The organism is Litorivita pollutaquae, from assembly GCF_003205515.1.
Classification (GTDB): domain Bacteria; phylum Pseudomonadota; class Alphaproteobacteria; order Rhodobacterales; family Rhodobacteraceae; genus Litorivita; species Litorivita pollutaquae.
In genome coordinates, this window is the sequence record NZ_KZ826483.1 from 228,476 (window position 1) to 443,118 (window position 214,643).

The 214,643-nt window shown below is 59.1% G+C and carries 189 protein-coding genes, 2 tRNA genes and 1 pseudogene (1 of these 192 cut by a window edge); 107 read left to right on the forward strand and 85 right to left on the reverse strand.

The features are described 5' to 3' along the window. Both phnE and DI396_RS07625 read left to right on the forward strand, forming a co-directional pair. Window positions 1–1,014, forward strand: partial view of a phosphonate ABC transporter, permease protein PhnE gene (gene phnE / locus DI396_RS07620; protein ID WP_110795598.1) — the 3' portion only. 324 nt of this gene lie to the left of the window's left edge; 1,014 of the gene's 1,338 nt are visible here — the last part of the coding sequence; its start codon lies beyond the left edge, outside the window; the stop codon is at window positions 1,012–1,014. Continuing rightward, a complete protein-coding gene (locus DI396_RS07625) occupies window positions 1,001–1,633 on the forward strand; it encodes an LbetaH domain-containing protein (RefSeq protein WP_110795599.1) in 633 nt (210 codons plus the stop codon). The genes phnE and DI396_RS07625 overlap by 14 nt, the downstream gene beginning before the upstream one ends. A 31-nt stretch (window positions 1,634–1,664) precedes the next feature. Here the strand turns inward: DI396_RS07625 and phnF are convergent, their stop codons facing one another. Continuing rightward, window positions 1,665–2,375: a phosphonate metabolism transcriptional regulator PhnF gene (gene phnF, locus DI396_RS07630; RefSeq protein WP_110795600.1), complete on the reverse strand. Its 711-nt coding sequence runs from the start codon at window positions 2,373–2,375 to the stop codon at window positions 1,665–1,667. 102 nt (window positions 2,376–2,477) lie between these two features. Between phnF and phnG the strand changes: the two genes are divergently transcribed. The 8 genes from phnG (at window position 2,478) to DI396_RS07675 (ending at window position 9,006) form a co-directional block, all read left to right on the forward strand. Then, on the forward strand, window positions 2,478–3,017 hold the full coding sequence (gene phnG, locus DI396_RS07635; protein WP_110795601.1) for a phosphonate C-P lyase system protein PhnG: 540 nt from the start codon (window positions 2,478–2,480) through the stop codon (window positions 3,015–3,017). Then, a complete protein-coding gene (gene phnH / locus DI396_RS07640; RefSeq protein ID WP_110795602.1) occupies window positions 3,017–3,592 on the forward strand; it encodes a phosphonate C-P lyase system protein PhnH in 576 nt (191 codons plus the stop codon). The genes phnG and phnH overlap by 1 nt, the downstream gene beginning before the upstream one ends. Next, a complete protein-coding gene (locus tag DI396_RS07645) occupies window positions 3,593–4,720 on the forward strand; it encodes a carbon-phosphorus lyase complex subunit (protein WP_110795603.1) in 1,128 nt (375 codons plus the stop codon). It abuts the gene before it with no gap. 198 nt (window positions 4,721–4,918) lie between these two features. After that, window positions 4,919–5,782, forward strand: coding sequence for an alpha-D-ribose 1-methylphosphonate 5-phosphate C-P-lyase PhnJ (locus tag DI396_RS07655; protein ID WP_110795605.1), 864 nt, complete (start codon window positions 4,919–4,921; stop codon window positions 5,780–5,782). Window positions 5,783–5,790: 8 nt separating this feature from the next. After that, window positions 5,791–6,561 (forward strand): phosphonate C-P lyase system protein PhnK, encoded by a 771-nt coding sequence (phnK, locus tag DI396_RS07660; RefSeq protein WP_110795785.1) that lies wholly within the window; start codon window positions 5,791–5,793, stop codon window positions 6,559–6,561. Window positions 6,562–6,564: 3 nt separating this feature from the next. Beyond that, window positions 6,565–7,248 (forward strand): phosphonate C-P lyase system protein PhnL, encoded by a 684-nt coding sequence (gene phnL / locus DI396_RS07665; RefSeq protein WP_110795606.1) that lies wholly within the window; start codon window positions 6,565–6,567, stop codon window positions 7,246–7,248. Continuing rightward, window positions 7,245–7,793, forward strand: coding sequence for a phosphonate metabolism protein/1,5-bisphosphokinase (PRPP-forming) PhnN (phnN, locus tag DI396_RS07670; protein WP_110795607.1), 549 nt, complete (start codon window positions 7,245–7,247; stop codon window positions 7,791–7,793). The genes phnL and phnN overlap by 4 nt, the downstream gene beginning before the upstream one ends. 73 nt (window positions 7,794–7,866) lie before the next feature. After that, on the forward strand, window positions 7,867–9,006 hold the full coding sequence (locus DI396_RS07675; protein WP_110795608.1) for an alpha-D-ribose 1-methylphosphonate 5-triphosphate diphosphatase: 1,140 nt from the start codon (window positions 7,867–7,869) through the stop codon (window positions 9,004–9,006). Between the two features lie 293 nt (window positions 9,007–9,299). Here DI396_RS07675 and DI396_RS07680 read toward each other — a convergent pair whose 3' ends face one another. Next, window positions 9,300–10,073 carry an IclR family transcriptional regulator gene (locus DI396_RS07680; protein ID WP_110795786.1) on the reverse strand — a complete coding sequence of 258 codons (774 nt, stop codon included), beginning with the start codon at window positions 10,071–10,073 and terminating at the stop codon, window positions 9,300–9,302. 137 nt (window positions 10,074–10,210) lie between these two features. Here DI396_RS07680 and DI396_RS07685 point away from each other — a divergent pair, with 137 nt between their 5' ends. Next, on the forward strand, window positions 10,211–12,364 hold the full coding sequence (locus DI396_RS07685; RefSeq protein WP_110795609.1) for a malate synthase G: 2,154 nt from the start codon (window positions 10,211–10,213) through the stop codon (window positions 12,362–12,364). Window positions 12,365–12,455: 91 nt separating this feature from the next. Here DI396_RS07685 and DI396_RS07690 read toward each other — a convergent pair whose 3' ends face one another. The 4 genes from DI396_RS07690 to DI396_RS07705 form a co-directional block, all read right to left on the reverse strand. Beyond that, on the reverse strand, window positions 12,456–13,307 hold the full coding sequence (locus DI396_RS07690; RefSeq protein ID WP_110795610.1) for an ABC transporter permease: 852 nt from the start codon (window positions 13,305–13,307) through the stop codon (window positions 12,456–12,458). Window positions 13,308–13,314: 7 nt separating this feature from the next. Further along, on the reverse strand, window positions 13,315–14,172 hold the full coding sequence (locus DI396_RS07695) for an ABC transporter permease (protein ID WP_110795611.1): 858 nt from the start codon (window positions 14,170–14,172) through the stop codon (window positions 13,315–13,317). Next, on the reverse strand, window positions 14,172–15,284 hold the full coding sequence (locus tag DI396_RS07700; protein WP_110795612.1) for an ABC transporter ATP-binding protein: 1,113 nt from the start codon (window positions 15,282–15,284) through the stop codon (window positions 14,172–14,174). The genes DI396_RS07695 and DI396_RS07700 overlap by 1 nt, the downstream gene beginning before the upstream one ends. A 72-nt stretch (window positions 15,285–15,356) precedes the next feature. Continuing rightward, a complete protein-coding gene (locus DI396_RS07705; protein WP_110795613.1) occupies window positions 15,357–16,430 on the reverse strand; it encodes an extracellular solute-binding protein in 1,074 nt (357 codons plus the stop codon). Window positions 16,431–16,705: 275 nt separating this feature from the next. On the opposite strand from DI396_RS07705, the gene DI396_RS07710 reads away from it, so the two are divergent. From DI396_RS07710 to pseI, 4 genes are all read left to right on the forward strand, one after another. Beyond that, the gene (locus DI396_RS07710) at window positions 16,706–17,626 is read left to right on the forward strand and encodes a lysophospholipid acyltransferase family protein (protein ID WP_110795614.1); all 921 of its coding nucleotides are present in this window, start codon (window positions 16,706–16,708) and stop codon (window positions 17,624–17,626) included. Between the two features lie 157 nt (window positions 17,627–17,783). Continuing rightward, window positions 17,784–18,488, forward strand: a complete 705-nt coding sequence (gene pseF, locus DI396_RS07715; RefSeq protein ID WP_110795615.1) for a pseudaminic acid cytidylyltransferase — start codon at window positions 17,784–17,786, stop codon at window positions 18,486–18,488. Between the two features lie 3 nt (window positions 18,489–18,491). Further along, window positions 18,492–20,144 carry a UDP-2,4-diacetamido-2,4,6-trideoxy-beta-L-altropyranose hydrolase gene (pseG, locus tag DI396_RS07720; RefSeq protein WP_110795616.1) on the forward strand — a complete coding sequence of 551 codons (1,653 nt, stop codon included), beginning with the start codon at window positions 18,492–18,494 and terminating at the stop codon, window positions 20,142–20,144. 10 nt (window positions 20,145–20,154) lie between these two features. Beyond that, window positions 20,155–21,204 (forward strand): pseudaminic acid synthase, encoded by a 1,050-nt coding sequence (gene pseI, locus DI396_RS07725; RefSeq protein WP_235851780.1) that lies wholly within the window; start codon window positions 20,155–20,157, stop codon window positions 21,202–21,204. A gap of 2 nt (window positions 21,205–21,206) precedes the next feature. Here the strand turns inward: pseI and DI396_RS07730 are convergent, their stop codons facing one another. The 6 genes from DI396_RS07730 to DI396_RS07755 form a co-directional block, all read right to left on the reverse strand. After that, the gene (locus tag DI396_RS07730; RefSeq protein ID WP_110795617.1) at window positions 21,207–22,292 is read right to left on the reverse strand and encodes a glycosyltransferase family protein; all 1,086 of its coding nucleotides are present in this window, start codon (window positions 22,290–22,292) and stop codon (window positions 21,207–21,209) included. Beyond that, a complete protein-coding gene (pseC, locus tag DI396_RS07735; RefSeq protein WP_110795618.1) occupies window positions 22,285–23,430 on the reverse strand; it encodes a UDP-4-amino-4,6-dideoxy-N-acetyl-beta-L-altrosamine transaminase in 1,146 nt (381 codons plus the stop codon). The genes DI396_RS07730 and pseC overlap by 8 nt, the downstream gene beginning before the upstream one ends. Next, window positions 23,430–24,428 (reverse strand): UDP-N-acetylglucosamine 4,6-dehydratase (inverting), encoded by a 999-nt coding sequence (gene pseB / locus DI396_RS07740; RefSeq protein WP_110795619.1) that lies wholly within the window; start codon window positions 24,426–24,428, stop codon window positions 23,430–23,432. The genes pseC and pseB overlap by 1 nt, the downstream gene beginning before the upstream one ends. Window positions 24,429–24,546: 118 nt before the next feature. Beyond that, window positions 24,547–25,596 carry a putative sugar O-methyltransferase gene (locus DI396_RS07745; protein WP_110795620.1) on the reverse strand — a complete coding sequence of 350 codons (1,050 nt, stop codon included), beginning with the start codon at window positions 25,594–25,596 and terminating at the stop codon, window positions 24,547–24,549. A gap of 103 nt (window positions 25,597–25,699) precedes the next feature. Continuing rightward, on the reverse strand, window positions 25,700–26,983 hold the full coding sequence (locus DI396_RS07750; protein WP_235851781.1) for a 3-deoxy-D-manno-octulosonic acid transferase: 1,284 nt from the start codon (window positions 26,981–26,983) through the stop codon (window positions 25,700–25,702). Window positions 26,984–27,112: 129 nt separating this feature from the next. Next, the gene (locus DI396_RS07755) at window positions 27,113–27,802 is read right to left on the reverse strand and encodes a tyrosine-protein phosphatase (RefSeq protein WP_110795621.1); all 690 of its coding nucleotides are present in this window, start codon (window positions 27,800–27,802) and stop codon (window positions 27,113–27,115) included. A gap of 185 nt (window positions 27,803–27,987) precedes the next feature. Between DI396_RS07755 and gph the strand changes: the two genes are divergently transcribed. Beyond that, on the forward strand, window positions 27,988–28,644 hold the full coding sequence (gene gph, locus DI396_RS07760) for a phosphoglycolate phosphatase (RefSeq protein ID WP_110795622.1): 657 nt from the start codon (window positions 27,988–27,990) through the stop codon (window positions 28,642–28,644). A 419-nt stretch (window positions 28,645–29,063) separates the two neighbouring features. On the opposite strand, the gene DI396_RS07765 is transcribed toward gph, so the two are convergent. Then, on the reverse strand, window positions 29,064–29,648 hold the full coding sequence (locus tag DI396_RS07765; protein WP_110795623.1) for a response regulator transcription factor: 585 nt from the start codon (window positions 29,646–29,648) through the stop codon (window positions 29,064–29,066). Window positions 29,649–29,761: 113 nt separating this feature from the next. On the opposite strand from DI396_RS07765, the gene DI396_RS07770 reads away from it, so the two are divergent. The 5 genes from DI396_RS07770 (at window position 29,762) to DI396_RS07790 (ending at window position 35,519) form a co-directional block, all read left to right on the forward strand. Continuing rightward, on the forward strand, window positions 29,762–30,943 hold the full coding sequence (locus DI396_RS07770) for an acetyl-CoA acetyltransferase (RefSeq protein ID WP_110795624.1): 1,182 nt from the start codon (window positions 29,762–29,764) through the stop codon (window positions 30,941–30,943). Further along, window positions 30,940–32,466 (forward strand): class I adenylate-forming enzyme family protein, encoded by a 1,527-nt coding sequence (locus tag DI396_RS07775; RefSeq protein ID WP_110795625.1) that lies wholly within the window; start codon window positions 30,940–30,942, stop codon window positions 32,464–32,466. Before DI396_RS07770 ends, DI396_RS07775 begins: the two co-directional genes overlap by 4 nt. 80 nt (window positions 32,467–32,546) lie before the next feature. Then, window positions 32,547–33,632: a C4-dicarboxylate TRAP transporter substrate-binding protein gene (locus DI396_RS07780; RefSeq protein WP_110795626.1), complete on the forward strand. Its 1,086-nt coding sequence runs from the start codon at window positions 32,547–32,549 to the stop codon at window positions 33,630–33,632. Window positions 33,633–33,669: 37 nt separating this feature from the next. After that, window positions 33,670–34,191 carry a TRAP transporter small permease gene (locus DI396_RS07785; protein ID WP_110795789.1) on the forward strand — a complete coding sequence of 174 codons (522 nt, stop codon included), beginning with the start codon at window positions 33,670–33,672 and terminating at the stop codon, window positions 34,189–34,191. A 14-nt stretch (window positions 34,192–34,205) separates the two neighbouring features. Next, on the forward strand, window positions 34,206–35,519 hold the full coding sequence (locus DI396_RS07790; protein WP_110795627.1) for a TRAP transporter large permease: 1,314 nt from the start codon (window positions 34,206–34,208) through the stop codon (window positions 35,517–35,519). A 429-nt stretch (window positions 35,520–35,948) separates the two neighbouring features. Here the strand turns inward: DI396_RS07790 and DI396_RS07795 are convergent, their stop codons facing one another. Further along, entirely contained in the window at window positions 35,949–36,713 is a 765-nt protein-coding gene (locus DI396_RS07795) for an AraC family transcriptional regulator (RefSeq protein ID WP_162617181.1), read from the reverse strand. A 156-nt stretch (window positions 36,714–36,869) separates the two neighbouring features. Between DI396_RS07795 and DI396_RS07800 the strand changes: the two genes are divergently transcribed. The 7 genes from DI396_RS07800 to DI396_RS07830 all read left to right on the forward strand — a co-directional run bounded on the left by DI396_RS07800 (window position 36,870) and on the right by DI396_RS07830 (window position 43,269). Continuing rightward, entirely contained in the window at window positions 36,870–37,871 is a 1,002-nt protein-coding gene (locus DI396_RS07800; RefSeq protein ID WP_162617182.1) for a dihydrodipicolinate synthase family protein, read from the forward strand. Window positions 37,872–37,940: 69 nt separating this feature from the next. Continuing rightward, window positions 37,941–38,912: a TRAP transporter substrate-binding protein DctP gene (gene dctP / locus DI396_RS07805; RefSeq protein WP_110795629.1), complete on the forward strand. Its 972-nt coding sequence runs from the start codon at window positions 37,941–37,943 to the stop codon at window positions 38,910–38,912. Between the two features lie 98 nt (window positions 38,913–39,010). Continuing rightward, window positions 39,011–39,526 (forward strand): TRAP transporter small permease, encoded by a 516-nt coding sequence (locus DI396_RS07810; protein WP_162617183.1) that lies wholly within the window; start codon window positions 39,011–39,013, stop codon window positions 39,524–39,526. Window positions 39,527–39,528: 2 nt separating this feature from the next. Further along, entirely contained in the window at window positions 39,529–40,842 is a 1,314-nt protein-coding gene (locus DI396_RS07815; protein WP_110795631.1) for a TRAP transporter large permease, read from the forward strand. Window positions 40,843–41,247: 405 nt separating this feature from the next. Next, window positions 41,248–42,399: an acyl-CoA dehydrogenase family protein gene (locus tag DI396_RS07820; protein ID WP_110795632.1), complete on the forward strand. Its 1,152-nt coding sequence runs from the start codon at window positions 41,248–41,250 to the stop codon at window positions 42,397–42,399. Then, window positions 42,396–42,668, forward strand: coding sequence for a hypothetical protein (locus tag DI396_RS07825; protein ID WP_110795633.1), 273 nt, complete (start codon window positions 42,396–42,398; stop codon window positions 42,666–42,668). Before DI396_RS07820 ends, DI396_RS07825 begins: the two co-directional genes overlap by 4 nt. A gap of 94 nt (window positions 42,669–42,762) precedes the next feature. Further along, entirely contained in the window at window positions 42,763–43,269 is a 507-nt protein-coding gene (locus tag DI396_RS07830) for a MaoC family dehydratase (RefSeq protein WP_110795634.1), read from the forward strand. Between the two features lie 685 nt (window positions 43,270–43,954). Here DI396_RS07830 and DI396_RS07835 read toward each other — a convergent pair. The 6 genes from DI396_RS07835 to DI396_RS07860 form a co-directional block, all read right to left on the reverse strand. Continuing rightward, window positions 43,955–44,641, reverse strand: coding sequence for an OmpW/AlkL family protein (locus DI396_RS07835; RefSeq protein WP_110795635.1), 687 nt, complete (start codon window positions 44,639–44,641; stop codon window positions 43,955–43,957). A 90-nt stretch (window positions 44,642–44,731) separates the two neighbouring features. Beyond that, on the reverse strand, window positions 44,732–46,354 hold the full coding sequence (locus tag DI396_RS07840; RefSeq protein WP_110795636.1) for a long-chain fatty acid--CoA ligase: 1,623 nt from the start codon (window positions 46,352–46,354) through the stop codon (window positions 44,732–44,734). 147 nt (window positions 46,355–46,501) lie between these two features. Next, complete coding sequence (locus DI396_RS07845) at window positions 46,502–48,130, reverse strand: GMC family oxidoreductase (RefSeq protein ID WP_110795637.1); 1,629 nt, start codon at window positions 48,128–48,130, stop codon at window positions 46,502–46,504. 30 nt (window positions 48,131–48,160) lie between these two features. Then, window positions 48,161–49,606, reverse strand: coding sequence for an aldehyde dehydrogenase family protein (locus DI396_RS07850; protein ID WP_110795638.1), 1,446 nt, complete (start codon window positions 49,604–49,606; stop codon window positions 48,161–48,163). Window positions 49,607–49,616: 10 nt separating this feature from the next. Next, window positions 49,617–50,135, reverse strand: a complete 519-nt coding sequence (locus DI396_RS16925; RefSeq protein ID WP_110795639.1) for a rubredoxin — start codon at window positions 50,133–50,135, stop codon at window positions 49,617–49,619. Window positions 50,136–50,309: 174 nt separating this feature from the next. Then, window positions 50,310–51,521: an alkane 1-monooxygenase gene (locus tag DI396_RS07860; RefSeq protein ID WP_110795640.1), complete on the reverse strand. Its 1,212-nt coding sequence runs from the start codon at window positions 51,519–51,521 to the stop codon at window positions 50,310–50,312. Window positions 51,522–51,734: 213 nt separating this feature from the next. On the opposite strand from DI396_RS07860, the gene DI396_RS07865 reads away from it, so the two are divergent. The 5 genes from DI396_RS07865 to DI396_RS07885 all read left to right on the forward strand — a co-directional run bounded on the left by DI396_RS07865 (window position 51,735) and on the right by DI396_RS07885 (window position 59,836). After that, complete coding sequence (locus DI396_RS07865) at window positions 51,735–54,350, forward strand: helix-turn-helix transcriptional regulator (protein ID WP_110795641.1); 2,616 nt, start codon at window positions 51,735–51,737, stop codon at window positions 54,348–54,350. Window positions 54,351–54,381: 31 nt separating this feature from the next. Then, window positions 54,382–55,560, forward strand: coding sequence for an NAD(P)/FAD-dependent oxidoreductase (locus DI396_RS07870; RefSeq protein WP_110795642.1), 1,179 nt, complete (start codon window positions 54,382–54,384; stop codon window positions 55,558–55,560). 695 nt (window positions 55,561–56,255) lie between these two features. Continuing rightward, on the forward strand, window positions 56,256–58,340 hold the full coding sequence (locus DI396_RS07875; RefSeq protein ID WP_110795643.1) for a hypothetical protein: 2,085 nt from the start codon (window positions 56,256–56,258) through the stop codon (window positions 58,338–58,340). Beyond that, the gene (locus DI396_RS07880) at window positions 58,337–59,341 is read left to right on the forward strand and encodes a hypothetical protein (protein ID WP_110795644.1); all 1,005 of its coding nucleotides are present in this window, start codon (window positions 58,337–58,339) and stop codon (window positions 59,339–59,341) included. The genes DI396_RS07875 and DI396_RS07880 overlap by 4 nt, the downstream gene beginning before the upstream one ends. A 183-nt stretch (window positions 59,342–59,524) precedes the next feature. Further along, window positions 59,525–59,836, forward strand: coding sequence for a DUF6916 family protein (locus tag DI396_RS07885; RefSeq protein ID WP_235851782.1), 312 nt, complete (start codon window positions 59,525–59,527; stop codon window positions 59,834–59,836). A gap of 18 nt (window positions 59,837–59,854) precedes the next feature. Here DI396_RS07885 and DI396_RS07890 read toward each other — a convergent pair whose 3' ends face one another. The 3 genes from DI396_RS07890 to DI396_RS07900 form a co-directional block, all read right to left on the reverse strand. Continuing rightward, the gene (locus DI396_RS07890; RefSeq protein ID WP_235851783.1) at window positions 59,855–60,388 is read right to left on the reverse strand and encodes a GNAT family N-acetyltransferase; all 534 of its coding nucleotides are present in this window, start codon (window positions 60,386–60,388) and stop codon (window positions 59,855–59,857) included. A 191-nt stretch (window positions 60,389–60,579) separates the two neighbouring features. Beyond that, the gene (locus DI396_RS07895; RefSeq protein ID WP_110795645.1) at window positions 60,580–61,119 is read right to left on the reverse strand and encodes a phage tail protein; all 540 of its coding nucleotides are present in this window, start codon (window positions 61,117–61,119) and stop codon (window positions 60,580–60,582) included. Between the two features lie 10 nt (window positions 61,120–61,129). Continuing rightward, the gene (locus DI396_RS07900; RefSeq protein WP_110795646.1) at window positions 61,130–61,648 is read right to left on the reverse strand and encodes a phage tail protein; all 519 of its coding nucleotides are present in this window, start codon (window positions 61,646–61,648) and stop codon (window positions 61,130–61,132) included. 87 nt (window positions 61,649–61,735) lie between these two features. Between DI396_RS07900 and DI396_RS07910 the strand changes: the two genes are divergently transcribed. The 3 genes from DI396_RS07910 (at window position 61,736) to DI396_RS16420 (ending at window position 64,206) form a co-directional block, all read left to right on the forward strand. Then, window positions 61,736–62,053: a hypothetical protein gene (locus tag DI396_RS07910; RefSeq protein ID WP_110795647.1), complete on the forward strand. Its 318-nt coding sequence runs from the start codon at window positions 61,736–61,738 to the stop codon at window positions 62,051–62,053. After that, entirely contained in the window at window positions 61,999–63,822 is a 1,824-nt protein-coding gene (locus DI396_RS07915) for an Ig-like domain-containing protein (RefSeq protein ID WP_110795648.1), read from the forward strand. The genes DI396_RS07910 and DI396_RS07915 overlap by 55 nt, the downstream gene beginning before the upstream one ends. Window positions 63,823–63,963: 141 nt before the next feature. Next, the gene (locus tag DI396_RS16420; RefSeq protein ID WP_162617184.1) at window positions 63,964–64,206 is read left to right on the forward strand and encodes a hypothetical protein; all 243 of its coding nucleotides are present in this window, start codon (window positions 63,964–63,966) and stop codon (window positions 64,204–64,206) included. A gap of 253 nt (window positions 64,207–64,459) precedes the next feature. On the opposite strand, the gene DI396_RS07925 is transcribed toward DI396_RS16420, so the two are convergent. Further along, window positions 64,460–65,482 carry an MBL fold metallo-hydrolase gene (locus tag DI396_RS07925; RefSeq protein ID WP_110795650.1) on the reverse strand — a complete coding sequence of 341 codons (1,023 nt, stop codon included), beginning with the start codon at window positions 65,480–65,482 and terminating at the stop codon, window positions 64,460–64,462. A gap of 563 nt (window positions 65,483–66,045) precedes the next feature. Between DI396_RS07925 and DI396_RS07930 the strand changes: the two genes are divergently transcribed. From DI396_RS07930 to DI396_RS07985, 12 genes are all read left to right on the forward strand, one after another. Then, complete coding sequence (locus tag DI396_RS07930) at window positions 66,046–68,112, forward strand: TonB-dependent receptor domain-containing protein (protein WP_110795651.1); 2,067 nt, start codon at window positions 66,046–66,048, stop codon at window positions 68,110–68,112. A gap of 70 nt (window positions 68,113–68,182) precedes the next feature. After that, the gene (locus tag DI396_RS07935) at window positions 68,183–69,259 is read left to right on the forward strand and encodes a hemin-degrading factor (protein ID WP_110795652.1); all 1,077 of its coding nucleotides are present in this window, start codon (window positions 68,183–68,185) and stop codon (window positions 69,257–69,259) included. Then, window positions 69,256–70,143 (forward strand): heme/hemin ABC transporter substrate-binding protein, encoded by an 888-nt coding sequence (locus DI396_RS07940; RefSeq protein ID WP_110795653.1) that lies wholly within the window; start codon window positions 69,256–69,258, stop codon window positions 70,141–70,143. Before DI396_RS07935 ends, DI396_RS07940 begins: the two co-directional genes overlap by 4 nt. A 6-nt stretch (window positions 70,144–70,149) precedes the next feature. Continuing rightward, window positions 70,150–71,244, forward strand: a complete 1,095-nt coding sequence (locus tag DI396_RS07945; RefSeq protein WP_110795654.1) for a FecCD family ABC transporter permease — start codon at window positions 70,150–70,152, stop codon at window positions 71,242–71,244. Window position 71,245: 1 nt separating this feature from the next. Next, window positions 71,246–72,052, forward strand: a complete 807-nt coding sequence (locus tag DI396_RS07950) for a heme ABC transporter ATP-binding protein (protein WP_110795655.1) — start codon at window positions 71,246–71,248, stop codon at window positions 72,050–72,052. Between the two features lie 155 nt (window positions 72,053–72,207). Then, window positions 72,208–72,570 carry a hypothetical protein gene (locus tag DI396_RS07955; RefSeq protein ID WP_110795656.1) on the forward strand — a complete coding sequence of 121 codons (363 nt, stop codon included), beginning with the start codon at window positions 72,208–72,210 and terminating at the stop codon, window positions 72,568–72,570. Continuing rightward, window positions 72,567–73,178 carry a MotA/TolQ/ExbB proton channel family protein gene (locus tag DI396_RS07960; protein WP_110795657.1) on the forward strand — a complete coding sequence of 204 codons (612 nt, stop codon included), beginning with the start codon at window positions 72,567–72,569 and terminating at the stop codon, window positions 73,176–73,178. The genes DI396_RS07955 and DI396_RS07960 overlap by 4 nt, the downstream gene beginning before the upstream one ends. Beyond that, window positions 73,171–73,551, forward strand: coding sequence for a biopolymer transporter ExbD (locus DI396_RS07965; RefSeq protein WP_110795658.1), 381 nt, complete (start codon window positions 73,171–73,173; stop codon window positions 73,549–73,551). Before DI396_RS07960 ends, DI396_RS07965 begins: the two co-directional genes overlap by 8 nt. A gap of 5 nt (window positions 73,552–73,556) precedes the next feature. Beyond that, the gene (locus DI396_RS07970) at window positions 73,557–73,967 is read left to right on the forward strand and encodes an ExbD/TolR family protein (RefSeq protein ID WP_235851784.1); all 411 of its coding nucleotides are present in this window, start codon (window positions 73,557–73,559) and stop codon (window positions 73,965–73,967) included. Then, window positions 73,964–74,785: a TonB family protein gene (locus DI396_RS07975; RefSeq protein ID WP_110795660.1), complete on the forward strand. Its 822-nt coding sequence runs from the start codon at window positions 73,964–73,966 to the stop codon at window positions 74,783–74,785. The genes DI396_RS07970 and DI396_RS07975 overlap by 4 nt, the downstream gene beginning before the upstream one ends. Window positions 74,786–74,980: 195 nt before the next feature. Beyond that, the gene (locus DI396_RS07980; protein ID WP_110795661.1) at window positions 74,981–77,275 is read left to right on the forward strand and encodes an arginine/lysine/ornithine decarboxylase; all 2,295 of its coding nucleotides are present in this window, start codon (window positions 74,981–74,983) and stop codon (window positions 77,273–77,275) included. Window positions 77,276–77,729: 454 nt separating this feature from the next. After that, complete coding sequence (locus DI396_RS07985) at window positions 77,730–78,632, forward strand: acyl-CoA thioesterase (protein ID WP_110795662.1); 903 nt, start codon at window positions 77,730–77,732, stop codon at window positions 78,630–78,632. A 111-nt stretch (window positions 78,633–78,743) separates the two neighbouring features. On the opposite strand, the gene DI396_RS07990 is transcribed toward DI396_RS07985, so the two are convergent. Then, window positions 78,744–80,006, reverse strand: coding sequence for a TetR/AcrR family transcriptional regulator (locus DI396_RS07990; protein WP_110795663.1), 1,263 nt, complete (start codon window positions 80,004–80,006; stop codon window positions 78,744–78,746). Window positions 80,007–80,170: 164 nt separating this feature from the next. Here DI396_RS07990 and DI396_RS07995 point away from each other — a divergent pair, with 164 nt between their 5' ends. Both DI396_RS07995 and DI396_RS08000 read left to right on the forward strand, forming a co-directional pair. Then, window positions 80,171–82,522, forward strand: a complete 2,352-nt coding sequence (locus tag DI396_RS07995) for a xanthine dehydrogenase family protein molybdopterin-binding subunit (protein WP_110795664.1) — start codon at window positions 80,171–80,173, stop codon at window positions 82,520–82,522. A 1,051-nt stretch (window positions 82,523–83,573) separates the two neighbouring features. Continuing rightward, entirely contained in the window at window positions 83,574–85,256 is a 1,683-nt protein-coding gene (locus DI396_RS08000; RefSeq protein ID WP_162617185.1) for an AMP-binding protein, read from the forward strand. Window positions 85,257–85,316: 60 nt separating this feature from the next. On the opposite strand, the gene urtE is transcribed toward DI396_RS08000, so the two are convergent. The 6 genes from urtE to truA all read right to left on the reverse strand — a co-directional run bounded on the left by urtE (window position 85,317) and on the right by truA (window position 92,732). Next, window positions 85,317–86,012 (reverse strand): urea ABC transporter ATP-binding subunit UrtE, encoded by a 696-nt coding sequence (urtE, locus tag DI396_RS08005; RefSeq protein ID WP_110795666.1) that lies wholly within the window; start codon window positions 86,010–86,012, stop codon window positions 85,317–85,319. Window positions 86,013–86,015: 3 nt separating this feature from the next. Further along, window positions 86,016–86,756: an urea ABC transporter ATP-binding protein UrtD gene (gene urtD / locus DI396_RS08010; RefSeq protein ID WP_110795793.1), complete on the reverse strand. Its 741-nt coding sequence runs from the start codon at window positions 86,754–86,756 to the stop codon at window positions 86,016–86,018. 41 nt (window positions 86,757–86,797) lie between these two features. Then, window positions 86,798–88,027: an urea ABC transporter permease subunit UrtC gene (gene urtC, locus DI396_RS08015; protein ID WP_110795667.1), complete on the reverse strand. Its 1,230-nt coding sequence runs from the start codon at window positions 88,025–88,027 to the stop codon at window positions 86,798–86,800. Between the two features lie 112 nt (window positions 88,028–88,139). Beyond that, complete coding sequence (urtB, locus tag DI396_RS08020; RefSeq protein WP_110795794.1) at window positions 88,140–90,095, reverse strand: urea ABC transporter permease subunit UrtB; 1,956 nt, start codon at window positions 90,093–90,095, stop codon at window positions 88,140–88,142. Window positions 90,096–90,205: 110 nt separating this feature from the next. Beyond that, window positions 90,206–91,486, reverse strand: coding sequence for an urea ABC transporter substrate-binding protein (gene urtA / locus DI396_RS08025; protein ID WP_110795795.1), 1,281 nt, complete (start codon window positions 91,484–91,486; stop codon window positions 90,206–90,208). Window positions 91,487–91,949: 463 nt separating this feature from the next. Continuing rightward, window positions 91,950–92,732 (reverse strand): tRNA pseudouridine(38-40) synthase TruA, encoded by a 783-nt coding sequence (gene truA, locus DI396_RS08030; protein WP_110795668.1) that lies wholly within the window; start codon window positions 92,730–92,732, stop codon window positions 91,950–91,952. Window positions 92,733–92,988: 256 nt separating this feature from the next. Here truA and DI396_RS08035 point away from each other — a divergent pair, with 256 nt between their 5' ends. From DI396_RS08035 to DI396_RS08060, 6 genes are all read left to right on the forward strand, one after another. Then, on the forward strand, window positions 92,989–94,404 hold the full coding sequence (locus DI396_RS08035) for a YcjX family GTP-binding protein (protein WP_110795669.1): 1,416 nt from the start codon (window positions 92,989–92,991) through the stop codon (window positions 94,402–94,404). Then, a complete protein-coding gene (locus DI396_RS08040) occupies window positions 94,401–94,958 on the forward strand; it encodes a GNAT family N-acetyltransferase (protein ID WP_235851785.1) in 558 nt (185 codons plus the stop codon). Before DI396_RS08035 ends, DI396_RS08040 begins: the two co-directional genes overlap by 4 nt. A 28-nt stretch (window positions 94,959–94,986) precedes the next feature. After that, a complete protein-coding gene (locus tag DI396_RS08045) occupies window positions 94,987–96,045 on the forward strand; it encodes a YcjF family protein (protein ID WP_407936303.1) in 1,059 nt (352 codons plus the stop codon). A gap of 90 nt (window positions 96,046–96,135) precedes the next feature. Continuing rightward, window positions 96,136–99,240, forward strand: coding sequence for a DUF2339 domain-containing protein (locus DI396_RS08050; protein ID WP_162617186.1), 3,105 nt, complete (start codon window positions 96,136–96,138; stop codon window positions 99,238–99,240). A 192-nt stretch (window positions 99,241–99,432) separates the two neighbouring features. After that, a complete protein-coding gene (gene ileS, locus DI396_RS08055) occupies window positions 99,433–102,396 on the forward strand; it encodes an isoleucine--tRNA ligase (protein WP_110795672.1) in 2,964 nt (987 codons plus the stop codon). Between the two features lie 212 nt (window positions 102,397–102,608). Next, a complete protein-coding gene (locus DI396_RS08060) occupies window positions 102,609–103,073 on the forward strand; it encodes a methylated-DNA--[protein]-cysteine S-methyltransferase (RefSeq protein WP_110795797.1) in 465 nt (154 codons plus the stop codon). Between the two features lie 63 nt (window positions 103,074–103,136). Here the strand turns inward: DI396_RS08060 and DI396_RS08065 are convergent, their stop codons facing one another. Genes DI396_RS08065 through DI396_RS08080 form a run of 4 tightly spaced genes read right to left on the reverse strand, consistent with a single transcriptional unit; the run spans window position 103,137 to window position 106,188 of the window. After that, a complete protein-coding gene (locus DI396_RS08065; protein ID WP_110795673.1) occupies window positions 103,137–103,835 on the reverse strand; it encodes a CDP-alcohol phosphatidyltransferase family protein in 699 nt (232 codons plus the stop codon). A gap of 36 nt (window positions 103,836–103,871) precedes the next feature. Then, a complete protein-coding gene (locus DI396_RS08070; protein WP_110795674.1) occupies window positions 103,872–104,795 on the reverse strand; it encodes a tyrosine recombinase XerC in 924 nt (307 codons plus the stop codon). Further along, window positions 104,792–105,499: a DUF484 family protein gene (locus tag DI396_RS08075; RefSeq protein WP_110795675.1), complete on the reverse strand. Its 708-nt coding sequence runs from the start codon at window positions 105,497–105,499 to the stop codon at window positions 104,792–104,794. Before DI396_RS08075 ends, DI396_RS08070 begins: the two co-directional genes overlap by 4 nt. Before the next feature lie 47 nt (window positions 105,500–105,546). Continuing rightward, window positions 105,547–106,188 (reverse strand): transaldolase family protein, encoded by a 642-nt coding sequence (locus DI396_RS08080; RefSeq protein WP_110795676.1) that lies wholly within the window; start codon window positions 106,186–106,188, stop codon window positions 105,547–105,549. Window positions 106,189–106,298: 110 nt separating this feature from the next. On the opposite strand from DI396_RS08080, the gene DI396_RS08085 reads away from it, so the two are divergent. Next, the gene (locus tag DI396_RS08085) at window positions 106,299–108,494 is read left to right on the forward strand and encodes a primosomal protein N' (protein ID WP_407936300.1); all 2,196 of its coding nucleotides are present in this window, start codon (window positions 106,299–106,301) and stop codon (window positions 108,492–108,494) included. Between the two features lie 45 nt (window positions 108,495–108,539). On the opposite strand, the gene DI396_RS08090 is transcribed toward DI396_RS08085, so the two are convergent. Together DI396_RS08090 and DI396_RS08095 are read right to left on the reverse strand one after the other, a co-directional pair. Further along, complete coding sequence (locus DI396_RS08090) at window positions 108,540–108,845, reverse strand: DUF6958 family protein (RefSeq protein ID WP_110795677.1); 306 nt, start codon at window positions 108,843–108,845, stop codon at window positions 108,540–108,542. 58 nt (window positions 108,846–108,903) lie between these two features. Next, the gene (locus DI396_RS08095; RefSeq protein ID WP_110795678.1) at window positions 108,904–109,962 is read right to left on the reverse strand and encodes a YeeE/YedE family protein; all 1,059 of its coding nucleotides are present in this window, start codon (window positions 109,960–109,962) and stop codon (window positions 108,904–108,906) included. Between the two features lie 324 nt (window positions 109,963–110,286). Between DI396_RS08095 and DI396_RS08100 the strand changes: the two genes are divergently transcribed. The 3 genes from DI396_RS08100 to DI396_RS08110 all read left to right on the forward strand — a co-directional run bounded on the left by DI396_RS08100 (window position 110,287) and on the right by DI396_RS08110 (window position 113,080). Continuing rightward, a complete protein-coding gene (locus tag DI396_RS08100) occupies window positions 110,287–111,519 on the forward strand; it encodes an MFS transporter (RefSeq protein WP_110795679.1) in 1,233 nt (410 codons plus the stop codon). Between the two features lie 224 nt (window positions 111,520–111,743). After that, entirely contained in the window at window positions 111,744–112,616 is an 873-nt protein-coding gene (locus tag DI396_RS08105) for a 50S ribosomal protein L11 methyltransferase (protein ID WP_110795680.1), read from the forward strand. Window positions 112,617–112,735: 119 nt separating this feature from the next. Further along, window positions 112,736–113,080 (forward strand): hypothetical protein, encoded by a 345-nt coding sequence (locus tag DI396_RS08110; protein ID WP_110795681.1) that lies wholly within the window; start codon window positions 112,736–112,738, stop codon window positions 113,078–113,080. A gap of 176 nt (window positions 113,081–113,256) precedes the next feature. On the opposite strand, the gene DI396_RS08115 is transcribed toward DI396_RS08110, so the two are convergent. Further along, the gene (locus tag DI396_RS08115; RefSeq protein ID WP_110795682.1) at window positions 113,257–113,460 is read right to left on the reverse strand and encodes a DUF1127 domain-containing protein; all 204 of its coding nucleotides are present in this window, start codon (window positions 113,458–113,460) and stop codon (window positions 113,257–113,259) included. Window positions 113,461–113,840: 380 nt separating this feature from the next. On the opposite strand from DI396_RS08115, the gene ruvC reads away from it, so the two are divergent. The 15 genes from ruvC to folD all read left to right on the forward strand — a co-directional run bounded on the left by ruvC (window position 113,841) and on the right by folD (window position 128,668). Then, a complete protein-coding gene (gene ruvC / locus DI396_RS08120; RefSeq protein ID WP_110795799.1) occupies window positions 113,841–114,359 on the forward strand; it encodes a crossover junction endodeoxyribonuclease RuvC in 519 nt (172 codons plus the stop codon). Then, window positions 114,356–115,042: a Holliday junction branch migration protein RuvA gene (ruvA, locus tag DI396_RS08125; protein ID WP_110795683.1), complete on the forward strand. Its 687-nt coding sequence runs from the start codon at window positions 114,356–114,358 to the stop codon at window positions 115,040–115,042. Before ruvC ends, ruvA begins: the two co-directional genes overlap by 4 nt. A 3-nt stretch (window positions 115,043–115,045) precedes the next feature. Beyond that, a complete protein-coding gene (gene ruvB / locus DI396_RS08130; protein ID WP_110795684.1) occupies window positions 115,046–116,074 on the forward strand; it encodes a Holliday junction branch migration DNA helicase RuvB in 1,029 nt (342 codons plus the stop codon). Window positions 116,075–116,231: 157 nt separating this feature from the next. Then, window positions 116,232–116,855 (forward strand): hypothetical protein, encoded by a 624-nt coding sequence (locus DI396_RS08135; protein WP_204362813.1) that lies wholly within the window; start codon window positions 116,232–116,234, stop codon window positions 116,853–116,855. Between the two features lie 74 nt (window positions 116,856–116,929). Beyond that, window positions 116,930–117,316: a tol-pal system-associated acyl-CoA thioesterase gene (gene ybgC / locus DI396_RS08140; protein WP_110795685.1), complete on the forward strand. Its 387-nt coding sequence runs from the start codon at window positions 116,930–116,932 to the stop codon at window positions 117,314–117,316. Window positions 117,317–117,428: 112 nt separating this feature from the next. Beyond that, a complete protein-coding gene (gene tolQ, locus DI396_RS08145; protein WP_110795686.1) occupies window positions 117,429–118,124 on the forward strand; it encodes a protein TolQ in 696 nt (231 codons plus the stop codon). A 1-nt stretch (window position 118,125) separates the two neighbouring features. After that, complete coding sequence (gene tolR / locus DI396_RS08150) at window positions 118,126–118,602, forward strand: protein TolR (protein WP_110795687.1); 477 nt, start codon at window positions 118,126–118,128, stop codon at window positions 118,600–118,602. A gap of 10 nt (window positions 118,603–118,612) precedes the next feature. Beyond that, window positions 118,613–119,773, forward strand: coding sequence for an energy transducer TonB (locus DI396_RS08155; protein ID WP_235851786.1), 1,161 nt, complete (start codon window positions 118,613–118,615; stop codon window positions 119,771–119,773). Further along, window positions 119,770–121,095: a Tol-Pal system beta propeller repeat protein TolB gene (gene tolB / locus DI396_RS08160; RefSeq protein WP_110795688.1), complete on the forward strand. Its 1,326-nt coding sequence runs from the start codon at window positions 119,770–119,772 to the stop codon at window positions 121,093–121,095. The genes DI396_RS08155 and tolB overlap by 4 nt, the downstream gene beginning before the upstream one ends. A 248-nt stretch (window positions 121,096–121,343) precedes the next feature. Continuing rightward, complete coding sequence (gene pal / locus DI396_RS08165) at window positions 121,344–121,853, forward strand: peptidoglycan-associated lipoprotein Pal (protein ID WP_110795802.1); 510 nt, start codon at window positions 121,344–121,346, stop codon at window positions 121,851–121,853. An 11-nt stretch (window positions 121,854–121,864) separates the two neighbouring features. After that, window positions 121,865–122,719 (forward strand): tetratricopeptide repeat protein, encoded by an 855-nt coding sequence (locus DI396_RS08170; protein WP_204362814.1) that lies wholly within the window; start codon window positions 121,865–121,867, stop codon window positions 122,717–122,719. Next, window positions 122,716–124,047: a tRNA lysidine(34) synthetase TilS gene (gene tilS, locus DI396_RS08175; RefSeq protein WP_328588338.1), complete on the forward strand. Its 1,332-nt coding sequence runs from the start codon at window positions 122,716–122,718 to the stop codon at window positions 124,045–124,047. The genes DI396_RS08170 and tilS overlap by 4 nt, the downstream gene beginning before the upstream one ends. Window positions 124,048–124,265: 218 nt before the next feature. Next, window positions 124,266–126,179 carry an ATP-dependent zinc metalloprotease FtsH gene (gene ftsH / locus DI396_RS08180; RefSeq protein WP_110795805.1) on the forward strand — a complete coding sequence of 638 codons (1,914 nt, stop codon included), beginning with the start codon at window positions 124,266–124,268 and terminating at the stop codon, window positions 126,177–126,179. A 322-nt stretch (window positions 126,180–126,501) separates the two neighbouring features. Continuing rightward, window positions 126,502–127,107 (forward strand): MOSC domain-containing protein, encoded by a 606-nt coding sequence (locus DI396_RS08185; protein ID WP_110795806.1) that lies wholly within the window; start codon window positions 126,502–126,504, stop codon window positions 127,105–127,107. Between the two features lie 640 nt (window positions 127,108–127,747). Further along, entirely contained in the window at window positions 127,748–128,668 is a 921-nt protein-coding gene (gene folD / locus DI396_RS08190; protein WP_110795807.1) for a bifunctional methylenetetrahydrofolate dehydrogenase/methenyltetrahydrofolate cyclohydrolase FolD, read from the forward strand. A gap of 333 nt (window positions 128,669–129,001) precedes the next feature. Here the strand turns inward: folD and DI396_RS08195 are convergent, their stop codons facing one another. Continuing rightward, window positions 129,002–129,442: a PaaI family thioesterase gene (locus tag DI396_RS08195; RefSeq protein ID WP_235851787.1), complete on the reverse strand. Its 441-nt coding sequence runs from the start codon at window positions 129,440–129,442 to the stop codon at window positions 129,002–129,004. 173 nt (window positions 129,443–129,615) lie between these two features. On the opposite strand from DI396_RS08195, the gene DI396_RS08200 reads away from it, so the two are divergent. Further along, window positions 129,616–130,449 (forward strand): LytTR family DNA-binding domain-containing protein, encoded by an 834-nt coding sequence (locus tag DI396_RS08200; RefSeq protein WP_110795689.1) that lies wholly within the window; start codon window positions 129,616–129,618, stop codon window positions 130,447–130,449. A gap of 732 nt (window positions 130,450–131,181) precedes the next feature. On the opposite strand, the gene DI396_RS08210 is transcribed toward DI396_RS08200, so the two are convergent. The 14 genes from DI396_RS08210 to DI396_RS08275 form a co-directional block, all read right to left on the reverse strand. Then, window positions 131,182–131,772: a PEP-CTERM sorting domain-containing protein gene (locus DI396_RS08210; RefSeq protein ID WP_110795691.1), complete on the reverse strand. Its 591-nt coding sequence runs from the start codon at window positions 131,770–131,772 to the stop codon at window positions 131,182–131,184. Between the two features lie 80 nt (window positions 131,773–131,852). Beyond that, window positions 131,853–133,172 (reverse strand): ATPase, encoded by a 1,320-nt coding sequence (locus DI396_RS08215; protein WP_110795692.1) that lies wholly within the window; start codon window positions 133,170–133,172, stop codon window positions 131,853–131,855. A 225-nt stretch (window positions 133,173–133,397) separates the two neighbouring features. Beyond that, the gene (locus tag DI396_RS08220) at window positions 133,398–133,916 is read right to left on the reverse strand and encodes a prepilin peptidase (protein WP_110795693.1); all 519 of its coding nucleotides are present in this window, start codon (window positions 133,914–133,916) and stop codon (window positions 133,398–133,400) included. 9 nt (window positions 133,917–133,925) lie between these two features. After that, complete coding sequence (locus tag DI396_RS08225; protein WP_110795694.1) at window positions 133,926–134,777, reverse strand: tetratricopeptide repeat protein; 852 nt, start codon at window positions 134,775–134,777, stop codon at window positions 133,926–133,928. Window positions 134,778–134,811: 34 nt separating this feature from the next. Next, window positions 134,812–135,381: a tetratricopeptide repeat protein gene (locus DI396_RS08230; RefSeq protein ID WP_110795695.1), complete on the reverse strand. Its 570-nt coding sequence runs from the start codon at window positions 135,379–135,381 to the stop codon at window positions 134,812–134,814. After that, a complete protein-coding gene (locus DI396_RS08235; RefSeq protein ID WP_110795696.1) occupies window positions 135,382–136,365 on the reverse strand; it encodes a type II secretion system F family protein in 984 nt (327 codons plus the stop codon). A gap of 12 nt (window positions 136,366–136,377) precedes the next feature. Beyond that, window positions 136,378–137,346 (reverse strand): type II secretion system F family protein, encoded by a 969-nt coding sequence (locus DI396_RS08240; RefSeq protein ID WP_204362815.1) that lies wholly within the window; start codon window positions 137,344–137,346, stop codon window positions 136,378–136,380. Between the two features lie 5 nt (window positions 137,347–137,351). Continuing rightward, window positions 137,352–138,782 carry a TadA family conjugal transfer-associated ATPase gene (locus tag DI396_RS08245; RefSeq protein ID WP_110795697.1) on the reverse strand — a complete coding sequence of 477 codons (1,431 nt, stop codon included), beginning with the start codon at window positions 138,780–138,782 and terminating at the stop codon, window positions 137,352–137,354. A gap of 19 nt (window positions 138,783–138,801) precedes the next feature. Further along, window positions 138,802–140,046 (reverse strand): CpaE/TadZ family protein, encoded by a 1,245-nt coding sequence (locus tag DI396_RS08250; protein WP_110795698.1) that lies wholly within the window; start codon window positions 140,044–140,046, stop codon window positions 138,802–138,804. A gap of 464 nt (window positions 140,047–140,510) precedes the next feature. Further along, window positions 140,511–141,164 carry an OmpA family protein gene (locus tag DI396_RS08260; protein ID WP_110795700.1) on the reverse strand — a complete coding sequence of 218 codons (654 nt, stop codon included), beginning with the start codon at window positions 141,162–141,164 and terminating at the stop codon, window positions 140,511–140,513. A gap of 16 nt (window positions 141,165–141,180) precedes the next feature. After that, on the reverse strand, window positions 141,181–142,605 hold the full coding sequence (locus DI396_RS08265) for a type II and III secretion system protein family protein (RefSeq protein WP_110795701.1): 1,425 nt from the start codon (window positions 142,603–142,605) through the stop codon (window positions 141,181–141,183). A 243-nt stretch (window positions 142,606–142,848) separates the two neighbouring features. After that, complete coding sequence (cpaB, locus tag DI396_RS08270) at window positions 142,849–143,709, reverse strand: Flp pilus assembly protein CpaB (RefSeq protein WP_110795702.1); 861 nt, start codon at window positions 143,707–143,709, stop codon at window positions 142,849–142,851. Between the two features lie 389 nt (window positions 143,710–144,098). Beyond that, window positions 144,099–144,275: a hypothetical protein gene (locus DI396_RS16610; RefSeq protein WP_204362816.1), complete on the reverse strand. Its 177-nt coding sequence runs from the start codon at window positions 144,273–144,275 to the stop codon at window positions 144,099–144,101. 151 nt (window positions 144,276–144,426) lie between these two features. Next, a complete protein-coding gene (locus tag DI396_RS08275) occupies window positions 144,427–144,612 on the reverse strand; it encodes a hypothetical protein (protein ID WP_110795703.1) in 186 nt (61 codons plus the stop codon). Between the two features lie 422 nt (window positions 144,613–145,034). On the opposite strand from DI396_RS08275, the gene DI396_RS08280 reads away from it, so the two are divergent. Further along, window positions 145,035–145,829, forward strand: coding sequence for a lytic transglycosylase domain-containing protein (locus tag DI396_RS08280; protein ID WP_235851788.1), 795 nt, complete (start codon window positions 145,035–145,037; stop codon window positions 145,827–145,829). A 114-nt stretch (window positions 145,830–145,943) separates the two neighbouring features. Here the strand turns inward: DI396_RS08280 and DI396_RS08285 are convergent, their stop codons facing one another. From DI396_RS08285 to tldD, 6 genes are all read right to left on the reverse strand, one after another. Next, a complete protein-coding gene (locus DI396_RS08285) occupies window positions 145,944–146,573 on the reverse strand; it encodes a CoA transferase subunit B (RefSeq protein WP_110795705.1) in 630 nt (209 codons plus the stop codon). Continuing rightward, complete coding sequence (locus tag DI396_RS08290; protein WP_110795706.1) at window positions 146,573–147,277, reverse strand: CoA transferase subunit A; 705 nt, start codon at window positions 147,275–147,277, stop codon at window positions 146,573–146,575. The genes DI396_RS08285 and DI396_RS08290 overlap by 1 nt, the downstream gene beginning before the upstream one ends. A 195-nt stretch (window positions 147,278–147,472) precedes the next feature. After that, window positions 147,473–150,181 carry a type I DNA topoisomerase gene (topA, locus tag DI396_RS08295; protein ID WP_110795707.1) on the reverse strand — a complete coding sequence of 903 codons (2,709 nt, stop codon included), beginning with the start codon at window positions 150,179–150,181 and terminating at the stop codon, window positions 147,473–147,475. A 387-nt stretch (window positions 150,182–150,568) separates the two neighbouring features. After that, window positions 150,569–151,891, reverse strand: a complete 1,323-nt coding sequence (gene dprA, locus DI396_RS08305; protein ID WP_110795709.1) for a DNA-processing protein DprA — start codon at window positions 151,889–151,891, stop codon at window positions 150,569–150,571. A 176-nt stretch (window positions 151,892–152,067) separates the two neighbouring features. Next, the gene (locus DI396_RS08310) at window positions 152,068–152,616 is read right to left on the reverse strand and encodes a pseudouridine synthase (RefSeq protein ID WP_110795710.1); all 549 of its coding nucleotides are present in this window, start codon (window positions 152,614–152,616) and stop codon (window positions 152,068–152,070) included. A gap of 64 nt (window positions 152,617–152,680) precedes the next feature. Further along, window positions 152,681–154,102: a metalloprotease TldD gene (gene tldD / locus DI396_RS08315; protein WP_110795711.1), complete on the reverse strand. Its 1,422-nt coding sequence runs from the start codon at window positions 154,100–154,102 to the stop codon at window positions 152,681–152,683. Between the two features lie 189 nt (window positions 154,103–154,291). Here tldD and coxB point away from each other — a divergent pair, with 189 nt between their 5' ends. The 10 genes from coxB to DI396_RS08365 all read left to right on the forward strand — a co-directional run bounded on the left by coxB (window position 154,292) and on the right by DI396_RS08365 (window position 163,560). Continuing rightward, entirely contained in the window at window positions 154,292–155,149 is an 858-nt protein-coding gene (gene coxB, locus DI396_RS08320) for a cytochrome c oxidase subunit II (RefSeq protein ID WP_110795712.1), read from the forward strand. Window positions 155,150–155,488: 339 nt separating this feature from the next. Then, on the forward strand, window positions 155,489–156,430 hold the full coding sequence (gene cyoE, locus DI396_RS08325) for a heme o synthase (protein ID WP_110795713.1): 942 nt from the start codon (window positions 155,489–155,491) through the stop codon (window positions 156,428–156,430). Next, window positions 156,427–156,615, forward strand: a complete 189-nt coding sequence (locus DI396_RS08330) for a hypothetical protein (RefSeq protein ID WP_110795714.1) — start codon at window positions 156,427–156,429, stop codon at window positions 156,613–156,615. The genes cyoE and DI396_RS08330 overlap by 4 nt, the downstream gene beginning before the upstream one ends. Next, the gene (locus tag DI396_RS08335) at window positions 156,615–157,190 is read left to right on the forward strand and encodes a cytochrome c oxidase assembly protein (RefSeq protein WP_110795715.1); all 576 of its coding nucleotides are present in this window, start codon (window positions 156,615–156,617) and stop codon (window positions 157,188–157,190) included. The genes DI396_RS08330 and DI396_RS08335 overlap by 1 nt, the downstream gene beginning before the upstream one ends. Window positions 157,191–157,214: 24 nt before the next feature. Next, complete coding sequence (locus tag DI396_RS08340) at window positions 157,215–158,015, forward strand: cytochrome c oxidase subunit 3 (protein ID WP_110795716.1); 801 nt, start codon at window positions 157,215–157,217, stop codon at window positions 158,013–158,015. A gap of 116 nt (window positions 158,016–158,131) precedes the next feature. Then, on the forward strand, window positions 158,132–158,806 hold the full coding sequence (locus DI396_RS08345; RefSeq protein WP_110795717.1) for an SURF1 family protein: 675 nt from the start codon (window positions 158,132–158,134) through the stop codon (window positions 158,804–158,806). A 1-nt stretch (window position 158,807) separates the two neighbouring features. Continuing rightward, window positions 158,808–160,196, forward strand: a complete 1,389-nt coding sequence (gene thrC / locus DI396_RS08350; RefSeq protein ID WP_110795718.1) for a threonine synthase — start codon at window positions 158,808–158,810, stop codon at window positions 160,194–160,196. Next, on the forward strand, window positions 160,193–161,455 hold the full coding sequence (locus DI396_RS08355; protein ID WP_110795719.1) for a M16 family metallopeptidase: 1,263 nt from the start codon (window positions 160,193–160,195) through the stop codon (window positions 161,453–161,455). The genes thrC and DI396_RS08355 overlap by 4 nt, the downstream gene beginning before the upstream one ends. Next, window positions 161,455–162,039, forward strand: a complete 585-nt coding sequence (locus tag DI396_RS08360; protein ID WP_110795720.1) for a GNAT family N-acetyltransferase — start codon at window positions 161,455–161,457, stop codon at window positions 162,037–162,039. Before DI396_RS08355 ends, DI396_RS08360 begins: the two co-directional genes overlap by 1 nt. 72 nt (window positions 162,040–162,111) lie before the next feature. Then, window positions 162,112–163,560, forward strand: coding sequence for an FAD-binding oxidoreductase (locus DI396_RS08365; RefSeq protein ID WP_110795721.1), 1,449 nt, complete (start codon window positions 162,112–162,114; stop codon window positions 163,558–163,560). 158 nt (window positions 163,561–163,718) lie between these two features. Here the strand turns inward: DI396_RS08365 and DI396_RS08370 are convergent, their stop codons facing one another. Next, window positions 163,719–164,249 carry an adenine phosphoribosyltransferase gene (locus tag DI396_RS08370; RefSeq protein ID WP_110795722.1) on the reverse strand — a complete coding sequence of 177 codons (531 nt, stop codon included), beginning with the start codon at window positions 164,247–164,249 and terminating at the stop codon, window positions 163,719–163,721. A gap of 227 nt (window positions 164,250–164,476) precedes the next feature. Continuing rightward, window positions 164,477–165,367, reverse strand: coding sequence for an S-methyl-5'-thioadenosine phosphorylase (locus DI396_RS08380; RefSeq protein ID WP_110795724.1), 891 nt, complete (start codon window positions 165,365–165,367; stop codon window positions 164,477–164,479). 164 nt (window positions 165,368–165,531) lie between these two features. Here DI396_RS08380 and DI396_RS08385 point away from each other — a divergent pair, with 164 nt between their 5' ends. After that, on the forward strand, window positions 165,532–167,160 hold the full coding sequence (locus DI396_RS08385; RefSeq protein WP_110795725.1) for a SulP family inorganic anion transporter: 1,629 nt from the start codon (window positions 165,532–165,534) through the stop codon (window positions 167,158–167,160). Between the two features lie 126 nt (window positions 167,161–167,286). Here the strand turns inward: DI396_RS08385 and DI396_RS08390 are convergent, their stop codons facing one another. Further along, on the reverse strand, window positions 167,287–167,886 hold the full coding sequence (locus tag DI396_RS08390) for a flavin reductase family protein (RefSeq protein WP_110795726.1): 600 nt from the start codon (window positions 167,884–167,886) through the stop codon (window positions 167,287–167,289). Between the two features lie 152 nt (window positions 167,887–168,038). On the opposite strand from DI396_RS08390, the gene DI396_RS08395 reads away from it, so the two are divergent. The 3 genes from DI396_RS08395 (at window position 168,039) to DI396_RS08405 (ending at window position 171,232) form a co-directional block, all read left to right on the forward strand. Further along, complete coding sequence (locus DI396_RS08395; protein ID WP_110795727.1) at window positions 168,039–168,524, forward strand: GNAT family N-acetyltransferase; 486 nt, start codon at window positions 168,039–168,041, stop codon at window positions 168,522–168,524. Between the two features lie 132 nt (window positions 168,525–168,656). After that, window positions 168,657–169,424 (forward strand): EcsC family protein, encoded by a 768-nt coding sequence (locus DI396_RS08400; RefSeq protein ID WP_110795728.1) that lies wholly within the window; start codon window positions 168,657–168,659, stop codon window positions 169,422–169,424. 317 nt (window positions 169,425–169,741) lie between these two features. Further along, window positions 169,742–171,232: a Do family serine endopeptidase gene (locus tag DI396_RS08405; RefSeq protein ID WP_407936301.1), complete on the forward strand. Its 1,491-nt coding sequence runs from the start codon at window positions 169,742–169,744 to the stop codon at window positions 171,230–171,232. 107 nt (window positions 171,233–171,339) lie between these two features. On the opposite strand, the gene DI396_RS08410 is transcribed toward DI396_RS08405, so the two are convergent. Continuing rightward, window positions 171,340–171,900: a peptidoglycan-binding domain-containing protein gene (locus DI396_RS08410; protein WP_110795729.1), complete on the reverse strand. Its 561-nt coding sequence runs from the start codon at window positions 171,898–171,900 to the stop codon at window positions 171,340–171,342. Window positions 171,901–172,068: 168 nt separating this feature from the next. Between DI396_RS08410 and DI396_RS08415 the strand changes: the two genes are divergently transcribed. Both DI396_RS08415 and DI396_RS08420 read left to right on the forward strand, forming a co-directional pair. Further along, window positions 172,069–172,392 (forward strand): 2Fe-2S iron-sulfur cluster-binding protein, encoded by a 324-nt coding sequence (locus tag DI396_RS08415; RefSeq protein WP_110795730.1) that lies wholly within the window; start codon window positions 172,069–172,071, stop codon window positions 172,390–172,392. Beyond that, complete coding sequence (locus tag DI396_RS08420) at window positions 172,392–173,099, forward strand: FG-GAP repeat domain-containing protein (protein ID WP_110795731.1); 708 nt, start codon at window positions 172,392–172,394, stop codon at window positions 173,097–173,099. Before DI396_RS08415 ends, DI396_RS08420 begins: the two co-directional genes overlap by 1 nt. 75 nt (window positions 173,100–173,174) lie before the next feature. Here DI396_RS08420 and ptsP read toward each other — a convergent pair whose 3' ends face one another. The 8 genes from ptsP to modA form a co-directional block, all read right to left on the reverse strand. After that, window positions 173,175–175,415, reverse strand: a complete 2,241-nt coding sequence (gene ptsP, locus DI396_RS08425; RefSeq protein WP_110795732.1) for a phosphoenolpyruvate--protein phosphotransferase — start codon at window positions 175,413–175,415, stop codon at window positions 173,175–173,177. Window positions 175,416–175,488: 73 nt separating this feature from the next. Further along, complete coding sequence (locus DI396_RS08430) at window positions 175,489–176,727, reverse strand: aspartate kinase (RefSeq protein WP_110795733.1); 1,239 nt, start codon at window positions 176,725–176,727, stop codon at window positions 175,489–175,491. Window positions 176,728–177,013: 286 nt separating this feature from the next. Further along, window positions 177,014–177,658, reverse strand: coding sequence for an SDR family NAD(P)-dependent oxidoreductase (locus DI396_RS08435; protein ID WP_110795734.1), 645 nt, complete (start codon window positions 177,656–177,658; stop codon window positions 177,014–177,016). A 41-nt stretch (window positions 177,659–177,699) separates the two neighbouring features. Next, window positions 177,700–178,218, reverse strand: coding sequence for a DUF1178 family protein (locus DI396_RS08440; protein WP_110795735.1), 519 nt, complete (start codon window positions 178,216–178,218; stop codon window positions 177,700–177,702). A gap of 102 nt (window positions 178,219–178,320) precedes the next feature. Next, window positions 178,321–178,794, reverse strand: coding sequence for an NUDIX hydrolase (locus tag DI396_RS08445; protein WP_110795811.1), 474 nt, complete (start codon window positions 178,792–178,794; stop codon window positions 178,321–178,323). A 638-nt stretch (window positions 178,795–179,432) separates the two neighbouring features. Beyond that, on the reverse strand, window positions 179,433–180,563 hold the full coding sequence (gene modC, locus DI396_RS08455; protein ID WP_110795737.1) for a molybdenum ABC transporter ATP-binding protein: 1,131 nt from the start codon (window positions 180,561–180,563) through the stop codon (window positions 179,433–179,435). Next, window positions 180,560–181,252, reverse strand: coding sequence for a molybdate ABC transporter permease subunit (gene modB / locus DI396_RS08460; protein WP_110795738.1), 693 nt, complete (start codon window positions 181,250–181,252; stop codon window positions 180,560–180,562). Before modB ends, modC begins: the two co-directional genes overlap by 4 nt. A 3-nt stretch (window positions 181,253–181,255) precedes the next feature. Next, window positions 181,256–182,038 (reverse strand): molybdate ABC transporter substrate-binding protein, encoded by a 783-nt coding sequence (gene modA, locus DI396_RS08465; RefSeq protein WP_110795812.1) that lies wholly within the window; start codon window positions 182,036–182,038, stop codon window positions 181,256–181,258. A gap of 426 nt (window positions 182,039–182,464) precedes the next feature. On the opposite strand from modA, the gene DI396_RS08470 reads away from it, so the two are divergent. After that, a tRNA-Cys gene (locus tag DI396_RS08470) sits at window positions 182,465–182,538 on the forward strand. A 68-nt stretch (window positions 182,539–182,606) separates the two neighbouring features. Here DI396_RS08470 and DI396_RS08475 read toward each other — a convergent pair. Continuing rightward, the gene (locus tag DI396_RS08475; protein ID WP_328588339.1) at window positions 182,607–183,035 is read right to left on the reverse strand and encodes a tyrosine-type recombinase/integrase; all 429 of its coding nucleotides are present in this window, start codon (window positions 183,033–183,035) and stop codon (window positions 182,607–182,609) included. Window positions 183,036–183,784: 749 nt separating this feature from the next. Between DI396_RS08475 and DI396_RS08485 the strand changes: the two genes are divergently transcribed. The 3 genes from DI396_RS08485 (at window position 183,785) to DI396_RS08495 (ending at window position 187,463) form a co-directional block, all read left to right on the forward strand. Next, the gene (locus DI396_RS08485) at window positions 183,785–184,441 is read left to right on the forward strand and encodes a protein-L-isoaspartate O-methyltransferase family protein (RefSeq protein ID WP_110795740.1); all 657 of its coding nucleotides are present in this window, start codon (window positions 183,785–183,787) and stop codon (window positions 184,439–184,441) included. Between the two features lie 93 nt (window positions 184,442–184,534). Continuing rightward, on the forward strand, window positions 184,535–185,989 hold the full coding sequence (locus tag DI396_RS08490) for a TolC family outer membrane protein (RefSeq protein ID WP_235851789.1): 1,455 nt from the start codon (window positions 184,535–184,537) through the stop codon (window positions 185,987–185,989). 85 nt (window positions 185,990–186,074) lie between these two features. Then, window positions 186,075–187,463: a hypothetical protein gene (locus DI396_RS08495; protein WP_110795741.1), complete on the forward strand. Its 1,389-nt coding sequence runs from the start codon at window positions 186,075–186,077 to the stop codon at window positions 187,461–187,463. A gap of 16 nt (window positions 187,464–187,479) precedes the next feature. Here the strand turns inward: DI396_RS08495 and DI396_RS08500 are convergent, their stop codons facing one another. Next, window positions 187,480–188,934 (reverse strand): cobyric acid synthase, encoded by a 1,455-nt coding sequence (locus tag DI396_RS08500; RefSeq protein ID WP_110795742.1) that lies wholly within the window; start codon window positions 188,932–188,934, stop codon window positions 187,480–187,482. A gap of 152 nt (window positions 188,935–189,086) precedes the next feature. Continuing rightward, window positions 189,087–189,407 carry a DUF6280 family protein gene (locus DI396_RS08505; protein WP_110795743.1) on the reverse strand — a complete coding sequence of 107 codons (321 nt, stop codon included), beginning with the start codon at window positions 189,405–189,407 and terminating at the stop codon, window positions 189,087–189,089. A 215-nt stretch (window positions 189,408–189,622) separates the two neighbouring features. Between DI396_RS08505 and efp the strand changes: the two genes are divergently transcribed. Beyond that, a complete protein-coding gene (gene efp / locus DI396_RS08510) occupies window positions 189,623–190,186 on the forward strand; it encodes an elongation factor P (RefSeq protein WP_110795744.1) in 564 nt (187 codons plus the stop codon). Window positions 190,187–190,270: 84 nt separating this feature from the next. On the opposite strand, the gene ygfZ is transcribed toward efp, so the two are convergent. Then, a complete protein-coding gene (gene ygfZ, locus DI396_RS08515) occupies window positions 190,271–191,029 on the reverse strand; it encodes a CAF17-like 4Fe-4S cluster assembly/insertion protein YgfZ (protein WP_110795745.1) in 759 nt (252 codons plus the stop codon). Between the two features lie 68 nt (window positions 191,030–191,097). On the opposite strand from ygfZ, the pseudogene DI396_RS08520 reads away from it, so the two are divergent. After that, window positions 191,098–191,715 (forward strand): annotated as a pseudogene (locus tag DI396_RS08520) (TIGR04283 family arsenosugar biosynthesis glycosyltransferase); the annotation flags it as partial. On the opposite strand, the gene DI396_RS08525 reads toward DI396_RS08520, so the two are convergent. Further along, window positions 191,657–193,558: an ABC transporter ATP-binding protein gene (locus DI396_RS08525; protein ID WP_235851798.1), complete on the reverse strand. Its 1,902-nt coding sequence runs from the start codon at window positions 193,556–193,558 to the stop codon at window positions 191,657–191,659. The pseudogene DI396_RS08520 and the gene DI396_RS08525 overlap by 59 nt on opposite strands. A gap of 337 nt (window positions 193,559–193,895) precedes the next feature. Between DI396_RS08525 and DI396_RS08530 the strand changes: the two genes are divergently transcribed. Further along, the gene (locus DI396_RS08530; RefSeq protein ID WP_110795814.1) at window positions 193,896–195,149 is read left to right on the forward strand and encodes a pyridoxal-phosphate-dependent aminotransferase family protein; all 1,254 of its coding nucleotides are present in this window, start codon (window positions 193,896–193,898) and stop codon (window positions 195,147–195,149) included. Window positions 195,150–195,152: 3 nt separating this feature from the next. Here the strand turns inward: DI396_RS08530 and DI396_RS08535 are convergent, their stop codons facing one another. Beyond that, window positions 195,153–196,265, reverse strand: a complete 1,113-nt coding sequence (locus DI396_RS08535; protein WP_110795747.1) for a pyridoxal phosphate-dependent aminotransferase — start codon at window positions 196,263–196,265, stop codon at window positions 195,153–195,155. Window positions 196,266–196,610: 345 nt separating this feature from the next. Between DI396_RS08535 and DI396_RS08540 the strand changes: the two genes are divergently transcribed. Continuing rightward, on the forward strand, window positions 196,611–197,399 hold the full coding sequence (locus tag DI396_RS08540; RefSeq protein WP_110795748.1) for a crotonase/enoyl-CoA hydratase family protein: 789 nt from the start codon (window positions 196,611–196,613) through the stop codon (window positions 197,397–197,399). A 127-nt stretch (window positions 197,400–197,526) separates the two neighbouring features. On the opposite strand, the gene DI396_RS08545 is transcribed toward DI396_RS08540, so the two are convergent. Further along, window positions 197,527–200,676 (reverse strand): valine--tRNA ligase, encoded by a 3,150-nt coding sequence (locus tag DI396_RS08545; protein WP_110795749.1) that lies wholly within the window; start codon window positions 200,674–200,676, stop codon window positions 197,527–197,529. Between the two features lie 252 nt (window positions 200,677–200,928). Here DI396_RS08545 and DI396_RS08550 point away from each other — a divergent pair, with 252 nt between their 5' ends. Then, window positions 200,929–203,226, forward strand: a complete 2,298-nt coding sequence (locus DI396_RS08550; protein ID WP_110795750.1) for a xanthine dehydrogenase family protein molybdopterin-binding subunit — start codon at window positions 200,929–200,931, stop codon at window positions 203,224–203,226. Beyond that, on the forward strand, window positions 203,204–204,430 hold the full coding sequence (locus DI396_RS08555) for a DUF2235 domain-containing protein (RefSeq protein WP_110795751.1): 1,227 nt from the start codon (window positions 203,204–203,206) through the stop codon (window positions 204,428–204,430). The genes DI396_RS08550 and DI396_RS08555 overlap by 23 nt, the downstream gene beginning before the upstream one ends. Here the strand turns inward: DI396_RS08555 and DI396_RS08560 are convergent. Both DI396_RS08560 and metF read right to left on the reverse strand, forming a co-directional pair. Continuing rightward, complete coding sequence (locus tag DI396_RS08560; protein WP_110795752.1) at window positions 204,427–204,939, reverse strand: PaaI family thioesterase; 513 nt, start codon at window positions 204,937–204,939, stop codon at window positions 204,427–204,429. The two genes, DI396_RS08555 and DI396_RS08560, sit on opposite strands and share 4 nt — an antisense overlap. 132 nt (window positions 204,940–205,071) lie before the next feature. After that, window positions 205,072–205,956 (reverse strand): methylenetetrahydrofolate reductase [NAD(P)H], encoded by an 885-nt coding sequence (metF, locus tag DI396_RS08565; protein WP_110795753.1) that lies wholly within the window; start codon window positions 205,954–205,956, stop codon window positions 205,072–205,074. Window positions 205,957–206,049: 93 nt separating this feature from the next. Between metF and DI396_RS08570 the strand changes: the two genes are divergently transcribed. Beyond that, window positions 206,050–206,955 (forward strand): LysR family transcriptional regulator, encoded by a 906-nt coding sequence (locus DI396_RS08570; RefSeq protein WP_110795815.1) that lies wholly within the window; start codon window positions 206,050–206,052, stop codon window positions 206,953–206,955. A gap of 97 nt (window positions 206,956–207,052) precedes the next feature. Then, window positions 207,053–207,841: an inositol monophosphatase family protein gene (locus tag DI396_RS08575; protein WP_235851790.1), complete on the forward strand. Its 789-nt coding sequence runs from the start codon at window positions 207,053–207,055 to the stop codon at window positions 207,839–207,841. Window positions 207,842–207,907: 66 nt separating this feature from the next. Here DI396_RS08575 and DI396_RS08580 read toward each other — a convergent pair whose 3' ends face one another. The 3 genes from DI396_RS08580 to putA all read right to left on the reverse strand — a co-directional run bounded on the left by DI396_RS08580 (window position 207,908) and on the right by putA (window position 212,648). After that, window positions 207,908–208,276, reverse strand: coding sequence for a GFA family protein (locus DI396_RS08580; RefSeq protein WP_110795817.1), 369 nt, complete (start codon window positions 208,274–208,276; stop codon window positions 207,908–207,910). A 72-nt stretch (window positions 208,277–208,348) separates the two neighbouring features. Then, on the reverse strand, window positions 208,349–209,092 hold the full coding sequence (locus DI396_RS08585; protein ID WP_110795754.1) for a rhomboid family intramembrane serine protease: 744 nt from the start codon (window positions 209,090–209,092) through the stop codon (window positions 208,349–208,351). A 79-nt stretch (window positions 209,093–209,171) separates the two neighbouring features. Next, entirely contained in the window at window positions 209,172–212,648 is a 3,477-nt protein-coding gene (gene putA / locus DI396_RS08590) for a bifunctional proline dehydrogenase/L-glutamate gamma-semialdehyde dehydrogenase PutA (protein WP_110795755.1), read from the reverse strand. Window positions 212,649–212,774: 126 nt separating this feature from the next. On the opposite strand from putA, the gene DI396_RS08595 reads away from it, so the two are divergent. Together DI396_RS08595 and DI396_RS08600 are read left to right on the forward strand one after the other, a co-directional pair. After that, window positions 212,775–213,230, forward strand: a complete 456-nt coding sequence (locus DI396_RS08595) for an Lrp/AsnC family transcriptional regulator (RefSeq protein WP_407936302.1) — start codon at window positions 212,775–212,777, stop codon at window positions 213,228–213,230. A gap of 198 nt (window positions 213,231–213,428) precedes the next feature. Further along, window positions 213,429–213,514: transfer RNA gene (locus tag DI396_RS08600), tRNA-Leu, on the forward strand. 77 nt (window positions 213,515–213,591) lie between these two features. On the opposite strand, the gene DI396_RS08605 is transcribed toward DI396_RS08600, so the two are convergent. Both DI396_RS08605 and DI396_RS08610 read right to left on the reverse strand, forming a co-directional pair. After that, window positions 213,592–213,864, reverse strand: coding sequence for a hypothetical protein (locus DI396_RS08605; RefSeq protein WP_110795757.1), 273 nt, complete (start codon window positions 213,862–213,864; stop codon window positions 213,592–213,594). 566 nt (window positions 213,865–214,430) lie between these two features. Beyond that, on the reverse strand, window positions 214,431–214,643 hold a 213-nt coding region (locus DI396_RS08610; RefSeq protein WP_162617188.1), incomplete at its 5' end, for an integrase core domain-containing protein.

Here is a 214,643-nt window from a genome sequence, read left to right on the forward strand (position 1 = left end):
GCGCCGACGCTCGTCGATCTGGGGCGCGGCAATCTCGTCTCTTTGGGCGATGTCACCACATGGACCATTCCCGATTACGGCGTGATCTCCATTACAGCCAGCCGCGCGAACGGCGTCGATGTGACATTCCCCAATGATACCGTCCCCGCATGGGCCAGCGTGTCAAAATCGCGCGTGGCCATGACCACCGATGCGGGCCGCCTCAACGTCACCCGCACCAAAGCCGAGGTGTTCAAATATCAGGCCGGGTGGGAATTGTTCTTCTTCACCTTGCAAAGCCCCTATCACGGCATGCCTTTGGGCGAATTGCTGCGCCGCGCGACATCGGGCGAAGCGGGTGCGATCTGGAACGATTTTTTCCACAACCCTATGTGGCATCACGATATGGTCGCGGGGGCGTTGTTCGAGACGATTTTGATGGCGGCGCTGGGCACCTTCGGGGCGGCGATTGTTGCGCTGCCGCTGGCCTTTATGGCGGCGAAAAATTTTGCGCCCTTGCGGATAGTGCGATTTGCGGCGCGGCGGGTGTTTGATTTTTTCCGCGGTGTGGATGCTTTGATCTGGACCATCGTTTTGGCCCGCGCCTTCGGGCCGGGGCCTTTGACCGGTGCTTTGGCGATCCTGATCACCGACACCGGCAGTTTCGGCAAAATGTTTTCCGAAGCTTTGGAAAACACCGATCGCAAACAGATCGAGGGCATTCGATCGACCGGTGCCAAACCCTTGCAACGCTACCGCTTTGGCGTGATCCCGCAGGTGACGCCGGTGTTGTTGAGCCAAGTGCTGTATTTTCTGGAATCCAATACCCGGTCGGCCACGATCATCGGCGCAATCACCGGTGGTGGTATTGGTTTGTTGCTGACCCAAGCCATGCTGACCCAAAAGGATTGGGAAGAGGTCAGCTATTATATCATCTTGATCGTTCTGATGGTGATGATGATGGATTGGCTGTCGGGCAAATTGCGCGCGCGGTTGATCAAGGGCAAAGACGAGCGGTCCCATGACGCGGCTTGATGCAGATACGCCCTTTGTCCATCCCGATTGCGAGATTGGCAACGCTACCTTTGGCCGCTACGTCGAAATTGGCAAAGGCAGCCGCATATCGCGGGTGCAAATGGGCGATTATTCCTATTGCGATCGCTATGCCGATATTGCCAATGCGGAGATCGGAAAATTCGCCAATATCGCCAGCTTCACCCGCATCGGCCCGACCGATCATCCGATGGCGCAGGCCTCTATGCACCATTTTCTCTATCGGTCCGGCGACTATTGGGACGGGGCCGGGGCGGACGCGGAGTTTTTTGATCGCCGCCATGCTCGCACCGTGTATATCGGCCATGACACATGGATCGGCCACGGCGCAGTGATCCGCCCCGACGTGACCATTGGCCATGGCGCGGTGATCGCATCGGGGGCGGTGGTGACCAAAGATGTGCCGCCCTATCATATTGTTGCGGGTGTTCCGGCGACGCCGCTGCGGGCGCGGTTTCCCCCGCAGATCGTAGATCGGTTGATGGCATTGGCGTGGTGGGATTGGCCGCATGCGGTCCTGCGCGAGCGGTTGGATGATTTCCGGTCCGCGCCGATCGAGGTATTTTTGGACAAATACGAGACCGCTGAATTTCCCGCATAAAGCCTGCATAAAGAATGTGTCCCCTCGGGGATCATTCGGGTGTGATGGTCAATGTCACCCGCTCGCCTGCAAACCATGTGGTGCCATGTTCGACAGGTACGCCGTGCGCGTCGACGTTGATCGCCACGGATTTCATTAACGCATCCCCGTCGCGCAGTCGCAGGTGTAGGGCCTGCGTGGGGCTTGCGATTTCTGCGGTCAAACGTGTTTCGCGCCGGGTGAAATCCGCCACTCCGTTTTGGCGCAGGGCTTCGGTGACCGATGTGATGGTCGCGAATGTCTCGGCGATATCAGGAAAGCGCCCCAAGGGGAAAACCGATATGAAATGTGCCAAGGGCGCGTTTCCGGACATCGATAAACCCTCATAAACCACGACCCGTTCCCCCGCAGCCAATTCCAAGGCCTCTGCTTCAAGTGTGCTGCTGGCGCGGGTTTCGATCCGCAGGCGCTCTTTGGCGGGAAGCCGTCCCGAAGCGGCGATGTTTTGGTGAAACCGCACGCGCCGCCCGATGGGATAGTCTGTTGGCGGCGCTTCGACAAACACCCCCGCGCCGCGTCGCGACCGAAGCAATCCGCGATCCGCAAGATCGCCCAAGGCCCGCCGCACCGTATGGCGATTGACCCCGAAGCGCGCGGCCAAAGCAGCCTCGGTCGGCAGCTTGTCTCCGGCTGTATAAAGCTCGGCTGCAATTTCGCTCTCAAGGGTGGCGGCGATAGAGGTCCAGATCGCGGTTCGGGTCATGTGTCACCAAATCTTCATAGTATTGTTGTTGCCGCTCTCACAGGCGGCCGCTAATATTTGTCTAGTTGTATATTAACTTGGACAAACCAGCAAGGTGTCTAGATGAGCATTGCGCACACCCCCGGATCTTCGGATCACGCCCGCCAGCAAAGTGGCCAGCCGGCCAAAGCGCCGGACGACCCTCGCCAATCCTCGCCCCACGCCGCGCGCCAAGCATGGATGGGGCTTTTGGCCAAATCCTCCGCCGTGGATCTGGCCGCAAAGGTCGAGGCATATGCCGAAGAAGCAGTGTTGCCGTCCTTCACCTGGCTGCGCGCGCCGGAGATTGGCGGCGTGATGGTGCGGGGCCGGATGGGGGGCACCGGCGCGGCCTTTAATTTGGGTGAAATGACTGTGACCCGCTGTGCTTTGCGATTGGACACCGGCGAGACCGGCCATGGATATGTGCAGGGCCGCAGCAAGCGCCACGCTGAACAGGCCGCGATGGTGGATGCCCTGATGCAAACCGCCCGCGCCGAAGCCGTGCGCGCCGCCGTCTTGACGCCACTGGAGGCCGGCAAACAGGCGGAACAAGCCGCCCGCGCCGCAAAAGCCGCCAGAACGAAAGTTGATTTTTTCACATTGGTACGAGGAGAAGATTGATGTTGGATCACGCATTGGAAGGCGGATTCGCACAGGCCCCTCAACAGGCCGCCGCCGGATTTCGCGCGGCGCTTTCGGCCTTGGCGCGGCCGGGCCGGATCGAAACGATAGAGGGTGCAACCGGCCCTGCGCCGATGTCTGTTGCGGCGGCGACGTTGGTTTTGACGTTGGTGGATGCGGAAACGCCGATCTATCTGGGCGCAGGTCACGATAGCCCCGCCGTGCGTCAGTGGATCGCGTTTCACACCGGCGCGCCGATTGTCCCCGCCGCGCGGGCTCATGAGGCGATGTTCGCCTTGGGCCACTGGGAAGATTTGATGCCGCTCGGGCAATTTTTCCATGGCACCGCCGAATACCCCGACCGCTCTGCCACGTTGATTGTCGAGGTCGAGGCGCATGCCCCGCCCACACACCATTTGACCGGACCGGGCATCGAGATCAGCGCCGAAATGCGCTTGCCCAGCGGCATCGACGCGCGGCGTGACATGGCCTTTCCCTTGGGGGTGGATTTCTATTTCTCGGCGGGGCACCACATCTCCGCTCTGCCGCGCAGCACTCGCGTGGAGGATCTGTAGATGTATGTTGCAGTCAAAGGCGGCGAGAAGGCGATTGATAACGCCCATGCATGGCTTGATGAAGAGCGGCGCGGTGACTTGGGTGTGGCGGAACTGTCGCTGCCGCAAATCCGCGAACAATTGTCCCTCGCAGTGAACCGTGTCATGGCCGAAGGCTCGCTTTATGATCCCGATCTTGCGGCATTGGCAATCAAACAAGCGCGCGGCGATTTGATCGAGGCGATTTTCCTGATCCGCGCCTATCGCACCACATTGCCACGCATCGGACACTCCCATCCGGTCGAGACTGGCAAAATGGCCTGTGATCGGCGGATTTCAGCGACTTATAAAGATGCCCCCGGCGGGCAGGTGTTGGGACCGACCTTTGACTACACCCACCGTTTGATTGATTTCAAACTCGCCGCAGAAGCAGAAGCAGAAGCAGAAGCGGGAGCCGAAGAAAGCACCCCCGCTGCCGCGACTGGCGCGGCCGAAGGTGGCGACATGCCCCGCATCACCGATTTCCTCAATGACGAAGGCTTGATCCAGACCGAGGCACCCTGTGATACGACCCCGCCCGATATGACCCGCGCGCCGATGGAATATCCCGCAGGCCGCCCTTTGCGCTTGCAAGCTTTGACACGCGGCGACGAAGGATTTGTGCTTGGCATGGCCTATTCGACCCAACGTGGATATGGCCGCAACCATCCCTTTGTGGGCGAATTGCGCATTGGTAAAGTGCCGGTTGAAATGGATATTCCCGAGCTTGGGTTCGCCATCGAAATTGGCGAGATCACCCTGACCGAATGCGAGACGGTGAACCAGTTTGCCGGATCGAAAACCGAACCGGCGCAATTCACTCGTGGTTATGGATTGGTCTTTGGCCAAACCGAACGGAAGGCCATTTCCATGGCTCTGGTCGATCGCGCCCTTCGGTGGGAGGAGCTTGGCGAAGACAATGTGGGCGTCCCTGCGCAGGACGAAGAGTTTGTTCTGGCTCATTCCGACAACATTCAGGCCACGGGGTTCTTGGAGCATATCAAGTTACCCCATTACGTTGATTTTCAATCCGAGTTGGAATTGATCCGCAAACTGCGCGGAGATGCGATGGCGACACAGGCGCAGCAGACACAGGAGGCCGCAGAATGAGTGCTGCATTTCTCACAGTCGGGCGTGACGCAGGTCGCTGTGCCGACTCGCAGAAGGGCATAGGCCGGACCCGTGCCACCTCTCATGAGGATTTGAAAACAGCGCAGGGTTTTGTGCAGATCGGCGCGGACCACACAGAGCATATCTGCCCCGCGCCCGATCGCCTGACTGATAACTCTACGCAAATGGTGGCTTTCGATGTCTGATTACAACTTTGCCTATCTTGACGAACAAACCAAACGGATGATCCGCCGCGCCATTCTCAAAGGGATTGCCATCCCGGGATATCAGGTGCCCTTTGCCAGCCGCGAAATGCCGATGCCCTACGGGTGGGGCACCGGCGGCGTGCAGGTCACGGCGGCGTGCCTGACGCCTGATGATACCCTCAAGGTCATCGACCAGGGCGCGGATGATACCACCAACGCCGTGTCGATCCGCAAATTTTTCCAGCGCACCGCACAGGTCGCCACCACCGAGAAAACCGGCAAGGCCAGTGTCATCCAAACCCGTCACCGCATTCCCGAAGAGCCGCTGCGCGAGGATCAAATCCTCGTTTACCAAGTGCCGATTCCCGAACCTTTGCGGTTTTTGGAGCCGCGCGAGACCGAAACCCGTAAAATGCACGCGCTTGAGGAGTATGGGCTTATGCATGTCAAACTCTACGAGGACATTGCGCGCCACGGTCATATCGCCACCGCCTATGCCTATCCGGTCAAGGTCGAGGGGCGGTATGTGATGGATCCCTCACCGATCCCGAAATTCGACAACCCCAAATTGGAAAGCGCCGCGATCCAATTGTTCGGCGCGGGGCGCGAGCAAAGGATTTACGCGATCCCGCCCTTTACCCGCGTTGTCAGCCTTGATTTCGAGGACCACCCGTTTGAGGCATCCAAGGCCGCGCACCCATGCGATCTTTGCGGGGCGACGCATAGCTATCTGGATGAGGTGATCACCGATGATGCGGGGGGGCGAATGTTCGTTTGCTCGGACACCGATTATTGCACAACGCGGCAAGAGGCCGGTCATCGTGGCCGCCTGTCGCCGCAGGAGGACGCCGCATGACCGCGCCTATCACACCGCTTTTGTCTGTGCGCGACCTGCGCAAAACCTACGGGCACCGCATCGGCTGCGCGGATGTAGGTTTTGACCTATATCCTGGCGAAGTTCTTGGCATCGTGGGGGAATCCGGGTCGGGTAAATCCACATTACTCAGCTGCCTCGCCGGGCATTTGGAACCGGATCAAGGCGAAGTGGTGTTTGACACCCGCGCCGATGGTCCCCGCGACACCCGCCGGATGTCCGAGCCAGAGCGCCGGATGCTAGGCCGCACCGATTGGGCTTTTGTGCATCAACATGCCCGAGACGGGTTGCGCATGGGGGTCTCGGCGGGCGGCAATGTCGGCGAACGCTTGATGGCCGTCGGGGCGCGCAACTATGGCAATATCCGTAATGAGGCGATTGATTGGCTGGGCCGTGTCGAGATCGACGAGACCCGCGTCGATGACCGCCCCTCGGCGTTTTCCGGCGGTATGCAGCAGCGGTTGCAAATCGCCCGCAATCTGGTGACGGGCCCGCGATTGGTGTTCATGGATGAACCGACCGGCGGATTGGATGTCTCGGTGCAGGCGCGTTTGTTGGATCTGTTGCGCGGTCTTGTGCGCGACATGGGTCTTTCGGCGATCATCGTGACCCATGATCTGGCGGTGGTGCGATTGTTGGCGCATCGCTTGATGGTAATGAAATCCGGTCATGTGGTCGAACACGGCCTCACGGATCAAGTGCTCGACGATCCGCAGCATTCTTATACGCAACTCCTCGTGTCTTCAATTTTGCAGGTGTAACTGATGATCCGGCTTGAAAATGTCTCAAAATCCTTCACCCTGCACAATCAAGGCGGCGCGGTCATTCCCGTTATGGAGGGGGCCACATTCGACGTCGCGCGCGGCGAATGTATTGCATTGACCGGCAATTCGGGGGCGGGGAAATCCACGTTGATGCGCATGATCTACGGCAATTACCTAACGGCATCCGGCACATTGAAGGTGGGGGATGTTGACGTCGCCCGCGCCGCGCCGCGCGAGATCCTGACCCTGCGCCAGCATACATTGGGCTATGTCAGCCAGTTTTTGCGCGTTGTGCCCCGGGTGGCGACATTGGATGTGGTGGCCGACCCTTTATTGAGCGTCGGGGTGGCGCGTGATGAAGCCCATGACCGCGCCCGAGATCTGCTCTCGCGGCTGAATATTCCGCACACCCTGTGGTCTTTGTCGCCCACAACCTTTTCCGGCGGTGAGCAACAGCGCGTCAATATCGCGCGCGGCTTTGCCCATGATTTTCCGGCGCTTTTGCTTGATGAACCTACGGCTTCCTTGGATCCGACCAACCGCGAAACCGTGATGGGGTTAATCGAGGAGGCAAAGGCGCGCGGCGCTGCTATCATCGGAATCTTTCACGACAGCGAAGCGCGCATGCGCGTGGCGGACCGCGAGGTCAACGTTTCGCAATTTACGCCCCGGCGTGTGGCATGACTGCGCCGCTTTATACGGTTGTCGGTCCCTCGGGGGCGGGCAAGGATACCGTGCTTGGGGCGTTGAAAGACCAGATGCCACAATTACAAATCGTGCGCCGCGTCATCACCCGTGACGCTGCGGCAGGCGGCGAGGATTTCGAGGGTGTCAGCCAAGCCGAATTCGACCGTCGCCGCGCGGCGGGGCGCTTCGTTCTGCATTGGCACGCGCATGGCCTCAGCTACGGAATCGAGCGCAGCATCGAGAGGCTGCGCGCCGGCCCTGCACCGGTTCTATTCAACGGCTCGCGCGGTATCCTGCCGGAGGCCATCCGTGTTTTCCCTGATTTGCAGGTGATCCATATCACCGCCGCACCACAGATCTTGACCGCGCGTTTGCGGGCACGCGACCGTGAGAGCGCAGCCGAGATCGCCGACCGTGTGGCGCGGGCCTCGCTGCCTTTACCCCTAGGGATCGAGGTGATCGAGATCGACAATTCCGGCGACCTGAGCCTTGCGGTGGACGCCCTTGCTGCGGTTTTGCGCCGTGCTGGAGCCGCCGCATGAAACTGCCGGTCAATTCACCATACTCCAGCCATGATGACATGGCTCAAGCCGCGCTTAACCCAAGGAAAATCCGATGACCGATGTAACGCTGGCCAATGCCTGCCTTGTTCTTGATGCGGAGGTGATGCACGGCGGTCTCACCATGCGCGATGGTCGTATTGCAGACGTGTTTACCGGCACGGCAGTGCCCGCAGGTGCAATTGATCTGCAGGGGGATTTGATCATCCCCGGCCTTATTGAGTTGCACACCGACAATCTGGAACGTCATATTCAACCGCGCCCACGGGTGGATTGGCCGCATGCAGCGGCGATTCTCGCCCATGACGGCGAATTGGCCTCGGTCGGGATCACTACGGTGTTTGACGCGATGCGGGTCGGATCGATCCCCGACAGCCGGACCGGATACAACAAATATGCCCGCGATCTGGCTACGGAATTATGGGAGTTGCGCGCTGCCGATGCCTTGCGGATCAACCACTATTTGCACTTGCGGGCCGAAGTTTGCTCGGCCACATTGGTCGAAGAGATCGCCGAGTTCGGCGTCGATGACCGCGTTGGCATCGTTTCCTTGATGGATCACACGCCGGGGCAAAGGCAATTTCGTGATCTCGACAAGTTGCGCGAGTATGTGCAGGGCAAAAAAGGTCTGACAGATCCGGAGTTTGACGCCCATGTCGCACAGCTTTTGTCCCTGCGGCAAACCTATGGCGCGCAGCATGAAAAAATGACCGTGGCCGCCGCCAACCGCTTTGGCGCGGTTTTGGCTAGTCACGACGATACCACGGCGGATCACGTCGCGACCAGCGCCGCACATGGTATCCGTTTGGCGGAATTTCCGACCACTGCCGAGGCCGCGCAAAGCTGCCGCGCGGCGGGAATCAAGGTGATGATGGGCGCGCCGAACCTCATTCGCGGCGGGTCGCATTCGGGCAACGTCGCGGCGCATGAACTGGCCGAACTGGATCTTTTGGATATTCTGTCGTCGGATTATGTGCCGTCCTCGTTGCTGACGGCGGCCTTTCTTCTGGCGGATCTTTGGGATGATTTGCCCCGTGCCATCCGCACCGTTACGGCCGCTCCGGCTGGCGCCAGCGGATTGACCGATCGCGGCCGGATTGCCCAAGGATTGCACGCGGATGTTTTGCGCATCGCCCGCATTCAAGGCACCCCGGTGATCCGGGGCGTCTGGTGCCACGGGCGGCAAGTGGGGTAGGGCGCGCCCTGCGGTCCGCCAAATCAGAAAAGAGCACGCGCAATCGGACCGCAGGCCTATGCCGGATCGGGCGGCACAAACGGGTGCGCGGTATGTCCACAGTTTTGCCGATGTGATGAACGGCACGCAGTGACCGAAGGCCCGAATAGGCGCCGCAGCGCCGGCCGCGAAAGGCATCGGACCCTTCCGAACCCCGAGCGACGGGCGACGATGATTTGGGGCGCCGCTCGGTTGGCTTACGGGCGCAGGCCTGATGTGTTTTCCTGTCGCGGCACGCCCCGTTACAATGCCTTTTATACGCGTCCGCCCAAGGCTGTCATCAGGTCGTCTGCCGCCTTTTTGACCTGCGCGCCGATGACTGCGATGCGTTCCGGCGTCAGCCGTGCCGCAAGTCCGGAGACCGAGATCGCGCATGCGGCATCGCCTTGCGGACCCTGCACCACGGCGGCGACACAGCGCAATCCCGTGACATGTTCTTCGTCGTCCACGGCATAGCCAAGGGCGCGCACCCGGGCGATATCCTCCATCGCCGTGTCCAAATGGCGGTGCGAGCGCGGTGTCAGCGGATGGAAGCCCCTGCGCGCAGCAAAGGCGGCGATTTGGTCATCTGTCCAGGTGGCGAGAATCGCTTTGCCCATGCCGGAGCAAAACACCGGAACCCGGCCGCCGGGGGGAGAAATGGCGCGCATGATTTCGCGGCTTTCGACTTGTGAAACCGTGACCAATTGATCGTCATCCAGTAGACCCAGATTGGCGGTTTCGCGGGTTTGATCGCGAAGCCTGCGCAGGAATGGCAGAGCCGGAGCAATAAAATTGCGCCGTTGGGTATAGGCCGCCCCGACGGAAAACGCGGCGCGGCCCACGTGCCAAAGAGCCTCGTCGGCGGCAAATTGCGCAAAGCCGCTTTGCTCCAGCGTGGTCAACAACCGGTGCGCGGTGGAGACGGCCAGCCCCGCATCGCGGGCCAGATCGCTGACCCGCTGCCCTTCATCAGATTGGCTAAGCAGGGTCAGCAACCGCAAGGCACGGGTGACCGATTGCACCCCTTCGGATTTCTGAACATGCATGATGGCGCCTTTGTGCTGATTTTTCGCGCGGTCTGGCCGCTTAGGGCGCGCGGCTTTCCACATTGTGAAAAACTTATTCCCAAAACGAGAAGTTCTGCAAGTCCTGCCATAGAAACGTGGCAACAAAGGAGATTGCCATGACTGATTACGTTGACCGCCACGGCCTTTCGGTTGCTGCCCCACTTGCGGATCTGATTGAACGCAAGGTGCTCTTGGGGGTGACGCCCGATGCGTTTTGGTCCGGCTATGCCGCGATGCTGCGCGATTTGATGCCCGTGAATGCCGCGCTCTTGGCAAAACGTGAAGAGTTGCAATCGCAGATCGACGCGTGGCATTTGGCGCGTAAGGGGCGCGAAATCGATGCGGAAGACTATCGCGCCTTCCTGACCGAGATCGGATATCTTGAACCCGAGCCCGCGCCCTTCGAAATATCGGTCGAGAATGTCGATGCCGAAATCGCCAGCATCGCAGGCCCGCAATTGGTCGTGCCGGTGATGAATGCGCGGTTCGCGTTGAATGCGGCGAATGCGCGTTGGGGCTCGCTTTATGATGCGCTCTACGGCACCGATGCCATCCCCGGTGCGCCCGAAGGCAAAGGATTTGACGCCGCGCGCGGGGCCAAGGTCATCGCATGGGCACGCGCGCATCTGGACAAGGTCGCGCCTTTGGCCGGCGGGAGTTGGGCCAATGTCGAGGCCATGGTTCCAACCGGCGAGACGGTGTTGATCACCACCGGCGGGTTAGAGACCGGCCTTGCCGATCCGGCGCAATTTGCCGGAACCACGGCGGGCGGCGGTATCATGTTGCGCAAAAACGGATTGTTGATCGAGGTGGTCGTGGACCGCACAAGCCCCATCGGCAAAAACGATCCGGCAGGGATCAGCGATGTCCGCCTCGAAAGCGCAGTGACAGCTATTCAGGATTGCGAGGACAGCGTTGCAGCGGTGGACGCCGAAGACAAATGCGTGGTTTACGACAATTGGCTTGGCCTGATGGACGGCACATTGCGTGACAGCTTCGAGAAGGGCGGGGCAGTTATGACCCGCCGTTTGAACCCCGATGTGATCTATACGGACCCGAATGGTCAAAAGGTCACCCACCCGGGCCGCGCGGTTCTATTGGTGCGCAATGTCGGGCATTTGATGACCACAGATGCGGTGATGATAGACGGCAAGGAGACCCCCGAAGGGATGCTTGACGCCGCCGTCACCGTCGCCGCCGCGATGCATGATCTGGCGCGCAATGATCGCAAAAACTCGCGCGCCGGATCGATCTATGTGGTCAAACCCAAAATGCATGGCCCCGAAGAGGTGGCCTTTGCCGATCGGCTTTATGGCCGTGTTGAACAACTCCTTGGCCTGCCGGCGCATACGGTGAAATTGGGTGTGATGGACGAAGAGCGCCGCACCTCAGCCAACCTTGCCGCCTGTATCAAGGCCGTCAAACACCGCTGTGTTTTTATCAACACCGGTTTTTTGGACCGTACCGGCGACGAGATCCACACCTCGATGCAAGGCGGCGCGGTGATCCCAAAAACCGAGATGCAGGACGCGGTGTGGTTGGATGCCTATGAGGCGGGCAACGTCGATACCGGATTGGCTTGCGGTTTCGCCGGACAGGCACAGATCGGCAAAGGCATGTGGGCGAAACCCGACATGATGGCCGAAATGCTCGAGGTGAAAATCGGCCACCCGAAAGCCGGTGCAAACACCGCGTGGGTGCCCTCGCCCACGGCGGCGACATTGCATGCCACGCATTACCACCAAGTCAATGTCGCCGCCTTGCAGCAGCAGTTCAAAACCCGCGAGAAAGCCTCGAAAGAGGCGCTGTTGACCCTGCCTTTGATGCATGGTCGTAACCTGTCGGATGATGAGGTCACGCATGAATTGGACAATGCATGCCAATCGATCCTCGGCTATGTGGTGCGCTGGGTCGATCAAGGTGTGGGTTGCTCGAAAGTGCCTGATATCAACGATGTCAGTTTGATGGAGGATCGCGCCACCTTGCGGATTTCCTCGCAATATCTGGCCAATTGGATGTTGCACGGGGTGTGTTCGGGCGATGAAATTGATGCTTCTTTGCGCCGAATGGCACCAAAGGTTGATGCGCAAAACGCCGATGATCCGGCCTATATTCCGATGGCTCCGGGCTTTGACGGAATTGCCTTCAAGGCGGCCCGTGATTTGATTTTTAAAGGGATGGCGCAACCCTCCGGCTATACAGAACCGCTTCTGCACGCGGCGCGGCGTGCGGCCAAAGCCCGCGCAGGCCAATATCGGGATGGCCGGTGAAGCAAGAGCCAGTACAAGAGACCGATTACAGGATCGGAGGGGCGCATGCAGGCCGGCCTTAGCCCCTCCCGCTGTTGGTGACTTCCAGGGATTATTTCTTGCGTTGAAACGCGATCATCGCCAGCGCCAACAGGCTTGATCCCAACATCAGCAACAGCGACACCGCATTGAGCAAAGGCGTTGATCCCTCTTTGAGGCGATCAAACATCGCAACGGTCAATGGCGCATCCGATCCGACCAACATCAGCGTGGTGTTGAAATTCTCGAAGCTCATCAAAAACGCCACAACCACGGCGCCGATCACCGCTGGCATCAAATAGGGCAGGGTGATCGTGCGCACCGCCGTGAGCCGCCCCGCCCCAAGGTTCAACGCGGCCTCTTCCAAGGTCCGGTCGAATTTTTGCAACCGCGCCGAAATCACCAATGTGGCGATGGTGGTGATGAAGGAAAACTGCCCCAAGATCACCAGAACCAACCCCGGACGCAGCGCCTCGATATCGATCTGCGCCGCATCCCATGCCGCATTCGCCACCGTCGATGAAAACACCAAAATCGAGATGCCCAAAACGATGCCGGGGATCACCAGTGGCAAAAGCATCAACACATACAGCACGCCCTTGCCGCGAAAATCATAGCGGTTGAACAAAAACGCATTGGACAGGCCGACGGCGACCGACAGGATAGACACCATCAATGCAATGAAGGCCGATGTGCCGATAGCGCGCAAAATCGGGCGCTCGTGGAATACGCCAATTTTCGGGCGCGTGTCGCCAAAGAACCAATCCCATGTGAAACCCTCCCAAGGCAGGGAGGGGAATTGGCTGTCGTTAAAGGCAAAACCGGCAACGACGCTGAGCGGCAGCGCCAGATAAAGGAAAAACAGCGCGATATAAGCGCCATAGAGGGCGCGCAGGGATCGAGATTGCGGAATGGACGGAATCATAGAACCTTCACCCCATTGTCTTCTCTAAGGTCTGGCCGGTCAGTTTGAGCATGCCCCAAACGATTATGGATGACAGGAACAGCAGCATAAATCCAAAGGCCGCGCCCAATTCCCAATTGAACCGCACGATAAATTGCGAATAGATCAGTTCGGTGAACCAAAGGCTGTCTTTGCCGCCCAACATTGTGGGCGTCAGGTAATTGCCAAGCGACAGCATGAAAACCACGATTGACCCCGACACGATGCCCGGCGCGGCATGGGGGATGACGATTTCGCGCGTCACGCTCCATGCGTTGCCGCCCAAATCATACCCCGCCTCGATCACCGCATCATCAAGGCTTTCGAGGGTGGTCACCAAGGGCACCACCATGAACAGCATCGAGGTGTAAACCAACCCGATCATGATCGCCGCATCGTTATACAGCATCTCGACCGGTTGATCGGCCAATCCCGCCCATTGCAAAAGGTTCGACACGATGCCGGTTTCGCGCAACAGGATCATCCACCCGAATGTGCGCACCAATTCCGAGACATAGAACGGGATCAGGCACATTAAGAACAGCGTCGACTGGAGCCGCCCTTTGGCGATTTTGGCGATGTAGTAGGACACCGGAAAGGCGATCAGCAAAGTGATCACCGTGGCGACCACCGACATCACTGCCGTGCGCAAAAACGTCCACAGATAGAGCGGCTCGGTCAGGAATGTGTGATAGTTGGCAAGGCTTGTGTCGTATTGTCCGACCCCCACCCGTTCGCGCAGCGAGACCAAAAACATATCCACATGCGGGATGAAAATCAGCAGCGTCAGCCACAACACCAAAGGCGTCAGCAGCAAGATAAACCCAAGGCGCGTGCCGTCCCGCATTAGGCCTCTCCCGCCGCAAAGCAATTGGCCTGTGCGGCTTGCCATCCCAGATGCACGCCGTCACCTTTGGACAGACTGGCAAAGGCCCCCGATTGCGGCAGGGTGACCTCGATATCCGCGCCGGTCTGCGCCTCGCGCACGATGATCCGGCTGGCCGCGCCATTAAACAGCAGGCTGGTGACCACACCCGACAGGACATTTTGCGCACCGCCAAGTCCATCCGTATCGGCGGCAAGGTTGATGGCTTCGGGGCGCAAGAACATGTCGGCCTGTTGCCCGATGGCAGGGGCGGTGCCGGTCATCGTGCCGCGCAGGGTCAATCCCTCGGGCGTTTGCATTTCGATCTCGCCGCTCTGGATGCGGGTGATCGCGCCGCGCCATCGGTTTGCCTCGCCAACAAATCCGGCCACAAAAGCCGTGTCAGGGCGGTAATAGAGATCGCGCGCGGTGCCGACTTGTTCGAACACGCCTTGGTTCATTACTGCGATTTGGTCGGACATCACCAAGGCCTCGGATTGGTCATGGGTGATGTAAACAAATGTGGTATCAAAGGCGGCCTGTAACGCTTTCAACTCGACTTTCATATGTTCGCGCAACTTGAGATCGAGCGCGCCAAGCGGTTCATCCAAAAGCAAAACATCCGGCTCCAGAACCATACAGCGGGCAATCGCCACACGCTGCTTTTGTCCGCCGGACAATTCGTCCACCTTGCGCGTGCCGATGTCGGGCAATCCGATCCGCTCCAACGCGTCGCCGACTTTGGTGGTGATTTCGGATTTTCCCATCCCGCGCCGGCGCAACCCATAGCCGATGTTTTCGGCGATATTCATCATCGGGAACAAAGCCAGATGTTGGAACACCATATTCACGGGGCGTTTGTTGGGCGGGACGTTTAAAACCGACCGGCCTTTGATCGAAATGTCGCCGCTCGTCGGCTCCAAGAACCCCGCAATCATCCGCATGATTGTGGTCTTGCCGCATCCGGACGGGCCGAGGATCGAAAAGAACGATCCCGCAGGCACGGTGAAAGACACGTTGTCCACCGCCCTCACATCACCAAAGCGTTTGGTTAAATCGGTGCAGGTCAGGTCGGGCGTAGCATCAAGGGTCATGAGAGGTCCGGTCGTCAAATGGGATGCGGCACCCGCAGGGATGCGGATGCCGCTTTGGGTCTGTTGGGCGGTTTACTTCGCGGCTTTCACACGGTCCAAAACGCCGCCTTCGATCGCTTCAAGTCCCGCAGGCACAGGCGGATACCAATTGATCTTATCCACGGCTTCTGGCGGAAAGGACGCCTGATAGCGGGCTTTAAGATCGGCAGAGACAAAGGCATCCGCGCCTTTGGAGGCGGTGAAATTGCCGGCGGCATTGGTGATCATCGCCGCGATCTCGGGCTTCATCACGAAATTGATCCACGCATAGGCGGCATCATCGGATTTGCCTTTGGCGGGCAACACGAATGTGTCGATCCATCCAAGCGCACCGGAGGCAGGGGCCACAAAGGTGATGTCGGCATTGTCGGCGTTCAATTTCCAACCGCCGGTGTCCCACGCCATCGATGCCACAACTTCGCCGGACCGCATCAGACCCATCAATTCGTCGCCGCCACCCCAATAGGTTTTGACGCCGGGTTTGCAGTCGGTCAACTTGGCTTCGACCTTACCCATGATCTCTTTGTATGCGGCTTCGTCGCCATAGGCGGCAAAGGGATCAAGACCCATCGAAAAGGCAAAACCGATCAAGGTCGGGCGTTTGAGGCGGTAGGACACTTTGCCCGCGACATCGGCATTGCACAGGTCGGTGTAATCCTTGACGCTGCCCGCATTGGCCGTGTCGGTTACCAATCCCGAGGTGCCCCAAACATGCGGGACGCCATAAACCGCGCCATCCACGGTGGTGTTGGCGATGGTCGCACTCAGCATCGAGCCGATGAATTGCGTTTGGTCCAGTTTGCTGAGGTCCATCGGTTTGTAGATGCCGAACTCTGCTTGCGGGCCTGCGATGCGGTCTTGGCTCGGCTGGGCAAGGTCAAAACCGCCGCCGCCGGTCGCACGCAACTTGGCGATCATTTCTTCATTGTTGGATTTTGTCACCTCAACGGTGTGGCCGGTTTCGGCCTCGAACAGTTCGACGACCTCTTCGGGCGCATATCCGCCCCATGTCAGCAACCGCAATGTGTCGGCAGAGGCGGTTTGCGCCAGCCCGGCAAACACCAAAGCCATGGCCGTGGTGGCGTGTTTCATCTGTGTCGGGATCATTTTTGAGAGTCCTTCCTCTAAGGTCTGAGCGAGATCTTTGCAGGTATGGTTAACTTTGATGACACAACCATGAAGGATTTTCCCGGCTGGTCAAATTATTTCGGAAATTATTTCGCTGTAGCAAAACACACAAGCGTCGATCCGGCCGTGCGCCGGGGGTTTGCTTGATCTTACGGCACAGGTGTCCATATTTCCCCTTGGGTCGCGGCAGATTTGACGCCATATATGGCCGGTACTCTGGCGGTATATCCGTCGCAACGCAGGCCAAATACCCGATGACCAAGAACAGCGACGATCGCGCAACGCCCTCTGTCAAGCAGCGTCTGTCTGTGTGGGGTGAGACCGCCGTTGGTGTCGTGCTCATCGGGGTGCTGGAATTGATCCGGTTGCTGCCCTATCGGTGGCGCATCCCGTTTGGCGGTTGGTTTTTTGCGCGGGTTTTCGCGCCCTTGGCCGGATATCGCAAGCGGATCGAAAACAACCTGCGTCTGACTGGCATCGATCTGCCATCGGAGGACATCGCGCGATTGGTCCGTGCCGTGCCTGACAATATGGGCCGTGCGGTGCTTGAAATGTTCTCTCCGCGCGAGTTGCATAAGGTGGCTTTGCAAACGCCGTTTTCCGGACCGGGGGTGGACGCGGTAGAGCAAGCCCGGGCCAAGGGACAGCCGGTCATTTTTGTTTCTGGTCATTTTGGCAATTACGATGTGATCCGCACCGGATTTGCGGCGCGGGGCTTTCCGCTTGGGGGGCTGTACCGCCGGATGAACAATCGCGTGTTCAATGAGCGCTACGTTGCTGCGATTTCCACCGCAGGCAGCCCATTGTTCGAACGTGGCCGCCGGGGCATGACGCAGATGATCAAACACCTCAAAGACGGCGGATCTTTGGCGCTTTTGATTGATCAACATATGGGGGCGGGTGCGCCGCTCAGCTTCTTTGGTCAAACCGCCTATACCGCAGTGTCGGCGGCGCAAATGGCGTTGAAATATGATGCTTTGGTGATCCCCTGCTATGCCATTCGCCAAGCCGACGGGATGAGCTTCAAGGTCGAACTCGAAGCCCCGATTGCCCATACAACCGCCGAAGATATGACACAGGCGCTCAATGACAGTCTCGAACGCCGTGTGCGTGAGAACATGGGGCAATGGCTGTGGATGCATCGCCGTTGGAAGGGGGCGAAGCAACCAAAGTAGGGCGCGGCCCTTTGGGTTGTGTGTTGCTCCTGTCCGGAGGGCTGATAAACTTGGCCCAAGGCAGAGCCGTGCCAAAGCGCGCCTTCGGATGATAGGGTAAAGAGAGATCAGTCCATGAACCAATATTTCTTGATCGATATGCTGCGAGCGGCATCTGATGACTGAAGCCTTATCGCCACCTGCGGTTGCCATTCTTCCTGCGCGCGGCGGGTCAAAACGTATCCCTCATAAAAACCATCGTCTTTTTGCGGGGCGTCCGGCGATGGGGTGGCCCGTGGCCGCCGCCCAAGACAGCGGCCTGTTTGCGCGGATCGTCGTCACCACAGATGACGCCGAGATTGCCGAAACTGCGCAAGCCTTGGGGGCCGAGGTGCCCTTTATGCGCGATGCGGATTTGGCCGATGATTTTACCGGCACCACTGAGGTGATCCGCGATGCGGTGAACCGGTTGGACCTCGCGCCGGATGTGCCGGTGTGTTGCCTCTACCCGACCGCGTTTTTCGTCACCGCGCAGGATTTGCGCGAGGGGATCGATTTGATGCAGGGCGGCGCACGCTGGGTTCTGGCGCTGGGCGAATATCGCACGCCGATCCAACGGGCCTATCGCCGCACGGGGCAGGGCGCGGATGTTGTTGCTATCGATGCCGATATGATGCCGAAACGCTCGCAGGACCTCGAAACCGCATTTTTTGACAGCGGGCAGTTTTATTGGGGCAGCGCAGCAACGTGGCGCGACGACCAAGCGCGGATTTGGGACGGTGCGGCGGGGGTTGTTTTGCCGGCGGATCGCTGCGTCGATATTGATACGATGGCCGATTGGGATTTCGCCGAGAAGCTTTTCGCCCTGCGCGGGCGGAATTGAGCCATGCGATTGCTGATCCGCGCTGATGGTGACGCGCGCATAGGCGGCGGTCATGTCATGCGCTGCCTGTCGTTGGCCGATGCGGCGCAGGCGGCGGGGCATCATGTGCATTTCGTGATGATCGCGGCAGATGGCGGGATGGCCGATTGGGTGCGCGCGGCGGGGTATGGGGTAACCTTGATGCCTGCGGCCTCCGGCCGTGACGGTGTGCAGGGGGCAAATCGCGCCGGTCCCGCAGACGCGGTAATCCCCATGGGCGATGGGCCTGAGGGGTACACCGATTGGCTTCGTCAACCGATGGCCCGGGACGCGGCGCGCACCGCTGAAGTGGCACAGACCATGCGCGCGGATTGGGTGATCCTGGATCACTACGGTGTTGACCGTAGATGGGTTGCGACTTTGCGGGAGGCGTTACGACCCGGCGGTGCGGATGTGAAGCTGATGGTCTTTGATGATCTTGATGATCGCGATTGGGCGGCGGATATGGTCCTTGACCAGACACGTCTTGGGCGCGCTCCGCGCCGACAATCCGCCTTGGCGCGGCTGAGCGGTCCGCAGTTTGCATTGCTACGTCCCGAATTTGCCAAAGCCCGCCCCGCCGCGCTGGCACGGCGGGGCGGCACCCCGCGCCGCGTCATGATCGCCCCCGGTATGATGGACGCCGCAGGGCTTGCGCCTTTGGCTGTCGCGGCCATCACCGCCTACAATGCGCAAAAACCACGGGCCGATGCGCTGGTTGCCGAGGTGGTGATGGGATCGGCCAGCCAGAGCCGCCCCGAGGTCGAGGCCTACGCTGCGAAGGAGCCGGCGATCACCGTGACGTTGGATGCCACTGATATGGCCGCGCGCATGACGGCGGCGGACCTGTGTATCGGGGCCGGTGGAACCACAAGTTGGGAACGCTGCTGTTTGGGGCTGCCAACCCTGTCGGTGTCTGTCTCCGCAAATCAAGAACCGGGCGTGGCCGCTTTGGCGCAAGCCGGGGCCAGCGTAACGCTGTCGCTTGCACAGGCGCGGGATCAAAGGCGTTTGATCGCGGCGTTGCAAGAGGTCATAGCATCGGCCCCGATGCTTGCACGCCGCGCGGCCGAGATTTGCGATGGCACCGGCGCGGCGCGGGTGGTGTCGGCGCTGGATAGGGTGCTGCGTCCCCTGCGCGAAGAGGATGCCGCGCGCCTTTTTGAATGGCGTAACCAACCACATATCCGGGCCGCCAGCCTGACGTCCGATCCGTTGGTTTGGGAGGATCATCAGGCATGGGTGCGGCGCGCGGTGCAACGCGACGATGGGGTGTTTTGTATTTATGGCGAAGGCGGGCGCGATTTGGGCGCGGTCTCTGCGATTTGCACAGGAGCAGGGGTCTGGCGGTGGAGTTTCTACATCGGGGCGCCGGAGTCCCCCAAAGGCGCAGGACGGCGCATGTTGGCGGCCTTCTTGCGCGAAATGGCTTTGCGCGAGGATGTCAACGAGATCGAAGCCGAGGTCTTGCCCGAGAATGCCGCCTCGATCCACTTGCACCGCGCACTTGGATTTGCCACCGCGCCGCTGCCGGAAAACAGCCCCGCGCTTGCTTTTCGCCTGTCCACATGGGATGTGCGGGAGAGGTTGGCGCTGCCCCATGATGCGCCGCCGCCCCCGATCGGGCCGCAACCATGAGGACATGACCGTGAGCGCAGACTTTCACATCGCCGGACGCCCCATCGGGGCCGATCATTCGCCCTATATCATTGCGGAATTGTCCGGCAACCATAACGGCGATCTGGATCGCGCTCTGGCCTTGGTCGATGCCGCCGCCAGCACCGGTGCGGATGCAGTAAAATTGCAAACCTACACCGCCGATACGATCACCATCGACGCTGATGCGCCGGAGTTTCGTATTTCCGGCGGGCTGTGGGACGGGCGTAGCCTTTATGAGTTATACCAAGAGGCCAGCACCCCATGGGATTGGCACGCGGCATTGTTCAAGCGCGCGGAAGAGCATGGATTGCATTGTTTTTCTTCGCCTTTCGATCACACGGCAGTGGATTTTCTAGAAGGGTTAAACGCGCCTGCCTATAAAATCGCCTCTTTCGAATTGGTCGACACGCCACTGATCCGTAAGGCGGCGGGCACGGGAAAGCCGCTGATTATGTCCACGGGCATCGCCAATTATGCCGAGATCGAAGAGGCGCTCAAAGCGGCCCGCGCGGGCGGGGCGGAATGCGTGGCGCTTTTGCATTGCATCTCGGCCTATCCGGCCAAGCCCGAAGAAATGCGCTTGCAGACCATTGAAGCTTTGGCTGCGGCATTTGGCGTCACGGTCGGTCTGTCCGATCATACGCTGGGCTCTGCGGTGACCGTGGCCAGCATTGCACGCGGCGCGACAATCATCGAGAAACACCTGACTTTGGCGCGTTCGGACGGCGGGCCGGATGCGGATTTCTCGCTGGAGCCGCAGGAGTTCAAGCAATTGGTTGATGATGCCCGGATGGCCCACGCGGCGATGGGCGCACCGCGCTATGATCGTGCCGGTGTCGGCGGAAGCAACGCGCAATTCCGCCGCTCGCTTTATGTGGTGGATGATGTGGCGGCGGGCGCGGAATTGACACCGGAGAATGTCCGCTCGATCCGTCCAGGGCACGGGCTGGCGCCGAAACACTATGATACCGTGCTGGGCCGCACGGCCGGGCGGGATCTGAAGCGCGGGGAAGCGCTGACATGGGATATGTTGGGCTGAACCTAGTGGCCTAAAACCTGCTGCTCGATGATTTCGGCGGCGCGCGTCAGATTGCTGTCAAAATCGCCAAACCGTGTGCGCACATCGTCCATCACCGGATCGGGTTTTCCCATAGAGGCGATGAAGGCCTCCATGCTGGCCAGATCGCTGATCTGCGGCAATTCGGCAAAGACATCGACATCTTCGGCAAAGACCGCCGCCGGTTTTCCCGAGTAAATGCAATCGAGCACCGTGGTTGACGTGGGCGAGACCATGCCGTCGCAAAGATCAATGGCATCATGGATCGTCGCCTTGGCCAGAGGGCCGGAATAGTAGTGTGAAAACATTACGTTGGAATGTTTTGCGGCTAAGGCATTGTCCAAAGAACGGTGGTTTTTACGCACCTTCCCGCGGTGCGAACGGATGATGATCCCAAGGTCCGGATGACGGGTCAAAACCGCATCCATCAGGTCATAGAAATGTTGGATATGATCCGCGCTATAGCGCCCGCCGCCCCAGCGAAAGGATTGGCAAACCAGCAAGCGGCGCGGATGCCGTGCGACCCAATCGTTTAACTCCGGCCCCCAGGTGTTGGGCGGTAGGATATTTTGTTTGGTAAAGCCGCAGATCTCGATTTTTTCGGGGACATCGGGAGTGAACAGTTCGCGATTTTTGCCCAAGGGTTCCCAAAACAGAAGCTTTTGCGAATAGTAATTTTGCGGGCGATCCACCAACGGTGCGTTGACGCCCAGCTGATAAGCGCCGTGTTGCAAGTAGATGCATTGCTGGCCGATTTTAAGGATGTAAGTGCCGCGTTGTTTGCGCGTGGTCGTGTCCCAATAGGGGTCCGCGATGGTCAATACCGCGCCAGCCCGGCGAATGTCGCGTTGATACAGCAATTTCATCCGCAGTTTTGAGGCGGGTTCGGGCATGAACCCTTGGGCTTCGAAGGCCTCGGTCAACCGCTGTTCCTTGCGCAGGAGCTTGGAATATACCAAGGCTTTGACCTTGAGCCGCCCCCGCGCATGCACCCGCGCCAACACCGGATAGGTGCTTTCGACATCCGGCATTCCGTTGAGATAGGCCAAAAGGGTCGGGGTCTCAGCCATCAAGTGCGGCCTTCAAAACCGATTTGACACTGTCCTGATCAGCCTCGGTGAGACCGGCGTAGAGCGGGATGCTGATTGCGTGGTGGTAGTAGTGTTCGGCATTGGGGAAATCGCCCCGTTTGAAACCAAGGTCGCGGTAATACGGCTGCGTATGGACCGGGATGTAATGCACGTTCACGCCGATGCCATTGTTGCGCAGATGGGCAAAGACCTCGACGCGGTCTTCAACCTGAATAGGGTAGAGGTGATAGGCCGAATAGCTTTCTCTGCTTTGCGCAGGCAGGGTGATGGGAAGGTCGCAAAGTAGCGCATCATAACGCGCGGCCAATGCGTTGCGACGTGCGACAAAGGCGTCCAGACGGCGGGTTTGGCTGACACCCAAAGCGGCCTGCATTTCGGTCATGCGATAATTATATCCAAGCGCGACCTGCTCGTAATACCACCCGCCTTGATCCTCTGCGTCGACCATCAAATCCGGCGCGCGGGTGACGCCATGCGAGCGGAACAAATCCATCCGCTGCGCCAATGCGGCGTCTTGTGTGGTGGCCAACCCGCCTTCGGCGGTGGTTATGATTTTTACCGGATGAAAGGAGAACACACAGATGTCGGAATGGGCACAATTGCCTACGGGTGCGCCTTGATAGGTGGCGCCGATTGCATGCGAGGCGTCCTCGATGACATGCACGCCATAGCGTTTGGCCAAAGCACCAATCGCCGCCATGTCACAGCTTTGGCCCGCAAAATGTACCGGGATGATGACCTTGGGCAAGGTGCCGGAGATCTCCGCCGCGGCGAGTTTTTCCGCCAAAGCTTCGGGGCACATGAGGTAGGTATCGGGCGTGATGTCCACGAAATCGACCGTGGCACCGCAATACAGCCCCACATTGGCCGAGGCGACAAAGGTGTTCGGAACAGTCCAAAGGCGGTCGCCCTTACCAAGCCCGAGGGCAAGGCAGGCGATATGCAACGCCGAGGTCGCCGAATTGACCGCGACCGCATGGTCCGCGCCGCAATGCGTGGCAATCGCGGCTTCGAATTGTGGCACCGCAGGCCCTTGCGTCAGGAAATCAGAGCGCAGCACCGCCACAACGGCGGCGATATCCTCTTCGGAAATATCCTGCCGACCGTAGGGGATCATCAGAACTTACCGATCTTTTCGCGATTGGCCTCGACCCAGGCCGACAATTCCTCGGGCTTCATCCATTCGGCATTATTGTCCGAGGCATAAGTGAAATCTTCGGCCACCTGTTTGCCGTCCTTGATCCGAACGGGGTCTTTTGACCAATTGTGGATCGCGGGGATGATTTTGAAGTAATCGTCGTATTCATAGGTGTGTGGTGCGTCCTCGGGACCGATCATTTGCTCGTGCAACTTCTCGCCGGGACGGATGCCGATGACTTTTTGTGCGGCGCCGGGTTTGACGGCCTTGGCGATGTCGGTGATGACCATCGACGGGATCTTGCGCACATAGATTTCGCCGCCCACCATATCGTCAAACGCGTGCCAGACCAAATCGACACCTTGCTCCAATGTGATCATGAAACGGGTCATGCGCGGATCGGTGATCGGCACTTCGCTGCCGTCCGGCAGGGTCAGGAAAAACGGAATGACCGAGCCGCGCGAGCCCATGACATTGCCGTATCGGACCACCGAAAACCGGCATTTATCCGCCCCCGAATAGCTGTTGCCCGAAACGAATAATTTGTCGGACGCCAGTTTCGTGGCGCCATAAAGATTTACGGGGCTCGATGCCTTGTCAGTCGAAAGCGCGACACAGCGTTTCACACCTTTGTCGATGCAGGCATCAATCACGTTCATCGCGCCGTTGATGTTGGTTTTGACGCATTCAAACGGATTATATTCTGCCGTTGGTACGATTTTCGTCGCGGCCGCATGAACGACGTAATCCACACCGTCCAAAGCCCGATAAAGCCGCTCGCGGTCGCGCACATCGCCGATGAAAAACCGGATGCGCGGATCGTCGCCATAGGCCTTGGCCATTTCCCATTGTTTCATTTCGTCGCGCGAATAAATGATGATCCGGCGCGGGTTATATTTTTCGAGCGTCATAGGCACGAAACGCGATCCGAACGAACCTGTGCCGCCCGTGAGAAGAATTGTTGATCCGGTCAGCACTGGCCTTGCCCCTAATTGCTATTTGGTTTGTCGCTCAGGGCGCGTGCCCCGTGTGTTCAGGTAGGTTTTACGCGCGCCTGCCGTGGTTGTAAATCATCGCGCCGCGCGATGTGGGCCGTTAAGCGACCTGCCGTCCAAGCACCAAGACTTGCGAGACATAGCTGCCCGTGTCGTTCATTTCTCCGTAAACGAAGGCATCGGCGGCCAGAGTCTCGAAGCCATGGAATTGGTCTGCGATAAATCCGGTTGTGACCTGTTCGAAAACTCCGATATCGCCGGCCTTTTGTGCGATTTTCTTGCCCACTGCGGTGTTGCGCGTAAGCACATGCGCCGCCGTAAGAGGCGCCACCAAAGAGATGTAATTGGCCACCACATCGGGTTCCATCTCTTGAAACGACATGAAATTGGCAAAAAGATCGAATGCGCCTTTGAGCTTTGGCAATTGCCAAGGGCAGAGCACCACGGCCTTGTAGCGCCCTTTGAGGGCCTCAAGGTCGATCTCTTCCATCTCCCGGCTGTCGGTGTAGGTCAAAACCTGATCCGCGCCGAATACCTGTTGCAAGTAATAGGTCGACACCGCCGCTACCGGCGGGATGTCGACGTTGACATAGATGCTGTCTTCCGGCCGCGCCTTGAGCAATATCTCGCCCAAGGTGCCATACCCGCCGCCAATTTCCAGAACCGAGCGGATGCCCGAAGTGTCTACCGTCTTTTTTAACAGGTTCAGCGCGCGCATGTAGTTGAGCATCGACCGGCTGTAGCTTTTGCCGTCAAATTCGAACCGCTCGCCGCCGCCGGCATCGCTTTCGCTGACACTGTCGATATCGAGCCCACCCGCGACAGAGGTGGCGCGCAATATCCGATAGTCGAGCCGTGCACGGTCCGAGCGCGTCAAACGCACCATTGCCTTGGCGCGTTTGCGCGGGCGCATCCGGTCTACCACGGGCAACAGGTATTTGCCGTATTTACGCAGAGTGTTCGACGCATAGACCGGCACATAGAAAAACGCCGCAGAGGGATGGGTGCGGAAATTTTCCATCCCCTCGGCTTCGATGTCTTTGACGATACTTTCCAGGCCGCTGTTCCAGAAATTTGTAGGCTTATAAAGGTCGGGCGCGGCCTCCATATCCGTTAGCATATGGTTCAAACCGCCATCAGTCGTGGTCATGGATTACCCTGCCTTTGTTCGTTGCTGTCATATTGGGGTAAATGCCTGCACGGTCAACCGGAGACAACGGGCGTCAGCGCAGGGCAGCCGTGGCGCGCGCCGTTCAATCCGCCGGCAATTGATCAAGGATCGCCGCAAGGCAGGCGTCGGTCGCAGCTGTGCCGGAGCCAAGCACCTGTGCCGCTGCGGCCTGTTGCCCGGTGCGGGCCGTCTCGTCGCGCAGCGCGCTAATGGCTTTGGCAATCTGATCCGCCGAGCGCGCGCGCGCTACGGCACCCGCCGCATCCAGACGCGCGTAAATCTCGGCGAAGTTGCCCACATGGGGGCCGGTGATCAGCGCCGCACCAAGTCGGAGTGGCTCATAGGGGTTGTGCCCGCCGATTTCGGTCAAGGATCCGCCGATAAACGCGATCGGTGCAAGGCGATACCATAGGCCCATTTCGCCCAGTGTATCGGCCAAATAGACTTGCGTTTGTGCATCTGGGAGTTCCCCTGCGCTGCGTCTGGCGGTGGCGAGCCCTTGCGCGTGCAGTATCGCGCTGATCTCATCGGCGCGCTCGGGATGACGCGGCGCGAGGATCATCAACATGTCTGGCGCTGCGTTCAAAATGATCTTCTGGGCTGCGATCAAGGGCATCTCTTCGCCCTCATGGGTTGAGGCCGCGAGCCAGACCGGCCGGGGACCAATGGCCTTGCGCAGGGCCGCAAGCGCCTCTGCCTCCGCATCGGGGGGAGGCAATTCCTCTTTGAGCGATCCGGTGACGGTGATCCTTGCACCCGCCACACCAATGGCGCGCATGGCCTCGGCGGTGTCACCGGTTTGGGTATAGATATGGGCAAAAGGCGATAACAGCGCCGCCGCCGTGCGCGGCATTTTGTGCCACATCCCGGCGGTTTTTTGCGACACCCGCGCATTGATCAAAAGGGCCGGAACACCGCGCGCTTCCACTTCGCAAAGTAGCCGCGGCCAAAGCTCGCTTTCGGTGAATACCGCCACATCGGGCCGCCAATGATCCAGGAACGCCCGCGTTGCGGCGGGGGTATCGACGGGCGAATATTGATGTCGTGCGCGCGGCGGCAAATCGCGTTGCAGCAATGCGGCGGAGCTGCGGGTGGTGGTGGTTACCAGAACCTCGATGTCCGGCGCCGCGCCAAGCAAACGCCGGATCAACTCCAATATGGATTGGCTTTCGCCGACGCTGGCCGCATGGAACCAGACAAGCCGCCCCGCAGGGCGCGGCGCGTTGGTGCGGCCATAGCGCTCGCCAATCCGCGCGGGATCTTCTTTGCCGGCCGTGATCCGGCGACGGTGCACCATCTGGTAAGCCCCGCCCGCGATCCGCGACAGGCCAAGATAGAGGCGAAGAAGAGGGGGCAGGGGCGTCATGATGTCCGGCGTGTATGGGTCGAGTTGAGATGCGGGCAGAATACGCGCCGCAGGCCGCAACGCCCCCTTCGCCTATGCTGCGCAGCGAGGAGCGTCAAGTTGGCCGCTTTGGCCGCACGGGCGGCGCGGTTACGAGCGGTTCCACAATGGTTTGAAGCTGGCGCGCACGGCGGCTTGGTCGTAGTGATCGGCAAACCAATCGCGAATGCCCATCGGGCCAAGACGGGCCATGTCGGCCTCGTAACAATCCAGAATATGATCGAGCACACCGGTTTTCGTTGATTTCAAATGCAAAAATCGCAAGCTGAGTTGCTTGCGCGCTACGTCGAGCGGGGCGTTTTCCACGTGAAGCAAATAGAGTGCGGCGACCAATCCGGCGCGATCTGCCCCCGATTTACAATGGAACAGGAACGGTTTTTCAAGCCGGTCCAACAGGTCGATGACCTCCAGATAATTTTCCTTGGGCAGGGCCGCGCGGGCCGCCAATGCAATGCTGACCAATTCGATCCCATGCGCCGCGCAGGTTTCTTCTTCGAGAAGATAGTGGCTGACTTTGGGCGTGCCGCGCAGGTTCAAAATGGTTTTGATCCCCATTTTCGCATAACGTTCGATGCGCGCGGGTGAGGGTTGGTTCGACCGCCAGACGCCCGGTGCGATCTGTTCCAGATTGGTCCACAGACCGCGCAAAATCGCGTGGTCGAACAAATGGAAATGCCATAATGCTGCCCTGCGGTTCTCGGGCGTGGAAATGTCGTTGCCAAAGCTGCCACGCCGCCCGCGTTCGAGGTCGTTGAAGGCAGCGGCGAGTTTCTTTAACATGGCGTAATCCAACCCCGTTTGTAATGGGCGAGGGATACGCACTCCATGGCCGCAATGCAAGGCGGTGCCGGATCCCTGCTTGTCGCGAGTGCCGCCCTGCTTTTTACCGGTGAATGTCTCTTGCGGCGCGGCTCTGGCGCATTACTGTGCGCCTGACTTTGACATTTGCTTGCCCGAGGACGCCAATGGCCCGCATCGTTTTTGATCTCGATGGCACGCTGATCGACAGCGCCCCCGATCTGCATGGCATCGGCAATCAGCTGCTTGAAGCCGAGGGTCACGCTCCGATCTCTCTTGCGGATACGCGTGCATTTGTCGGCAATGGCGCGGCGGTGTTTGTCGAAAGGATGCGTGCCGCACGCGGCATTGCAGATGCAGAACAAACGCGGCTTCTCGCGGCCTTTCTTCGCCAGTATGAGCAGGCGGTTGAATTGACCAAACCATACGAAGGCGTCGGGTCGGCGCTTACCGCCCTTGCACGGGCGGGGCATCGCCTCGGGATATGTACCAACAAACCGATTGCCCCCACCCGCGCCGTTCTCAACCATCTTGACCTCGCCGGTTTTTTTGAAGTGGTTTTGGGCGGCGACAGTCTGGCCCTGCGCAAACCCGATCCGGCCCCGTTGCATGCGGCCTTTCAGGCTCTGGGCGCAGGGCCGCAAATCTACGTCGGGGACAGCGAGGTCGACGCACAAACCGCGCAGCGCGCTGCCGTGCCGTTTTTGCTGTTTACCGAAGGATACCGGAGATCCTCTGTCGCCGATATTGCGCATCACGCCGCATTCTCCGATTTTGCGCGGTTGCCGGATTTGGTCCGGCAGACCCTCGCGGGGATGCTGTAACAGCGGTCGCCGGATCGCCGGTGACGGGCTCAAGGCATCGCCGCAGGGCGCGCAATAGCAAGCAATAACATGGCGCAAGTTGTCGAAAACCGACCGCAACCTCTATGGGGCCGCGCCCGTGTCAAGCAAGGCAATCCCCGCTCTGACGCGGTTTTATTGACCGAACGGGGCATATGTCGTGCATTGACCGCATGGCTTGACGCCGCGCTCAATCTTTCATGGGCGGGCATACATGCGCTCGGGAGCCGAAAACGACCATATCGCCGACAGGGACCACATCAGTGTCGTTAAACGTTACCCCGCGATGCCGCGCTGTGACGCATCACGTGCAAGAGCCGCGCCAATCGATCTGTGCCAATGCGTGCCATTGGGGTATTCCTGCGCCGTCCAGTTTGGGAGGGCGGATTAAAGGCGTATGTTCAGACCGCATGCACAATTTCAGACACCAATGCAGCGGTGTTTTTGACGTTGAATTTACGCATAAGACGGGCGCGATGGACCTCGACCGTGCGGTGAGAAATCCCCAAAGCTTCGCCAATTTCACGCGATGTGCTGCCATTGACCAGATGATGCGCCACCTCCCGTTCACGTGGGCTGATATCGACGGAGCGATAGGATTTGTGAGAGATTTTTTCGAAACTCCAGATCATCAAGGCGAAGGGATCCTCGGGGGTCAGGGTCATGCCTTTGGCGCGCACCCAGAAGATTTTCTGATCAAAGGTCTGCATGAAGCGTTCATCTTCATAATAGCTGTCGCCGGTCGCGCGCATCCGCATTTCACACCGTTCGCCGATCTGGTTGAAATCGGCGGTCGTGGGATAAAGCCGCTGCACTGAGCGGTTCGCCAATTCCTCGCGGGGACACCCGAACAGACGTTCGACCGCCTTGTTGGCTTCAATGATCCGGCGATACCGCACGACGATCTGTGCCACCGGTGATTCCAGAAAACCAAGCATTGCCGCCTTTTGCGGTGTCGATGTGTCCGTCGTCGATGTGTCGATCATGGGTCATTCCCCTTGGGGATCTACGTATAGCCACGTAGCACAATACGTAATTCTACCAATAGCGCCATAGAAACCTAGCGTTATTGTAATCTGACACTTTGGGGGAGAACATCATGAGCACCGGAATTTCCATCGTCGGCAGCGGCCACACAAAATTTGGTCGGCTGCAAGAAAATCTCGAAGATTTGATCGTCGCAGCAACACGCGAAGCCGTCGAGGAGGCGGGCATTGATCCTGCCGATATCGACGCGGTATTCTTGGGGCATTTCAATTCGGGTCTGGTGACGGACGGATTTGCCTCTTCATTGATCCATCAAGCCTATCCGCAATTGCGCTTCACACCGGGTATGCGCGCGGAAAATGCTTGCGCGTCGGGGTCGGCGGCGATCCATGCGGGGATCCATGCGATAAAGGCAGGCAAGGCCCGCACCGTTTTGGTCGTCGGAGCCGAGAAAATGACCAACCGGTCAACCCGCGACGTGACACAGGCGCTTGCCGGTGCCGGCTATCAGAACGATCCGGCCGAAGCCGCGCTGAGCTTTCCACAGGTGTTCGGTGTGGCGGCCCGCGATTATGACGCACGCTATGCCAGCCCGCTGGATGCGATGGCGCGGATCGCGGTCAAGAACCACGCCAATGCGATGGCTAACCCGTTGGCGCAGATGCATAAGGAATTTACCTTTGAGCATTGTAGCACCACCTCCAACTCCAACCCCGAGATCGCGCCGCCTCTGCGGCTGACCGATTGCTCTTTGGTGACCGATGGGGCCGCCGCATTGGTTATGACGATCAACGACAATGCGGCAAACTTCGCCAAATCCGTTGGTATCCGCGCCGCCGTGCATGTGAGTGATTTCCTGCCGATGTCGCGCCGCGATTTTCTTGCTTTCGAAGGACCGGAGCGGGCCTTCGCCGAAGCCTTTGAAACCGCTGGCGTGACGCTTGGAGACATCGATTTCGCCGAAGTTCACGACTGTTTCACCATTGCCGAATTGCTGACCTATGAGGCGATGGGCCTCGCGCCGAAGGGGCAGGGGGCACGCGCGATTGAGGAGGGGATCGTCTATCGTGACGGGGCGCTTCCGGTGAACCTCTCCGGTGGCCTCAAGGCCAAAGGGCATCCGGTCGGTGCCACCGGTGTGTCCATGCATGCTTTGGCCTACCGGCAATTGACCGGTCAGGCCGCAGATATGCAAAAGCCAGGCGCCGCTCTGGGGTTGGTCTTCAATATGGGGGGATCGGCCGTGGCAAATTATGTTTCTGTTCTCGAAGCGCAAGAGGGATCCGTTGCATGAATATTGCAAGTTGGCTTTATCAAACGGCGCTGGCCTGTCCTGAAACGCCGGCGATCCGCTTTGGCACCCGGCTGCACGCGACTTATGGCGGTTTTGCAAGCCGCAGCATAGGAATGGCGCAGTATCTGGCCGATGTGCTCAAGATCAAAAAAGGCGATCGGGTGGCGGTGTTCATGCACAACTGCCCTGAATATCTCGAAGCGCTCCATGCGGCGCTCTGGATTGGCGCGATCGTCGTGCCGATCAATTACAAACTGCATCCGCGTGAGGCCGCGTGGATCATCAGCGATTCCGGCGCCAAGGCCGTGATCACCGAAACCGGCGCGGTTTATCCCGATGCGGACGATCTTGAAGGCGGGTGCATCGAATGCGGTATCGGCGAGTCCGGTCTGGTAGAGGCCGCAACACAGGGCGCAACTGTGACGCCTCCCGTAGAAACCGCAGACGACGATGTGGCGTGGTTGTTTTATACCTCCGGTACCACCGGCCGCCCCAAAGGGGTCATGGTGACACATGGCAACATCGTGGCGATGTCGCTGGCTTATGCGATGGATGTGGACGCGGTTTCGGCAGAGGATAATTCGCTCTATGCTGCCCCGATGTCGCATGGTGCGGGGCTCTATCATTTTCCGATCGTGCGGGCCGGGGGCTGTCACATCATACCGCCGTCCTGCGGGTTCGACGCCGCAGAGATTGCCGGGCTGGCACAGGAGCTGGGCAATTTGGTGTTCTTCGCCGCGCCCACCATGGTCAAGCGCCAGATCGCCCATGCTGCTGAAACCGGATATAATGGTGAGGGCATCAAGACGATCATCTATGGCGGCGGCCCGATGTATCTGGCCGATATCGAAGAGGCGCTGAGCCGTTTTGGATCGCGGTTTGTCCAGATCTACGGCCAAGGGGAAAGCCCGATGACGATCACCGTCTTGCCCCGCAAACTGGTGGCCGATACCACACATCCCAATGCAGATGCCCGCCGCGTCTCGGTCGGGTTTGCACAGGTCGGCGTCAAGGTGCGGATCGTGGATGAGAATATGCGTGAAGTGCCGCGCGGCGAGGTGGGCGAGATCGCGCTCGCCGGTGATACGCTGATGAAAGGCTATTGGCGCAACCCCGAGGCCACCGCTGCCGCGATTGTGGACGGATGGCTGCGCACCGGGGATTTGGGGTCCATGGATCCGGATGGGTTTGTCACCCTGACCGACCGCTCCAAGGATGTCATCATTTCTGGCGGCACCAACATTTATCCCCGCGAGGTCGAAGAAACGCTTTTGGCCCATGATCAAGTGTTCGAGGTTTCCGTGATTGGTAAACCGAGCCCGGAGTGGGGCGAAGACGTGATTGCCTTTGTCGTACTGCGTGAGGGATCCTCCTGCGATACGGCGGAGCTTGATCGCTGGTGCAAGCAGCGGATGGCCTCGTTCAAGAAGCCGAAGCAATATCATTTTGTGCAGGATCTGCCCAAGAACAGCTACGGGAAGGTTCTGAAAACCACCCTGCGGGAACGTGTCGCCCAGGATTAAAGACGAACGGGCGGCATGGGCCAACAGGAACAACCGGGCCTGTCCCGATATGATGGGTCCGCAAACAAAGGGAGAGAGACATGAAACGCAGAACATTTATCACGTCAGGGGCGGCCGCCGCGTCGGGTGCCTTGGTCATGGGGGCACCGTCGCTCGCGCGGGCGGCAACCTCGCTGAAATTCGACAGCTACGTGTCGGAAACCGCCGGCCCGTCCTGGATTGACCGGTGGTATCTCGATGAACTGGAAAAACGAACCGAGGGTGAGGTGAATATCCGCCGGTATTGGTCCGGATCGCTGAACAAGGTTGGCGAACATCTTGCCGCCTCGCGCGATGGAACTTCGGAAATGACACTCATCTCGCCGGGATATTATCAGGCCGAGCTGCCGGTGACCCGTGGCCTGGAATGGTATTTCCGCATGAACCGCGCCGATGCGTTGCAGCAGGTCTGCCGCGATGTCTATGAGCAATTCGATCCCCTGCGCGCGGAATGGGAAGACCGTCATCGCTCTAAGGTGTTGTATTGGACCAATTGGAACTATGCGCCGATGATCCTGCGCGAACCGATCAATTCCATCGAAGATATCAAGGGCAAGCGCATCCGCGCCTATGGCGTTTCCGCCGATGTGGTCGAGGCGCTGGGCGGCACTGCGATTCCGATGGCGGCGCCCGAGGTTTATCAGGCTCTGGAACGCGGTATTCTCGATGGGGTCTACGGTTTTGATTTCGTGACTGCGATTGCCTACAAATTGCACGAAACCGCGCCAGAATTCTATGACATCGGCGATGGCCCGCACGCGCCGGCAACCACGATCATGAACAAGCAGGTCTATGACGGATTGCCCGGGGATGTGCGCAAGGTTTCTGACGGAATCGTCGATGAAATCTATGGCGGTAAGTTCAGTGCTATCTACGAAGAAATTCTCGCGAAATACGTTAAGATTGCCGAGGCAGAGGGTGTGACATTGCACACCATTCCGGACGATCAAAAGGCCCTGGCCAGAGAGCTCGTCCAGCCCGCGCAGGTCAATGCCTGGCTGGATGGTCCGGCGAAACAGGCCGGCATCGACGGCGAGAAAATGCAGTCGTTGATTGATGATGCCATCGCCAAATATGACGCAAAGGCCACGTTGAAGCGCCCTTATGAAATCAGTCAGGCCTCCTGATGGAGCGTGGCGACCGTACCAAGCGAAGGACTGGATGATGCAGTTTTTGAACAGGATCCTTAAATGGGTGTCCGACGTGCTGGGTGCGGTCGCCATGTTGTTTCTGGCTTTTTTGATGTTTGGAATCACGCTGGACATCATCACCCGCGCCGTCACCGGAAGCCCGATTTCCGGCGTGTTCGAGTTCACCGAACTTGCTTTGGTGATGATCGTCTTTCTCGGCGCGGGTTGGACGCAGCGCGATGACGCCCATATCCGCGTGACGGTGCTGACTGACAAACTCCCCCGGCGGTTGCGCTCCGGGGTGGTTGGTGCTGGCTGGGGCCTTGGCGCGCTTGGATTGCTGATGTTGGCAATCCCGGCGACCAACGAGGCGATCTATTCGATTTCAATCCTCGAATTTCGCTGGGGTTATATCAAGATCCCGATCTGGTGGACCAAGGCCAGTCTCGCGATCGGACTGTGGTTCGCCTGCATTCAGATGGCGGTCCAGTCCCTGCAAACCTTGCTCTTCGGTGAACCGGAGCAGCAAGCCGGCACCGAACCCGGCCCCACCTGACCTAAGGAAAAACGATGGATCCCAATTTCGCCCCGTATATCGCCGTGGCAATGATCTTTGTGTTGATGGCGCTTGGCACGCCGGTGTTTGCGGCGCTGGCCCTCTCAGGGGCCGCCGGTATCATCATGGTCGAAGATCTGCACTTTTTGATGACCCGGCTCAAATCGATTTCCTATTCGACGACTGCGGTTTACACGCTGACCATCATTCCGCTGTTCATTCTCATGGGCAGCTTTGCGCAGCACGCCGAAGTCGGCAAGAAACTGTTTGATGTGGCCAGCCGATGGGTGGGGCATCTTCCGGGTGGTTTGGCGATGGCGTCGATCCTGACCAGCGCCGGTTTTGCCGCGACATCCGGATCCAGCGTGGCGACCGCCGCAACGGTTGGTTCGGTGGCGATTCCGGAAATGAAAAAAGCCGGTTATGCTGGCAGCCTGTCGGCGGGGGCCGTGGCTGCGGGTGGGGTTCTCGGCGTTCTCATTCCGCCCAGTGTCTTGTTGATTTTCTATGCGGCGCTGACCGAAACCTCTGCGGGAAAGATGCTGATCGCGGGATTTCTGCCGGGTCTGCTCACGATGTTTGTTTTCATGGTCGGCATCTATATCATTGCCCGGCGCGGTCCGGCGCGCGCGGCTGTTTCCCCGCGCGCCTCTTGGGGGGTCGCGGTGCGCGAAACCCGCAAGGCGTGGCAGGTTGCGGTGCTTTTCCTCGTGGTCATGGGCGGCATCTATCTGGGGCTTGTGACACCGACCGAAGCGGGCGCATTAGGGGCTTTCGTTGCCTTTCTCATGCTGCTCTCGCATCGGCCAAGTTGGCCCGGCATGATGGGGCGGATTGTCGAAAGCTTCCGTTCGACAATCGACACGACGGTGATGATCCTGTTTACAATGGTCGGAGCCGCAATCTTCAGCTATTTCCTAACGCTGATCCAGGTGCCCAACCAATTGGCGCAGGCGGTGGTGCAGTCCGGTTTGGATCCTTACCTGATCGTTGCGATGCTGCTGCTGGTCCTCGTGCCGTTGGGTATGTTCCTCGATGCGTTCTCGATGATGGCGATCACAATTCCGATTATGTTTCCAGCGGTGCAATCACTGGGCTTCGATCCGATCTGGTTCGGGATCTTGACGGTCAAGATGTGCGAAATCGGGCTGATCACGCCACCTGTCGGGCTTAACGTCTATGTCATCGCCGGTATTGACCGGGAAACGCCGTTGCCCGAGGTGTTCAAAGGCGCGTTCTGGTTTGTCTTGATGGAGATCGTCACGATTGCGATCCTGTTTGCCTTCCCGGCAATCATTACCTGGCTTCCCCGAGTAATGTCCTCGTAATCCGGTGAAGAATTGATGTTCGATGCCGTGGCCCAAATGGCATCGGACATGAAGGCGCCGCACTGCGGTTCTCATTGCGCCTTGTGATTCATCGGTACGATTTCGGTATTGCCCACTCTGTCATCTCGTCGCGCGACACACCGGGTCTTTGCCTTTGGCGGGTTGCCTTCGCCGGTCTGGCGCCCGCTAAATAAACGCCACTTGCCATGCGACGCGGCGGGTGCCTGCCGGAGGACGCAGGCCAAACGCCATTCTCGGGGGCAATAGCAGGCGCAGCGGCGCGAAAGCCCGTTGCTATTGTGGCCCGCGCCGGTGATCCGGGGCGCCGTACTCACCCAAGGTTCGGTGCTGTCGCGACAGAAAAACGACCCGCGCAAATGCATTCCGTAACCGACCATTAGCCTTAAGGCATGTGCGATAGGTTGGCCGTTAACTTGTGAAAAATTTCCCGGGCGTGCGTCCGGTTGTCCGTTTGAACATGTTGATAAAAGCGCTTTGTGACCGGTAGCCCAGCTCATAAGCGATTTCGGTGACACTGCGCCCTTCCGACAATCCTTTCAGCGCCGCGATCACCCGCGCCCGTTCGCGCCACCTGCCAAAGGACAGACCGGTTTGTGTGATGAACAGCCGCGACAGGGTGCGCGAACAGCTGCCCACTTCCTCGGCCCAAGTGTCGAGCGACTGCGTGTCGGAGGGATCGTCCAGAAGCCCGTCGATGATGGGTTTCAGCCGGGAATCACTCGCCACTGGCAAGAATAGGGGTTCGGCGGGGAGATGGCTGACCTGATCCAGAATGACCGAAATCAGGCGCTCGGACGCGTCGGCCTCCAGCGTGTCGACCGACCGTGTGGTGTAGAGGATCAGCTCTTTGAGCAGCGGGGAAATTGTGACCACGCTGCAGGTGTCGAGAAATTCGGCGCCGCCAGAGGTGTTAAAAAACAGGCTGTGCATGGTCACGCTGCCGTTGCACATAACATCGTGCGGCACGCCTGCCGGCAGCCAAAAGGCCTGACCGTTGGGCACCACCCATTTGCCGCCGTCAGTGCGCACCTGAAGAAATCCGGTTGTGGTATAGAGAAGTTGCGGGTGCGCGTGGCTATGGCGTGGCACGGCCGTGAGGTTCGCACATTGGCGCACGGTAAAGGAGATCAGCGCCCCGGGTTTGTCGTAACTGTTCGGTGGGAGGTATTGCATGAAGGCGGCCTTTTGTCTGAATCGCGTTATTCTATGTCCAAACGCCCAGTAGCGCCATCTTCTTTGCTGTCCCTAGACTGCTCCGACGTAGTGGCCGTGACTCAAGTGCAGGAAGACACGGACGGCCAGTGTTTTGACACTATTTGGAGAAAAGTAATGCCCAACGCCAACAAATGCCGACTTACGGTTGCAGACGTGACAGGAATTTGGGGAATTATCCCCTCATGCAGCACGCCTGAAGCGGCCGACCCGCTGTATGACGGTGTCGCCATCGATGTTGAAGAAACACGCCGCGCCGTCAACCAGATCATCGAAGATGGCGTGGACGCCATCCTGACCAACGGCACCTTCGGCGAAGAAGCCACGCTCACCCCCGAGGAATGGAAAGTCTATGTGACTGCGGTGGTCGAAGAGGTGGCCGGACGCGTTCCTGTTTGCATCGGGACGACCATGCAGAGCACACGCGAAACCATCGAACGGATGAAGTTTGTCCGCGACCTTGGTGCGCAGGGAACCATGCTGGGGCGGCCGATGTGGTGCCAACTGGCGCCGGAAGCGATCGTGCAATATTATCGCGACGTGGCCGAAGCCGTGCCGGAACTTGGCATCGTGATCTATGACAACCCCGAAGCCTTCAAAGGGCGGATCACCCCGGAGACTTGGGGCCAGCTTGCCGAGATCCCTCAACTCGTTGCCGCCAAGACCATCGGCGTGGATGATATCTACGCACGTAGCCTTGAGGCCGTGAAGGGGCGCATCCGGTTGTTGCCGCTGGAGCGCGATTGGCTGAAAGCCCGCGAAATCGACGCCGATGTATCCGTGGCGGCCTGGGCCGGATCTGCAAGCTGCGGCATGGCGCCCTGCACCAAACTGCGGGATTTGATCACCGCCGGTGAAGACGAAATGGCGCAGAAGCTCACAGATCGGATCACCTGGAGCTATGAGACCTTCTTTCCCAACGGCGATTTCCGCGAGTTTTCGAAGTATAATATTCCGTTGGAAAAGGAACGGTTCAACGCGGCGGGTTACATCAATGCGGGCCCGACGCGGCCTCCGTTTGATCTGATGCCTAAAGCCTATCTTGAAGGCACCGTGGAAGCTGCACGCAGATGGAACGCCGTTTCGGACGAGGTCAATCAGGGCTCATTTGACCGCTGAAGCACTAAAAAGCAGGTGAACCGGCCGTAAAGGCCGGACACCACAATCATTCAAAGGGAGGAGAATACCATGTTAAAGGCTCTGAAGAGGAACACTGTTGCGGCCTTGTCGCTTCTGGCGTTGTCAGTTCCGGCAATGGCCGAAGAGGTAACAATCCGTGCTGTGAGCGGCTGGACCGCCGGATCGATCATTGCATCGCGCTATGAGGACTTTATTGACAAGCTGAACGAGCGCGGCAAAGGGCTTGTGCAGATCGACTATCTGGGCGGTGCGCCGGCCATCGGTAGCCCGGTGCAGATCGTCAAAAAGGTCAAGGGCGGCGTTTACGGCATGGCCTACGTCACCGGCGGCTGGTACACGAATGTTCTGCCTGAGGCCGACTTTTTTAAGTTGTCCGAGGTGGATATTGCCGAGCTTCGCCAAAATGGCGGGTACGAATATATTCAAAAGTTGCATGCCGAAAAGGGCTTGCACTATCTGGGCCGCACCTATGACACGTCGCCCTATTATCTCTACCTGAACAAGCCAGTGGATTCGGCCGATCTCAGCGGTATCGATATCCGCGTGTCCACAGCTTATCAGGCGTTTTTCACAGAACTCGGAGCCTCGACACACTCGGCGCCTGTGCCCGAAGTTTACACGCTCATGGAGCGCGGCGTTGTGGACGGCTTCGGTTGGGTTGCTGAGGGGATCTTCGATTATAGCTGGGATCAGGTGACAAAATATCGGGTCGAACCGGGGTTCTTTACCGGTAACGGCCACGTGCTGATGAATCTCAAGCTATGGGAAAGCATGTCGGAAGAACAACAGGCGATGCTCAACGAGATGATGCTTGAACTTGAACAAGGGAACTACCTTGTTGCCGAAAATGACGCCAAGGAAATTGCGCGGCAGACGGAAGCGGGTATCGAGACCATCGTGTTGCCGCCTGACCAAGCCAAGATCTGGAGCGAGACGGCGCGTCGTGTCGGTTGGGAAGAAGCCAGAAAAATCAATGCGACGGTCGCGGACGAAATTCGCGGATTTATTACCCGGCCATGAACCCCCGCACGTGGCGGCATTTTGCGGCCACGTGCATGTCTCATGTGATCGCGTGCGGCCGCACGCGATTTTGCCAAGAATATAGGGAGGTGTCTGAAATGTTGCGACATGTTCGCGCGGTACACGATAGTGTGCTGAAGGGGTTTGTGTTGTTTTTTGGTGTTTTGGTGGGTTTTATCGCCGTCACGGTGTCGATGAATATCGTCTTACGGCTGATCGGTGTATCCACGGTTGAGTGGGTGGGCGAGGTCGCAGAATACTCGATCTATGTGGGGGCATTCGCCGCCGCACCTTGGGTGCTCCGGCTTGGACTTCATGTCAAGATCGATATCCTTTCCAAGACTTTGCCGCGTGCGGGCGCGCGGGCGCTTGACATGTTCGCCGATTTTGTCGGTCTCACGGTGTGTCTGTCCATTGCCTATTTCAGCGCGGGCGCCGCTTACAACGCCTTCGAAAGCAATAGCGCCATCTACAAAAGCCTGGTGATCCCGGAATGGCCGCTTTTGGCGGTCATACCTGCTTCGTTCTTGCTTATGGCCATCGAATTTGTGCTGCGCATCGTCGACAGTAAACCGGATGCCGCCGATGCGGCTCCTGTCTCGGGAGGGTTCTAAGCATGGAGTGGTATCTCGCGCTCTTGTTGATGCTTGCCATCATCGCGGTTGGTATGGCTATCGGCTTGCCGGTCGCCTTTTCTTTCATTGGTGCCAATCTGATCGGCATGGTGGTGTTCATGGGCGGCACCGGATCTTTGGAATTCTTGTCCGGAGAAATGTTTGAATCCGTGGCCAAGTTTTCCTTCCTGCCTGTGGTGTTATTTTTGCTGATGGGGGAGATCCTGTTTCAGTCGAAAGTCGCTTTTCGGGCGATCAATGCCGTCGATATTCTGATATCGCGGGTTCCCGGCCGCATGTCGGTCGTGGCCATCACTGGCGGCACCATCTTTTCATCGCTCACCGGCTCGACCATTGCCAATACGGCTCTGATGGGCGGCGTTCTTTTGCCGGACATGCTCAAAAGGGGCTATGATCCGGGCATCGCCATGGGTCCGATCATGGCGACCGGGGGGATTGCCATGCTGATCCCGCCCTCGGCGTTGGCGGTGCTGCTTGGCAGTCTTGCCTATATTCCAATCTCGTCGCTTCTTGTGGCGGGGCTCATGCCGGGTATGTTGATGGCCGCGCTGTTTTTGGGGTATGTGCTGATCCGTTGCACCATCAATCCCGAATTGGCACCGGTTCAGGAAAGCGTAGAAACCCTGACGCGCCGCGAAAAATGGCGCCCGTTCCTGGTTTACGTTTTGCCGCTGATGTTGATTTTCGTGGCCGTTGTGGGCAGCATCTTTGGAGGCATCGCATCGCCAACCGAGGCCGCCGCGATTGGCTGTGTGGCGGCGGTGATCGCAGCGGCAGCCTACCGGTCGCTGTCTTTCGATGTCCTGAATACCGCGCTTTCGGAAACGGCCAAGGTTGCTTCGATGATCTTGCTCATCGTGGCCGGCTCGACCACCTTCTCCCAACTCCTGTCCCTGTCCGGGGCCATTCAAGGGATGCTGGGTTTTGTGGACGGGCTGAATCTGACCGCCTTTGGTGCGGTTTTGATGATGCTTTGTGTGTTGATCTTTCTGGGCGCGTTCATGGATCAGGTCAGCATGCTGTTGGTCACTCTGCCTTTCTTCTTGCCCATTGCACATGCGCAAGACGTGAACATGCTTTGGCTTGGTGTCCTGTTTCTGGTGGTGATGGAAGTCAGCCTGTTGACACCGCCCTTTGGACTTTTGCTGTTCGTGATGCGCGGTGTGGCGCCGGAATCGATCTCGATGCTTGCGATCTACCGCGCGGCGATTCCGTTCATCTGCTTGGAGGTGTTGGTGCTGTTCGTGCTGTTCCTCTTCCCGGAACTGGCTCTGTGGTTGCCCAGCTTCTTGTAGCCAGGGAACTGTCTGTCAACGCCAGTCAGATCGCAGGGTAACGCCGAGCGAGACGACCGCGAAAAAGATCATGGCGCGCGCCGACAAAAGAGTTGGCGCGCGCCATGACGCGTTCTCCCCTATGGCCAATTTCGCGTCGGGAACGGCGGATACCGCTTCCTTTGTCGGGATAGGGGCACAATTCGGCATTGGTCGCGCGGCGATCGGCTCAATGGAAGATGTGAGCGCATATGGAACGGCAGGCTGCCGGCGCGGATCGGTTGTCAGAGGCTGCTTTTTTGAAGCGCACCTATGATATGAACGGACCTGTGCCGGCATCTATTGACTGCCAAGTTTGCAAGTATAAGCTGAAGCGCGGTAAAGTTTTCTTATAAATCAAGGTGTGTGAATGGAAGTCTGGGGGGAATGATGATCGCGCAAGAGGACGAGCAGGCGCTTTTGGACACGATTGACAGATGGGTCGAAAAAGACGTTCGGCCTGTTGTCAAAAAGTTTGATCACGCGGATGAATGGCCCGAGGAGCTTGTCGCCCAGATGGCTGATTTCGGCTTGTTTGGTGCAACCGTCAGCCCTGCCTATGGCGGGTTGGGATTGCCTGCCGAGACCTACGCCAAAATCGTCATGAAAATCTCCGCCGTTTGGATGTCGATCACCGGGATTTTCAATTCCCACCTCATGCTGTGTCTTGCGATCGAGAAATTCGGAACGGAAGAGCAAAAACAGCATTGGCTGCCCAAGCTTGCGAGTGGCGAGTTGCGCGGTGGCCTCGCCCTGACGGAGCCCGATGCGGGAACTGACCTACAGGCGCTTCGCGTGACGGCCAAGCGTACCAATACGGGGTATATCATCAACGGCACAAAGACATGGATTTCCAACGGAATTCATGGATCGGTTTTTGCCCTTCTGGTCAAGACCGACACAGACATCGAACCTCGCCATAAGGGCATGAGCTTGATGATTGCGGATAAACGCGAGGGTTTCACCGTGGGCCGCAAGCTCGAAAAGCTTGGCTACCAATCGATTGATTCCGCAGAACTTGTTTTTGACAACTATGAACTGCCGGCGAACCAGTTGATCGGCGAAACCGAAGGGCAGGGGTTCTATCAGGCCACCGGCGGGCTTGAGCTGGGCAGGATCAATGTTGCGTCACGCGGCGTCGGGATCGCCGAAGGCGCGCTTCGATTGGCGGTCGACTACGCCAAGCTGCGCAAGACATTTGGCAAACCCATCGCAGAACACCAAGCCATTCAATTGAAATTGGCAGATATGGCGACACGCGCACAGGCCGCGCGCTTGCTAACCTTGGACGCTGCACGAAAATTCGATTCCGGCCAAAGGGTGGATATGGAAGCCGGCATGGCCAAATATTTTGCATCGGAAGCTGCCTTGGAGAACTCCATCGAAAGTATGCGCGTCCACGGCGCCTCCGGGTATTCCAAAGAGTATGATATCGAACGGCTATATCGAGATGCTCCGCTGACCTGCATTGGTGAAGGCACAAACGAAATGCAGCGGATTATCATCGCGCGGCAATTGGTCAAGCGGAGCGAGGCATGACCGGCACGGGCCAAGTGCCCTTCTTCAAGCCTGTGTTCGGAAAACATATTGTGACGGCAGACACCTATGGCAGGGACAACCAACGCAAGGCCGCCGCCAAAGGCATTTCCGCGTGTGTTGGCGCGTCTATTATGAATGTCATCGCCGGCTTACCGCTTGCGGTTGGCGTTCTCACCGCGATTGTTTGGCGAAGGGAACTGACGTCGATTATGATGCAGACACGCCGCATTTTGACGTCGGCTGAAAAGTGTGAAGATATATTCGTTTAGCACAGGGTATTGCTACACAAGGCACATCTAGGAAAAATAATTTGCCTTGTTTTGGTGCCTGTGACATCTGCGTAGAGGCCTTTGGAGGGCAAGCATGAGAGAGATCGCGCCACGAAGATTCCGGGCTCAGATTGGGCTATACTACGATGATTTCGAAGTGGGTGACGTATATGAGCACCGGCCGGGGCGCACGATCACCGATGCGGACAACACCCAGTTTTCATTGCTGACGATGAATTACCATCCGCTGCACTGCGATGCGCATTTTGCCTCCCAGACTGAGTTCGGGAAAATGTTGGTGAACAGCGGGCTCACAATCGCAATCGTGTTGGGCATGACCGTGCCAGAGGTTTCCGGGCAGGCCATTGCCAATCTCGGCTTTCAGGACATCAAACTGCTCGCACCGGTGTTCTCTGGCGACACAATATATGCCGAGAGCGAGGTTCTCGCAAAACGGCCCTCCAAATCGCGGCCCGGGCAGGGGATCGTGACGGTCCGGACAAAGGGTCTGCGTCAAGATGGAGTTGTCTTTATGACCTTCGAGCGCAGCGCCCTGATCCGCAGTCGCGCCGATGCAGAGGCAAATCCAACCAATTATTGACCAAAACCCCCGCGTGGGCATCCAATGATAACGTCGCAATGAGCGCCTTTGGAACAGCGCCCGTTGCGATGGTCATGGGCTGCGGTTGCTTGGTGGATCCTTCGGTTGGCGCGGGCTTGTGTGCCAACCGGCTTAGCAGCTCTTTATGCCACGCGTAAAACCATAGAAATGCACGGAAAGGGACAGTCCGAGCAGGACGTTGCGCATGCCCTAAAAATTCCGGACGATGCGTTGTAATATATGCGTTGTGATAAACACCTATCTCACTCACGGTTCGGCAGGCCATGCAGCGCATGATCCTGAAAGGGGGCGCTGTAACGCGCCGTGTGCGGCCCCGTTTCAAAATGGCCCGCGCTTTTGCCGCGCGGGCCACTTCATGCTTTAAATGCTTGATCTTATTGGCTTGTTCTGCCGCCTTGATCGGTGGGGCGACCACTTCGCAAGCCGCAGCTTCCATGTGTCGGGCGATCTTTTGCTCGTCCCCTGAGGTTCAGCCACTTCGCTGACCGCAGGAGCCACGCTTGACACACTGTGCCACAGCGTCCTGATTAAACTATTTCGGAAACTGTGTTCCCTCGGTGGTATCCGTCTCTTCTTGGTGGCAAAATCCCAAGCCAGGCGTCTACATATCCAAGGGCCCTTCATCGCCCGCCGTTTTGCGCGGCAGGTCTGTCATGGCATAGCCCTAGAAGCGGTAAGCAACGCCGATGTTGAGGATTGTCGGATCCACCGACACTTTGCCGTTGACGGGCGCGCCTCCGAGGGTGCCAGAGATATCTGTTTCGAAGGGCGTGTAACGTATATCCGCATTCGCAAACCATTTTTCGCTCAGTTGATAGCGCACGCCAACTTGTAGCGCGGGCGCCCAAGCGTCTTTCAGGTCAAGATCGGCCACTGCATTCCCTTGTTCTTCCAAAAACAAGATCCGAGCGATGCCGGCCCCCACATATGGGCTAAAAGACGATTTGGTTTCAAAGTGGTATTGGAGCGACAAGATTGCAGGGCCGTATTTTGTTTCGCCAATGGGCGTTCCTGCCAAACTACCTGCGCCTGTCAAATTGGCCGTTGCTGGCAAACCGCCAAAGAAGTTGATCGCTACAGAAGACTCCAAAAAGTAGGAGACATCGAAGCTCAGTGTCGTGTCGTCTGAGATATCAACACCCGCTCCCGCTATCGGAGCGCCACCTGCGCTGATTGAATCCAGAGTTTCTTCGGTAAATACCTTTGCTGCGTTCACGCCGATAAGCCAGTCTCCTTTGGCGTAAAGCGGGTCCGCATCTGCGGTGTGGGGCGATACGAAGCCGCCAATTGCCATGATCGCCATGACGCCTGCGGCATAAGGCGCTTTTGACACCAGATCAGTGTGTTTCATTTATTCCTCCCTTTGGTTGATTTTCTGCGCTTGACGCGCGGCGACGTGCAGGCGGAATATGCGATATGCCTTCCGCCTGCATGTTTCAGGTTACGACAGGAGCATATCCCCATAGCTCTCGCGCAACTTATTCTTCAGCACTTTGCCCGTGGCGTTTCTCGGAAGTTCTTCCACGAAAACAACGGCATCGGGCATTTGCCATTTGGCGACCTTGTCAGAGAAGAAGGCAATGAGATCTTCTTCCGCCAGGTTCGTACCGGGCGCCCGAACCGCAATGAGAACCGGGCGTTCATCCCATTTCTCATGCTTGGCGGCGATGGCGGCGGCATCTGCGATTTCCGGATGACCGACGGCGATGCCCTCAAGTTCAACGGTGGAAATCCATTCGCCACCCGATTTGATGATGTCCTTGGAGCGATCGCGAATGGTCATGAAACCATCGGCATCGATCGAGGCGACATCGCCGGTTTCGAACCATCCATCGGCTTCCAAGGTCGTGCCAGATTCAGCGCCGAAATAGCTGTCTACGACCCAATGACCGCGGATACGCAGATTGCCTTGGGCTGTGCCATCCTCGGGAAGCGTTTCGCCTTCGTCGTTGACGATTTTGAGCTCCACGCCATAGGGTGGGCGGCCTTGGCTTTCGCGCACTTTCGCTTGCTCTTCCTCGGTCATGCCAACATGGCGTTCAAGCAAGGCATTTGCCGTTCCGAGAGGTGAGGTTTCGGTCATGCCCCAAGCGTGCACAACTTCGGTGTCGTATTTGTCGCGGAATTCGGCAATCATCGAGGGTGGGCACGCCGTCCCGCCGACAACTGTTCGTTTCAGCGAATCGGCTTTAGAGCCAAGCTTTTCGAGCGAGACAAGCAGCCCCTGCCAGATCGTGGGAACACCCAGTGCGACCGTCACGCTTTCGGCGTCGATGAGCTTTGCGAGGCTGTCACCATCAAGGCCCGGCCCCGGCAGGACCAGTTTGGCCCCGACCATCGCCGCAGCATAGGGCGCGCCCCAAGCATTGACGTGGAACATCGGCACGACCGGCATCATTACTTCACGCGCCGAAAAGTTCAGCGTGTCAGGCAAGGCAGCGCCCAGCGAGTGCAGGACAGTCGAGCGGTGAGAGTAGAGCACGCCCTTGGGGTTGCCCGTGGTGCCGGAGGTATAGCAAAGGCTGGAGGCGTCTGTTTCGGCAACATCCACCCAATCGGCATTGTCATCCCCTGTGGCGAGGAAATCTTCGTAAAACACAAGTCCGGGGATTTTGCTCGCGGCCTCTTCGTCACGCTCCGACATAAGGACGAAGGTGTCGACGGTCTTTAGATTGTCTTTGATCCCTTCGATGATCGGCAGGAACGTCTTGTCGAAAAAGATCACCCGGTCTTCTGCGTGGTTGATGATATATACGAGCTGCTCGGGGAAAAGGCGCGGGTTGATCGTGTGGCACACCATTCCGCCGCAAGAGATGCCAAAGTAGCACTCCAGATGCCGAGAGTTGTTCCACGCGATCGTCGCTACGCGATCCCCTTTGGAAAGCCCCAGCTTTGCCAGTGCAGAACCGAGTTTCCGCGACCGGTCGGAGATACCTTTCCATGTGGTCTTTGTCTTAGAGCCATCCGTTTCCACTGACACAATCTCTGTGTCACCATGGTAGCGCGCACCATGATCAATTAGAGAGTGGATCGTCAGCGGCATTTCCATCATTTGTCCGTGCATTTGGCTTCCTCATTAGATTTTGGATTTTGATCTGTGTTCCGATCGTTCTGGAAAGCCTGTAAGCTGTCGGTTGCGGCTTGAAGTTTCTTGCAGCAAACGCCATCACATCCGTCACACATATGTGTTTCTCTATGCTTTTCATCGCGCTTAGGCAACGGACTGCCTCCGCTCGAGAATACGCACCTGGCCCAAAATGATCGCCGCCGCATTTTCGGCAATGACCATGGTGGGGGCGTTGGTATTTCCCGCGACAAGGCTTGGCATGATGGAGGCATCGACGACCCGCAATCCGGACACGCCGCGTACTTTCAGTTCGGGGTCGACAACCGATGCTTGATCCGCCCCCATCCGGCATGTGCCGACCGGGTGATAGATCGTCTCGGCGCCTTCGCGGATGAATGCCGCGATTTCATCGTCGGTCTGCACGGATTTTCCGGGCTGAACTTCGTATTTGCTATGCGCGGACATGGCCGGAGCTTCGAGGATCCTGCGCCCTGCCTTGAACGCGTCGATCATTGTTTTCATATCTTCCGGATCGCTCAGATAATTCGGCTGAATCAGCGGATCATCCATCGGATCGGGGCTTTTGAGGCCGATATGACCTCGGCTTTTGGGCAGGACATCGCAAATGTGAAGGGTATAGCCATAGCCAAGGGCGATCTTGCGGCCATGATCCTTCAGGTAGGTCGGCAAGAAGTGAAACTGGACATTCGGCCTGTCGCGATCGGGCGAGGATTTGATGAACCCGCCGCTTTCCGCCACATTCGAGGTCAAAAACCCCTTGCGCCGGAAGATGTAGGAAAATAATCCGCCAATGCCGCGTGGCAAAAAGCTGAGCGCGACACCGATCGGGCGCCGCGAGCTTGCGGAATGCATGATCGTCACATCAAGGTGGTCGGCCAGATTCTTGCCCACCTCGGGAAGATCGTGAACCACCGAAAGGCCATGACGTTTGATTTCCTGCGCATCCCCGATACCGGACAGAAGCAGAAGCTGCGGTGAATTGATGGCACCGCCGGACAGGATCACCTCGCCACCATCATTCAGGCGCAATTGGCGATATTCGCCGCCGATCCGCAGGGTGACGCCGGTTGCTGTTTTGTCCTCCATGACGACGCGGGTCACGCGGGCGTCGGTGAATATTTCAAGGTTGGACCGGGATTCGGCCCCGCGCAGAAAGGCCTGCGCCGAACTCCAACGCCGTCCGTCCTTTTGCGTGACCTGATACATGCCCAGGCCCTCTTGGGCGCCGCTATTGAAGTCGCCATTATGGGGAATCTGCAACTCGCGTCCGGCCTGCACGAAGTCGCGGCTGATGGGGTTCACGGTTTTCAGCTCGCTCACCGACAGCTCGCCGCCCTTGCCATGGGTGTCGGTGGTCCCGAACCGATGGTTGTCTTCAATCCGCTTGAACAGCTCTGTCATGCGGTCCCAGCCCCAGACATCCGTGCCTGCCTCTGACGCCCAATAGTCGTAGTCGTCCTTGTGGCCGCGAATATAGACCATGGCGTTGATCGATGACGAACCGCCCAACGTTTTGCCGCGGGGCCAGAACAGTTTGCGGCCATTCAGGTGCTCTTGCGGTTCCGTGTCAAAGGCCCAGTTCAGCTTTTTGCTGTTGGCCAGCAAGGCGATCCCCAATGGCATGTGGATCAGGGGGCTTTTGTCCTTTGGGCCCGCTTCGATAAGCGCGACGCGTTTGGCCGGGTCTGCCGACAGCCGGTTGGCCAGAACGCAACCGGCGGATCCGGCTCCTACGATGATATAGTCGTACATTTCTTCTCTCCCTATTGGTTCGCAGCGGCGTTAGCCGAGCACCCGAACCACGATGTTGATGAGGCGGCGCACAAACCCGGTGTAAGGCGGGAAAAGCATGTGCGTGATCGAGTGCTTTTCCTCGAGTACGGCTTTTTCATGGGAAAAGGCCTTGAAGCCGTATTCACCATGCGCCGCCCCGATGCCCGAGTTGTTGACGCCGCCAAAAGGCAGGTTCGGATGCAGGAAATGCACCACGGTCAGGTTGACGCCCACCGCGCCCGAAGAGGTCCGCGAGACGATTTGATTTACGAAGCTCTTGCTCTTGTCGAAGATATAAAGGGCAAGCGGCTTGGGGTTTGCGTTGATCTTGTCGATGACCTTGTCCAGATCGACATATTCGATGATCGGCAAAATTGGCCCAAAGAGCTCTTCTTGCGTGATTTCCATATCGTCCGAAACCTCGGAGATCAGCGTTGGGGCAACGAAATTCTGGCTGGCGTCAGTCTGCCCCCCCTGAACGATGCTGGCGCCTTTGGAGCGGGCATCTTCAATCAGGTTGCGCACCCGGTCAAAGTGCCGGTCATTCACGATCCGGCAATAATCGGGCGTTGCTTTTTGCGCCTCGGGCGTTTTGCCATAAACCCGTCCAACCTCGGCCTTCAGCGCGGTCTTGAACGCCGCAGACACATCGCGGTGCACATAGACATGATCCGGTGCGATACAGGTCTGCCCGTTGTTCGAGAACTTGCCCCAAACAATGTTGCGGGCGGCCTTTTTGATATTGGCATTCGGGCCAACAATGGTCGGTGACTTGCCACCAAGTTCCAAAGTGACCGATGTCAGGTTTTTCGCGGCGGCCTCCATCACCACCTTGCCGATGGCCGGGCTGCCGGTGAAAAAGATATGGTCAAAAGGCAGCGACAAAAGTTCCTGTGAAACGGCGGCGTCGCCTTCGATGACCGTGACCAGATCCGGCGTAAAGGCCTCTTCCACGATGTCGATCACGACTTGCGCCGCATTCGGCGTCATCTCGGACGGCTTGATAATCGCACTGTTGCCAGCGGCAATGGCAGAGACGAGCGGCCCGAGCGAAAGGTTTACCGGATAGTTCCACGGCGCGATGATCAGGCATATCCCCTTGGCCTCGGGACGCACCCGTGCCTTGGTGCCAAATACGCCCAAAGTGGCGCGCGCGCGTTTGCCGCGCATCCACGATTTCAGATGGTGTTTGGTGTGCCGGATTTCCTGAAGGACAGGAAAGATCTCGGTCAGTTTCACTTCTTCAGCGGGTTTGCGAAAATCGGCGGCGCAGGCCGCGATGATTTTGTCCTCGTTCCGTTTGACGGCGTCTGCCAAACGATCCAACTGTGCAATGCGCGCCTTGCGGTCGAAGCTGGCCCGCCGGGTAAGCTGAGCCTGCATCTGGGTGTCAAATGCGGACCGGATGGCATCCGCATCGATGGTGTTGGCAGGAAATGGTGCAACCTGGTTCATGCTCTCTCTCCTATTTCTCTTCATAGAGGACATAGTCCTCTTTTGTGGCGCCACAGTCAGGGCAGCACCAATCATCGGGGATTTGACTGAACAGAGTTCCGGCAGGGAAGCCTTCATGTTCGTCGCCAAGGGCTTCGTCATAGATATGACCGCATGTGATGCAGAGCCATTTCCGGTAGGCCGTTCCAGCGGCAACAGGGGCCGGCTGCGCGGCGGGCGCAGGCTGTGGCGCAGCGGGGGCGCTCGGTGCAGCAGCCACGGGCGCAGGTTCAGGGATCTGTGCCGCAGGTGCAGGTGCAGGTGCGGCGACCGGCGCGGGGGCGGGTTCAACCGCCTGAGCAGGCGCAGCCTCGCCGGACGGGGCACCGCCGATCAGGACAAAGTCTTCCTTGTCGCGCACCGCGCAATCCGGGCAAGAAAAGTCGTCGGGCACTTGCGACCAAAGTGTTCCGGGTGGGAACCCTTCGTGTGGGTGACCCTGAATTTCGTCATAGGTGTATCCGCAATCCGGGCATTGATATGTAGCCATTTTTCATTCCTCCCTTACACACGCGCGCTGACAGGCGAGCATGGGCGTCTCGTTCTTGTTTTAGGTGGGTTTTTCCTGCGGTCTTGCCATCGGATGAAAGCAAGATGTGCGGTGGCAGGGCGGGGTTGGCCCGATCGGGGCCAACTCCAATGTGTCATGCAGTATGCTTGGGCCTTATTCGGCAGGCATAGCGGCAGGTTGCGCAGGCTCGACCGATCCGAATTTACGCTCATAGTGTTCGCGCATGCCGGGTTCGATCTGAATTCTGTTCAGATCACCCTTGGCCCAGTCGAGGACACGATGGTCCATGATCGACCGGAACCACGACGGAAGCAGAGCCGCGAAGAACATTCCGGGATAGCCCGAAGGCAATGCCGGCAAGTCCTTGAAATCGCGCAGCGATTGATAGGACCGCGTGGGGTGCGCGTGGTGGTCCGAGTGCCGCTGCAAGTGGAACAGGATCAGGTTCGACATGATGTGGTTCGAGTTCCACGAATGGTGCGGTTTTTGGTGCTCATACTTGCCGTTGGGCAGTTTTTCACGCAGCAGGCCATAGTGCTCAATGTAGTTGGCCGAAGTGAGCTGCCACCAGCCGTAGGCCATCTGAATTGGCAAGAACACAAGCATGATCGGCCCGAAGAACGCCAGCAGACCGGCATAGAGAACAGCCGTAAGGATCAGCGGTTGAAGGATCTCGTTGTCCAAGTTCCAGACGCTTTTGCCGCTTCTCTTAAGGCGAACCTCTTCAAGCTCCCAAGCCCGTTTGAACGCGCCGGGAATTTCGCGGGTCGAGAAGGCGTAGATGCTCTCACCCATACGCGACGTTGCCGGATCGTTCGGGGTTGCCACATCGCGGTGGTGCCCTTTGTTGTGCTCGATAAAGAAGTGGCCATAGCCAACGACGGCCAGCACCAATTTGGCCATCCAGCGGTCAAAGGTTTCCTTTTTGTGCCCCAGTTCATGCCCGGTGTTCAGCGCCAATCCGTTGACGACACCCAGCGACAAGGCCAGCGCGATGAATTCAAACGCATTGACCGATTGGGTTGCGACCCACCAGCAGCATCCGATCAAAGCGGCGTAGTGCATGGGCACGGTGAGATAGGTGAGCACGCGGTAGTAGCGATCTTTTTCAAGATCAGCCACGGCCGATTCGGGGGGATTCGAAAAATCCTCGCCGAACATCGCATCTAGCAATGGCACCGCCAGATACCAAAGGATCAGGACAGTCCCGTACCAGATGCTCCAGCCCGTTGTAGATACCAGATAAAGCCCGATCAGCGGCGTCGCCGGCCAGAACACGGACAAAATCCAGAAATATCTTTTCTTGTCGACATATGCTTCGACGGTTCCGGCCTCCGCCGTGCCCGTTTCATTTAGATCCTTCATCAGTCGTTTCCTCCCTTGGAATACCATCATCACGTCTGGCGGCGGTCCAATACCTATGCGCGTCGCATCGTTGTTCCTGCTGTCAGACATTGAACGACAGAAATCGCGCCGACCCCGATTCCGCGCAACTACACGTTCGTGTAGTTTCGGGTTTTGTGTGTTAAAGCTATGAGGTTTGGACGCCGACGATACATCACTTTCGGGGAGGGAAGGATGATCACGACCCCCGATGCAAATGCCAACGATGTTGCCGAGTTTCTCAAACGGATGAGCATCCGTCAGAAACGGTTGATCCGGGGCTGCCTGAAACGTGACAGGTTGGACTTTGCCGAGCATTCCGGTGCGAAATGCTTGCTGTTCAGAGCGCCCCGAGGTTTCGGAAAATCGGTTCAGGTCGCCTTATGCGCCCAAACGGCGATCGATCGCGGAGAAGACTGTATCTATTTGGATCTCTCGTCGTTCTGGCAGGAGGGCGCCTCTGAGGCGGATCTCATTGCCAGCGCGATTGTCGCGGTGCTCGCGCCTCAGGAGCTTCCGGCCAAGACGCCGGGGCGCAGCCTGAAGACCGTCGCGTTGCATCATCTTTTAGGACACCAAAAGCCCGTTACAATCTGTCTCGATGGGGTCACGGATTCCACCACAATCCAGAGGTTCTTGAAAACGATTACGTTGGAAACGCCAGAAACCACCCGGTTGGTGGTGAGCCAACGTTTCCCGGGTACGTTGCTCTCTCTGTCGGTTCTGTCGGATGTCGTGACAATCGGCCCTGCCGAGTTGAATTTCACCCGCGACGAGACCTGTTCAATCCTACCGTTGGAAACCGATCGGGCGGAAAAGATATTCAATATGACGCAGGGTTGGCCGCTTCTTTGCGCATTGGCCGGCAAATCGAATACATCCAGCGAGGCAATCATTCACCTGCCGGAGATTCAGGCCTATTTCGAAACGGACGTGCTGGCACAGATCGCAGAGCCGCTTCGGGACTGCCTGATCAACGCCAGTTGGTTGGAGGAAATTACCGCAGAAGCCAGCGACTATGTCTTCAAGATTGACGATTCCGGTCATAAGCTGGCTGAACTTGCATCACGCCACGGGCTTTTGACGTCCAGCGCTGACAAGCCCAGCCGCTATGAAATGAACCGGGCCTTGCAAGAGTATCTGCGCAATCGTTTCATCGAGAAATACGGGCCACGTCGATCGTATTTCCTGAAACGTATCGCTTTTTGGCATTGGCGAAGGAAAGAATATCGTGTCGTCGTTGAGGTGGGCCTGCGGGCGCATGATCACAGTTGGGCCCAAAGGCTGACGGATCAAGCTTTGTTGGACCTTGCTTTGAGGCAGGGCGAGATCGAAGCGTTGACAACCTGGTTCACCGGCATTTCCCGCAACAAGCTGTTTCAAACCCCGTCGTTGGCGATTGGCTATGCTTGGGTTCTGTATTTCAGCCAACGTGCCGGCGAAGCGCAGGACCTGCTTGATCGGTTGAAGGCCTTTTGGGACACTGCTTCGACAGGTCACGAAGACCCCAATGGATGGGCCGAACTGGTCCGTGCGATTGGCTTTGCGACACATGATGAGATGAAGCAAAGCGACGAGCGTTGCGCGGAATGGATTGACACTTATGGAGTGGTCAACCCAGTCGGACGGGCCGCGGCGCAGACCTGCAGAGCGTTCATCGCCGCCTCTGACAGGCAGTTTGCGGCCCTTTCGGATCACATTGCCTCTGCCACGGTCGTGAGCGGCGCGGTCCGTCAGCGCTATGCGTTTGGTTGGCTTGCGGGCGCGCAGATTCTGGCCCTTCTGTTGATGGGCGACATTCATGGCGCGCGCCGCGAAACTCGGCGGGCGCAGGAAAATGAAGACGTTGCCTATGACCGCACGCCCTTCGTCAAGGGCATGATCGCGTCTTTGGAACTTCAGATACAGGCAGAAGACGGGGCGATCACACCAAGCGAGAGCACCGTGCAAGAGGCTCTGAACTTTGCACTCCATTTCGGAGTAACGGATGTGGTTTGGAGCACCGTCCGAAGCGCCGCCGAAATCTACATCCGTCAGGGCGATAAATCGCGGGCGTTTTTGTTGCTTGAACGTTGCCGGTTGATGGCCAAAGAGCGTGGGTTGAAACGGTTGGACATGCTGGTTCGGCTGGGCACCGAAGTCTTCGCCATGGGAACCCGAACCAAAACCGCTCTGAGGGAGGAGCCTCTCCCGTCGGACGATGATTTGCAGTTTTTGCCAAACCAGAACCGCGCCCTTCAGGCGGAAATCGCATTGTTGCAAGCCTCACGGTTTTTGCAAGACCGCAAATTGGGGCTGGCGGAACGGCACGCGCGCAAAGCCATTTCGGATTTCACCGCAGTAAGGGACGAAATTGGCGGCATGCGCGCCCAATATACCCTTGCGGCGACGCTCTATCTCATGGGTGCGGAAAAGCAGGCGCTGAAACGTATCGCCGACGCCAATCAAAAGGCGGAACAACTGGGTAGCGCCAGATCATTGCTAAACAGGCGCCACTTTTTGCGGGCCATTTGCCCGGAGACGAGAGCCCTCTTGGATCAAACAGTGCCCGAAATTTCCAAGATTGCAAAACCGGCGAACGAGGGGCAGGGCGACCAACGCCCCACTGTCGATAGCGCCGCCCCGATCAGCCAAAAGCAAGTCGGGGTCTTGCAAAATGCGGCGCTTGGTTTGAGCAACAAGGAAATTGCAGCGCGCCTGCATGTCACGGAAGACACCGTGAAATGGCACTTCAGGAAAATCATGCAAGGCCTCAAAGCCGGCAATCGTACCGAAGCGGTCCTGATCGCCCGGTCGCTTGGCCTTATCTAAACGTTCGACATACCTAAGGAGGAACAGGAACATGGACACAACTGTCATCATTGGCAACGGAGTAGCGGGCACAAATGCCGCCGCAACCTTGCGAAAGAATGGATATGAGGGCGCAATCAAGCTTATTGGTGAGGAAGTGGCGCTCCCCTATCAGCGCCCGCCTCTCTCTAAGGCCTGGCTGCGCGGATCGGACAGACCACAGCCCACGCCGATACGCCCACTTTCCTTTTTCCAAGACAATAACATCGAACTGATGCGCGCGCGAAAAATCGTCAAAATTGACAGAACGAAGCGAAGAATTCGCTTTTCAGATGGTAAGACGACGAAATTCGATACTCTGATTCTTGCGACAGGCGCCACGCCGCGCCGTCTTGATGTGCAGGGGGCGGATTTGAAAGGAATTCATTATCTGCGGCACCTTGGCGATTCAGCAGGTTTGCGTCAGGCTCTGGCCGGCGCCGACTGCAACGACGTTGTCATCATTGGGGCCGGCGTGATCGGTCTCGAGGTCGCCTCTGCCGCAGTTGATCTGGGAAAGACGGTCACGGTTATCGAATCTGCCGCGCGCGCCATGGCCCGCGTTGCCTCGCCTGCAACAACCAATTTCGTCACTCAGTCGTTGGCAGATGCGGGTGTGAAATTCCTGTTCAACAAGAAAATCGAAGGCTTCGGTGCCGCAGGTCAACGCATTTGCGCGGTCAATCTTGGCGATGGAACCGAGGTGAAGGCCGATCTTGTGTTGGCGGGCATCGGTGCCACCCCCAATGTCGCGCTTGCCGAAGCTGCGGGTTTGGAATGTGACAATGGTATCTGCGTCGATCTGGATATGCGGACATCCGACCCAAAAATATTCGCAATCGGCGATTGCGCCCGCGGTGACAATATATATGCGCCCGGAAAGCTGCGCATCGAAACCGTTCACAATGCCATCTCGCAGGCACAAATTGCGGCAGCCGCGATTTGTAACAAGGAACGTCCCGCCCCGGTGCCGCCACGGTTTTGGTCTGATCTTAAAGGCATGAAGGTTCAGGCGCTTGGGATCGCGGCCGGTTACGATCTGGTGCGCAGCGATGCGACACAAGATCCATCCGCTTTGGAGGTGCATTTGAAATGCGGTGACCGGCTTGTTGCTACTGAGACTGTGAACCTACCCAATCGTCAGAGCACCCTTGCGAAAGCGATTTCTCCCGCAGCTTTGATAGGTGTCTAATAAGGATATACCGCATTTGTGGCAGTGAGGTTTTAACGGGAATGCCATCGCAGATCTTCTGTTTTGCCGCCGGACACAAGGGCAAGAAACCGCATCGTCGCACATACATCCCCTTGTGTAGGATTTCTCCTCTCCAACCTCCCTGTGGACACCCCCCTGGCGGCATCGGTCCTTTCGATGCCGCCGCCTTTCGACACTCTACTGAGCGGGCGTTTCCCAAAGGCCCCAAATAATGACCTGACCCTGTCGCAAGGCTTTCGCGCCAGCCAAGGCCTGTGGGGTATTTAAGCTGCTGGAACACCGGCCTCTTGGTCTATGCGCATCCCGATGCATGGCCGGGTCAAAACGGTTCCGCCATAGCTTTTTCCCGTCGGGCGTTGATCAAACTCTATCTTGATGGGGTAGGGGGGCGGATCAATTGGGATGTGGTGACAGCCGAAGGCAACGGAAATCCAGTGGATGAAACGCTCTGTGGATTGCGCCGACGCGTTGTGGACGGGCCGGGGCGGATGCCGGACGTCACTGACCAGAACATGTGGAGATGTTGCCTTAACAGGAGCAATATCCGTCAAATACCTCGTTCCATAAAATCTGACTTAATTGCGCCGCGAAAACGGTGTTCTGGCATGTTGTCCATGGGTAATCCTCCCCGTAAGGGAGAGTGTATATTTTATACACAACCACAAGGCATCGTTATGCAGTTACGAGATTTCGCCGATTTCAACTTCGCCCGCTTCGAAGCGCAAAAGGCCGCGCTTACGAAGGCATACCTCAAGAAATCAGGCGTTGAGGCACTTTCGCCCAAGACCCGACTCGGGCGCCACGCGCGGTTGATGGTGGTCCAATCAGCATCCATCACGGCGGGTGTCACGGCGGTTTCATCTTATACGAACCTTCTCGCGAACACGACTGTGCCACCGGCAAGTTTCACGACCACACCCGAGAAAACGCCCGGGATCAACGATCAAGAACTGCAACAAGCCTACCAGGTCTTTCAAGAGCAATATGCCGCGATGCAAGGCACCGCGAGTCAATGGCTTAGCAGTCCGGGGGGCGGGGCCAGTATATATTCGCAATTGTCGAGCGTTCCGGCAGGCGTGCAAAATATCGACCCGACGGTGCAATACTATCTTGATCAGCTTGCGGTTCTCCTGCCCGGAAGCGCCGCGTATGAAGAGGATTTGAATAATCTGAATGCGCTTGTTGGTACCGAGGTTAACGCAGTCTCCAATTATTCGACATTGATTGGCGACTTCGGCCAATCAATGGGGCAACAGACGGAGAACATCGTCTTGCAGTGCGAGACGGGCACCATTGCAGAGATCATCGATGCATATTCGGACGAGATCGGCAGCTTGAACGACAGTATGGCTGCGCTGCAAAAAGAAATAGCTGACGATAATAATAAATTGATTGGCGATTATGTCGCGATCGCGGCTGAAGGCACGACCGCTATCATTGGCATCGCGAATTGGTGGAACCCAGTGGGCTGGTTCACCATGGGAATGGCAGCCTATGGCCTGTACGAGACCAGCACCGACATCATGGCGCTGAATGCAGAGATCGCGATGGACGAAACCGCCCTCAACCAGCAGAGCAATGCGGTGGCTGCAGATACAAGTCAGGTATCGCAATTGCAATGCTTTGCGACGCAGGTGCAGGGGTTCGATCAAATGAACGCGGTCGCCCAACAAGAGCTGATTACGTTGACCAACCTTTACAATGAGTTGGTCGAATTGTTGCAGGAAATGACCGATGATCTTGAAAATGAAGATATCGCGGCCGCAAGGGAAGAATGGACGGCCATCATGGCTGCGGCCGGAGAGCTCGCTTTGACGACGCTCTACACTTGGCCGCCGCGCAGTCAAGTGTATCAGCAGAACACGACAGCCCCATTTGACGGAGGCGTGTTTGTCGTAAAACCCTCCGGTTCCGTCATGTTCAGCGGCTACAACCAGAATGGCTGGACCGACACCGGGCAATGCGCCGTAAACATCGTCGCGGCTGGCGAAATCGCACTGACGATCAACGCCGCGCCTCAAGACGGTTCAGCCATCGCCCAGAGTTATAACAGCGATTACTACCTATACCTATACAGCCAAGGCGCCTGGGGCCCCATAAGTGATTTTCCAGTGTCTAACATGGCAACGGATGGGACCCGCATATTCTGCTCCAAGTATGACACGACCGGACAATTGATGCCCTACGTCTTCCAGTACGATGGCGCCTCCTGGACCCAACTTCCGAAATTCCCCGTTGAAAACGACTTTCCGGCCGCCTTGGCGGTGTCGAAAGGCGTGCTTTATGCGCGCGCTAATAACTCGGGCGCAATTTATAGCTATGATGGATCCTGGAGCCCGGTGACGCCTCCTGATCAAAGTGCCAGCAGCTTGACAGGGTCCAATTCCGCGAGCGGATATTTGGGATATATCGGCACCGACCAGACCCCCTATTTGTACAACGGATCGATTGGCGAGGCCGAGGTTTCCGGCAACCTGAACACCATTGTTCAGGCACAAAGTGTTGCTGGTGCGCAGTATCAGATATCCACAGATCAGAACCTGTTTTACTGCATCGTAGAGGGCGGCAGTCCGGTGGACACGCAGGTTGCAACCAATGCGATCTATGTGACCGCGTCCCCTGACAGCGGAAAACCGGTCTATACCGACGGCACCGGGCAGACATATTACCTGTCAGGAAGTCCCGGTGACCCGAATTCCAACTGGATAGCATTTCCGGCGATACCGGATCAGGCCAACATCACGGGAGCAAACGCATGAACGGATTGGCGCGCACGGCCCAGGACACGGTCATCCCATTTTATAATTCCATCCTCAAGGTGCAGGCCTACTTGACTGCGACGAGGGCCGTCGTTCTCCCCGCCCAAATCACCGGCGATCCAAGTTATGTCCAGCTTGTGAACGACTTCAACGCCTGGCGAGAGGGGCTTTGGGATTCGTTCTGGAGCGCGCTGCTGAATGCGCAGGTCGTTTCGCAGGTGCACCAGATATCCCAACTTTTCTCCCAGAACGAGATCGCGCCGGTGCCGGACGACATCTTTCAAAGTGAGTGCCGGAAGGTGTTCTTCAGTGACAAAACAATTTCAACTGTGCAGGTGCAGGCGGTGAAGCTGGCATCGGGGGTAGGGGAGGGCCAGACCTATCTGAGCCAACTCAGCTCCATCGTGACGACGTTCACGCAAGTGGACAAAGCCAAGGTCGCGGCGGCGTTGAAGCTGGTCGAAGAGCTTAACACTCAGTTTCAGGAACAAGAGCAATCCCTGAATGCCGATATGCTGGCCGCCGATGTGGCCTATGCAACAATGGCGATCAATGTCAGCATCAAGATTGGCGAGATGGCCGCCGGCGATGAGGCGGCTGATCCGATCACACCGCTGATCGAGGGCGTCATCAAAATTGGACAGGATGTCGGCAAGGCGCTTCAGCTCACGGGCGAGATACAAGATACGCTGACTGCGTTGATGGAGGCCGTCCAAGTGTTGAACGCAGATGAGTATCAGCTGATGCAGATCGAGATTTGCCGGTCTCAGCTCGCCAAAGTGACCGAGGATTCGGGGCCGGCACTTCAAGGCTTGGCCCGGATTGAGCGCCTTTGGGGTATCTCGGCTGGCCTCACCAAGGAAGATATTGACATCTGGAGCGCGCGCGGTGCCGAAGATTTATCGAATTGGGCGGCGCTTTCATCGTTGTTGAGCTTTGAATTGCCCACAAGTCAGACGATTCAGCCGTCGTCCTCCGGGGCTTGGTCAATCACGCCATGACGTCGAAAGATAACGGGATGCGGCGGGCGCGGTTTTGGCCCATGGACCGGCGCATCCTTTTCCTATCCTTGAAATTTGCCCAAACATCATAGGGTATTTGGGTTACAGCAAGCATGGCTTAGGGTCTATTGAGGTGGAGGCGCCCCACGTGCTCTAAACTCTTTTGGGGGCAGTTGAACTTAGATGAAAGATACAGGTAAAATGAACGACTTAAGAGATATGACGGCCGAAGATTTTTCCAAGATGGAAGGGTCTGTGTTTACCGTTACCTCAATAGATACAAAGCTTGATCTTGAACTCATTGAGGTCAAAAAACTCGGTTCCGGAGAGAGAAATGGCGGCGCCTTTTCCCTGCTTTGGCAGGGGCCTTCCGAACCGGCACTTCAGCAGGCCACCTATTGTGTGTCACAGGCCGCAATCGGTTCGCATGATGTGTTTTTGGTGCCTGTAGCGGAGAAAGAGGCCGGATATCAATATGAGGCCATTTTCACCTGAGCAGAGCAGGATGATCCGTTAGAGTGACGGGGTCCAGCGTAACAGGTCGTAGACGCCTTTGTCTTCGACCACTGTAAATCCCATACGCCGATACAATGAGATAGCCGGATTCTGTTTCTCAACGTGAATGCCGATGTTTTTTCCACCGTTGGCCGCTGCATCCTCCATCAGATCCGACAGAATAGCACCGCCCAGTCCTTTTGCACGTGCTTCGGGGATCAGGGCGATATCAATAATCCGATGCTCAGTGTCCCAGCGTTCGAAATAAAGCCGCCCAATCTGAGTGCCCCCCTGCTCGATGATGAGCCACAGCGCATCAGGATAGTGTTTCTGGTAATGCTCGTGCTGTGCAGAAAACTGCATGTTGATGAAGGCCTGTTTTTCCGGCTCGTCCCATGGTGTGCGAGATAACTCGTCCTCACGCGTCGAACGGTAAAGCCGCGAGAGAAACTCCATATCGCCTTCGGCCATTTCACGATAATGAATCCCGTAACGGGACGCGTGTTTCGTCGGTGGTAAGTGTGGTGGGCATGCGTTGGCCATCTGGATCATTTCTTTGAGGAGGGCGATACCGTCATTTCGTGCAATAATTCAGGCGTGTCCGGCATGGCGGTGTCAACTGGCATTGATCATCCTTCATTTGTGCCGCGTGCCCCTGTGGATCGCCAAGAGATAGGCCTCTTGGATCGTCCGACATTTCATCACAAACGCCCCGACCTTACTTCCCACAATATGCTCTGCACTTAACCGCGCGAGGGATATAGCCCGGCCAGTGCGATAATGAAATTCATCACGAGAAAGGGCTGAAGGTTCGTGTGGGCCTGCCCGCCACCAGCTGAGCTCATGGATTGCTCCGCCATATCAACAAGATTGGTGCTGGTATTTGTTTGATATATCGGGTGCGGTGGAAAACCACCCGGTTGTGCAAGTGATGTCGTGGTGTCCGGAGCCACGTTTGTATCCGCGGTGTCCGTTGTTGCTCTCAGCGTATGGGTATGCGACGGGATTTGCGCCTCAGTCAAAGTAACCGTTTCGACGCCGGTCTTCTCCCCCAGACGGCGGGACCTTAGGCAGGGTCCGCGTCCGGGGTGCATCGGCGCGCGCCCCTGAAGGTTGGGCAGAGCGGTTGTGCTGCGCCCGTCGCCGCCGTACGTCGTGCCGATCAGTGAAAACAAAGCTGTATTGTTTGCTACGGGCAGCAATTGGCCATCGCAAAAGGCCCAGCCCCGCGGCGCAAAACTACCGGCGAATATGCGAATTTCGGCAATGAAGGGTTCCGACATATCTGGTCTCCTAATTACGACTTGGATAAACGCCGTACAAAGCGATTATGAAGCTAACGCATAGCGTTGGCATGAGGTTGACGTGAGACTGCGTTCCACCGGTGTTTGTAACTGCGGAATATGCCATGCTCTCGTTTTGACCTGCTGCCTTATAAAAAGAGACACCAACGCCTTTTGCGACCACGGCTCCCATGGGCTGCGCTGCGGTGGCATCTTCCGTATTGGCATTCAGGCTGTGCGAATGGCTGGCCATTTGATTGGATGTAATCGTCACGTCCTCAGTGCCGCCTTTGCTTCCCAAACGCCGCGGACTTAGCCCCGGCCCGCTACCTTGGTGCAGCGGTACGCGACCGCGCATGTCCGGCAGCGCAAAGGTCGTGCGACCATCGCCGCCATAGGTCGTGCCAAGGAGGGAAAACAGGGCGTCGTTTTGTGAAACGGCGATCAGTTGCCCATCGCAAAAGGCCCAGCCGCGTGGCGCGAAGTTACGGGCAAACATCCGAATTTCGCCAACAAAAGGTTCTGACATATTGGTCCCCTGAGACTAGTTGCGGGAGGGAAAGAGGCCCTGCAGCGCGATGCAGAAACTCACGGTGGTGTAAGGCTGCATATTATTATGCGCCTGAACGACAGCATTGATCCCTCCGTTGCCGACAGCGTGACGATCACCGTCACGGCTCCGACGGATACAGAGGCCCCGGTCATTGGGGCTATCGCGGATATTGCGGTGAACACAGATGCAGGGGGCAATACGGCATCGGTCGTACTGACTGCGCCGATCACCGACAATTCCGGTGAGACTATTGCTCCGGTCTTCTCCATTCTCGGGAGCACCATCACCAGCCCCATGATTTTCCGGTCGGCACCACGACTGTTACGGTGGATGCGCAAGACAGCGCGGGCAACCAAGCAACCCAGCGAAGCTTTGTCGTGACCGTGACGGACACGACCCCCCCGAATGCGCCCGTCATTGGGACAATGGGCGCCACTCCGGACAGCCGCGTCGGTCTTGAGGGCACTGCCGAGCCGGGCAGTGCCGTGGCCATAACGTTCCCCGATGGCAGCACCCAGAGTGTTATAGCGGACGCTGGTACAGGAGCGTTCACCGTTACCTCCAATACGCCGCAGCAATCGGGTGTGGTCACACTTGTCGCAACAGATGCAGAGGGGAACGATTCCGTACCCACGACGGCCGGTTTTACTGGTGATGACACCCCGCCGACGATCTTGATCGGTGCGTTAAGCGGGCCGACCAGTGGCACGTATATCGCCGCGATCACCCTGTCCGAAGACAGCACTGACTTTGACGCTGCCGATCTGACTTTGACCAATGCAACAGCGACTCTCACCGGCTCGGGAAGCGATTATACCGCGACATTGACCCCGGCCGCCGACGGCACCGTTTCCCTGTCTGTTGCTGCGGGTGTTTTCACTGACGCTGCGGGCAACAGCAACGGAGCGTCGAATACAGTGAGTGCCGTTTTTGCAGGGGTTGCGCCAACAGTTAGTATTTCAGGCGCACCCGAAGCTCTTGCGGGCGGCAGTTCGTTCACGGTCGCCATTGCCTTCTCTGAGGTCGTGACGGGCTTTGTCGCGGCTGACATCAGCGCCACAAATGCCACTGTGACCGCTCTGACCGGCGGCGGGGTATCCTATGTCGCAACGGTGCATGCGTCAGGGACCGGGGATGTTAGGGTTGCTGTCCCTGCCAATGTCGCTTTCGGCGCTACCGGGCATGGCAATCTGGCTTCCAGCCAAGTTGTTATTGCCGACGTCAGTGTGCAACAGACACAAGAGCATATTGCGTCCTATATGCAGACCCGGGCCAATCAGTTGATCAGCAACCAGCCCAGTTTGATGTCGTTCCTGTCGGGAGAACCGCGTGGTAAATTCAACTTCGCGGTCACGCGAGGGGCCGGCAGTTTCGACGTTGCCACCGGTGCCACCGGTGCGCGCTATCCCGTCTGGGCGCAGGCCAACGGATCGTGGACGAACGATGGAGACAGTGAAAGTGAATATGTGTTCGGTGCATTAGGTGGCCACCAAACCATAAGCGAAAATCTGCTGGTTGGTGCGATGCTTCAATTCGATCACCTGAGCGAAGATGAAGGCGTAGCTTCGGTCCGTGGGACCGGGTGGATGGTCGGGCCCTATTTCGTCGCCCGAAGCGCCACACAACCGCTCTATTTTGAGGGTCGATTGCTCTATGGTGAGACCAGCAACAAGATTTCGCCGTTCGGAACCTATGAAGATAGTTTCGATACGACGCGTTTGCTGGCGCAGCTGAAAGTTGCGGGAGAGCTTTCCTATGGCAGAACTCTCCTGACCCCTTTCATGGATGCATCTTATTCCACCGATGACCAACACAGTTATGTGGATAGTTTGGGCAATACTATTCCCGGACAGGACATCGCTCTTGGCCAGATCGAGATTGGTATGGATTTCAGTATGATGCTGCCGGTCACCACAGGAGACTTGGAACTCTGGGGTGGAATCTCGGGCATCTGGTCACATATCGACGGTAGCGGATACGCCTCCACTGTCACCCCTGATTACGAGGGAGGACGGGCGCGGGTCGAGTTGGGCATCAACCACCAAGATTCCGCAGGTCACAACTTTACTGTGGGAACGTATTATGACGGTATCGGCGCAAACGGTTACGAAAGCTATGGGCTGAGTCTGGGCTATGAGATGCAGTTTTGATCTATGAAATGGCTTTCGCGTTGTTTTTAACGATGTGCCGAAATTAGGAGGTCGTCACGGTACCTTGTAGCATCGCCGCTTGCGCTCAAAGGTTCAGCGAAACCCACCGCATCGCTATGCTTTTGATGTCTGGAATGTCCCGTGAGGGTGAAATTCAGGGGCTTCTTTGGGGCGAGCTTTGATCGCAATCGCGAACCAAATGGCACGCGGCGCGCCAATGTCAGCAGCATCGCCGGCTTTCTGATCCAGTACCGAATTGGGGGCAATGGCTTGTCCGCCCGCATTCACGGGCACTTGCGCCAGCGTAAGCTTTTGTTGCCTACCGGTGCGATCGCGTTTCAATGGTTCCATCCGGGCGGCATAGGTATCTGTGCGCGCGGCTAAAGCAGATTGCTTTGCCGCAGGACCTGCGGGTCGCTGCGTGCGAGCCTCTTATTGTCACGTCAAATTGTCACACCAAAACTGAAGACGCTGCGCGCGCCGCGCAAATCGCGTTCCCGAATTCAAGCGCCTTTGATTGTCGCGCGACGGCCCAGTGCCGCAAAGGCTGCTCCGCTTTGATATTGGCGGAAGTGCATGCCTTGCATTTCGTGGGCTTGGGTCGATGCGGGCTTGCGCCGCGCGCTTGATGAAACCGTCAGGCCCGCGTGATGGCGCGGGTGCCATCGGCGCGATCGAGCCACCGGCAATCGCCGGTGCCAACGAGGTAGTTGGTATGGGCAAGCACTTCGGTAAAGGCAAAGCTCATCTCATGCGGGGTGAGGTCACGCGGGAACATCACCGGCACAAGTTCGGCTGCCGATTTCGGTCCGGTCGCGAGGGCCGCACGGATAATGTCACAACGCTCATGGTGGTGGGCAATCAGCGCGGTGCATCGGTCATGCAAACCATAAAACGGCATTCGGTGACCGGCCAAAACCAACACATCGTCGGGCAGGGTGCTGCGCAACCGGTCCAGCGAATGCAGAAACCCGCCCAGGGGATCACCGCCCGGTTCGAAGGCCATGACAGACACGTTGGGGCTGATCTTTTCGATGACTTGATCGGCGGCCAGAAGCAAATTCTCTTCGGGCAGATGTAGCATCAATTGTTCGGAGCAATGGCCATCGCCGCTCAAAACATGGAACGCGCGCCCGCCTAGGGTCAATACATCGCCGTCGCGCAGACGCCGGTAGGTGAAGGGCGGTTTCGACAGCATCCGCATATATTCCTGCCCCTGCGTGCTGACCAATGCCGCGACCTCGGGTGTCATGCCGTGGCTGGCGTAAAACCGGCTATAGGCCGTTGCCGCCAGAAGTTCGGGCGAATTGTAGAAGTTCATTGCCGACAGGAACGCCGTTTGGCTGGTCAAAAGCGGGATGTCCAGTTTGTCACAAAGCCAGCCTGCCAATCCGATGTGATCAGGGTGATGATGCGTAACGAACAGCCCGTTGAACCGATAGCCTTTCAAAGCGCCGTCAAAAAGAGCCTGCCATTGCGCGCGGCCGGCTTTGTCGTCAATGCCGGTGTCCACAATGATCCATCCGTCTCCGTCTTCGATCAGGTAGATATTCACATGATCCAAACGGAACGGAAGGGAAAGCCGCACCCACAAAAGACCGGGGCGGATGGTGAATACCTCGCCGGGGGCCGGGGCGGTGTCATAGGGGAAATCCAGCATAAAAAGGCCTTTGCGTCATGGGCAATTGAAACGTGTGGGGTGCCGTTGCGGGAAAGCAGCACTGCTTTGCGCGATGTCGGGTGTCGAGGCCGGCTATGATCCGCGCATCGTCACGGCGCATGTGCTTTGCCAGACTGCTTCCCGGGCACGATACTTGCTGCTTTATCGCTGCTAATCCGCCCTTGGGCAAGCCGGTAAGGCGATTGGTTTTACTGTAAGGTCTGGTTTTTAATGCATTTGCGGCATTGATATGGCGGCTCTAACCGACCGTCACGGCCCCCGTCGCGGACCGGCGGCGAGGTATCGGGCGGCGGGCGGATAGGGGGAGGTTCGCCTGACACAGGCATGGGAACATCATACGTTGGGGGCGTTATCGCATTGGAGCGGCGGGCGGCAGGTGGCCGCATATGGCGGCCATATCCGTGAAGGCAGCGAACGGCAGTTATGGTGTGAAAATACCCACAGACATTACTTGACAAAAATAATCAGATAAACGTAGAAGGGCGGCAGAACCGCAAGCGCCTCTGGTTGCCAGCCGATACCTGACATCCAAGGGGACTTTTATGACCACGCAAACGAGCCTGCGCGGGCTTGCGGCGGCTTTGGCCGTTGCGCCCGTTTTCGCAACGCCGGTTTTTTCGCAAGAGGCGGGTGAAACCGGCTATGGCGATTTTATCGGCACCGTCACATTGGGCGAAAGCCGACGCGGTATTCAAACCCAAACCGCCACATCCGAAACTGTGATTTCTCAAGAGGAATTGGACGAACGGCAGGCCACCTCGATGGGGGAGTTGCTTGATAGCGTGCCCAATGTGACGTTGGTGAACGGGTCATTGCCGCAAGGCGCGGGCGTGTCGATCCGCGGGCTTGGGGCCTATGGCGGCACCTATGGCACCGATGGCAAGGTTTCAGTTGTCATCGATGGCGTCGCCAGCGGCGCCGAAGAGGTGTATCGCAACGGTTCGATGCTCGCGTTAGAGCCGGAATTGTTCCGTGAAATCACCGTCACCCGCGGCCCCGCCGAAAGTTTCCAATATAGCTCTGGTGCGATGGGCGGCACGGTCGAGGCCGAAACCAAGGATGCGACCGATTTCCTCGAGGATGGCGATACCTTCTCGTTCCGCCAGAAATTAGGATTTGAGAGCAACGGCAACGGTGTGGTGGCGACCTCGATCCTGTCCTTTGCCCCCGATGACAGGTTCAACATTCTGGCCTTTGCCGGATACCGCGATGTCGATGCGCGCAAGGATGGGGCGGGCAAGGAGCAGGACGCCACCGGTTTCACGGCGCCTTCGGGGTTGCTCAAGGCCAACTACCATTTGACCGATGCCAGCACGCTGACCTTTTCGATGGCCTATAACGAGATCCCCGAAGATGACGTGCCCTATAACGCCTATGATCCCAGTTGGACCGACGTTTTGGTGGATCGCTACACCCGCGATACCACAGCCTATGCCGCCTATCGTTACAACCCGGCGGGCAACGATCTGATCAATATCGAGGCGCGGTTGACCTACAAAGACGAGGCGATGGAAATCACGTCGGTGGATACCTCCAGCGACCTCTACAACGCCGATCATGATACAAAAACCGTGGCCCTGCGGGTGAGCAACGAAGCGTTGTTTTCCGCCGGCACAGTGGCGCATACGTTGAGCACCGGTATCGAATTGAAAAAGCGCGAGCGTCAATCGACCAGCACGGCAGGCAGCAATGTGGGATATAACGATCTATCCGCGCCGGGCGGGACGGACGAATCCATCGCGGTATGGATCGCGGACGAGATCGCCTTTGGGGAGCGGTTCACCTTGACGCCGCAATTGCGGTATGAACGTCAAACCCTAACCTCTTATGACAATATTGACGGCGTGCAATGTTTCGGGCCGACCACATGTATCGTTACTCCGGGCTTGGCCGATGGCACGTCCTTTACCTCCGAGGCCTTCACCGGCGCGGTATCGGGGCGGTTTGCCCTGACGGATGATATCGCGGTGTTTGGGACATTGGCCTATAACGAGAACCTGCCGATCCTTGATGATTTGCGCAATGCAACCTACCGCACTCAAAAAGAAAAGGGCCGTACCATAGAGTTGGGTCTGTCTTACGACAGCGTGGGCGTGTTCACCGGCGAGGATGCGCTGAAGGCCAAGTTGACCGGGTTTCACACCCATATCTGGGATGGCACGACCTATTCCGGCGCGGCGGTGGTGGATCTGAAAGGGGCAGAGTTTGAATTGTCCTATGTGCATCCGGCATTTTATGCTGATTTCAACGTGGCCCGCACCCGCGGCACGGTGAATGACACCTCTGATCCGTTCAACTGGGCCCCGTCGGACAAGGCGCAGTTGACCCTCGGCAAGCGGTTCTTCGATGATCAATTGAACCTTGCGGTCGAGGCGGTGCATGCTTGGGAAAACACCCGCACGACCGGCACTTCGGGGGCGACCGCGCCCTCGGACAGCTACACGATCTATGCGCTGACGGCGGCCTATGTGCCCAATCATGGTGCGGCCAAAGACGTGGAATTCCGCGCCTCGGTCGAGAACCTGTTTGATGCCGAATATCGCCCCTACCTGAACACCCGCAACGGGCTTGGGCGCAACATCAAATTCTCGATCGCCAAAACCTTCTGACCCGATCTGCGCTGTCGCGGATCTACTCCACAGCGCTTCATTTCGTTCGTTCACAAGAAAGGAACTTATCATGTCTGATACATTGACCCCTACCGATATGACCCCCGCCGCCCTGTGCGCCGCGAAAACCGAAGCCACCGGCATTCGGGATCGGGATCTGGCTGAAAAACTCGGTATCTGCGAGGCGCAGCTTGTCGCTGCCTATGTTGGCACCCATGAGGGCCAATCGGTCACGCGCATCGCCCATCACCCCGATGATGTCATGCCGCGTTTGGTTGATCTGGGCGAGGTCATGGCGCTGACCCGCAATGCCTCCTGCGTGCATGAACGCAACGGGACGTTTCTAGAGTATCACACCGGCGCGCATGCGGCGATGGTGCTTGGCCCCGACATTGATACGCGAATTTTCCCCAAACATTGGGCCTATGGGTTTGCGGTGGAAACCACGACCGACAAAGGCGTGCGAAAATCGCTCCAGTTCTTCGATCAGGCGGGGGATGCGTTGCAGAAAATCTATCTGCGCGAGGGGTCGAACCATGCGGCATGGGGGCCGCTTGTTGCTGCGCTGAAGATCGAAGATCAATCCCCGATGCTCACGGTCGCACCGCGCAAAGCCTCCGAAGGGGCCAAGATCAACGAGGCCAACCGCAGCGTGCTTTTGGAGGAATGGGGCAAAATGTCAGACACCCATCAATTCAACCGCCTTGCGAGCAAATTGGGCATGAACCGTTTGGGTGCGTATCGCGCGGTGCGCGGCGAAAAATGGGTGCGCCGGATCGAGCCAACCGCCAGCGAAGCGTTCTTGAACGCGGTTGCAGCGGCGGGGCAAAAGGTCATCCTCTTTGTTGGAAATCCGGGCAATATTCAAATCCATTGGGGCAAATTGGAAAACATCAAGGTCATGGGCCCATGGCTCAATGTGCTGGATGCGACGTTTAATCTGCACCTGCGTGCCGATCACGTGGCCGAGGTTTATGTGGTTGAAAAACCGACAAAACGCGGTCCGGCCATGTCATTCGAAGCTTTCGATGCCAAGGGAGACTTGATTTTCCAATGCTTCGGTCAGCGGGATGGCGACGGGGACGATTTGGCCAAATGGCATGGCATTCTCCAAGATTTGCCTTCCTATGACCGGGTGCCCGCATGAGGGCGCTGCTTTGGGCATTGGTGCTCGGCCTGCCGCAGGGCGCTTTGGCGACGGGTTATCGTGATGCGTCGTCCATCGTCTCCATCGGCGGTCCGGTGACTGAAATTGTCTATGCTTTGGGCGCGGGAGACCGCGTGGTGGCGCGCGACACCACCTCGCAGTTTCCCGAGGCGGTGCAGGCATTGCCGGATGTGGGGTATATGCGCCAATTGTCGGCGGAGGGGGTGCTGTCGGTCGGGCCTGATTTGATCTTGACCCGCGACACGGCGGGACCGCCCGAAGTTCTGGAACAATTGCGCGGCTCGCAAATCCCGGTCGTTGCGGTGCATGACGGCTTCACCAAAGAGGCGGTTTTGGCGGCGGTTGACACGGTCGGGGGGGCGATCGGCGCGCTTGAGGCTGCAGCGGCATTGCGGACGAGGATCGAAGGCCAGTTCGCGGCGCTTGAGCAGCGTATCGGTGAGCAATCTGCACCGCCACAGGTGCTGTTTATCCTGTCGAACCAAGCCGGTCGTTTGAATGTCGCGGGGCGCGGCACCGGCGCGGACGGGATTATTTCTTTGGCAGGCGGGGTCAATGTCATGAGCGAGGCCTACGCCGGCTATAAAATCATGAACGCCGAAGCCTTGATCGCCGCCGCCCCTGAAGTCGTGGTGATGATGCACAATGAAGAAGAACATCAAGGCCGCGCGGATGAGGTCTTCGCCCTGCCTGCCTTGGCTTTGACGCCTGCCGCGCGGGCGGGGGCCTTCGTGACCGTTGATCCGGCGGCTTTGGGCTTTGGCCCGCGCACGGCGGAATTTGCCTTGGCGTTGCATCATGCGCTTGATGCGGCCGCAAAGAATGCCCGTTCCCGTCCCCCTGCCGAGGCGCAAAAGGAGTAAGCCGATATGACGGATGCTGCATCTGTGAACGCCGCACCGCAGGCCGTGCCGGCGCGCCATTTCGGGGACCGCAGCGCGCGGGGCCGAACGATCCAAGCGGGTCTGGCGCTCTGTCTGGGCGTGGTGATGCTTGTGTCGCTCGGTTGGGGGGCGGCCTCGGATATTGATGTGATCGCAGCGCTTTTGGCGAAACTCGGAATGGGCAGTGCCAGCGCGCGGGACATGACGATCATCTGGGACATCCGGATGCCGCGCATGGTGACCGGCGCGTTGGTCGGTGCGGCGTTGGCGGTGTCGGGGGCGGTGATGCAGGGGCTTTTTCGCAATCCGCTCGCCGATCCGGGGCTTGTCGGGGTCAGTGCGGGCGCAGGATTGGGTGCGGTTTCGGCGATTGTTCTGGGCGGGCTTTTGCCGCTTGGGGTGCAGGCCTTCGCCGGCCCTTATTTGATCCCCTTTGCCGCGTTCTTGGGGGGCTGGGCGTCGACCTTGGTGCTCTACCGTATTGCCACCAGCGGCGGGCGCACCTCGGTGGCGACGATGCTTTTGGCGGGGATCGCTTTGGGGGCTTTGACCGGCGCGATCACCGGTTTCATCGTGTACCGCGCCACCGACGATCAACTGCGCGATCTGACGTTTTGGGGCATGGGGTCGGTTGCCGGGGCCACTTGGGTCAAATTGATGGCGGCCGGTCCGATTGTCATTTTGACGTTGTTGACCGCGCCGTTCTTGTCGCGGGCTTTGGATGCTTTGGCCCTGGGGGAACCGGTCGCGGTGCATCTTGGCATCGACGTGCAGCGGATGAAACGCATCGCGGTGATGAGCGTCGCGGCCTCGGTCGGGGCTGCGGTGGCGATCACGGGCGGCATCGGCTTTGTCGGCATCGTGGTGCCGCATCTGCTGCGGCTGCTGCAAGGACCAGTGCATCGGATGTTGTTGCCCAATGCGGCGTTGCTTGGCGCGATCATTTTGCTGGTCGCGGATATGATCAGCCGTACGGTGGCCGCTCCCGCCGAATTGCCGATCGGGATCATCACCGCGACGTTGGGTGGGCCGTTCTTCTTGTGGATCCTATTGAAAAATCGCGCAATTTTGGAGGGATAAGATGCTGAGTGCAGAAAATATCACCGTTGATTTCGGGGTGCGCCGCGTGTTGGATCGCGTCGATTTTGCTGCCCGTGCAGGCGAGGTCACGGCCATCGTCGGTCCCAACGGATCGGGCAAGACCACGTTGCTTAAAGCCATCACCGGCGAATTGAAATCCGGCGGCACGGTGTGGTTCGATGGGCGGGATATCCGCGATATGAAAGCGGCAGAATTGGCCACCCGCCGCGCCGTCTTGCCGCAATCGGGCAATGTTGCCTTTCCCTTCACGGTGCTCGAATTGGTGCGTTTGGGATTGACCAACGGGTGCGCCACTGCGGATCCGGCGCAGCTTGCGGATCTGCCACGGCAAGCCTTGGCGCGGGTCGGGTTGGCGGGGTTCGAGGCGCGTTTCGTGCAAGAGCTTTCAGGCGGAGAGCGTCAACGGGTGCAGCTTGCCCGCGTACTTTTGCAAATCTGGGAGCCGGTGTTGGACGGCGCGGCGCGGTGGCTGTTCTTGGACGAACCGGTGTCGGCGCTCGATATCGGGCATCAATTGGTGGTGATGCAGATCGCGCGTGATTTTGCCCGCGCCGGGGGCGGGGTTGTCGCGGTGATGCATGATCTCAATCTGACCTCGATGTTTGCCGATCAAGTGAGTTTGCTGGATCGCGGCGCGGTCAAATCTGTCGGAAGCCCGCGCGAGGTGTTCACCGATGAACATCTGTCCGCTTGCTATGGCTGCGCGCTGCGCACCAATACGCCGCCGCCGCAGGGCGGGCCGTGGTTGTTGCCGCAAGCAGCGATGCATGTGGCGGGCACCCTATGAGGGGCGAAAGGCAATGCAGATATGATCGACAACATTACAATTTCGCTGCTGCGTTCACCGGATTTAAAGGTGCCGGCGGTGTTCCATGCCGGCGTGCCCGCGTCACTTAATAAAAGGATATCATGATGTTACGCATTCTCTGCACGGTCATGTGTATGAGCGCGACCAGCAGTGCCGCGATTGAACGCACGGCTGTGGATCTCAACGGTGCGGCGCAAAACGGCGCGGCCTGCCGGTTGACATTTACGGTTTCTGCGCCTGTCGGGTTGGCGGCGCTTGAAACTCAAACCGTGCTTATCGACAAGGCGGGCAGCGTGCGCAGCTTCAGCTTGTTCGACTTTGGCTCTGTGCCGGTGGGCGGGCTGCGGGTGCGGCAATTCGATGTCCCGCACATCACATGTGGCGAATTGGAGTTGGTTCTGTTCAACGGCGTGGAACGATGCGTGGCGGCCGATGGCGCGGCCTGCGCGGGGTTGGCCTTTACATCGCGGGTCGATGAGTTGGAGGTGCAGCAATGATCGGGGACGTGAGCGAACGGCTTGGCGCGATCATTGCGCTGGGCGGGCCGGTCGTGGCCATATTGGTCGGATTTTCGGTGCTATCTATGGCGTGTATTTTGTGGAAAGCGGCGGTCTTCGCCAAAGAAGGGATCGGTGGGTCGGTGACGCGCGGGTTTTCCCGTGAGGCATTGGCGCAGGTGCGTGCAGCGCGGAGCGCGGGCGCCGAGTGCGAGGAACTGCGCCTTCGGGCGCAGGCGCATTTGGACGTTGGGTTTGCACGGGTAGGGGCAGGATTGCGATTGCTCGACGTGATCGCACAGGTCGCACCGCTCTTGGGTCTTTTTGGCACGGTTTTGGGGATGATTGACGCCTTTCGCACCCTGCAAGAGGCGGGCGGCACCGCCGATCCGGCGATTTTGGCGGGCGGGATTTGGGTCGCTTTGGTGACCACGGCAGCGGGATTGGTTGTCGCTATGCCGACCTCTATGGCGCTGTCGTGGTTTGATGCGCGGATTGATCGCCACGAACGGGCGGTGATGGACGCTCTGGAAGAAATGTTCACGCCCGATGTTTTCGCACGAAGGGATGCGGCGCAACCGCAGGCGGGACAGGCGGCCCATGCCTAAGCGCGGTGCCACGCGGGCGCGGCTTTCGTTGACCTCGCTGATTGATGTGATCTTTTTGCTGTTGTTGTTCTTCATGCTGTCTTCGACATTCTCGAAATTCGGTGAAATCCCGTTGCGCACCAGCAGTGGCAATGCCCGCACAGATTTCAATGATGCGCCGATTGTCTTTGCGCGTTTGACCGCGCGGGGCGTGACGATCAACGGGCGTGCGGTGGCATTGGACCGGTTGGAGACGGCGGTGGCCCCGATGCGGCGGGACGGCGATTTGCGGGTGCTTTTGTCGGTGGCAGAGGCCGCGCAGGCGCAGGGATTGGCCGATGCATTGCGGGCGTTTCAATCACTGCCCGACGCGCGTTTTGCGATATTGGAGTAGAGGATATGGCAGGGTCTTTATCGATGCGGGCAAAGGGGCGGCGGGCAACGCGGGCCGAACCAACCCTGCCGTTGATCAACGTTGTCTTTTTGATGCTGGTGTTTTTCCTTGTGGCGGCGCAGGTCGCCCGGCCATTGGACGGGGCGCTTGATCTGGTGAAAACCGATGATCCGCAGATGGTGCCGCCCGCCGATGCATTGGTGTTGCATGCTGACGGGCGGCAAACATGGCGCGGTGCGCAGAGCAGTATGTCCGCGATGCTCGAAGGGCTTGCCGCCGAAGGTTATGACGGCCCTGCACGGATATTACCGGACAGGAACGCATCCGCAACGCAGGTGTTGGATCTGGCGCGCACGGTGCATGGGATTGATGCAGAGCGCCGGATCGTGATCGTGACGCAAAGGGCGCTGCCATGAAGGGCAGGGTCGCGGCTTTGATTTTGTCGCTTGCGGTGCATGCGGGGGCGGTGGCCTATGTGCCACAGGCCACCGCGCCGGTTTTGGACGGCGGCGTCACCACGGGCGAGGTTGCGCTTGGGCTTGGGTTTGATGATCTGGTCGCGGCCTCCTCGTCGGCGCAACCTGCGCCCGTGGCACCGATATTGGCGGCGCATCCGCCCGTGGTCGCCGCGACGCAGGCGCATCCGCGCACGAACACTGTTCCGGTGACGGCGGCGGCTTTGGCCGAGACTGCAGCAAAAGTCCCGCCGGTTGCGGCGCTGCGCCCGCTGGCAAAACCGCAGCAGAAGATCCGTGCGACGACACCGCCGGAGCCGCCGGTTCAAGCAAAGCCCGCAGCGTCCGCGCCGAAGAAACAGGCGCAGCCCCCGCAAAAGAAAGCGGAAAAAACCGCGCAAAGAGGCAATGCCAAGATCAACGCCCGCAAAGGTCAAAACAGCGGTGCCGTGACGGGCAAGCAAGCCGAGGCGGCACGGAAGACCGGAAAAAGCAAAGCGAAATCCGCCGGCGACGGGGCGCTTCGGTCCTATCAAACGGCGGTTTTGCGCAAAATTGCGCGGGTGCCAAAACGCGCGGCCGGCGGGCGCGGCAAAGCGTTGGTCGGGGTGACGATTGCCGCCTCCGGTTCTATTCACACCGCGCGGATCGTCAAAAGTTCCGGCCATGCGGGGATCGACCGCACGGCCTTGGCACAGATCAAACGTGCAGGGCCGTTCGGGCCGACACCGAGCGGAAAACCGGTGAAGGTGGTGGTGCGGTTCGACAGTAAAAGTTGATGATTTGATGCAACCCGCGACATCTCAGCGGCAAAGCGGGCGGCGGTGGCCGCGCCGGATGCGGCAGGTCTTGACGGCGCCTGCGGGTTAGGAAAGAAACGGAGAATGCCTTGGACCGCGCCGGTTTCGGGCGAAAGGCCGCGCCGGCCACAGTATGGTGCGCGCCATTGGCTTCTGACCCGTTAGGAGAGCCCTATGAAGTTCCGTTTCCCCATCGTGATCATCGACGAAGATTTCCGGTCTGAAAACTCCTCTGGCTCCGGTATTCGGGCCATGGCCGAGGCCATCGAAAACGAGGGCTTCGAGGTATTAGGCGTCACCAGCTATGGTGATCTGTCGCAATTTGCGCAGCAGCAATCGCGCGCCAGCGCCTTTGTCCTGTCGATTGACGACGAAGAGTTCACCCCCGGCCCCGATCTTGATCCGGCGGTGGTGAACCTGCGCAATTTCATCGAGGAAGTGCGATGGAAAAACGAAGAAGTGCCGATCTACGTTTACGGCGAAACCAAGACCAGCCGACATTTGCCCAATGATATCCTGCGCGAGTTGCACGGGTTTATTCATATGTTCGAGGATACGCCGGAATTTGTGGCGCGCCACATTATCCGCGAGGCCAAGCAATATCTCGAAAGCATACAGCCGCCGTTTTTCAAAGCGTTGCTCGACTATGCCGAGGACGGATCTTATTCGTGGCATTGCCCGGGTCATTCCGGCGGGGTGGCTTTCTTGAAAAGCCCGATCGGGCAAATGTATCACCAGTTTTACGGCGAGAACATGCTGCGTGCGGATGTGTGCAACGCGGTCGAGGAATTGGGCCAACTTTTGGACCACAACGGCGCAATTGGCGCCTCTGAACGCAATGCGGCACGGATTTTCAACGCCGACCACTGTTTTTTTGTGACCAACGGCACCTCGACCTCGAATAAGATGGTGTGGCATCATACCGTGGCGCCCGGCGACGTGGTGGTTGTGGACCGCAATTGCCACAAATCCATCTTGCATTCGATTATCATGACGGGTGCGATTCCGGTGTTTTTGAAGCCGACACGCAATCATTATGGTATCATCGGTCCGATCCCGCAGTCCGAGTTCGAGATTGAAGCCATTCGTGCCAAAATCCGCGCCAATCCATTGCTCGCAGGGGTGGATGCGGATGCGGTGAAACCGCGCATCATGACGCTCACACAATCGACCTATGATGGGGTGTTATATAACACCGAAACCATCAAGGGTCTGTTGGATGGCTATGTTGAAAACCTGCATTTCGACGAAGCATGGTTGCCGCATGCGGCCTTCCACCCGTTTTATTCCAGCTTTCATGCCATGGGGCGCAAACGCGAGCGCACCGCACATTCGGTGACCTATGCCACGCAGTCGATTCACAAACTGTTGGCCGGTATCTCGCAGGCCAGCCATGTGTTGGTGCAAGACAGCCAAAAGACCAAACTGGACCGGCATCTGTTCAATGAATCCTACCTGATGCACACCTCGACCAGTCCGCAATATTCGATCATCGCCAGTTGCGATGTCGCCGCGGCGATGATGGAGCCACCGGGCGGCACGGCTTTGGTGGAGGAAAGCATCGCTGAGGCGCTCGATTTCCGCCGTTCGATGCGCAAGGTTGATGAAGAATACGGCGCCAATGATTGGTGGTTCGAAGTGTGGGGGCCGGATGGGGAGCTGGGCGATGAAGGCATCGGAAGCCCCGACGATTGGGTGTTGCAAAAGACCGATGCCGACGGTGTGCAGCCCTCGGACGGCGAGGATTCATGGCACGGGTTCGGAGATATGGCCCCGGGCTTCAATATGCTCGACCCGATTAAAGCCACATTGGTTACTCCGGGGTTGAACCTTGATGGACGGTTCCAACCGTGGGGCATACCGGCGTCGATCGTGTCGAAATACCTTGCCGAACACGGCGTTGTCGTTGAAAAAACAGGGCTTTACAGCTTTTTCATCCTCTTCACCATCGGCATTACCAAGGGCCGTTGGAACACCCTTGTCGCGGCGCTTCAGCAATTCAAAGACGATTATGACAAGAACCAACCGTTGTGGCGGACGATGCCGGAATTTTGCGGCAAGCAACCGCGCTATGAGCAAATGGGCCTGCGGGATTTATGTGCGCATGTGCATGCGCTTTATGCAAAATATGACGTGGCGATCCTGTCGACGGATATCTATTTGAGTGAGCACACGCCCGCGATGAAACCGTCGGAAGCGTTTTCCCATATCGCGGCCCGCACCACGCAGCGGGTGCCGATTGACGATCTCGAAGGGCGCATCACCACCAGCCTGGTAACCCCCTATCCGCCGGGCATCCCTTTGCTTGTTCCCGGTGAGGTGTTTAACAAGAAAATTGTTGAGTATCTTAAGTTTAACCGAGAGTTCGCGCGTGAATGCCCGGGGTTTGAAACCGATATCCACGGGCTGGTGCAAGAGATCGCAGCGGACGGGACAATGCATTACTTTGCCGATTGCGTGGCGGCATAATCGGGCATCCGGTTCGATCACCTATTGGCGCTCCCCGTGGATGCATCTCGTCACGGTGGGTAACAGGAGGCGGTGACAGGAAGGGGCCGGTATCGGGCCGGTAAGAGATTTACGGCCCATCTGTTTTTCCGATCGGGCGCGTGGATGGGATCTGGGGGCGAAATACCATCTCAGGATAGGTGCCGCCGTTGCCGGCACGGTGGATTGCGGGCCATCAGAACGGGCAAAATCCGTACCGATGAGATGGCCCTGCTGGATGAGGTGGCCGCGAGGTTCGGGGGGCATATGGCTCCCATCTGCGGCCAATGGTTGAGTGCGGCGCCGTTTGCGCGCCGGAGTAGCGTTGTGATAACATGGGCTTCTCTGCGAAAACCGGCGGGGGCCTCTTGCATCCTTTGCAGTTTGGCGTCCTATAGCCGCAAGCCAGATATATACCAGCCGGAGATCCGACACGATGACGAATACCCCTATCACCCCCACGTCCGAAGAGCTTGTGGATGGGCTGCGCCGCATTTTGAACGTGGAGCGGATTGAAAACGATTTCTATCGTGGCATCGCCGCCCCGAACGGGCGTGGCCGCTCCTTTGGCGGGCAGGTGATTGCACAGGCTTTGATGGCCGCTGCGGAAACTGTTGAACCCGAACGCAAGGCGCATTCGCTGCATGCCTATTTTATGCGTCCGGGGGATGCGACAGCGCCGGTCCTCTATCAGGTGGAGCGCGATTATGAAGGCCGCAGCTTTGCCACCCGCCGGGTGATTGCGGTGCAAAACGGACGTCCGATTTTGAACCTTGCGGCTTCGTTCCATTTTGATGAGGCCGGGCTGTCGCACCAGGACGCAATGCCCGAAGGCATCCCCGCGCCGGAGGAGCTGGAGAACGAAGAGCAATTGGCCGAGCGTTACACAGGCAAGTTGCCAGAGGTGTTCTTGGATTTTTTGAAGTTCAATCGCCCGATTGAATTGCGTCCGACGGTCCTGCGCGCGCCTTTTGTGGTCGAACCGCAAGAGGCCAAGCAGGCGGTTTGGTTCCGCGCCAAAGCCTCGATCGGGGACAATCCCGCAGTGCATCGCGCGGCTTTGGCGTTTGCTTCGGATATGGGGCTTTTGGGCGTGTCGATGTTGCCGCATGGCAAAAGCTATTCGGATGCGACGATGCAGGTGGCATCGCTGGATCATGCGATGTGGATTCACGAAGATATCCGCATCGATGATTGGCTTTTGTATGTGATGGATAGCCCTTGGGCGGGCGGTGCGCGCGGGTTCAATCGCGGCAAGGTGTTCACCCGCGACGGCAAATTGGTTGCGAATGTGGCGCAAGAAGGTTTGATACGCTACCGCGCTGAAAAGCAAAAGTAATCCGGCGCGTTCGGCTCTTGCCTCTTCGGGGCGGCCAAGGGCGCGGGCGGTGCGGCGCGCAGGGTGGGTTTTTCGATCCTGCGGCGATCATGGTTTTGATCCGGGGCGGCGTTACGGTTGCAACAAAGGCGGTTTGCCAAGGATGCCAAAGGTCAGCACCGATCCATAGAGGTGGATGGCGTCTTCGCGGGTGCGGCGGGCCTTGGCCCACGGCAGAAAATCGATAGCGGCATTCAGCGAGGAAATCAGGCATTGGCTGGCGATCATCGGGTCGATGTGGCGGATGGTTCCTTCGGCCATGCCATCGACCATCATGCCTGCAAAACGCTGCGCCATACGGTTCGAACGCCGGAGGACGCCGCCGCGCAGGTCGGCAGGCAGTGCTTGCAATGCCGTGGTGCGCAGCAGTGGAAATTCGGCGTTGAATTGCACCTCCAGAAGGCTCGCGGTGCTGGAGGTGATCCGCGTCCACGCGCTGTCATCGCTGTCCAATGCAATCCGTTGTGCCCGGCTGACCCGCGCATAGGAACGGTCGAAACATGCGAGGACCAGATCGTCTTTGCCTTTCAGATGGTGGTAAAAGCTGCCCTTCGAGACGTTGAGTTCGGCGGCGATCCGTTCCACCGAAGAGCCGCGGTAACCGCGTTCGTTGATCAAATGCGTGGCGGCGCGCAGAAAGGTTTCGCGCGAAATCTCTCCGGCCTGTGCGTCACCGCCGTCGATGTCATAGATCGTCGGCGCCCATATCGCCCCCTTTGGGGCAAACCCATGCGCCAAAAGGTCATACATGCGAGCTTGGACGCGGGGAAAATCGGCGGCGGAATATTGCGGTAGCCATGCAACCGCCCAGCGGATTGCTTCCAGCAGAACCTGCGCCCGCGCGATGTCAAGTGCCCGCGAGGTCGACCCGTCATCGGGGCGCAACGCGGTTGCCAGATCCGTGACAATCGTGATGCAGTCTTGGATAAGCGTGCTGCGCATCGGTTCTTTGAGGGCGCGCAGGTCAGAAAGATTGGTCAGCGGTTGCGCTTGATTCAACCGGATGCGGGTGAACAAATCAAAAAACAGCGCCAAGAGTTTGTGCAGGCGGGTATCGACCGTGGGCGCATCCGCGGCGGCGCGGATGATTGTGCCATAGCGAAGGATGGCGTGTTGCAATGTTTCGGCGGCGAGTATCTCTTTGCGTTTGAAATAGTAGGTCACCGATGTCGTGTTGAGGCCAACCGCATCGGCCACGCCGACAAGGGTCAATCCCTTCAGGCCACGCGCGTTTATCTCGGCGGCGGCGGCTTCCAATATCCGGGTGCGCTTCTCTTGAAACCGATCCGAAGGAGCGAGCGACGCGGGCGGGATGTTACGGGTGACGCTATCCATAACGGGAGTGATAGCAAGGCGCGGCGGCGCTGTCACTTTGCTCGCTTGTGTCACATGCGATTGCCGTCTTTACTCTTTGCGGATTCAGCTATTTTACTGCGCAGCAAACGTGATGGAATGAGACGCCGCCGCCGTTGAGGTGGGGGGCGCGAGGAGACGGCACAATGATCGATGCAAATCAGCAAGGCGACGCGGGCCGGGGGCCAAAACGGCGCGAGGATGTCCGTTTGTTGCGTGGGCAGGGACGCTATACCGATGATTTGACTGCGCAGATGAAGGGGCACGGGCCCGAACCGGGGCAGGCACAGGGCGAATTGGTCGCGGTGTTCTTGCGTGCGCCCGTCGCGTCGGCACGGATCACGCATCTGGATCCTTCGGCCGCGATGGATGTGGCCGGGGTGCGGGCGGTGCTGACCGGTGCGGATTTGGTCGCCGATGGTGTCGGTCCTGTGCAGACGCCGATGGAGGTCACAGGGCCGGATGGCACAGTCTACGGTGCCAATCCACGGCCGCTTTTGGCCACAGATACCGTGCGCCATCTGGGCGAGCCTGTGGCCATTGTTCTGGCCGAGACGCTGCATGCGGCGATGGACGGCGCCGAAGCGGTGGAGGTGGATTACGACGATCTGCCGGTGGTCACGGATCCGGTCGCGGCGCTTGATGGGGCGGCGGCGTTGGTACACGACACTTGCCCCGGCAATCTGAGCTTTGAATGGCAACGTGGTGATGTCGCCGCCGTCGAGGCATCGCTGACACAGGCGGCGCATGTGGTGCGGCTTAAAACCCATATCAGCCGCGTCACCGCCGTGGCAATGGAGCCGCGCACCGCCCGCGCCGCGCCTTGGGGGGAAAGCGGCATCGCGATCACGGCCTCGGTGCAAAATATGCCGGTGCTGCGCGGGGCGTTGATCGGTGCCTTTGGCATGGCCCCCGAAGAGGTCCGCGTGATCGCCCCCGATGTGGGGGGCGCATTCGGGATGAAAGCCGGTCCCCTGCGCGAGGAGATGTTGGTGTTTTGGGCGGCAAAGAAAATGGGCTGTGCGGTGGCGTGGCGGGCGGACCGGTCCGAAAGTTTTCTGTCGGACGAGGCCGGGCGCGATTGGCATGTCGAGGCGGCTCTGGGCCTTGATGCGGATGGCAATTTCACCGCGCTCCATGCCGATGTGGTGTTCAATTGCGGCGCTTACGGGTCGTTGCGGTCGATGATCATGGTGACCAATATGGGCGGCATTGCGGGGATGTATCGCACCCCTGTGGTCGCGGCGCGGGTGCGCGGGGCGTTGACCCATACGGTGCCCACGGCGCCCTATCGGGGGGCGGGACGTCCCGAGGCAACGCTCATCATCGAGCAATTGATCGACAAGGCAGCACAAGAGACCGGGCGCGATCCGGTGGACTTGCGGCGGCAAAACCTGATTCAACCAGAGCAGATGCCATGGGCCTCACCGTTTATCTTTGACTATGACAGTGGTGATTTTCCCGCCGTTCTGGAGGCCGGGTTGGCTCGGGCTGACGTGGGCGGCTATGCCGCGCGCAGAGCCGCGAGCGAGGCCGCAGGGCGCATTCGCGGTTTCGGTCTGGCGCTATGCGTCGAAACAGCGGGCGGAATTTATGGCAATCCGGGGCAGGATTGCGTCGAGGTGGTTTTGGAAGGCGATGGCACATTGCGGTTGGCAATTGGTGCGTTTGATGCCGGTCAGGGGTTGGAAACCGCGCTGAGTGAATTGGCCGCCGCCGCGTTGCAGGTGTCGAGCGAGCGTATTCGCTTCTTGCAGGGCGATAGCGATGTTTTGGCCGCAGGCAAGGGGATGGGCGGCTCTTCTGGGTTGATACAGGGCGGGGCTGCGGTGCTCGACGGCGCGGAAAAATTTATTGCGCAGGCGCGCGATCTGGCTGCCGAAGAGATGGAAGTGGCGGCGCAAGACGTGGTGTATCAAGAGGGCGTGTTCCGGATCGCGGGCACCGATCGTGCGCTGGATTTGTCGGCTTTGGCCTCTATTGCGGCGGCGCGCGGCGTCACGTTGATCGGGGCGGGCGGTTTTGCCCCCGAGGCGCCCACTTTTCCCAATGGATGCCACATTTGCGAGGTCGAGTTGGACCCCGATACCGGGCAGATCCGGTTTGACCGCTATGCGTGCGTCGAGGACATCGGTCGGGTGATGTATCCGGCTATGGCCGAAGGGCAGGTGATGGGCGGCGTGGCGCAGGGCTTGGGGCAGGTTCTATGCGAAGAGCTGCACTATGACAGGGACGGGCAGTTGCTCAGCGGAAGTTTTATGGATTATGCCATGCCGCGCGCCCGTGATCTGCCGTTTTATCAATGCGACTTTGCCGCGACCGATACGGCGATGAACCCCCTTTCGGTGAAAGGTGTCGGCGAGGCGGGCACGGTTGGTGCAATGGCGGCGGGGTTTTCAGCGGTGCGCGATGCCTTGGCCCAATGCGGCGTGACCGAGTTCGAAATGCCGGCCAGCCCGGGCAGAGTGTGGCAGGCTTTGGCCGACGCGCGCGGGTAAATATGGCCTGCTGCGGGCTGCGCGAATTGGCATGATTTTGGCCTATCGCGGCCCTATGCGCCAAGATGCGGCGCGAGACAAAGCATCCCGCGCCGGTTGGCCCGATTCCACCGGCGGCCTAGGGGAAAAGCGCACAGAAACGCACGCGCCCGGCATGTTCGGTCTCTAACCACGGCATACCGGGGTTTCGATGGTCGGATTTCGGGCGCTGCTTTCGGGGGGGTGGCCGCAGCGTCGGCTGCGCGTCGGGCTGCGCGGCGCAATGGGCTTTTGTGGCCGATGCTGAAGTGCGCGCGCGCCGCCACCGATGTGGGGCTATAGTTCCGACGCGCGGCAGTTGCGCCAAGGCGCTTGGCGGCCCAGGAAATCCGGCAGTTTCTATCAATGTGCGCCTCACCATCACCCGTTCCATGTCGCACATGATGCGGTTTTTGCTGAGGGGCGCGGCCATGATGCTCGCAGCATTGCGGCGGTTTTCTGTCCTCTTGCTCTGCGGGCCATGTTGGCCAGGTTTTCCACGTGCTTGATCGGTATTCGCTATGTCAATAAGCCTATTGACGCAGGTGGGGACATGGTCTTAGCGTGGTGTGGCGCGGGGGGAGAGGAGGCCCTTCGCGCAACGTGCGAGGGGCGCTTTGGTGTCTCCGCCGTGCCGGGGCGGTTCGCCGCGCCGGAATATGGGAGGAGCTTTAAGTGCAACAACGGCACAGGTGCTCAGGGTCTTCGACGTTTGGTGCGGGCCGCCTCGCAGGGCCTGGACTGCATGCGTTTGGCGTCGCGTGCCGCTGTTGCGCCCTATGATCGCCCTGCGGGGCGACGGCGGTGTGAGCGGTGCGGCCTCGCGCATGTTGCGTCATGGCGCCAATGCCGCCTTGCAAGGCCGCGTCCCGTTTCGTTGAGTGATGTAGGGTTCCATACCCAACCCTTGAAAGCTCCTCTGGATCAATGGGTGCCGGTTTGCGCACCGCGCTGGGCAGACGGGCAGATGACACAGAAACGGACGGCAAAGCGGCCTATGCCGCCGACCGTTGCGCGTAAAAGGAGATTTGATATGAGTTTACCACTGACCCCGAATTCCCGCCCTTGGATGAAACACTATGCGGCAGGTGTGGCGCATGATTTTGACCCGCCCGCGATGACATTGACCGCGATGATCAGCGCGGCCTTTGAAACCTACGGGCCGCAGGTTTTGATCGAATACTATGGCACGGAATACACCTTTGACCGGATGAAGGCGTTGACCGCGCAGGTGGCTGCGGCGCTCAAGGCCGAAGGGATCGGCAAGGGTGATCGTGTGGCGCTGCATCTGCCCAATTGCCCGTGGCATCCGGTTTTTTTCTTCGGGACGATCGCGGCGGGGGCGGCGGTCACACATCTTAGCCCGTTGGATGCGGACCGCGAGATTGCCCATAAAATGAAAGACAGCGGTGCCAAGCTTTTGGTGTCCCTGACGACGCCGGAATTTTCCAGTCATTTTCCGGGATTGATCGCTTCGGGTGAGGTGCCGAAGTTGATTTTATGTCCCGATCCCGTGTCGGCCAAGGGCCGTGAATGTCCGGTGATCGACGGGGCGATGGCGGCCGAGGCCTTTCTTGCGCCGCATCACGGGGCGGCCTTTGCCCCCGAAGCCGTGACGCCGGATGATATGGCGTTGCTACAATATACCGGCGGCACCACCGGCGTGCCGAAGGCGGCTATTTTAACCCATCGTAACCTGACGTCGGCGGTGCAAATGTATAGCGAAAGCGCCAAAGGCGAGGCGAGCCAAGCGCCCGAAGCGGCCAACCTTATTTACTCGCCGCTGTTTCATATCATGGGGCTAACCGCGACCTTGCTGAAGCGGACCCACGAAGGTGGGCGGCTGCATTTGCGTTTGCGGTATAACCCCGAAGAGGCGGTCAAAGAGATCGAGGAAAAGAAGATCGCGGCCTTTGCCGGCGTGCCGACCACATGGATCGGCCTATTGGCTTTGCCTGATATCGACAGCCGCGATTTGAGCTCTCTGGTCTATGCCGGATCGGGCGGCGCGCCTTTGCCGGTGGAGGTGTATAACCGCGTCAAGCAATTGACAGGATTGAAAATTCGCGGTGGGTGGGGGATGACAGAAACCTCACCTGCGGGGACCAATGTGCCGCGCAATATGCCGGATGACAAATTGGGCACCATCGGTGTGCCGTTGCCCGGATTGGACATGCGGATCGTTGACGTGGAAGACGCCAGCCGCAGTTTGGCTCCGAATGAGATTGGTGAAATGGCCATCATGGGGCCGAATGTGACGGCGGCCTATTGGAACAAGCCGAACGAGACCGCCGAGGCCTTTCACGACGGTTGGTTTTTGACCGGTGATATCGGCTATATGGATGAGGACGGCTATTTTTTCTTGGTGGATCGCAAGAAGGATATGATCCTCTCAGGGGGCTTCAACGTCTATCCATTGATGATTGAAAATGCGGTGCATCAACATCCCGATGTGGCCGAAGTCATGGCGATTGGCGTGCCGGACGAATATCGCGGCGAGAGCTGTAAGGTTTTCGTGACGCTGCGCGCGGGCGCGAAAGAGTTTAGCCTGACCGAGCTGCAAGATTTCCTTGCTGATAAACTGGGACGTCACGAGATCCCGCGCCAGTTGGAATTCCGCAGTGAATTGCCGCATACGCCTGTGGGCAAATCGGACCGCAAAGCGTTGAAGGCCGAGGAAGCCGCGAAGCGCGAGGCGTTAGAGACCGCCAGCTAAGGCAAACGAACAGCATGCCAAAGGCCGCTTGGCGGGGCGGCCCGAGGGGGCAATGGGCGGTTAAACCGACACCGCTTCGACCAATTCATCGCGCGTCAATTCCGCCTTGGTGCCGGATTTAAGCACAGCGCCGCGCCGCATGACGACGAATTGATCGGCCAGCCCATAGGCAAAGTCGAAATACTGCTCGACCAGAACAATCGCCATATTGCCTTGGTCACGCAGATATTCGATCACGCGGCCGATTTGTTGGATGATATTGGGTTGGATGCCTTCGGTCGGCTCGTCCAAAAGCAACAGTTTCGGCTTGGTCATCATCGCGCGGGCGATGGCCAATTGTTGTTGCTGCCCGCCCGATAGATCGCCGCCGCGCCGGTGCAGGAATTCCTTGAGGATCGGAAACAATTCAAACACTTCGCCGGGGATATGATGTTCGGACCGCGGCAAGCAGGCATAGGCGGTTTCCATGTTCTCTTTGACCGTCAGCAGCGGGAAGATCATCCGCCCCTGCGGCACATAGCCAATGCCGCGTTTTGCCAAGGCGTGGGCCGGCAGTTTGCCAAGGTCTTCACCGTCCAGATGCACCGCGCCGCCGGACCGCATATGCGTGCCGGCAATGGCATTCAAAAGCGAGGTTTTGCCCACGCCATTGGTGCCCATCACACAGGTGACTTGCCCCACATCGGCGGCCATAGAGACGCCATGCAAAATCTGGCTTGATCCGTAATGCAGGGTGAGATCATCAACTTTGAGCATGGCTTAACGTCCTAGGTAAACGTCTATGACGTCTTGGTTTTTTGTCACATGATCGAGGCTGCCTTCGGCCAGAACCGACCCCTCGTGCAAGACCGTGACCTTGCAATTCAGGCGGCGCACGAATTCCATATCGTGTTCGACGACGACGACGGCCCGGGTTTTGGCGGCCTCGCGCAAAATGTCGGTGGTTTGCTCGCGTTCGGACAATGTCATGCCCGCCGCAGGTTCATCCACAAGCAAAAGCCGTGGATCTTGCGCCAAGAGCATGCCAATCTCCAACCATTGTTTTTGGCCGTGGGACAGCTCGCCGGATTTGCGTTTCAACTCTTCTTCAAGTCCGATTTCGGCGGCCAATTCTTCGACCCGCGCGAGGTCGGCAAAGCCGGGCCGGTAGAACAGGACCGAGAAGGGCGCGCGGTTGTTTTTGACAGCCATCAAAAGGTTGTCATGCACGGATTGGTCTTCGAAGACGGTGGGGCGTTGGAATTTGCGTCCAACGCCGGCTTGGGCGATTTTGGCCTCCGACATTTTGAGCAGGCTGACGGATTTTTCACCCCATAGAACGCGGCCCTCTTGGGGACGGGTTTTGCCGGTGATGATGTCCATGAATGTGGTTTTTCCCGCGCCGTTGGGGCCGATGATCGCACGCAGCTCGGCAGGGCCGATTTGGAAGCTCAGGTTGTTGATGGCTTTGAAGCCGTCGAAGCTGACCGAGACGCCGGAGACTTCGAGAAGCGTGGCCATCGCGGTGGCGGGCGGGGTGGTTTGGGGACGGGCGGCGTTCATTATTCTGTCGCCTCCTTTTCTTGCAGGCTGCCCTTGTCGGGGCCGAGAGCGGCGCCGTGACGGCGGGGGCTTCTGAAACCCGCAAGCCGGTCAAAGAGGCCGCTGATGCCTTGGGGGGCCAAAAGCGTGACGGTGACGAAGGACAAGCCCAGCAAAACCAACCACCAATCGGTCCAGAGGATTTTGTAAAAGCCAAGGTTGATGTCGGGGGCGCCGCCGCCGGTGAACCATGTGGAGATAAGGCTGACGAAGGCCGCGCCGATGACGGCGCCGTAGAGCCGCCCGCGCCCGCCAATGGCGACCCAAACCGCGAGGTAGATCGAGGCGATTGGGGCCACCTCGGCGGGGTTGATGATACCGGCTTGCGGGTAGTAGAGCGCGCCGGCAATGGCGGCGATGATTGCGGTGAGGGTGAAGACGAAAAGCTTATACCCCTCAACGGAATAGCCAAGGAAGCGCACGCGGGCCTCATCATCGCGGATGCCGCGAATAACCGACCCGAATTTGCCCGACACCACCCATGCGGCCAAGAGATAGCCAAGCCCGAGCGCGAGGGCAGAGCCCCATAAGAACCACATCGATACCGTGTCTTGCGAGGCGGTGACTCCGGGCAGGTTTTGCAAACCCGACAGGCCGTTGTTGCCGCGAAGGCCACTATCATTCTGGAACAGGTAGAGCGCGAGGGCCAGCGTCATGGCTTGGGTCAGGATCGACAGGTAGACGCCGGTGACGCGGCTGCGAAAGGCGAGCCAGCCAAAGACCAAGGCCAACGCGCCGGGGACGAGGACAACCAGCACAAGTTGCAAGAAGAGGCTATCGGCAAAGGCCCAGATCGCCGGAAATTCCGAGGACCCGACGACGCCGAAAATCTGCGTGCCGATGGCGTCGGTGACCTCTTGCGCGGTGGGGGGGATCGGCGCGTTGGCCAGCGACGAGATGACGATGGCTTCGGTGCGCGCATACATCAACCACATGCCGATCATATAGCCGCCAAGGCCGAAAAAGGCGAAGTGGCCAAGGCTCAAGATCCCGCAGTACCCCCAGACAAGATCCATCGCGATGGCGATGAGGCACAGGCACAGGGTTTTACCCAAGGTTTTGACAAAACTGGTGGAAATCAGCCCCGCGCCGAAGGCTTCGCTCATGAATGTCACCGCGATGGTGAAGAGCGCCAGCAGGGCGAGGAAGATCAGCACCGAGGGGTTGCGCGTGATGAAAGAGGATTTCATGGGCGGATCTCCTGAGCGGCGTGGTCGGCCGCGAGGGCGGGGATTGCGGCGGGGGCAAGGAGCCTCCGGCGGGGATATTTAGGGAAAGCAGAAAGGGGCGGCTTTTTCATGATCAATCTCCTGCCGCCCGGCCTTTGAGGGCGATGATGCCACGGGGCCGGAATTGGATGAAAATGATGATGAAGATGATCATATAGGTTTGCGCCGCCAAGGTGTTGGACGGGTTGAACCATTCGATGCCCTTTTGCAGGAAACCGATCATCGTGGCCCCCAAAAGCGTGCCCCAGATATTGCCAACGCCGCCGACCACCACGGTCATGAAGCTTTGCACGATATAGTCGGCGCCCATTTCCGAGGTGACTTTGGCGTAGAGCCCAATGGCGACGCCTGCGATGCCGGCAATGCCGGAGCCAAGGCCGAAGGTCAGCATATTCACGCGGCCGGGGTTGATGCCCATTGATCCGGCCATGCGCGGGTTTTGTGTCACGGCGCGGGTTTCCAATCCGAGGCGGGTTTTCTTCATGATGAAGAGGAAGACCGCGAGGAAGATCAGCGCCAGCACAAAGATCGCAATGCGGATGTATGACACGCCGACCACGTCGTTGAGCACCCATGCGCCATCAAGCCATGCCGGTGAGGTCAGCGGGCGGGCCTGTGTGCCAAAGATGTTTTTCGCGAGCTGTTGCAGGGCGATGGAAATGCCGAAGGTGGCGAGCAGGGTTTCCAGCGGCCGGTTGTAAAGCCAGCGGATCACCAAACGCTCCATCGCGACACCGGCGGCGAAGGTGACCATGAAGGCCAGCGGGATCGCGAGCAGGATCGAGACGGTGTAATTGGGCACGAATTGTTGCACCACATATCCGGTATAGGCGCCCATCATGATGAATTCACCATGCGCCATATTGATGACGCCCATGACGCCAAATGTAATCGCAAGGCCGATGGCGGCGAGAAAATAGATCGAGGCAAGCGAGAGCGCATCCAGCCCCAGATCAAGCGCCTGCATGGTGCCGACATTGAGGGCGATGGATTTCAATGCCTTGTTGGCGGCCTCTGTGACGGCGGGCGAGGGATCGGCATAGGCGTCAAAGAAGATATGATCGCTCAGTGCGGTTTCGACATCTTCGCTCAGCGCGGTGGGGGGAACGGTGCCGGCGGCGGCGAGGGCGGCGTAGGCTTGCTCGCGCTTGGCCGGATCATCGAGTTGCGCGACGGGAATGCCGCCGACCTTGCCCTCGGTGATATGGGCGGCCAAGGCATTGCGAATGTCGTCATTGCTGATCCGTGCGGGCGCGAGATCTTTGGCGACCAAAAGGGCGTAGGCTTCGTCGCGCGGGAAGTCCTCCGCGCCGGGTGTAAGGATGCGGGCGACGTTGATATCGCCGGCGATATCGCCGGCCGTGACATCGCGGCGGGTTTGCACCAGCGGGTTGAGTGTGGCGCGTACATCGCGGTCCAGATCGCCCGAGACGCTTTCGATGGCGGCAATGCGCGCGGTCTCATCCTTGGCGTAACCGATGGTCAACAGGGTGGCGAGACGGACCTTGCGGGCACGGATGTCGGGGTCCGGTTCGCTGTCGATTGAGGCGCGCAGCGGCGCAAGATGGGCGGCTTCGGGGTCACGTTGGATCGAGGTCAGCGCATCAAGGCGCCGCGCGGGGTCGGGATCGGAGAGTTGGAACTGCACAAGTGCCGACCCGATCAGGGCGCGAATGCCGCTGTTGGGTTTTTGTTGGTCGAGGGTGGATTTGTCGGCCTCGCCCATGGTTCGGCCGCTGTCAAAATCGGTCAGGCGATAGGTTTTCTTGTCGATCTTCTCGGCTTTGAAGAACAGGCCGTCGGCCTCGCGTTGCCACATGTCCTTGTCCTGCCATGCTTGCAACACGGCTTGTGCTTGCGGCAATCCGCTTGCGGCGAGGGCATCGATGGCGGGTTGGATCGTCTTGCGCGAACTTTTCTCGATCAAGGCGCGATGCGTTTGCAGCAGGTCTTGAACGGGGGTTTCTTGGGCAGACAGGGGAAGGGCGGTGAGCAGGGTAAGGGCTGCCGCGAGAAGGTGCCGGATCATCATGGGCCTGTGCGGATTGGCGAGGGCGGCACATGCGCGCCGGTCGCGGGGGCTTTTGGGAGGGGAAGCGGGAGGCGGGGCGACCGCCCCCCGCGAAGGTCAGGCGTCGATTAGTAGTTCGACTTCAGCTGCACACAGCTTTCGGTTTCGGTGTTGTACATGCCGCAACCCAGGTCTTTCCAATCGGATTTGAGAACCGCGGAGGCCGGCAGGAAATCGGTCCATGCATCGCCGGGGACTTCTTTGGTCTGGCTGATGATGTCAAATTGACCGTCTTCCTGGATTTCGCCGATCAGAACCGGTTTGGCCAAGTGGTGGTTCGGCAACATTACGGCGGTGCCGCCGGTCAGGTTGGGCACTTCGACGCCGATCATGGCTTTTTCAACCGCGTCCACATCGGTGGTGCCTGCGGCTTCAACGGCCTTCACCCACATGTTGAAGCCGATCACTGTGGCTTCCATCGGGTCATTGGTCACGCGCTCTTCGCCCATGCGCTCTTTCCATTTGGCGACGAATTCTTCGTTCACATCGCTTTCGGCGCTCTCAAAATAGTTCCACGCGGCGAGGTGACCGACGAGGTTGGTGGTGTCGAGGCCCGAAAGCTCTTCTTCGCCCACCGAGAAGGCCACGACGGGGATGTCATCGGCAGAGATGCCAGCAGCGGCGAGTTCTTTGTAAAAGCCGATGTTCGCATCGCCATTGATGGTCGAGATCACGCCGACTTTTTTGCCGTCCGCACCCAATGCCACAACGTCAGCGACGATTTTCGACCAATCGGAATGACCAAAAGGCGTGTAGTTTACGAAAATATCCTCTTCCGCGATGCCTTTGTCTTTGAGGTAGGCCTCAAGGATGTTGTTCGTGGTGCGTGGATAAACGTAATCGGTGCCGAGCAGCGCGAATTTCTCTACGCCAAGCTCTTCGAGGAAATAGTCCGTGGCAGGAATCGCCTGCTGGTTGGGGGCCGCGCCGGTGTAGAACACGTTTTTAGAGCTTTCCTCGCCCTCATATTGCACAGGGTAGAACAGCAATCCGTTCAATTCTTCGATCACCGGCAGAACCGATTTACGCGAAACGGATGTCCAGCAGCCGAACATCACATCGACGTTTTGCACGGTCAAAAGCTCGCGGGCTTTTTCCGCAAACAATGGCCAATCCGAAGCGGGGTCAACAACAACCGCTTCCAATTGCTTGCCCATCACGCCGCCTTTGGCGTTTTGCTCGTCGATCAACATCAACACGGTGTCTTTAAGCGTGGTTTCCGAGATCGCCATCGTGCCGGACAGCGAATGCAATACGCCAACCTTGATGGTGTCGTCTGCGGCCCATGCCGGTAGCGCGCTCAGGCCAAGTGCAGTCGCACCGGCAAGTGTGGATTTCAAAAGGTTCATGAATGTCTCCCAAGGCGGGGTCATGACGGCGGTTCCCTTGAAACAGGGTGTGTCCCGCCTTACGTCATCCCCCGCAACAGTTGTTGTTGCACTCTATGGCGGCCGGTTTGAGGTCCAAGTCATCCGGTCGCCGTTTCTCCGGCCTGTGTCCCCGTCGTTTAGAAAGCGTCGTTGCAGGCTCGCGCCGCTCGGTCGTTTCGGTCACGTCAGCTCCGTAGATCAGGCGGGAGTAGAAAGCGCCGTGCGCGGTGCGAAGGTCTATCTGATCTGCGTGAAATACTGGAAAGGTCAGAGGGGTTGCGCATTTTTTACGCATCAACTCTGGTTCTGCTTGAATATTGAGCGTTTGCGAGTCGGGATTTCACCTGAAACGTTACAAATTCTTCACATGTGGTGAACATAAGACCCGCCAAGCGCCCGCCGCTGTCACCGCCGCGAGGTGGTCGAGTCGTGCGCGATTGCGTTAGCGTGGGTCGCCGCCTGCGAAAGGATCATCCGCATATCCGACCCCGGCCAGATACAAACCCTGCGGCGGGCACACCGGACCGCAGGCGGCCCGATCCCGCGCCTCCAATGCGGTTTTGACGTTCTCGGGCGGCATCGCACCTGCGCCGACGCGCTCTAACGTGCCGACAAAACTGCGCACTTGGTTATGTAGGAAGCTGCGGGCCCGCAGATAGAAGCGGTATTCGCGCCCGCCATTGGTTGGCATTTCTTCGATACGCAGCGCATCAAGTGTTTTGATCGGGCTGTCGGCCTGACATTGGCTGGCGCGGAACGTGGTGAAATCATGCCGCCCAATCAAATGCGCCGCGCCGGCCTGCATCAACCCTAGGTCCAGCTCATGACCAACCTGCCACACCAATCCCGCATCATGGGTCGCGGGGGCGCGCCGCGACAAAAGCCGGAACACATAGCGCCGCTCATGTGCCGAAAACCTTGCGTGCCAATCATCGGCCACGGGGCGTAGATCCAAAATCGCCACGGGCTGGGGCTTGAGATGAAAATTCAGCGCGCCCATCAATCGCTCCGGCACCCAATCACGTTCCATATCGCAATGGGCGACCTGCGCCAAAGCATGCACGCCGGAATCCGTCCGGCCCGCCGCCGCAATGGTATGGGCGCGCGGCTCCAACTTGGCGAGGGCGTTCTCGATGGCGCCTTGCACTGTGGGCAATCCATCCTGACGCTGCCATCCGGCAAAGGGCGCGCCGTTATATTCGATTTTCATGGCGTATCTGGGCATGCGCTGCTCATATCTGCCGCGCCACTGCCAATCAATCCCTGACGGCCCCTCGCCTGGTGCAGGTCCTGCATATAGGTGTAGGTCCTGCATATATATGACGCGCCGGGTTTTCTGCTTTCCAAAAATATCCCCGCCGGAGGCTCCACCCGCGCCGCACCCGTTCCCCTTGGCGCATCGCGCCCCCTAGCAACCCGCCGCTCTACCCCTTATCTTTGGCGCAAGCGCCGTTGCGCGCGGCGGATATAGGGATAGGCAATTGGTCATTGGCAGGCTGGCAGAGGGGCTGACGCGCGGCGTCGAGACGGTGACAGACGGGATTTCCGAAACCCTGTTCGAACCGGTGATCCGCCTTGGCGTGACCGGTCTGGCGCGTTCGGGTAAAACCGTGTTCATCACGTCATTGGTTGCCAATCTACTCGACCGCGCCCGTATGCCCGCGCTTGTTGCGCAGGCTGAGGGGCGGATCTCGGCGGCGTATCTGCAACCTCAACCCGACGACACGCTGCCGCGGTTTGATTATGAAACCCACCTTGCCGCGCTGACATCGCCCACGCCGACATGGCCGGACAGCACCCGCGCGATTTCCGAATTGCGGCTGACCTTGCGGGTTAAACCTTCCGGCTTGCTTGGTGGCCTACAAGGTCCGCGCCGCATTCATATTGATATCGTCGACTACCCCGGCGAATGGCTGCTTGATCTGGCGCTTTTGGACAAAAGCTTCGAAACCTGGTCGGATCAGGTGCTGACCCGCATTGCCCCGCGCGTTGAGGCGGCAGAATACCTCGCGCTTGCCGCTGAAACCGATGGGGCGGCGAAACTCGACGAGCCAAAGGCGCAGGCATTGGCGGCGGCTTTTACCGGCTATCTCAATGCGGCGCGCGATGCCGGATATTATGACTGCACACCGGGGCGGTTCTTGCTGCCCGGTGATCTTGCGGGCTCTCCGGTGCTGACCTTTGCGCCACTGACGCGGCCAGACAGCTATAAGCGCAGCGCGCTGTGGCGCGAGATGGAGCGGCGCTATGAGGCCTATAAATCCCGCGTCGTCACGCCGTTTTTCCGCGATCATTTCTCGCGCATCGACCGGCAGGTGGTTCTTGTTGATGCCTTGGGTGCGATTCACAAAGGTCCGCGCGCCGTCGAGGATATGCGCCTTGCCATGGGCGATATCCTGTCGGCCTTCCGCCCGGGCCGCAATGATTTTCTGACGCGGCTTTTGCGTGGCAAGCGGGTCGAACGTATCCTGTTCGCCGCGACCAAGGCGGACCACCTGCATCATCGTCAACACCCGCGACTGACCGCCATTATGGAGGCTTTGGTGCGCGAGGCGCGCACACGCGCGTCTTTTGCCGGGGCGACATCCGAAGCGCTGGCGATTGCGGCTCTGCGCGCCACCACTGAAGAGACGGTGATGCATGACGGGCAGGAACTCGATTGTGTGCGCGGCACCCTGTTGGACAGCGGCAAGCGCGCGGCTTTTTATCCCGGTGAACTGCCCGAAGATCCCGCAAGGCTTTTGTCGGCGGCGCATCAAGGGGCTGAAAGCTGGCTGGACGCCGATTATGAATTTATGCGGTTTGCGCCTGCACCGCTGACGTTGCGCGCGGGCGAGGGGCCACCGCATATCCGTCTGGACCGCGCGGCACAGTTTTTGATCGGTGATAAAATATGATCGGGGCGCGGCGGATCGATACGGCGGAGGCGGCGGACGCAGGGCAGCCGGCCGCTGCGCGGATTACCGATGTGATGGCGATCGCGCGGATTCTTTGGGCGTTCCAGAAAGAGGCGGATTGGCTTCCCCGTGTGCGCCGCCCGTGGACCGAACTGCGGGTGCTGGCTTGGGCGGTGCTTCATGATCGCGTGCGCGTCGTGCGCCGCGTCGATGCGGTGTCCGCCGATGCCAAAGTCGAAGCTTTTATCATGCGGCGCGGCGATACGGTGCATGCGCTTTATACTGCGGCCTCGGCGCGGCGGGCCGGTTTTGGCCGAATGCTCGTAAATGAGGCCAAAACAGAGGTGGAGAACCTGCGGCTTTGGGTTGCGCAGGACAATGCCGAAGCACGGCGGTTCTATGCGGCGATGGGGTTTCGCGAAGTGGCGCGCAGTGACGGGCGCGGCAATGACGAGGGTCTACCGGATATTTTGCTGATCTGGTCGCGCGCGCCCAGCGGGATTGCGCGGATGGAGAGCCAGGAGCGGTCTATAGAAAGGGCCGGATATGAGTGATGAGAAATCCGGGGCCAAACGCGGCCCCATGGTGTTTGAAGACGACAATGCTGCGCCGCCCGTCCATCGGCCGGACGCCCGAGTGCAGGGGCCGGTTCTGATTGAATTGGAAGATGCGCCGGAGGGGGCAGACCGGGTCGGACCGGACCGTGCACCGCCGGTGCCGGATGGGGGCGGTGATGTCGGACCAAAGGGCCGTGCCATGCAGATGGCGGCGACACTGGCCGCGCGCAAGCCGTCGAAATTGGGGCGCTGGTTTTGGGCGCTGACGGCGGCGTTGTTGTCGACCCTCCTATCCTTGGCGGCGTGGTCCTATGTCACGGGGTTGATCGCCAGCGTGCCGCTGTTGGGTTATCTGGTGGCGGCGCTTTTGACGGCGTTTTTGGCGGTGCTGGGGGCGATTGCCCTGCGGGAATTGGCGGCCTTCGGGCGCCTCGGGCGGATCGATGATTTGCGCCGCGCTGGTGATGCGGCGCTGGTCAGTCAGGATACCAAAGCCGCCAGCGTGGTGGCGGAAAAAATCATCGCACTCTATGCCCGCCGTCCCGATACCGAATGGGGCCGCGCACGATTTGCCGAACGGCGCGGCGATGTGTTTGATGCCTCTGCGATCCTGGGGTTGGCCGAACACGAAGTGCTTGTGCCGCTTGACGCGCAGGCGGTGCGCGAGGTCGAGGCCGCCGCGCGCCAAGTCGCAACGGTGACGGCATTGGTGCCGCTGGCTTTGGCCGATGTTGTGGCGGCGCTGACGGTGAATATCCGCATGATCCGCCGAATTGCCGAAGTCTATGGTGGGCGTTCGGGCACCTTTGGCAGTTGGCGTTTAATGCGTGCCGTGATGACCCATCTGGTTGCCACAGGGGCGGTCGCGGTTGGCGATGATATGTTAGAGCCGATCATTGGCGGCGGGATTTTGGGCAAACTGTCGCGCCGCTTTGGCGAGGGTGTGGTCAATGGCGCTTTGACGGCCCGCGTTGGCGCGGCAGCGATGGAGGTGTGTCGGCCGCTGCCCTTCACCGTGACCAAAAGACCAAGCGCCGCCAGCATCGTACGCCGCGCTCTTGCCGGATTGTTCTCCAAAGATTAACCTCCCGTAACTTTTAGGCCTTTTCGCGGGAGTGGTGTATTGGAAAGTGTGCTTGTTCTGGTGGCTTGTGCGGTTATTGCGATCCCGGTTATGAGTATTTGGGCCTTGGTGCGGGCCAGCACTTTGCGCGCAGAAATGGCGCGGTTGGAACATGAGCGGGTGACCGACCGGGAACTGGTTTCGAATTTACAAAAGCGGATGGCGAAGCTTGAAGCTGCGGTGCGGACGACGGCGGATGCAAGCGCGGCAGACCTGCCCGAGGGGCCAAAGGCCGCACCACCCGTCGCGCCGCCGAAACCCACCGTTCAGCCGCCGATTGTGGACCCTGCGCCCGATGTAATTCCCACGGTCGATGCGCCGGTTGCGGATGCTGGGGATGGGCCGCGCGGGCCGGAGACGATTGCGGCGCGGATCGAGGGGGCGGACACCGCGCAGGATCATAAAACGGTTTGGCCAACGGCCACAGGAGGTCGCAGCGCCGCAGCAGAGCGCCGCGCGCAAAAGACCGATCCCGCAGAACCATCCGGTCCGTCCTATGTCGATAAGGCCATGGAATGGCTCAAGGAAAATTGGTTTTTGGCGGCTGCGGCGGCGTCTTTGGCTTTATCCGGTTTGTTCCTCATTCAATATAGCGCACAGCATGGGCTTTTGTCGCCGGCCGCACGTATTTGGGCGGCGCTGGGGCTTGGGCTTGCGTTGATCGGTGGGGGAGAGATTATCCGCCGCCGCATGGGGGCAGGCGATGAGGACGCCACCGGAGGCGCCAGCGATTATTTGCCTTCGACCTTTGCGGGGGCAGGGCTCTTCACCCTGTTCGGGGCCTTTGTGGCGGCGCGGCATATGTATCATTTGATCGGCGCGGAGCAGGCTTTTGCTGGCTTGATCGCAACCGCGCTTTTGGCGGTTCTGCTGGGGTGGTTCTACGGGCCGTTGCTGGCCTGTGTTGGTATTCTGGCCGCTGCGATTGTGCCGTTTATCGTGGGGGGTGATACGGGGCCGGAACCTGTGTTGTTCGCCTATTACGCGGTTTTGGCGATCGCGGCCTTGGGCGTGGATGCCCTGCGGCGTTGGGTGTGGGTGTCCGGTTTGGGCGTCGGGGGCAGCATTCTGGCCAGTTTCGCATTGTGGTTTGCATGGTCTCAGACAAACGGTTCCCCCGTGGATACGCCGTTGCATTTATGGCTTTTGGGGACGCTTGCGGTCATCACATTGGCCGCTGCCGTGGCCCCGAAGCACAGCTTTACGCCCGTATATGAGGGCGCCGTGTTGCACGACCCCGATGCGCGCGTGTTCATCGGCAGCGCCCTTGCGTTGGGGTTTGCCACGGTTTGGGTCGCGGCGGTTTCGTCGCAGACGACGGTGTTCTGGACGGCGCTGGCGGTACAAGCCGCGATGGCGCTGGGCGTGGTGATCTGGCTCAAGCGGTCGGCGCCGCTGGCGTGGATGTTGGGGGTGCCGATGGCGGCCTTCACGATGGTGGTTTTGGCTTGGTCAGACCGCTATGCGTTGGTGCAAGGCCTGTCCGGTCCGGCGGGCGACAACATGGCGCAGATAGATGCCGGGCGCGCGGTGCCGCAATGGATCGGGCAATTGTCGGGCGTTTTGCCGGCGCTGCTGCTTGGTGTTGCCGTGTTCTATTCGGCGGCGGCGTTCGTAATGATGCGGCGCAGCGGCACGCAGGGGGGCGGTTTTGCGATCCCCAAGATGCCAGGCTCCGAACCAGAATTGGCCATCGCCGCAAGGCTTAACCGCCGCGTGGCTCAGATGTTTGCCGCGATGAACGGGGCATTGATTTGGGCGTTGGTGGCCGCATGTTTCGCGCCAGTGGTTGCAGGGGTGCTCGAATTGATCTGGGCACCTGCAGATGTGATGGGGCGCGGCCCCTGGGCGGCGGCGGTGATGGGGGTTGCTGCGGCAATGGTCATTTTGACCGAGCGCAGCCTACATGGCGCGCCAGAGGGGGAGGCGGCGCATGATCCATCGGGCGCAATCGCTTCGCCGGCGCATCAACGCGCCGCGCTTTTCGCAATTGCGGCGCTGACGATGATCAGCCTGTCGTTGACGATTGTGCTCTCCGATATGGCGCTGTCGGTGTCTTTGGCGGTGATGGTGGTTTTGGCCGCGCTGGCGGACCGGAAAATGAACCTGCCGGCTTTGGCGGTGTTCGCGCAGGCGGGGACCATCATCATCGGTGCGCGGTTGACCTCCGAAGCCTTGGGTTTGGGTATTTTTATCACCTCGCCTCAGGTCGGATTGGGGGAACTGTTGCTCTGGTCCGGCGTGACGATGGCGTTGCTCTTTGCCGCGTGGAAAATGTTGCAGGCGCGCGCCCGCAGCGCCGCGCGCATCACCATCGAAAGCGCATTGTTCGTATTGGGCGCGGTGCTCGCGTCGGAAACCGTCGCGCGCATTTGGGGCGATATTTTGCCCGATCACGCGCAGGCGGGGTTGAACGCGGCGCTCTTCTTTGTCCTGCTCGGCGCGCAACTGTGGCGCATGCAAATCGGCGGAGAGATTATCCAATGGGTGCGGCGGGGTTTGGCCGCGTTGTTTGCGCTTGGTGGTGGTTTTGCGCTGTTTGCCGCCTCTGTCGTGCTGAACCCGCTGTGGTTGCCGCAAGAACGGGTCTTGGGACCGTTCTTGCTCGATACTGCTGCGATTGGTTTGGCCTTGCCCGCCGTGATTTTGGCCTTCTTGGCGCGCCTTTTGCCGCGCGCGTTGAAGGAGGCACCGCAAGATGCCAAGCTTGCGCTTTATGGGGTCGCGGGGTGGTGCGGGGCGGCCTATGGGTGGATCGAATTGCGCCGGTTGTGGCACGGGCGCGATGTCGCCTTGGGCTTTGGTGTTATGCAAAGCGAAATGTATGTCTATACGGTGCTGATGCTGATCGCGGCGGCGGCTCTGTTTTACATCGCATTCGCGCGGCGCTCTGTGCTGCTGCGTAAGGCGGCGACGGGATTGGTCGCGGTGACGATCGCCAAGGTGTTCTTCTTGGATGTGGGAGGATTGGACGGGCTGTGGCGGGTGGCCTCTTTCCTCGGTCTGGGGCTTGCTTTGGGGGGCTTGGCGTGGCTGACTCGATTGATGAGCGCACAGTGGGAGCGCGGCGCGCCGGCAGATGCAATCGCCGGTGACGACGGGGGCGGCGATCACAGTGATGGCCCGCAGGATCCGCCGGAGCGGCCCGAGACGTAATCCGCGCTTTACGCCTCATGCGCGCGGGCCTATAACGCGCGCATGATATGGCTCATTTCGACATGCAACCGCGCGGCGGGCATTATTCGAATTACTGGCCCGGCGCTCTGATACGAGCCGCCGGGACAAGGCGCATGAGCGATCCGCGCCGACCGCCAACCCGAAATTCCGATTATTCGAAGGACGCTCCACATGTGCGCCGAAACGACCGACCAAACACCTGATTACAAATCCACGTTGAACCTGCCGCAGACGGATTTTCCGATGCGCGCCGGTTTGCCCAAACGCGAGCCGGAGTGGCTCGAAAAATGGGCCCGCATCGGCATCTATGACCGCCTGCGCGAAACCGCAGGGGACCGTAAACCGTTCATCTTGCACGATGGCCCACCCTATGCGAACGGCAATTTGCACATCGGCCATGCGCTTAACAAAATCCTCAAGGATTTCATCACCCGCTCGCAGCAAATGCTGGGCCGTGATGCGCGCTATGTTCCCGGTTGGGATTGCCACGGTTTGCCGATCGAATGGAAAATCGAAGAGCAATACCGCGCCAAGGGCAAGAACAAAGACGACGTGGACGTGGTGGATTTCCGCCGCGAATGCCGCGCCTTTGCTGACAGCTGGATCGACGTACAGCGCAATGAATTTAAACGCCTTGGCGTGAGTGGCAATTGGGCCGATCCCTATTTGACGATGGATTACCATGCCGAAGCGGTGATCGCGGGCGAATTCCAGAAATTCTTGATGAACGGCACGCTTTACCAAGGCTCCAAACCCGTGATGTGGTCGCCGGTCGAGAAAACCGCATTGGCCGAGGCCGAGATCGAATATCACGACCATAAATCGCATACGATCTGGGTGCCGTTCCGCGCGGTGCGCGGGCCGAAATCCTTGGCCCACGCCAAAGTTGTGATCTGGACCACGACCCCTTGGACGATCCCGTCGAACAAGGCCGTGGCCTATAATCCCAAAATTGCCTATGGCCTTTATGAGATCACGGCGCGGCCCGAAGAATGTTGGTGCAATATCGGGGATCGCTATGTTTTGGCCGATACTTTGGCCGAAGAGGTGTTGACCAAAGCGCGGTTGGAGCCGTCGATGTATCGCCGCATCGCGGATGTCAGCGCCGCAGAACTGGCCGAGGTCACGCTGGCGCACCCGTTCAACGGGCTTGAGGGCGCAGACGGGTTTTGGGATTATGACGTGCCGATGATCGACGGTGATCACGTCACCGATGATGCGGGCACGGGGTTTGTGCACACCGCGCCCAGCCACGGCGCGGATGACTACGAGTGCTTTGTCAAACGCAACTGGATCGACCGGATGACCCATAACGTCGGCGAGGAAAGCGAATTCCTGCCGCATGTGCCGTTCTTTGGCGGGGCGATCCATCCGATGGGCGGAGAAGGCAAACCTTTGCAAGTCTTTGACCGTAAAGGCAAAGAGGGCAAAGCCAACAGTGCCGTCATCACCAAATTGGTCGAGGCCGGCGGCATCATCGCGCGCGGGCAGGTGAAGCACTCCTATCCGCATTCGTGGCGCTCCAAAGCGCCGGTGATTTTCCGCAACACGCCGCAATGGTTTGCCTCCATCGACCGCGAGGTCGGCGACGGGCAGGACACCTATGGCAAAACGATCCGCACCCGTGCGTTGACCTCGATCGACGAGTTGGTGCAATGGACGCCGAAAACCGGCCGCAACCGCTTGCATTCGATGATCGAAGCGCGCCCCGATTGGGTGCTTTCGCGTCAACGGGCGTGGGGCGTGCCGCTGACCTGCTTTATCAAAAAAGGGGCTCTGCCAACCGATCCGGAGTTTTTGCTGCGCGATGCGGCCGTGAATGCGCGCATCATCGAAGCCTTTGAGGCCGATGGCGCGGATGCGTGGTATCTGGACGGCGCGAAAGAAAAGTTCATCGGCGATGCGGCCAATCCGGACGATTACGAGCAGGTTTTCGACGTGCTCGACGTGTGGTTCGACAGCGGATCTACCCATGCCTTCGTCATCCGCGACCGCGCCGATGGCAGCCCTGACGGCATTGCGGACCTGTATTTGGAAGGCACCGACCAACACCGCGGTTGGTTCCATTCGTCGATGTTGCAAGCTTGCGGAACCACTGGCCGCGCGCCTTATCGCGGCGTGCTGACCCACGGGTTTACCTTGGATGAGAAGGGCATGAAGATGTCCAAATCCATCGGCAACACCATCGTGCCAGAGACCATCGTCAAACAATATGGCGCCGATATTCTGCGCCTTTGGGTGGCGCAAACCGATTACACCGCCGACCAACGGATCGGGCCGGAAATCCTCAAAGGTGTCGCTGACAGCTATCGCCGGTTGCGCAATACCTTGCGGTTCATGCTGGGGGCTTTGTCGGCCTATACGCCCGCCGATGAGGTGGATATCGCCAACATGCCGGAGTTGGAGCAATTGATCCTGCACCGTTTGGCGGAATTGGATGTCGTGGTGCGCAAGGGCTATGATGCCTATGATTTCCAAGGCGTTTTCCAGGCGCTCTTCCATTTTTGCACCATTGATCTATCGGCCTTCTACTTTGATGTGCGCAAGGACGTGCTTTATTGTGATGGCGACACGCCCGAGCGCCGTGCCGCGCGCACGGTGATGATGCGGCTCTACGAGCGGCTGACCACATGGCTTGCGCCGATCCTGACTTTCACGATGGAAGAGGTCTGGCTTGAGCGTAATCCGGGCGAGGACAGCTCGGTGCATTTGCAAGACATGCCCGAGACGCCCGCCGCATGGCTCAACCCTGCGCTGGCCGAGCGTTCGGCCTCGGTGCGGATGGTGCGCCGCGTGGTGACCGGTGCGCTCGAAGAGCATCGCCGCGATAAGACCATCGGCTCGTCGCTGGAGGCCGCGCCGGTCGTGCATCTGAGTGCGGATTTGGCGCAGATCATCACAAACCCCGACACATTTGCCGATCTGTGCATCACCTCTGCGGTGACGTTGACAACAGATCCCGCGCCGGAGGGGGCCTTTGCTTTGCCTGACGCCGAAGGCGTGGCGGTGGTGTTTGCCAAGGCCGAGGGTGAGAAATGCCAACGCTGCTGGAAAATCCTGCCCGATGTTGGCATGCATACCCATGATGCCACATGTGGGCGTTGTGATGCGGCCCTGACTGAATTGGGTGTGTAACACTCTCTTAAGGTTTTGAATAAGGAAGGCGGGGTAAGCGATTGCTCCGCCTTTCTGATTCCGATTTATCCACAGGGCACAGGGCACAGGGCACAGGGCACAGGGCACAGGGCACAGGGCACAGGGCACAGGGCACAGGGCACAGGGCACAGGGCACAGGGCGCTGGCATGCATGGCTTGCATCGGCGGGGCCGGCATTGCACCTTGGGCGGATGCAAAGACATAGTTTTCATTGCCCGCTTGGTGTCATGACGCTTGAGGCGACCGATGCGGCTATCACGCGGCTCTATTGGGAGGCGGGCGTGGTAGATGCTGCGCCTGCGCCGACAGCGTTACTGGCACAGGCCAAAGCGCAGATCGCCGCCTATTTCTCGCAGGATTTGAACGTGTTCGATCTTCCGCTTGTGGTGGAGGGAAGTGCATTCCAACGCGCGGTCTGCGCCCAGATGAGCGCCATCCCCTTCGGCGAAACCCGAACCTATGGCGATCTGGCCGAGGCGCTCGGCGTTCCGGCACAGGCCATCGGGCAGGCTTGCGGCGGCAATCCGATCTCCTTGATCATTCCCTGCCACCGCGTTTTGGGCGCGAACGGGCTTGGCGGGTTTTCCGGATCGGGCGGGGTAGAGAGCAAAGTGCAGCTTTTACGCCACGAGGGCGCAGCGGGATTACTGATTTAGAAAATTGTTTTGATTTGGTGGTTTTGGGGTCAAAATCTGTGGATATATTGCCGACAGAGTTCCTCAATTTTCATTTTTGACCGGGATGACTTGCTGCGCAATTCCCGCAAACAGCAGGTAAATGCTGGTCACAATCAATCCCCAATGCGCCCAGCTTTGCGGGTCAAAGGCAACCCATGCGGCCCATCCGGCAAAGAACGTCCAACCCAATGCCATCGGCAGCGAGACGCTGCGCCAGCGTTCTGTGCGCACCGGATGGATGAATTTTAGCGGCAAGAACATTGCCACCGAAAGCACCGCCACCAATGTAAGCGTGACCCAATAATTCGGGTCCGTCGCAAACAGAACCAACACCAGCATGTTCCAGCATCCCGGAAATCCTGAAAATGAATTATCTTTCGTTTTCATGCGTGTATCGGCGAAATACATGGCGCTGGCAAAGGTGATGATGATGATCGCAAACCACCCGGTCCATCCCGGCAAGAGGCCGGATTCGAACAATGCAAAGGCCGGGATGAAAACATAAGTCAGGTAGTCGATGATCAGGTCCAGCAGCACGCCATCAAAGGTCGCCGCATGGGTTTTGACGTCATATTTGCGCGCCAATGGCCCGTCGATTCCATCCACCGCAAAGGCGACGACCAGCCACAAGAACATCATCGGCCAATCTTCGTTCACCGCTTCGAGCAGCGCCAACATGGCGAAAACCGCCCCCGTCGCCGTGAGAAGGTGCACCGATAAGGCTTTCATTTCTTTGGTCATTTCTGGTCCTTTGAAAGTGGCCTTGCGCGGCAATTTTTATCGCGCCCGCGGGTGGCTTGCCTCGTAAACCTCCATCAGGCGGGCAGTGTCAACCGCTGTGTAGGCCTGTGTCGTGGACAGCGAGGCATGGCCGAGAAGCTCTTGAATTGCCCGCAGATCGCCGCCAGCGTTGAGCAAATGGGTCGCAAAGCTGTGGCGCAATGCATGGGGCGTCGCCGTGGCCGGTAGACCCAATTGCGCGCGGGTGTCGGCCATGACCTGTTGGATGATCCGTGGGCTTAACTTGCCGCCGCGCACGCCGCGAAACAGCGGCAGCCCCGCATCAAGAGGATGCGGGCAAAGACGCCGGTAGGCTTCGACTGCGACGCGGGCGGCGGGCAAAACCGGCACGATGCGCTCTTTGCCGCCCTTGCCCAAAATGCGCAACACATCAGGCAGCGGTGCATCGCGCCCCATCAGCCCGAGCGCCTCGGAGATCCGTAACCCGCACCCGTAAAGCAAGGTTATCACTGCGGTGTCTCGGGCTGAAACCCACGGCTCGCGCGATTGAAATTCGGCGGTTTCCAAGACTTTGCGCGCTGCGTCTTCGGCCAGAGGGCGGGGCAGTTTGCGTTGAAATTTTGGGCTGCGGGTCGACAAAACGGCGGTGGCGTCAAAGCCCTCGCGTTCGGAGCGCCAGCGGAAAAAACTTTTGACCGCCGATAGTTTACGCGCCAAGGACCGCGCGCTGATCTCGCCTGAGCGCGCTTCGGCCATCCATGCGCGCATGTCGGAGATGCCCACCTCTTTGAGCGGGGAAAGCCCTTGGGATTCTCCTTTGTGTTGGTTCAGGAAGCCAAGAAATTCTGCGACATCCCGGCGGTAGGCCTCAATGGTATTGTCTGCCGCACCCTTCAAGGCGCGCTCGGCGTCCAGCCAGTCCATAAGCGCGGCATTGGCCCCTGCGGACGGCAAGGTCATGACAGCCAGCGGCGCATCGCACGTTCAAAAACTCCGCCAAAAAATCCAAGTAAATCCGTGCCTTGTTGCGGCGTGAAGTGATGTGGATCTTCGGATCCCATGACCAACAGACCGGGCAGGCGCCCGTCGCCAAAATCAAGCAACAGGCAGGCTTCGGACCGCATATAGCCCGCAGCGCCGCCGTAAATCGCTTCGGTCCCCTCGCTCAGTTGGCGCAGGGTGACTTGCCGTGCCGGGTTGCCGCGCGCCTCGCCAAGGTAGTTGGCGATATAGCCCGGTTCGGCCACGGACAGCACATCGCCAAGACGCTGCACGGCGGGATCATCTTCGTTTTGTAGGGATTCGAGCACCAATTTGACGCAGTCGACGCGCAAAATCTCGGCCACTTCCCCGCCAAGGTCGCGCAGGAATTCTTCGAACTGCACCGGGTCAAGCATGCGCAGGATTGCGCGATGCACCTGATTGGTACCGGCGAGGTTTTCATAGGCGGCGGCAATGACGCTGCGATGCGTGTCTTCAAGGCGGTCGAGCCGCGCTTCGAGCCGTTCCATCGCTATGCCGCGCAGATCCACGATATTGCCGCCCATCGCGCGTTCATTCGCGGCAATCAACGCATGCATAACGTCTTGGTTTTCTAGGATAAGGCTTGGCTCCGCGATGATTTTCTCGCGCAGCTTTTCTTCTATTTCGGGGGTGCTGCTCATGCTCTGTCTCGATGTATTTTGTGTTTTTTAGGGGGTTTATAACACGCTCAGGAGGAATTTAGAGGTGTTTTTTCGGCCTCGGCGAAAAATGCCGCAAGACCCGCTTCGGTGTGAGGGTGATGTGCCAAGGCGTGGAACACATCGGGCGGGGCCGCTGCGCAATGGGCTCCGTTTTGGGCGGCTTGGCTGATGTGCTCGGCGCTATGGGCGACGGCAATGATTTGCGTGTCATAGTCATGCAGCGCGTATAGCGCGGCAATATCGTCAATTGATGGGGTGGGGACATCGCCGCCTGTCGGGGTCGCAAGCGAGACGAATGCGGCACCGGATTTGGCCGCCAAAAGCGCCTGACCGGCGGTGAAACACAGGGTTGCATTCACCATTATGCCATCGTTGGAGAGGCTGCGACAGGCGCGCAGGCCCGCAGGGGTAATCGGCAGGGTGATGGCGATAGTATCGGCAAGGGCGGATAAAGCGCGCGCCTCCCGGATCATCGCGGGGGCATCGGGGTGGGTGATGTCGGTGAACACAGGTCCGTCGATGTCCGAGGCTATCATGCGCAAAATCTTGTGGCGGTCTTTGGGAGATTGGCACATCTGCGCGGTCTGGGTGATGATCCCGTCCACCGCGCCCAGATCACGCAATGGGGGGATATCGTTGATCTCGGCAGTCAGGGCGAAGAACTTCATCGCGGGCTCCTGTGGTGGGGAAATATGGCGATTGGGGCTTGGGATTTTGCCCGTCACACTTTACGTCATAGCAATGGGTGCGAAAACCCCAAAGCCGTGCGGAGCCGCCGTTGATTGATCCAGATTTCTTTCCCGAAGGGGCGCTCGTTGGTGTGTTGACGGCGCAGCCATTGGACCGGCTTTTGGATTACAAAGCCCCCGTGGGTGGGTGCCAATTGGGCGCGTTCGTCGAGGTGCCGCTTGGCCCGCGCAAGGTGTTGGGTGTGGTATGGGGCAAGGGGCGCGGTGATTTCGATATCAAACGTGTGCGCTCGGTGATCCGTGTGTTGGACGTGGCGCCGATGCGCGGCGAAATGCGCGATTTTCTGCGCCGCGCCGCTGATTACACGTTAACGCCGATGTCGGCGATGCTGCGCCTTGCGACCCGCGCACCGGGGCTTGGTGATGCGCCGTCGATGCGCAAAGTCTACCGGATGGGGCACGGCAATGTGAGCCGCGAGACAGAGGCGCGCGGGCGCGTCATGGCGGCGCTGCGCGATTACGGCGGGCTGTCGTTTACGTTGGGGGAATTGTCGGACATGGCCGGCGTGACCACATCGGTGGTCAAAGGATTGGTCAAACAAGGCGCCGTGGTCGAAGAAGACAGTCCGCGCGATTTGCCCTTTGCGCGGCTTGATCCCGCATATGGCGGTAAGGCCTTAACCGCAGATCAAGCGGCGGGGGCGCGGGCTTTGGCCTCCGGCGTGCGGGCGCAGAAATATGCCACGACATTGCTGCGCGGGGTGACCGGATCGGGGAAAACCGAAGTCTATCTGGAGGCGGTGGCAGAGGCGCTTAAGATCGGGCGGCAAGGCCTTGTTATGTTGCCCGAAATTGCGTTGACGGCAGAATTTCTAACCCGCGTCGAGGCCCGTTTTGGCACGCGCCCTGCCGAATGGCACAGTGGCGTGACCATGACCGAACGGCGGCGCGTATGGAAAATGGTCGGCGAGGGCGAGGCGCAATTGGTCGTGGGCGCGCGTTCCGCGTTGTTTTTGCCCTATCGCGATCTGGGCTTGATCATCGTCGATGAGGAACATGACACCTCTTACAAGCAAGAAGACGGGGTCTTGTATAATGCCCGCGATATGGCGGTTTTGCGGGCCTCGATTTGCGGCGCACAGGTGGTTTTGGCCTCTGCCACGCCAAGCCTTGAGACATGGGCCAATGCCGAGGCGGGCAAATATAACCGCATTGATTTGGCGTCGCGCTACGGGCCTGCGGTGATGCCCGCGATGCGCGCGATTGACATGCGCGACGAGAGCCTGCCGTCGAACCGGTGGATTTCCCCGACCTTGCAGCGCGCGGTCGAGGCGCGGCGCGCACGGGGCGAACAATCATTGCTATTCATCAACCGCCGTGGCTATGCGCCGGTCACGATTTGCCGCGCCTGCGGGTATCAGATCGGATGCGATCATTGTGATGCGCGCATGGTCGAGCACCGGTTTCTCAAGCGGCTCGTGTGCCATCAATGCGGCGAGACGAAACCAATGCCCGACGTGTGCCCCTCTTGCGAGGTCGAGGGCAAATTGGCCGCCGTTGGGCCGGGGGTGGAACGGTTGTCCGAAGAGGCGGCGCAGGTGTTTCCCGAGGCGCGGATTGCGACATTGAGTTCCGACATGTTCGGGTCGGCCCGTGCCCTCAAGGCCGAAATCGAGGGGATTGCGGCGGGGGCTGCGGATATCATCATCGGCACGCAACTTGTGGCCAAGGGGCATAATTTTCCGTTGCTGACATTGGTCGGCGTGATCGATGCGGATCTGGGCTTGCAAGGATCGGACTTGCGCGCCGCCGAGCGCACGTTTCAATTGATGCGGCAGGTGGCAGGGCGGGCCGGGCGCGCCGAGAAACGCGGCGAGACGATGCTTCAGACATTCCAACCCGAACATCCGGTCATTCGCGCTATTCTGGCGGGCGACGAGGAAGGGTTCTGGAGCGCCGAAGCCGATGGCCGCCGCCACGCGGGGGTGCCGCCGTATGGGCGTTTGGCGGGGATCATCCTGTCATCGCCGGATGCGCAGGAAGCCTTTGATTTCGGGATGGAATTGGCGCGGCGCGACGGGCCGTTGCGGCAGGTCGGCGCGCAGGTGTTCGGCCCCGCGCCCGCCCCCATCGCCCGTGTGCGCGGGCGGCACCGTGTGCGGCTTTTGGTCAAAGCTCCCAAAGGCGTGGCGTTGCAGGGGGCTGTGGCGGCATGGATCGCGCAGATGTCGCCGTCCAACCGCTTGCGGCTTGCTGTCGATATCGATCCGCAGACATTTTATTGAGGCCTTTTAGTGAGGTTTGGTCAACGGCGCGCATCGGGGCGGGGCCTAGCGCGCCACACGGCTGAAGGCCAGCGGGGTGGTGTCGTGGCGCTGCATCACGCCTTTGGCTTCCAGGTCGAGCTGCACGCATTTTTGCCACCACTGGGCGGTTTTGCCTTCGGGGAAAAATAACGCGTCCAGATGCGGCAAGAGCGCCTCTTTCAACTCCGCCGCCGTCACCGGCGCGCTGCCTTCGGGCAGGGCGGCAAAAATCGCGGCGCGCATGACGTAATATTTGTCTTTATCGACGTTGTGGGTTTTGCCCGGGTGGTTGATGTTCTCGACTTCGATGGTCTCTGGGTCTTTGGCCATGATGCGCTCTCCTGTTTGGATCGGGTGTAGGGCGCAGGGGCGGGTGGCGCAAGCCTGCTCAGGCAGGAGCGAGGTTGCGTTGATCCAGAAAAATATCGGTCGCCATCGCGCCGATCCACATGCAAAAAAGCGCGAGCCATGCGGTGCCGGCAAAAATCGATCCGCCGGTGACGCCCGCACCTATGGCGCAGCCACCGGCCAGCATGCCGCCAAATCCCATGAGCGCCGCGCCCATCATCGCGCGGCGCATATTGCGTTCGCTTTCAAAGCCTTGGAAGGAAAATTCGCGTGCAAGGATCGAAGCAAGGAACGAGCCGACGACCACCCCCGGCACAAGCCCGATATCAAATTCGAGGACCGCGTTGCGATCAAGAAAATACATCAAAGTATGTGCTGACGGTCCTGTAAATGTTGCGCTTTCCACTTGCACCGGTTCAAAGGCGATCTGGCTGAGCGTGAAGGTCAACACCCATCCGACCGCCACAGCAAAGCCAACGCCGGAGGCAAAAACAAGCCGCGCCGCGCCGATGCGTTCTCGCCGCGAGATGATCAGGGCCAGTACCGCAATCGCCAACCCCAAGGCCAATCCGGCATATGCAGGCAGGCCAAACGCCGCGATCAAATCCATGTTGCGGCCGCCCGAGGTGATCCAAAGCCCGGCAAGCGTGTCCCGCAGCGGCGCGAGCCATCCGCCGAGGCTCATTTGTGCCACCACCGCAAAGATCAATCCCGACACCACCGAACGCAGGTTCCCCGTCGCCGCCAGAACCAGCAATCGCCCCGAACAGCCCCGCGCCATCACCATGCCCGCGCCAAAGATCAACCCGCCGATGATCGCGCCGGACCAACTGCCCGGCACGGCCATCATCCGCGCGTCTTGGGATTGCATGAGGCCCAACAGTTGTGCGCTTTGCACCCAGACCACCGCCGTCGAAAAGGTCAATAGCCAGACGGCAACACGGTCGCCCATTTGGCCACGGGCGAATTCAACCGTCGCCGCGCGCAGGCAAAACCGGGATCGTTGTGCGGCAATGCCAAAGATAAGTCCGGTGACAAGCCCCATAAGGGCCGCTGTCGGGGCTTCTCCGATACGTTCGACAAGGGGAAGAATATCCATTGGCAGTGTCCAATCGGGGCAGTGTGGGCGCGTGGCTGGAAACTGATAGCAACAACATATTCGAATTTCATTGATTCAGATCAGATTGCACCACTCGGATGCGGGCCTCCTGGGGGGCACGTGGGGCAACACGGGCGCGCGTGGGGTAGCGGTTCGGGCACCGATGAGGCCCACCAACAGTGGGGGGTGTTCCGATCCGGCGGGTGTGCCAATCCGGCACCGCGAAGGGCGCGCTGCCTTTGGGTTTTGCCGCAGATTTCCGGCGGATTGAGGCGGGGTCTTTACGGCCTCGTCAAGCTGGCGGTTTGGGCGTAATCAAACCGCATGAGTCGTTCTTTTCCCCTTTCTGATGCGGCAGATTTGCCGCGATGGCGCCGCCCGATGACTTTGTTGTTCGTCATGGCAGCGCTCATGCCTGTGGCGTTTTCCACTTGGTCGGCGCTGCTCAATAACTTTGTGATCGAGGTGGCGGATTTTGACGGGCAGGACATCGGCATCTTGCATTTCGTACGTGAAATACCGGGGTTTTTGGCGATCGGCGTGATTGCCATCATCATTTTCATCCGCGAACAGGTGGTGGGGATCGTGTCGTTGATCCTTCTCGGGGTGGCCACGGCGCTGACCGGTTTCTTCCCTTCTTTGGGGGGGATTTTGACCCTGACCATGCTCAGCTCGATCGGCTTTCATTATTACGAGACGGTCAATCAGTCGTTGCAATTGCAATGGCTCCCCAAGGACCGCGCGCCACAGATTTTGGGGCGGCTCTTGGCGATGGGATCGGCGGCGACGGCGGTTGCCTATGTGCTTATTGTGATGACCTGGCGGACATATGATTTGAGTTATAGCACGGTGTATATGGTCGCCGGCGGGGTCACGGCGGCGGGGGGCTTGTTTTGCCTGATCGCCTACCCCGTCTTCGAAAGCCCGCATCCGCAGGTCAAGAAAATGGTGCTGAAGCGGCGCTATTGGCTCTATTATGCGCTGCAATTCATGGCCGGTGCGCGGCGGCAGATTTTCATGGTCTTCGCCGGTTTCATGATGGTCGAGAAATTCGGGTATGAGGTGCATCAATTGACCTTGCTTTTCCTGATCAATCTGGCGGCAAATATGGTGCTTGCGCCGGTGTTCGGCCATGTGGTGGCGCGGTTTGGCGAGCGGCGGACCTTGATGTTCGAATATACCGGATTGATCGGGGTGTTTCTTGCCTATGGCGGTGTCTATTATTTCGGCTGGGGCGTATTGGTGGCGGCGGGCCTCTATGTGGTTGATCATATTTTCTTTGCGCTGGCTTTGGCGCTTAAGACCTATTTTCAAAAGATCTCTGATCCACAGGACATCGCCCCCACGGCGGCCGTGGCGTTTACCATCAACCACATTGCAGCGGTGGGGTTGCCGCCGGTTCTGGGGTTTATGTGGATGATCTCGCCGGTGTCGGTTTTTGTCACGGCGGCGGTGATGGCGGGCGTTTCCTTGGTTTTGGCGGTCTTGATCCCGCGCCACCCCGAAAAGGGCAATGAGACGGTGCTTAGCAAATATATTTCGGCGCCTGCCGGATAAGCGCAGCCGTTCTGGCCACCGCCATGGCGCCCACCATGGGCAGACATCCTTGCCCATGGCGGGCTGTTCGCCGTGGCTGTCGCAACGGATATGTGGCGGGCGAAGCGTGGAAGTGGAACAGGGCAGAGCCTGCGCAGATATGCCTGCAAAAGGCAGCGGGCAGTTGACCCCGCGAGCGCATCGGCCTAGGCGAACGACAGAGCATTCATTCGCCGGAGAGAGCCATGCCGACCTTTACCGCCCTGACCACCCTGCTTGGAAAAGAGCCCGCCGAAGCGCTGGGCCTTGCGATGGAGCGGTTGAGCCCCGAACCCACCGGAGTCGGGGTGTTCGAGATCGAAGACGATAGAGGTCTTTGGGAGGTCGGCGGATATTTCACGCAAACGCCGGATGAGGCAGGGTTGGCCTTGCTCGCGGCGGCCTATGGCGCGAAACCTTTCGTGGTGTCGGAATTGCCCGAAACCGATTGGGTCGCCAAGGTCAAACGCGAATTGTCCCCCGTCGAAGCGGGCCGGTTTTTTGTCTACGGCAGCCATGATGCCGATCAGGTGCCAGCAGATTGCGAGCCGCTGCTCATCGAGGCGGCGATGGCCTTTGGCACCGGGCATCACGGCACCACGCGCGGCTGCCTTGAGGCGCTTGACCGGCTGGATACCGGCGGATTCACGGGGCAAAGCGTGGCGGACATCGGATGCGGCACCGCCGTGTTGGCGATGGGTGCGGCGCGGATCTGGCCAAACCCTGTGATTGCATCGGATATTGACGAGGTGGCCGTCGAGGTGGCCGATGCCAATGTCATTGCAAACGATCTGAAAGACCGTGTGATTTGCGTCGAGGCCGCAGGGTTCGGGCATCCGGATTTGGCCGCCCGCGCCCCCTTTGATCTGGTCTTTGCCAATATCCTCAAAGGTCCGTTGATCGACCTCGCCCCCGACATGGCGGCACATATGACGGATGGGGGGTATGCGATTCTGTCGGGGATTTTGCATGCTCAAGCCGATGATGTGATCGAGGTTTATGCACGATCTGGCATCAATCTCATCCACCGTGCAGAGATTGGTGACTGGACGACGCTAACGCTGCAAAAAAACGCCTGACAGAAACCTGTATTCGGCCTAACTCTCAGGGAATGACACATTATTGCCTCATTCTGACGTTACCTACGGTTAAGTGATAATTGTATGTATGTCCGGTTTTTTTTACACGGGAGAGAAACATGGCTGATAGTTTTGCAGATTTTGATACACGACTGAGAAAAATTGATCGCACCCAGCGCAAGATGCAGGGTGGCTACACGACCCATGTGGGGCGAGACGGGTTGATCGTGGTGCGTCCGCGTCGGAGCGGTGTGCGGCTCCCGCTCAAGGGGATGATGATCCTTGCGCTTGGTTTCTTCGGATTTAAGGGTGCGCTATTGGCACATCTTGGCCCGCAAACCTATGCCGATAAAGTTGCTGTTCTCGAACTTGGATCGCCCGTGGAGCAATTTGGCGCTTGGGCGATGGTGTCCGATCCCGCAACGCAGGTGATTGCCCGCACGTTGAGCCCCTATTTGCGCTAGAAGCTTTGCCGCAGAGATGCCGCCCCGTGAGCGGCGCGCTGTGCAACGTCATACTTGATCTCGGGTCTTCATTTGTGCCTGACATATTTAGCCCAGATATAGAGCCATAAAAAAACCGCCCCGGCCAAAAGCCGGAGCGGTTTTTTCGTCCAAGATCGCGCTGTCGCGCGTGGACGTCAGAAGATGGATGTTCGGGAGGTGATTTCGGCGCGGGACAGGCCGATATCATCAAGTTGTTCGTTGGACAGGGCCAACAACATGGCGCGGGTTTTGCGCGCCTCAAATACGTCGCGGATCAATGCAACGCTGCGCACGGCGACATAGGCGGCGCGAGAAATCGAACCCGACAGGGCGGTGGCGTTTGTGTGCGTGGCCGACATGGGACAGCTCCTTTAAACTATATGCGAAAACGCGTCTTGGACGATGCGTAACGCCCACATAGGCGCGCGTCTGGCTTTCCACCACTCGTTGTTTTCGCATATCGCCCATGCGTTGTGCGCATTGCTCAAAAATGAGGCATTTGCATGAATTTTGCTTTATTTTATTGAACGCAGGCGCGATGGCGTTCTGCGGCGGTTTTGCGACATGTTCATTCGCCGATCTCACGATATGCGCAATTTTCTTGGCCTATGTTCTCGTTTCGTGCTAACGCGAAGTTGCAACGTCACTGTGCGCATCGGTCCCCTTGGGCGCCTTGGTGCGGATAGGGGGCGGCATAAGCAAACGCACGCGTAAATCGCGGCAAGGGTAGGGCAGAATGATCAGGGTTTTGGGCATTGACCCGGGATTGCGCAACATGGGCTGGGGCGTGATCGACGTGGACGGGAGCCGTTTGAGCCATGTGGCGAATGGCACCTGTCATTCGCTTGGAAAAGATCTTGGCGCGCGGCTTTTGTCCCTGCATACGCAATTGACCGATATTGTTGGTCGCTATCGCCCCGATACGGCGGCGGTCGAGCAGACCTTTGTGAACAAAGACGGTGCGGGCACGCTGAAGCTTGGCCAAGCGCGCGGCATTGCATTGTTGGTGCCCGCGCAGGCGGGGCTTACGATTGGCGAATATGCACCCAACTCGGTAAAGAAAACCGTGGTTGGCGTTGGTCACGCCGCCAAAGAACAGGTGCAGCATATGGTCAAAATGCAGCTTCCGGGGGCCGATCTAACCGGCCCTGATGCGGCGGATGCTTTGGCGATTGCGATTTGCCATGCGCACCACACGGCGTCCTCCGGTGCTTTGGCGATTGCAATGGCGGCGGCGGATGCGAGGGTGCGGGCATGATTGGCAAACTATCGGGCCGCATAGATCACCGCGCCGAGGATCACATTTTGCTCGACGTGCGGGGCGTTGGGTATTTGGTCTATTGTTCGGACCGGACGATGGCGGCGTTGCCGGGTGTGGGCGAGGCCTGTGCGCTCTTTACCGATTTGGTGGTGCGCGAGGACTTGATGCAGCTTTTCGGCTTTCCGACGTTGTTGGAAAAGGAATGGCACCGGCTTTTGACCTCCATTTCCGGCATCGGGGCCAAGGCGTCACTTGCGATCCTCGGAACACTTGGCCCCGAAGGTTTGGGCCGCGCGATTGCCTTGGGCGATTGGAATGCGGTCAAAGCCGCCAAGGGCGTTGGCCCGAAAACCGCGCAGCGCGTGGTGATGGAGTTGAAAGACAAAGCCCCCAGCGTCATGGCAATGGGCGGCACCTTAATGGCGGCCCAAGGCGAGGAAGCGGCCGAGGTTATCGATGCGGGGGATGCGCCGGTGCCGAAACCTGCGGCTCCACCCCAACCCGCCGCCGGCAGCGCCACGATGGCGGCGCAATCCGAGGCGCTTTCGGCGTTGACAAACCTCGGCTATAGCCCGTCCGAGGCGGCGCGCGCGGTGGCCGAAGCGGCAGGCGAAGCGCCCGATGCGGCAACGCCGGACTTGATCCGCGCTGCGCTCAAGCTATTGGCGCCGAAGGGGTAAATTATGGACGCACCGGACCCGACATTGCGCCCCGAAGGATTGGCCGACGACAATGACCGCGCCCTGCGTCCGCAGGAATTGGATGCGTTCATCGGCCAAGAAGAGGCGCGGGCAAATTTGAAGATTTTCATCGCATCGGCGCGGCAACGCGGCGTCGCGATGGATCATACCTTGTTCCATGGTCCTCCCGGATTGGGTAAAACCACATTGGCGCAGATTATGGCGCGCGAATTGGGGGTGAATTTCCGCATGACCTCGGGGCCGGTTTTGGCCAAGGCGGGGGATTTGGCGGCGATCCTCACCAATCTTGAGGCGCGCGATGTGTTGTTCATCGACGAAATTCACCGGCTCAACCCGGCGGTGGAAGAGGTGCTTTATCCCGCGCTTGAAGATTTTGAATTGGATCTGGTGATCGGCGAAGGGCCGGCGGCGCGCACCGTGCGGATCGAGTTGCAGCCTTTCACCTTGGTCGGGGCGACGACGCGGATGGGATTGTTGACGACGCCTTTGCGCGACCGGTTTGGTATTCCGACACGGTTGCAGTTTTACACGGTTGATGAGTTGCATGAGATCGTGACCCGCAATGCCATCAAGCTGGGTGCGCCATCGGACAGCGGCGGGGCGCGCGAGATTGCCAAACGGTCGCGCGGCACGCCGCGGATCGCGGGGCGTTTGCTGCGCCGGGTGGTGGATTTTGCCATTGTCGAAGGTGACGGGCGGGTGACGCAAGAGATCGCGGATCACGCATTGACGCGGCTCGGGGTGGATCATTTGGGTTTGGACGGCGCGGACCGGCGGTATTTACGGCTGATCGCGGAAGCCTATCAGGGCGGGCCGGTGGGGATCGAGACGCTGTCGGCGGCGCTCTCGGAAAGCCGTGATGCATTGGAAGAGGTGATCGAGCCGTTCTTGTTGCAACAAGGGTTGATCCAACGCACCCCGCGCGGGCGGATGCTGGCTCAGGCGGCGTGGACACATTTGGGTATGGCGGCGCCACAGGTACGCGGCGGCGGGGATCTGTTCGACGGCTAGAGTTGCTGCGGGTGGGCGCCAAAGTACCGGGCGGTCTATTGGGCGGATGCCGGAGCCTCCGGCGGGGATATTTAGAGAAAGCAGAAAGGGGCGGCGGGTTTGCGGCCACTTGAAGCGCTGCGCGGATTTGCGGTAGAGGGCGTGCATGGATGCATTGATGACCCCCGCCGAAGTTGAGAGCCATTTTACCCGCAGTGACGGCAGCTTTGCCTTTGCCCGTTGGGGGCGGCCGATTGTGCCGATTGTGTTTGGCGTGGATGATGCCAGCCTGTCGGTGATCAAGGGCGCGGTCGAGGCGGTGGTTGCGTTGGCCGGGCATAAGATGGCCGAGACCGATCCCGAATTGGGGGCGAACCTGCTGTTTTTCTTTGTGGCGGATTGGAGTGAGCTTCGCGGTGTCAAAGACCTTGGCGAAATGATCCCTGACCTGACCTCTGTGGTGGCGCGGCTTGAGGCGGCCGGAGCGAGCCAGTATCGGGCGTTCCGGTTTGATGCCGATGGGGCGATCCGCGCCTGTTTTGTGTTTTTGCGGATGGATGCAGAATTGGCGGCGATGCCGGCAGAGGATTTGGCCTTGGGGCAAGCGGCGCAGGCGATTTTGCTTTGGGGAGATCGCGCTTTTGCGACGCGCGCGCCCTTGGCGCGGCTTGAGGACGGGCGCACGGTTTTGCGGCCCGAGGTCGGCGCGATGATCAAGGCCGGATATGATCCGGTGTTGCCGAATGCGGATGCTGACAAAAGCCTGGCGCTGCGGCTTTATGCGCGGATGATGGCGGGGTGAGAGAGGCGGTTATGGACATGCTGCGGTGCGGGGCTTACCGTTAGGCCAAGACATATTTCGCCACAGGTCCGCCCATGCATAGTTTTCCGATCCGCGTCTATTACGAAGATACCGATATGGCCGGTATCGTCTATTATGCCAATTATCTCAAATACATCGAGCGGGCGCGCAGCGATTGGGTGCGCGATTTGGGCATTGACCAAAACCAGATGCGCGAGGCCGAAGGATTGGTTTTTGCGGTGCGGCGTGTCGAAGCGGATTATTTGATGCCTGCCAAGTTTGACGACGAATTGCAGGTGACCACCTCGATGGGGCAGGTCACGGGCGCCCGATTGGTATTGGAGCAACAGGTGTTGCGCGATGGCGCGCTGTTGTTCTCGGCGCAGGTGACGCTTGTGGTGATCAACGCGGCGGGCCATGCGGCGCGTCTTCCGGCGAATATCCGCCGGAGGGTGCACTAACCGCGCCAAAGCGCGCGGTTATGACGACATCGTGTTGGCTTTCCCCGCTGACATGCGCTAATCTTCCTGCATAATAAGGCCCGTAAACGAGGCCGCAAAAAAGAGCAGGCAGATGGAAGCAGAAACTCTGGCTTTGGCGCAGGAGATTGATTTCTCCTTGTGGGCCTTATTCGCACGCGCCACAATCACCGTAAAACTTGTCATGCTGTTGTTGATCGCGGCGTCCTTTTGGTCGTGGTCAATCATCGTGCAAAAATGGCTTCTCTACCGCAAGGCGCGCAGTGAGGCCGAAGAATTTGATCGGGCCTTTTGGTCGGGCGAGCCGTTGGATGCGCTGTTTGATGACATCGGGGCCGATCCGGAGGGGCATGCGCAAAAGGTCTTTGCCGCCGGCATGACCGAATGGCGGCGCTCGCATCGTGAAGATGGCAATTTGATTGCCGGGGCGTCGGCACGGATCGACCGGTCGATGGATGTGGCGATCGCCAAAGAGGCGGAAAAACTGCAAAGTGGTTTGACGGTTCTGGCGACGGTCGGATCGATTGCGCCTTTTGTGGGTCTGTTCGGGACGGTCATGGGGATCATGAATGCCTTTATCGAGATCGCAGCGCAGCAAAATACCAATTTGGCCGTTGTCGCGCCGGGGATTGCCGAGGCGCTTTTGGCGACCGGGCTTGGGTTGCTTGCCGCGATTCCGGCGGTGATTTTCTATAATAAGCTCACCTCGGATGCCGATCGGTTGATCGCCGGTTACGAGGCCTTTGCCGACGAGTTTTCCACCATCCTCAGCCGCCAGTTGGACAGCTGATATGGGGGCGGGTGTCATGCAAAAAACGGGCGGCGGCGGGCGGCGGCGGCGTGGTCGCGGACGGTCGCGCCCGATGGCCGAAATCAACGTTACGCCGTTTGTGGATGTGATGTTGGTGTTGTTGATTATTTTCATGGTCGCCGCGCCGCTTATGACGGTTGGGGTGCCGGTGGAATTGCCAAAAACCGCCGCCAAGGCTTTGCCCGGCGAGACCGAAGAGCCATTGACCGTAACCATCACAGCAGAGGGAGCGGTCATGTTGCAAAAGACCCCCGTTGCGGTGGGGGAGTTGATCACCAAGCTGACCGCGATTGCGGCGGAGCGCGAAGGCGACCGGGTGTTTTTGCGTGCGGATGGGGCGGTGCCCTATGCGCAGGTGGTCGAAATCATGGGCGCGATGAATCGTGGCGGATTTTCCAACATCGGTTTGGTGACGGAAACCGGCGGGCCGACGCTTACGGGCGACGCGGGAAACTGAGGCGCAAAAGGTGCTGCATAAAGAGCATATCGGCTATTATATCTCCGGTGCGGGTCATATCGGCCTGATCGGGTGGATGGTGTTTGGCGGTTGGCTTAGCCCCGCGCCGGAGCCTGTGGAGGTTTCCGAGGTCTCGGTTATTTCCGGGGCGGAGTATGCCGCATTGGTGGCCGAGGCCGCCGCACCGAAAGCGGTGTCGGAGGCTCCGCAAACGCCCAGTCCGGCTACGGCAGAGACGGCGCCCGAGGTGCCGCGCGAAGATGTCACAGAGGTGCCAAATGCGGTGCCTGAGCAGATCCCCGCGCCCGAGCAAGACACGGCGCCGGATGTGACGCAGATCGCGCCGCCGCCTGCGGCCGATGCGCAATCGGAGGCGCCTGATGCGCCGGCTTCTCCGCCGGTCGATATCGCGGTGCTCGCCCCCGATATTTCCCCGCGTCCCGCGCCGCGTCCGGTGCCGCGTATCGCGCCGGAGCCGGTCGCACGCCCCGCGCCGGAGACCGAAATTGATGATGCGGTGCGCGACGCTGCAGAGCCGCAAGAGCAAACGGAGGCCCCGGCGGAAGACCGGCAAGAGGCGACCGCCCCCGAAGAGGCCGCCGTCGAAATCGCCGTGGAAAACGAGAAGCCGCAAGCCGCGCCTTTGACGTCGTTGCGTCCGAAACCGCGTCCGCAGCGGACAGCTGAAACACCGGTCGAATCATCCGTAGACAAGCCTGCGGAGACCGCTGCCAAACCGGTTGTGCGCGATGCGGTCAGGGATGCCTTGGCCGAAGCCATGGGCGCGGCGGGCGCAGAGGGTGGGGCAACTTCGGACACAGGTGGCAGCGGTTTGGCCGCGAACGGCCCGCCCCTGACAGCGGGCGAGCGCAACGATCTGCGCGTGGCGGTGTCGAGCTGTTGGAATGTCGGGGCTTTGTCGTCGGATGCGATGCGCACCACGGTGACCGTGGCGATGTCGATGTCCGAAGATGGCAAACCGGTGATGAATTCGATCCGCCTTGCCGGGTTCGAGGGCGGCACGTCGGCGTCGGCGAACCAGGCCTTTGATGTGGCGCGGCGGGCGATTATCCGCTGCACCAAGAGCGGATACAACTTGCCACGGGACAAATATGCCCAGTGGCGCGACATTGAAATGACCTTCAATCCCGAGAAGATGAGGCAAAGATGAGTAGACTTATTGCGATATGGTTGATGGCGGCGGCGGTGTTCATGGCACCGGTGGCCCATGCGCAAACCGGTCCGCTAAAGATCGAGATTACCGATGGGGTCATCGAACCTTTGCCCTATGCGGTGCCGGATTTCGTGCCCGAAAGCGGAGCGGCGTCCAGTATGGCAAAAGAGATCGCCCGCGTCGTCGCAGCAGATCTCAGCGGCACGGGTTTGTTCCGCGAGGTGCCCAAGGAGGCATTCATCAGCCAGATCACTTCTTTTGCCTCGCCGGTAGAGTTCTCCGATTGGAAAGCGATCAATGCACAGGCCTTGATCACCGGCGCGGTGGATGTGGCATCGGGCGGCAAATTGGTGGTGAAGTTCCGGGTTTATGATGTCTTCGCCGGACAGGAATTGGGCGGCGGATTGCAATTTGTCGGCACACAGGACGGATGGCGCCGCATGGCCCATAAGGTCGCCGATGAGGTCTATAGCCGGATCACCGGCGAGGGCGGGTATTTCGACAGCCGCGTGGTGTTTGTGGCCGAAAGTGGCCCAAAGAATGAACGTAAGAAGCGCCTCGCTATCATGGATTATGACGGCGCGAATGTGCAATATCTGACCGACAGCCGGTCGATTGTTCTGGCGCCGCGGTTTTCGCCCACGGGCGACCGCGTGCTTTACACCAGCTACGAAAGCGGTTTCCCGCGGATCTATGTTCTGGATGTCGCCTCGGTGGGCAAACGCGTGTTGGAAAGCCAAGAGGGCACCATGAGTTTCGCGCCGCGCTTTGCCCCCGATGGGCGCACTGTGGTCTATTCGCTGACCCAAGGCGGCAACAGCGACATTTATACCATGGATATCGCCAGCGGCGCGTCGCGGCGGTTGACCTCAGCGCCGTCGATCGAGACCGCGCCGAGCTATTCACCAGATGGGCGCTCGATCGTGTTTGAAAGCGACCGCAGCGGCAATCAGCAACTTTATATCATGCCCGCGACGGGCGGCGAAGCGAAGCGGATCAGCTTTGGTCAGGGGCGCTATGGCACGCCGGTCTGGTCACCGCGCGGTGATTTGATCGCCTTCACCAAGCAAAGCAAAGGCCGGTTCCATATCGGTGTGATGCGCACGGATGGTTCCGAAGAGCGGCTTCTCACGGCTTCGTTCCTTGACGAAGGGCCGACATGGGCGCCCAATGGCCGCGTGATCATGTTCACCCGTGAAACCCAAGGGGCCGGCGGGCAAGCGAGCCTGTATTCGGTGGATATCACCGGGCGGAACGTCAAACGCGTGCGCACCGAAGGCGGTGCATCCGATCCGGCATGGTCGCCGTTGCAAAAGTAACGGTGTGGGCAATCCGTCCCGACCGGGGCGGGGCGGCACCGGGATTTTGCACGGGATCATGTGCGAAGTTGGCGTTTTGAATGCTGCTTTGGATGTGGTAAACAAGGTGAAACCGCTGCGGCGCCGCAGGTCAGGTCAGGTCAGGTTAGGCCGGAGCGGGACGGCGCAATGAGACGAACGACACATGCGGCGGGCCGGTGGGGCGCGCTGCGGTAATGACAAAGCAAAGACCTATGTGGGGCACAGACATGAATTTCTTGAGCAAAGCGCTTTTCTTGACGCTGGGGCTGTCTTTGGCAGCTTGCACCAATCCGGACCGGTTTGGCACAGATGACACCGTGAACTTGAATGGAAACGGCGCTGCGGTCGCGGGATCGGCATCCGATCCGACCTCGCCGCTGTATTTCCAACAAACTGTCGGGGACCGCGTGCTCTTTGAGGTGGACCAAGCCACGCTCAATGCCGGCGCCCGCAGCGTATTGGACGGACAGGCCGCGTGGCTTTTGACCAATAGCGATTATGCCGCCGTGATCGAAGGTCATGCCGATGAGCAGGGCACCCGCGAATATAACCTCGCGTTGGGGGCACGGCGTGCGGAAGCAGCGCGTGAATATCTCGTGTCTAAGGGGATTGCTGCATCGCGCCTCAAGGTGCTGTCCTACGGTAAGGAGCGCCCGATCGAGATTTGCAGCGCCGAGGCCTGCTATGCCAAAAACCGCCGCGCCGTGACGATCCTGTCGTCCGGTCTGTCGAGCTAGGGGCGCCTTCCATGACCCGTTTTTACGGCTCTGCCGTGGCTTTGGTGTTCAGCGCGGTGATCGTGCTGGGCGTGCCGGTGCCGGTTTCGGCACAGCAAGCCGATGCGGCGACTTTGGCCGATATTCGCCAAGAACTGACCGTGCTTCATGTTGAGATGCAAAAACTCAAACGCGAGTTGAGCACCACCGGAACCGCCAGCGGCGCGGTGGTCGGTGGTGGCGTGTTGCAACGGGTCGATGCGATCGAAGCCGAAGTGCAGCGGTTGACCGGAAAAACCGAAGAATTGGAATTTCGGATCAACTCGGTGGTCAAAGACGGCACCAACCGCATCGGTGATCTGGAATTCCGTTTGGTCGAACTCGAAGGCGGCGACGTCAGCAAACTGGGCGAGACCACAACACTGGGCGGACCTCTGCCCGAAGCGCCGATTGTCGATGACGGCGGGTCGGGCGATGTGACCGTGGATGAGGGCGCACAAATGGCGGTCGGTGAGGTGGCCGATTTCGAGCGCGCCGAAGCCGCGCTTGCCGAAGGTGATTATGCCACGGCCGCCGAGTTGTTCTCGGTCTTTGGTGAAACCTATTCCGGCGGGCCGTTGGGCCTCAAGGCACAGGTTCTATTGGGCGAGGCGCGCGAAGGCATGGATGATCTGACCGGCGCAGCGCGGGCCTATCTGGCGGCGTTTTCCGCCGCGCCCGATGGGGTAGAGGCGCCGGATGCTTTGTTTCGTTTGGGCCGCACCTTGGGCCGCTTGGGGCAAACCGAAGAGGCCTGTGTGACCCTGTCCGAAGTGGGTGTGCGGTTCCCCGGTGCGCCGAGCGTGCTTGAGGCACAATCGGTGATGCGCAATCTGGGCTGCCTTTGACCGGCACGGACCTCCTGCTCATCGAGCGGGTGCGATCTGCCTTGCAGCCGCGCCCGCCGTCTCGCATCGGGGTCGCGGTTTCCGGTGGGTCCGACAGCGCCGCCTTGCTGCATTTACTCCATGATTTTGCCTGCGATGAGACTGCCCATGGTCGGCACATTGCGTTGCGCGCTGTGACCGTAGATCATGGGCTGCGTCCGGAATCTGCGCAAGAGGCCAAGGCCGTAGGCGAGATGGCCGAGGCGCTCGGGGTTGCGCATGATATCCTCAAATGGACCACATGGGACGGGACGGGTAACATGCAAGATTGTGCCCGCCGGGCGCGGTATAGATTGATGGCCGACTGGGCGGCGTCCCATGATATTCACCACATTGCGCTTGGCCATACGGCGGATGATCAGGCCGAAACCGTTTTGATGCGGCTTGGCCGCGCGGCGGGTGTGGATGGTTTGGCCGCAATGTCACCTCGGCGGCGGATGGGCGGCGTGACTTTGCTGCGCCCGCTCTTGACGGTGCGCCGGGCGGCATTGCGCAAACACCTGCAGGCGCGCGGCATTGCGTGGATCGACGACCCAAGCAATGACAACCCGGCCTATGAGCGGGTGCGGGCACGGCGCGCCCTGCGCACCGGCGAGGCGGGATTGAGCGTCGAAGCTCTGTGCACAGTGGCGCAGAATATGGCGATGGTGCGCGAGGCCTTGGGGTGGCAATGCTTCACCGCCGCGCGCAATCACGTGCGGTTTGATGCGGGCGATGTGGTGATTGCGCGGCAGGGGTTTCGTGCGCTTCCGGTCGAGGTTTCGCGGCGGATTTTGCACGACGCCCTGCGTTGGGTCTCGGGGGCGGAATACGGCCCGCGTGGACCGGCGATGGGCCTGTTGCTGGAGGCGCTGCGCGGCGGCACGGTCATGACCTTACACGGCTGCCAGATTGTGCCAAACGGCACAGAGATCCGGATTTTCCGCGAATTTCAAGCGGTGCGTGCCTTGGATCAGGGCTTCGATCCTTCGGGGCAGGCGCTATGGGACGGGCGGTGGCAATTGAATGCTCCGCAGGGCGTGTCTGCCGATGGGCTTCGTTTGCGTGCTTTGGGAGAGGCCGGGCTTGCCTATTGCCGGCGGTGCCGTGCCAAGGCGGAAACGCAGGCGCGGGCCGCCGGTCAGGTGCCGCCGCCTGCGCCTGCTCGCCCCCATGCGGCCCTCATCGCCAGCCCCGCTGTGTGGCGCGGCGACGCGTTGGTGTCGGCCCCGTTGGCGGGATGTGCCGAGGGCTGGACCGCAGAGCTGCGCCGCGAAACCGAAAGCTATTTCACCGGCTTTTTGGAATGATCCTGTGAGGGGGGCGAGATGAAAACGCTTGCGGACCCTGCGGACATGCGCCCTGCAGGCAGCGATTGTTTGCGACAATCAGCCGCGAAGGGCGCTCGTTTGGGCAAATAGACACTGTTGTGCGGCCTGCCGCATTGAAGATGGCGTGATGATCTCTATTTATCATCCAAGCCCCATGTGATAGGCGCAGGGTTAAGAGATTTCTGAGGAGAGTGTCGTTGGGCAACGCGAAAAATATCGCCTTTTGGTTGGTTCTGTTCTTGCTGATTTTGGCGCTGTTCAACCTGTTCAGCGGGTCGGGCAATACATTGCAGAGCCGTGAGAGAGGCTATTCCGAATTTGTTACGGCAGTGGACAGCGGTAATGTCGCCCGCGCGGTGATTGATGGGGAGCAAGTGCGATGGACCGGATCGGACAGCAGTGATTATGTCACCATCGTGCCCGAAGGCACTGATGTTGCTGATAAACTTCTCGCCAAGAACGTGCCCGTCACGGCCAAGAGCCAGGAACAATCAACCTTTCAGGCCTTCTTGCTTTCGATCTTGCCGTTCCTTTTGCTGATCGGGGTGTGGATTTATTTCATGAACCGGATGCAGGGCGGCGGCAAAGGCGGCGCGATGGGGTTTGGCAAATCCAAAGCCAAGATGCTGACCGAGAAATCGGGCCGTGTGACCTTTGATGATGTCGCGGGCATCGATGAAGCCAAGGAAGAATTGGAAGAGATCGTTGAATTTCTGCGCAACCCGCAGAAATATTCGCGCCTTGGCGGCACGATCCCCAAAGGCGCGCTGCTTGTTGGCCCTCCGGGCACGGGTAAAACCCTTTTGGCGCGGGCCATTGCCGGCGAGGCGGGCGTGCCCTTCTTTACCATTTCCGGTTCGGATTTTGTTGAAATGTTCGTGGGTGTCGGCGCAAGCCGTGTGCGCGATATGTTTGAACAAGCAAAGAAAAACGCGCCTTGCATCGTCTTTATTGACGAGATCGACGCCGTTGGCCGGCATCGCGGTGCCGGATATGGCGGCGGTAATGACGAGCGTGAACAAACGCTCAACCAATTGCTGGTCGAAATGGACGGCTTTGAGGCCAATGAAGGCGTGATCATTTTGGCGGCGACCAACCGCCGCGATGTTCTGGACCCGGCTTTGTTGCGTCCGGGCCGGTTTGACCGTCAGGTTACGGTGCCGAATCCCGACATCAAAGGTCGCGAGAAAATCCTTTCGGTGCATGCGCGCAAAACGCCGCTTGGGCCGGATGTGGACCTGCGCCTTATTGCGCGCGGATCGCCGGGGTTCTCCGGCGCGGATCTGGCCAACCTCGTCAATGAGGCGGCTTTGATGGCCGCGCGCGTGGGGCGCCGTTTTGTCACGATGGTGGATTTCGAAAACGCCAAAGACAAGGTGATGATGGGCGCCGAACGCCGTTCGATGGTGTTGACCGCCGATCAAAAAGAGAAAACCGCCTATCATGAATCCGGCCATGCGATTGTGGGGCTGACCTTGCCGAAATGTGATCCGGTTTATAAGGCGACGATTATTCCGCGCGGTGGTGCATTGGGCATGGTGGTTTCCTTGCCCGAGATTGACCGCTTGAACTGGCATAAATCGGAATGCGAGCAGAAGTTGGCGATGACGATGGCCGGTAAGGCCGCCGAAATCCTCAAATACGGCGAGGATGAAGTGTCGAACGGCCCGGCCGGCGATATCCAACAAGCCAGCAGTCTGGCACGCGCTATGGTGTTGCGTTGGGGCATGTCCGACAAGGTCGGCAACGTCGATTACGAGCAGGCGCATGAAGGCTATAACGGCAATGGCGCTGGTGGATTCTCGATCTCGGCCGCGACCAAAGAGCTGATCGAAGATGAGGTCAAACGGATGATCGACGAGGCCTATGCCACGGCCTATCGCATTCTGACCGATAAAAAGGACGAATGGGAACGTTTGGCGCAGGGCCTGTTGGAATACGAAACCCTGACCGGCGAAGAGATCGAACGCGTGGTGCGCGGCGAGCCGCCCCACAAAGGGTCGGATGAGGATGACAACGGCAGTGCGCCCTCGGTGACTGCGATCCCGAAAACCAAATCCAAACCCAAGGCGACGCCGCCTGCAGGTGATATGGAGCCAGATCCGGCCTAATCGTCTGATCACGCGCATAACGATTTTAATCCCGGGGCCTATTATAGGCTCCGGGATTTGCGTTTGTGCCCTGCGCCGGATTTGATCGGGGCGCGGTGGAGCCATGTAATGCGCGGTGCCTTCGCGTCTGGTCCAATTGAAGTATCGAAGGCCGATGCGCGAATGGTGGGTGTTTTGCCGTTCTGGCGCTGCAGTTGGCGGCGCGCGCGGCGGATACCGCCAAGATCATGTTCGACCGGCATGGCGGCAATCACGTTTCGGCATTGGCATTGCGCAGGTGGACGGTCTAACCTTGGCACATTGTTCAATATTGGAGCTATCTATGCCGGCGCTATTGCCCACTGATTTTACCGCGCGTGTGACATGGATCGGCCGTGTCACCGATCGCAAGGCGCGGCTCGCCTCTGCCCCCCTGCAAGAGGCGCAACTCGTCTTTGGTGGCATCGAGGGAGAGGCCCATGGCGGGATCACCCGCCCGTCCTGCAGCCGCGTCATATCGCAATATCCACGTGATACCGAGATCGCCAATGTGCGGCAGCTTTCCGTTGTCTCCGCAGAGGAGCTGGCCGCGACGGCAGCAGCAATGGGGGTGGACCATCTTGAACCAGCGTGGATTGGGGCATCGATCTGCCTTGAGGGGCTGCCGGACTTGACGGCGTTGCCACCGTCCTCGCGATTACAGGCGCCGTCGGGGGCGACCTTGGTGATTGATATGGAAAACCGTCCCTGTATGCTTCCGGCCAAAGAGATCGAGGCTAGTTATCCCGGTAAGGGAAAATTGTTCAAATCGGCGGCCAGGGGGCGGCGCGGTGTCACGGCATGGGTCGAGGCAGAGGGGCAGTTGCGACTGGGCGATGAGCTACGTTTGCATATCCCCGACCAACCGGTTTGGCCTCATCTGGCCGCCGCGCGGGCGCGAACCGCATAGGGCGCAGCCAGGTCCAGGTGTTGCGCGGTAGGACGGCCGTTCGCGCCGGATTTTTAGGGGGCACCCATCTCTCGCACGCCATGCCGCGAGACAAAAAAACGCCGCAGCACCGAGGGATGGCGGGCTGCGGCGTTGAACGCGCGGGGCAGGGTGTTTTGCGGGTCAGGGTCGGGACAATCCTGTAAATGCCGCGCCCCCGCGCGGTGACGGGGAGACAATTACACCAAGAGCACCAGTGCAGATGCACCAAGGCCCAAGGCAAAGCCGGTGAAAATCGTGACGGTGGCGGAAGACATGGTGTTTCCTTTCTTGTTTAGGGCGGGGCCAATGCATCCTATCGCAGGCCCGTTGTTGAAATAGAAACGTATCCGCGCGGTAAAAAGTTCCATTTTTGCAAAAATAATTCTCTGCTGGCGCAGTTAGCGCCGCATGAAAACACGTAGGCCTGCACCTGCGCAGCGATTGGTCGGCGGGGTGGCTGCTGCACGGCTATGGGTTTGCCGCGTGAAAGGGGAGGCTTGCGGGTTGATATGCGCCGCGTGATGGCGCAAAAGGGCGGCGTATCTCGCACTGCTCTGCGATGATCCTGCTGCCGATTTGCCTTTGCGCTGCGCAGGGGCCTGCCAAGGAGATGTCCTTCATGACCACCACCCCCCACCGAACCGCACATAAAATCGATGGCAAAGCCTACGCTGCCGCCTTGCGCGAAACCATAGCGACCCATGTGGCGTGGCTAAAAGAAGTGCATGGGGTGACCCCCGGTTTGGCGGTGCTTCTGGTCGGTGAAGACCCGGCCAGCCAAGTTTATGTTCGCAACAAGGGTGTGCAAACCGTGGAGGTCGGCATGAACAGCTATGAGCACAAGTTGCCCGCAGATGTCAGCGCGGCCGATCTTTATGCGCTGATAGACCGGCTGAACGCGGATCCGGCGGTGCATGGAATCCTGTGCCAATTTCCAGTGCCGGAGCATTTAAGCGAGACAGAGATCGTGGCGCGCATTGATCCGGCCAAGGATGTGGACGGGCTGAGCGTGGTCAATGCAGGTCTGTTGGCCAGCGGGCAAAAGGCGATGGTGTCCTGCACGCCGCTTGGATGTTTGATGTTGTTGCGCGATCACTTGGGGTCGCTGTCCGGAAAATCGGCGGTGGTGATCGGGCGCTCGAACCTTGTCGGTAAGCCGGTGGCGCAATTGCTGCTGCGCGACAGCTGCACCGTGACCATCGCCCATAGCCGCACGGCGAACCTTGAAGAGGTGGTGCGCGGGGCGGATATCGTTGTGGCGGCGGTGGGGCGGCCGCAAATGGTAAAGGGCAGTTGGCTCAAACCCGGTGCGACGGTGATCGATGTGGGTATCAACCGCATTCCGGCACCCGAACGCGGGGCCGGAAAAAACCGGCTTGTCGGAGATGTGGATTACGACAGCGCCGCACAGGTTGCCGGAGCGATCTCGCCGGTGCCCGGCGGGGTTGGTCCGATGACGATTGCCTGCCTTTTGGCCAATACCGTCACCGCCTGCTGTCGCAGCAATGGGTTGGCCGAACCCGAGGGATTGTCGGTCTAAACAGCGTCCGCCCGCTGCCTTTCGGCCTGACGCTGCGACGCGCGGCGCAAGGGCCGAGGGGACAACGCGGCAGGCGTATTGCCCGCCGGTGGGCGCGGGGTGAGTGTGCGCTCATTTTGGCGGTACACACCCGCAATCGCCTGCCACCGCCGCGCTGGGGCGACGGGGGGCACGATGCTTTGAGGAGCGTGGCAGATTTGATGTCCCGGTCAGCCGTAGAGTCCATAAAGATTGCCACAGGATTTATCGTCAGGGGTGGTGAGCCCGAACGATTGCGGCCACGAGCGCGCGGGGCACGTGCATGGGGATTGGTGGCATGTGGCGATCGGTAGGTTAGTCACCGGGAACCGGCACCATTGTGCCTTGCAATAGGGCGATCAAGACCTCTTTGCCATCCTGATGCGCGAAGACTTCGGCTTGCGTGATCATCAAACGGCGACCGGCTTTGACGACCTTTCCGACCGCGCGCAGCGGCCCACCGGTACAGGGCGAGAGCAAATTGATCTTCATTTCGGCGGTCAGCACCTCCATGCCATCCTCTATCATGCTGAGGCAAGCATAGCCCGCCGCCACATCCCCCAAGGCAAAGGTCAACGCCGCGTGGCCAAAGCCATGTTGTTGGCGCAGGCTTTCAACGATGGGGCACTGTAAAACGCAATGCCCCTGCGCCAGCTCATTGATCTGCGCTTGCATCGTGGTCATCATCGTTTGCGCGGCAAAGCTTTGTTCAATCTGGGCGCGTTTGGCGGTGCTGATAGGGGTGGGCATATCCATGGCAATTGGTCTCCTTGTAGGGCGGATTGGCCGATTATAGCCGTATGATTACCGTTGCGTCACCGGGGAAACGAGGGAAAAATATGAATCTCTCGGGTTGTATCTACTTAGCGTCACGTGCAGATTAATGAACGTGAATATTTCTTAAGGCCTTTGGGTAAGGTACCGTTTCGATGAAGTTTTTTTGGGACGACTTGCTAAACCGTCTGACATCCCGTTTGGCGCTTGCGAGTTGGCTAAGCCTATCATTTCTGGCGGCGGTGACGGGGCCGTTTGGCACGTTTTTCATGATGAGCGCGCCGCGCCGCGCCATTTATTGGTTCACGGTTATTGGCGTATCGATCGTGATTGCCACAGCGGTGCGCGTGTTGGCCGGTCAGCTGTTTGGTCACGAGCGCCGCACATTACGGGATGTCGCCGGAATTACTGGAAATATGGTAATTTTTGCTCCCGCATTGATCGTTTTTAATCACACATTATTTCCTGACACGGCTCCGCATCTAATGGATATGCGGATGCTGTTGATTTATGTGGCGGTGATCAGCATCGCGGTGACGGTCATGCGCCGGCTGCATGAAAGTCGCAGCTTTCAAGACAACGAAGCGGGGGGCGTCGGGCTTTCCCTTGCGGAGGATGCCCCGCCGAATGCCCCAGAAAAGGTGCATTTCTCTGTCCCTGCTGCGCCGCCGCATTTGCCGCGACTGGCCGAACGTTTGCCGCAGGGCAGTGATTTGGGCGGGATCGTTCGTTTGACGGTTGAGGATCATTTTGTCGATGTGATCGGCCACACGGGCCACGAACGGCTGCGGATGCGGTTGGCGGATGCAGTCAAAGAGATGGAGCCGGTCCATGGCTATTGCACCCATCGGTCGCATTGGGTCGCAGCCGAGGAGATCGACAGCGTGCAGCGGATCGATGGCAAAACCTATCTGCGGATGAGCAACGGAGACGATGTGCCGGTCAGCCGGAAATTCCGCCCAGATCTGGAAGCCGCTGGGGTATTGTGAGGCCGGGCGTTGCTGGTGTTTGGCGTGTTTCACCCCCCGAGCGGATGATCGGATAGTCTCGGCATTTCGGGCGGGGGATGTCGGGCCGCGCATGCGGTCTGTGTGACTGGTGAGGTTGTGAGGCAGTCAGCAGGGTGCCGCCCGTCCAAAGGATAAACCGCGCCCGTTGCAGGATTCCACTGCTATCCCTCTCAGCGCCACCGACTATACATGATAGGCGTTGCTGCTGCGCGACGGTGTGTGGTCCCGATATGGGCGCGGCGATATGTGTAATAGAATTCGGGATCCTCACGGGGAGCGCGGCGGCGATCAGCAGGCTCCGCGTCGCGGCGACGCACCGGCAGGACCGGTTCGGGGCGACCAAGCAATTTTGCGGTCCAAAGCAGCGTGCTTTCGTCTGCCCCTGCGCGCGTACCACGGGGATCAGCGTGTCTATACTCTGCTTGAAACAGGGTATGCCGCCGGTAGCATGTGGGGAAATCTTCGGGGCGAGATCGCGCCGGACCGTTCGGCGGGCGGTTGGCTTCTGATCGTGATGTATCGACGGGCGCATGCGCCGACCCGCTGCCGTTTGGAAGAAACTTGGTGGTCGCTTTGTCTTGTTGCGCGTCGCCCACTCCTTTTGGCACCGCTGGAACGATGGCGCGGCAGGTGCGAAAAGAAAAGTGGGACAGATCCGACATTCACAAGGCTCCTATGACCAAAGAACGGAGGGGCGGGCGGCGGGTTGGATTATCCGCAGTGCTTGCGGCGTGCGGACCAGCCCAGCAAACCCAGCCCTGCAGCCAACAACGGCAGCGAGGCAGGGAGCGGCACGGGGGCGTAAATTTCGCTGGCATAGGTGATATTATCCACCAACAGGTAGGGGCGCGAACCACCGGTGATGCGCATGTCGATCTCGGTTTGGACCTCGTCAAAGATCACGCCGAAAAAGCCCTGCTCGGCGCCGGCACGCTTCCCGCCAAGGCGCAGTTTTGTGCCGGAATATGGCCCGGGTTGGCCGTAATCGAACCCGAAGCCGATGACGGCGGTGTCAAAGCTAAAGGTCTGCCCGCCGCGATAGGTCCACAGATATCCCGGATAATCGAACCCGTCGGCGCTGTTATCATAACAGCCGCCAGTGACGCAGCCATAGGCATCGCCGGACAGCGTGTAATCACCGCGATCAAGGCTGGTTGAGTATCCTTGCGACAATGTGCTCAATGTGTCGGTGGTCTCTCCGGCCAACGCGGCCTCAAATGCGGCGCGATCGGTATAGGTAACGACAGCGGCATTTGCGGCGCTGGTGGCAAAGCCAAGCGTGGCAGCGAGAGAAAGGGTCATAAATGATTTCACTGGTATTCTCCTAAAACTTTATTAATCGGGGCTGGCAGCGCCCATGTGTAGTGGGGATAAATGGCGGGTTATTTGATGATGACCTCGTCTTTGACGAACATATTGGCCCAAGCGCGATCAATAAGATCGGGGGTCATTTGATAGGGGATGCCCTCGAATTCACAGATGGCGCGCATCTGATCGATCAAGAAAATCGGTTGATAATTCGCATAGACGTTGCCGATGGTGGGGTATTTATTCTGCAGCAAATGGATGAGGGTGGCCTCGTCCAAGGGTACATTACGTTTGCGCGCGACCATGGCGAAAATCTTGAGAAAACCTTCTTGTTCTGGTCCGTCGATTTTGATTTTAAAGAAAATCCGGCGCAGGGCGGCAGTATCGAAAATCTCGTTCGGGTGGAAGTTGGTCGAGAAAATCACCAGCGTGTCGAAAGGGACTTCGAATTTCTCGCCCGACTGCAGCGCAAGAATATCCTTGTTTTCTTCAAGCGGCACGATCCAGCGGTTGACCAAAGCCTGCGGCGATTCTGCCTGACGGCCAAGGTCATCGACGATGAAAATACCGCCGGTGGCTTTCAATTGCAGTGGCGCCTGGTAGGTGCGCGCGGTGGGATTGTAAACCAGATCAAGCATCGACAGAGACAATTCACCGCCGGTGATCACGGTCGGGCGTTCGCAGCGCACATAGCGTGTATCAAAGGTCCGCTTGCGGCGTAGGGAATTGGGATCATCGACCTCGACCTCGGCGGCGCTGTGCACGATGGGGTCATAGACGGTGATCACCTGACCGGCATATTCAATGGCGCGGGGGACATAGATCTTGTCGCCCATCGCATCGCGGATGCCATTGGAAATTGAGGACTTCCCGTTGCCCGGAGGGCCATACATCAGGATCGACCGGCCTGCGGAAACCGCAGGGCCGAGATGGTCGAGCAGCGCCGGCGGCAAGATCAGATGCCCCATCGCATTGGTCAATTGTTCGCGGGTGATTTGCAAATTTCGGATGGATTGGCGTTTGATTTGCTCTCGATACACATCAAGCGGCACCGGCATTGCGCCGAAATATTCCGATTGCGCCAAAGCATCCAAAGCGCGCGCTTTGCCCGCCTCGGTCAATTGATACCCCATCTCGTTCGAGCTGCTCGTGGCATTCAAGGTGCCCGTGGCTTCGAGCAGACGTTGTTCGCGCGCCATGTCGATCAATTCTTGCGTCACTTGCAAAGGCAGGCAAATCGCCTCGGCCAGATCGGAGGCATGGTTGGTGTTCTTGCGAAACAGGGTCTTGAGCAGGATGTCCCGCATCATCACGATAGGGAGCTGCATCTCGCCCAAGGTTTTTGGGGGAGGGGGCGGTTGCACGCCGCTGGGCGGGGTCACTTGCATGTTCATCGGGTCGCTCCGTTTCGTCTTTGCCGTCTCCGGCCTGCTCGGCCACAGGAATCGGCCCCCTGACAGAGGGCTCTTGGCAAGGATTAGAGCGCGAAAGCGTGGCCGAATAAGGGCAGGATGGGGGTGCAATGACGGCAGGGAGGGGACGTTTTCAAAGCGGGCGCGGCAAGGGGAAAATGCCTTTGGAAACACCGTGCGGAATTTCAATAACGGCGTGTAAGTCTATTATGTGCCGTAATAAATTCCCAAAATGAGGTAGATCGCCAAGGTGCCGCCAAGGCATAGGCCCATGGGGAATTTTCCGTGGCGTTGCCAGCTTTCCCAGTCGGGAGCCAATCGCGACAGGGCGGTGTATTTGACGCCGCGATGCGTGGCGATGCCTGCGGCGACATTGGCCATGAACAGCCACAAAAGTTGATTGAGATCATCGAATGCAATGAAAGGCGCGGCGGCGGCGGCGAATTTTGCATCGCCCGCCCCCAAAAGACCAAGCGCGTTGGCGCCGATCCCGATGATCAAGACCACCACGAGTTGCACCAACCGCAGGCCGAAGTCCGGCAGCGGCAATACAAACAGGCCGAGCACGACAAAGATCAACGCCAGAACCAAGACCGATTTATTCGGGATCTTCATCCGGCTCAAATCGCTATAGGCGGCCCATGCGCAGACCGGCAGGACGAAGGGCGCGAAAAGCGCCGCCTCGGCGGTCGTGATGGCAAGGCTCAAATCAATACTGATCGCCATGAGCGCGGCTTAGGTCGTCTTTTCCAGCGCGCGCAGGCTGCGCACGGCGGATTCGAAATGCTGCGGGTGGGTGTCGATGGCTTCGCGTAGCAAGCCTTTGCCGGTCTCGACATCGCCCTGTTTGATCGCCGACAGGCCCAGCGTGTGCAGAAGTTGCGCGCGCTCGATCTGGTTCATCGGGATCACAGGCAGGTTGTAATTGCGCTGTGCCCCGCGGGCGAGGATTATGTTGTTTTTTGCGGTGAAGAGCGTGTCATCTTGATTGATTGCTTCGGAAAACAACCGCTCGGCGCCGGCAAAATCACCGCGGCTCAATTTGGAATAGCCCCAGTTGTTCATCACACCTGCCGGACGGGTGGTCAGGCCTACGGCGGTTTCATAGAAACTGTCGGCCTTTTTCCAATCCTTGTTGCTGTCCGCGACCATGGCTTCCAAACGGTAACGTTTGAAGGTCTCGACTGTCGGCGGGATGGTGTCGAGTGTGGCTTTTGCGCTCTTCCAGTCGCCTGAACGGATCAATGAATCGGCCAAATCGACCTTATCATCGGGGGTGCTGTCTGTGTTGGCGACAACTTCGGCCCATGCTTTGGCGGCCTCATCCATGCGTTTGGCGCGGATCAGCGAGGTGGCCAAGCCACGTTGCAAATCAATGCGTCCGGGGTTCTCGCCAAGGGTGCGGCGGAAATAAACCACCGCCTCATTGGGGTCCGCAACGGTCAACATGATGTCGCTCATGTTGCTTTCGTCGATGACGTTAACCGCTTGAAAAGCCCGGGAAACTTCTTTTTCGCCTGCCTTTTGACAGCCGCTCAGTGCAACCGTGCCGGACAGGCACAGGGTAAGAAAGATAGATTGGCGCATTTTTCTGCGTCCTTTTACTGCCTTCGCCTCGATATCACTGGATTGTTCGGATCAGGTAGGTATTGCTCCCGCGCCGGACCAGTTTGTAGTCTTGTTCTTGGACCTCATCATAGGACGAAATTTCCGATTTTGCGAGAGCCAAGCGTAAATTATCGCGAATTGAGTCACTTTGGCCATTATCCAACGCATAGGCCCGCTCAAACATCTTGGCGGCCTCGGGAAGTTTGCCGCGCTCCATCAGCACAACGCCAAGGTTGTTCCACACTTCGGGGCCGGCTTCGTCGGTTTTGATGGCGCGGCGCAGCAGGCTTTCGGATTGCCCCATGCGACCCAGTCCAAGGTTCGCAGTGCCAAGCGCCGAAAGCGTGTCAACGGTCAAACCCTCGCGCGCGGCAGCGCGGGTAAAGGCATCGAGCGCCAGTTCATATTCGCCCGCCTCCATGAGGCGGTGCCCGACGAGCAATCCGTCCACCGGTTCCGCATCGGCCAAACCGGGGGCAAAGGGGCCGCGAGACGCGCCGAGGCCGCCTGCGGAGCAAGCGGCCAGAGCGGGTAGCAGTATGAAAAGCAGCGCAGTTGTTCGCGCGGCTCGGGAAAGGTGCATTTAATGCAGGCCCCCCATGTTGCCCATCTGAGTGATCCCTTGCACCGACGGCCCGACCAGAATGATCAAAAGCGGCGGCACGGTGAACATCATTGTGGCAAGTGTCATCTTGGTAGGCAACTTGTTTGCGGCCTCTTCGGCGCGCATCACGCGTTTGTCGCGCATTTCCCCCGCATAAACCCGCAAAGCATCGGAAATCGAGGTGCCGAAGGTCGCCGATTGCACCAGAACAGTGACAAAGGAGGCGACGTCCTGAACCCCGCAGCGCTCGGACATATCCCCCAGAACATTGACCTTGTCTTTGCCGGCTTTCATTTCATGGGCGACGATCTGGAACTCTTCGGACAGCGCAGGATAGGAGGCGCGCAATTCGCCCGCCACGCGGTTGATCGATTGATCCAACGATTGCCCGGCCTCAACGCAGACCAGCATCATATCAAGCGCATCGGGAAACCCGTTGGTGATTTCTTCCTGACGGGTCTGCACCCGTTTGGTGACCCAATATTTCGGGAGCATATAGCCGACGCCGCCGGGGCCAAGGATATACATCGCCATTTTTTGCGTGCTGGTTTCGCCGCCTGACAGATTGACGATGTAGTAAATCACACCGGCCGCCAGAAAGCCCAGACCCAAGGCGAATTGCGCAAAGTGGAAATAGCGCACGGCGTCCTTGGTCCGGTATCCGGCACGGATCAATTTGAGCCGCGCCGCGGAATACTCCTCTTCTGAACTGGGTTCGAGGAACGAGGCGTAGCGATCGAGTTTCTGGTTGCGCGTGTCGGTGCGCAGGCGGTCGTTGTCCTTGGCTGATTTGCTCAGCGTCCGGCTGGCTTTCAATCGGTCCAGCGGATCAGCCTTCTTGTTCAACATCACCGGCAGGGTGACGATGATCATGACAAGGCCGAGAAAACCGACCGCCAACAACGGGCCGAATTCACCGAATTGGGCCACGAGAAGCTCTTGGATTGGCGCGAGAATATTCATTGGTCGTCCCCCTTAAACCTTGATGTTCACGAGCATGCGCATGACGAAGAGATTGGTGGCCAAGAAGCCGCCCACCGCAAGACAAGCCGGAATAAACAGGGCGTGGTCTTTGACATCATCATAGTAATTCGGATCGAGAATGTTGATTGCGATCAAGGCCACAATCGGGAAGGCCGAGAGGAATTTTCCCGACCATTTTGCCTCGGCGGTGATCGCCTTGACCCGGCGGAACAGCCGGAAGCGGGCGCGGATCACCTTGGCCAGACCTGCGAGAATTTCGGCGAGGTTACCCCCCGATTGCTGTTGAATGGTCACGGCCACGGCGAGGAAGCGCAAATCCTGCATGTCGATGCGCTCGGCCATATCCTTGAGCGCTTCGCCCATGTCGCGGCCATAGGCGGCTTCGTCAGCGATGAAACCGAATTCTGAGGCCAGAGGATCGCCGACCTCTTTGGCAACAATCGAGATTGCCGAGGAAAACGGGTGCCCCACGCGCAAAGACCGCACCATAAGCTCAACCGCATCGGGCAATTGCTCCTCGATCATCGAGATGCGTTTGTTGGCCTTCATCGAGACCCACATATACACCCCGCCAACGCCCATGCCGACGCTGACCAAAGCGCGAACCGGCGCCGAGGTTTCGGTGCCAACCGTCATGCCGATAAACGCCACACCAGACAGGCCGGCCATCACCATCATCAATTGCTTCGGGGTGAAGGCAATGGCCGCCTTTTGCGCCTTATCCGCGAGCAGAGAATAAAGCGGGATGGTGCGGCTTTTGCCGTGTTGGTTCATCTCTTTGCGAAGCTTGGCCATGACCTCTTCGCGGCGGTTGCCTTTCTCGATCATCTCGAGGCGGCGGTTGACGCGGTTGTTGAGGCTGATCGATTTGCCAAACACCGTCAGGTAGATGCCTTCCACGAGCGCCAACACGCCCAAAAAGATGAGCGCGTAAATAATGGGGGCTGAGCTGATGACCATTTTGATTACTCCGCAACGGGTTCGAAGATGGCAGGGGGCAGATCGTATCCCCACATCCGGAAGCGTTCGGAGAAGTGCGAACGCACGCCGGTTGCGGTGAAGTGACCGATGATTTTATTGTCAGGCGTCAGGCCAACACGTTGGAAGCGAAAAATTTCCTGCATGGAAATCACATCGCCCTCCATGCCGGTGATTTCGGTGATCGAAGTCATGCGGCGCGAACCGTCTTGCAGACGCGAGGCCTGCACAATCAGGTTCACAGCCGAAGAAATCTGGCTGCGCACAGCTTTGAGCGGCATTTCCATACCGGCCATGGCGATCATGTTCTCAAGGCGCGAAATACCGTCGCGTGGGTTGTTGGCGTGGATTGTCGTCATCGATCCGTCGTGGCCGGTGTTCATGGCCTGGAGCATGTCGATGACTTCTTCGCCACGGGTTTCCCCGACGATGATCCGGTCCGGGCGCATCCGTAGGGCGTTTTTCAAACAATCGCGCGGGGAAACTTCGCCTTTGCCTTCGACGTTCGGCGGACGCGATTCCATCCGGCCGACGTGGATCTGTTGCAGTTGAAGTTCGGCGGTGTCTTCGATGGTCAGGATGCGTTCGGCATTGTCGATGAAGGAGGACAGCGCGTTGAGCGTCGTGGTTTTCCCCGACCCTGTCCCGCCCGAGACGATCACATTGAGGCGCGTGGCGACGGCGGCTTGTAAATAGGCGGCCATTTCTTCGGTAAAGGCCCCGAATTTCACCAGATCGTCGATCTGGAGCTTGTCCTTTTTGAATTTCCGGATCGAGACGAGCGAGCCATCCACGGCCACCGGCGGCACCATGGCGTTGAAGCGCGAGCCGTCTTGCAAACGCGCATCGACGTAGGGGTTGCTTTCATCGACACGGCGACCCACAGCGGAAACGATTTTGTCGATGATCCGCAAAAGGTGTTTTTCGTCCTTGAAGGTCACATCGGTGAGTTCGAGCTTACCGGCGCGTTCGACGAAAATCTGTTGCGGGCCATTGACGAGAATATCGTTGACGGTGTCGTCTTGCAGCAATGTTTCGAGCGGCCCAAGGCCGCGCACTTCGTCATAGAGTTCTTTGGTCAGCTGGGTGCGCTCATCGCGGTTCAAAACGATGGTTTGCGTATCAAGATACTCGGCCGTGATTGCGTTGATCTCGGCCCGCAGATCGTTTTCCGTGGCCTTGTCGAGCGCCGCAAGGTTGAGATTGTCGAGAAGCTCGCGGTGAAGCTCCAACTTGACCTCGCCCATGCGTTCCTTGCGTTTAAGCTCTTTGTCCGCAGGAGCCACCCGGGCGTCAACGGGCATAGGTTTGCGCATCGATGCGGCTTGCGCCACCGGCGCGGTTTTCGGCGCGGCTGCTGCGGCGACAGGTTTGGCCGCCGGGCTGGAAGTGCCATCTTTTTTGTAACGCGAGAACATCTGGTAATCTCTTTTCTACTTACGCTGCGGCGGCTTCGGTTTGACCAAGCTCGTGCAGTGACTGTGCCAATTTGGCGATTTCTTTGCGCAGCGGATTTTTCGGCGTCGAACTGGCCAGAGGCAGACCGTGATCGGCCCCTTGGGCCACCGGTTTGCCGCCATCGGGCAGTTGCAATTCAAAGCTGACCTCAAGGCTTTCGGCCATGCGTTTGACGCGGGCCTTGCCGTTCAGATCGGTGAATTTCGGTGCGCGGTTAAGGCAAAAACGCAGGCGCTCGACCGGCAGATCTTCGGCCATCAAAGCACGTTTGAAACGCAAGGTGTTTTGTGCCGATCGCATGTCCAATTCCGTGGTGCAGAAATAGATATGTGCGGCGTTGAGCACCGCCTCGGTCCATTGCACCAAGGTTTTAGGCATATCGACAATCACATAGTCGAAGTTCTGCCGTGCGGTTTCCAACACGCGGTTGACATCCTCGGAGGTGATCAGATCCAATGGCAACATATCCGAGGGGGCGGTCAGCACCTGAAGCCGGTCCTCGAAAGATATCAACGCGGAATTGAACACATCCGAATCCATTGTCTCAGTGTCCGAAAGCATTTCATAGACAACCTCGCGGCACGGCAGATCGAGATAGGTCGACACCGCGCCGAATTGCAGGTCGAAATCAATCAAGCAGACCTTTGGCGGATTGTTCTTGTCCAACATGGCCAATTCCCAGGCGAGGTTCACCGCCAATGTGGTCGCGCCGGTGCCACCGGACAATCCGTGCACGGCAAGGATGACGCCGTCATGGGATCCGGCTTCGGTTTCGGTCTTGGCTTTTCTGCGCGGCGGCTCGGCTGGTGCGGGGGGCGGGGCTTGCAGGCGCTCAATCGCAGCGGACAATTCGCCCTCGGGCAACGGGTAGGGGACAAATTCATCGGCCCCTTGGCGCAACAACTGGTGCAAGGCGGCGGGGCTGACATCCTCGGCAATAAGGATGACTTTGATATTATGGGCGCCGGCGGCAACGATGATTTCGCCCAGCATGACCAATTTGTCATCATCGCTTTCATCAATGGCGATGGCAACAAATTCCAAATCGGCGGCCTCGGGCTGACTGAAAAAGGTCAATGCCTCGCTAAAGCCCAAATCGCCCCAGCTTTCGCCCAGAGCGGCCTCCATATCCTCGATCAGTAGATCGAAGTTTTGCACATCACGGCTGATTGTGCAGGCTCTCAGCGGATTGGGGTCCGGTTGTAATGTTGCTGTACTGGTCATGGCCTCGGTCCTTTTGTAAATCGGGCGTAACAGGTTTCTTATGCGGCGCTGCCGGGGGCTCGATCCTCGCCATGCGTCACCGTCCTGCGGGTGCCCGCGTCCGACTCGTCTCGGACGCACTACTCCCATTGGCGTTAGAATTGCCGCCAATCTGGGCAACATTTGGGCCAGAATGCTGCCTTTGTTTGGTTTCTTGATACAGAGTTGATGGGATTTGGAAACAGAAGGCGGAACGCCAATTTGATTTAATGTTTTGATTGTTAACGATAATTGTGGATTTTTGGGGTTTTCACGCTTTCGCCTTCACAAGGCAGTGGCCCAGTGCAAAGCCAGTCAGGCGGCCCCATTGGCGTATGTGACCCGAGCGCAAAGCCGTGCGGACACCTGCGCGATGGCGCGCAAAGAAAAACCGCCAGAGGCGTGGCCTTGGCGGTTTTGAGATCTGTTTTTGTCTGGCGCCGGGATCAATCGGTTTTGAACGAGTCGCCTGAAATACCTGTTAGACCGGAGCGAGGTACGGCCGAATTGACATATTCCCGGTAGACGATGGCGGCATATTTACCATCGATCACCGAGGGGTGGTCTTCCACAAAACCGGACACTTCGGTAACCGTGCGGCGGTTGCGGCGTTCGCGCCCTTCGGTGACAATGATGGGTTGGGTTTCACCAAAGGAGGCCACGGCTTCCAGACGGCTGCGCGAGATGCCTTGGCTGGTCAGATAGGCGACCACGGCATTGGCCCGGCGCATGCCAAGCGATTTGTTGTATCTGTCCGATCCGACCGCATCCGTATGGCCATAGACGCGGAACCGTGCTTCGGGAAATTGCCGGATCCAACGGGCTTGTTCGCGCAATGTGTCCCGCGCGCCCGCATCCAGTTGTGCCGAGTTGAAGGCAAAATTGACGTTGGTCAGCACTTCTGCGGCAAACCGCGACGCCAGCTCATAGGTGTAGCTGCGTTCGCCGGACATGATCATCGTGTTGTTCATGGTCGCATTGCCAAACGGGCCGGCGGTGGAAATGAAGCCGGCCTCACCGTAAGAGCTGTTGCTTACATAGGAGCCTTGCCCGCAGGCGGCGAGAGCCGCAAGGCCCGTTGTTGCCAGAATTTTTTTCATGTGCCCACGCATTACATCAATCCATCACATACCCATAAGACCCGCTGAAGTCCTGATTGGCAACCTCTCCCGCAGCGCCACGTGTCGGGGTGCGGCTGTTGGCAACTTTGCCAAAGAGGAACAAGTCTTCCTCGGAGGGAGGTTTAACCCGATCTGTCGGCAGTGCAAAGGCCTCGCCGCGTTTCGGGGTCACAAGATGTGCGGTTACGATGATCACCAGCTCGGTTTGCTCGCGTTGATAGTTGGCCGAGCGGAACAATGCGCCCAAAACCGGCACATCGCCAAGCCAAGGGATCTGACCGTTCACGTCCAAGAAGTCATCTTGCAGCAAACCCGCAATGGCAAAGCTTTCGCCATCGCGCATCTCGACAGTGGTCGAGGTTTCGCGGCGGGTGAAGGCGTCGATCTTGAAGGCGTTGATTTCAAACCCGTTATTCGGGTCGATCGCCGAAACAGAGGCGTTCATTTCGAGGTTGATCAAATCGGCATCAACCACGCGCGGGATAAAGTTGAGCGCCACACCGAAGGGTTTGAATTCCACGGTGATCGCGCCGTTGTCTTGTGCCACGGGCACCGGATATTCGCCGCCTGCGAGAAATTTGGCTTCCTGGCCGGAGAGGGCGGTCAGATTGGGTTCGGCCAAGGTGCGCACGACGCCCTTGGTTTCCAGGGCTTCCAGAAGAATGCCGACCTCGACCGCGCCAGCGTCAAAGCCGAACAGCATCGCGCCGTTGTTTTCGTTGGTGGCCGGAATGGAGCCACCCAAAGAGGTGCCGAGCGCGCCAGAGTTGTTGTTGGTGCCGTTCCCGCCATTGACGCCGACATCGCCGCCGAAAATCGACCCGTTCAGCGCCAAAGAGGAGCTGAGCGATTTGGACACGTTCCGCTGCATTTCGGCAAACCGGACTTTGAGCATGACCTGCTGGACGCCGCCGACGCTCATCAAATTCGACACCCGTTCGGGGGCGTAGCGTTCGGCCAGATCCATCGCCCGTTGCAGCCGCGCCGCAGAGGACACAGTGCCGGACAAAACGATGCCGTCATTGGCGGTGCGCACTTCGATCTTTTCGCCGGGCAGGATTTGCCGCAGGCGTTCTTTGAATTCACTGATATCGGCGGCGACCCGTACATCGACATTGGTGATCAACTGTCCGTTGCCATCCAAAATCGTCAATGTGGTCAAGCCCGGGGATTTCCCCAATACATAGATCGACCGATCCGACAGGGAGGAAATATCTGCAATCGCGGGGTTGGCGATGCTGAGTTCGGCGAAGGGGACATCGCTTTCGACGACCACTGCGCGGTTCATCGGCACCTCCAAAGTAGAGGACATGCCGCGTTGTACAACGTGGAGGTTTTTAGCTTCGGCCATAGGAGCGGCGACACCAATACTCAACGTCAGGCCCAAGAGGGCCGCTTTCAAGAAACTGCTCTTATACATGTGACCTGCCTTTCTGATCACGCCTCAATTTCGGGTCTTTGCGCCCGGATTTTGTCGCTACCATGCGTTAACTTCGCTTTTATTGCAAGAATCAATGACTTCGCGGCCAGCGTTTATGTGGATATGTGGCAACAGGGCGAAAATCATTGTCGGGCACATGCGGTGCAGTTCAACGCAAACAGGCGCCCCGTTGCCGGAGCGCCCGCCGTGTCCCGAAAGGGAAAGGGACATGTTTTTAACAGTTTAGTTTGTACAGGCGATCGGCATTTCGACAACCTCTGCGCCGCGGCGGATGCGGGTGGTGCAGATTTTTTCTTCTGCCACTTCGGCGACCACGGGGGCGGCTTCGATGCCGAGCAAGGAGCGTTGGTCAACCTCGATGGCTTCGGCTACGGTGTCATCTTCATTGCCTACCAAGGACAACGACAGACGCCCGGAGGATTGCGCTTGTGCCAAGGCCGCGACCTGTTGCGGGGTGGCGGCCACGGTGACGGTGCGGGCGATCATGGTTTCAGAGGATTCGCCGCTGCTGTCTTGGTCAACAGCGATCAGTTTGACGCCAGTTTCGATCAATTTGGTGACATCGCCACGATCGCCGTTGCGGGCGCCGGTTTCGATGGCGCCGGTCCAATAGACATCAACACGGTCGCCCGGGCGCAAGAAACCTGACACGCCGGAGGCCACATCGACCTTGATCGCAAAGGCGCGTTTGCCGCGTTCCAATTGCGAGGTCAGACCGGCACTTTCGCCCGGTGCGGTGACTTTGACCTCCATCATAGCTTCGTTTTTCTCGATGGTGCGCAACGCGGTGCGCAGCACGTTTTCACCTTTGGGGAAGAAAGCCGCTTTGCTGGTGAATGTCCCTTCGGGCATTGCATCTTCGGGAAATTTCACCACCCGCAGGTCTTCTTCGGTGATGACATCGCCATATTTCAATTGTTTGTCGGCGACATAGATGTCGATCATCGTGGCGGCGGAGGCATTCATCGCGCGCTCTTGGGCGAGGGCGGTTTGATAGGCGGTGATGTAGTTTTTGACCATATAGGTGGCAAATCCGGCCAATCCGAGGCCGACGATCAGCACCAGTCCAAAGACCATACGCATGTGATTTCCCTTTCGTGTGTTTCCTGTGCGTTGCGGCGCTTTGGGCTCAAACGCACAGAACGGCCCGTTGGCCGCTGCTCTAGGGGAAATTACATGCCAAATGTGGCCAAATCTGGGAGGGCGTGTGAATTGTTGATGATTTGGTAGGCAATAGGGAGGTTTGGGCCGGATTGACCCACAGATCCCATGCGGCGTGACTTAGGTCGGTCCCAGGCGCTGCGCATTAAAAAACCCCCGTCGTGGGACCACGAGGGAGGGGGAACACAAAAAACATAATGGACCATCAGGCGCCGGCTTAAGCGGCGCGTTCTGCGCCTCCCGTCTGGCGGGGCCTTTGGAAGAAGTGGAAAGGGCCGGAGGCGGCGCTTGCCGTTCGCGACTACGCTAGATCAGAAGGTCCAGCTTTGCATGAATGTCGTCGTGCCGTCGGCCAGATCGGTCGCGCCCTGACGCATCATATAATACCCGCCAGCCATCAGGCCGACAACGGCAGCAGTCAGAACAACCCAGTCGACGGTGACTGCGCCATCTTCACGCTTGTAGAAACGGGAAAAACGAATTCTCATAAAGGACCTCGGTGTTACTCTTTGGGCTGCCTATGAGGGCATCGGGCCATGTTTGGCCCGCGTTATGCGACAAAAAAAAAGGGGCCGTGTCCGCGAAGGACACGGCCCGCTTTGTCATCGCGCGGCCCCGGTGTGGAGCCATCAGGTCAACTTAGAAGCTGCCCGGAGTTTGCGCCGCCATGTATGTGTTGGTCGCTGCGGTCATGTCGGACGCGCCGGTTTTGATCGACGAGTAAGCTGCAACAGCCAAGCCAACAACGGCGGCGGTCAGAACAACCCAGTCAACAGTCACGGCACCGTCTTCGTCTGCGCGGAAGTTTTTGATAAAGTTAAGCATGTTAGTCCCTCCAAAGGATCAGTCATTTGTTACATTCGACCGCGTCGTCAACTTGGTGAGCCGTTCTCTCTCATTGGCTCGTTGCCGCCGTGGTATGCACATATATAGCCCCGTGATTGGGGCATGAATTTGGCACGAATAGTGCCTTTTTCGAGCGCCTTAACTTTTTGGTGATGAATTCGCTCAAGTCTCTGTTTTCGCGCGTTAAATAAATAGATAGGTTTCTTAATAAAGTGTCTCTATCGTGACTTTCGCGGCAATTATGGCGCATTTGCCTTCAAATTCGGTGGGTTTATGGCCCCACCGGGGTGTTTCATGCGATAGAGGTTGCGAAACACCTGTAAAACACGGGGCAGTAGGGCGGTTCGCGGATCATGCGGGGCTGGAACATATATATCGGCGCAGTTTGCGCGGTGGCTGTTATGGGTGCCTCGGCCGCCCTGGCGGATTTCAAACGCGTGACGCCGCCCAAACCCGGAAGCACTCAAAAACGTATCACCGTGCAAATTGATCCGTTGGAACAGGCCGCGATCCTGTCACGCAGCCCCAAACCTTCGGAGCAGGATAAAGCGGGCGAGGTGGGCGATGAGGGGGCTGCGGCCGCGCCCAAGCCTTCGCCGGGCGGGCGCTACGGATGGTTTTGGGAAAGCATCTCGCCGGACTTGGCGCAAACCGGGCCGGGGCGGTTGCGCTTGGCTTTGGACAAACTCGGCAATCCCCCCAGCGGCGAAAGCGCCCCAAACCCGCGTTTGGCGGCACTGGGGCAGATTGCACAGGCGCAGGGGGTGGCGATTTTGCGCGCGACCATCGGTACCGAGGTCTCTCCTGCGCTGGCATTGGCAGTGATCGCGGTGGAATCGGCGGGGCGGGCGGATGCGGTCAGCGGCGCAGGCGCGCAGGGGTTGATGCAGTTGATGCCGGACACCGCCACGCGATTTGGGGTCGAGGATGCCTTGGCCGCAGACCAGAACATCAAAGGCGGCGTGGCATTCCTCGATTTCCTGATGAAGAAATTTGACGGTGATCCGATTTTGGTTCTGGCGGGATATAATGCCGGTGAGAATTCCATCGGTAATCACGGCGGTGTGCCGCCCTTTGCCGAGACCCGCGATTATGTGCCAAAGGTTTTGGCGGCCTTCAAGGTTGCGCGCGGGCTGTGTTTGACCCCGCCGGAATTGGTGTCGGACGGCTGCGTATTCGTGAAGATCAAAGGATAGGCGGTTCAGGCCTTCTCCCGCCCACGCCTCGGGTGGGCGCGGCGAACGGTTCGCTGCCACGCAAAAGGCGCCCCGAAACGGAGCGCCTTTGTGGTGTGCGGCTAGGCGTGGATATTACCCGACGATCGTCGCCTCGGTCGCGGCGCGCAGCTCTTCTTCGCTGACGCCATCGGCCAATTCGACGATCTTCAAACCGCCCTCGACCACATCCAGAACGCCCATGCCGGTGATGATCCGGTCAACGACGCTTTTACCGGTCAATGGCAGGGTGCATTCTTTGAGAACTTTGCTCTCGCCATGTTTGTTGGCGTGATCCATGACCACGACCACACGGCCCACACCCGCGACCAGATCCATCGCGCCGCCCATCCCTTTGACCAGCTTGCCGGGGATCATCCAATTGGCCAGATCGCCGTTTTCGGCCACTTCCATTGCGCCAAGGATCGCCATGGCGATTTTGCCGCCGCGGATCATGCCAAAGGAGGTGGCGCTGTCGAAATAGGAGGTCTGCGGCAATTCGGTGATGGTTTGTTTGCCCGCATTGATCAAATCGGGATCTTCTTCACCCTCAAAGGGGAAGGGGCCCATGCCGAGCATGCCGTTCTCCGATTGCAGCGTCACTTCGATGCCTTCGGGGATGTAATTCGACACCAACGTCGGAATCCCGATGCCGAGGTTCACATACCATCCGTCTTGAAGCTCTTGCGCCGCACGTGCGGCCATTTGGTTGCGATCCCAAGCCATTATACAGCCTCCTTCTTGCGGGTGGTGCGGTTTTCGATCCGCTTTTCATGATCGCCCTGAATGATGCGGTGCACATAAACACCGGGCAGGTGGATGTGATCGGGGTCCAAAGATCCGGTTGGAACGATCTCTTCGACCTCAACGACACAGACCTTACCGCTCATCGCGGCGGGCGGGTTGAAGTTGCGCGCGGTTTTGCGGAACACAAGATTGCCGGTTTCATCGGCTTTCCATGCTTTGACGATTGCCAGGTCGGCAAAAATGCCGGTTTCGAGGATGTATTCCTCGCCGCCAAACTCTTTGACTTCCTTGCCGTCGGCGATTTGCGTGCCGACACCGGTTTTGGTGTAAAACCCCGGAATGCCGCAGCCACCGGCGCGCAGGCGTTCGGCCAATGTGCCTTGGGGATTGAATTCCAATTCCAATTCGCCCGACAGATATTGGCGCATGAATTCGGCGTTCTCGCCCACATAGGACGAAATCATTTTCTTCACCTGCTTGGTCTGCAACAAAATGCCGATGCCGAAATCATCGACGCCCGCGTTGTTGGACGCAAATGTCAGATCCTTGGTGCCGGCTTCCTTGATGGCTTGCAGCAAGAGTTCCGGCAAGCCGCACAGGCCAAATCCACCCGCAGCGATGAGCATACCGTCGAACAGCAGCCCATCGAGCGCTTCGGCGGCAGAGCCATAGATTTTCTTCATGTCTGTCTCCCTAAGTGACGTCTTGGTTGTGGTTTTGGGCCGGAGTGCGGCAGCTGTCAATGATATGCGGGGGGCATAGGGTTACTACGTAAGACATTACGCATTTTTGCCGCAGGATACAGACCGCCCTACGAAAAACGCCCTCCCCGACGGGTCGGGAAGGGCGGCGTGCGCATGGTGGGTGCGCCAATTTGGTTAGGCGTCATCGGCCTTCTTGGCCGGGGCCTTTTTTGCGGCGGGTTTCTTCGCCGCAGTCTTCTTGGCGGCCGGTTTCTTTGCTGCGGCCTTCTTGGCCGGAGCCTTTTTCTTTGCGGGGGCTTTTTTCTTGCCGCCCTTGGCGGCCTTTTCCGCGATCCATTCCACGGCCATGTCCATGGTTACGTCTTCGGGTTCGGTGCCCTTGGGGATGGTCGCATTGATTTTGGCCCATTTCACGTAGGGCCCATAGCGGCCTTCCATGACATTGACCGGACCGCCCTCTTGCGGGTGCTCGCCCAATTCCTTGAGCGGTTTCGCCGCAGCACGGCCCGCGCCGCGCGTGGCCAGTTTTTGTGCCAAAACTTCCACCGCGCGGTTCATACCGATGGTGAAGACCTCATCGACTTCCTTGAGGTTGGCATAAAGCCGGTCGTGTTTCACAAACGGGCCATAGCGGCCAATGCCCGCCTCAATCATCACGCCATCATCGGGGTGGGGGCCCACCTCGCGCGGCAGGCTCAAAAGCGTCAGCGCCTTTTCCAGATCAATCGAATCCGGCGTCCATCCTTTGGGCAGCGAGGCGCGCGGCGGTTTTTTATTGTTCTCTTCGGTGGCTTCGCCGCGTTGCACATAGGGGCCAAACCGGCCCTTGCGCAAAGAGATCTCGTCGCCGTTGTCCTCGCCCAGAACCCGATCGCCGCTGTCGTCTGCATCGCCGTTGATCGGGCGGGTATAACGGCATTCGGGGTAATTTCCGCATCCGACAAACCCGCCGGTGCGTGAGGTCTTCAGGTGCAGTTTGCCTTCGCCGCATTGCGGGCAAATCCGCGGGTCGCTGCCGTCTTCACGTGGCGGGTAAAGTTGCGGCGCAAGCGCGGCATCGAGCACGTCCAACACTTCGGTGATGCGCAATTCGGAGGTTTCCGAGATCGCAGCGGAAAAATCCTTCCAGAAGTTTTCCAGAACGTTTTTGTAATCGCGGTCGCCGGCGGACACGTCATCGAGCTGCTCTTCGAGGTCGGCGGTGAAATCATATTCCACATAGCGTTTGAAGAAATTCAGCAAGAAAATCGTCACGATCCGGCCTTTGTCCTCGGGGAACAGGCGGTTTTTGTCCTTGCGGACATATTCGCGGTCCTGAATCGTGGTGATCACCGAGGCATAGGTGGACGGGCGGCCAATGCCCAATTCTTCCATGCGCTTGACCAATGTCGCTTCGGTGTAGCGGGGCGGCGGTTGCGTGTGGTGTTGTAGGCCCAAAACCGCATCGCCGTCGGCCAAAACCGCATGGGCATGCTTTTTCACACCTCCCGCGGCCTCAATTGCGGCATCGTCGTCTTTGGCCTTGGTAAAGGCCTGAGCAAGCGATCCGGAAAGCTTGGCGGTCTCGCCCTCCATCACCTGCGGCAGACGGTTGTCATCTTCGCCTTCGGGTTCGTCGCGGCCTTCTTCGTAGACACGCAGGAAGCCGTCGAACATCACCACCTGACCGGTGGCGCGCAATTCGACTTCGCCGTCTTGGCTGGCGATATCGACCGTGGTGCGTTCGAGACGCGCAGCCTCCATTTGGCAGGCAATCGTGCGCTTCCAGATCAAATCGTATAATTTGCGTTGATCGGCTTCGGAGATTTTCAGCGTCGCCGCGTCTTTGGTCATATCCGTCGGGCGGATACATTCGTGCGCTTCTTGGGCGTTTTTGGCTTTGTTCTTATACATGCGCGGGGATTTCGGCACATATTCGGCGCCATAGCGGTCGGTGATCGCATCGCGCGTGGCCATGACGGCTTCGGGCGCCATGTCGATGCCGTCGGTCCGCATATATGTGATATGACCGGCTTCATAGAGGCGTTGCGCGGCGTTCATCGCCTGACGTGCGCCCATGCCGAATTTACGGCTGGCTTCTTGTTGCAGGGTCGATGTCATGAAGGGGGCGGACGGATTGCGCGTGGCCGGTTTGGCCTCCACCGATTTGATATGCATGGCCCGCGCGGCCACGGCTCCCACGGCCAATTCGGCCGCCGTCGCGGTGGCAATGTCGAATTTCTCCAACTTCTTGCCGCCCAGAACCGTCAGGCGGGCCTCAAAATTTTGCCCGCGCGGGGTTTCGATCATGGCCTTGACGGACCAGTATTCTTGCGGATTGAAGGCTTCGATCTCCATCTCGCGTTCAACGATTAACCGCAGGCACACCGATTGCACCCGTCCGGCGGAGCGCGCGCCGGGCAATTTGCGCCACAGCACCGGCGAGAGGTTAAAGCCGACGAGATAGTCAAGCGCGCGGCGCGCCAGATAGGCATGTACCAAGGGCGCATCCACCTGCCGCGGGTTTTGCATCGCCTCGGTGACGGCGGATTTGGTGATGGCGTTAAACACGACGCGGCTGACCGGTGTGTCTTTTTTGATCACCTTGCGTTTGCGCAGGGCTTCTTCAAGGTGCCACGAGATCGCTTCGCCTTCGCGGTCGGGGTCAGTCGCGAGAATGAGGTTATTGTCGTCGGCCAAGGCATCCGCGATGGCTTTGACATGTTTGCGGCTGTCGGTTCCGATCTCCCATTTCATTTCGAAATCATGCTCGGTATCGACCGATCCGTCCTTGGCAGGCAGATCGCGCACATGGCCATAAGAGGCAAGGACGGTATAATCCGGTCCTAGATACTTGTTGATTGTCTTGGCCTTAGCGGGAGATTCAACAACGACAACGGGCATGGAAATCCTTTCGACTCGGCACATAATTATGGCGGCGGACCATGCGAGGCTTCGGGGAGGCTTGTCAACGCGCTCTCGTCAGCGGCCATGGAGTTTAGCAAGAAATAGGCCCCATCAGCGGGAGCATTCGAGACCGTGCGTATATATAAGGAGTGGATTTGGGAAGGGAAGACTGCGGGGAATTTGCCGCAGGCGGCGTCTTTGCCGGTAAGGGGCGCGGTGATTACGGTGTTAAGAGGTTCGTTTTTAGCGAGGCAAAAGGCGCGCCGGTCGGGTTGATTAAGACCAAAGGAATCGGAACCCATGTAATTGCAGGCCGCAAGGAAATCGCGGGCCGCAAGGAACGAGACCGTGTGGTTGTGGGCGCCGCCCTGGATGCGCCTTGCCCTATCGTACGGCGAGCAGCCCGCCACTTTGGCGTTCGATCCGGCCGTCCAACTCCAATTCGACAAGCACGGGTGTCACATCGGATGCAGGTGCGCCCAGATCGCGGATCAACTGATCCTCGGCCAAAGGCGCGGGGCCGAGGCGGCCTAAAATCTGGCTGTGCAGCGCCGCAGTTTCACTTAGCCTGCGGGTTTGGGGCTGTGCCATCTCCATGATGGTCGTGATCTCGGCAGGAGAAATGGTGCCGCCGGGCTGGGCCTGCGGCGGGGGTGTTTGCGCCGGCGCAGGCGCGGGCGATGGCAGATGCGGCACATCAGAAGAATCATCCTGCCTGTTGGGGGCGGCAGATGTGGGGGCGGGGGAAATCGCGTGCAAATCATAGAGCGGGCGACGTGGCGGCGGTCGATGGTTTTGATCGTCGAGCGCGGCGGCTGGGGGCAGGGCATCGATCACGTCACGGGCGGTGCGGACCAAAACCGCCCCGTCACGGATCAGCATATTGCACCCCGCCGCGCGCGCATCAAAAGGATGCCCCGGCACGGCAAGGACTTCGCGGCCTTGGTCCAATGCCGCGCGGGCGGTGATCAACGATCCGGATTTCGCCCCTGCCTCGATCACGACCAGTGCACGCGCGAGGCCGGAAATAATCCGGTTACGTTTGGGAAAATGTCGGGCGCGCGGCGCCATGCCCATGGGTTGTTCTGAGAGCCGCAGCCCGGTCTCCAGCATTTGCGCGGCCAGCGCGGCGTTTTCCGCCGGATAGATTACATCCACCCCGCCGGCGAGCACCGCAATCGAACCATTTTCGACCGTGGCCTTATGTGCGGCGGTGTCGATCCCGCGCGCGAGGCCGGACGTGATGCAATATCCCTCATCATCCAGTTGTTTGGCCAGAGCACCGGCCATGCGCAGGCCGAGCGACGATGCATTGCGTGCGCCGGCAATCGCCAGCCGCGGGCGTTCGAGCGCCGCCAGATTGCCCACCGCCCATAAGAGCGGCGGCGGATCGGTGAGGGAATAAAGATCGGCAGGATACATGTCGTCGCCATAGCAGAGCATGGTGGCCCCCGCAGCGCGGGCAAGGATCATTTCCTTGACTGCCATGGCTTCACTGCAGGGCTGATAACGGCCGAGCCCCGAAGCGCGCGCCATATCGGGTAAGGCTTCGAGTGCCGTGGCGGCGTTCTCGTGCTTTGTCAAAAGCCGGAAAAACGTCTGGATACCGATGCGATGGGATCGCAATAGGCGGAGCCACGAAATCCGATCATCTTCCGTGGTGGGTGGGAGTGGGGGGTGAGTGGAAGGATGTGAACACTCGGCCATCGTAACTCCGCCTGCTTGCAATAACAGGTTAGCGTTTGCTTGGTTAATGATAGGTGAATCCGTGCTCGGGAATGGTGAATTAAAACTATCTTCGACTTAAGGTATTGAAAGTTTGTCCTTTAATTTTCGCACCTGTCGGCTTCCGTCGCGGAAATTTATGTGTTTTCCGAATCAGATCACGCGTCGCGCCATGTTCCGTTGCCTAATCCGGCAATGGAATATTCGCCGATCGACAGGCGGATCAACCGCAGCGTCGGCAATCCGACGGCGGCGGTCATCCGGCGCACTTGGCGGTTGCGCCCTTCGGTTAGGGTGAGTTCGATCCAATGATCCGGCACGCTTTTGCGATAGCGCACCGGTGGGGTGCGCGGCCACAGCCAATCGGGCGGTTGCGTCAGGCGCGCCTTGGCGGGGCGTGTCGGGCCATCTTTGAGCATCACACCTTGGCGCAGCAGGGCGAGCGCCGCCGCATCCGGGGCCCCTTCGACTTGCGCAAGGTAGGTTTTGGGGGCTTTGTATTTCGGATCGGCAAGGCGGGCCTGCAATTTGCCATCATCGGTCAACAACAACAATCCTTCGCTGTCGCGATCCAAACGCCCCGCAGGATAGACCTGCGGCACGTCGATGTAATCGGACAGGGTTTGACGGCTTGAGGCCTCAAGGCTGCGGTCGGTGAATTGCGACAGCACGTTGAAGGGTTTGTTGAAAAGGATCAGGCGGCTCATGTCCCGTTCATGCCCGAGGGCGCGAAAAGGAGCAAGAGCCGCCCGTTATGAAACAGGTTGCGGTTTATGTTGCCGCGCCGCCCACGGTCAGCCCGCCGATCAATACGGTAGGTTGGCCGACGCCCACGGGCACCCATTGCCCTTGTTTGCCGCAATTGCCCATGCCGGGATCCAGTTCCATATCATTGCCAAGCGCGCGGATTTGTTTGAGCGCGGTGGCGCCGTCGCCGATCAAGGTCGCGCCTTTGACCGGCGCGCCGACCTTGCCGTTCTCGACGCGGTAGGCTTCGGTGCACGAAAACACGAATTTGCCGTTGGTGATATCGACCTGTCCGCCGCCAAAACCCACGGCATAAATGCCGTCCTTCAATTCGCTCACGACCTCGTCGCGGGTGGCATCCCCGCCAAGCATATAGGTATTGGTCATGCGCGGCATTGGCGCATGGGCATAGCTTTCACGGCGACCATTGCCCGTGGCGGCGACCCCCATGAGGCGCGCGTTCTGGCGGTCCTGCATATAGCCGACCAAAACCCCGTCCTCGATCAATGTGTTTTTGCCCGAAGGCGTGCCTTCGTCGTCCACCGAAATAGACCCGCGGCGGTCAGGGATGGTGCCATCATCCAGAACCGTCACCCCTTTGGCCGCGACCTGTTGCCCCATGAGACCGGCAAAGGCCGAGGAGCCTTTGCGGTTGAAATCGCCCTCAAGCCCGTGGCCGATGGCTTCGTGCAGCAAAATACCGGGCCATCCGGGCCCAAGCACCACATCCATCACACCCGCGGGGGCAGGGACGGCTTGCAAATTGACGGTGGCAACGCGCAGCGCCTCGCGGGCTTTGGCCTGCCAATCGGCGGGATCAATGAGGCCGTTCAGGCCGATTCGCCCGCCGCCGCCCGCCGTGCCGCTTTCGCGGCGGCCGTTTTCCTCGACGATAACCGAGACATTGACGCGGGTCATCGGGCGCACGTCGCGGACCGAATGGCCCTCGGGGCGCAGGATTTCGATTTCCTGATGCGAGGCGGCGATGGTGGCAGAGACCTGCACCACGCGCGGATCGAGATCGCGGACAAAGGCGTCAATCTCGCGCAATGTGTCGATTTTGACCGGAAAGGGCGCGCCCATGATCGGATCTTCGTCGGTATAAAGCCGCGCATTGGTGTGTTGCGGCGCATCGGCCAAGGTGCCGCCGCCTGCGCCCACGGCAAGGCGGGTGGTATCCACCGCGCGTTTGATTGCGGCTTCGCTGATCTCGGTGGAATGGGCGTATCCGACCACTTCGCCGCGCACCGCCCGCAGGCCGAATCCTGTTGACGCATCGTAGGACGCGGTTTTCACCCGCCCGTCATCAAATACCAAGGCTTCCGAGCGGCGGCGCTCGAAGAACAGCTCGCCATCATCCGCCCCCGCCACGGCATTGCGCAGCAGGCCAAGGGCGGCCGCGCGGTCGACCATATCGTCGAGCGGGCGAAAAGGAGTATCTGTCATGCGTCTATTCCGTTCTTTTCAGGGGGGCGTTTTTGATCTAAATCAAAAAAGCGACCGTTTGCCGCTGTCCGTATTCTTGTCACATGTGACAGAATATGATTTCTAGCGGCGACAAAACAACCGAGATTCCCGAAAATTGGGTAATTTCGCCTCATAGAATTGAACTGCCGCAACCGATCAGGGTGACCCATGCGTAAATTTCTTAGCCTTCTGGCCCCAACGGCCGCCACTTTGGCCGCGACCACTGCACTTCCCGCTTCTGCGCAGGAGGCATTGGAGACGGTGGGTAAACCGCATCTTGGCGGTGTGGGTTTCCAGCCCGCCGCAACCGAACTTGCGCGCGACTTGCAATGGCTGGATGGAATGCTTTTGTGGATCATCGGCGTTATCGTGGTCTTCGTGTGCGTTTTGCTTGTCGTGGTTATGCTGCGCTACAACCGCCGTTCGAACCCGACGCCGTCCTCTTTCACCCATAACACTCCGATCGAGGTGGCGTGGACTTTGGTTCCGATCCTTGTGCTGGTTGTGATCTGCGCGTTTTCCTTGCCGGTGTTGTTCAAACAACAAGAAATTCCCGAGGCCGACATCACCATCAAAGTCACCGGATACCAATGGTATTGGGGCTATGAGTATGTTGACGAAGGCTTTGAATTCGAAAGCTTCCTGCTTGGCAAAGACGAATTGGCCGAAAATGGCTATGCCGAGGATGAGTATCTCTTGGCCACCGATACCGCAGTGGTTGTTCCGCTCGGCAAGACCGTGGTGATGCAGGTGACGGGCGCCGATGTGATCCACTCCTGGGCAATGCCTGCCTTTGGTGTGAAGCAAGATGCCGTGCCGGGACGTTTGGCGCAACTTTGGTTCGAAGCCGAGCGTGAGGGTGTCTACTTCGGTCAGTGTTCCGAACTGTGCGGCAAGGATCACGCCTATATGCCGATCACTGTCAAAGTTGTCAGCCAAGAAGCCTATGACAAATGGTTGGCAGAGGCCAAAGACGAGTATGCCGCAGTGGGCGACACCCCTTATAAAGTGGCGCTTGCTCACTGAGGTGGCGCTTTGGTCGCGCCACGCCGGATAGGCGGCGGGGCGCGGCAGGTCGATGATCCTGCGCCCGGTTCGGGGCGAGGAGCGGGTGCCGCCGATGCCGGATGTGCGCGCTGCCGCGCAGAAGGTCACGTCGCCACCAAGTCGCGGCACCAAAGGGTGCCCCGCACCAGATTTCGGGCAAGGCGGTCGCGCCTTGTTGATGCGATATAGCCACCCGCCTCGTTGTCGAGGCGCTCCTATGCCGGAACATGATCCGCGCACAGGTCAACACCCAAAGCACGGGGGCAGAGGCCGGCGCCACATGGCCGCCCCGAGACCCGAGTTGAAAACGGAGCCAGCATGAGCGACGCGAGCCTCAATACCACGACCCAAGACGGCGATGCCGGATTTGGCGATTTCTTTGCCCTGCTTAAGCCGCGGGTGATGTCTTTGGTGGTGTTCACGGCCTTGGTGGGCCTTTTGGCCGCGCCGGTGCCGGTGAACCCGATTGTTGCATTCGCGTCGATCCTGTTTATCGCAGTGGGCGGCGGAGCGTCCGGGGCGCTGAATATGTGGTGGGACGCGGATATCGACCGGATCATGAAGCGCACCCAAAGCCGCCCGATCCCTGCGGGCCGGCTGAGCGAAGGCGATGCTTTGGGGCTTGGCGCGACCCTGTCGGTTTTCGCGGTTGTGATGCTGTTTCTGGCGTCGAATATCGTCGCGGCGGGGCTTTTGGCCTTCACGATCTTTTTCTATGTGGTGATCTACACCATGTGGCTCAAACGGTGGACCCCGCAGAACATCGTCATCGGCGGTGCGGCGGGGGCATTTCCTCCGATGATCGGCTGGGCCGTGGCCACGGGCGGTATTTCAATCGAATCGGTGCTGATGTTCACCATCGTCTTTATGTGGACGCCGCCGCATTTCTGGGCGCTGGCGTTGTTCATGAAATCCGATTACCGCGACGCGGGCGTGCCGATGTTGACGGTCACCCATGGCCGCACATCCACACGCAAGCACATTCTCGTTTACACGCTGCTGTTGGCCCCGATTGCGATTGGCACGGCCTTCACCTCGATCGGCGGGCCGGTTTATCTGGCGGCGGCTGTGGTTTTGAATGCGCTGTTCATCAAAGGTGCCATCACGATCTGGCGCCGCGACGAGACGCAGGCCGAAGCAGATGGTTACCGCACCGAGAAACGCTTTTTCGCGCTGTCTTTGGTCTATCTCTTTGCGCACTTCCTCGCGATTCTGGCCGAAGCGGGCCTTGGCCAATTTGGTCTTGGGGGCTGGGCATGAGTTTCGAGAAAGTCGAACACGCGCTGCACAAGCGCCGTAAGAGCCGCAACATCGGCCTTGGCGCGGTGTTGATCGGGTTCGTGGCCTTGGTTTTCGTCCTGACCATTGCAAAGGTGGTGGATGAGGGCGATGCGCAGCGGGCCGAACAAGCCCTACGCATCAATCCCCCGAAAGCGAGTGAGTAATGGCGATGACTGGACCTCAAAAAACCGTGACACGATTGGTGGGTGTTGTGCTCGTCATGGGCGCGCTGAGCTGGGCTTCGGTGCCCTTCTATAGCTGGTTTTGTGCGGTCACCGGATTTGGCGGTGTGACACAGACGGCGAATGCCGGATCGGATATGGTTCTGGATCAGACGATCAAGGTCCGCTTTGATGCCTCTAAAGAACGCGGCATGCCGTGGGAATTCACCCCGGTGCAACGCGAGATGGAATTGCGCATCGGCGAAACCGGATTGGCCTTTTACGAGGCCTACAATCCGACAGACCGCCCTGTTGCGGGCCAAGCGAATTACAATGTCGCACCTTTTTCGGCCGGCGGGTTCTTCACCAAGATCGATTGTTTCTGCTTTACCGAGCAGGTTTTACAACCCGGCGAGCGGGTGCAGATGCCCGTGACCTTTTATGTCGACCCCGAAATCGTCACGGATCGTGAAGGAAAGTTTGTTCATACGATCACGCTGTCCTATACGTTTCATGAAATCGACCTGCCCGAAGCGCAAGCCGCTCTGGCGCAGGACGTGAAAACAAACCTAAACTAAGGCCTTCCAACGAGGGAATATCTAATGGCGCACGAGAAAAATCACGACTACCACATTCTACCCCCATCGCTATGGCCGCTTCTGGGTGCCGTTGCAGGGTTTGTCATGTTCTACGGTGCGGTGATGTATTTCGCCGATCACGGTCCGTGGATGTTCTTTGCAGGCTGTGTTGGCGTGCTCTATGTGATGTTCGGATGGTGGTCCGAAGTTATCGCGGAAAGCCAGGTCGGCGATCACACACCGGTTGTGCGCATCGGCCTGCGCTATGGTTTCATCTTGTTTATCATGTCCGAGGTGATGTTCTTCGTGGCGTGGTTCTGGAGTTTCTTCAAACACGCGATGTATCCGATGGGCCCGATGAGCCCGATCAAGGATGGCGTTTGGCCACCTGCGGGCATTGAAACCTTTGATCCGTGGCATTTGCCCCTGATCAACACGTTGATCTTGCTGTGCTCGGGCGCGGCGGCAACATGGGCGCACCATGCGCTTGTGCATGAAAACAACCGCAAAGACATGGCCAATGGCTTGATCCTTTCGGTCGTGCTCGGCCTGATCTTTACTGTGTTCCAAGCCTATGAATATAGCCATGCGGCCTTCGGGTTTTCGGGCAACATCTATGGCGCCAACTTCTTTATGGCGACGGGCTTCCACGGCGCCCATGTAATCATCGGCACGATCTTCCTGTTCATCTGCTACTTGCGGGTGCGGCGCGGCCATTTCACGCAGGAGCGTCACGTCGGGTTCGAAGCGGCGGCTTGGTACTGGCACTTTGTTGACGTTGTCTGGCTCTTCCTCTTCGCTGCGGTTTATATCTGGGGCGGCTGACCGGGCCATGTCTTGCCGGATACCCGAAACGGGTTGAAGGCGGGGGCAAAAACGCATTATCAGAGCGCGGGCGGCATTCATGTGCGCCCGCGTTTTCTTTATCGCGGAGAGGGCCTTTGCGCCGGATCATCATCCCTTTAATTTTTGGCCTTGCCGGTGCGGCGATCTTGATCTCGCTCGGCACATGGCAAGTGCAGCGGCTGACCTGGAAAGAAGCGGTTCTTGCCGATATCGAGGCGCGCATTTCTGCCGCCCCGGTGGAAATCCCTGCCGCACTTGAACCCGAAGCGGATCGCTATCTGCCGGTCACCGCGACCGGCACCTATGGCGCAGAGCGCATTCGTGTCCTGTCAAGCCGCCAACTATACGGGGCCGGCTACCGGGTCATTTCCCCCTTTGACATTGGCGGGCGGCGCATCCTCATCGACCGCGGATTTGTGCTGGAGCGCGACGCTATTCCGGCCCCGCCTGCAGGCGAAGTGACGCTGACAGGCAATCTGCATTGGCCGTCTGAGACCGACAAATATACGCCCGCGCCGGACCCCAAGGCGGATATCTGGTTTGCCCGCGATGTGCCCGCCATGGCGGCGGCGCTTGATACCGATCCGGTGCTTTTGGTGCGGCGCACGGGGCCGGACGGGGCCGATGTTACGCCTTTGCCCGTTGATACCGTGGGCATTCCTAACAATCATCTGCAATATGCGCTGACTTGGTTCTCTTTGGCCTTTATCTGGTTGGGGATGACGGGTTACTTCATCTGGCGCATTCGCAATCCGCTGAAAGGCAATTGACGTGAAATATATCTCAACCCGCGGCGCTGCGCCGATCCTGAGTTTTGAAGAAGCGATGTTGTCAGGCCTGGCCCGTGACGGTGGCCTTTACCTGCCCGAAAGCATCCCGACGTTGAGCCATGGCGATATCGCGGCCCTGTCCGGTTTGCCCTACGAGGAAATCGCCTTTCGTATCATGCGGCCGTTCATCGGCGAGACCTTTACCGATGACGAATTTGCCGAGATCATCGCCAAGGCCTATGCCGGTTTTGGCCATGACGCCCGCGCGCCTTTGGTGCAATTGGCTGAAAATCACTTTTTGCTCGAATTGTTCCACGGTCCGACCTTGGCGTTCAAAGATTTTGCCATGCAGTTGATCGGCCAATTGTTCGAGGCGTCCCTCAAACGGTCTGGCAACCGGGTCACCATCGTCGGTGCGACCTCCGGCGACACCGGATCGGCCGCGATCGAAGCGTTTCGCGGATTGGAGGCGGTGGATGTGTTCATTCTTTATCCGCATGGCCGCGTCTCCGAAGTGCAGCGCCGCCAAATGACCACACCCAGCGAAAGCAATGTGCATACTTTGGCGATGGACGGGCATTTCGATGATTGCCAAGCCCGCGTCAAAGACATGTTCAATGATTTCGATTTCCGCGACGGGGTGCGTTTGGCAGGGGTCAATTCGATCAACTGGGCGCGGGTTCTGGCGCAGGTGGTCTATTATTTCTCCTCTGCCGTGAGCCTTGGCGCGCCGCATCGCAAGGTCAGCTTCACCGTGCCGACCGGCAATTTCGGTGATATTTTCGCAGGCTACATCGCCAAACGCATGGGGCTTCCGATTGAGCAACTCGTCGTGGCGACCAACCAAAACGATATCTTGCACCGCTGCCTTGCGACTGGCGACTATCGTCCCGATGGTGTGATCCCCTCGATCAGCCCCTCGATGGATATCCAAGTCTCGTCCAATTTCGAGCGCGCGCTTTTCTACGCCTATGGCGGCGATGGTGCGGCGATCTCGGCCTTGATGGATGAATTGAAAGAGGGCGGTTTCAAGGTCAGCCAAGGTGCCCGCGAGGCGTTGTCGGAAACCTTTAATTCGGGCCGTGTCTCGGAAGAGGACACTTTGGCGACGATCCGCAACACCTTTGCCCGCACCGGCGAATTGTTGTGCCCGCATAGCGCGGTCGGCGTCCAAGTCGCCAATGCTCAGCGCATCGGCCATACCCCGATGATTACGCTGGCCACGGCGCATCCCGCCAAATTCCCCGATGCGGTGAAATCCGCATCGGGCGTGCATCCTGCATTGCCGCCGCGTATGGCCGATTTGTTTGACCGCGACGAGCGCGTCACCCGGATCGGCAATGACCTTGGCGCTATTGAAACCTTGATCCGCGAGCGTATTGCCCTTTGACCGTCGAATTTCATACCCTCTCCAACGGGTTCCGCATTGTCACCGAAACCATGCCGGGATTGGAAAGCGCGTCGATCGGCATTTGGGTGACCGCAGGTGGGCGTGACGAGCGCACCGAGCAAAACGGCATCGCGCATTTTCTCGAGCATATGGCGTTCAAGGGCACGGCGCGGCGGACGGCTTTGCAAATTGCCGAATCCATCGAAGATGTCGGCGGCTATATCAATGCCTACACCAGCCGCGAATCCACGGCCTATTACGCGCGGGTGCTGCGTGCCGATGTGCCGCTGGCTTTGGATGTGATTGCTGATATTTTGCGCAATCCGGCCTTTGATGCGGATGAAATAGAGGTCGAACGCGGCGTGATTTTGCAAGAGATCGGGCAGGCATTGGATACGCCGGACGATGTGATTTTCGATTGGTTGCAAGAAGAGGCTTACGGCGATCACCCGATGGGGCGCACGATCCTTGGCCCTGCGGAGCGGGTGCGGGCATTCGGGCGCGGCGATCTGGAAGGTTTCGTGGCACAGCATTATGGACCCGGCAATATGATTCTGGCGGCCGCAGGCGCGGTGGATCATGCGGCCTTGGTTGCCGAGGCGGAAAAGCTTTTCGGCGATATGGCACCGGTGGCGGTTTCGACCCCCGAGGCTGCACGCTGGATTGGCGGCGAGAAACGCCAGGAAAAGCAGCTCGAACAAACCCATTTCGCTTTGGGGGTTGAAGGGCCGGATTACCGCGACGAGATGATCTATACCGCGCAGATCTATTCATCTGCTTTGGGCGGCGGCATGTCGTCGCGCTTGTTCCAGGAGATCCGCGAAAAACGCGGGCTGTGTTATACGATTTTCGCGCAGACCGGCGCGTATTCCGATGGCGGGATGATGACGATTTACGCCGGAACCAGCCCCGAGATGATGGGCGAGTTGGCGGGCATCACCATCGACGAAATGAAACGCGCCGCCGATGATATGAGCGCGCCCGAAGTGGCGCGGGCGCGGGCGCAAATGAAGGCGGGTATGCTGATGGGTCTTGAGGGACCTTCGAACCGCGCCGAACGTCTGGCGCGGATGATTCAGATTTGGAACCGGGTGCCTGAACTCTCGGAAATTGTTGAACGGATCGATAATGTGACCACGGGTGATGTCAAAGCCTTTGCTGCCGAGGCCGCCACATCGGCAAATCTTGCTTTGGCGCAATACGGGCAGCTGGGGCATGCGTCGACGCTTGATGATCTCGAAATGCGGCGTCGCGGCTGATGGTGTTTACGCGGCGTAAAATCCGCATCGAGACCGAGCGTCTCACCTTGCGCACACCGCAGCATGGCGATTTCCGCCCATGGGTCGAGGCGCGCATCGACAGTCGCAGCTTCCTGACGCCATGGGAGCCGGTTTGGGCCAAAGATCATCTGACCCGCAAGGGGTTCACCAATCGGGTCTATTGGGCACAGCGCTCGGTGGCGAGCGGATCGGCGGTGCCGTTATTTTTGTTCCGCCGCGAGGATCAGACGCTTTTGGGGGCAATCACCCTCGATAATATCCGGCGCGGTCCGGCACAGGCGGGCACATTGGGGTATTGGGTTGCCGCGCAGCACGCGCGGCGCGGTTATATGCGCGAAGCTCTGACCGCCATGGTGCACCACGCTTTTACACAATTGGATTTAAGCCGTCTGGAGGCGGCGTGCTTGCCGGAAAACACACCGTCGCGTGGGCTTTTGGAAAAGTCCGGTTTTAAGTATGAGGGCGTGGCGCAAAGCTATTTGCAGATTGATAACCGCTGGCGCACGCATGTTTTATATGCGGCGCTACGGATGGATCGGCGTGGGCGCACCGACGCCGGATAGGGCGTGTTTGACGGCTCTGGTCCGGCATGACCGGGCGCGCTAGGCTGACCAAAATTTCAGGGAGCCGACCATATGACCCAATCGCCGCTGAATTCCGTTGATGACGGTTTTTTGGACGGGCTGCGTGCGCAATTGCCCGCCGCGTGTTTTCGGCCGCTGTCGCCCGCCTATCTGGAGGAGCCGCGCGGGCGGTGGATGGGACATGCGGCTGCGGTTCTGGCGCCGTCGACGGTGCTCGAGGTGTCGGCGATCATGGCGGCCTGTCACGGCGCGCGCATTGGCGTGGTGCCCTATGGTGGTGGCACCGGATTGGTCGGCGGGCAGGTGATGCCCAAAGGCGGCCCGGCGCCGGTGTTGCTTTCGCTGGAGCGGATGACAACGCTGCGCGCGGTACATGCCGACGAAAACGTTATGGTGGTCGAAGCGGGCGCAATTTTGCAAGACATCCATGTGGCCGCCGAAGAAGCAGAGCGGTTGTTTCCGCTGACCATCGCGGCGAAAGGATCTGCGCGGATCGGCGGCAATCTGGCGACCAATGCCGGCGGGGTGAATGTGCTGCGCTACGGCAATGCGCGCGATCTCTGTTTGGGGTTAGAGGTGGTTCTGGCGGACGGGCGGATCTGGAACGGGCTGTCGCGTTTGCGCAAGGACAACACCGGATATGACATGCGCAATTTGATGATCGGGTCCGAGGGTACATTGGGGGTGATCACGGCGGCGGCGCTTAAATTGGTGGCGCGTCCGGCGCGGGAAGGCACAGCGCTCATGGCCGTGCGGGACCCGGCGGCGGCCTTGGATTTGCTGGCACGGGCGCGGGCGCAGATGGGCGAGGGCATCAGCGCATTTGAATTGATCCACCGCGCCGGATTGGAGTTTCTCACCGAAACCTTGCCGGATGTGCGGTTGCCCTTTGCCCAGATTCCCGAATGGTTGGTTCTGGTCGACGTCGGATTGGCGGAAGGGCTTGATCCCGCGACGGCGCTCGAGGCGCTGTTCGTGGCGGGGCGCGAGGCAGGATGGGTCATGGATGGCCTCATTGCGCAGAGCGAGGCGCAACGGCATGCGTTTTGGAACCTGCGCGAGAAAATTCCCGAAGCCAACCGCCGCATCGGTGCGATTTCCAGCCACGATATTTCTTTGCCGCTGGGGGAAATCGCCGCGTTTATCCCGCGTGCCAAGGCAGAATTGGCCAAACTTGGCGGGTTTCGGATCAATTGTTTCGGGCATTTGGGCGACGGGAATTTGCATTTCAACGTCTTCCCGCCGAAGGGCGGCGATAAGGCTGATTATGCCGACCTGCGGGATGCGATCAAAACCTGTGTGCATGATCTGGTAGATGTGATGGACGGGTCGGTCAGCGCCGAACATGGCATCGGGCGGCTTAAAACCGGCGATCTGGAACGCTATGGTGATCCGGTAAAACTGGAGATGATGCGGGCGGTTAAAGCGGCGCTTGACCCGCGCGGTATTCTCAATCCCGGTGCGGTCCTACCGGCGGAGGGGCGTTCACGTTTAGGATAAGCTTTGGCGCGCAATCTATTGATATGACACTGTTTGCGCCCCGCCTCGTAGGGTAGGCAGGGCGCAAAGTGATCTCGAGGATCGCGCAAGCAGTGCCGATTCCCGACCGGCAAGGCTCTTATGAACGATCAATGGTTAACGCCCTGTGAGGATGGCCGTTATGCACCGGAATAGCTGCAGAGGGCTTCGATCTCGATCCCCATGGATTCGAGCCGCGCGCGCCCCCCGAGATCGGGCAAGTCGATGACAAAGGCGCATCCGACGATCTCGCCGCCCAGGCGTTCGATCAACTTGATGCCGGCTTCGGCGGTGCCGCCGGTGGCCAAGAGATCATCGACGACGAGGATATTTTCACCGGCTGTAATTGCGTCGTCGTGCAGCTCGACCGTCGCCTCGCCATATTCCAATACATAATCTTGCGCGATCACCTTGCCGGGGAGTTTTCCGGCCTTGCGGATCGGTACAAACCCCACCGACAACTGATGCGCAATCGCGCCGCCGAGGATGAAACCACGCGCTTCAAGCCCGACGACCTTGTCGATCCGGCGACCGGCATAGGGGTGCACCATTTGATCCACCGCCATGCGGAACCCGCGCGGATCGGCAAACAGGGTGGTCACGTCGCGGAACATGATCCCCTCATGCGGAAAATCGGGAATGGTGCGGATATAATCTTCTACGGATGGCATCGCGGTGTATTTTCCTTAAAAGGTGAGGTCGGATTTGGCTATCATGAGCCAGAAGATGCTCGCAAGGCCGATGAACGCAGGTCGGCCGCGCGCGAACCAAAGTTGAAATGTTCCTTCCGCTGCAACGTAGAAATGCCTCACATAGTGTGACGTGAAAATGGATGTGACGTGAGCGGGGCTGGTCCCTGTGGAGCCACCATCAGCGCCGGGCAACATCCCCAGCAGATCTATCCGTTCAAAATGCGGCCCGCGACGGCATCCAGTTTGGCGACAAGCGCCGGATCCCGCGCCTCGGGGGCGGTCATGATTCCGTATTCTAGCGCGCGGTCACAGCCGTGTGGGCAGGGCGCGCGGGCCGCGCCAAGACGGGCAGGCATCCGGGCAACCAGATCGCGGGCCTTGGCGGCATTGCCGGTCAGCGTCGCAATGATTTGAGCAATATCAACCGCGCCGTGGTCCGGGTGCCAACTGTCGTAATCGGTGATCATTGCGATCGACGCGTAACAGATTTCCGCCTCGCGGGCGAGCTTGGCCTCGGGCATATTGGTCATGCCGATCACATCGGCGCCCCAAACCTCGCGGTACATTTTGCTTTCGGCGAGGGTGGAAAACTGTGGCCCCTCCATTGCAAGATATGTGCCGCCCATGTGGACCGTGATGCCCAGTGACTTCGCCGCCTCATAGGCCGCGTCGGACAGGCGCGGGCAGGTTGGGTGTGCCAAGGATACGTGACCAACGCATCCGGTGCCGAAAAAGCTTTTGTCGCGGGCAAATGTACGATCAATGAATTGATCGACAACGACAAAGTCGCCCGGTGCCATGTCTTCGCGAAAGGAGCCGCAGGCCGATACCGACAGGATATCCGTGACGCCGAGCCGTTTGAGCGCATCAATATTGGCGCGATACGGCACGGTCGATGGCGCATGCACATGGCCGCGCCCGTGGCGGGGCAAGAAGGCCATTTTAACCCCGTCAAGCACCCCGGTCAGGATGGCATCAGACGGCGCCCCCCAAGGGCTCTCGACCTGCCGCCATTGTGCATTTTCAAGCCCGTCAATGTCATAAAGCCCCGATCCGCCGATCACCCCGATCACTGTTTCGCCTGCTGTGTCTGACATGGTGCCCGTCTCCCGATTGGTTGATACCCTGTTTTGGCGCTCTGCTGCGGGGTTTGCAAGCTGTCGTACTCAAGCGTCACAGCCATTTGACCTGCCCTCTATGCTTTCGCAACGCTTTGCGTTAAACGGCGGACAAGCGAACAACCCCATATGATAGGTGCCCTTTGAAACGAGCCATTCTGGCAAGCTTTGCCAACCGTCTTGCCCTGCCTGATTTGCGGCTGATGCCGGATGAAAAATTGACCCCCGCGCGGCTTCGGATCGAGCTTTTGGCGGGGCTGACTGTGGCTTTGGCCTTGGTGCCCGAAGCGGTGGCGTTTGCCTTTGTGGCGGGGGTGCATCCGTTGGTCGGGCTTTACGCGGCCTTTTTGGTCGGTCTGATCACCGCCGTTTTTGGCGGGCGCCCTGGGATGATCTCAGGTGCGACGGGGGCCTTGGCGGTTGTGATGGTGGCTTTGGTCGCCGAACACGGGGTGGAATACCTGTTTGCGACCGTTGTTTTGATGGGACTCATACAAATTTTTGCCGGGGTGATGCGTTGGGGGAAGTTCATCCGTTTGGTGCCGCATCCGGTTATGCTGGGCTTTGTGAACGGCTTGGCAATTGTGATCTTCCTTGCGCAATTGACGCAGTTTCGCGTGCCGGGCACGGTGGTGCAGGGCGATCATGGCACAACCGGCGGTGTGTGGTTGTCGGGCGGACCGCTTTTGATGATGCTGGGCCTCGTCGGGGTGACGATGGTGATCATTTGGGTGATGCCGAAGATCACGCGCATTGTGCCCGCGCCTTTGGCCGGCATCGGAATCACGGCGGCGATTGTCATCGGTTTCGGGTTGGATGTTCCACGGGTGGGTGATTTGGCCTCGATTGAAGGCGGGTTGCCAATGTTCCATATTCCGATGGTCGAATTGTCCTGGGAAACCTTCCAGATTATCCTGCCTTACGCGGTGATTTTGGCGGCGATCGGTTTGATCGAAAGCCTTTTGACCTTGAACCTTGTCGGGGAGATGACCGGCAAACGTGGCGGCGCCAGCCAGGAGTGTATCGCCCAAGGTGCGTCCAATGTGGTGACCGGGTTCTTTGGCGGGATGGGCGGTTGCGCCATGATCGGTCAATCGATGATCAACGTGAAATCCGGCGGTCGCACACGGGTGGCGGGGATCGCGGCGGCGCTGTTCTTGCTCTTGTTTATCGTTGTGGCCAGCCCCGCGATTGAGCAAATCCCTCTGGCGGCTTTGGTTGGGGTAATGTTCATGGTGGTGATCGGCACGTTCGCTTGGAACTCTCTGACCATTTTGCGCCGCGTGCCTTTGAGTGACGCCTTTGTCATTGTTCTCGTGACCATTGTGACGGTGTATTCCGACCTCGCCATCGCGGTGGTGGTCGGGGTGATTGTTTCGGCGCTGGCCTATGCGTGGAACAACGCCAGCCGTATCCATGCCAAAACCTATGTCACGCCGGAAGGCGCGCGGGTTTACCAAATTCAAGGACCCTTGTTCTTCGGTTCGGCCGAAGGGTTCAATGAACTGTTTGACGTCGCGGGCGACCCTTCCATGGTGATTGCGGATTTTGCCGACAGCCGTGTGGTGGACCAATCGGCATTGCAAGCGATCGAAGCCGTGGCAGGTAAATACGAAAATGCGGGCAAAAAACTGCAACTGCGCCACCTGAGCCGCGATTGCCATGGGTTGTTGACCAAAGCCGGCCATTTGATGATCGATAGCGACGATGATCCCGATTATCAGATCGCGGCGGATTATTCCGTCAAAACCGGTATTTTGGGCGGCCATTGATCGCCTTACGGGCCCATTAAAGGCCCGAAAAAAAGTGCCGTCAGAAAAAGAAAACGCCCCGCAGGTCTGCTATGACCTGCAGGGCGTTTTGCCGTTTTGCTCCGGTGTTTTAATCAGGTGTCTTGATCAGGCGCCGGATTTGGCTTCGTCGGGTCGGATCAAGGAAAATACGTCACGGATTACCGCGTAGTCTTTGTATCCAAGCCGGGTGAGCGGTTGGAACTTGGTCACGTCGAAGACACCGTCAGCGAGGCAGTCGGGGCGGATATGCACGCCGACAACTTCGCCGATCACCGCCCAATTGTCTGCGCCCTTGAGGCGGATGATCTCGGTTACGCGGCATTCCAATGTGGCGGGGGCATCGGCCACGCGGGGACAATCGATGATCGAGCATTCGGCTTTTTGCGCGCCGGCATGGGAAAATTCATCGACCTCCGGCGGAAGGGTTTCCGAGGAGGCATTCATCACGTCACGGGCAGCATATTCAACCACATTGGCGCAAAAAACGCCGGTGGCGCGTAGGTTGTTCAAGCTGTCTTTGGTGTTCCCCGACGAGAACATGACCTGTGGCGGCACATAGGCGACGGCGTTGAAAAACGAATAGGGGGCAAGGTTGTCATGGCCGTTCTCACCACGTGTAGAGATCCATCCGATCGGGCGCGGCGAAACGATGGCATTGAAGGGGCTGTGGGGCAGGCCATGCCCGTCTTTGGGTTCATAGAACATGAAATTTGTCGTCTTTCCGGTCAGTTGCGGGCATGGCTTAAGGTCAGTTTCGCGGTGGTTTATAAGGAAATTGGCGCGAGGTCCCTGTGCTGATTGCCCCTCAACTAGCGCCGTGCTAGCCCTGTTTCTAGCAAAATCGTGAGGCATTTGCATTGTTTCAGCTTAAACCCGAAGCACCCGACGACTGGTGGGAGGTCGAGGCTCTCTATGATCTGTGCTTTGCGCCGGGGCGCGAGGCGCTGTCCTCCTATCGTTTGCGGGACGGGGTGCCGCCGGTGGCGGGCCTGTCGACTGTGGCGCGCGATGCATTGGGGATCGTGGGCGGTGCGATACGCTATTGGCCGGTGCATGTGGCGGGGCAGCCTGTGCTTTTGCTTGGTCCTGTGGCGGTCCATCCGGTGCACCAAGGCGAGGGATTGGGCGCGCTATTGATGCAGGCGAGCATGGAAAAAGCGGCTGCGCTTGGCTGGCAACGTATTCTTTTGGTCGGGGATGAACCGTATTATCGCCGCTTTGGATATGCCCGGATCGAGGGGGTCGAAATGCCGCCGCCCACCAACCCCGACCGTATTTTGGCCCATAGCTTGCAAGAGGGCGCTTGGGACGGGGTGCGCGGTGCGGTGGAAAAGGCCGGATGAGGCGGCACCGGCGCGGAGGCGAAATCGTGCCGCCAGTGCCGTCGCTTGAGCGCGCGCCTTGAAAACGGGCCTGTGCCCGCCGATCTTTCTTATAGGCCTGCGCCGCCTATCTGTTGTTCCAAGGGAGCGAAAATGTTGATCGAAGACCAGAATGACCTGCAGCCCGTCGATGTTGCCGCACAGATCACGGTTCTGGCCAAGCGCTATAAAACAGCGGGCGGTGTTGGCATGCAGGTGCTTAATCTCATTGGCGGTCAGGCCGAGGGTCTTTTGGACCGATTGCCCGACGCCGTACGGGTGCGGCTCGACGAAGCCACGCGCGGCGCATTGCAAGTGGCGCTGAAAGCGGCAGGCGGATCGCGTCAGCATATTTCGGATCAACCGGCGTGGTTGAACACGGCGGCGGCCACGGCCATGGGGGCCGCAGGCGGGTTTGGCGGGTTGCCCGCTGCGATGGCTGAATTGCCGGTGACGGTGACGGTGCTTTTGCGCGCCATCCAAAGCGTCGCGGTTGAGTACGGGTTTGATCCGGACGAAGACAACGTCGCGTTTGACTGTCTGGAAGTCTTTGCGTCGGCGGGGCCATTGGCAAAGGATGATGGATCGGATCTGGCATTTCTGGCGACGCGTACGGCGCTGACCGGCACGGCAGTGAATGCGATTTTGGCGCGGATTGCGCCGCGACTGGCGGCCGTGATGGGACAGAAACTGGCGGCGCAAACGGTGCCGGTGTTGGGCGCGGTGGCCGGGGCCGCGACGAATTATGCCTATACGTCTTATTATCAGGAAATGGCCCATGTGCATTTTGGGCTGCGCCGCTTGGCGATCGAGGGCGATGTGCCGCATGATGAATTGGTCGCGCAATTGGCCGATGCGATGAAGCGCCTGCCACGCCGATAGTCGTGATTTCATACCCACGTCGCAAAAACGGCGTCCAACCGGTGCTTGCGCAGGCGCTCGCGGCGCTTTTTCGTTAAATATTTCGCCCGGTTGGCCCTAATTTGGGATGGTGCAAAGGATTGGCATCGATGAATTCTGCCGGTTTTCGGCGTTCCTCGGCGACACCCCGCCGCTTTTTGCCTCACGCCGCTGTCACGCGCAGTTGACCCCGCGCGACAGGCTTTGAGTTGCGCATAATTCTACCTACATTAGGGTAGCGTTATAGACGGCGGCCAGTTGGCCCGCCCCGCTCATCACATCAAAGAGGAGATACGGGAGTGAGAGAACAAGTAGTGTCCATCCCGATAGAGACCCGCAATTCGGTTGCCGCGCGTGCCTTGCGCGGCATGTGGCTTATGGCTTTGGCGATCATGCTGTTGCTGGTGCAAAGCATCACAGCAGCGGCCCGCCCCGACAGCTTTGCCGATCTGGCCGAAAGGATCAGCCCTGCCGTGGTCAATATCACCACCTCCACTGTGGTCGAAACCAATGTCGGCCCCAACCCAATCGTGCCGGAAGGCAGCCCCTTCGAGGACTTTTTCCGCGAGTTCCAAGACCGCAATCGCGGCGCAGATGGCACCCCGCGCCCCCGCCGGTCCTCGGCGCTTGGGTCAGGTTTCGTGATTTCCGAGGACGGTTATATTGTCACCAACAACCATGTGATCGAAAGCGCCGACGAGATTATCATCGAATTCTTCTCCGGCAAGGAATTGGAAGCCAAGGTGATCGGCACCGATCCAACCACCGATATCGCATTGCTTAAAGTCGAAGCGGATGTGCCTTTGGATTATGTCAGCTTTGGCGACAGCGATATCATGCGTGTCGGCGATTGGGTCGTGGCGATGGGCAACCCGTTGGGGCAAGGCTTTTCGGTCTCGGCCGGTATTGTGTCGGCCCGCAACCGTGCATTGTCAGGCACTTATGATGATTACATCCAAACTGACGCGGCGATCAATCGCGGTAACTCCGGCGGCCCGTTGTTCAATCTCGACGGTGAAGTCGTCGGTGTGAACACCGCGATCCTGTCGCCCAATGGCGGCTCGATCGGCATCGGGTTTTCCATGGCCTCCAATGTGGTGACCCGTGTGGTCACGCAGTTGAAGGAATTTGGTGAAACCCGCCGCGGCTGGCTTGGTGTGCGCATTCAGGACGTCACGCCGGATATGGCAGAAGCAATGGGGCTTGAAAAAGCCGCCGGCGCGATGGTCACCGATGTGCCCGATGGTCCCTCGAAAGAGGCCGGGATCAAGGCCGGCGATGTGATCATTGATTTTGACGGCCAAGAGGTTGCGGATACCCGCGGTTTGGTCCGGCAGGTCGGCAATACCCAAGTTGGCAAAGCTGTCCGCATTGTGGTGTTCCGAGATGGGAAGACCCAGACACTCAAGGTCACGCTCGGTCGCCGCGAGCAGGCTGAAGGCGCTGTGCCTGCGGTGCAGTCGGGTGAGGGCGCGGAGCCTCAGGTCAAACCGCAAGAGATGCTGGGTTTGACATTGGGTCCCGTGACAGAGGAACTGCGCGAGCAACTGAGCCTTGGTGACGAGGTGAGCGGCCTTGTGGTTCTGGATGTGGATGAGACCGGCGATGCCTATGAAAAGGGCCTGCGCGCCGGGGATGTGATCACCGAAGCCGGACAGCACAAGATCGGGTCTGTTGCTGAGCTCGAAGAGCGGATCTCGGCGGTCAAGGAAGCGGGGCGCAAATCGCTTTTGCTATTGGTGCGCCGCGCCGGCGAGCCACGTTTCGTCGCGCTGAACCTGGAAGAGTGACCGGTTGAAATTCGGACCCTGCGTCAAGAAAAGATCGCCGGTTGGCGCATGCGAAAGGGCGTCCGAACGGGCGCCCTTTTTTGCTCTCGTTGTGTGAGCAGATGCGGTTAATCGCCGGACCGGGCCACGGCGACCAATCCCAGTTTGCGCGCGGCGGCGAGAGAGAGCACCGCACTATCAAGCCCTTGGGCCGCTTGATAGGAGCGCACGGCGCGCAGGGTTTTGGGGCTCATTTCACCGGTGGGCGCACCCGAATAATGCCCGCGTGCCGCCAAGGCGCGTTGCAGCGTGGCGATGAATTCCGGCGTCATGACATCGTCACAGGGGCGCTCGAACCATGTTTCACGCCGCTCACGCAGGATGTTCTGTCGAATTTCGGTTTTGAACACAGCCGGGGAGAGCACCGTACCGTCACTCATCACTTCGGCGGGCTGCAACATGATTTGCTCGGTGACGGTTTCGATCACCGCCGGCACCGCATGTTGGCCCCAACAGCTGCCCGGTTTCGCGCCAGGCGGAGCGGGGGCAAAGGTATGGCTCAGCTGGGGCGCGGGGGGCGGCAGAGAGAGTTTGCACCCGCCCAGCATCGCACAGACCGACACCGCAGCCCAAAGGCGCAAACCGGCGCACCCGACGGCGGCACGGCGCGGAACAGCGTGATATTGCATTGCTCATGCCTCGCGACTTGCGGGGCTTTGCCCGCTTTTGCGCTACCTTAACGGCTTGGGCCGGTTTGGGAAAGCAACCATGCGCCTCGCGCAAAAGAGACTGGAAACGCTGCGCCGTGGCGGGTAGGACTGCGGGCAAGTTAATTTGAGCTGAGGAGCACGCAAGCGATGGCGAAAATCACCTATGTCGAACATAACGGCACCGAACATGTGGTCGAGGTGGCTGCTGGCATGACCGTGATGGAAGGTGCGCGGGACAATAATATCCCGGGTATCGAGGCCGATTGCGGTGGCGCTTGCGCCTGTTCGACATGCCATGTGTATGTCGCGCCCGATTGGGTCGAGAAGCTCCCCGCCAAGGATGACATGGAAGAAGACATGTTGGATTTCGCCTATCAGCCTGATCCTGCGCGGTCGCGGTTGACGTGCCAGATCAAGGTCACCGATGCGCTCGACGGGTTGGTGGTGAATATGCCTGAAAAGCAAATTTGATGGCGCTGCGCGGCGGGCTTGCTGTGGTCTGCGCTTTGCTGTGGCCCGCTGTGGCCTGCGCCGCGCCGCATATCGTTTCGGCGCAGTATTCCGGTCCGACGCAGGCCTATGATCATGGGATATTGGGCGACCGGACGGAATGGACTGAGCTGTCCTTACGCCTTTCCAATGGCCGCAAACGGGTGATCCATCTGCCAAGCCGCCATGTGTTTGAGGACACTGCGCCGCGTCTTGTCGATGTCGACGGGGACGGCGAGGCCGAAGTGATCACCGTCGAAACCAATTTCGATCTCGGGGCGCGATTGGCAATTTATGACGAAAACGGTTTGCACGCCGCCGCGCCTTTTATCGGGCGCACGCATCGGTGGTTGGCGCCGTTGGGAGCGGCAGATCTAGACGGAGATGGCGCCGTTGAGATCGCCTATGTCGACCGCCCGCATCTGGCACGTGTGTTGCAGGTATGGCGGTACGAGTCGGGAGAGTTGTCCCGTGTGGCCGAGGCTGGCGGGGTGACCAACCACCGGATTGGCGATGCGCAAATTTCCGGTGGTTTGCGTGTATGTGGCGCGGGGCCTGAAATGATCACATTGAATTCTGATTGGTCGCGGATCATCGCAAGCCGTCTGGTTGCGGGCAGGATCGAAAGCCGCGATATCGGCCCGCATCAAAATGCGCAGGCATTGGAAATGGCGATGTTATGTCGTTAGGGATTCGTTAATATTCTGATCTGATTCAGTATTTTGCATGTAAAAGCTCATGTGATGGATGAGCTTTTATTGCGGCTAAATATCCAGATATGCTTCGACGGCGCTGCGCACGGATTGCTCGCCGCGATCTCGGGCATCATGGATCACATCGCGCAACCCACCCAAGTCCGTGCGCCGCAGAAGCGATTTCACCGGCCCGACCGATGCCGGACGCATCGACAGGGACCGTAACCCGATGGCCGCAAGGCAGGCAGCTTCGACGGGACGGCCCGCATCCTCCCCGCAAAACGACAGCGGCGTGTCGGTCTGTTCACAGCGTTCGACAATGTTTTCTAGGAAGCTCAAGAAGCTGACGTTCAAGGTGTCATAGCGCCGGCGCACCCGCTCGTTTTCCCGATCTGCGGCAAAGAAGAATTGCTTCAAGTCGTTGCCGCCAATGGAGAGAAATCCGACCTCTTCGAAAAACTTGCGCGGGGCGAAGGCGAGGCTGGGGGTTTCCAACATCGCGCCGACTTGCAAATCCTCGGGCACCGGATGGCCAAGCAAACGCTCGCGGTGCTTGGCTTTTTCCAGCGCGAGGCAGGCTTGGTTGTATTCTTCATACTGCGCCACAAAGGGGAACATGATCGACAAGGGCCGGCCCTTGGCCGCCCGCAAAAGCGATTGCAACTGCATGCGCATCACGCCCGGTTTGTCGAGCCCGACGCGGATCGCACGCCATCCAAGCGCGGGATTGGGTTCGTCGTTGGGCTTCATATAGGGCAGGACCTTGTCCGACCCGATATCGAGGGTGCGAAACACCACGCGCTTGCCTTTTGCGCTGTCGAGAACGCGGCTGTAGAGGGCGGCCAGTTCGCCACGGCGGGGCATCTGGTTGCGCACCAGAAACTGCAATTCGGTGCGGAACAGGCCAACGCCCTCGGCGCCCGAATTTTCCAGGCTGGGCAGATCGGCCATCAAACCCGCATTCATCGTCAATTGGACGGTGTGACCATCGGTGCTGATCGCTGGTTTATCGCGGATCGACGCATAACGTTCGAGCGCCTCGGCCTGCATCGCAATTTTATCCTGAAAGGCGACGACAACGGTGTCGTCAGGGCGCAAATGCACGATGCCGTGGTCACCATCGACCATTATCCGGTCGCCATTGAGCGCCTCTGTGGTCACGCGCGCGGCATGGATCACCAATGGGATCGCGAGGGCACGGGCGACAATGGCGGCATGGGAGCCAACCGAGCCTTGCTCAAGCACAATTCCGCGCAAGGAGCGACCATAATCAAGCAATTCCGCAGGGCCAATATTGCGGGCGATCAAAATCGGATCGGCGGGCATTTCTGCCCCGGTTTCAGAGCCTTGTCCGGTGAGGATGCGCAAAAGGCGGTTCGATAGATCATCCAGATCATGCAAGCGCTCGCGCAGGTATTGATCGTTCACCGTCGACAACCGAGCGCGGGCGGTGGATTGCTCTTTCTCGACGGCGGCCTCGGCAGATAGACCGCGCGAGATGTCTTCCTCCATGCGCCGCATCCAGCCTTTGGAATTGGCAAACATGCGGTAGGCTTCGAGCACCTCAAGTTGATCGGTGTTGTCGCCCACCACTGCTGTATCGAGCATCCGGTCAACGCCGACGCGCAATTCTTCAACCGCGTCTTGCAGGCGCAAGAGCTCCTTATGCGGATCTTCGGCGATCGGGTTGGTGACGACAACGCGCGGCTCGTGGAGCCAAACATGGCCCTCGGCGGCGCCTTCCTGGGCTGTCGCGCCGCGAATGAGAACCGGATGTTGATGCCGCGCCGATAGGGCCGCGCCTTCGCCTACAAAAACACCCAATTCGGTCATCTCGGCCAGAACCATGGCGACGACTTCCAACGCGTAAACTTCATCGTCCGAAAATTGCCGCGCGGTTTTGGATTGCACGACCAAAACCCCGAGCATCTCACCGAGCCGCTGGATCGGGATGCCGGCGAAGGAGGAGAAAATTTCCTCGCCGGTTTCCGGCATATAGCGGAAGCCCTTTTCAGAGGGCGCGTCGGCGCTGTTGATGATGTTACCGGTGCGGCCGACGCGGCCCACAAGACCTTCGCCAAGACGCATCCGGGTTTCATGCACCGCAGCAGCATTCAACCCGTGGGTCGCGCAAAGTTCGAGGGTATCCTCGTCGCGGAAGAGATAGACAGAGCACACCTCGGTGCGCATTTCGTCGGCAATCAGTTGCGTGATCTGGTCGAGACGCTCTTGACCGGCGCTCTCCACAGCCATGGCTTCGCGCAAGCGGCCGAGCATTTGTCGGCTGTCGGTCTGAAAGTCCTGTGCCATATGCTGCGCGTACCTGCCTTATATTTCTGCGCCCCGTCGGAGGATCCCGACCCAGATATGGGCCGGTCCGCGTTCAGGTTGCCTTGTCGAGTTCGAAGGCATCATGCAGGGCTTGGACGGCAAGTTCCATATATTTCCGGTCGATTAGTACGGAAATTTTTATCTCGGAAGTTGCAATGACCTTGATGTTGATACCTTCATCGGAAAGTGTTTTGAACATCTTGGCTGCCACGCCTGATTGGCTGCGCATGCCGATTCCGACGGCAGAAACCTTGCTGACATTGGTGTCGGCGACAAGATCTTGAAAGTTAATTTCGCCAGCGGATTTGGCTTCATCCATCGCCTTTTGGGCGCGGGCCACTTGTTCGGTCGGGCAGGAAAACGTCATATCGGTGCGCCCGTCTTCCGAAATGTTTTGAATGATCATATCGACATTGATCCCCGCATCCGACAGCGGGCCAAAGATCGCGGCGGCAATGCCGGGGCGGTCGGCGACGCTGACCAAGGTCATTTTTGCTTCATCGCGGCTATAGGCGATCCCAGAGACGACATTGCTTTCCATGATTTCATCCTCATCGCAGACGAGCGTTCCGGCGTCGTCAGATTGTTCCTCAAACGAGCTCAAGACCCGCAGTTTGACCTTATACCGCATGGCCAATTCGACCGAACGGGTTTGCAGAACCTTGGCCCCAAGTGAGGCCAGTTCCAACATTTCCTCAAAGGCGATTTTGTCGATCTTGCGTGCTTTGTCGCACATGCGCGGGTCGGTGGTATAGACACCGTCAACGTCGGTATAGATATCGCAGCGTTCCGCTTTAAATGCAGCGGCAAAGGCGACGGCGGTGGTGTCCGATCCGCCGCGCCCCAATGTGGTGATCCGGCCTTCGGGGCTGACCCCTTGGAAGCCGGCGACCACGGCGACGCGCATGCCTTCACCAAATTTGGCCATGATGTTTTCGGGCGGAATATCTTCGATTCGGGCGGCGGAATGGGCCGAGGTGGTTTTGACCGGCACTTGCCATCCCTGCCAGCTTCGCGCCGGCACGTCCATTTCCTGTAAGGTCAGCGCCATCAGCCCGGCCGTGACATTTTCGCCCGATGAGACCACGGCATCATATTCGCGCGCGTCATAAAGCGGCGAGGTCTCATTGACCCAGCCGACGAGCTCGTTTGTCTTACCTGACATGGCAGAGACAATGACGATCACGTCATAGCCTTTGGAGACTTCAACACCGACACGTTTTGCGGCGCGTCTGATGCGGTCAAGCGTGGCGACAGAGGTGCCGCCGAATTTCATCACAAGAACGGGCATGGAGGTGTCCCTTGTAGGCAGATGTCTTGGCCATTGTTTGGCTGTGCTCGGTCACACAGCGCTGGCAATGGCCGTAGGTCCGCGCGCGGTTTATGCGAGCAGTGGCGGCGTGGCAAGGGCGAAACGGGCGGCAAAGCCACGCAGGGCAGGGCGCAGGACCGAGACATTCGTCGCGTCTGGCAAAGACCGCGCGCGCCTTGTGAGGGTGAGGCGCGGTATAGGGTGCGGGCCGGGCGTGGGCCGCCGTTGCCGCCATGATTGCTTGCGCGATGTCCGGCGGCGGGCGTTAGAAGGGATGCGCCCGTCCGTCCCATGTCTCGAAACATCCGGTGGTTTTCAGGTCAAGCGCATCAAACCGGGCGCGCAATCCGGCGGCGGCCTCGGCGGGCGTGATTTCGGCGCTGTTGCCGCCCATATCGGTTTGCACCCACCCCGGATGATAAATGCCGACGGCGATGCCCAGCCCTTTGAGATCCTGCGCCATATTGCGCCCCAGATTGAGCGCTGCCGCCTTGGAGGCGCGGTAAGCATAGGATCCGCCCGGCGCGCGGGTGTCGCTGGCCATTTGTGATGAAATGATCGCGATTTTGGCCCCGTCGTGCATTTGCAAGTTGGGCAGAAGGTTGCGGATGGTGAGGAAAACACCTGTGACATGTACGGCGAAGGATTGCTCAAATGTATCAATGGTATAGTCGTCAAACCTCATGCCTTTGTCGAGGTAGACACCGGCGTTGCACACCAACAACGAAAGCGGTTTGGCATCCAGCCGCGTGGCCAAGTCCCTATGCGCGGCCTCATCGGTCACATCTAACGGCAGATAGGGCGCGTCGCCCGTGCGCGAGGTGCCGATCACCTCTGTGCCCGCAGATTGATATTGACGAAGCATTTCCTGGCCGATGCCACGGTTCGCGCCGGTGATGAGAACGGTCATAAGGGGGATCCTTTTGCGCTGAGCGGGAGATGTCGGCGCGATCAGTTGGTTTTGCGGTTGGGGCGGAAGGGCAGGGCGGCGACCTCTATGCCATCGTCGACCAACTTCTTGGCTTCGCCTAAATCGGCTTCGCCATAGATCGGGCGGTCAGGGGCCGCGCCGTCGTGAATGGCGCGCGCTTCTTTGGCGAAATCTGTGCCGACATATTCCGAATTGGCTTCGACATGGGCACGCAAAGCTTTGAAAGCTTGTTCTGCGGCGCTTGGTGGACCCGAAAGCGGGCGCGGCCCCTCGGCCTTTTCGGTTGTGTGTGGATCGGTATTTGGGGGGCTATCCGATGCGGCCTGCGCCTTTTGGGGGATGGTGTGATCGACGGCGGGCTGTGCGGCGTTGCGTGCGGGACGTACACGCGGGGCCATGATGGCCTTTTGAACCTCGGCGCTGCCACATATGGCGCAGGTTACCATGCCGGCGGCGTGCAGCTTGTCAAAGGCCGCAGCCGATTGGAACCAGCTGTCAAAGCGGTGATCTGCGGAGCATTTAAGGTCAAATCGGATCATTGGGTTGGCTCATCAGGGAAAAGGTCAAGGGAAAGGGGATATGCGCGGCTGGACCAATTGACCTGATTGTTAGGCACAAATCAAGCCGCGTAGCGCGCAAGCTTAATGTCGGTCTTTCGGGCGAAACCGCGCGATCAACTGTGCCAGTTCGGGTTCGCGTACTTTGCGTGCGGCTTTCTTCGGGCTCAACCATCGGCGCTTGCGTTGCCCTGCTTCTGGAAACACTGCCGCCTGGGATTTCACCCGTAATGGGTAAACAACGACAATACACCGATGCCGGTTGCCATTTCCCATAAGTTTTTCATAGGAATAGAGCCCGATGCTATGATCCGGTCCGCTGCCTTTTACCCCCGCTTCTTCCCATGCTTCGCGCGCTGCAGCTGCCGCAGGGGTACGGTCATGCATGGGCCAGCCCTTGGGTAATATCCAACGCCCGCTGCCGCGGGAGGTGATGATCATGACCTGTAGTTTACCGTCTTTGATGCGGTATGGAAGGGCGGCAAATTGGGTGCGAAGCTCGCTTTTGCCCGTGCCTTTGATCGACAAAGGCGGTTGTTTGGTGGTCAGCTGATACATGGCTCGAATGATCCCATCGAACGGTGTTTGCCCGACCATAGCCAGCATGACGAAGTGAAGCCAGTGGCCCGTTGAATTTTGTCGATATCGCCTGGGAAAGGATGAAATATTGCGCGGTATTAATTTCCATTATACATCAAAATTTGATCACTTGTGCACGTAAATTACATATTTACTTGCGATAACCATACTATTTCGGAGAATTCACTGATTTCCATGCCGGAGCATGGCGATCAAGGGGCTATTGGCCGTTCAGCGCTAGGGCGCGATTGCGCAGGACAGATGGGCGACGGGCATTGTAGCTTGAGCATATTGTTGAGCAATGGGGTGGCGGAGGTGATCGGAACGGACCTGAACCCTGCACCGGATCGACGGCCATGGTTGCTCATGCCTGCCGCACGTCTGCCATTGTCCATGGTGTCGGTGAAACGTCCTCATATCGCAAAGGAATAGAGTTTTGCGCCTGTCTCATGATCCGATGGGCGCGGTGATGTTCTTTGGAAAACCAATGGCCGCAGCACTGTAGGTTGATTAGGGGGTGGTGTGTTATCTGCGCGGGGTCAGATCGCCGCGCGGCCCTCAGTATTCGGGCCAACATTCCGCCTCATAGGTGTAAATTGTCTTTCGAGGGCAAGCTGTTATCCGGTTATGCTGGCCTTGGCGACCGAGACGGCCTTGAGTATCGCAAACACCTTTTGGCCTGCACATAGGCCGAGATTTTTCACCGAACGCCGGGTGACGCGGGCAAGAATGATATGACCATCAGCATCCAGTTGCACCAATGCGCCGGGGCCTTGACCGATGCGGATTTCGCGCACCGTGGCCGGCAGAACGTTGAGCGCCGAAATCCCGTCGGGGCGACGGGTGGCAATCATCACGTCTTGGGCCTCGATATGGACGCGCAAGGGGGTGCCAACCCGGCCACCCGCACGCGGTACCAACAGGCGCAAATCGCCCATGGCAAGTTCGGTGAGGCCATCGGCGTGATGCGCAATGATGCGCGTTTCAATCATCGCGCCTGCCGCGCGTGGCCCCATCGGGGTGACTTCCGGATCGCCCAGAACCTGCGCGGCGGGGCCGGCGCGCAGGACCTTGCCGGCATCAAGTGCAACCACCGTTGTAGCCAATCGCGCGACCTCGCTGGGGGCGTGGCTGACGTAAAGGATCGGGAGTGTCAGCGCATCACGGAGCCGCTCGAAGTAGGGCAGAATTTCATCCTTGCGCGCTTGATCCAACGCCGCCAAAGGTTCATCGGCGAGGATCATCTGTGGCGCGGCCAAAAGCGCACGGCCAATGGCAACACGTTGACGTTCCCCTCCCGATAGGCCCGCAGGGCGGCGGCCCAGAAGATGACCGATGCCGAGCATCTCGGTGATCTCGTCCATGTTCGGTTTTATGGCCGTTTTGGGAGCGAACCATGCACCATAGCGCAGGTTTCCGCGCACCGAGAGATGTGGAAAAAGCCGCGCGTCTTGAAAGACATATCCGATGCGGCGACGGTGCGGGGGCAACCAGATGCCGCGCCTTGCAGTGCGCCGTGCGCCGATCTCGGGCTGCGCGGTGCTATCCGTGCCCGTATCGGCTAATGTGACCCCGTCGACTGTGATCTTGGCATGATCGGGGCGTAGCAATCCGGCCACGGCGTTGATGATCGTGGTTTTGCCCGATCCCGAGGGGCCGTAGAGCACGGTCAGCCCTTGCGGCGCATCAAATTGTGCATCGAGCGTGAAGGCGCCCAGGCGGTGATTAAGAGAAACCGAAAGGCTCATGATCCCGCCACCCGTTTGGCCAATCGGCGCGCCAGAATTTCGGAGGCGAGCAACGCCGTCATTGCGATGGCGACCGAGATCAACACCAGACGCAGCGCGGCGGATTCACCATCGGGCACCTGCAAAAAGCTGTAGATCGCCGAAGGCAGGGTTTGGGTTTGTCCGGGGATATTCGAAACAAAGGTGATGGTTGCCCCGAACTCCCCCATGGCCTTGGCAAAGCCGAGGATCGTGCCGGTGAGTAGGCCCGGCGTGATCAGAGGCAAGGTGACGGTGGCAAAGACCATGGATTTGCGCGCACCAAGCGTGGCGGCGGCGGCCTCTAGTTTCGGATCAACGGCTTCGATGGATAGGCGAATAGCCCGCACCATCAAGGGAAAGCCCATGATGGCGGCGGCCAATGCCGCCCCGGTCCAGCGAAAGGCGATGCTTGCCCCGATCTGGTCGAGGGCAATGCCAAAGGGGCCGCGCGGGCCAAAGCCCATAAGCAGCAAATAGCCGGTCACTACGGGGGGCAGGACCAGCGGCAGATGCACCAGCCCATTGAGTAGCTGTTTGCCAATGAAGTTTTTGCGCGCGAGGATATAAGCGATCCAGATACCAAAAGGCAGCGACAGCAGCGTCGCCCAAAACGAGACCTTGAGTGAAAGCGCAACGGCGTGCCATTCTTCGGGACCAAGCCAATCCATATGTTATTGCTCTGCCCTGCTGAACCCGTGCCGCATGAAGACGGCGTGGGCTGCGGCGCTGCGTAGGTAGGCGAGAAAATCCAATGTGTCGGGGCGGTCGTTCAACGCGGCGGCGGGGTAGGTGATGGCGGGATGCGCGGCCACTGGGAACGTGGCGATCACAGTCACCCGTGGGTCGGCGGCGGCGTCGGTGGCGTAGGTGATGCCGAGCGGTGCAGCCCCTGCGGCGACCAAAGCCAGAGCGGCGCGCACATTATCGGTTTGAGCGACCTGTGGCGCGATGCTGTCCCAAAGGCCGAAATGCTCTAGCGCGGCTTTGCCATAGATGCCGGCGGGCACGGCGTTCACAAGGGCCATCGCCAACCGCCCTCCCTTTAGCAGCGATTCGAGATCTAGGTTCTCGTCGATCGTTACCGGCGCATGACCGGCGGGCGCGACCAACACCATTTGATTGCCAAGCAGGTCAAAGCGGGTGCCGGGCGCAATCCGGTCTTCGGCGTCGATCCGGTCCATCCATGCCGTATTGGCGGAGATGAACAGATCGGCAGGCGCACCGAGGCGGATTTGTTGGGCAAGGGTTGAGGAGCCTGCGAAGGATAGGGTGATGTTGCTGTCGCTTTGCGCCTCATAGGCGCGCGCCACCTCGTCCAGAGCGGTCATCAGGCTGGCGGCGGCAAACACGGTGATGCGCGGAACTTCTGCGACCGTGGCGCGCGCGCCTAAGGGTGACAGCAAAGAGGCCACCAGAGCTGCGCGGCAGAGCAAGGCAAGGGTGCGGCGGATCATGGGAATGGCTTGACCTTTGATTTCATACGCCAAACTATCGCCGCGCGGATAGGGACGATGCAAGCCATCTTTTCGGCGTGACGCTGGCACCGGTGAGACCCAGGCGCGCGCCGACCCGTTCGCCTGATCTAGCACGCGCAGATACCACTCCGGGGCTTGGCCAAGCTGAAACGCTTCTTCGGTGGCAAGAATAGTGGTGCAGTAGACATACAGGCAAACGTTGCTTCAGGTGTTGCACCATATCCAACACAGCACGCCCTTGGCCGGGCAGATGGATCCGCAATGCGCTACCATGCCACGACGGGTGCGGTAATCAACGAGCGCAAACGGCGCGGCTTAAACCATATAAGAATGTGCCCCAGACGACGTCGCACAGGGGTTGCATCCCTCGAACCGTCCCGCTAAAGAGCGACGACCACAGGGCTCGGCGAGTTGGCGGAGTGGTTACGCAGCGGATTGCAAATCCGTGTACACCGGTTCGATTCCGGTACTCGCCTCCAATAAAATCAATGACTTGCGTCATCCTACCTCTCCTTCACTGCCATTTTTGAAACAACCGTTGAAACTTTCACGTTTCGCTCTTGCTTCGTTCCATTTGATTTCTCACCTCTTGAGCGCGCTTCGCGAGCTCCCTTTGCCGGATCGGCCCGCCGTATTTTTTCAGCATCTCAATGCCTGAGTGCCTGGTGACAGCCTTGACCATCTCGTCATCACATCCAGCCAGATACAGCTCGATCGTCGCATTTTTCCTGAGCCCGTGGGTTTTGTAGTAGCTCGCCTTCTCGTGCTTCATCTTCTTTTTGATGGCACGCATTTCCTCCGCAATGATCCGATAGCTCACTGGTCGCCCCTTAGCGTCGGTCACAACAGTGCTGTCCGTTCGTGCGAGCCCGTCGAGATGAGCTTTCAGGCGGACGGTAAGTGGGATCCACAGCGGCTTGTCGGTTTTGCCCTGCGTGAAGTCGAATCCTTCGTCAGAAAAGTGCGCCCACTTCAGGTAGAGTTAGATCCGACAAAACGCGATACTCGTTCTCATCTAAGATCGACGTCAGAGCTTTGTGGACCTGACGTTCGCCGCGTGCGCCTATGCGTTCCGGCGTATTAAAGCTCGCTTCGATCGACCGAAACGCAGATCTTAGAATAAATTTTAGCATCAGCCGTCACAATTATAGATTTCATATTTGTTCTGAATACAATTTTTGACGCACCATTGTCGAACTTTGACTTCACAATGAGAATGTCTGTGACCTGCCCCCTGAGGCTCCCTCATTCATAATGAGAGTCTGCCATAATGAGAGTCTGCGGGTCTGGGTTTCATATTCATCGGTTTCGGTTTGGGCAAGCGCGCCGGGCGCGGAGCCCGCATATTGCTCAAGCGCTCATCCACCGCCGGCAGTGATTTGCCCTGCAAGCCGCGAGAGCGCGCTTCAACGGGTGTTTGGTGTTCCGGTGATGATGTGCGGTCTGAGCTGGTTGCACTCGCATCACCGATAGGGGGATAGAAAGGTCAGGCAAACCCCCGGGGGGCATAGATCCCAAAATACGGTTCAGCGTGGTTTCCCCTTGGTCCGAGAAAGGGGCGGGCAGGGGCAGATAACTTGATTTTACTGAGAATTTTTAGCGATGATGGTCGGGGTGTGCGGTGTTTGCGCCAAGGCCAGGGTTTTCGCGGTCTAACCCGTTGCCGTGGCTGGGCTTCTATGGCACATAGGGGGCTTAGGGAATCTGAACGGATGAGTTTAGTAAATGACAGACTATAACGCCCGCCGGACCATGATGGTTGACACTCAAATTCGCCCCTCCGATGTGACGAAATTTCCAGTGATCGATGCGATGCTTGATGTCGCGCGTGAGGAATTCGTTCCGGCAGAGGCACGTGAAGCCGCCTATGTTGGCGAAAACATTCTGCTTGGCCCCGAGGGGCGCGTGGTTCTGGATCCGAGGGTGCTGGCGAAAATGCTCGACGGCCTCGATATTCAACCCAGCGAGCTGGTGCTCGATATTGGCAGCGGCCTTGGATATTCTTCTGCGATCATTGCGCATATGGCAGAAGCCGTCGTCGCCTTGGAAGAGGATGAGGTGCTGTGCAAGGACATGCAGGCCGCCTTGGGACAGAGCGGTGTGGATAACGTCGTGTCGCAATGCGGCCCGCTGGTGCAGGGTGCGGCAGAACACGGACCCTACGATGTCATCGTGATACAGGGGGGCGTCGCGGTTCTACCTGATACGATTTTGGACCAACTCAAAGAAGGCGGCCGGATCGGCGCGATTTTCATGGAGGGTAACCTTGGTGTCGCGCGGATCGGATATAAGATCGACGGCAAGATCAGCTGGCGGTTTGCATTCAATGCAACGGCACCGGTTTTGGCCGGATTTGAACAAGAGCAGGCTTTCGCGTTGTAATCACGGGCACCCTAACGGATGCGAAACGTGGAAGCGAAAGGTATTGAGGCGCGCCATGTGCGTCCTCCTGATATGACAGAGGGAGCAGGGCAGATGCCTTTGCAATTTAAGCGCGCGATGCGTTATGGAACAACCAAGCCACTGCGGTTTGCCGGTGCGGTGGCTTTGGCTTTGGTAATAGGGGTTTCGACCTCCGCAGGGGCACGGGCCGAAACGCTCGCGGATGCGATGGTCAGCGCCTATAAGCACTCCGGTCTTTTGGAGCAAAATCGTGCCGTGCTGCGCGCCGCCGATGAGGGCGTGGCGCAAGCGGTTTCGGCGCTGCGACCGGTTCTGTCGTTTTCTGCCGGCGTCGCCCATAATTATGGCGAAGGCACCTCGATCCAAAGCAATGTTTTGGTCTCTGGCGGCACCGTAAGCAACACGGGGTCGATGGGGATCACCGCGCAATTGGCGCTCTATGCCGGTGGCAAGAACAAGCTCAACGTCGCCCTGGCCAAAGAAGCCGTTTTGCAAACGCGGCAACAGTTGATCAATGCCGAGCAGATCGTTTTGCTCAATGCTGTCAGCGCCTTTATGGAAGTGCGCCGCCAGTATGAAGTCGTCAATTTGCGACAGAACAACCTGCGTTTGATCCGCGAAGAATTGCGCGCCGCGCGTGACCGGTTTGAAGTCGGCGAAGTGACGCGCACCGATGTGAGCCTTGCCGAGGCCCGTCTTGCGGCCGCGCAATCCGGATTGTCCGCCGCGCGGGGCGCGTTGATGCAGGCGCAAAACTTATATGCGAACGTTGTCGGCCATAAGCCGGGCAACCTGTCGCAGCCCCCCGCCGTTCCCAAAACGGTTTCAAGCATGGAAGAGGCCAAGGCTCTGGCGACCCGCAATCATCCGTTGATGATTGCCGCGCAACACGGTGTCCGGCAATCCGAACTGAACGTGGCGGTGGCCGATGCCGCGCTTAAGCCTCAGGTTAATCTTGAAGCAAGCTATGGCAAAAACGGCACCTTCGGCTCTGCGGTCGAAAGCACCGGCGGTTCGGTTTCGCTCGGGGTGGCACAGCCGCTTTATCAAGGCGGGCGGTTGTCCTCCTTGCAACGTGCCGCGATGGCGCAGCGCGATCAAGCGCGCGCCTCTTTGCATATCACGCGCCAAGATCTTGCGCAGAGCGCCGCCGACGCATTCGCCGGCTTGCAAGTCGCCCGCGCCAGCCGCGAATCCGGCATCTTGCAAGTGCGTGCCGCGCGGGTGGCCTTCCGCGGTGTGCGTGAAGAGGCAACATTGGGCGCACGCACCACATTGGATGTGCTCAACGCCGAACAAGAATTGTTGGATGCACAGGCTTCGTTGATCTCTGCCGTGGTCGATGAACAGGTTGCGGCCTATTCGGTTTTGGCGCGTATTGGCGCGCTGACCGCCACGGCGCTGCGCCTCGGGATTCAGGAATATGATCCCGCCGATTATTATAACAAAGTGCAATCGGCACCGGCAGGTTTGTCGCAACAGGGCCGTGATCTTGACCGTGTTCTGCGGGCGATTGGGAAAAATTAAAATTTCGCGGATAGCATTTGCAGCGGCGGTTGTGAGAATCCTGACGTGCGGGTAACATGACCCGAAGGCAAGAGTGGTGCAAATTATGTCCGATCCGGTTACCAATATCGAAATCGAAGATGTTCTGTCGTCGATCCGTCGTCTTGTTTCTGGCGAGGCGGGCAAAACTGCGCGCGGCACGCAGGCTTTGGCCACCGATCCTAGGGCGGGCCGGGCGGCACAGCCCGGGCCGGAAGGTGCCGCACAAACACCCATGACGGAAGCCGCAATGGCCGCCGAGCGCGCACAGCTGGGTGAGGTTTCTGCGATTACATCGCCCGAGGCGGACGCCGCAGATGATGTTCCGAATTTGGATTGGAGCAAGCACCTGCCGCCTGAACGTTTGGCGACGTTGGAGCCGGTTGACCCGCAAGATCGGGCCGATCATTCGGCTGTCACAGAATCGCAACCGGAGCGTCTGGTCCTGACAGAAGCATTGCGGGTCGATGCCGCACCGCAGGCGGAGACGGACGCGCCTGCAGCGATGGGGAATGATGCGGCTGAAACCACGGAACCGGCGACCAGTCATACGGATGTGGCGGTAACCGATGCCGACGTTGATGCCGAACATGGCGTCATATCGGACAAGGCCGAGGCGGCGTTGCAAAATGCGTTTCGCGCCGATGATCCCTTTGTCTTCGATGGCAAACATCGCTTGGCCGATTATGCCGAAGATGCGGAGGTCGGTGCCGGTGATGAAACCGGGCCTGCGCTTGCGGCGGATGATACTCCTGCGGGGCAGGGCAGTGCTCAAGAGGACATGGCCACGGATGCAGCCGTTGCATCGCAATCGGATGTGCCGGCTTTTGAAATTGCGGTGGAGCCGGAGCAGGATCCGGCATTGGCTGTGGATGATCATGTCGAAGGGTTTGATGTTGAGGATGAAGTCTCATCTGTCGACAGTGCTTTGGCCAATGATACCGCGGCGGCCAATGATACCGCGGCGGCCCATGAGGATGCGGTTGACCCGCTGCTGCGGGCTCGCGTGGCGGCCTTGGCTGCGGCGGTTGCCGGGCAGCACAGCGCCGACCTTGAACCCGATGGCGGCGACGAAAGCCTGACCCCCGAGAACAGCTCGTTGCAATGGGAAGATCATGTGGCCGAGCAAGAGCCCGATTTTGTGCAGGCTGAAGAGGATGCACGGGGCACAGGGCCTGACCCCGAACCTGCGCCCACAAATGTTGAACCGTTCGCGCCGGTGCAATTTGATGAGGATGCAAAAGATCCTGCGGCGTCAGAGCATGATTACGACGACAGGCCCACCGCATCCGGCGAAGACGAGGCCTTTTTGGACGAAGAGGCTCTGCGCGAGATGATCAGTGAGATCGTCCGGCAAGAGTTGCAGGGCGCGTTAGGGGAACGGATCACGCGCAATGTGCGCAAACTGGTGCGGCGAGAGATTCACCGTGCGCTGACCAGTCAGACGCTGGAATAGGCTTTACCCCAAACGGTTAGACCGTTTCTGCAAGTGCCAATAGGCGATCAAGATCGAGATGCGTTTCGAGGTGATCTGCGAGCGCGTCGAGCACCTCTTCAACCCCATCGTCATAGTGCATTTGTGAGGTCGCGCCGAGTGTGGCGAGATAGGTCGCGCGGAAACGGTCAGCGCTGAACAGCCCGTGCAGGTAACACCCTTTGACCCGTCCGCTCGCATCCGCCGCACCCTCGCGGCGGGCTTCCTCGCCAATCTCGAGCCATGCGCGGGCGCAATCCGGCCCATGGGTGCTGCCGATATGGATTTCATACCCTTCCACCGCCATACTACTTTGTAGATCCCGCGCCCGGGTCAGAGCCAGCCGCTTTTCCGGCTTCATTTCGGTGGTGATATCCAGATGGCCTAGACCGGCGACACGGCAGGGGGGGCCTTCGATCCCCTCTGCATCAATGATTTCGCGGCCCAGCATCTGATAGCCGCCGCAGATGCCCAACACATGCCCGCCGCGCCGGATGATCGCGGCAAGGTCGATGTCCCAACCTTGGGCGCGAAAATACGCCAGATCGGCGATGGTGGATTTGCTACCGGGGATCAAAACCAGATCGGCATCAAGCGGCAAGGGCCGGCCGGCCTCGATGATGTCAATGGTGACATCCGCTTCGGCGGCAAGAGGGTCGAGGTCATCGAAATTGGCGATGCGCGACAGCCGTGGCACGACGATTTTACATGCGCCGCCCTTGCGCGACGCGATGTCTATCACATCCTCGGCGGGCAAGCGCCAGCTTTGTTCGAACCAAGGCACCACACCAAGCGCCTCCCATCCCGATAGATCGGCAGTTGCCACAAGGCCGTCCTCAAACAGCCGCACATCGCCGCGAAACTTGTTGATCGCAAACGCTTTTATGCGCGCGGCATCGGCGGGCGGCAGTACGGATTTGGTCCCTACGATTTGGGCGATCACCCCACCGCGATCAATGTCGCCGATCAAGATCACCGGCACGTTCGCGGCCTCGGCAAAGCCCATATTGGCGATGTCCCCTGCGCGCAAATTGATTTCGGCGGGGCTGCCTGCGCCCTCTATGATCACCAGATCGGCGGTGGCGGCAAGGCGGTGAAAGCTCTGTAGTACCGGCGTCAATAATTGTGGTTTGGCTTTGGCATAATCGCGCGCCTTGAGGGTGCTGACCCGTTTGCCTTGCACGATGACCTGCGCGCCAATATCGCTTTCGGGTTTGAGCAGAACCGGATTCATATCGGTATGAGGCCTGCGCTGCGCCGCGCGGGCTTGCAGCGCTTGGGCACGGCCTATTTCGCCGCCGTCTGCCGTCACGGCGGCATTGTTGGACATATTCTGGGGTTTGAACGGGGCGACGGACAGCCCACGGCGCAGATAGGCGCGCGCCAATCCGGCCACCAACATGGATTTGCCGACGTTCGAGCCTGCACCCTGAATCATGATCGCCTTTGCCATGCCGCTTCACCTTTGGGATAATGCCTTGGTGTTAGCTGCAAAAACCTTGGTTTGCAAAGCCCTGTGTGCCGTAAGACCGTCAGGGCAGGCGCAAAAAAACGCGCCCTGCAGAAGGACGCGCTTTTTTTTACAATTCGCTTGCGCGAAAGGTTTTATGCTGCTTCGGCTTGCAACGCCGCAGTGCGACGTTCGCTTTCTTCGCGTGACAGTGCGACAGAGGTGCGCACACCCTTGCCAACAAAATCCATCAGACCGCTCACAACCCGTTCGTTGGGGTCGATTCCGGCACAAGAAAGCACCTCACGGCCATCGCGCGAACGCGCCCAACGGGCGATCTGCTCGGGGCCATTTCCGTATTTCTTGTCATCAGCAATTGCATCATCAAGTGCCGCCAATACGACGGCAGCAAAGAGTTTACGAGCACGGTTGCCCTGTTCATTATTGTAGGCCGTGCCGTCAACGAAATCTCGCATGTTTCGTCCTTTTGTTATTGGTCTTGTGTTTCGGGCGTGACGCTGGTTATGACGCGTTCGAAGCGATTCGAATAGGCCTCAGATGCAAGCCTTCTATGCAATTTATGCATGGCTTGTCTAAAATTGACCAAGATCTCGTTGCCTTGCCATAGGTCACTCCCCCAGATATAGGGGCGGATACGTCTTGTTCAACCTTTTGCTCAGGTTTTGCCATAATGCCAAAAATCAACGGAAATGAAATTCGCCCCGGTAATGTGCTGGAGCATAACGGTGGTCTTTGGGCCGCTGTTAAAGTCGATCACGTCAAGCCCGGCAAGGGCGGTGCCTTTGCCCAGGTCGAGTTGCGCAACCTGCGCAACGGATCGAAATTGAACGAACGCTTTCGTAGTGCCGATAAGGTCGAGCGCGTGCGTCTGGAACAAAAAGATATGCAGTTTCTGTTCGAAAGTGACGGAATGTTAAGCTTTATGGACACGGAAACCTTTGATCAGGTTGAATTGCCAGCGGAATTGTTGGGTGATCGCCGCCCGTTTTTGCAAGATGGCATGACCATCGTGATGGAATTTCACGAGGATGAGGCGCTCAATGCGACGCTACCGCAAAAGGTGGTCTGCAAGATTGTCGAGACCGAGCCGGTGGTCAAAGGCCAGACCGCAGCCAACAGTTTCAAACCCGCGATTCTCGACAACGGGATCAAAGTCATGGTGCCGCCCTTTGTCGGAAATGACGAGGATATCGTCGTGAACACCGAGACAATGGAATATGCCGAGCGCGCCTAAGCCGGCATGTTTGGATCTTGCTAAGTCACAGCATTGTGAACGCCCGTTTGCCTAAGTGGCAGGCGGGCGTTTCGCGTTTAGCGCTTATTTGGCGTAGGTGATACGTGCGCTCTCGGCCGCCATATCGCCGCCCGCACGATCGAACCGCAGGTAGGCCAAAGCCGCGCTGCCCGATTGGGTGAAGAGCGCGCCCGCCTCTTTGCCACCCGCCATGATCGGCGTGCCGACCGGGGCGCTTCCGTCGATACGCACCTTCGCCAAACCTTTGCGCAGTTCTGTTTTATGTTTCATCCGCGCGGTCACTTCCTGGCCGACATAGCAACCTTTGCGAAAATCCACCCCGCCGAGTCGTTCAAACCCCATTTCGAGGATATAGCTGTCAGGGGTCAATTCGACGCCGCTTTGCGGAATCATATGTTGCACATAAAGATCGGTCCAATCGGTGCCATCATCGGGCTGCGCATCGGCCCCGTAGAACCTCCATCCAAGCGCCGGATCGCGCGGATCGGGGAGGGCACCAGCGGGCGCGGGGCCGGTGCCGCGCGACACCTGCAGCGGTGCGGGCGCAATGGTTACATCAGCGCGTAATTTATACATGGTCAGCCGTTGGACCAGCATCGGTGCCAGCGCCGCATCCACGTCCAGAAGGTAACCCTCGGGGGTCGCCGTAAGGAAAAAATCCGCCAGATATTTGCCCTGCGGTGTCAAGATCGCCGCATAGCACAGCCCGCCTGTCGCGCGGGCAATGTCATTGCTGATCAGCCCTTGCAAGAAATGTTCGGCATCCTTGCCGGTGATCTGGTAAAGCGCGCGATTGCCGCCCGCAGATTGTCCATCCGTCATTTTCAACTCCCGTCCTGCGCAAGGATGTCATATAGGAACGCGCAGAACTGGCAACAACGGAGAGTGCCATGCGCGCCCCGATCAGCGTGATCATACCGGTGCTCGACGCCGCTGCGGCTTTGCCGGCCTGCCTTGCCGCCTTGATGGAGGGGCTGGAGGCAGGCGTGATCCGCGAGGTGATCCTCACAGATGGCGGCAGCACCGACGACAGCCAACGCATCGGCGATGCAGTGGGCGCGGTTTGGGTCACGGGCGCGCCCTCGCGCGGCGGCCAATTGCGGCGCGGTGCGGCTGCGGCGGCGGGCAATTGGTTCATGGTGCTGCATGCCGATACGGTGTTGCCCGATGGCTGGAGCGCGGCGGCCTTGACCCATATGGAGGGGGCCGGCGGTGCGGCGGGGTATTTTGATCTGTCGTTCGACGCAAAGAGCCTTGCGCCGCGTCTGGTCGCGGGCTGGGCCAACCTGCGCGCGCGCCGGTTCGGATTGCCCTATGGCGACCAGGGTTTGCTGATCTCGCGCGCGCTCTACGATGCCGTGGGCGGATATGGCGACATGCCTCTGATGGAGGATGTTGCAATGGCGCGGGCGTTGGGGCGGGCGCGTTTGCGGCCCTTGGGGGCGGTGGTTAGAACCAGCGCCCGAAGATACGCGACAGAAGGCTACCTTCGCCGCGGGGGCCGGAACCTGATTTTGCTTTTGCGTTTTCTTTGCGGCGCTGATCCGCAGCGGCTTGCGCGCGCGTATCGGCCGAAGGACCGCTCGTCTTGAATTGCAGCGCGTGCAGATCTGCATAGATGCCGCCACGGGTCAAAAGCTCGTCATGGCGGCCTTCGTCGACAACGCGGCCACGATCCATCACCACGATCTTATCGGCACCATGCACGGTCGACAGGCGGTGCGCGATGACCAATGTGGTGCGGCCTTTGGCAAGCCGGTCCAAGGCCTCTTGCACGACCTTTTCCGATTGCGCATCAAGCGCAGATGTCGCTTCGTCCAGCAAGAGGATCGGCGTGTCGCGGAGCAGGGCACGGGCGATGGCGACACGTTGGCGTTGCCCGCCCGACAGGTTCGATCCGCGCGGACCGACCGGCGTGTCGAGGCCTTGGGGTAGTTTGGCGAGGAAATCGCTGACATGGGCGGCGTCGAGCACCTCTTTGAGGCGTGCATCGCTGACGTCGTCGCGGCCCAACAGGATATTCTCGCGCAGGGTTTCGTCAAAGAGGAGCGCGTCCTGACTGACCACGGAATACAGCCCGCGCAGTTCTGCGAGGTCCATTTCATGCGCTGAGGTGCCGCCGATGTCGACATCGCCGGAGACAGGATCAACAAGCCGCGTCAAGAGATTGAAAACGGTGGATTTCCCCGCGCCGGATGCCCCGACAAGGGCGGTGGTTTTTCCCGCCTCTGCGGTCAGTGTCGCCCCATCCAGAACCCGCGCGTCGCCGTAATCCAATACCACATTGCGCAGGGCCACTTGCGGCGTGCCCTCGGGGGCGGGTTTGCCGCCTTCGGGGGAGGTGACGCGCGGAACTTCGTCCATCAAGGCTTTGACCCGTTCGAGCCCCGCAGCGGCAACCTGCCATGTGCCCGACACCGCGCCAAGGCGGCGCAAAGGCTCAAAGGCAAGGCCGATGGCGGTGAAGAATGTCATGAAATCACCGACGGTTTTCTCGCCGGCAATGATCTCGGCGCCGCCGAAAATCAGAACGCCGAAAAATCCCAATCCCGCCATGATATCAATCATCGCAGGGATCGTCGCTGCGCCGGCTTGGGCGCGTACTTCGGTATGGACCAACTTATCGGTCAGAGCGGCATATTGTTGGCTTTGATAGTCTTCGAGCCGGTTCAATTTGATCGGGATAATACCATGAAAGACCTCGTCCAGGCGGGTGGCGAGTTTTGCGCCTAAATCACGGGCCCGGCGTGATTTTTTACGCACGAACCGTTGCACCAAGGTCGACGGTAGCACCAGAATTGGCGCGCCGAAGCAGGCCACCAATGTCCATTTCCAATCGACCGAAACCGCCACACCCAAAAGCACCACCAAGGCCACCGCATCGCGACCTGCGCCGGTGATGATGGCGTTCCACACCTGATTGATCGAGGCGACATCGGTTTGCACCCTTTGGATCAAAAAACCGGGCGGATGGGTTTGGTGAAAACTGCCGTCCAGACGCATCAGTCGCGCCAGAAGGTCCTTGCGCAGATCCGCCGCAGAACCTTGCGAGATCAGCGCAAGGAAGAATTTTTGCGCGACCGAGGCGACGGCGCGGATGATGAAAATCGATAGGATGGCCATCCCCACCCACCACAGCGCATCGGCGTCCCCGGCGACAAAGACCTGATCGAACATCGGCTTCATGACCCGCGCCAAAGCGCCCAGCATCGAGCCTTCGAGCGCCATGAAGAACATCGCCGCCAAGAGCAGCCACAGCCGCGAGCGCAGGTAGCCGCGCCAGAGCCAGCGCAGCAAAACGCCAGATGTTTCTTCGCCATTTTGGGCGGCAGTGGCCGTCGAAAGTTGCACCGTGGGGACAGGTGCGACCGCATTCGGGTCGGACGTGGGGGAAGGGGCGCTATGGCCTTTGGGAAACTCGCTCACAGGTCGGGCGGCTTTCGGTTTGGGGCGCGGGCGGAGCCGCTGGGTTGGCCGATGAATAGGCTTTGGGGGGCCTAAGGGCAAGTATCACACGCAAGTGCTTGGTCATTATCCCCAAGGGACACCGTAGGACCACGGGGAACCCCATATGCGGTATCGGCAGTGATTGACGCCCCGCGTTCTGAGGCTAATGCTGGGCATGATTGATTTGCCCGGCGCTGCTTGCCGATGCGTTCAGCTGCCCCAATCTACCGGAGATCCGCCAATGACCCTTGCCCACGGCCGTCCTTACCTCGCGATTCCCGGCCCGTCGGTGATGCCTGATCGTGTGTTGCAGGCGATGCACCGTCCGGCGCCGAACATTTATGAGGGGGCGCTCGAAGAGATGGTCGACGGGATGATTCCCGACCTCAAGGGTGTGGCGCGCACGGGCGGGCGCGTGGCAATCTATGTCGCAAACGGGCATGGCGCATGGGAGGCGGCCCTGGCCAATATCGCTCTCGAAGGGGCGCGGGTGTTGATGCCGGCAACCGGACGGTTCGGACATGGATGGGCCGGTGTGGCACGCGGATTGGGGATTGGGGTCGAGATGATCGATTTTGGCCGCGCCGCGCCAATTGACCCGGCGCGGGTCGAGGCCGCCTTGCGCGCCGATTTGGCCGCAGGCGGGGCGCCGATCACAGCCGTGATGGCGTCGCACGTGGATACCTCAACATCAATATTGAATGATATCAAAGCTCTGCGTGCGGCTATGGATCGGGCGGGGCATCCGGCGCTGCTTATGGTTGATTGCATCGCGTCTTTGGGATGCGATCGGTTCGAAATGGATGAGTGGGGCGTCGATGTGATGGTCGCGGCCAGCCAAAAGGGCCTTATGGTGCCGCCCGGATTGAGTTTTGTGTTCTATTCCGAGAAGGCCGAGGCCGTGCGCGCGAAGGTGCCGCGCGTCAGCCTTTATTGGGATTGGACCCCGCGCGGTCAGCCAGATGCCTTTTATCAGTATTTCGGCGGTACGGCACCGACGCATCACCTGTATGGGCTGCGAGAATCCTTGGATATGTTGGCCGAGGAGGGGCTTGAAAACGTATGGGCCCGTCACCGGACCTTGGCGCGCTCGATCTGGGCCGCAGCAGAGGTTTGGGGACAGGGCGGCCCGCTGACGCTAAACGTGGCGGATCCAGCTTTGCGCAGCTCTGCGGTAACGGCTTTGGGGCTTGGTGGACGCAACGGGCTGCGGTTGCGCAAATGGTGCGAGAGGCATGCGGGCGTGACGCTGGGCATTGGTCTTGGCATGGACACGCCCGAGGATCCGAAAAGCGAAGGGTTCTTTCGCATCGGCCATATGGGGCATCTCAACCCGCATATGATTTTGGGCTTGCTCGGCAGTCTGCAAGCAGGCTTTACCGCTTTGGACATCCCGTTTGGAAGCGGCGGGTTAGACGCTGCGATCTCCGTGATTTCCAATGCCTCGCAGGAGGAGAACGTCGCCCCGGCGCAGGATGCTGGGTGCTGCATCTAGCCCTTAGCGGCGCGCTTGGGCGAGCGCTTCGGGAAGGGCGCGCGCGAAAGCCGCAAGGTCTTCAGGGCGACCGCAGCTGACGCGAATGCATCGGTCCTGCGGCGCGGCAAAGGGCATGCGCACAAAGATGTTGCGAGCCACCAGACCGGCCAGAACCCGGCGGGCAAAATCGCCGTCCGCGCCGCAATCCACCGCAACGAAATTTGTCGCGGAGGGCAGCGCGGTGAGGGCGTTCTCGGTTGCGATCCGGCTGATGTCTGCGCGCGCTTGCGAGACTTTTTCGCAGGTCTGGGTCAGCCAGTCTTGATCCCCAAGCGCCGCCAATGCACCGGCCTGCGCCGCGCGGTTTATGCCAAAATGGTTGCGGACTTTGTCAAAGGAGCGGATCATATCCGTCGCCCCGAACGCATATCCGATCCGCGCGCCTGCCATGCCGTAGGCCTTGGAAAAGGTCCGCATACGTATGATGCGTGGATCCTCGATGGCAATATCTGGCAGGGCGTCTGCGGGAGCAAACTCGGCGTAAGCCTCGTCGAGGATCAGCAAGCAGCCTTCGGGCAAAGCGTCAAGTGCCCGGATGATATCCGCGCCGCGCGTGTAGCTGCCCATCGGATTGTCGGGATTGGCGAAATAGATCAGTTTCGCACCCACCTGTGCCGCCTTGTCGATCAGCGCAGGCAGGTCTTCGGCATCGCCTGCATAGGGCACTTTGTGCAGTGTTCCGCCGAACCCGGCGACATGGTAGTTGAACGTCGGATAGGCGCCGTCCGAGGTGACAACCGCATCGCCGGCCTCGACCAACAGTCGCACCAAATACCCCAAAAGCCCGTCAATGCCTTCGCCGACCACGATATTGTGCATCTCGCACCCAAGATGCGCCGCCAATGCGCTGCGCAGATCATAGCTTTCGGAATCGGCATACATCCAAATCTCATGCGCGGCGGCTTGCATGGCGGCCACAGCGCGGGGCGCGGGGCCAAAGATGTTTTCATTCGCCCCAAGCCGGGCCTCGAACGGCGCGTGGCGCGCACGCTCCTGCACTTCGGGTCCGACAAAGGGGACCGAGGCGGGCAAAGTGGCGACGAGGGCGGTGTAACGGGCATATATCTTTTCCATGTCGCCAGATAAGCCCAAGCTTCCATCTCTGGCAAGGCGGTAGCACATCGCCTCATGCCCCGCATTGTGACGAAGGGGGAGCAAGGCGCCAATATGCCGGATGTTACGCGCCGCTGGCGTCATGTGGCATCTTGCGGATAATGCCGCTTTGCGCAGGCGGGGGTGCATCAAATCCCGCCGCGCGCGGCGTTTTGACATTGATCTCGGCCCCGAACAACGGCGCGATAAGCTTGGCACAAAAGGGCGGCTTAAATTCGGCCTTGCATCTGTGCCGCCACGTTGGGCTGGATTTCCGGGGCGGCTATCCACACAGTCGCCAAGCGAACCTTCGGAGGAAAGAGACAAATGGCCCGCGTAGACGTTACAATCGAAAATCATATCGCCCGTGTCACCTTGACAAGAGGCGACAAAATGAACGCCGTTGACCCGGATATGGCACAGGCGATCATCGCGGCGGGCGAGCAAATTCTCGCCTCCACCGATGATATCCGCGCCGTTGTCATCTGTGGTGAGGGCCGTGCCTTTTGCGCCGGTCTCGATGTGGCCTCCTTCGCCACACTGGCCGGCGAAGACCCCGTCGCACGCATCATGCCGCGCACATTTGGCCCGTCAAACGACTTTCAACATCTTGTCATGGTCTGGCGCAAAATCGAAGTGCCGGTGATTGCGGCCGTTCATGGCGTCGCCTTTGGCGCGGGCTTCCAATTGGCGTTGGGCGCCGATATCCGCATTTGCCACCCCGACACACAATTGGCGATTATGGAAATGAAATGGGGCCTCGTGCCGGATATGGGCGGCATGGCAATCTTGCCGCATCTGACCCGCACCGATGTGATCCGCCGCATGACCTATACCGCCGAACCCGTTGGCGCGCAGCAAGCCTTTGACTGGGGCCTTGTCACGGAACTCAATGATACACCGGCCGAAGCCGCCATGGCATTGGCCACTACGATTGCGTCGAAAAGCCCGTCGGCCATACGTGCCGCCAAACGGTTGATCACTGTGGCTGAAACCGCGGATGAAACGCTGGCGCTTCATGAGGAAAGCCGCGAGCAAGCCGCTCTTATTGGCGGCAAGGATCAGTTGGAAGTCATCGCCGCCAACATGCAAGGCCGCGCGCCGGATTTCGGCTAAACCCAAAAACACCCTGACCCAACGAAAGGGGCGGCCAAAAAACGCCGCCCCTTTCTGCTTTCTAAAATATCCCCGCCGGAGGCATCCCGCATGCTCCCCATGCGCTGCCATCGGCGGCTTTGGCGCCCTAACCGATCTCGGCCAAGCGCGCCAAAGCGGCTTTCAAGGCCGCGTCTTCTTCCTCGCGGGCTTCCAAATTGGCGCGCGTCTCGGCAACCACCTCTTCGGGGGCACTTTGCGCAAACTTCGGATTGTTCAAGCGTCCGCGCAACCCGCCAAGTTCCTTGGCCAGCTTGCCGATGGATTTCTCCAACCTTGCCTTTTCCTCATCGACGTCGATGATGTCCGCCAAGGGCAAACCAAACACGCCGCCCGCCACGGGGATCGTCGCCGTGCCTTTGGGGAAATCGTTGACCTCGGTGACGCTCTCGACCCGCGCGAGGCGCAAGATCATCGTCTCGTTCTGCGCATAGGCGGTGCGGCCCGCCGCGTCGAGTTCGGTATAAAGCATCGGCACTTTGAGGCCCGCTGGCACATGCATTTGTGCCCGCGCCGAACGGATGTTTTCGATCAATGCGATCACCCAATTCATCTCGGCGTCGGCCTCTGGCGTGATCAATTCCGCGCCGTAAGTCGGCCAATCGGCGTGGATCAACATCTTGCTGCGCGGCGCGCCATTGGCGGCGGTTTCCCCCCAAAGCTCTTCTGTGATGAAGGGCATGATCGGGTGCAGCATGATCATTGATTGATCCAAAACCCATCCCATGACCAATTGCGTCTCTGCTTTGAGAGCGTCATCCTCGCCCTGCAAGAGCGGTTTCGACAGCTCGACATACCAATCACACACCTTACCCCAGACAAAGGCATAGAGCCCCAAAGCCGCGTCATTAAACCGGTAGGCGGCCAGAGCCGCGTCCACTTCGGCGCGCACTTTGGCGGTTTCGCCGATGATCCATTGGTTCACCGTGGCAGAGGCCGCTGGCACATCGGCCGCCGGCGCCCCCTTGTCGTAGACACCGTTCATCTCGGCAAAGCGCACGGCGTTCCAGATTTTTGTGCCAAAGTTGCGATAGCCTTTGATCCGCTCTTCCGAAAGTTTCAAAACCCCGCCAATCGCCGCCATGGCGGTGTTGGTCATGCGCAGAGCGTCGGCGCCGTATTCGTCAACGATCTCAAGAGGATCAATGACGTTGCCGGTGGTTTTGGACATCTTCTTGCCCTTCTCGTCGCGCACGAGCTGGTGCAAATAAATGGTGTGGAACGGGTCGGTGTCCATAACGGCATGCGACATCATCATCATTCGTGCGACCCAAAAGAACAGGATATCCTGTCCGGTGATAAGCACATCGGTCGGGAAATAGGTTTTTAGTTCCGGCGTCTCTTCGGGCCACCCCAAAGTGCCGAACGGCCAAAGACCGGAGGAGAACCATGTGTCGAGCACATCGCTATCGCGCCACACCGGATAGACCAGATGTGTCGGATCTTGCGACGCGGTGTAATCGGCCAAAGAGGATGCCAGCAGATGTATCGCGGCGCTGCGGTCTTCGACCTCGACAATGCGCGCGGTGCTGATCGGCATGGGGGTGTCGGCCAATTCGCCTTTGAAGGCCTCGGTGACGGCGTCGAAGTCGGGCGCGCAATGCATCACGTTGCCCGCGTGCAACATGCCGCCATCGTTGAGCAAGCGCAGCATTTCCACCAGATCAAGCGCGCCGTCGCCCTCGTCATCGACAAAATCCGGGGCCGAGAGGTCAAGGCCATACCAAACCGGAATTTGATGTCCCCACCACAATTGCCGCGAGATGCACCAAGGTTCGATGTTCTCGAGCCAATGGTAATATACTTTTTCGCCGCTTTCGGGCATGATTTTGACGCGGCCGGATTTCACCGCATCCAAGGCTGGCCCGACGATTTTTTGCGTGTCGACAAACCATTGATCGGTGAGCATCGGTTCGATCACAACCTTGGAGCGGTCGCCAAAGGGCTGCATGATCGGTTTGTTTTCGACATAGGGCACGGTTTGGGTGACGTCGCTCTCGTTGCCGTCGTCGTCTTTGACCTTGCGGGTCACTGTGGTCATCACCGCGAGGCCTTCATCGGTGATCTGCTGCACCACGGCTTTGCGCGCCTCGAACCGGTCCATCCCGCGCAATGCCTCGGGGATCAGGTTCAACGTGTCGATCTCGGCCTCGGTGAACGCCGCGCCTTTGGATATTTCACCCGCGCGGGCCGCGCAGTCCTCGTAGGAGGCGCCATCGCTGCGCATCGCGCCGCGCGTGTCCATCAGGCGGTACATCGGCAATCCGCCGCGTTTGGCGACCTCATTGTCGTTGAAATCATGCGCGCCGGTGATCTTCACCGCGCCGGAGCCAAAGGTCATATCGGGGTATGTGTCGGTGATGATCGGGATCAAGCGCCGGTGCTCTTTCGGCCCCACCGGAATTTCGCACAATGTGCCAACGATGGGCGCATAGCGTTCGTCGTCGGGGTGCACGGCCACCGCGCCATCGCCCAACATGGTTTCGGGCCGCGTGGTGGCGATCGAAATGTAATCGCGGGTCTCGCGCAGGGTGACATTGCCGTCTTCGTCTTTCTCGACGTATTCGTAGGTGGCTCCGCCCGCGAGCGGATATTTAAAGTGCCACATATGGCCGGGGGTTTCGATGTTTTCGACTTCCAGATCGGAAATCGCGGTTTCGAAATGCGGATCCCAATTCACCAAACGCTTGCCGCGGGTGATCAATCCGTCCTCGTACATTTTGACGAAAACCTTGATCACCGCATCGTGGAAATTGCCTTTGCTGTCCGCGTCGGGCGCACCGGGCGCACCGGACATGGTAAAGGCGTTGCGCGACCAGTCACAGGTCGAGCCAAGGCGTTTGAGTTGGTTGATGATGGTATCGCCATATTGGCCTTTCCACTCCCACACCTTTTCGAGGAATGCCTCGCGGCCCAAATCGCGGCGGCCCGGCTCGCCATTGGCGGCCAGCATTTTTTCGACCTGCAATTGCGTGGCAATGCCTGCGTGGTCCTGACCCGGTTGCCAAAGCGTGTCAAAGCCCCGCATCCGGTGCCAGCGCACCAAAATGTCTTGCAGCGTGTTGTTAAAGGCGTGGCCCACATGCAGCGCGCCGGTGACATTGGGCGGCGGGATCATGATGGTAAAGCTCTCGTCGCGCGATTTATTCGCACCGGCTTTGAATGCGCCGGACGTTTCCCACGCCTCATAGATGCGCTTTTCGGCTTTTGCTGCGTCGAATGTCTTTTCCATGGCCATGGGGCGTGCCTTTCGGGTCGGTCAAACAGGGTTGCGGCGGGTTTACCGAATGTATCGGCCAAGGGGAAGTGCGCGCAGGTCTTTTGGGGTGCGTTTGCGCGGCGCTGTGCAGGATTTCGCATCTGTAGAAAAACACTGAGCAGTTTGCGCGGGCGGTGCCTTTACAAGTGCGGCGGCTGCTTTACGCTGACACGCGGCAGGATCGCCCGCCATAGTGCGGGGGGATGCCTGCGAGCATAGGGGGCGCCAGCCATGGAAAAATTCGGAAAAAGCCAGCCGGTGAAGCGGCGCGAGGATTTGCGCTTGGTGACGGGGCACGGTCGCTATGTGGATGATATTGCGCCGCAAGGGGCATTGTTTGCGATGTTTTTGCGTTCCAGCGTGGCGCATGCGGTGCTCAAATCTGTGGATGTCTCGGCGGCGCGGGACATGCCGGGCGTGCATTTGGTCGTAACCTCCGGCGATCTGTTGGCGGCGGGGATCACTCGCGGTCTTGACGGGGCGACGATGCCGAACCGCGATGGCACCATGGGCACGGCCCCGAAGCGGCCGATTTTGGCCGAGGGCAAGCTGCGCTTTGTCGGCGAGGCGATTGCCATGGTCATCGCCGAAACCCGCGCGCAGGCGATGGATGCGATCGAGGCCATCGAGGTCGAGTATGACGATTTGCCTGCTGTGCTGGCGCTTGTGCCCTCTGATGTGCCGATTCACGACGAGGCCCCGGATAACCGCGCCTATGATTGGGAAATCGGCGATGCCGCTGCGACCGAGGCGGCGATGGCCCATGCCGCCCATGTGGTGCGGATGGAGGTGGACGACAACCGCGTCATCGTCAATGCAATCGAACCGCGCGGTGCCTATGCCGAATATGCGGACGGGCGTTTGCATTTGGCCGTGAACGGGCAGGGGGTCTGGGGCGTCAAAGCCTACCTTGGCAAGGTTCTCAATATGCCCGCCGAGAATATCCGCGTGACCACCCCCGATGTCGGCGGCGGTTTCGGCATGAAGGGGATGAGTTATCCCGAATATATCGCCCTTAGCCATGCGGCGATGGTTTTGGGCCGTCCGGTGCGGTGGATGTCGGAGCGCACCGAAGCGATGCTGTCGGACAATGCGGGGCGCGATTTGACCCATACGGTCGAGATGGGGTTTGATGAAAACCACCGCATCACCGGATACCGCGTCAACACCCGCTGCAATCTTGGGGCCTATAATTCGCAGTTTGGCCAAGCCATTCAATCGCATCTCTTTGCCCGCGTGGTGATGGGCACATATGATTGTCAGACGCTTTATATGAACACCCAAGGGTTCTATACCAACACCACGCAAGTCGATGCCTATCGCGGCGCGGGCCGGCCAGAGGCGATTTACCTGCTGGAGCGGGTGATGGATATGGCGGCGCGCGAACTCGGCGTCGATCCGTTTGACCTGCGCCGGATCAACTTTATCAAAGAGGGCGATTTTCCCTATACCTCGGTCACGGGCGAAACCTATGACGTTGGCGCATTTGCGCGCCTTTTGGACCGCGCCGAGGCCAAAGCCGATGTCAAAGGATTTGCCGCCCGCCGCCGTGCCGCCGAAAATAGAGGCAATTTGCGCGGTCTTGGCATTTGTTATTATATCGAAAGCATTATGGGCGATCCTTCGGAGACCGCGAAAGTGGAATTTAACGAGGATGGCACGGTGAGCATCTATGTCGGCACGCAATCGGGCGGGCAGGGCCACGAAACGGTCTATGCGCAGTTTCTGTCGGATCAAACCGGTATTCCGGCGGATCTGATCGGCGTTGTGCAGGGCGATAGCGACCGGATCAAAACCGGCGGCGGCACGGGCGGGTCGCGCTCTGTCACCACGCAAAGCACCGCGACATTGGCGACGGTCGGCACGATGGTCGAAGCCTTCAGGCCTTATTTGGCCGATAAAATGGGGGTCGAGGCGGCGCAGATCACCTTTGACGCTGAAACCTTCCGCGCGGCAGGGTCCAACATGACACCGACGCTTTTGGAGGCCGCCGAAATGGCGCGCGATGACGGGCGCATGGATTTGTTGGTGCATGAGGAAACGACCACTTTGCCGGGGCGCTCATACCCCAATGGCGCACATATTTGCGAGGTCGAGGTGGACGGCGAGACCGGCGATGTGGCGGTCAAATCCTATACGGTGGCTGATGATTTTGGTAACCTTATTAATCCCATGTTGGCCGAAGGGCAGGTGCATGGCGGCGTCGCCCAAGGCATCGGACAGGCGTTGATGGAACATGTGGGATATGACGGCGACGGGCAATTGCTCACGGCAACGTTCATGGACTACGCCATGCCGCGCGCCGATGATGTGCCCATGTACGGGTTTGAAACCCTGCCGGTGCCCTCGACAGCCAATCCCATGGGGATGAAGGGTTGCGGCGAGGCGGGTACAGTCGGGTCAATGGCGGCCACCGCAAATGCGGTGCTGGATGCGCTTTGGGTGCGCGGGGTGCGGCGGGCAGACATGCCCTTCACCCCCGTGAGAGTATGGAAGATGATGGAAGATGCGGTGGCGACAGCTCAATAAGGCGCTTTTTGCGCATCTATGGCCCGGACGGCGGCGCGGCAAATCCCAACCCGCCCGTGCGGGGCGTGCGCCTATGGCCCATGTGGTCATATTGGACGGAACGATGTCCTCGCTCGACGTGGGGTTTGAGACGAACGCGGGGCTGACTTACCGGCTTTTGTCCGGCACGGGCGCGAGCGTCTATTACGAGGCGGGGGTGCAATGGGCTGATTGGCGCTCCACCCCCGATGTGCTTATGGGGCGGGGGATCAACCGGCAAATCCGCCGCGCCTACGGGTGGCTCGCCAGCCGGTATCAGGACGGCGACACGATCTATTTGTTCGGCTATTCACGCGGCGCCTATGCGGTGCGCAGCCTTGCGGGGGTGATCGATACGGTGGGATTGTTGCGCAAGGACGCCGCGAACGAACGCAACATCCGCGATGCATATCGTCATTACCAAGGTGCCGTCGGTGGCGCGGCGAGTAAAGCGTTTCGTGCCGCCCATAGTCATGCGACCTGCCGGATTGAAATGGTCGGGGTTTGGGACACGGTCAAGGCGCTGGGCCTGCGGTTGCCGATCTTGTGGAAATGGACCGAAGAGGCGCATGCGTTTCACAATCACGAGCTTGGCCCTTCGGTGCAGCGCGGTTTTCACGCGCTGGCGTTGGACGAGACGCGATTGGTCTTTGCGCCCGAACTTTGGGACAGCCGAAAATGCGCGGCGGGGCGCATTGAACAGGTCTGGTTCCCCGGCGCGCATGGCGATGTTGGCGGGCAACTGAGCGGGCGCGACGCCGCGCGGCCCCTGTCGAATATACCGCTGGTCTGGATGTTGGAGCGCGCCGAAGCTTGCGGGTTAAGCCTGCCGCCGGATTGGCGCGGCGGTTTCGAGGTCAACCCCGATGCCCCCTCGGTGGGCACGTGGCGCGGGTGGGGCAAGTTGTTCTTGCTGCGGCGGCGACGGCAAATCGGGCGCGATCCGTCCGAACGGCTTCATGGCACCGCAATGGGCCGCGATGTGCAATTGGGCCTGTTGCAACGGGCCGAGGTGCAGCCGGCACCCGAACCGATGGCGCAGCATACGGACGCTACAAGCCTGACGTTGAGGTCGTTGCCGGTTGCGGAGTTTTCCGGCCTGTTGGTCCGAATGCCGCGCGGCGTGCTGTCCGCAGCGGCGGTGCTGGGTCACGAGATCGGCGCGGTTCTGCGTCGCAGGCGTTAGCCGACCTTCATGATGATGCAGGTCGTCGATCCGGTGGCGTATAGTTTGCCATCCTGTGCCCCGCGAATTTCACCATTTGCAACCCCGGTGGACCGCCCGGCGTGTTGAACGTTGCCCACGGCGATCACTTCTGTTCCGACGGGAATGGCGCGGGTGATATTCACCTTGTATTCCAATGTGGTATAGGTCGATCCTTGCGGCACCATGGTCATCACCGCGCAGGCCATGCAGCTGTCCAATATGGTGCCATACCACCCGCCATGAACCGTGCCCATCGGATTGCAATGGGCAAAGAGCGGCGCACCGCGAAACACCACGCGGCCCTCTTCGACGGTGTCGATGGCGTAATTCATACCCTCGGAAATCGGTGGCCCTGCGGTTTCACCGGCCATCATCGCTTGCATGGATTCCAATCCCGATCGCGACAGGGCGAGGCTCGGGTCCGGTAAATCGGCAGGGCTTTTGGCGTAGTTGCGCGTGTTCGGGGCGATATAGGGGGCATTGGTCATGTCTGCGTCATTCCTCGTGGCGACGGGGCGCGCGATGATGCCAAAAGCAAACCGCGCCGCCCCAAATTGCGCGCCAGAGTGGCGGGCGGGGCGGCGCGGTGCAAGATGTGGAGGCGTCGGGGCGGTATCCCGTTACGCAACGTTTTCGAGAGACGCTTTCGGCATCACGCCAAGCGCATGACACACATCACGGGTCAGAGCCGGTTTGTTGAGCGTGTAGAAATGCAAATCCTCAACGCCGCCCTCCAAGAGATCGCTGCACAGTTCGGTGCATTGCGCCGTGGACAAAAGACCCTCTTGCCCCTGCGCGGCGGCATTTTCAAAGGCATCGTCGAGCCATTGCGGCACCGAGGTGCCACAGCGACGGGCAAAATTGCGCGTGCCTTTCCAATTTTCAATCGGCAAGATGCCCGGAATGATCGGCGCGTCGATCCCGGCCTTCACGCAGGCATCGCGGAAGCGAAAGAAAGTGTCGGCCTCAAAGAAAAACTGCGTGATGGCGCTATGGGCGCCCGCGTCGATCTTGCGCTTGAGGAATTCCACATCGGCGGCGGTGTCGCGCGCTTCGGGGTGTTTTTCCGGATAGGCGCCGACGCGCAGGCGGAATTTTCCGGTCTCGGCCAAGGCTTCGATCAACTCGATGGAGTTGTTGAACCCGCCCGGATGCGGTTCGAACCCAGTGCTACCCTTGGGGGGATCCCCGCGCAGCGCAACGATTTCTGTCACACCTGCGTCGGCATAAGAGTTTGCAATTGCAAGGGTTTCGTCGCGCGTGGCCGAAACGCATGTCAAATGCGCCGCCATGTTCAGCCCATAGTTTTTATGGATCGTTGCCACAGCATCATGGGTCAATTCGCGGGTCGTGCCACCAGCACCATAGGTCACCGATACGAATGTCGGGTCTAACGGGGCCAATGCGCGCGCAGTATCCCAAAGCCGGAAGGAGGCTTCGAGGTTTTGCGGCGGGAAGAACTCGAAACTGATGTTCGGCGTCTTGGTCTTAGCGGTCTGTGTCATATGGCACCTGATATAGATTTTTCATCTTGTCGCATAGATACGATTGTGAAACAATTTCATAAATCTCAACACGAAGATGAAAGTGGCTCATACGTGCATATCGAATTCCGGCATTTGCGCACCATCCGTGCCATTCATCAGGCGGGCGGTTTGGCCCGGGCAGCGGACCAGCTGCACATAACACAGTCCGCCCTGTCGCACCAGATCAAGGGGCTCGAGGATCAGGCAGGGGTCGAATTGTTCGTGCGCCGCTCCAAACCTTTGAAGCTTTCTGCGGCGGGAATGCGGCTTTTGCGCCTTGCCGAAAAGATCCTGCCAGAGATTGAAGCGTTGGAAGGCGAATTTTCCGGCCTGCGTGACGGATCGGTGGGGCGGCTTCATATCGCCATTGAATGCCATGCCTGTTTTGAATGGCTGTTTCCGGTGCTTGAAAAATTTCGCAAAACATGGGGCGATGTGGATGTCGATATCCGCCCCGGTTTGGCCTTTGACGCGCTGCCTGCCTTGATGAAAGAAGAGGTGGACGTTGTTGTCTCCTCCGATCCCGAAGATCTCCCCGGCGTGACGTTTAGTCCGCTGTTTGACTATGCGCCGGTCTTCGTCGCCTCGGCGCATCATCCATTGGCGCAAAAGAAATATATCGACGCCGAGGATTTTCGCGGCGAGACGTTGATTACCTATCCGGTGGATCGCGCGCGGCTGGATATTTTCTCGGAACTCCTGACACCGGCCAAAGTCGAACCCGCCGCCGTGCGTCAGGTCGAATTGACCGCTGTGATCTTGCTGCTCGTGGCATCGAACCGCGGCGTGTCGGTTTTGCCCGATTGGGTGGTGCGCGAGGTGAAATATTCCTCCGATTACATCACCCGCCCGCTGACCGAGACTGGCGTGACCAAACGGCTTTATGCGGCCACGCGCACCGATGATCTGAATAAGCCGTTTATGGCCGATCTGATCCGGTTGGCGGGGATCGAGGCCAAGAAACTGCAAATGGCATAGCGCGGGCAAAGCCGCCTTAACCCAAAGGCCAATCAATGCCTTGGCAAGCGCGGCGCATCGGCGTATACGCGCGCCCTGATGCAAAGGAGCAAGTGACATGCAGAGCGCCAACCTCAATGTGATGATCAAAGCCGCACGCAAGGCGGGCCGCTCCTTGGCGAAAGACTTCCGCGAAGTCGAGAACCTGCAAGCCTCGACCAAAGGCGCGGGCGATTTTGTCAGCCGCGCCGATATCGCCGCCGAGAAGATTATCAAAGACGAATTGATGACCGCGCGCCCGACCTATGGATGGCTGGCCGAAGAAGAGGGGCGCGAGATCCCGGGGTCGGATCCGACCCGCCGCTGGATCGTGGATCCGCTCGATGGCACCACGAATTACCTGCATGGTTTGCCGCATTTCGCAGTGTCGATTGCCCTTGAGCATAAGGGAAATATCGTTGCGGGCGTGGTGTATGATCCTTGCAAGGATGAATTGTTCCATGCCGAAAAAGGCGAAGGCGCTTGGCTCAACGAAAGCCGCCTGCGTGTGTCGGCCCGTCACCGGATGATCGAAAGCATTTTCGCCACTGGCCTGCCTTTTGCGGGGCGCGCAGATCTGCCTGACACCTTGCAAGACCTCGCGCGCCTTTTGCCGGCCACTGCCGGCGTGCGCCGCTTTGGCGCGGCCTCGCTTGATCTCGCCTATGTGGCGGCCGGCCGCTACGAAGGGTTTTGGGAGCGCCGCTTGCAACCATGGGACCTTGCCGCAGGCATCTTGATCGTCAAAGAGGCGGGCGGTTTTGTTGAACCCATTGATGCGGGGCGCAATATCGTGGATGACGGCCAAGTCATCGCGTCGAATGAACCGATTTTCGACCAGTTCGCCAAAGTGATCCGTAAAGGCTGATCCCGGCCTTTCTGCTTTCTGAAAATATCCCCGCCGGAGGCATCCTGCCGCTTCGACCTATGCGTCCTATCGGTCGCTCGGATGGTGGATCCCGTCCACCCATGGCACAGGATCCAAGTCGCGCGGGTTCACGCCCTCGAGGCAACCGGCATTCACCCCGTATTCATTCGGATTGGACCGCCTTTGATGGTGGGTGTAGTTCCCGCAATGTTTACAAAAATAGTGTTTCGCGGTGCCGGTCCCGAATTGGTAAAGCGTCAAGGCGTCCTCGCCGCGCAAGACCTTGAGCCCGTCCAATGGCGCAGAAACCGCCATCGCGCCGCGCCGTCTGCAGAATGAACAATCGCACCGCCGCGCCGTGGACAGCCCGTCGCTGAGCTGTACCGATAAGGCCACCGCGCCGCAGTGGCATGTGAGCGTATAAGCGTGAGACATATCCGGCCTTCCGATCTTTTCCATTGCGTATGGTGTTTGATTGGCGTCCAAAGGCCGCGAAGCGCCCGCGCCCTATTTGCGCTTTACCCGCGGAATGGCGGTGCGCCGCATTTCATAGGTTGCGTTGGGATGCGGCGGTTGGCCTTGGGTTCGGTTCCAGTATCGCCTTCCGCCGTAACGCACAAACAGCGGCAAGGTCAGCCCCACACCAATGAGAAATCCGCCCGAATGCGCCCAATAGGCGACGCCGCCTTCAAGCGGGTTCGATCCGAAGCTGGAGACCAGTTGCAGCCCGAACCACAGGCCGAGCATCAAATAGGCAGGCACGGTGATGACCCTGAAAAAGATGATGAAGATCAAAAGAATGTCGACCTTGGCCTTGGGGAAGAGTAACAAATACCCGCCCATGACCCCGGCAATTGCGCCCGATGCGCCGACTGTAGGTACCGCAGAACTTGGCTCGGACAACACCTGCGCCAGCCCGGCGCCGATCCCGCAGACCAGATAGAAGGCCAGATAGGCCATATGCCCCATCTTGTCTTCCAAATTGTCGCCAAAGATCCACAAGAACAACATATTGCCCGCCAGGTGCATCACCCCGCCGTGCAGAAACATCGAACTGATCAACGTGTGATAACCTAGGCCATCGCTGATCTGGTTGGGGATCACCGCCCAGGAATAGAAGAATCCCGCCAGCGCGCGCTCGTTAGAAAACAATCCCCAATAGGACAGGAAAATTGCGACATTCATCGCAATCAGCGCATAGGTGACATAGGGCGTGCACCCTGATGGGTTGTGATCGCGGATTGGAAACATGCCACCACGCTGCGGGGGTTTGCATCCAAGGTCAAGACGTCAGAGCGCCAGTCCCGACTTTGTGTTTAAGACATTGTGCTTATGACATGGCGCTGAGCAAGGCGGCATTGCCCCCGGCTGCGGTGGTGTCGACGCAAAGATGCCGTTCGTGGACCACATGGGCCAGATCCGGCCAGGTGGTGATCAACGGCAGGATTGGCCCCGCGCGCGTCGCCAAAGTCTGTGCATAGGCGCGCGCCTCACCGGCGGGCCCCCAGAATATCACCGCGCTGAATCCCTCCAAATCGCAGAGCATCGCAGGATCAATGCGGCCCGTTGCCGGAGCGGCACGGCCACCAAGGCGTGCGATGGCGGCGGCTTGGGCGGCGGCGGCGGCGGGGCTTGGCCCAAGGCAAAGCGCTGGAAGGCGCGCGGCAAATCCCAGCCGGTTCAGTTCGCCGGTCGGACCTGGCAGCCGCTGTGGATCTGGCAGGGTGATGGCGGCGGCGGCGGCCTCTTGCAAGGCTTTTACAACCTGTGCGCGCGGCATGGAGCGTTCCCACGCTGCGGTATTGTTCTGAGTTATGGAATGCGGGGCAAATCGCGGCAAGTAGAGTGGTCCGCCAGCTTTTGGTCCAGTGCCGGATAGCCCCTCTCCGCCAAAGGGTTGGCTGCCGACGATAGCGCCGATCTGATTGCGGTTGATATAGGTATTGCCGGCATGGATTGTGCTGGCAATGGCATCGACACGGTCGTCGATCCGGCTGTGCAGGCCGAAGGTCAATCCGTATCCGGTGGCATTTATATCGTCGATAACGCGGGTCAAATCGCAGGCGCGGAACCGGGCGATATGCAGCACAGGTCCGAAAACCTCGCGGTTCATATCGGTGATGCCGTCTACTGCGATAAGGGTGGGCGGGATGAACCGCTGCGCCGCCGCCGCAGGCAGATCGCTGGACACTCTGCCTTGGTGGAGCAGCCGGCCTTCGGCGCTGGCGGCTTCGATGTAAGCGCGGATATTTTGCGCGGCCTCGTCGTCAATCACCGGTCCGCTGTCGGTGTGCAAGTGCCATGGGGCGCCAGTTTCCAACAGGTCCATTGCACCGGTGAGCATTTTGGTAAACCCGTCTGCGATGTCGTCTTGAACATAGAGACAGCGCAGGGCGGAGCAGCGCTGTCCCGCCGATTGAAACGCGCTTTCGATCACGGATTGCACCGCCTGTTCGGGCAGCGCGGTGCTGTCGACCAGCATGGCGTTTAATCCGCCGGTTTCGGCAATCAACGGTGCACCGGCGGGCCCGTGGGCGGCCATCGCGCTGCGAATTTTCAATGCTGTGGCGGTCGATCCGGTGAAGGCCACACCGCCAAGACGGGCATGGGCGGTAAGCGCGGCGCCGACGTCCGGCCCGCCGGGGAGCAGTTGTAATGCCGCCTGCGGCACGCCCGCTTGCAGCAACAGGCGCACTGCCAGATCTGCGATCAACGGGGTTTGCCCTGCGGGTTTGGCGATCACCGCTTGTCCCATAGCCAGCGCGGCGGCGATTTGGCCGGTAAAAATAGCCAAGGGAAAGTTCCATGGCGCGATGCAGGCAAAAATCCGCGCCTCGCCGGGGCGATCGGTTGCCTGCGCGGCGTAATAGCGCAGGAAATCAACAGCTTCGCGTAATTCCGCGACCGCATCGGGTTGGGTTTTTCCCGCCTCATGCGCCAACAGGGCAAAGATTTCGCCGAAGTGCATCTCGAAGAGATCGGCGGCTCGATTCAATGTTCCCTTGCGTGTGGGGCAGGGCACGTTCCATGGGGCGGCCCCTGCAAATGCGGCGGCGATATCGGTGCGTGTGGCGGCAGCGACATGGCCGATTATTGCACCACTGGCGGGGCTGTGGACGGGCATGGTTTTGGCCACGTCTTGAGAGGGGCCCTCCGCCAGTCGCGGCGCGGCGGTCCACAGCGCTTGCGCAAATGGCGCGCGGGCCGCTTCGATGGCAGCCAATGTCGGGCGATGGTCCAAATCCCAACCCTTTGCATTGGCGCGTTCGGGGGCAAAAAGATCGCTGCCACGGCGCAGGGCGTGCGCGGCGGTCGCACCGGACGTTATGGCGGCAAACGGATCCGCAGCCACGGTTTCGGGCGCGACATCTTCATCGACGATTTGGTTGACGAAGCTGGAATTGGCACCGTTTTCCAAAAGCCGCCGCACCAGATAGGCCAGCAAGTCCCGGTGTGCACCGACCGGCGCATAGATCCGGCAGGCGGCGCCCTCGTCGCGGTGCAAAAATCCATGCAAGGCCGCGCCCATCCCGTGCAGGCGTTGAAATTCGAATTCGGTTTTTTGCACGCCAAGGGCGGTGGCCATATGTAAAACTGCGGCGGCGCTATGGGCGTTATGGGTGGCGAACTGTGGATACAGATGCGCCCGTGCCTCAAGCAATTTGCGCGCGCAGGACAGGTAGCTTACGTCGGTTTGGGCTTTCTCGGTCCAGACCGGAAAACCGCTAAGCCCCTTGACCTGTGCCCATTTGATTTCACTGTCCCAATATGCACCTTTGACCAACCGCACCATCAGCCGGCGATTGTGGGTTTTCGCTTGCGAGCATAGCCAGTCAATCACCGTGCTGGCGCGCGGCGCATAGGCTTGGACCACAACGCCGAATCCCTGCCACCCTGCCAAAGCGGGGTCGGCCAGTGCGGCTTCGATCACATCAAGCGAAAGCGCGAGCCGCGCGGCTTCCTCGGCGTCGATGTTGAGGCCCATGTTGGCCGATTTGGCCGCAACGCATAGCGCAATAACCCGCGGCGTGAGAACGGATAAAACCTTTGCATGTTGTGCCTCTTCATACCGGGGGTAGAGGGCTGAAAGTTTGATTGAAATGCCGGGGTTCTGGCGCGGATCGTCGCTGTCACATGCCGAAGAAATGGATTTTATCGCCGTCAGATAGGCGTCGAAATAGGCTTGGGCATCCTGGGCGGTACGGGCGGCTTCGCCGAGCATGTCGTAAGAATAGCGATAGCCGTTTTCTTCGTCCTCGGCGGCGCGGCGCATGGCTGCGGTGATGGTTTCGCCCAATACAAATTGCCGCCCCATTTCGCGCATCGCGCGGCCGACGGCGGCACGGATCACCGGTTCGCCCAGACGCCGCAACGCGCCGCGCAAATGCGCCACGGGACCGCCTGATGCGGGGTTGAGCACCCGCCCCGTCAACAGCAGCGCCCAGGTCGAGGCATTGACCAGCGGCGAGGTCGAGCGCCCCAAGTGGCCGGCCCAGTCGGAGGGGGCGATTTTGTCCTCGATCAGCGCATCAATGGTCGGGCTGTCCGGCACGCGAAGCAGCGCTTCGGCCAAACACATCAAGGCGATGCCTTCGTCGGTCGACAACCCATATTCCGCGAGGAAGACCTCCATCAATCCGGGGCGTGCGGTGCTGCGGATTTTGCGCACCAATGAGGCGGCGCGTGCGGCAATGGTGGCGCGGTCATCGACCGAAAGATTGGCCGCAGCGATCAGCTCCGCCAGATGTGCGTCGGACGTGTCGAAGGTTTTGCTGTCAATGGCGGGGCGGGCAGGGGGGCGATGCATGATTTGGCTCCAGTCATTTTTAGCATGATAGCGCGAATATATGTTGCTAAATTTCCGTGATGATCGAATATTGTAGGGAATTAGACTGAATAATGGGCAGAAAAGATGCAAAGTGATTTTTCAGACATGGATCGGTTTGATCGGTCGATTCTTGCGGTTCTGGCTTCGGATGGGCGTATTTCGATCACTGATCTGGCCAAACGCATCGGGTTGTCGAAATCCCCGACCCAAGCACGGCTGCGGCGACTGGAAGAGGCGGGGGTGATCACCGGATATCGGGCCATGGTCAATCCGATCCGGCTCGGGTTCGATCACATTGCCTTTGCCGAAGTGCGGCTCACTGACACGCGCGAGGCGGCTTTGGCGGCGTTCAATGCAGCGGTCTCCAAGGTCGGCGCCATCGAACAAGCGCATATGATTGCAGGAAATTTCGACTACCTGCTCAAGGTGCGCACACAGGATATGGCCGAATACCGCAGGGTTCTGGCGGAAGATATTTCAACCTTGCCGCATGTGGCGTCGACTTCGACCTATGTGGCGATGGAGGCAGTGAAGGAAACTGCCCTTGGTGACCGGCTTTAACGCCCGGCACCTCTCGACCTTGGCTGTCGGGGGGGGTATAGGGAGAATGATGCGGGCGTGATGGAATGGTAGACATACCAGACTTAAAATCCTTGCGTCTGTGCAGAGATATGCTTACGGAACAAGGCGTTGCGAAGACGAGACGGTTTCTAGGCCCGATATAGGCCCGAAACTGAAAATTGAAGAACAACGCCAGATGCGGGCGTGATGGAATGGTAGACATACCAGACTTAAAATCTGTTGGGCGAATGCCCGTGTGGGTTCGACTCCCACCGCCCGCACCAAATCTTTCAATTATACCTGTTGGTTACCCGGATTGCTGTAAAGCCCAAGAGCGCGTCTGTTATGTGCTTCAATAAGATTATGCGGGCCGATCCGACCGTCGGAAAAGAATATCCGTGATTATCACCGACAACATCTCCATATGACCTCGATCCAATTTGTCAAAGTGACTGACACCAAACTTAAGAGCAGTGCCCACTCTTCCTGCCGCGGAGAGAACAAGATCGGGAACGTCGTAGTGGCCACATGCGGCCTGTTCAATCATGTGGCCCACGAAATCCTTATCAACAAGCTGTCCTGTTTTGCCGGACCACTTCAGCTCAAGACGCTCCAAAATCTCTCGTTGTTGCATGTCTTGGTTCCCATGGGTTGATTGACATGCTTTGATTTTGTATCGGTAGCGATCTCATGTAACCCATTGCTACTTGTTACAAAAGCAGTTTGAGTTCGTTAAATAATGTTTCTAATGCTTTGTCGAGAGTGGGCTTCTGCTCTCCATGAATATCGATGATGACGCAATGATAGTATGGCTGGATGTACAATCTGCCATTGAGGGAGATGAAAGGTGAGAGAAGGCGTATTTTTCGTTTTGATTAATGTTGGAATATCGTGGGTGCTTAAACTGGGGCAAATCACTTTTCCAGATACGGTATTTCGCGCGCTACCTGTTTTTCTTGTTGTTGTTGGGCTAATTCTCTCTCTGAACTTATATCGAGCACATGCAGCGCCGCAAATGCGGGTCCCTTACTCTGTTATTTCTGTTCTTAATGTTCTGACAACGGTTGGGATCGGAAACAGTGGTTTTCTTACATCGATCCCTTCCATTTACCGCATCCTCGGAAGTCTTATCTAAAGGTTATTCTAGCATCGACATTCTGGGTGGACCTGTCACGCTTTTGTGCCGCTCCAAGTGCTCGTTTAAGCCACTTTCCGTTCAAAAGCGACCGGGCTTTTCCAGCCTAATGCTGAGTGTCGGCGGCGCGGATTGTAGAACCCGTTAATGCATTCGAAGATCGCGATCTCTGCCTTCCGCCGTGTTTCCCATGAATGCCGCCAGATCAGTTCTGACTTGATGGTTTTGAAGAAGGTTTCGACAGCCGCGTTGTCATAGCAGTTACCCTTGCCGCTCAT

Bases quoted from the DNA above. Each gene is read 5' to 3' on its own strand.
- DI396_RS07955 (WP_110795656.1), top strand. From the start codon at position 72,208: ATGAGCGCGACCAGCAGTGCCGCGATTGAACGCACGGCTGTGGATCTC.
- DI396_RS08195 (WP_235851787.1), bottom strand. From the start codon at position 129,442: ATGGATATGCCCACCCCTATCAGCACCGCCAAACGCGCCCAGATTGAA.
- DI396_RS08235 (WP_110795696.1), bottom strand. From the start codon at position 136,365: ATGAATATTCTCGCGCCAATCCAAGAGCTTCTCGTGGCCCAATTCGGT.
- DI396_RS08595 (WP_407936302.1), top strand. From the start codon at position 212,775: ATGGATCGGTTTGATCGGTCGATTCTTGCGGTTCTGGCTTCGGATGGG.
- DI396_RS08230 (WP_110795695.1), bottom strand. From the start codon at position 135,381: ATGCACCTTTCCCGAGCCGCGCGAACAACTGCGCTGCTTTTCATACTG.
- DI396_RS07980 (WP_110795661.1), top strand. From the start codon at position 74,981: ATGAAGTTCCGTTTCCCCATCGTGATCATCGACGAAGATTTCCGGTCT.
- modA (WP_110795812.1), bottom strand. From the start codon at position 182,038: ATGATCCGCCGCACCCTTGCCTTGCTCTGCCGCGCAGCTCTGGTGGCC.
- DI396_RS08410 (WP_110795729.1), bottom strand. From the start codon at position 171,900: ATGCAATATCACGCTGTTCCGCGCCGTGCCGCCGTCGGGTGCGCCGGT.
- DI396_RS07985 (WP_110795662.1), top strand. From the start codon at position 77,730: ATGACGAATACCCCTATCACCCCCACGTCCGAAGAGCTTGTGGATGGG.
- DI396_RS07745 (WP_110795620.1), bottom strand. From the start codon at position 25,596: ATGACCACGACTGATGGCGGTTTGAACCATATGCTAACGGATATGGAG.
- DI396_RS16925 (WP_110795639.1), bottom strand. From the start codon at position 50,135: ATGGCTACATATCAATGCCCGGATTGCGGATACACCTATGACGAAATT.
- DI396_RS08545 (WP_110795749.1), bottom strand. From the start codon at position 200,676: ATGGCCATGGAAAAGACATTCGACGCAGCAAAAGCCGAAAAGCGCATC.
- DI396_RS07765 (WP_110795623.1), bottom strand. From the start codon at position 29,648: ATGATCGACACATCGACGACGGACACATCGACACCGCAAAAGGCGGCA.
- DI396_RS07990 (WP_110795663.1), bottom strand. From the start codon at position 80,006: ATGGATAGCGTCACCCGTAACATCCCGCCCGCGTCGCTCGCTCCTTCG.
- DI396_RS08260 (WP_110795700.1), bottom strand. From the start codon at position 141,164: ATGAAAAAAATTCTGGCAACAACGGGCCTTGCGGCTCTCGCCGCCTGC.
- DI396_RS07895 (WP_110795645.1), bottom strand. From the start codon at position 61,119: ATGTCGGAACCCTTCATTGCCGAAATTCGCATATTCGCCGGTAGTTTT.
- DI396_RS08445 (WP_110795811.1), bottom strand. From the start codon at position 178,794: ATGTATCAGCTGACCACCAAACAACCGCCTTTGTCGATCAAAGGCACG.
- putA (WP_110795755.1), bottom strand. From the start codon at position 212,648: ATGCATCGCCCCCCTGCCCGCCCCGCCATTGACAGCAAAACCTTCGAC.
- DI396_RS08240 (WP_204362815.1), bottom strand. From the start codon at position 137,346: ATGGTCATCAGCTCAGCCCCCATTATTTACGCGCTCATCTTTTTGGGC.
- DI396_RS07710 (WP_110795614.1), top strand. From the start codon at position 16,706: ATGACCAAGAACAGCGACGATCGCGCAACGCCCTCTGTCAAGCAGCGT.
- DI396_RS08330 (WP_110795714.1), top strand. From the start codon at position 156,427: ATGAGTTTCGAGAAAGTCGAACACGCGCTGCACAAGCGCCGTAAGAGC.
- DI396_RS07965 (WP_110795658.1), top strand. From the start codon at position 73,171: ATGCCTAAGCGCGGTGCCACGCGGGCGCGGCTTTCGTTGACCTCGCTG.
- truA (WP_110795668.1), bottom strand. From the start codon at position 92,732: ATGCCCAGATACGCCATGAAAATCGAATATAACGGCGCGCCCTTTGCC.
- DI396_RS08290 (WP_110795706.1), bottom strand. From the start codon at position 147,277: ATGAAGAAAATCTATGGCTCTGCCGCCGAAGCGCTCGATGGGCTGCTG.
- DI396_RS08070 (WP_110795674.1), bottom strand. From the start codon at position 104,795: ATGACCTTGCCGTCCGCAGGGGCCAATGCCGCGCTTATGGACTGGCTG.
- DI396_RS07925 (WP_110795650.1), bottom strand. From the start codon at position 65,482: ATGCTGGATTTCCCCTATGACACCGCCCCGGCCCCCGGCGAGGTATTC.
- DI396_RS07950 (WP_110795655.1), top strand. From the start codon at position 71,246: ATGCTGAGTGCAGAAAATATCACCGTTGATTTCGGGGTGCGCCGCGTG.
- DI396_RS08415 (WP_110795730.1), top strand. From the start codon at position 172,069: ATGGCGAAAATCACCTATGTCGAACATAACGGCACCGAACATGTGGTC.
- DI396_RS08200 (WP_110795689.1), top strand. From the start codon at position 129,616: ATGAAGTTTTTTTGGGACGACTTGCTAAACCGTCTGACATCCCGTTTG.
- DI396_RS07755 (WP_110795621.1), bottom strand. From the start codon at position 27,802: ATGTTAAAGAAACTCGCCGCTGCCTTCAACGACCTCGAACGCGGGCGG.
- DI396_RS08065 (WP_110795673.1), bottom strand. From the start codon at position 103,835: ATGACCAAAGAAATGAAAGCCTTATCGGTGCACCTTCTCACGGCGACG.
- DI396_RS07675 (WP_110795608.1), top strand. From the start codon at position 7,867: ATGACCGATGTAACGCTGGCCAATGCCTGCCTTGTTCTTGATGCGGAG.
- DI396_RS07680 (WP_110795786.1), bottom strand. From the start codon at position 10,073: ATGCATGTTCAGAAATCCGAAGGGGTGCAATCGGTCACCCGTGCCTTG.
- DI396_RS08135 (WP_204362813.1), top strand. From the start codon at position 116,232: ATGACCCCCGCCGAAGTTGAGAGCCATTTTACCCGCAGTGACGGCAGC.
- DI396_RS07780 (WP_110795626.1), top strand. From the start codon at position 32,547: ATGAAACGCAGAACATTTATCACGTCAGGGGCGGCCGCCGCGTCGGGT.
- phnH (WP_110795602.1), top strand. From the start codon at position 3,017: ATGTTGGATCACGCATTGGAAGGCGGATTCGCACAGGCCCCTCAACAG.
- ptsP (WP_110795732.1), bottom strand. From the start codon at position 175,415: ATGGCACAGGACTTTCAGACCGACAGCCGACAAATGCTCGGCCGCTTG.
- cpaB (WP_110795702.1), bottom strand. From the start codon at position 143,709: ATGCGTATGGTCTTTGGACTGGTGCTGATCGTCGGCCTCGGATTGGCC.
- DI396_RS07685 (WP_110795609.1), top strand. From the start codon at position 10,211: ATGACTGATTACGTTGACCGCCACGGCCTTTCGGTTGCTGCCCCACTT.
- DI396_RS07885 (WP_235851782.1), top strand. From the start codon at position 59,525: ATGAAAGATACAGGTAAAATGAACGACTTAAGAGATATGACGGCCGAA.
- DI396_RS08380 (WP_110795724.1), bottom strand. From the start codon at position 165,367: ATGTCAGACACAGCAGGCGAAACAGTGATCGGGGTGATCGGCGGATCG.
- DI396_RS08210 (WP_110795691.1), bottom strand. From the start codon at position 131,772: ATGACCCTTTCTCTCGCTGCCACGCTTGGCTTTGCCACCAGCGCCGCA.
- DI396_RS07655 (WP_110795605.1), top strand. From the start codon at position 4,919: ATGTCTGATTACAACTTTGCCTATCTTGACGAACAAACCAAACGGATG.
- DI396_RS08340 (WP_110795716.1), top strand. From the start codon at position 157,215: ATGGCGCACGAGAAAAATCACGACTACCACATTCTACCCCCATCGCTA.
- DI396_RS08560 (WP_110795752.1), bottom strand. From the start codon at position 204,939: ATGACCAATGCCCCCTATATCGCCCCGAACACGCGCAACTACGCCAAA.
- urtC (WP_110795667.1), bottom strand. From the start codon at position 88,027: ATGAAATCCTCTTTCATCACGCGCAACCCCTCGGTGCTGATCTTCCTC.
- phnG (WP_110795601.1), top strand. From the start codon at position 2,478: ATGAGCATTGCGCACACCCCCGGATCTTCGGATCACGCCCGCCAGCAA.
- ruvA (WP_110795683.1), top strand. From the start codon at position 114,356: ATGATTGGCAAACTATCGGGCCGCATAGATCACCGCGCCGAGGATCAC.
- DI396_RS07825 (WP_110795633.1), top strand. From the start codon at position 42,396: ATGACCGGCACGGGCCAAGTGCCCTTCTTCAAGCCTGTGTTCGGAAAA.
- DI396_RS08090 (WP_110795677.1), bottom strand. From the start codon at position 108,845: ATGGCCAAAGACCCAGAGACCATCGAAGTCGAGAACATCAACCACCCG.
- pseF (WP_110795615.1), top strand. From the start codon at position 17,784: ATGACTGAAGCCTTATCGCCACCTGCGGTTGCCATTCTTCCTGCGCGC.
- DI396_RS08535 (WP_110795747.1), bottom strand. From the start codon at position 196,265: ATGGAAAAGATATATGCCCGTTACACCGCCCTCGTCGCCACTTTGCCC.
- pseC (WP_110795618.1), bottom strand. From the start codon at position 23,430: ATGATCCCCTACGGTCGGCAGGATATTTCCGAAGAGGATATCGCCGCC.
- coxB (WP_110795712.1), top strand. From the start codon at position 154,292: ATGCGTAAATTTCTTAGCCTTCTGGCCCCAACGGCCGCCACTTTGGCC.
- DI396_RS07820 (WP_110795632.1), top strand. From the start codon at position 41,248: ATGATGATCGCGCAAGAGGACGAGCAGGCGCTTTTGGACACGATTGAC.
- DI396_RS08585 (WP_110795754.1), bottom strand. From the start codon at position 209,092: ATGTTTCCAATCCGCGATCACAACCCATCAGGGTGCACGCCCTATGTC.
- DI396_RS08530 (WP_110795814.1), top strand. From the start codon at position 193,896: ATGACCCTTGCCCACGGCCGTCCTTACCTCGCGATTCCCGGCCCGTCG.
- DI396_RS08420 (WP_110795731.1), top strand. From the start codon at position 172,392: ATGGCGCTGCGCGGCGGGCTTGCTGTGGTCTGCGCTTTGCTGTGGCCC.
- urtE (WP_110795666.1), bottom strand. From the start codon at position 86,012: ATGCTCAAAGTTGATGATCTCACCCTGCATTACGGATCAAGCCAGATT.
- DI396_RS07900 (WP_110795646.1), bottom strand. From the start codon at position 61,648: ATGTCAGAACCTTTTGTTGGCGAAATTCGGATGTTTGCCCGTAACTTC.
- DI396_RS07795 (WP_162617181.1), bottom strand. From the start codon at position 36,713: ATGCAATACCTCCCACCGAACAGTTACGACAAACCCGGGGCGCTGATC.
- DI396_RS08110 (WP_110795681.1), top strand. From the start codon at position 112,736: ATGGCTGATAGTTTTGCAGATTTTGATACACGACTGAGAAAAATTGAT.
- tolB (WP_110795688.1), top strand. From the start codon at position 119,770: ATGAGTAGACTTATTGCGATATGGTTGATGGCGGCGGCGGTGTTCATG.
- DI396_RS08365 (WP_110795721.1), top strand. From the start codon at position 162,112: ATGACCCAATCGCCGCTGAATTCCGTTGATGACGGTTTTTTGGACGGG.
- DI396_RS07810 (WP_162617183.1), top strand. From the start codon at position 39,011: ATGTTGCGACATGTTCGCGCGGTACACGATAGTGTGCTGAAGGGGTTT.
- phnL (WP_110795606.1), top strand. From the start codon at position 6,565: ATGATCCGGCTTGAAAATGTCTCAAAATCCTTCACCCTGCACAATCAA.
- DI396_RS07695 (WP_110795611.1), bottom strand. From the start codon at position 14,172: ATGCGGGACGGCACGCGCCTTGGGTTTATCTTGCTGCTGACGCCTTTG.
- DI396_RS07700 (WP_110795612.1), bottom strand. From the start codon at position 15,284: ATGACCCTTGATGCTACGCCCGACCTGACCTGCACCGATTTAACCAAA.
- DI396_RS07775 (WP_110795625.1), top strand. From the start codon at position 30,940: ATGAATATTGCAAGTTGGCTTTATCAAACGGCGCTGGCCTGTCCTGAA.
- DI396_RS08440 (WP_110795735.1), bottom strand. From the start codon at position 178,218: ATGATCCGATTTGACCTTAAATGCTCCGCAGATCACCGCTTTGACAGC.
- folD (WP_110795807.1), top strand. From the start codon at position 127,748: ATGACCACCACCCCCCACCGAACCGCACATAAAATCGATGGCAAAGCC.
- modB (WP_110795738.1), bottom strand. From the start codon at position 181,252: ATGGATTGGCTTGGTCCCGAAGAATGGCACGCCGTTGCGCTTTCACTC.
- DI396_RS07730 (WP_110795617.1), bottom strand. From the start codon at position 22,292: ATGGCTGAGACCCCGACCCTTTTGGCCTATCTCAACGGAATGCCGGAT.
- tldD (WP_110795711.1), bottom strand. From the start codon at position 154,102: ATGACAGATACTCCTTTTCGCCCGCTCGACGATATGGTCGACCGCGCG.
- efp (WP_110795744.1), top strand. From the start codon at position 189,623: ATGCCAAAAATCAACGGAAATGAAATTCGCCCCGGTAATGTGCTGGAG.
- DI396_RS08185 (WP_110795806.1), top strand. From the start codon at position 126,502: ATGCCGGCGCTATTGCCCACTGATTTTACCGCGCGTGTGACATGGATC.
- ileS (WP_110795672.1), top strand. From the start codon at position 99,433: ATGTGCGCCGAAACGACCGACCAAACACCTGATTACAAATCCACGTTG.
- pseG (WP_110795616.1), top strand. From the start codon at position 18,492: ATGCGATTGCTGATCCGCGCTGATGGTGACGCGCGCATAGGCGGCGGT.
- topA (WP_110795707.1), bottom strand. From the start codon at position 150,181: ATGCCCGTTGTCGTTGTTGAATCTCCCGCTAAGGCCAAGACAATCAAC.
- DI396_RS08265 (WP_110795701.1), bottom strand. From the start codon at position 142,605: ATGTATAAGAGCAGTTTCTTGAAAGCGGCCCTCTTGGGCCTGACGTTG.
- pal (WP_110795802.1), top strand. From the start codon at position 121,344: ATGAATTTCTTGAGCAAAGCGCTTTTCTTGACGCTGGGGCTGTCTTTG.
- urtB (WP_110795794.1), bottom strand. From the start codon at position 90,095: ATGATCCGGCACCTTCTCGCGGCAGCCCTTACCCTGCTCACCGCCCTT.
- tolQ (WP_110795686.1), top strand. From the start codon at position 117,429: ATGGAAGCAGAAACTCTGGCTTTGGCGCAGGAGATTGATTTCTCCTTG.
- DI396_RS08335 (WP_110795715.1), top strand. From the start codon at position 156,615: ATGGCGATGACTGGACCTCAAAAAACCGTGACACGATTGGTGGGTGTT.
- DI396_RS07975 (WP_110795660.1), top strand. From the start codon at position 73,964: ATGAAGGGCAGGGTCGCGGCTTTGATTTTGTCGCTTGCGGTGCATGCG.
- DI396_RS07800 (WP_162617182.1), top strand. From the start codon at position 36,870: ATGCCCAACGCCAACAAATGCCGACTTACGGTTGCAGACGTGACAGGA.
- DI396_RS07785 (WP_110795789.1), top strand. From the start codon at position 33,670: ATGCAGTTTTTGAACAGGATCCTTAAATGGGTGTCCGACGTGCTGGGT.
- DI396_RS07960 (WP_110795657.1), top strand. From the start codon at position 72,567: ATGATCGGGGACGTGAGCGAACGGCTTGGCGCGATCATTGCGCTGGGC.
- phnN (WP_110795607.1), top strand. From the start codon at position 7,245: ATGACTGCGCCGCTTTATACGGTTGTCGGTCCCTCGGGGGCGGGCAAG.
- DI396_RS07945 (WP_110795654.1), top strand. From the start codon at position 70,150: ATGACGGATGCTGCATCTGTGAACGCCGCACCGCAGGCCGTGCCGGCG.
- DI396_RS08430 (WP_110795733.1), bottom strand. From the start codon at position 176,727: ATGCCCGTTCTTGTGATGAAATTCGGCGGCACCTCTGTCGCCACGCTT.
- DI396_RS08215 (WP_110795692.1), bottom strand. From the start codon at position 133,172: ATGAACATGCAAGTGACCCCGCCCAGCGGCGTGCAACCGCCCCCTCCC.
- DI396_RS07790 (WP_110795627.1), top strand. From the start codon at position 34,206: ATGGATCCCAATTTCGCCCCGTATATCGCCGTGGCAATGATCTTTGTG.
- phnF (WP_110795600.1), bottom strand. From the start codon at position 2,375: ATGACCCGAACCGCGATCTGGACCTCTATCGCCGCCACCCTTGAGAGC.
- DI396_RS07830 (WP_110795634.1), top strand. From the start codon at position 42,763: ATGAGAGAGATCGCGCCACGAAGATTCCGGGCTCAGATTGGGCTATAC.
- DI396_RS08095 (WP_110795678.1), bottom strand. From the start codon at position 109,962: ATGGATATTCTTCCCCTTGTCGAACGTATCGGAGAAGCCCCGACAGCG.
- DI396_RS08550 (WP_110795750.1), top strand. From the start codon at position 200,929: ATGGAAAAATTCGGAAAAAGCCAGCCGGTGAAGCGGCGCGAGGATTTG.
- DI396_RS07845 (WP_110795637.1), bottom strand. From the start codon at position 48,130: ATGTACGACTATATCATCGTAGGAGCCGGATCCGCCGGTTGCGTTCTG.
- DI396_RS08245 (WP_110795697.1), bottom strand. From the start codon at position 138,782: ATGTTCTCGCGTTACAAAAAAGATGGCACTTCCAGCCCGGCGGCCAAA.
- DI396_RS07995 (WP_110795664.1), top strand. From the start codon at position 80,171: ATGATCGATGCAAATCAGCAAGGCGACGCGGGCCGGGGGCCAAAACGG.
- DI396_RS07865 (WP_110795641.1), top strand. From the start codon at position 51,735: ATGATCACGACCCCCGATGCAAATGCCAACGATGTTGCCGAGTTTCTC.
- DI396_RS08500 (WP_110795742.1), bottom strand. From the start codon at position 188,934: ATGGCAAAGGCGATCATGATTCAGGGTGCAGGCTCGAACGTCGGCAAA.
- DI396_RS07940 (WP_110795653.1), top strand. From the start codon at position 69,256: ATGAGGGCGCTGCTTTGGGCATTGGTGCTCGGCCTGCCGCAGGGCGCT.
- DI396_RS08575 (WP_235851790.1), top strand. From the start codon at position 207,053: ATGCAGAGCGCCAACCTCAATGTGATGATCAAAGCCGCACGCAAGGCG.
- DI396_RS08435 (WP_110795734.1), bottom strand. From the start codon at position 177,658: ATGACCGTTCTCATCACCGGCGCGAACCGTGGCATCGGCCAGGAAATG.
- DI396_RS08390 (WP_110795726.1), bottom strand. From the start codon at position 167,886: ATGTTCTATGAACCCAAAGACGGGCATGGCCTGCCCCACAGCCCCTTC.
- DI396_RS08555 (WP_110795751.1), top strand. From the start codon at position 203,204: ATGCGGTGGCGACAGCTCAATAAGGCGCTTTTTGCGCATCTATGGCCC.
- ybgC (WP_110795685.1), top strand. From the start codon at position 116,930: ATGCATAGTTTTCCGATCCGCGTCTATTACGAAGATACCGATATGGCC.
- DI396_RS08080 (WP_110795676.1), bottom strand. From the start codon at position 106,188: ATGAAGTTCTTCGCCCTGACTGCCGAGATCAACGATATCCCCCCATTG.
- DI396_RS07815 (WP_110795631.1), top strand. From the start codon at position 39,529: ATGGAGTGGTATCTCGCGCTCTTGTTGATGCTTGCCATCATCGCGGTT.
- DI396_RS08285 (WP_110795705.1), bottom strand. From the start codon at position 146,573: ATGGCTTGGGATCGCAACCAAATGGCCGCACGTGCGGCGCAAGAGCTT.
- DI396_RS07875 (WP_110795643.1), top strand. From the start codon at position 56,256: ATGCAGTTACGAGATTTCGCCGATTTCAACTTCGCCCGCTTCGAAGCG.
- DI396_RS08100 (WP_110795679.1), top strand. From the start codon at position 110,287: ATGAGTCGTTCTTTTCCCCTTTCTGATGCGGCAGATTTGCCGCGATGG.
- DI396_RS08000 (WP_162617185.1), top strand. From the start codon at position 83,574: ATGAGTTTACCACTGACCCCGAATTCCCGCCCTTGGATGAAACACTAT.
- modC (WP_110795737.1), bottom strand. From the start codon at position 180,563: ATGAGCCTTTCGGTTTCTCTTAATCACCGCCTGGGCGCCTTCACGCTC.
- dctP (WP_110795629.1), top strand. From the start codon at position 37,941: ATGTTAAAGGCTCTGAAGAGGAACACTGTTGCGGCCTTGTCGCTTCTG.
- DI396_RS16610 (WP_204362816.1), bottom strand. From the start codon at position 144,275: ATGAGAATTCGTTTTTCCCGTTTCTACAAGCGTGAAGATGGCGCAGTC.
- DI396_RS08505 (WP_110795743.1), bottom strand. From the start codon at position 189,407: ATGCGAGATTTCGTTGACGGCACGGCCTACAATAATGAACAGGGCAAC.
- DI396_RS08220 (WP_110795693.1), bottom strand. From the start codon at position 133,916: ATGGCGATCAGTATTGATTTGAGCCTTGCCATCACGACCGCCGAGGCG.
- DI396_RS08275 (WP_110795703.1), bottom strand. From the start codon at position 144,612: ATGCTTAACTTTATCAAAAACTTCCGCGCAGACGAAGACGGTGCCGTG.
- DI396_RS08050 (WP_162617186.1), top strand. From the start codon at position 96,136: ATGAGTATTTGGGCCTTGGTGCGGGCCAGCACTTTGCGCGCAGAAATG.
- dprA (WP_110795709.1), bottom strand. From the start codon at position 151,891: ATGGCCGAGTGTTCACATCCTTCCACTCACCCCCCACTCCCACCCACC.
- DI396_RS08370 (WP_110795722.1), bottom strand. From the start codon at position 164,249: ATGCCATCCGTAGAAGATTATATCCGCACCATTCCCGATTTTCCGCAT.
- urtA (WP_110795795.1), bottom strand. From the start codon at position 91,486: ATGAACCTTTTGAAATCCACACTTGCCGGTGCGACTGCACTTGGCCTG.
- DI396_RS08045 (WP_407936303.1), top strand. From the start codon at position 94,987: ATGGTGTTTGAAGACGACAATGCTGCGCCGCCCGTCCATCGGCCGGAC.
- DI396_RS08485 (WP_110795740.1), top strand. From the start codon at position 183,785: ATGACAGACTATAACGCCCGCCGGACCATGATGGTTGACACTCAAATT.
- DI396_RS08225 (WP_110795694.1), bottom strand. From the start codon at position 134,777: ATGCGCCAATCTATCTTTCTTACCCTGTGCCTGTCCGGCACGGTTGCA.
- DI396_RS07890 (WP_235851783.1), bottom strand. From the start codon at position 60,388: ATGATCCAGATGGCCAACGCATGCCCACCACACTTACCACCGACGAAA.
- DI396_RS08605 (WP_110795757.1), bottom strand. From the start codon at position 213,864: ATGCAACAACGAGAGATTTTGGAGCGTCTTGAGCTGAAGTGGTCCGGC.
- DI396_RS08060 (WP_110795797.1), top strand. From the start codon at position 102,609: ATGCAAAGACATAGTTTTCATTGCCCGCTTGGTGTCATGACGCTTGAG.
- DI396_RS08310 (WP_110795710.1), bottom strand. From the start codon at position 152,616: ATGAGCCGCCTGATCCTTTTCAACAAACCCTTCAACGTGCTGTCGCAA.
- DI396_RS08075 (WP_110795675.1), bottom strand. From the start codon at position 105,499: ATGAGCAGCACCCCCGAAATAGAAGAAAAGCTGCGCGAGAAAATCATC.
- DI396_RS07935 (WP_110795652.1), top strand. From the start codon at position 68,183: ATGTCTGATACATTGACCCCTACCGATATGACCCCCGCCGCCCTGTGC.
- DI396_RS08170 (WP_204362814.1), top strand. From the start codon at position 121,865: ATGACCCGTTTTTACGGCTCTGCCGTGGCTTTGGTGTTCAGCGCGGTG.
- ruvB (WP_110795684.1), top strand. From the start codon at position 115,046: ATGGACGCACCGGACCCGACATTGCGCCCCGAAGGATTGGCCGACGAC.
- DI396_RS08540 (WP_110795748.1), top strand. From the start codon at position 196,611: ATGGCCCGCGTAGACGTTACAATCGAAAATCATATCGCCCGTGTCACC.
- DI396_RS08250 (WP_110795698.1), bottom strand. From the start codon at position 140,046: ATGACCAGTACAGCAACATTACAACCGGACCCCAATCCGCTGAGAGCC.
- DI396_RS07705 (WP_110795613.1), bottom strand. From the start codon at position 16,430: ATGATCCCGACACAGATGAAACACGCCACCACGGCCATGGCTTTGGTG.
- DI396_RS07690 (WP_110795610.1), bottom strand. From the start codon at position 13,307: ATGATTCCGTCCATTCCGCAATCTCGATCCCTGCGCGCCCTCTATGGC.
- DI396_RS08040 (WP_235851785.1), top strand. From the start codon at position 94,401: ATGATCGGGGCGCGGCGGATCGATACGGCGGAGGCGGCGGACGCAGGG.
- DI396_RS08580 (WP_110795817.1), bottom strand. From the start codon at position 208,276: ATGTCTCACGCTTATACGCTCACATGCCACTGCGGCGCGGTGGCCTTA.
- DI396_RS08495 (WP_110795741.1), top strand. From the start codon at position 186,075: ATGTCCGATCCGGTTACCAATATCGAAATCGAAGATGTTCTGTCGTCG.
- DI396_RS07910 (WP_110795647.1), top strand. From the start codon at position 61,736: ATGCGCCTGAACGACAGCATTGATCCCTCCGTTGCCGACAGCGTGACG.
- DI396_RS07770 (WP_110795624.1), top strand. From the start codon at position 29,762: ATGAGCACCGGAATTTCCATCGTCGGCAGCGGCCACACAAAATTTGGT.
- DI396_RS07750 (WP_235851781.1), bottom strand. From the start codon at position 26,983: ATGACGCCCCTGCCCCCTCTTCTTCGCCTCTATCTTGGCCTGTCGCGG.
- DI396_RS07625 (WP_110795599.1), top strand. From the start codon at position 1,001: ATGACGCGGCTTGATGCAGATACGCCCTTTGTCCATCCCGATTGCGAG.
- DI396_RS07970 (WP_235851784.1), top strand. From the start codon at position 73,557: ATGGCAGGGTCTTTATCGATGCGGGCAAAGGGGCGGCGGGCAACGCGG.
- DI396_RS07860 (WP_110795640.1), bottom strand. From the start codon at position 51,521: ATGAAGGATCTAAATGAAACGGGCACGGCGGAGGCCGGAACCGTCGAA.
- DI396_RS07835 (WP_110795635.1), bottom strand. From the start codon at position 44,641: ATGAAACACACTGATCTGGTGTCAAAAGCGCCTTATGCCGCAGGCGTC.
- cyoE (WP_110795713.1), top strand. From the start codon at position 155,489: ATGAGCGACGCGAGCCTCAATACCACGACCCAAGACGGCGATGCCGGA.
- DI396_RS08280 (WP_235851788.1), top strand. From the start codon at position 145,035: ATGGGTGCCTCGGCCGCCCTGGCGGATTTCAAACGCGTGACGCCGCCC.
- gph (WP_110795622.1), top strand. From the start codon at position 27,988: ATGGCCCGCATCGTTTTTGATCTCGATGGCACGCTGATCGACAGCGCC.
- DI396_RS07850 (WP_110795638.1), bottom strand. From the start codon at position 49,606: ATGAACCAGGTTGCACCATTTCCTGCCAACACCATCGATGCGGATGCC.
- DI396_RS08360 (WP_110795720.1), top strand. From the start codon at position 161,455: ATGGTGTTTACGCGGCGTAAAATCCGCATCGAGACCGAGCGTCTCACC.
- DI396_RS07880 (WP_110795644.1), top strand. From the start codon at position 58,337: ATGAACGGATTGGCGCGCACGGCCCAGGACACGGTCATCCCATTTTAT.
- tolR (WP_110795687.1), top strand. From the start codon at position 118,126: ATGGGGGCGGGTGTCATGCAAAAAACGGGCGGCGGCGGGCGGCGGCGG.
- DI396_RS08115 (WP_110795682.1), bottom strand. From the start codon at position 113,460: ATGTCGGCCACGCACACAAACGCCACCGCCCTGTCGGGTTCGATTTCT.
- DI396_RS07930 (WP_110795651.1), top strand. From the start codon at position 66,046: ATGACCACGCAAACGAGCCTGCGCGGGCTTGCGGCGGCTTTGGCCGTT.
- DI396_RS08490 (WP_235851789.1), top strand. From the start codon at position 184,535: ATGCCTTTGCAATTTAAGCGCGCGATGCGTTATGGAACAACCAAGCCA.
- DI396_RS07645 (WP_110795603.1), top strand. From the start codon at position 3,593: ATGTATGTTGCAGTCAAAGGCGGCGAGAAGGCGATTGATAACGCCCAT.
- DI396_RS07840 (WP_110795636.1), bottom strand. From the start codon at position 46,354: ATGCACGGACAAATGATGGAAATGCCGCTGACGATCCACTCTCTAATT.
- DI396_RS08105 (WP_110795680.1), top strand. From the start codon at position 111,744: ATGCCGACCTTTACCGCCCTGACCACCCTGCTTGGAAAAGAGCCCGCC.
- DI396_RS07870 (WP_110795642.1), top strand. From the start codon at position 54,382: ATGGACACAACTGTCATCATTGGCAACGGAGTAGCGGGCACAAATGCC.
- DI396_RS08400 (WP_110795728.1), top strand. From the start codon at position 168,657: ATGTTGATCGAAGACCAGAATGACCTGCAGCCCGTCGATGTTGCCGCA.
- ygfZ (WP_110795745.1), bottom strand. From the start codon at position 191,029: ATGACGGATGGACAATCTGCGGGCGGCAATCGCGCGCTTTACCAGATC.
- metF (WP_110795753.1), bottom strand. From the start codon at position 205,956: ATGACACAGACCGCTAAGACCAAGACGCCGAACATCAGTTTCGAGTTC.
- urtD (WP_110795793.1), bottom strand. From the start codon at position 86,756: ATGGCCACGCTTCTCGAAGTCTCCGGCGTCTCGGTCAGCTTCGACGGC.